Origin of the sequence: Pararhodobacter zhoushanensis (assembly GCF_025949695.1) — a bacterium.
In the GTDB taxonomy this organism is placed as follows: domain Bacteria; phylum Pseudomonadota; class Alphaproteobacteria; order Rhodobacterales; family Rhodobacteraceae; genus Pararhodobacter; species Pararhodobacter zhoushanensis_A.
Window position 1 is genome coordinate 1,677,501 of record NZ_JAPDFL010000001.1, and the last position, 225,683, is coordinate 1,903,183.

The window sequence follows — 225,683 nt, forward strand, 5'->3', positions numbered from 1 at the left end:
TGAAGCCCCAGTAAACGGCGGCCGTAACTATAACGGTCCTAAGGTAGCGAAATTCCTTGTCGGGTAAGTTCCGACCTGCACGAATGGCGTAACGACTTCCCCGCTGTCTCAAACATGGACTCAGCGAAATTGAATTGTGTGTCAAGATGCACACTACCCGCGGTTAGACGGAAAGACCCCATGCACCTTTACTCCAGCTTTGCACTGGCATCAGGATTGTGATGTGCAGGATAGGTGGTAGGCATCGATACCGGGACGCCAGTTCCGGTGGAGCCTCCCTTGAGATACCACCCTTCGCACTCTTGATGTCTAACCGCGGCCCGTCATCCGGGTCCGGGACCATGCATGGTGGGGAGTTTGACTGGGGCGGTCGCCTCCCAAACAGTAACGGAGGCGCGCGAAGGTTGGCTCAGACCGGTCGGAAATCGGTCGTTGAGTGCAATGGCATAAGCCAGCCTGACTGCAAGTCTGACACGACGAGCAGAGACGAAAGTCGGCCATAGTGATCCGGTGGTCCCACGTGGGTGGGCCATCGCTCAACGGATAAAAGGTACGCTGGGGATAACAGGCTGATGATGCCCAAGAGTCCATATCGACGGCATCGTTTGGCACCTCGATGTCGGCTCATCTCATCCTGGGGCTGAAGTCGGTCCCAAGGGTATGGCTGTTCGCCATTTAAAGAGGTACGTGAGCTGGGTTTAGAACGTCGTGAGACAGTTCGGTCCCTATCTGCCGTGGGTGTAGGAGACTTGAGAAGAGTTGCCCCTAGTACGAGAGGACCGGGGTGAACGGACCACTGGTGGACCAGTTATCGTGCCAACGGTAGTGCTGGGTAGCTATGTTCGGACAGGATAACCGCTGAAGGCATCTAAGCGGGAAGCCCCCTTCAAAACAAGGTCTCCCTTGAGAGCCGTGGTAGACCACCACGTCGATAGGCCGGAGATGTAAGTGCAGCAATGCATTCAGTTGACCGGTACTAATGGCTCGATTGGCTTGATCTGATCCAGTAAAAGCAAGACTGGATCAAAAGCTAAATAGACAAAAGACAGTTGCGTAAGCAGCCGATGGTTCTGTTTCTTCTCTGGTTTGGTGGCAATAGCGATGGCTAAACACCCGATCCCATCCCGAACTCGGCAGTTAAGGGTCGTCACGCCGATGGTACTGCGTCTTAAGACGTGGGAGAGTAGGTCACCGCCAAACCTGAAAAGAAACAGAAAAACAAAACTCTCATCAACGATACAATAAAACCACGAACAGACTTCCCCGGCGCGGGGTGGAGCAGCCCGGTAGCTCGTCAGGCTCATAACCTGAAGGTCGTAGGTTCAAATCCTACCCCCGCAACCAAATTTCCGTTGGATAACAAAGACTTGGAATCCGATAAAAACACTTGTGTATAGAAACCAGCGTTTTACCTCAACGCCACCTCAACGTTTGACGAGTCCCCCCTGAAAAGCGGGGGCTTTTTACGTTTGGGGGAACGAAATCCATCTGCCCATTGTCTCAGGCAACTCGCAGTTGCGTGCGCATCCGGTTCCAGCCATCATCATCCCGTAGTTCTCTAGACGGTGAATTGACGACGAAGGATTTTGCCCTCGGATCAGCACCTCGCAAGCAGATAAACGGGCAAACGATGAAGCAGGACGACTTCCGGAATTGGCTGATGGCGCAGGGGCAGACGGATGCGACCGCTTCCTCTCGCGTGAGTAGTGCCAAACGCGTTGAACAGTACCTCGGCGATCTGGACGAGTTGTTCGCGCAAGAGGATCGGGACAGCGTCCTGAACCGATTTGCCTACACCGCCGAGGATGAACGGGCAGAACGCCCCAATCCCTCGCCTGTTCCCATCGACGGTGTCTTGCGCACGGGTCTTGCCAGCCTCCAGCAGGCCCTGAAGCTGTACCATTCCTTCCTGACCGAACAGTCCAATGTGCCCGACAAGGCAGAACACCAGGCATTGGTCGACCGCCTCGCCCGCGAGGAAGTCGAGGCGGCAATGCAGGAATGCGATCAGTTGGGCTTGAAGGCGTTTCTTGCCCGTGGTGGCTTTGCCAGCCCACAGGTCTGGGTCAGCGATGAAGGCAAGGATCAGCCCTATCCCGCGAAGGCCACCGTCGCAGCAGCCCTGGGGCATCTTCCCGATTGCCGCGCTCTCGCAGCGAAGGAATTCTTCAACGGCTTCGGAGAGGCGCAATCGTTCGCCAAACTTGAGGCTCTCGGGTTCCAGATCATTCGCAAGGGGGCCACTGACAAGGATGACGCCTTCACTCGCGACCGGATCGAGGGTGCGATGGACGCCTACGAAGAGTTCCGCAGGTCAGGTGCACATGCCGATGTGTTCTCGAGTTTCGGCGAGCCGAAGGATTTTTGGGTGCGGTCCAGCCGCCCGCGGCAGGACAAGCGCTTCCCGACGAAGCCAATTGTCGGTTACCTCTTGGGCAAGGCGTCGAACACATTCAATGGCGGGTGGAGCCAACCGGGCGACGCGGCCGCAAGACTGCATGCGGCGGGTTACGTCATCGTCGACCAGCATGACACGCCGTTGCCGCTACCCGACCAGCACACACATCTGATGCGCGGGGCGGAACGCGCCCGTCTCGTGGCTCTCAACTACTTCATCGCTCCTGCACGGGAAGCCGGACTTCATTCGGTAACCATCCGCGCCGGTGACCTGCACGACATGTCGGGCCTTGTGAAAAACTGGGCGAATGTCTGCCAGGCGTTGGAGAAAGAGGCTTTCCAGAAGCTTGCTTCGGTCCCGGCGCCCACGCGATCCGGGCCGGAGCGCAGCACCACGACCGAGTATACCTTTGTCCTGACGCAGGACGGAAAGGCGAAGAACCCGTCCATGTCGCATGCCCTACAGATCGAGACGACCAACCTGATCCTCTACGGACCCCCCGGCACCGGCAAGACTTACCAGACGGCGTGGGAGGCGGTTCGTCTCTGCTTGGGCGACGCTGTTGCTGCTGATCTCTCCGGCGAAGAGAACCGTGACCAGCTGATGGCCGAGTACCAAAGCCTGATGAAGGAAGAGCGGATCGAGTTCGTCACCTTCCACCAGTCCATGTCATATGAGGAATTCGTTGAAGGGCTTCAGCCAAGTACGGGCGAAGATGCCAGAGAGGGGCCGGAAGAGCTCGGCGCTGCTGTGGGCTTCCGTCTGAAGCCGACCGACGGGGTGTTCAAGAAGATCAGCGAACGCGCGCGCCTCGACAGTTCGCAGGCAGGGGCCGTCTCACGTCTCGACAGGACCGCGCGCGTGTTCAAAGTGGCACTCGGGCGCCGCCAAGTGGAAGAGGATAGGATACGCTTCGGTCTGGAGAACGGATTGATCCATGTGGGCTGGGGAGGGGACATCGATTGGTCCGACGAACGGTTCGATGATTTCGACCAGATTTACAACGAATGGCGGTCTCGCAAAGACACAGACGCGACAGGCCATGACGGCAACATCGTCGTCACCTACTCGTTCAGATCGGACATGCAGATTGGTGACTACGTTGTGGTGTCTGACGGACGTGATCGCATCCAGGCATTTGGCAGGATCAAGGGCGATTATTACTTCGACGAGGGCGCGGAATTTCATCCCCACAGAAGAAACGTCGATTGGATTTGGCGCGACGAAGCCGGGACCGATCGCAACCGATTTTACCCGAACGCGTTCAGGCGGCATTCCGTATACAAGCTCAACCAGTCCCTCATCGATTGGGACGCGCTGGAAGAGATCGTCTTCGGCAAGCGTGCTGCTGTGGCAGACAATACAGCGCGTGACTATGTGCTGATCATCGACGAGATCAACCGGGCCAATATCTCGAAGGTGTTTGGCGAACTGATCACGCTCCTCGAGCCGGACAAGCGCCTTGGGCGACGTGACGGGATCCAGCTGACCTTGCCCTATTCGAAGAAGCGCTTCGGGGTGCCGCCCAATCTGCACATCATCGGCACCATGAATACGGCCGACCGCTCGATTGCGCTGCTGGACACGGCCTTGCGCCGTCGGTTCACCTTCAAGGAACTGATGCCGAACCCCTCTGTCCTGTCCCCGAATGTCGGCGGGATAAATCTCCAGAAGCTGCTGACCACGATCAACGACCGCATTGAGTATCTGTTCGACCGCGAACACCAGATTGGACACGCCTATTTCACCGGCTGCAAAGCGCGAGAGGCCGTCGAGGGAGTGATGCGGCACAAGGTCATTCCGCTCCTGTCCGAGTATTTCTACGAGGATTGGTCGAAGGTCGCCGCCGTTCTGGGCGATGGCCCGCAGGGCCCGTCCCGGTTTCTGGAGGCACGCCGCCTGACTGCGCCGCCGGGCATCGCCGCTGATGATTTCAGCGGCGAGCGACTGCGCTGGCGGGTGAAGGATCAGTTCGACTTCTCCGAGTTCGCGGCCTGATGCCCGCCTACTCCGTTCGCGAATGGGAGTCCGTGCCCCATGGCGATGGGGAGGGATGCATTCCCCCGCATCTTGCCCAGCGCCTTGTGACACTGGCCAAGGCATCTCCCTTCGCCGGGCGTGGCGGCGATGGCGTTCTCGAGGATCGGCGCCATGACCTGCGGGCGCGCGGGGTGGTTGGCGTTCTGGCGGTGCCGGGCTGCACGCTGGAAATCCTGCCGAAGATCGGCGTCGGCGAGAAGGAAGGCTCGGCCCAAGAGACGCGCGAGATCCGCAAGCGCCTTGTGCACATGCTCGCAGTGGCCCTCAATCTCAAGGTCGAGACCGGGCGCATGACCGACCTCGACTGGCAGCGCGAAACGCTGCTGGAGATCCTGATCCGCATCTTCTGCGACAAGCTGACCGAGGCGGTTCGCCGAGGAATGCCGCGGCGCTATAGCCTCCGCGACGACGACCTGCCGACCTTGCGGGGATCGCTGGATATCCCGCGCCAGTTCACCCGGCATCTCGCAAACCCGGGCCGCCTGGCGTGCCGCTATGATGAGTTGTCCGAAGATATCGCCCTCAACCACATCATGAAGGCGACCATCGCGCATCTGGCGGGCATGTCGCGCAATGCGACGAACGTGCAGCGGCTGCGGGAACTGGCTTTCGTCTATGCCGAAGTTGCGGAGGTGCAGATCCCTGCCTTGCGGTGGGACGATGTTGTCATCGACCGCACGAACAGCGCGTGGCAGGAACTCTTTGGAATGGCTCAGCTGTTTCTGCGCAACCGATACCAGACCACCAGCGCCGGGTCAGGGCAAGGATCGGCCCTGCTGTTCGAGATGAATGCGCTGTTCGAGGAATACATCGGCCGTCTGGTGACGCGGGCGCTGGCGGGGTCCGAATTCCGCGTGACCCTGCAGGGTGGCCGCCTGTTTTGTCTGACGTCGGTCGATGACGAACGTGCGGTTTTCCAGACCAAGCCCGACATCATCATCAAGCTTGGCGATCAGGTCGCCCATGTGATCGACACCAAGTGGAAGCGGATTTCCGACCGGATCGACGATCCGAAGCAGGGGGTCTCCCAAGCGGACGTCTACCAGATGATGGCCTATGCCCATCTCTACAAGGCACCGCGGCTGACGCTGCTTTATCCCCACCATGCGGGACTGAGCGACGAAGAGGGGATTCGCGCGCGGTTCCGGGTGACAGGTCAGGAAACCTTGCTGGAAACGGCTAGCTTCGACATCTCCACCGGTGCCGACCTGGTGGACCGCATTCGTGGCCGGATCCTGACTGACATCGAAGAAATGTCCCCCGCAGAACCGTGAGGGCAAAGGGCACGCCCCAGGCAGGTGCACAATTGTGCCCATCGCAGCAAGGGACTGGAAGGATCGCATCTGCCATCATCGACCAGCAGCGAATCTCTGCCGCTCGTTGACAGAGTGAATCCATGAACCGGGCGGGGCAATGCGCCGCGGTCGAGGCGTCTGGCGCTTGCCTCGTGGCAGGCTTCGTCCGGCCCGGCTTTCACCGGCACGCCCGCGCCTGGTCGCGCAGCACAGCGTAGTCGCCTAGCATCCTGATGATGACGGCGCCTTCCGGAAGCTCCTCGACCTCGTCGGCCGCGCGGGCCTGCTCGGCGCTGGTGTACTCCACCACGGGCGGGCAGGGTGCGCGGGTGTCAGAACCGCCCGTCGCGCAGCCGGTCAGCCAGAGAATCGCGATCAGGAGGGCGGCGGGCGGCGGCGTCGAGCATCTGGCGGTGGATGGCATCGTTTCTCTCTCTGGCGTCGAGGCGTTCGGCCGCGCGCCCGGCGCGTTCACCGGCGCGGCGCAGGTTCAGGAGGAACAGCAAGATCGCTGCGGCGGCGAGGATGAGGCCCAGCGCCTTGCGCGCCGGGCCATGGGTGAGGAGCCACCCGATCACCGCTGGCCCCGTTTCCAGTCGTCGAGCCGGGCGTGGATGGTGATGCCGATGCCGATCAGCGCGATAACGATCAGCACCCAGCGCAAAGTGTCGAGATAGGGCACCAGCGGCTGGATCGTGGACTGGGTCTCGGCGAGAACGTCCTGCAGCACCTCCACGCCCGCGGCCCCCACAGTTGCGGCCCCGGCCGCCCCGCCACCGCGCAGCGTGCGGCTTTCCGAGAGAACTTCGCGCGCAGGCGTCAGTTCCGGCGCGAAGGGCACGGGCCGCGCCGGAAAGGGATCACCCCAGGACCGGGCGGGCCCGAGGTCTATATGCATGAAGCCCGAACGCGGATAGGTGCCGAAGCCGAGGAAACCGACGGCACGGGCGGCGGCCTCGAAGGTCACCGGATCGTGGTTCGCCATGGCGATGTCGAAGGCTGTGCCCAGCATGTGCTTCGATGCCGGGGCCCCGCCGACGGCGCGGTTGTGGCTGGGGCTGCGATAGCCAGAACGGACGATCAGCGGCTTGCCTAGGGTCAGGACCCATTGATCTGCTTGAGGCTGCCGTCGCTGCGTGATTCAAGGCCCTGAGCTGACGGGGGTGATGATGAGAAATTTATTTTGGCTGACGGACGAGCAGATGGAGCGGCTGAAACCGTTCTTTCCGAAGAGCCATGGCAAACCGCGCGTCGATGATCGGCGGGTTTTGAGCGGCATAATCTTCATCAATCGCAATGGCTTGAGGTGGTGCGATGCGCCTCGGGAGTATGGCCCCCCGAAGACGCTCTATAACCGATGGAAGCGGTGGGGTGACATGGGGGTCTTCGCCAGGATGATGGAGGGGCTGGCCTCGAAAGGCACCGAGCAGAAGACCATCATGATTGATGCGACCTACCTGAAGGCGCATCGCACGGCTTCGAGCCTGCGGGCGAAAAAGGGGGGCCTGACGACCAGCGCGGGCGCTTGATCGGGCGGACCAAGGGTGGGTTGAACACCAAGCTGCACGCTGTCACGGACGCCAAGGGTCGTCCGCTGAAATTCTTCATGACCGCAGGCCAAGTCAGCGACTACACCGGCGCAGCAGCTCTGCTGGGCAGTCTGCCCGCGGCCGAATGGATGCTCGCCGACCGGGGCTATGACGCCGACTGGTTCCGGGATGCGTTGAAAGACAAGGGGATACGCCCCTGCATCCCCGGTCGGAAGTCGCGCGGCAAGACAGTCCGCTACGACAAACGACGTTACCGGCGCCGCAACCGGATCGAGATCATGTTCGGCCGATTGAAAGACTGGCGCCGCATCGCAACCCGTTACGACCGATGCGCAAAGACCTTCCTCTCCGCCGTCGCCCTCGCCGCAACTGTCATCTTCTGGCTTTGACGATCAATGAGTCTGGACCCTAAGCTACTGAATTGAAAAGATTAGTAAAAAATCGGTTCCATAGGCTCATAACCTGAAGGTCGTAGGTTCAAATCCTACCCCCGCAACCAAAATTTCCCGACATATCAAATGATTGGCATGGGGTATCTAGATACCGCAGGCCGTTTTGCGTTCTACATCAACGCCACATCAACACCGGATCGGAAAAGCTGCACCCGTACGGAAAAGCGGGCAGCGATAGGCAACCGCGTGCAAGAATTCACTGGCAACTGCAACTCTCAGGCCGTCCGCGCGGTCAATTTCCAACGGCTCTTTCGCAGGGCGCTCGCGATAGTGACGAGCCTACTGGCCACTGCGATGATGATGACCATATGCGGTCTTCCAGCCTTGCGGAGGCGATCCGCCAAGGATTTGATGCTTGCGTAGTGATGTGCCACGACCATCGCCACCTGAAACACCACGTGCAGCAGCACCCGGCGAACTCCAACGATGGCTCGCTTCCCACGAAGAGTTGTGCGGTCATGTGCGACCGGAGCCAATCCGGTGAGTGCCGCAGTCTCTTCGCCGGTGATGGTGCCGATCTCGGGCATTTCGGCGAGTAGCATCGTGCTGGAAACCGGGCCGATCACCAGGATGGAACCAAGGAGGATGGCGGTCTCGGAAAGACGATCGTCATTGGCTATAGCCTGGCTGATCCGACCACTGACGGCGTGCTGCGCTGGCCCAAGGTGTCGATCATGATATTCCATTTGGTTATCGTTATGCGCAAAATCTTATTTTTCGGGAATTTCTTCTGCGTCTAAGGTGACACCAATCGTGTGGAGGCACTTTTTTGGAGGAGACACCAATGATCCTGATCCGCAAACTGAGCGGTCTGTCGCGTCTTGCGTCGGCGACCGTGCTGATGACGGCGTTCGCAGCACTGCCCGCCTTGGCCGAGCCAAACCTGACGATCACGCTCGATACCCCGCCCAGCCATGTTCGCAACGTCTATGTCGGCCGCTTTGCCGAGGCGCTGACCGAACGCTCCGGCGGCGAGCTGACGGTCGAGGTCTTCGACTCGGGCCAGCTGTATTCCAGCCGCGATTCCGGGCGCGCCGTGGCGCGGGGCGACGTAGGCATGGCGATTGAATCGACCGCGCCGCTCAGCCGGATCGAGCCCAACCTGACGATCTTCGAATTCCCGATGTTCTCGGGCCTCAACATCGAGCAGATGAATGTCGTGGTCGATGGCCCCCTTGGCCAGCGCCTGGGCGCGATGCTGAGCGAGAAGATGGGTGTGGTTGCGTTGACCGGCTGGTACATTCTGGGCGAGATCAACACCTATTCGACCAACGCGCCGCTGAACGCGCTGGAAGACCTGAGCGGGTTGCAAGTGCGTCACCCCGGCGGCGTCGGCGCCGTCGCCTATCTGACGGAACTGGGCGCGAACCCGGTGTCGATGCCCTTCACTGACGTCCCGTTGGCGCTGCAGCAAGGTGCGGTCGATGCCATCGTGTCCTCGAATGCGTCGATCGTTTCGGCCTCGCTACAAGAAACCGGCCTGAGTTATGCCTACATCAACCGCATGGTGATCGGGTATTACATGCCGATCATCAGCCATGCGTATTGGGACCAGCTGACCGAGGATCAGCAACAGCTGTTCCGCGACACCTGGGCCGAATTCGTGCCTCAGCAACGCGCGGCGGCGGCCGAGCAACAAGCCGAGGCGCGTGCCACGCTGGAAGCTGGCGGCATGGTCTTTGTCGATCAGCCTGCCGAGGAAGCGGCCGCCCTGCGCGTGCGCCTGCAACCCGCGCAGGAAGCGATGATCTCGGATCTGGGCATTGCCCCCGACATCCTCGAGCTGGCGCGCGACGCCCTGCAATGAAACACGCGCTCGATCTGCTCGACGCTGCCGTCGGGATTGTTGTTGCGGCTTTGTTCGTAGCGGCATTGCTCCTGTCGCTGGCCGGAGTGGCCGGCCGCTATGTTCCAAACGTTCTGGCACCGGACTGGATCGGCGAAGTGGTGATCTACATCGTCATCTGGGCCATGCTTCTGGGAGCGGCGCGCGTTCTGCGCCGCTCCGGCCACATCCGGGTCGACTTCCTGCTCGATCGCTTTCCGCCGACCGTGCGCCTTGCCGCTGAACTGCTGTCGCTGGTCATCGCCTTCGGGCTCAGCGTGTTTCTGATCTGGTCCGGCTGGCAGGTCGTCACCGAAGCAATGATGTGGGACGAACGCTCGATCAGCACGCTCAGGACGCCCCTGTGGATGTACTACGTGGCACTGCCGGTGAGCTTTGGGCTGCAACTGGTGTTTCTGCTGGAACGCGCCGTGGACCTGGTGGCCGGACGGTCGCCTGTCACAGCCTCTGACCTGACGGATTGATCCGATGACCCTTGTCCTTCTTCTGAGCCTCGGCCTGGCCGTGCTCGCGCTGCTGGCGCTTGGTGTTCCGATCTATCTGGTGCTGACGGCGTCGGCGACGGCGTTCCTGATGCTCGACGGCAAGTCGGTGGCGGGGATCGCGCAGCATGTGCTTGACCATCTCAATTCCCCGGCGCTGGTCTCGGTGCCGTTCTTCCTGCTGGCCGCCGTGCTGATGCGCGGTGGCGGTGTGGCGCGCGCGCTGTTCGATGCCGCGATTACGTGGATCGGCTGGCTGCCCGGCGGTCTGGCGCTGGCGGGGATCGCGGCGACTGCGCTGTTTGCGGCGATCAACGGCTCGTCCGTGGCGACGGCGATGGCGATGGGCTCGCTGCTGGTGCCGATGATGATCGAAAAGGGCTACAAACCCGGTTTCGCCATGGGCCTGACCGCTGCTGCCGCAACGCTGGGCATCCTGATCCCGCCCAGCCTGCCGCTGATCCTGATCGGCCTGATCGCCGAGGCTTCGATCCCGCGCCTGTTTCTGGCGGGGGTGATTCCGGGCCTGCTGCAAGCCGCGCTGTTTGCCGGATACGTGCTGATCGTGGCCAAACGCGTCGGCGGTGCTCCCATGCCACTGGTCAGCCGTGCCGAGTTTGGCCGCAAGAACCTGAATGCCCTGCCCGCGATCCTGATCCCTGTGGTCATTCTGGGCGGGCTTTATGGCGGGTTCGTCACGCTCACCGAATCCGCCGTGTTGGGTGCCGTGGTTGCCTTGCTGGTGGTGCTTGTCTTCTACGGCTCGCGCCGCCCGCGCGAGATCGGCGGCTTCTTCGTCGAGGCCATCGACCGAACCGCCGTGGTGGTGGTTATCGTGATTGGCGCTTCCCTGCTGTCGGCTTGGATCATCCGGTCTGGAATCCCGCAGGAACTGGCGCGGCTGGTGATCGAAAGCGGCCTCAAGCCGTGGCAATTCCTGCTGGTGCTCAACGTCATTCTGCTGGTGATGGGGATGTTCCTTGAAGGTGTCGCGATCATCCTGATCGTTGTGCCGGTCGTCGCACCGGTGATGCAACAGATCGGCATCGCACCCGAGCATTTCGCGGTGGTGATGGTGATCAACATCGAGCTGGCGCTGCTCTCGCCGCCCATCGGGCTGAACCTATTTGTGATGTCCAATGTCACCGGCAAGCCGGTCGCGGAAGTGCTGCGCGGCACCTTCCCCTTCTTCCTGCTGATGCTGGGATTGCTGCTGCTGGTCACCTTTGTTCCGGCGATTTCCACCTGGTTGCCCTCTGTCATGATGCCGCGCCCTTGAACCCTGAAAGATCCCATGTTCGACGACCGTAGCCACCAAGACCCGGCCGGAACCCGTGCCGCCGTCGCCGCGCTCTTTGCGCCCAAGGCTGTGTTGGCCCGCATCATTCATTTCGAGGCAGTTCTGGCCGAGGTGCAGGGCGATCTGGGCTTGATCCCGAACGAGGCCGCCGAAGCGATCCGACGCGCCGCGCTCGACTGGACGCCCGATCCTGGCGCCGTGCAGCGGCACCGCGACCGCGTGGGGCATCCGATGGTGGCGATCCTTGAAGCCTTTGGGGCCGAAATTGACCCTGAAGGGCGCGAGTGGCTGCATTTCGGCACGACAACGGCAGACGTGTTTCGCACGGTCATGGTGCAGCAACTGCACGCGACGGCGGCCGTGATGGATGCCGCGATGGTGCGGATCGAGGCTCAGCTGGCCGATCTCGCCCGTACCCATCGCGCAACCCCAATGATCGGGCGCACATTGGGCCGCCACGCGCTGCCGATCACCTTCGGCTACAAGGTTTCCGTCTGGCTGTCCGAACTTCGCCGCGACCGCGAGCGTCTGGCGGCGTGGCGTGCGCATTTTGACACCGGCGTGCTCAGCGGTGCGGTCGGCACCCATGCGGCGATGGGTACCCGTGGCCCTGAGGTCGAGCGCCGGGTCATGGCCCGTTTGGGGCTCGGCGCACCCGATCCCGTGGACACCAAGGGCGCGCTGGATATCTTTGCCGAAATCGGCGCAGCCATGGTGATCGCCGGACGGGGCTGTCAGCGAGATCGCGCAGGAAATCTTTCTGTTGCAAGGCGACGATATCGGCGAGCTGTCGATCCGCAACCGCGCCGTGGGCTCGTCAACCATGCCGCACAAGGTCAATCCTAGCCTGTGCATCGAGATCATGTCGCGCGTGCCGGAAATGTCCGCGAGCCTCTCGGTTCTGCTGGAATGGGTGGTGACGATCCACGAACGCGATTCTGCCCTCCATTTCGGTGCGCTTGAGCAGATGTGCATCGACATGGCGCAGGTGCTGTCCTGTGTCGAGGGGCTGCTGGAGCGGTTGGTCGTGCATCCTGGGGCCATGCTCGCCAACATCGGGCGGACGCGGGGCGCGGTTTTTACCGAGGATGTGACGGTGCAGCTGGCCGACCGGCTGGGGCGTCGCTCGGCGCATGAGCTGATGCAGCAGACCGTGGCGCTTATGACCATCGAACGGCTGTCGCTCAGCGACGCTCTCGCGCACGATCCGCGCTGCGCGGGTGTCACCCTGCCCACGATGGATGAGGCCATAGGCGAGGCCCCTCAGATGGTGGATGCCTGTCTTGCGCGGCTGGGCTACAACGCCTGACGCGCCGCGCGCTCGACAAAGCTGACAAAGCGATCCATCGCGCTGCCCGTCGAGACCTGCGGTCGAAGCAGACCGAGCGGCGGCATCGAGCTTTCCAGCCGGAAATCGAGCCGCGCCAGTGTCTGGTTGGCCAGTTCCGCCCTGAAAATGCTGATCGGCGCCGCCGAGACAAGTCCCAGATCTTGAATGGCCGCGCGGTTCAGCGTCCGCGAGCGGGTCGGCAATTGTACCATGCGCGGCGGCGGCAGCCCGTCGAAGAGCACCGCCAACAACGCCTCGGCAGGCACCCCGGCCGGCGGCATCAGCCAGGTGCAACCATGCAGATCATCAACCGTCAGGCCTGATTTCCCCGCCAGCGGATGCGAGGGCGAGGCCATCACCGCATGTTCGTCCTTCTGAACCGGGGTAAAGGTCCAGCCGTCGGGCGTGGTCTCGGGCGGGCGGCACACGAAAATATCGAACTCATCGCGCGCGGCGAGACCCAGCATGTGCCGGCCGTCGACCTCATCGACGCGCAGCACGATATCGGGGTTCGCGCGGCAGAACGCGGGGGCCAGACTGGCCAGCACACCACTGATCCCCGCCGCAACCGAGGCCACCCGCAAGATCGACGAGCCGGAATTTCGCTGGACCGCGACGCCCTGCGCCAGTAAATCCGTCGCCTCGAGGATCCGCTCCATCAGCGGGACCACGACCTGACCGGAGCGCGTCAACCGAATGCCGCGCGGCAGGCGATCAAACAGAATGATACCGATGTCTGTCTCGATCTCGCTGACCGCCTTGGTGATCGCCGGTTGTGACACGGCAAGCTCGCGCGCAGCCCGCTGCATGCTGCCAACCCGAGCAACCGTCACCACCATCTGCAAATGCCTTAACCGCCCCTTGAGCATGAGGCGCTGAAAGAGCTGGGTGTGAAAGATAGGCGGATTCATTGGGAGTGAGGTTGGCAGTCCACGTCAGCAGGGCGCAAGGAGATTCTCCACATGACCTTCGATTGGCATCGCTCGGGTCACAGCGTCAAACCTGAAGGTCGTAGGTTCAAATCCTACCCCCGAAACCAAAATACTTCGGCATATCAAGACCTAAAACCCGACTGTTTGCATCGGGCTTTCGGCGTTGCCGTCTACATCAACGCCACACCAACAGCGGACCCGAAAAGCTGCACCAGAACGCAAACGCGGGTATGCACATGCGCTTGCACGCAACTCGCAGTTGGCCGCAGCCTTGTTGGCTGCCTTCTGCCGATCGCCCCGTCAACTTACCACGATCACCTGGCCAGGAGGGCTTATCCGTAAGCGGGAAGAGAACGCCGTGGGTTAATGGCGTGTCCGGTCTGGAGTAGGCTTCTGGCATTGCTCTGATCGCCGAGGTTCCATGTCTACGACTAGTTCGCCGATCTGTTCACACTTTGGCAGCAAACCTTGCCCCGCATCTCGGGGAAATCGAAGCTGGCCGAAGCCCTGCGCTATGCCATCGCCCGGCCCGAGATCTTCCAGCGCCTCTTGACCGACGGCCTCGTCGAGCTCGTCTCCAACATTTTCGAGCGCGCCATCGGGCTCCAGACAATCGCGAGAAAGAACAGACTGTTCGCCGGTTCGGATGGTGGCGGTCGGACATGGGCCACCATCGCCACGGTCTTGCAGACCTGCAAAATGAACAACGTCGACCCCGTCGCGTGGCTGACCCAGACATTGGAGCGCATCGCCAACCAATGGCCAAGTGCCGAGATCGACGCTCTCATGCCCTGGAGTTAAAAAGCCTTAACGGCCACAGCTGCCCGCTTACGCTTATCCCGCCAGTCGGTCGGATCGTGTGCGGCGGGACGAGGCTCTGCGCCCCGAGATCCTTCCGGGGGGGCTACCCCCTGCAGGCGGTCACGAATACAATCTAGCTTCGCAGTACCTAAGCTTTAGTTTGAAGCGATGCTTGAGCGGCGAGCCAGTCTTCCAGCGTCACCGGTGGGGCGTTGCGCAACGGTGCGCGCGGCGGCACGCCTTCAAAAAGGCTCGCCTCGGTGAACCAGCGTTTGGGGGCTGGAATACCCCAGAGCTGCGACCGTGAGGTGTCTGACAGATCCCAGCGCTTGGGCGCCTGGTCGATGTCGATCATCGCGTAATGGCTGGTGAAGATCTCGACCCGGTGACCATCCGGGTCGCGCAGATAGGCAAAGAAGGCGTTGCCGATCCCGTGCCGTCCGGGGCTGCGGTCCATTGACCCGGTCAGCCCAAGCGAGGCCATCACATCGAGTGCGTGGATGACATTGGCGATCTCGGGCGTGTGATAGGCGAAGTGGTGCAACCGGGGACCGGGGCCATTGGCGAAGACGATGTCCTGCGTGTTGTTCTTGCGCTTCAGCCAGATGCCCCAGACCTCGTCAGTGCCATCCTCGGCGGTGTATTCGGTCAGGCGAAAGCCCATCCCGGCCCAGAATTTCCACACCGCATCGACATCGTCGATGGGCACTTGCACATGATCCAGATAGGACAGCCGCCCACCCTGATGGGTGTGAAACGCCTGCATGCGCGACGTGGTCTGGTCCATTCGCGCGCAGAATTCGAGCGGAACCCCCAGCGGATCAGTTACGCGAAGGGTGAGACCCTGAAACGGGCGCTCGACAAAGGCTGGGTCCAACCCTTGTGCGGCAAAGATGTCATGGGCGGCGCGAAGGTCGTCGTCATCAAACATGTGGAACCCCAGCCGGCGGCAGGTGCCCGGTCCCGTGGCGCGCTCGATCACCAGCGAATGATGCGAGGTTTCTTCCAGCGCGCGCAGGCACAGAATGTCCGCATCCGCGTGGGTCACTTCCAGCCCGAGACCGGTCTCGTAGAAATGGCGCGAGCGGTCCAGATCGATGGTGGTCAGCACGACATGGCTTAGACGGGTGATATCAAAGCCGGGGGATCGGGTGGCGGCGTGCAGCATGGAGCGGCTCCGGTTGGGGGGAAGGGGGCGGCACTTGGCCGCCCCGCCTGGGATCAGCCGAGCGCGGTCTTGCGCATGGTCACACGGATCTCGGTCTGTTCATGCGGTTCAACGGCGGATTTGCCGGTTTGCACGGGCTCGCCCCAGGTCAGGACGGCCTCGCTGCCGAAATCGACCTTGTCCTCGTCGATGATCCCGACTGAGAACCAGCTGCCGACATGCACGGTATAGGCGGCGTAGACCGCCTTGCCGATGGGCGTGCCATTGATCGACACCCGGTCCAGCGGGCAGCTGGCATACATCGCACTGGGCCATTCCATGTACTTATAACGCGGCCCGTCACCCAGCAGCGACCCCAGCACCCGGCGCGCATCGTCGTCGTTCCAGTGTAGCCAGATTTTCTTGCGGTGCGTTTGCTCCTTGCGCGCCAGCAGGGCGTCGCGACCGATGAAGTCATGGTCCCAATGTATCAGGCGGTTATAGCCCAGATCCCACGGGTCCATGTAAAAGTCCTCGATCCGGTCCGACACAAAGCTGCCGCCCTGGCTGAGAGTGGCCTCGTAGCTGGTCGCCGAGAGCGCCTCGCGAAATGCGCGCAGGTCGGGCTGAGAGTAGATCGCGGGCAGCAGCGCCCCGACCCAGCCCGATTGCGGGCCCGAAGACGAATAGGTGCGCGCGCCGCCACGACGCAGGCCGAATTCTTCACCTGCCTTCAGGATTGCATCAACCACAGCGCCCTTCTGGCCATAGTCGCCCCAGAACTCCATCCCCGGTGCGCCCGCCATGCCGTGACGCAGACCGGTGATCGCAACCCCGGCGATCGCGAAATCGCACATGCCGAAGGGGCGGGTTTCGGGCAACGGACCACCGTTGAGTTTCTCGATCAGCTTGAGCGCATTGGGGCCTTGCAATTGCAGGCGGAACACCTGCCGTTGTTTCCCACCGTCCAGAACGCGCGTATCCTCGACCACATCGACATCGTAGCCGCCGGTCTTGGCCTTGTGGATCAGCCAGGCGGGCGCAGTCGGTTTGCCAACGATATTGACCCGCCCATCGGCAAGGTGAAAGCCGATGGCGTCGCCGATACAATAGCCGTCAGGGCTGGTCGCGACGTACTGGAAGGCCTTGCCGACCGGGAAATCCGTGTAATTGTTGATCGACGTCTCTGCCAGAAGGCGGCGCACGTCGGGGCCGCTGAGGTAGATATCGGTCATGTGGTAGGATTGATCGAACAGCACCACGGTCTCACCCCAGGCGCGTTGTTCGTCGCGCCAGTTGGTCCATTCGGACGGTACCGGGAACTGATAGAACCCGGTCGGTGAATTGCGCAGCATCCCAATCAGGTCGCCACCGGCTTGGTCAATCTTGTTTTGCAGTGTCTTCGCGGTCATCGAAAATCCTCCCATTTGCCCGGCCATTGTGGGCCTATGGCGAGCAAGAACGGCATTTTGCTACGCTGATTTCAAAAAGTGAAATTTTGCGGGTCGTCGGGCGCGTCGCCCCTGCTTTCCCGGCACGCACGCAGGACTGCGTCGCGCATCCAGCGATGCCGCGGGCTGGAGTCGGTTGCCGGGCTCCACAGCATCCGCAAGGTCAGGACGCTGTCAAAGGGTGCCGGAACCGCGGTTAGAATGGGGCAGAACAGTTCTGCAAGGCGCGCCGGGGCGGTCAGCACCAGATCCGAATCCAGGATCAACCGCTCGACCCCGCCAAACGAAGGCACGCGCACCACTGGCTCGAACCCGATGCCTTGGCGCGCGAGTTCGGCCTGCCAGAACGGACGCCAGCCTTCGGCATAGACGACGCCCAGATGCCGGGCCTGTGCGAAGCCGTCCAGATCCAGCCCTTGCTGGGCGATGTGCGAGGACGGATCGACAAAGCAAGCGTAAGCCTCGGTGAACAGCGTCTGCGCACGCAGCTTGCCGTGGCCCAACGGCACCGGCGAAAGAGCCAGATCGCAGCGATGCTCTTGCAGCAGGCGTTGCGGCGAGAAATCGGCGGGGATCACGGTAACGGGCAGATTGGGTGCTTCACGCCGCAACAGGCGCAAGAGAGGCGGCAGTATCAGGCAGCGTTCATAGAAATTGCCTGCAATTGTGTAGGGCGCAGACTCGCGCGCAATGTCGAAATCCGCCTCGCGGCCCAGATCATGCACGCTGTCCAGAAGCGGGCGCAGCTGGGCGATGATGGCTTCGCAGCGCGCGGTGGCTCGCATCCCGCGCGGCGCGCGGTGGAACAGAGGATCCCCCAGGGCCTGACGCAACCGCTCCAGCGTGTGGCTGGCGGTAGATTGCGCAATACCGCTGCGCTCGGCGGCAAGTGACAGGGAGCCGGCATCATGGATGCGGCACAAAAGATGCAGGGCTTTCAGGTCGAGCGAGGGGATATCGATATTTTTCATATCCGATATTCCTAGATTTGCCTGCGTCGATAAGCAATCGCTCAAGCCTGCGGCTCAAACTGTGGGAGGACAGCGTGGCACGAGAGTTACCCAAGATCGACGATGTCTCGTTAACCGAGATGTACAGTGATCCCTATCCGACCTATGCGCGCCTGCGCCGCGATGCGCCGGTGTCTTGGCTGGTTCCGGCGGGCATTGCGCTGATCACGCGCTTTGACGACATCATCGCGATTGAGCGCGATCACGAGACGTTTCCGGCCAATGATCCGCGCAGTCTGCAGATCCGCTCGATGGGGCATACGCTGATGCGCCGCGACGGGGCTGAGCATGCAGCCGAGCGTTCAGCGATGGTGCGCACTTTCAGTCCGCCGGTGGTCAAAGGGCACTGGGAACCCGTTCTGCGCGCTATCGTGGACGAACAGATTGCCGCCATTGCCGGGCAAGGGCAAGCGGACCTGTTCAACGATTTCTGCGCCCCGGTCGCCAGCCGCGCGCTGGCGCAGATCATCGGCCTGCCCGATGTCGACTGGCGTGACATGCTATGGTGGAGCCAGGCGTTGATCGACGCGACCGGCAATTACGGCGATCTTCCCGAACCGTGGGAGCATTGCGCACGCGCCAGCGCGCAGATCGACGCTGCGATTGAGGCGCAGACCGCGCAGTGGCGGCGCGAGCCTGACCCCTCGGCGCTGTCGGCAATGGTCGCGGCTGACTGGCCGGTTGAGCGCACCCGTGCCAACATCAAGGTCGCCATCGGCGGCGGTCTGAATGAACCCCGCGATGCGATCGGTACGCTGGTTCTGGGCCTGCTTGGCAACCCCGATCAGTTGGCCGCCGTGAGGGCGGACCCCAAGCTGAACCGCCGGGCCTTTGAGGAATCGGTGCGCTGGGTCGCGCCGATCGGCCTGTATCCGCGCCGCGTCGCGCGCGATGTGGTGCTGTCGGAGACGCTGTTGCCCGCAGGCACGCCCATCGGCCTGTCCGCCGGGTCCGCCTGTCGGGATGAGGCGAAATTCGGCGCGACCGGAGAGGTCTTCGACATGCGTCGCCCGCAAGCCCAGCACCTCGCCTTTGGCTCGGGGCCGCATTTTTGCCTGGGCGCGTGGATGGCGCGGCTTCTGGTCGGTGAAATCGCCGTGCCATCGCTGTTTGAGCGGCTGCCGGGTTTGCGCCTTGACCCTCAGCGGCCGCATCGCATGGGCGGCTGGGTGTTTCGCGGCCCCGTGTCGCTGCCGGTTCTTTGGGACGCATAAGGGGAAGCGCATGACCAATCTGACGATCATTGATCCGGCGGGCACCCGCCACATCCTTGATGCCGATCCGTCACTGTCGCTGATGGAGGCGATCCGCGACAGCGGCATCGACGGGATCGTGGCCGAGTGCGGTGGCACAGCGGCCTGCGCGACCTGTCACGTGATGCTGGCCGAGGATCTCGGGCTGGAACCGGCGTCCGAGCATGAGACCGGGATGTTGGACTTCGCCGCCGTCGCGCCGAAGCCGGGCAGCCGTCTGTCGTGCCAGATCCGTGTTGCTCACCTGCCCGAAGGCGCGGAGATCACCTTGCCTGAAACGCAGTTCTAAGCCAAACGGCCCCCAGACAATCCGGGGGCCGTTCGCATCTTACGTGGTGATGTGGCGCACGCCATTTTCCAACCGGCCCAACCCGTCGACACTGATGCCGATCCGCCCGGTTTCGCGGTTCAGAAGCAGGCTCTTGTGACCGTTGGGAAAGCGCCCTTCTCCTTTGCCAGTGGTGCCAAAGCAGATCATATCGCCGGGTTCGAGCGTGAAATAACGGCTGGCCTCGGCGATGCAGGTCTCGACCCGGAACCGATAGTTCGCGGTATTGTCCCGCGCAAAGACCTCGCCGTCGATATCGGCCACGACGCTCAGATCGTTTGGATTGCCAACCTTGTCCGCAGTGGTCACCCATGGACCGACGGGGCCGAAGGTGTCGGCGCCCTTGGACCGTGTGTGATAGACGAAGTACGCATTGCGGTCGTCGTCGCCATGCCGATTCCGCCAGGCGAAGAACTCAGGGTGCGCCAGGGCCGGTGGATAGGTTACGGCGATGGAATCTTTGCCGAACTTCAACCCGTGCGAGGTCACGTCGTTGATGATCGTCCAGCCAAAGACATGATCGAGTGCCTCGGCCTCGGTGACGCGGCGGGCGCGGCGGCCGATGATCGCGCAGATCTCGGGTTCCGGGATCGTCGGACCCCAGGACGGGTCGATCTCGATATCCGCGCCATGGCCGATCAGGCAGGACGGCGGCTTGAGGAAGAAGTTCGGCACGCCCGGATCATGGTGCGCGGTCTTCATCAGCTCGCGGTTGTTGAACGCAACACCCAGCACCTTGGAGGGACGGCGCACCGGGGGTGCAAAAGTGAGCGCCGAGACCGCCACGCGGGGCGCGGATGCGGTCAGACCGGGCAAGTCTGCCATCAGGCCGGGGCTTGCCGCGCTCGCGTCCAACAGATCCTCTATGTCGCGCAAAGGACGGGTCAGTCGCTTGGACAAGGTCGCATCAAGATCGACGGCGGTGTCGCCATCCCTGAACCACAGTCGGTCCGTCTGGCCCGCTTGGTGGCCGGTTGCAAACTGCATCGCAGAGGTTCCTTGTGTTAGTCTTCGGAGCTGTGATCACTCTAGAGGCGCGTTTTCAAAGACCCGTCCTTGAACAGAGGGAATTTCGATCAGTGAAATTGGAACACGAGACAGACCCGCCCGCCAGCGAAGCGAATAGCTATGAACCGTTGAAGACGGTGCAAAAGACGATGTTGGTTTTGGAAGAACTCAATCGCTATCCGACCCGGCGCGTGCAGGAACTCTGCGCGGTGACGGCGATACCGGCTTCGACCATGATTCGCATTCTCGAAACCCTGTGCGACATGGGTTATGTGCGCAAACTCTCGCGGCGCACCGGCTATTGCCTGACGCCCAAGATAACTTCGCTTTCAGCCGGATACCACGGGCTTCCGCGCGTGTTCAACGCGATCCGCCGTGTCGCTGATGCCCTGACCGAGCAGATCCGCTGGCCCTGTGCGATCTGCACCTTTGACGTCAATGCGATGGTTGTACGCTATTCGACAATCCCGTCGAGCCCGCTGTCGCACAAGCATTCCACGCTGAACCGGCGTCTGGACATGCTGACGCGGGCGCATGGCCGGGCGTGGATGGCCTTTGTCGAGGATGAAGAGCGCCGCCGCATCTGGGAGGTGCTGATCCGCTCGGGCCTGCACGCCGGGCCGGTAGGCGCGCTTGAGGCCGAGATGGCCGACGTGCTCGACAGTGTTCGCCAGACCGGCGTCGCACGCCGCGACTCGGCCACCGAGCCCGATACGACGACTTTTGCCGTGCCGGTGTTTGTTGGCCCGAAACTGGTCGCAACGCTGGGTGTCACACACTTTGCCAGGGCAAAATCGGACCCGGCGATGCTGATCGACACCATGCGGCGCGCCAGCACTGAACTGCGCAATCTGGGGCCTGAGGCATCGAGCGCCGAAGATCCGCGGCCGGACTGAGACCCTGAATAACGGAAAGAAGAGTGATGGATTTAGAGACTGACCTGACCGCCTTGCTGGACCGCCAGCGCATTGCCGCGTTGCAGACCTGCTTTGCACAGGCACTGGATGGCGGCACGTTGGCGCAGTTTCTCAGCGTGTTTACCGACGATGTTACCTACAGCAACGGCCCGCGCGTGTTGCAGGGCCACGCCGGACTCCGCGGTTTTTTCGAGGCGCGGCAGGCTGCGGGCCGGGTGTCGCGGCACATGATGAGCGGACTTGATATCAGTTTTGACGGACCGGACGCTGCGCGCAGCCACAGTGTCTGGCTCAGCTTCGCCGGGGACGGCCCGCTGCCCGTCGGCCATGCAGAACCGTTTCTGGTCGCGGATATGCACGACGACTATCTGCGCACGCCAGCAGGGTGGCGGATCGCGCGGCGGGTCATCACGCCAGCGTTCCGCAATCCCGGCATCGGCAATCCGCCCAGCGGGGCGCGGGCATGAGGCGGGTTGCGGAGCTTGCTGTCGAAACCACGGGGGAAGGGGCTCCGGCGCTGGTTTTCCTGCACGGTTTTTCGCTGGACCGGCGGTCCTGGGCACCGCAGATCGCGGCCTTTTCGCAAGATCACCACTGCGTCGCCTATGATCTGCGCGGGTTTGGCGACAGCCCGCCCCCGCAGGGCGACTACGATCACGCCGCCGATCTGGCGGCGGTGATTGCGGATAAGGTGACCGGGCCATACGTCCTCATCGGGCTGTCGCTGGGTGCCAATGTCGCGCTGGCCCTGTCGGCGCAGCGACCGGCCGGGCTGGCCGGGCTGGTTCTGGCGTCGAGCGGGTTGTTCGGCCACGACTGGCAGGGCGAGGAACGCCCGCCCGCCGCCGCTGACCGCGTCGCTGCCGACCAAGGGGTCGAGGCAGCGCGTGCGTTCTGGCTGGCCCATCCGCTCTTTGCGTCGCTGGACAACTGGCCCGAAGCTCGCGCTCAGGCACATCACATGGTGGCTGCGTATTCCGGCTGGCACTGGCAAGCGCCGGGTCGCGGTGCCCGCATCGCGCCGGTGCGCGCGCTGTCGGATGTGGCGGTGCCTACACTGGTGCTGTCAGGCGAGCGCGACGTCGCAGGTTACCGCGCCATCGCGTCGGCGCTGGCGCAAGGCATTCCCGACGCGCGGCTGGAACGGCTGCCCGGCGCCGGACATCTGTGCAATCTCGAAGATCCCGCGCAATTCAATGCGGCCGTGCAGGCCTTTCTGACGTCCTTGGTCGCGAAGGAGGAAACCGCATGAGCAACTCGATTCCGCTGACATTGGACGAGCCGGGCACCTATGTCTTCACCGCCGAAGCCGCGCTCAGGGGCCACAAACTGACGGCCTTTGGCCTGTCGCTGCGCCGTCCTGATAACCGGAAGATCTTTCTCGCCGATGAAGAGGCCTACATGCAAAAGGCTGGGCTGACAGACGCGCAAATCGCGCTGGTCCGCGCCCGCGACTGGACCGGACTGATCCGCGCCGGGGGCCATCTGCAATCCATGCTCAAGGTCGCGGCGACGGTCGGTCAGGACCTGTGGCACATCGGCGCGCATAACGCCGGGATCTCACGCGAAGAGCTGATCGCGCTCTGCCCGCGCCGCCTTGATATCACGCCCGAAGGAGGCATCTGATGGCCCGCATCGTCGGAGGTTTAGGCATTTCGCACACACCGTCCATGGGGATGGCCTTTGACAAGGGCATGGCTGGCGGCTGGGCCGACATCTGGCGCCCCTGGTACGACGGCACGCGCCCGGTGCGCGACTGGCTGGAACGGATCAAGCCCGACAAGCTGATGGTGATCTACAATGATCACCTCAACCATTTCGATTTCTCCGCCTACCCGACCTTCGCCATCGGCGTCGCCCCCGAGTTTCCGCAAGCCGACGAAGGATGGGGCCTGCGGCCCTTCCCCGACCTGCCGGGCGACACCGGCATGGCGATGCAGATAACCGAGCGACTGGTGCGCGGCGGGTTCGATTTGACGGTCTGTCAGGACCTGTCGGTGGATCACGGCATTTATTCGTGGTTCCCTTATTTGATGAGCCCGCCCTGGCCCGTGCCGATTGTTCCGCTGGCGGTCAACATGGTGCGCCAGCCGATCCCGACCAACCAGCGGCTTTGGGATTTGGGTCGCGCAATCGGCGCGGCAATCCGCGCGATGCCGGGAGATGAGCGCGTCGTGGTGATCGCCACCGGCGGCATGTCTCACCAGATCAGCGGTGCGCGATTCGGCATCGCCAACGAAGGGCTGGATGCGTGGTTCCTGCGCAACCTCAAGGACAACGCAGCAATGCTGGTGGGCACCCCGCAAGAGGAACTGATGCGCTTGGGCGGGACCGAGGCGGCGGAACTGGCGATCTGGTTCGCAATGCGATCGGCGCTGTCAGACGACACCCGCGAGGTCTATTCCTATCACACCTTCCCGGCCATCACCGGCTGCGGTGTGGTGGTGTATGAAGAGCCGCGTTGATTTCGGATATTGAAATCACGGCGCGCAATGAGACCGCTCACGCCTCTGCTGAGCCAGACTGATCCCAAGGCATCCAACGGCAATCTGTCGCGGATGCCGGTTCATGCTACGAGGGAGGAAGTCGCATGTTGACTGGAATTTCCACGCGCGCTGCTGTGCTCGCTACTGCTCTGGGCTTTGCCGCCGTACCGGCTGGAGCCGAAACGCTCAAGCTGGCGCATTTTGTGCCAACGACCCATATCCTGACCGCTTCCGTTGTCGAACCCTTCGTCAACGCGGTCTCCGCTGCCACCAACGGCGACCTGCAAATTCAGGTCTTCCCGTCAGGTGAGCTGGGTGCCGGCCCGGGCGAGCAATACGTGCGCGCCCTGAACGGCATTGCCGATATTGTCTGGAGCGTGACCGGCTACACCTCGACACAGTTCGAGCGCACGATGATCGCCGAGCTGCCCGGCGTTTTTGACGGGCAGAACGGTGCCGAAGTCCTGCACGGGGCGCTGGCCGATCATCTGGCGGTCGAGTTCCCGGGCACGCATCCGCTGGCCCTCTGGACGGCTGAGCCCAATATCCTGATCATGCGCAACCGTGAGATCCGCAGCCCCGAAGATCTGCGTGGCCTGCGCATCCGCGTCGCGGGCGCGTTCCCGGCGATGATCGTCGAGGCGCTGGGCGGCACTGCCGTGCAGATGCCGGCGGCCGAAGGCTATAACGCCCTGCAGAACGGCCTGATCGACGGCACCCTGACCGGGGCCAGCGCGGTTGCTGATTTCCGCTTTGGCGAGGTCGCGGATTACTTCATTCTGGGGCCGGATCTGGGCCATGTCGGGTTCTACCTGACCATGAGCCAGGCGTCGTATGATGCGCTGTCGCCCGAGCATCAGGCAGCCATCGACGACGCATCCGGTCTGGCGCTGGCCAATAGCGGCGAGGCAGGCTGGAACGCGCATGCCGACGAGACCATCGCGGCCCTGCGCGCCGACCCCAACGAGAACGTCATCGACCTGAGGCCAGAGGAAATCGCCGCGTTTGACGCGATTACCGTTCAGCTGCGCGATGACGTAGTGGCCGAGATGGACGGGCGCGGTATCGATGCGAGCGCCACGCTGGCCGCAATGCAGAGCGCCAGTCAATGACAGCTTCGGCGACGCGCAACAGCCCGCTCGTTTGGGCGCGGCGCGTGGTCGATGTCTTTGTGACAGCTTCGGCATGGATTGGCGGCGCAGGACTTGCCGCCGGCCTTGCCGTGGTGCTAGTCGATGTGATCGGCCGCGCCTTCGGCCACCCGCTCTCGGGTTCTCCTGACATTGTGCAGATGTGTTATGTGGTCATCGTCTTTGGCTGCGTTCCCTTGTGTGAACGGACGGCCGGGAACGTCCGGCTCGACCTGCTCGAGCCGTTTTTTCCCGCCCCTCTGAACCGAGTCTTTGACTTTATCGCCACGGCGCTGGGGATGATGCTGTTCGTGCTGATCGGCTGGAAATGCTGGGAGGCCGCGCAGATTTCTCAAATGCTGAACCTTGCGACCAACGTACGGCGCATTCCTAAGGCGCCGTTCCAGATCGGCGTTACCGTGGCGTGCGCGATCGTGGTCTGCTCGATGCTGGTCCACCTGTTTGAAATCGCCGTCGGTAAAACCGACGCCGACCGCAAAACCGAGGAGCCTCTGACGTGAGCCCCGCCCTGATCGGCCTGTTCGGCATCCTGGCCCTGTTTTTTCTGATGGCGATCCGGGTGCCGATTGCCTTCGCCATGCTCGCCGTCGGTCTGGCCGGAACCGCCAGCCTGAGCGGTCTGCAACCCGCGATGAGTATGCTGGCCACCGAAAGCTTCACGGTCGCGACATCATACGAGTTGATCGTGGTGCCGTTGTTCATCCTGATGGGCAACGTCGCGACCGCAGCGGGCATGAGCGGCGCGCTTTACGACGGGGCTTATGCCTGGATCGGGCGGTTTCGGGGCGGGCTGGCGTCGGCCACCATCGTCGGCTGCGCCGGGTTTGCGGCGCTGTCCGGCAGCTCCATCGCTTCAGCCCTGACGATGGGCAAGGTGTCAATCGGCGAGATGAACCGCTTTGGCTATTCACCCCGCCTTGCTACGGGCGTTGTCGCCGCCGGCGGCACGCTGGGGATCCTGATCCCGCCCTCAACCGGCTTTGTGCTCTATGCCATCCTGACCCAGCAATCCATCGGACGGCTGTTTCTGGCCGGCGTCATCCCGGGCATCCTGCTGGCCGCGCTTTTTGTCGGTACGGTAACGGTTCTCTGTACCGTGTTCCCGTCCTGGGGTCCGCCCGGCCCGCGCACGAGCTGGTCGCAAAAGGCAAGGCGACCCTTGGCGCGTTGCCGATCGTGGCAATCATCGTCGTCTCGATCGGCGGGATTTACACCGGGATTTTCTCGCCCATCGAGTCGTCGGCCATCGGGGCAGGCCTGTCTATTGTGCTGGGCTTTGCGCTGCGCCGCCTCTCGTTTCGAACACTTGGTCGCGTGATCATTGACAGCGGGCGCACCACAGCGACCGTGATGTTGATCCTGATCTCGGCCTATATCCTGAACCCGTTCATCTCGCTCACGGGCGTGCCGCATGTGGTCGGGGAATATCTGGCCTCGATATCCAGCGGGCCGTTGATGACATTGGCGCTGATCCTGCTGTGCTACCTTGTGCTCGGCTGCTTTCTTGAGGGGCTGTCGATGATCGTGCTGACCATGCCGATCTTCTACCCCATCGTCATCGGGCTTGGGTTCGATCCCATATGGTACGGCGTGATCATCGTGATCGTGCTGGAAATGGCGATGATTTCGCCGCCGATCGGAGTCAATGTCTTCATCGTTCGCTCGATTGCGCCGACTGTGTCCCTGGCGCAGATCTTTTCGGGGGTGCTGCCGTTCTGGGTGGCGATGATTGTGCTGGTCGGGTTGCTGATCGCTTTCCCGCAACTGGCTACCTTCCTTCCCGACACGATGATCCGGTAAGTTGCCCGATCTCTTCAAAGGAATGCACGATGCGTGACGGACGTCCCCAACCGCTCTCCGATACTGATTGGCCTGAAGATGCGCGTGACCTGCTGGCCGGTTTCGCGGGCAAGCTGAACGTCTACCGGGTGATGGCTCACCACCCCGCATTGCTGGCGGCCTGGGCACCGCTCCGCCGGCACATCGTGCTCGACACGTCGTTGGGACGTGAGCTGAGCGAGGTGGTCATCCTGCGCACGGGCCATCGCTTTGGCTCGGCCTACGAATGGGCGCATCATGTCAGCCGCGCGCGCGAGCTCGGCTTTTCCGACGCCCGGATCGCTGCGACGCGCGGCAGGCCCGAAGGGGATGATGGGCTGATCGTGCAGGCAGTTGATGCGCTGCTGGACGACCGAAAACTGTCCGGCGCGCTGGAGGGGGCACTGGTCGCCCGTTTTGGCCGCAAGGCGGTTTTCGACTTGATCGCCACGGTCGGTTTCTATTCCGTGCTTGGCTATCTGCTGCTCAGCTATGACGTGCCGGTTGACGATCAGGTCGCTGCCGAATTGTTAGAAAGGCCGCTCTCGCCCTGACACTAAGTTATTCTCAAAGGCGCGTTCGTCGCGAAATTACTGGGTATCATCGGGGGCTTAACGTTCTCTATCGAAAAAAAGGGCTGAGGTGCTTCCGGGCAGGGCTCATGCTGGCTTTGCAGATGCAGGCATGCATTGAACAACTTAGAAAGCTTTCTCAGGCAGAATGAGACGCGAGGCGCGGGAACAGGGGGTGGCGCGAGATCGTGAAACTTTCACCTGCACGCCCTCACCTGATCCCGCAGCACAGCATAGTCGCTGAGCATCCGAACAGCTATCGCCCACTCCGGCAGCCCTTCAACCTCCCCCGCTGCACGCTCCTGCTCTACCTCATTGTACGCCACCACTGGCGGGCATGGCACCTGCACCTCAGAACCTGCCGTCGCGCAACCTACCAACCAAAGCATCACGATCAGCTGGACGGCGACCGGCGGCATCGAGCATTTGTCTGTGAATGGCATCGTTTCTCTCCCTTGCGTTGAGGCGTTCAGCGGCGCGCCCGACACGTTCCCCGGTGCGGCGCAGGTTGATGAGAAACAGCGCGACCATTGCTGCTGCGAGGAGCAACCCCAGCACCTTGCGCGCCAGGCCGCTCGTGAGGATAGCGGTTGCCCAGCCGATCACCGCCGCCCCCGCTTCCAGTCATCGATGCGGGCGTGGATCGCGACGACGATCCCGCCCAGCGCCACGGCGATGAACACCCAACGCAGGGTGTCGAGGGTGGGCACGAGCGGTTGGATGGACGATTGCGCCTCGGCCAGAATCTCCTGCACGACCTCGACCCCGGCGGCACCGACGGTGGCCGCGCCCGCCGCTCCACCTCCACGCAGCGTCCGGCTGTCGGCCAGCACCTCACGCGCGGGCGGGGTCTCCGTAGCAAACGCTGTCGCGCGGACCGCAAACGGCTCACCCCAGGACCGCGCTGGGCCCAGATCGATGTGCATGAAGCCGGAGCGCGGATAATACCCAAAGCCGAGGAACCCCGCCGCGCGGGCTGCGGCCTCGAATGCCACCGGATCATGGTTTGACATGGCGATGTCGAAGGCGGTGCCTTGCATGTGCCTGGACGCCGGCGCGCCGCCGACGGCGCGGTTGTGCTCGGGGCTGCGATAGGCGGACAGCACAATCAGGGGCTTGGCGAGGCGATTGCGCAGGCGCTGCAGAGCGTCCATCTGTTGATTTGCACTCAGAACTGAGCCGGTTAGGCGGATAATTTTCACTGAGAACTGAGCCATGTGAACCTTTCCCCAAAGCGTTGAGCGGCGGGGGCAACGGAGTGATCCACATGGGACTATTGAACATCATCCGACGGATGCATTTGCGGCAGAAGTTGTCGATCCGCGAGATCGCGCGGCTAAAGGCGTGTCGCGGAATACCGTGACCAAGCATCTGGCGGCGAACACCATCGAGCCAAAATTTGCGACACCGGAGCGGCAAAGTAAGCTTGACCCCTTCGCCGAGAAGCTGGCGGGTTGGCTGAAGACCGAGGCCGGGAAGTCACGCAAGCAGCGGCGCACAGTGAAGCAACTGCATGCCGATCTCGTGGCGCTTGGCTTCACCGGCTCTTATGCCCGGGTCGCAGCGTTTGCGCGACGGTGGCGGGCAGATAGGCAGCGCGAACAGCAGACGACGGGGCGCGGGACCTTTGTGCCGCTGCATTTTGATCCCGGCGATGCCTTCCAGTTCGACTGGAGCGAGGACTTCGCTGTCCTGGGCGGCGAGCGCACAAAGTTGCAGATGGCCCATATCAAGCTGTCGCACAGCCGTGCCTTTTTGCTACGCGCCTATCCGTTGCAGACCCACGAGATGCTGTTCGATGCCCATTGGCACGGCTTCCGCGTTTTTGGGGGCATCCCTGGCCGAGGCATCTACGATAACATGAAGACGGCGGTGGATCGTGTCGGTCGCGGCAGGGAGCGGCAGATCAACATGCGCTTCCTCGCCATGACGAACCACTATGTCTATGAGCCGGAGTTCTGCAATCCGGCAGCGGGCTGGGAGAAGGGCCAGGTCGAGAAGAACGTTCGGGATTCCCGACATCAGATGCTGCAAGCGATGCCGGACTTCCCTGACCTCACCGCGCTGAATGCCTGGCTGGAACAGCGTTGCCTCGAGCTGTGGCAGCAGACCCCGCATGGCAAACAGCCTGGCACGATCGCCGATGTCTGGGCTGAAGAGCAGGCCGCGCTGATGCCGCTGCCGGTTGCCTTTGACGGCTTCATTGAGCTGAGCAAGCGTGTCTCGCCCACGTGCCTGATCAGCTTCGAGCGCAATCGCTATAGCGTTCCGGCGTCATTTGCGAACCGTCCTGTCAGCTTGCGGATCTATCCGGACCGGTTGGTGGTGGCGGCCGAGGGTAATGTCTTGTGCCAACATGCCCGTGTGATCCAGCGCAGTCACCACCTGCCGCCGCGGACGATTTATGACTGGCGGCATTATCTTGCGGTCGTTCAACGCAAGCCCGGAGCCCTTCGGAATGGTGCGCCGTTCCTCGAATTGCCTCACGCCTTCAGACAGTTGCAGGATCACATGCTGCGCAAACCCGGTGGCGATCGGGAAATGGTCGATATCCTCGCCCTCGTTCTGCAGCATGACGAACAGGCTGTGCTGACCGCGGTGGAGCTGGCACTGACCGAGGGCGTGCCGACCAAGACCCATGTCCTGAACCTGCTGCACCGGCTGGTCGACGGCAAGGTGATCGGTGGGCCACCGCTGGACACGCCGCAAGCGCTGGCTCTGCACCGCGAACCCAAGGCCAATGTCGCACGTTACGACGGCCTGCGCAGCCAGAACGCCGGAGGCCACCATGCGTCATGATCCAGCCGCCGGCGCCATCGTCATCATGCTGCGCAGCCTCAAAATGTATGGCATGGCCCAAGCCGTCACGGACCTGATCGAGCAGGGCGCACCGGCCTTTGAAGCTGCAATCCCGATGCTGTCGCAACTGCTGAAGGCCGAATTGGCCGAGCGCGAGGTGCGCACCATCGCCTATCACATGAAGTCAGCGTTCGTCGGGCAAACAGTCCCCCGGACTGTTTGCTGATCCTCCTCACCCCGGCCTACAAGGACCTCTCGGGCTTTGACTTCGCCGCCAGCGAGATCAACGAGGCGACCGTCAGAACGCTGCACCGCTGCGAGTTCATGGATGGCGCCCAGAATGTCGTCCTGATTGGCGGGCCGGGCACCGGCAAGACCCATGTTGCCACCGCCCTCGGCATACAGGCGATCGAACACCACCGCCGCAAGGTCCGCTTCTTCTCCACGATAGAACTGGTCAACGCCTTCGAACAGGAAAAGGCCAAAGGCAAAGCAGGCCAGATCGCGGAAGCCTTGACTAAGCTCGATCTCGTGATCCTTGACGAATTGGGCTACCTCCCGTTCAGCGCGTCTGGTGGGGCCTTGCTGTTCCATCTGCTTAGCAAGCTTTACGAACGCACCAGCGTGGTGATCACCACCAACCTCAGCTTCAGCGAATGGGCTACGGTCTTTGGTGATGCCAAGATGACCACGGCTTTGCTCGACCGTCTTACCCACCGCTGTCACATCCTGGAGACCGGAAACGACAGCTTCCGATTCAAGGCAAGTTCAGCTGCGGCATCCGCAGCAAAGAGAAAGAAGGAGACAACACAGATCTTGACCCCAGCATGAACCAAAAACCATAATCAGAGGTGGCTCAATTCTCGGTGAAAAAACCGGCTCAGTTCTGAGTGCAAATCAACACACTAGAGCCCGCTAAACCTAGACGAACCGAAGCAGACCTGTAACAGCGGTTTCCTTACATGCTTCGCCTATTTTCTGATGCAGCAATGGCTTAGAGACCGCATTTGTCCTCGCGCCAACGGCGCCAAACGCCTCAACTGCGCGCAGGCGGAGCAGCGCCATGCGGATTCCCTCGATACGCAAATCGTAACGGTTGCAGATGAGCTCCCCTTCCTCCAAACTTCGGTTGATAGGCTCTTCCTTCGCTTCGAGATAAGCCGGTATAGGGCCTCCGTGGACGGCGACGTCCTCGAATGCGGCCAATACGATTGCTATCTCAGCCTGCAACACGCCGAGCCTCGTTCTACCAGTCGCATTCCCGTTCTGGCACATGCGCCTCGCCTCGGTTATGGCTCTGAGCGCGTTTTCGAACTCGCGATCCATTGCTAAGGCCAGCGCATGGTCTGTGACTGTTAGCAACCGTTCCGCACCGGAGAAGCGGTATAGCCTGGCCGTGTTTGCTTGAACGAACGCGAGATATCGATTGCGGTGCGTCATCCACAGATCGTCCGGATCGTTGGCGGCTGGCCTCAATATCGGATAGCCGTCCAACAGCAGTGTCATTAGGATCCGCCCGCTGCGTCCGTGCCGTATCGGCGAATGCCCACTCCAAATCTCGCGGTCGGCTTCATCCAAGGACGCAAGACCGTTACCTAAACTGGCAGGCCCTTCCAGAAGCCAGCGAAGGCGCAGCCGACGCAGCTCGAGTTCAAGCGGGACAACCAATGAACTGCGAGATCCTGTTTGCCCTCCGGTCGGACCAGCTTGGATCGCCGCGATGTCGCGATCTAGACGCTTTAGCGCATATTTTAGGCTGCGTTTTCGGTCTATTAGGCCAAACGTCAGTACTTCTTGATCTCTAATCTCCCCATTTTGAGCCATTGATTTAATTGACCCGCCACGCAGAGGATGACCGATCTGCACCTCTAGATCGACGCGTGCGCAAACGATGCGCTTGAGGGCTGCCGCAAGGGCAGCATCGCCGTCTGTGCTGTCAGGTGCGATTGCATCACTAGGCCGCTGCCATTCGTGCCAAAGCTGATTTTCGGCCCATACGAGTAGTGGGCGGTGGCCAACGAAGAAAGCCGACATTCCAAGTGATTCTAGTATGGTTGCACGCTCAATTCTATTGAAAAGGGCGAAATGACGGGGTGGGGCTGGGCCGAACCCGCCAGGGAGCGCACCTAGGTCGCGTTTGCCGCCCTCGGATGGAACGAGGTCGTCCCGGCCAAGATACCACCCTTCTCGCAGACCGGGCTCAACGCATAGACGCGCATACAGCGCGAGGCGATGTATGTCCGCGTCTATAGACATGCTGAGGCGATGATCCCGGTCCGCCTCGGATTGGAGCAAGACAGCAAAGGCGAAACGGATCGCCAAAACGGGATCGAAGACGGGCCGATCAAGCGAGAATACAATGTCGCCCTGGTGCGACAGCGATGGCCACTCGGTCTTCAAGCGTTGCCCAGGTTCAGACACGGCATTCAAGGCAGCGTCCGAGATGCAGTCAATGCTGAGGAGAAGGGCCGTGAATGCTTGAATGGCTCGTTCAGGCGGGCGTTCCATGGGACTGCGGGACGCTTCCGAGCCCTTCATTTGCATGTGCCGCGCGCGAAGATGGGCCTGTCGAGCGACTAGACGATATGCTTCACGGAGTAAGATACGGCCCTCGGCGTTCTCTAAGAGCAGTGTCCGTAGGACAACGGCCACGTCGTGAAGCAGGATGTAGGTAGAAAAGGCTTCGGTGTCGCCTGCTTCTATCCGGCGCAGTTCGTCGAAACGCGCTTCCTCAGCGAAATGCGGGGCCATTGGACGCTTTCGAAGAAACTGACCGCTCGCGGCTGTAACCATGCTTTGGAGCAGAGAAATTGCGTCCGCGCTTGAAGGTATCTTCGGAGCGTCCTCTTCGCGTCTGCTATGGCGCCACTGCTCTAGGCACGTCGCTACGGTTGGCAGCATCATCCCGTCGGCAGACGTGACCAATAGGGCGACCAGTGGCAGCATGGCCCCCGCGCCCCATTGGGCTACGAGTTGTTCGCAGGCCAATCGCAGACCGGCGCCAGCGCCCTGGGCGCGCGAGCATTCGCCCATCAGCTTCAGGAAGCCCTCCAACTCGGGGTCAGGCGTCTCCGCCAGCACAACGGCGAGTGCCGTGAGTACGTCGCCGTCGAGTTCTAACTCGAGGACGTCTTCCGCTCCGTATCTATCGCACGCCGCGACAAATCGATCCTGCGCCGCCAGATCAAGATACCATTTCAACCGGCGTCCCGTCGGCCGTGGTACATTTATCTTTCGAGCGTTTTTGTTGGCCAGGGATAGGCCGCCGCTCGTTGTAAGGACGAAACGGCTGTGTTCATTGCTTTCCAGCAGGGTCGTCAGCAGCCTTTCGTAGCCAGTTCGACGAAACAGCTTATTTATGTCGCCTGGCGAGCGGCCAACGTCAAGGAACACGAAGAGCGCTGGGTTTTCGCGGTGCAGCTCTCGTATTCGATCAAGTATCACGCCAAGGTTAGGTTCTGTCCCAACCCGCGACATTTCGGCCAGACGTTTACGAATGCGAACGTCCAAGCCCTCGCTGGACTTAAATCTCTCGTTAATGCGCTCGAGGAATGTAAGCGTCTCGACACAGAGTGAAACGTAGTCGCGCGACGTGGTCTGCACACAGAGAATCGGAAGCACTTTCTCGACGCCTTTGCGGCCGCGGCAGGTGAAGGTTATCTCGCCAAGGGCGTCGAACCTGCGCAGCATGTCGCCGACGATAGCCTTCTTCCCGGAGTGTGCCGGTCCCTTCAACACAACGGCGGGTCGGCGACTACCAATAGGCTGGCCATGGTAGTCGAGCGTATCGATTGTACTGTCGATGATCGCGTCGAACGCGTCAACAGAACGAACAAAAGAGCCTTGTGCACTGTTCTTGACGTACTTCCAGATGGACGGCTCTATCCAAGACGGACCGGTCTGCTCCGGAACTGTTTCTTCAGCGACCTCGCGCAGTGCTACCTTTTCCGTAAGCCCGAGGTGTTCTGCTATCCCCTCAAAGCACAGCTTTGGAGAGGCGAAGCAGGAATTATCTAAGAAATCACAAAGCGTTTTGGCATTGCGACTTTCCCAGGGGGTGAACTCCTTCGATTGCTTGAGGTGGTGGTAAACAAACTCTGCAAAGACCCTCCGGGCAGAAATAGACAGTTTGATGCCAGGGGTCAGCGAGTTGATCTTAGGTCCACCGCCACCGCATGCGAAATCCTTGCGAACCGCCTCGCTAACATCACCGATCATCAACAAACCATATAGAGTGGATCCAACCGTAGTTGGGAGATCATTTTTGTCTATGCGAGCAGCGTCACATTCGGTGGCACCAAGCTCGAGGAGCTCATGCTGCGGCGGCGGTGCCGGCAGCAAGTTATAACTTTGACCGAACCCAATGACGGATCGCGTCAATTGGACACGGCCGTATGCGTCCCGCCCGCCCTCGCGCGCGACCAGCGACCACAGAACCCCAATCGCCCAGACCTGGCCCCAGATGCCAACGCGTTGGTTTACACTTTCGGCTGGTTCGCCACGCTGGTAGACTTCGTCGCGAATGCGCGCGAGAAGTTCCTTGATCTTTGCACTCCCGGGTCGTCCAAGATAATGGGCGCCTGTCAAGAATTTCGACGGGCGGGCGTGAGTATTGCCCGTTCGGATCTCATAATTCGGCATACGCCGAAAGGCTTCGTTAACGCGAGGCGCGTTAAAGTAGAGATCTTCGTTCGTGCTCCTGGCCACGGCGCCTCTCCAGTGTCTATTGCGGGCGCCGAATCAGCTCCTCTCAGTGTTTAACGGCAAGGCCCCTGGTTTGCGAAGCCATCTTCGCAATGCGCGACGCGAATTCGCAATGCAAAACCTTGTTCGCACTGCGCTGCAAGGTTCCCGATACGTGAACAAACACGGGCAGATGAGCTGATTGTTGGGAAATCTGGGCGCAAAACTGGCCATCCTTGAGGGGTAGAACCACCCCCCCAGCCGAGGAGGCCTCGATGACTGAAAAGTATCCCACCACGCCGCCGACAATAAGGTCTATCGGCACTACCAACTCGGATCCCGCCGAGCCAACCACTCCGCTCGCAGTGCGCAGCGCGATGATCCGATCCGAGATCGAACGCGCAGGTGCGACACCTGATTTTGCACGCGAGTGCGACGCGCTGCGCAACCGCCAGACCCGGAGAGAAAGCGTAGCACGGGCCTCTACGGGCCAAGCGTTGATTGAGATCCACCACCGCACAGCGCCAATCCTAGGCGCCGGGCCGTCACCTCTCAGCCTCGCGAACAAGAAGGACTGATCCATGATCCCCTACATGCAAATGGAAGCGGCAGATCGCATCCGCAAGAGCCGCCCGCTGTCGCTCTACTATCTTCGCGCCGCGTGGAACGCGGCACAGTTCGCTGCAATCGGCCTTGAGTTCATGGCCGTCCATTCCACGGTCGTCTGGTTCCTGCGGGATCCGGTTTCCGGAGAGTTGCCACCAGGCTCAGGGCCTATAATCTTTCTAGGTTCGGCCTTCTTCTGCGTTGTGACGTTGGCCTTCTTCCATAAGCCGATCGGCGCTGTGCGGAACTGGCGAGGAGGTTCTTTCCTGCTTGGGCTCTTTGCTCTTGCTGCTGGCGTGACTTTCATTAACGCCCTCATACCATATCTTAATCAGGCGACGGCCGGGTCTTGGGATGACAGCACCGCCGCCACCACCCAAGCAATGTTGCGTGACAAGGCCTTAATGACCCGCGCGATGGTGATCGTCATGGGGGCCTGTGTCGCGTCCAACGGGTTGCACGGGTTGGTCGAAACAAAGGACGCAATCGCCGAGGCAATTCAAGCTCGGAATGACGGCACAGCACTTCACGGCGAGGTCCTCGCCTTCGACGAACTGCATTATTCGATCCAGTTGCAGCGCGAAATGGACGAGGAGGCAAAACAGCAAGATGCGCAAGACGTCGCCCGCGGCATCAGCGAAGGCCTTCATGACGCGGCACGAAGGAAGGATGCATACTTGATGGGTGGGCGCCCCGCTTACCCGAGCCGTGAGCAGCTGGAAGAACGCTATGCCGACCAGTCAAATCCGCCGTTCATGCCCGCAGATCCCGCCCTTGCGGAACTTGTCCGCAGCAGGGTGGCACAGCACAGCGTCCCCCTTGCGCTGCTGCCTCCCGACCCGAACGATCTTGATCCCGTGGACCGTGCTGGCTTGTCTGCCCACGCGGCTTGGCTTCGCACTGTCGCCGACCGCGACGCGATTTACCGTAAACTCGTCACCGCCTGAAGGAAGCGCACCATGAACATCGTAAAGGCACTTGTCATCCCGCTGGCCCTTTCCCTTTGCACGTCCGCGGCCGCAGCCCAACAGGAACTGAGGATTCTGATCGATGTTGGCGTCGGGGGGCGACCCTGAGGGGAGCCTACGGCCGCGAAGCGGCCCGACTGGCCGGACAGGAAATCGCGAGGCTCGATCTCGCCTTTGGTGACGACGTTGTCATCGCCACCTTCGGTGACCCGAATGCCTCCGACCATCTTGACATGGTCAGTCACAATCGCCGCACGACGCTGACCTATTCGGGCCCACATGCCGCCACCCTCCCTGCATTTGTGGGCCAACTCATCGCGGAGATGCCGGGCTTGCCAATGCATCGGACTTCGGACCTCGACGCGCGGATCACCATGTACCCACCAAGCTGCACCTCGCACACGGTGACGACGATTGTGATGTCCAACGGCTACGAGATTGGCGAACGGGACGGGCGCGCATTTCGCTTCCCGGAGATGTCGACCCCCGGGTGTGGTGAAATCGTCTTCATCGGCTTCGGCATTCACGATGACGCGCCCGTAGAAGGTCTTCTGCCCCGCGCGGAAGGTTTGGTCCGCTCGATCATGATGGAGGCTGGATATGACGCCGCTCGCTTCCTTCGCTGAATTTCGCCGCCGGCAGCTTCCCCCCGCCACCCATTGGTCGCCCTACATCCCGATTTGGGTCCAGGTGGCGGCTGCAATAGCGGTCGGCGTTGTGGCTGTCAGTCTCTTGGTGGTGACAGTTCCGAACGCCTTCTACGAGGCGCGGACGGCCACCGTGACCTTGGTTCATGAAATCGGCCATGCAAGCATATCATGGCTTGATACACGCGAGTTTGGTCAGATCGACCTGCACGAGCATGGTGGCGTTGCATTTGTGTCGTCGTCCGGCGACGTCTGGCTCGCCATCGCGGCAGCGGCCGGTATTCTATTGCCAGCGTGGATGGCTGCGGCGATCCTCGCGTTGGGGCTGACGCGTGTGGGAATCGAATTCGGCCTCTTGGTCAGCGGTGTAATCATTTTGGTAGTGGCACTTCTGCACGCCGACATCTCGCCGGACAGTTTCGTTGCAATCTCCGTCCTCGCGGGTGGGATGCTGCTCGCTGGCGGTTTGCCAATGGGTGGTGCGTTGCGCTCTGGGCTTTGCCTCGCGATCGCTGGCGCCTTAAGCCTGGCCGTGTACGAGGGACGCGCATACGCCTATGTGGACTACATCGACAGCGATCCAAGCCACCCCGCCGATGCACGCATCGTCGCCAACGCCCTCGACATCGTCACCGTGGACGAGGTTGGCGATGTCCTGACTGGTCTTATGGTTGTAGGGTACGTCGCTGCGATTTTGATCTCATGGGCATGGCTTTCTCGGATCGGAGCGATACGCCGTATTGGTGTGCGGGGAGGACGGTAATGATGCGCGTCGCAATTTTGGTCGCCGCGCTCGCTGGCGCTTGTACATCCGCTTTGGCACAACCCGTTTTCGTATTGGATGGGAATGGAGCATTCGGGCGCACGGATGCTCTTCAGGAGAACGGGCTGGAGATCGTAGCTCCGACCCGTCCCAGTCGTAGTTTAGAAGCGCCCGATGACGTCCGCGGTATGCGCGAGATCGAGGTCCCCGTTCCAAGTCAACGTCAGGTCGAGGCTACTACGCCTGTTACCAATCAAGTCGAGGGCGAGCGCTTAAGGCGCACAGTTAGTGCGCTACTTCCACCGCCACCGCCACCCGTCCCGCTGCCCCCGGCAAATGCAATCGAGCCAGGGACGGTGTTCCATATCGGCGAAACGCACTTCGCGACGGGACGACACGACCTCAATGCAACCGCGTGGGCCGGCCTACGCACCATTGCAGTTGCACTCGCACTGACACCGAACCGGACTATCCAGATCCAGGGGCATACCGATGACCGTGGTGATCGCGCGATGAACCAGGCCCTGTCCGAGGGCCGGGCGAGCAGCGTGGCCGATGCATTAGTCAGCCTAGGAATTGCGCGCAACCGGATGGTGGTGGAGGGGTTCGGCGAGGATCGTCCTGAGCGATCGAATACGACCGCGCCGGGCATGGCCCACAATCGTCGCGTCGACGTCATCTTCGAATGAGATATCCCGTTTTGACCCGTGAAGGTTCTTGCCTGCACATCCATATTCACTTGATTTTTTCCTCCTGCGTTGCCCTGCACGCATTGGAACGTACGATGAACTTAGTTTTAACGCCCAATGAAGTTGACTCCGGCATAACGCTGCTCCGAATCTGAATGGCCGCTTTGGTGAACATCGGCCGGTAGACTGATCGGCGGGCTTGAGCCGCACAAGTTACGAACGACTTCTACGGTTCTCGACTTTGGAAACTTGGCCTACTGCCAATTGCCGCCGATCTAGGATAGCATGCCTTCTCGTCGTCGCTGAGCCGGGGAGGGTCTTCACGCTTGCGCCGCCGTTTTGTCTGCTTGCTCTTGGCGGTTGCGATGGCCGTCTGCGCATCGCGCTGGACGGCGCTTTCCATGAAGCGGTCGAGTGCTTTTGGGCCCGTCTGGCGGATTGGGATGATCGGCCCGAGTCTCAAGGGCGACTTCGATGATCCGCGTTTGCGACAACTCGAGATCATCGATCCAGCGGCGCACATTGGTCCGTGCTGGCCAGCCCTGCCACTAGGGTCCAGACTCATTGATCGTCAAAGCCAGAAGATGACAGTTGCGGCGAGGGCGACGGCGGAGAGGAAGGTCTTTGCGCATCGGTCGTAACGGGTTGCGATGCGGCGCCAGTCTTTCAATCGGCCGAACATGATCTCGATCCGGTTGCGGCGCCGGTAACGTCGTTTGTCGTAGCGGACTGTCTTGCCGCGCGACTTCCGACCGGGGATGCAGGGGCGTATCCCCTTGTCTTTCAACGCATCCCGGAACCAGTCGGCGTCATAGCCCCGGTCGGCGAGCATCCATTCGGCCGCGGGCAGACTGCCCAGCAGAGCTGCTGCGCCGGTGTAGTCGCTGACTTGGCCTGCGGTCATGAAGAATTTCAGCGGACGACCCTTGGCGTCCGTGACAGCGTGCAGCTTGGTGTTCAACCCACCCTTGGTCCGCCCGATCAAGCGCCCGCGCTGGTCGTCAGGCCCCCCTTTTTCGCCCGCAGGCTCGAAGCCGTGCGATGCGCCTTCAGGTAGGTCGCATCAATCATGATGGTCTTCTGCTCGGTGCCTTTCGAGGCCAGCCCCTCCATCATCCTGGCGAAGACCCCCATGTCACCCCACCGCTTCCATCGGTTATAGAGCGTCTTCGGGGGGCCATACTCCCGAGGCGCATCGCACCACCTCAAGCCATTGCGATTGATGAAGATTATGCCGCTCAAAACCCGCCGATCATCGACGCGCGGTTTGCCATGGCTCTTCGGAAAGAACGGTTTCAGCCGCTCCATCTGCTCGTCCGTCAGCCAAAATAAATTTCTCATCATCACCCCCGTCAGCTCAGGGCCTTGAATCACGCAGCGACGGCAGCCTCAAGCAGATCAATGGGTCCTGACCCTAGGCGGGCACCCGATGCACGGGCGCTGTCACCATGCACCGCGCTCGGCGTCCAGATAGCTGCGCAGGTCGATCAAATCGGTGCTCATCGCATTGGGTCAAACCCAAGGCCGTACCTTCGGCATCACCACCGTCACCTCCACCTCCCTGAGCATCCCACCCTCGTTCAGCCCCTCCCGCACCCAGCTCAGCGCCTGCGACCAATCGTCATAGCTGCGCCGCGCGGATGCGATCTGCTCCGGATGCGGCCGCCAGGTAACCGGGCAGGCCAGCAACTCAACCGTCCGCCACTTCCCACGGGTCAGCACCCGCTCGGTGCCGACGATGATGGTCGTCGCCCGCTCGCCATGCTGGTTGCGCTTAAGCTCCACCGGCACGCAGCGCGGCACGGCGCCTGGCATCCAGTCCGGCGTTAGCCCGGCCCGCGCCAGTTCGGCCACCCGGATCGCCATACGCTTGCCGCCGAGACTGTCCGGCATCCCGGCGACCGTGGCAGCGATCACTTCGGCATCCTCGTGGGTGTAACCCCCGATCTTGTGCTGCCCGCCGTCGATCTTGCAGCCCAGCGCCGCGCGCTGCAGCAGGACGTATTCGAGGCCGTAGCCATAGCCCTCCTCAGTTACATTTTGCGGCGGCGGCAGCTCCAGCTGCGCCTTCTCCACCCGGAATGCCCATTCCAGGGCCGCCTGCACGCCCAGCGCGCGTTTGACCCGGGTGCTGCCGGGCCCGCCTATCCGACGTTGCACGGTCATCGCACACCCCGCATCCGGAGGCGCTCGGCCGTGACCAACCCGCGAGCCAGCATCGCATCCCGCAGGGCGTTGGAAATCGCGTTCGCCGGCAGGTAGCGCTCGGAATTCACGACGTCTGCGTAGAAGGCTGGCAGATCGTTGTGCGTCGTCGTTGCCGTCGTTGCCGTCGTCGCGGGGTTGCCTTTCGCCTTGCGCCGCTTCCGCCCTGCATCAGCGACCTTGCGCCCTGCTGCACCCTGCATGGCGCGGTCCAGTGCCTTCGGCCCATCGGGTGGCTCGGGATGCTCCTGGCGGGAGGCCTCGGCCGCCGCGACGATCTCAGCCTCGCTCAGCCCCAGCTCGTCACGCCAGCGCTGAATGTGCAGCCGGGCAGGCCAGCCTTGCCACCAGCCGGGCAGGGCGGCAAGGTCGAGGCCGAGCGCGTCGAGCACTCCCCCAAAAAACTGATCAGAGACCTCCTCGCGCGCTTGCGCGTCCTCCTCCTCCTTTACTGGTTTACTTAAAGGTTCCCTTACAAGGTTAGTGTCCGGATTCCGGACACGGCCTTGGGCAAAATCCGGACACGGCTCGGGCTCAAAATCGGACACGGCTTTCGCGTCGATCCCATGTCCGAAATCCGGACACGGCTCATCACCGGACGCATCAACCGCGCCGCAAATGCCAGCGTCAGGGGCGATCTCCGAAGGGGCAGCATCTCCGTGTCCGATTTCCGGACATGGAACAGCCGTCACGGGTTTGAAGCCCGGCTCGAACCCCAGGATGTATCGGGTCGGCAGCTGGCGTTTCGTCGCCGGATCGATCCGCGGAACGCGGCGCAGGAGACCCACGGCCTCCAACTGCCCGAGATGTGCGTTCAGCGTCGAGCGGCTGATCTCGCAGTCATGCGCCAGGCGACCTTGGGAAGGGAAGCAGCCGTAGTCGGGGTTGAAGCGGTCGCAGAGGTGCCAAAGCACGATCTTGGTGGTGGGCTTCAAACCGCGCTGCTTGATCGCCCAGTTGGTGGCTTCATGGCTCATGGCGCGGGCCTCCGAGCTGGCGGCGCAATGCGCGTGGTGAACCCGTGATTGGCCAGCGCGCCCAGCGCATCGTCGAGAGAACGAACCAAGGCCCAGCCAAAGCCCTGCGACAGCACGGCATCGCGAAACGCCTGCTGATTGGGGCGAAGACGGCCCTGGGGTGCCTTCAGCTCGAGGAACAGAACGCGCCCCTCACAAAGAACCATCAGATCGGCAAAGCCCGCATGGACACCCATGCCGACCAGGATCGCCTGGCGCCTGGCGCCGCGAGGGCCGGCTTCGGTGACTTCATTGGCGCAGTGATGGATGATCGCCGAGCGGGGCAGGGCCACGCGCAAGGCCTGCACGACAGAACGCTGCAGATCGGCCTCGGGGTGCCGCGGCGCGTCATGCGCGATCTCCTTTGCCATCGACGGGGCAAAGGTCACGGCGCTGGGCGTCTAGCTGGGCGTGGCGCAAGGGCCGGCGCGCATCGACGACGAGGCACAGGGCCCGGGCGTCCTTGCGCTCAGTTGCGCTGGCCCCATGACGAATGACGACCTCGCAGGCGATCCGCACGAGATGGTCGCTGTGATGCGCGGCCGCGGCGATGACGCTGCGGGCCTCTGCCAGCCGTGCGGCACGCCAGGACGGATCGACCGAGGCTTGTTGCGGCGGTGCGGGTCGGAATGGTGCGCGGTTCATCGACGACCTCCCGCGCGGCGACGGCGGGGGCGTCGGCTTCCTGCTCGGCAAGCCAATCCTCGATTGCGGCGCGGCGGTAATAGACCTTCCGTCCAGCGCGAACGCAGGGCGGGCCCCGGCGCTGGGCCTCCCAGCGGCGCAGGGTGTCGATCGAAAGCTCGAGCTCGAGGGCGAGTTCGACCCTGCTGATCCAGCCTGTCAGCAAGGTTCGCGGTTTCTCCTTTGGCTCGGGCATGGATCCGAGATGCGGCATGGCAGGTCTCCCGTGTTCGGGCTCTCAGGGTGAGAGCACAGTGCAGGGAGCAGTGAGCGCAGACGGGTCGGGGTGGCGGCGAGGCGCTGAGTGGCACTGAAACCGCCACCCCCGTGCCACCCCTTGTTTTACTGGGTTTGTGCCAATTCAGAAGGTCGGCAGGGCCGGGCAGCGCCAACTCCGCGTCGCCGTCATTTCGCGCCCCAAGCCGCGAACACCGGCGAACAGCGGCAAAGCAGGGGATCTCGCCGGCGCAAACCGGCACTCAGGGGGTGGCACCCGGCATCGGGTGCGTGCCACCCCTGCTTCTGCAGGGAGTTTGCAAGTTTTGCAGGGGCGGTGACCGCCCTCGGTGGAGCGATGCCGTCCGGAAGGGATGAGTCGCGGCCGGCGCTGGGCGTCATAATCGGGGTCTCTGAGGTCCGGCCAGCGCCGTTCGCCCAATAAAACAAGGGGTGGCACAAAGATCGCGTCCTTTGTGCCACTCAGCGCCTCGCTGCCACCCCAGGCTTCATGGTTCGCTTGATAGACCGGCAAAACTACGCGGTCTGTCGGAGACCAGAAGGAGGCGAGACATGCCCGAGCGCATCAAACTGACCGAGAAACTCCTGCGCGAGGCCGAGCCCGCGCCGGGCCGGGATTACCAGATCTTCGACACCGATCTCAGGGGCTTTGCCGTCTGCATCTACCGCGGCGGCGGGCGGGCGTTCACCCTCGACTATCGTCACGCAGGGCGGCAGCGCCGCATGACCTTTGGTCGCTGGCCGGAATGGTCGGTGTCATCCGCGCGCGAACGGGCGAAGGAGCTGCGCCGCGACATCGACGCTGGCGCCGATCCTCTTGCCGAGCGTCAGACCCTGCGCGTGCAGCCCCGGGTGAATGACCTGATCGCGCGCTACGCCGAGCAGCATCTGCCGAAACTGGCCGAACGCAGCGCTGCGGATCAGCGATCGGTTTTGGCGAAGATGGTGGCCCCGGTCTGGGGTACGAAGCTGGTCACCGAAATCACCTCAACCGACGTTGACAAGTTCCTGACCCGGGTTGCCGACGGCCGGGCGCGGCCCTCGAAGGAGAAGCCCAACAACCGCGCCCGCAAGCTTCAGGGCGCCAGGCCGACGCCGGTGCGCGCCAACCGCGTGGGAGAGATCCTGCGAAAGATGTTCACCCTCGCGGTCGAATGGGGCTGGCGCGAGGACAACCCCGCCCAGCGCTTCCATCACCGCATGGAGACCCCGCGGGAGCGGTTCCTGTCGAACGAGGAAATCGCCAGGCTCGCCGCTGCACTCGATGCCGCCGAGGACCGGCGCGCCGCCGACATCATACGGCTTTGCATGCTGACAGGTGCGCGGCTCGGCGAGGTCCGACAATCGCGCTTCGAGCAGTTCAACCTCGAGCATCTGAGCTGGTCGAAGCCGCCGATGATGACCAAGCAGCGCCGGGCGCACCGTGTGCCGATTTCGGCTGAGACCGCCGGCATCGTCCGGCAGCGCCAGATGCTCGTGCCCGCTGGCAGCCCGTGGCTCTTTCCGGGCGACACACCGGGTCAGCCCGTCCAGGAGGTGCGCCGGTTCTGGGCGCAGATCCAGAAGCAATGCGACCTTCAGGATGTCCGCATCCATGATCGGCGTCACACCTTTGCCTCGCTCCTCGTCAGCGGGGGCGCTTCGCTCGAGATGATCGGCAAGCTGCTCGGGCACAGCCAGACGCAGACCACCCAGCGCTATGCGCATCTTATGGACTCACCGCTGCGCGCGGGCGTCGATGCGGTGGCCAGCGCGTTCAGGATCAAGCCGAAACTCGTGCGTGATGCCGGGCAGGACGAGAGGCGGAAGTCGGCTTGACTGCAGCCAGTTCCCGGGCTGCCAGCCGAGCCGAGTCGAGCCGCCCCGCCCAGCGCGCGCAGTGCATACTAGTCGCACCTCGCCCCGCCCTGCGCGGCGTGAGCCCGCGGGTGGAGGGCCGGGAATGGCGGACAACTCTGTCCTACGCTTCCCCCTCTTTCAGGGCCCGCCAGACCGGCGTGATCCGGCGCCGAATACTTCGGCCATCTGGCATCTTCGCGCCATCTGATCGTTCGGCGAACCAGTCCTGCATCTCCGCGACAAGCTCGGATTGAGTGACGGGCAGGCCGTGGTCGTGGATACGCTGGATCCGGGCGATCGTCATTCCATCCCAGTCGTAGGGCGACGCCGACACCTGGCCACCGGCCACGCGGCGCACCATCTCGTGCTCGTCCTCGAAGGCATGGACCTCCTCGGCGGGTATCAGCATATCGACGGTTGCGACAGGAATCCCTTCTGCTGGATCCGTAATGAGCAGCCAATCCGGGCGGTCCAATGGCTGGACGCGGCGGATCATCCCTTCGGGCGGGCCTGTGCCGCACCGTCGGAACAAAGGAAGGAGGTCCATGGGCGGAAGAACTACTGTCCCCGCGACGAGCCGCGCGCCGCAGTGGACTGGGCGGATCCCCGTCATGATCCGGAATTTGCCCAGGTCAGCCCAGTGCGCCAAATCGGCAATGGCGCACCCCCAGCGCGCCGCTGCTTCATGAAGGGTAAAATACACACGGGGGGAAGGGGCATAACGGGTTCATCCTTTTCGCAAACAAGGATGAGCGTGCCTCATACCGCCAGCGGCCCGCGTCGGGGCGACGCAGGGTCAGTGATCGGAGGCAACGTCAAACACAGCGCCAAAGCGCCGAAACTGTACAAAATAGAGCCGTACCGATAGTCTTGTTATGCTTTTGGTTGAGGGCTGCTCTCCTCATGCGTGCAGAAGTGCCCGCACTCGCGGCTGGGAGCAAGAGGGGCGCTCGCGCGAATCTGTGGATAAGCGGACGCCTTCACAAACGGGTGCGTGGGCACTGTGCCGCAGGCTGCCGTGCTCTGATCAAGTATATGTTATCGCAGCGAAGTCATCAATTCAGAAGGGTTTTGTTTCGGAACTTCTTGAGACAGTTTCGCGGTGGGCAGAATGGTCCTAGAGAACGCGAGATCGCACAATCTCGGCCTCTAAACCCGACACCGGAATGACGTCGGCGGCCCCGAAGGGCGCGCAGACAATGCAAATGCGCGTTGAAATCATCGGTGCCGCAGACGCCCGATCGCCAGCGGCCGAATTGTCGTCAGAGCTGCAAGGGCCAAGAGGCACAGGCGTTGGCAGCCGCACGGGACGTGGTCGGTCTTACCCAAAGCGCGCGCCAGCTAATCAGCAAGGCAATGATCATCCGGACCTCGTGTGTCACGGTCTTCGAGGGATCTAGACCGAGGCTGTGCTTCATTTCCGTCTCTTTCGATGAAAATCGGACTATCCTAATGATGCGTACATTACACGGAAGAAGGTCAAGGTGCTCCTGGTCGCGACCGGAGCCCAATGATCATTCGTTCAGACCGGCGCGTGACTTCGAATGGCGTGCAGCGAGGCTGAAGACCGCTTTTGTGACAAGGCCTGCTGCATACCGTCAGACATCTGAAACAGGTCTAACTCGCGCGGGTGGTTGCGCGCCAAAGTAGAGCTCCAGAGCGTTGACGCCTAGGATTCTGCTCCGATCCTCAGCGTCGGGAACCGCGTCAAGCAGCCAGTCGAGTGTGCTCTGATAGGTCATGTCCTCTTCTCCGACGAACGGACTGTCGCTGCCCCACACAATCCGCTGATTGCCGCACTGGCGAAGGAGTTCCCGCAGGTAATCTGTCGAGGCAGGCCCCAGGCGCTTGTGCCCTGAGGCTTTGATCCAGGTCCGCCCGTTTTCCATCGTCCGGAGCAGGGCCTTGAAGCCATCGCTGTCGATGCCGCGCTCGGGCTCGGGGCGGCCAAGATGGTCGACGACCAAATCAACCCCGGTCTTTTCCAGCAGCGGTAGAACCTCGGGCAGGTCTTTGCCCGCGCAATGCAGATGCACATGCCAGCCCTGATCGCGGATCCGCCGGAACATGCGGCGGTATTCGAAGGTCGTGATGTCCGGCAGGGTCTCTTGCCCGATCATGTGCAGACGCACCCCGACAACCCCGTCTTGCGCCATGTTGTCGAGCACATAGCGTTCCACCGAAGGCTCCAGAATGACGGTGCCGCGAAAGCGCGCCTTGCCGGCAATCGAGTCGACCAGATAATCGTTGTAATCCGCCCAGGGGCTGGCGGCGGCAAGCACGGCCATCGCGACGCCGTGGCTGTCAAGCTGGCGCTCGTAATCTTCGAGGGTGAAATCATAAGTTGGGGCATGCCGCGGCTTGTCGCGCAGCGGCATGTCCTGGGTGAAGATATGGGCATGGCAGTCGATGATCAGACCCCCATGACCAGACTGAAGATGACTGTCCATGCCCAATGCTCCTTCTTGCCTCAGCGCGTCTCGATGCCGGCGTCTTGAATGACCTGCTGCCATTGCGCACGGTCACTCTCGAACCGGTCAGCCATTTCGGCCGGTGTGATGCTCTCGGCGCGCGTGCCCAGCTCGGCGAAACGCGCCTGAATGTCCGGCATCTGGGTGATTTCGGTGATGGCCGCATGCAACTGGTCGATCACGGCTTCGGGTGTTCCTGCCAGTGCATAGAGCGCGTTCCAGCCCTCGACGGCATAGCCTTCGACGCCGGCTTCGGCGGCCGTCGGCACATCGGGCAGTGAGGGGTTGCGCTGCGCACCGGTGGTCGCAACGATCCGTGCCTGCTCGTTCGCCATTGCCGCGCTGAAGGCGGTCGGCGACTCGAAGACAAGGTCGATCTCTTCGCGGATCAGTGCGGCCAGAAGATCGGGTGAGGTGCGGTAGGTGATGATGTTGGCATCAATACCGGTGACCGAGCGGAAATACTCGGCTGACAGGTTCTGCGTGCTGCCAGGATTGATGGTGCCGATGTTCACCATGCCCGGGTTTTCCTGTGCGTAGGAAACCACCTGTTCAAGCGTCTCGAAATCGCCGCCGGGGCTGACGAAAAGCGCGATGTCAAACCAGGCGAGCGTTGAAATCGGCGCGAATTGCTCTTGCGGGTTGTAGCCCAGGTTCTCGAACAGCGACATGGCGATGGTCGTGCCGTTCGACATGACGATCAGCGTCTGGCCGTCCGGTTTGGCGTTCAGCAGCACATTCGCTGCGGCGACACCGCCGGCACCGGGATGGTTTTCAACGATAAACTGCTGGCCGAAGATCTCGCTGAGTTTTTCGCCGGCTAGACGCATGGTGATATCGGCCAGACCGCCCGGACCGAAGGGCACGATGATACGGACAGGCTCGGTCGGATAGCTCTGCGCAAGCGCGGCCTCCGCGGGAAGCAGCGTGAAGGCGGCGGCCCCCAGCATCAGCCCGGCAACGGTCCTGCGGGGCAATTTTCCTGAGATTTTGTTGAACATGATTGGTTCCTCCCATTTCATTTTCTTGATCATTCGTTGAGGTCGGCTTGCATTTTCGTACGCCGGAACAGTCGCTTGAGAGACCTGCGCACCCAACCCATCGAGAACATCAGCACGATCAGGGTGAGCACCAGAAACGCCAGACTGACCGGACGGGTGACAAACACCGACAGATCACCCCGCGACAACATCAGCGCGCGGCGGAAATGTTCTTCCAGCAGCGGCCCCAGCACAAATCCCAGCAACAACGGTGCGGGCGAGAAGCCGAACTGCGTCATGCCATAGCCAAGGATGCCGAAGGCCAACGCCATCAGAACGTCGAAGGACGAGTTGTTGACGCTGTAGACACCGATGCAGATGAAAAACAGCATCGCCGGATAGAGCAGGTGGTAGGGGATCGTCAGCAGTCTGACCCAAAGCCCGATCATCGGGATATTGAGGATCAGCAGAAAGATATTGCCGATCCAGAAGCTGGCGATGACGCCCCAGAACAGCTCAGGTTGCGTGCTGATCAGCTGCGGGCCGGGCGTGATGCCGTGGATCAGCAGCGCGCCCAGCATCACGGCCATGATCGCATCGCCCGGAATGCCCAGCGTCAGCGTGGGGATAAAGGCGGCCTGAACCGAGGAATTATTGGCAGCCTCGGGCGAGGAAATGCCCTCGATAGCGCCCTTGCCGAAGATCGACGGATCGGAGGCAATGCGCTTCTCGGCCGCGTAGGACATGAAGGTGGCAATCGTCGGCCCGGTGCCCGGCAGAATGCCGACAATCGCCCCGATAACCGAGCCACGCCCGGCAGAGGGCCAGAACCGTCGCCAATCCTCGCGCGAGGGGATCATGGACCGGAAGGTGATCGCCTTGGCGTCAACCTTGGCATAGGTGCCGCGCGTCAGGTTTTGCAGGATCTCGGCGATGCCGAACAGGCCCATCGCCAGCGCGACAAGGCTGATCCCGTCGGTGATCGCCACATTGCCGAACGTGTATCGCGCCGCGCCCGAGCTGATATCGGTGCCGACAAGCCCCAGCAGGATGCCGACAGCGGTCATCGTCAGCCCCTTCAGGAACGAACCGTTCGACAGGGTTGAGGCCGCGACGAGGGCCAGTACCATGATCGCGAAATACTCGGCTGACGAGAAACTGATCGCGAGATCGGCGAGCACTGGCGCGAAGCCGATCATGAGGATGATGGAAAACGAGCCGCCGATGAACGACGCGATGGTGGTCAGGAAAAGTGCCAGGCCCGCGCGGCCGTTCTGGGCCATTGGATAGCCATCCAGACAGGTGATCGCCGCCGGGGCGCTGCCCGGGAGGTTCAACAGGATCGAGGCCGTCGAGCTGCCATACTGCGCGCCGTAAAAGATCCCGGCCAGCATGATGATCGCCGCAACCGGGTCCAGGTAGAAGGTCAGCGGCAAGAGCATCGAAATCGTCGCCAGCGCGCCGATCCCCGGCAGAACGCCGACAAATGTGCCCAGCGACACACCAAACAGGCAGAACAACAGGTTCGACCAGCTGAGCGCGGTCTGGAAACCAAGTCCCAGGTTGGAGAAGGTCTCGGTCATTCAGCGCCCCAGAAGCGAAAGGGGCATGTGAAGCCCCTTGATGAAGATGAGGTACCCGCTGATGCAGATCCCCGCGCTGAGCAGGAAAAGCGCCACAGGCTTGAAGGGTGGCCTGGCCAGCGCCGCAATGAAGATCATCGCCACCGTCGCCGGCAGCAGCCCTGCGCTGTCGATCAGCGATGCCCAGGCGATCACGGCAAGACTGACGAAGACAAGCGGGCGCCATGCCGCCTCGGTCTCGCTTGGCGGCTGCGCGACAGCTTCCACCGCCGATGCAATGGCGAGAAGCACGATCACGACACTGGTCGCTGCCGGAAAGAAACCGGGACCCATGCGCCGGATGCTGCCAAACTGATAGTCCTGAGCGATCACGAGCCCGGCGATGCCGAACCCGATGATCGCCGCGCATGCGATAAGCTCGGAAGCGCGCGGGCGCAGTCGTTCCAGCATGCCAGTTCCCTCCCCAAGGAGATGCAATTAGTTCCTTGCTGTCAGTTCCGCTGACAGCAACCTGCGGGACAAACCCCCTGTCGCTTGCGTGACGCTAGACTGATGTCAGTTATAGCGAAAATGAAATTGTTGACCGCTTTGATAAGCTGTGCGTAATTCCATTGGCAGGAGACAAGCCATGGAAACCAGACGCACCAGTGCTTCGGTCGTAAATCTGAACCTCCGGCATATGCGGTTGTTTTTGGCCGTTGGCGATCAAGGCAGCCAGCACGCGGCCGGCATGGCGACGGGTTTCACGCAACCCGCCATATCGCAAGCGATTGCAAATATGGAACAAAAACTGGGCTCCAGGCTATTCGAGCGCAGCCGGCAAGGGATGCAATTGTCTGCGGCCGGGCAAGTTCTGCACGCGCGTACCCAGCGCGTTTTCGAGATCCTCGCCAGTATGCACCCATGGGTCAAATCTTCGGTCTCGTTCGACAATCGACTGAAAATGCAGCATCTGGTGATCTTGATGGAAGTCGATCACTTGCGGCAATATTCCACAGCGGCGCGTTCGCTGGGCCTGTCCGCTCCGACGGTCCACAGATTGGCGCGAGAGCTTGCGCTTCTTGCCGTTGAGCCACCCTTCCGGCGCAAGGGAAATTCTATCGAGACGACAGCGACTGGTGACCAGCTCGTTGCTCACGCCGGGCGCGCGCTGGCTGAAATCTACGCGGCTTTCGACGATCTCGGTGACATGGCGGGCGCATCGACCGGGTCTATCACTCTTGGTGCCATGCCACTAGCAAGAACCGACATTTTGCCAGATGTCATTTGCGATGCCTGCGAGCGCGATCCCATGGCCTCCGTCGAGCTTGTCGAAGCCGATTACAGCACGCTGGTCGAGGGGCTGCGCCGTGGCAGTATCGACGTCATTCTTGGTGCATCCCGAGGGGCCGACGTCGGCAGCGATCTCGTCGAACGCATCATCTTCACCGATGAGTTGTCAGCTTTCGCGCGGCGCGGGCACCCTCTGGAAGGGCGGCGCGACATTACCCGCGAAGATCTCGCGCGGTTTCCCTGGATCGCGCCACATACGGGATCGCCGACGCGTACTGCTTTCGAGAGGCTCTTTGATGGCGAAGTGCCGCGGTTCGGGCTGATCACCTCATCATCGCTCGTCGTCGTGCGCGCCCTGCTTGCACGAAGTGACCGACTGACGCTTCTGTCGCGCCGGCGCGCGCTTTATGAGGAAGATCAGGGCTTGCTCGTGCCGCTGAGCTATCCGTTGCCACAGACGCAACGCAGCATTTGCATAACGACAAGGCGGGACTGGCGCCCCACGCGCTTTCAGTCGTCCTTTGTGCAACGTCTGTTGAACTCCAAGTGATGCGGATCTCGGCGCAGCCGCCAAGATGTGAGGGCTGGATCAGCTGTTCATTCTGACACGGGTTTTGAACTTCGAGAGCAACAATCGGCCATTCAGAATAGTCCCGAAGGCTCAAGGGAGGGTTCGCGTTGGACGCCCGAACTCTATAACGATTGCAGTTGAAGCCGATCAGATATGTCGGAGAGACACGCTTGCTCTGCTCGACAATACCGTCGAGGGCGGGCAGCGTGGGGATGGTCCGATTGACGAGTTCGATTTCGGCTGGATGTGGGACGCAGCTCGGGCTGCAGGATCATCGGTAGAGACGCGGAAGGTGGCGGTTCGCGACAATGATCGGGCGGGGTAGGGCGGCGGAGCTAAATCAACGCCACATCAACCTGCGACTGCGGTCTTCGCGTCAGCTCTGCGTGTAGATGCGGGTGAATACTGATGCCTGCAAGGTTGAAAACTACGCTGAAACAAAGGCTTGCCGCGTAAGTCGTTGACTTCTCTAAGTTATTGGAATCACTCGTCTTTGGGCTCATAACCTGAAGGTCGTAGGTTCAAATCCTACCCCCGCAACCAAAAATCTCATGTGTATTCGCTCGTTAGAACCCGACCGTTTGCGTTGGGTCTTTGGCGTTGCGACTCTGGTCGACGCTGAGTCAATGTTTCAAGAGGCCACCCACGCGGCATTGGGGTTCGCGGCATTCTTGCAGTAGAGTGACCATCGGTTCCGATACATTCTTTGTGGTGCGGCGTCGCGTAACCCCCGTCAGTCCGCGCGCTTGATGTGCGCCGGCAGGTCGGCCTCAGGCTGATCAATGGGTCCTGAGCCTAAGCCCGCCGGGATAGACCGGCTCGGAGGGCGTTCGATGATGCCCCTCCGGTGATCCTCCTCATGACTTTCCCAACACCCGGCCTGTTCCTGCCTCACGCCCTCCCGGGAACTCCGCCAGATTGACGCACCAGAACAACGCCGCTTAAGGTTGCGAAACTGCAAGCGGGAGGAGAACCACTGATGCAGAGACACAAACCCGTGCCCTCGGGCACGAGAGCCGTTGTTTCGGCCGCGACCCTGATCACGGCTGTGGTCCTCGGCGGCGCTGCTGCCGCCACGCCGGGCGCTGAGGCCTGCACGGGAATGCAGGGGGCCAGCGTCGCGGGTTACGCCGATCTGAGGATCAATGCCACGACCCATGCCGATGGCCGCTGCCTGATCGAGGGTAGCTTCGAGCATCGCACGGGAGTCGATGGTGTCGATTATTTCATCGGCTTTGCCGTTGCGCTGCCCGATGCCTGGAACCAGCGCTTCCTGTTTCAGGGCGGCGGGGGGCTCAACGGTAGCGTGCGCCCGCCCGAAGGTCCGGCTGGTGCTGGCGACATGCCGGCGGTTGAGCGCGGTTTCGCCGTGGCCTCGACCGACTCGGGCCATCAGGGCGTCGGCTGGGATTCGTCGTTCAAGGCTGACCAGATCGCCATGCTGAACTTCGCCAATGACGCCGTGCCGAAAGTCGACACGCTGGCCCGCGCGTTGGTTGAAAGCTACTATGGCAGTGCCCCCCACCATGCCTATTGGGCCGGTTGCTCGACCGGCGGGCGGGAAGGGATGATGATGGCCCAACGCCATCCGCTCGCCTTCGACGGCATGATCATCGGCGCCCCGGCGATGCGCACCGATCAATCGAACACGGCGCTCAGCCACATGGCCTCGGCCTTCAACGCGCTGGCCGCCACCGGGGCGGATGGGACGCTCGACCGCTCGACGGTGTTCACCGATGCCCAGCGGTCGTTGATCGCGGAGGGCATGCTGGCCGCCTGCGACGGCAATGACGGGGTCGAGGATGGCATGATCTTCGACACGATGTCCTGCGCGTTCGATCCTGCGATGCTGGCGTGTGGCGATGGTGCGGCGTCGGGCGACGGCACCTGCCTTGCACCCGAACAGGTGGCGCTGGTCGAAACGATGTTCGCGCCGACGGTCGATTCCACGGGTTACGAGGTCTATCCGGCCTATCCTGTGGATGCCGACGTGATGGCCACGCCTGAGCGGGGAATACCGGGTCTGTTCCGCTTCGACCGCGAGAACAACCTGCAATACCGCAACACCATCACGGACATGAGTGTCGAAGATGCGGTTGCGCGCGGCATCCGCTCGGACCGGCAGCAATGGATGGTCAACACCCGGCTCTGGACCAACCTGACGAGCTTTGCCGGCAATGGCGGCCGGATCCTGTTCTATCACGGGACCGCCGATCCGTGGTTCTCGGCGCTCGATACGGTCGGATACTATGAGGATCTTCAAGCCGAGGGTGGGGCTGTGGCTGACGCGGCCGCGTTGTACCTCGTCCCCGGCATGGGGCATTGCCGGGGCGGGAGCACCGCGCTGGATCAATTCGACCTGCTGACCTCTCTCGTTGCCTGGGTTGAGGACGGCACGGCGCCGACCTCGGTCGAGGCGACCAGTGCGGCGGTCGAGGGTCGCAGCCGACCGCTTTGCCCGTATCCGCAGCACGCGCAGTATTCGGGGTCTGGCGACAGTGAGGATGCAGCGAACTTCGCTTGCGTGGACTGAACATCGGGCAGGGCGCGTGGCAGATGCCGTGCGCCCTGTTGCTCAGCGGGGCGGTTGGCTATCCCGACGCCAAGCGGCGGAATGCCCGAATGGCGCGCTCTGGCGGCCGCAGAACGCGAGCGGGCCCCCCGTCGCCTTAGGGGATTGATCCAAGGGTTTGGCGCTGTGCTCCTTCACGGACTGTAGAGCGCCGTTTCGTCAAGGCAGCGCCGCCTGCTTTCATCTGGCAGTTGGTCGCCGGGCCATCAACACGAGGATGCGCGCGCAGCCGAGCCGGGAGCGCGGCCTCCCCCCAAGCCATTGCGTAAATGCGCAACTGACGAGGCCTCAGCCTGGCGCGACGCGGACACGAGGTCCATGACGTTGACATGTGGACGGGGAAAGGGGGCGCGGGTGCTCTTGATCCAGTGTCTGCCGCCTGAAGTGCCCGAATGGCTTTGCAGGGCTGCGTCAGTGCGGTAGGGCGGGGCGAGCCGGTCAGAGCCCGGCGTCAGGGGAGGGCAGTTGTGCAACTTGCGGACGTCACCGTCGTTTCGGTCACCTATAACAGCGGTCATGTTCTGCCGGACATGCTGGCGTCCGTGCCCGCCGAAACGCCCGTCGCCGTGGTCGACAATGCCAGCCCCGAAGGCGCGCCGATCCCGACAGCAGACCGCGACATCCGGGTGATCCGCAGTGCGGTCAATCACGGGTTTGGCTGGGGCTGCAACGCCGGGGCGGCCGTCGCCCGCACGCCGTATCTCTTGTTTCTGAACCCGGACGCCCGGCTGACGGCCGACTGTCTGACCCGGCTGCTGGAAGCCCGGCAGACGTATCCGGCAGCCAGCGCGTTCAATCCGCGCATCGAGGACGATACCGGCGCGGTGTTCTTTCGTCGGGCCACGCGGCTACGGGGGAACAAGGGCCGTATTCGGGTCAAGCCGACGCGGGACATGGAAGTGCCGGTTCTGAGTGGGGCGGCCCTGTTCGTGTCCAAGGCGCATTTTGACGCGGTCGGGGGGTTTGATGACAGAATTTTCCTGTACGCCGAGGATGATGACCTGTCGGTGCGGTTGCAGGATGCGATCGGGCCGCTGATGCTGATCTTTGACGCGGTGGTGGCGCATGAAGCAGGCACCTCGACCGAACCAAGCCCTGCGACCACGGCCTTCAAGCAGTTTCATCTGGCCCGCGCCACGGTTTACACCATGCATAAGCATGGCCGCCCTCTGGCCTTTGCCCAGTGCTTGCTGCAGGCGCTGCGCCAGTTCCTGAAGCCGCGCACCTACAGGTCCGAGGCCGTCAAGGCGGCAGCGCAGGCCTATCTGAAGGGCGTCTGGAGCGCCCGCAGGGACCACGGGCGCTATAACCCGCAAGGCTGACCCGAGGCTGCGGCCTTCAAGCGATGACCGGACGGGTTCACACGGCTGCGGCTGTTTCTCGAGGCGAAATGATGGACGTCTATCAGAAAATGATTGACGTCCATCATTTTTAGCGGTTTGCTGCCCGGCAGGGGAGGACCACGATGAACAGGCCGACGCTGCATGACGTCGCGCGCGCCGCTGGCGTGAGCTACGCCACCGCCGACCGGGTGGTGAACGCGCGTGGCGGCGTGGCGGACAAGTCTATCCTGCGGGTGCAGCAGGCCATCGAATCCCTTGGGTATGAACGCGATATCTTTGCCGCCAACCTGTCGCGCAAGCGCGTGTACCGCTTTCGGTTCATCCTGCCCAAAGGCGACCACAGCTTTTTCAGTGCCCTGCGTCTGGCGGTCGATTCGGAAGCGGTGTTGCGGCTCGCCGACCGGGTGCGGATCGACGTGATCGAGGTTCCGGCGCTCGACAGCGATGCGCTGGCCGAGGTGCTCGAAACCCATGGCGACGACTGCGACTGCATGGCCGTCGTCGCCACCGAATCTCCGCGCGTCGCTGCCGCCATTACCGCCATGCGCGAACGCGGCATCGCCGTGGTGACGCTGGTTGGCGATACCGAACCGGAAGGGCGCGCGGCCTATGTGGGGATCGACAATGTCGTGGCCGGTGCCACGGCAGGACGCCTTCTGCGGATCGCACACCGGGACCGGCCCGGTTTGATCCTGCCGGTTCTGGGCTCCCTCAGTGCGCGCGATCACCGCCAGCGTCTTGAGGGTGTGCTGCCGGTTCTGGCCGAAACGCCCGCCCTCAGGGCGCTGCCGGCCGTCCCGGTGAATGACCGGCGCGACCTCATGCGTGAGCGTGTTCTGGCCGCGATGAGCGCAGCGGGCGGCGATCCGATTACCGGGATCTATTCGATAGGCGGCGGCAACCGCGGGCTGATCGAGGTTCTCGAAAACCTGCAAGGGCCGCGCCCTTTTGTGGTGATGCATGACATCACGCCGACCTCTTACCGCGGGTTGGTGCGCGGGCTGGTGGATGCGGTCATCGACCAGAAACCGGCGCAGGAGGTGGCGTTGGCCATCGACGTGATGAAGGCGATTGCCGACGGGCGCGACTGGAGCGACCCGGCGCGGCAGATCACCCCGACAATCTATCTGAAAGACAACCTGCCGGACATCGGCGGTCAAGGAGACATCAAGTGAGCGGATATTTCAGCACAATCAAACCGGTAAGCTATGATCCCGATGCCGCGGGGCTGGCGTTTCGCCACTATAACCCCGACGAGATCGTTCTGGGCAAACGGATGGAAGAGCACCTGCGCTTTGCCGTAGCCTATTGGCATTCCTTCGGCTGGGAGGGCGGCGATCCCTTTGGCGGGCGCACGTTCGAGCGTCCGTGGTTCCCCGGCGATACGATGGAACTGGCCGAAGCCCGCGCCGATGCCGCCTTTGATTTCTTCCGCATTCTGGGCGTGCCGTATTTCTGCTTCCACGACCACGACGTGCGCCCCGAAGGCGCCAGCCTGATCGAAAGCCGCGAACGGCTTGAGCGCATCGCGGATGTGTTCGAGGCCAAGATGGCCGCCGGTGGCCCCAAACTGCTGTGGGGCACGGCCAATCTGTTCTCGAACCGGCGCTACATGTCCGGTGCCGCCACCAACCCTGACCCCGATGTCTTTGCCTATTCCGCCGCCACCGTGCGCGGGGTGCTGGAAGTGACGCACCGTCTGGGCGGTGAGAATTACGTGCTCTGGGGCGGTCGTGAGGGGTATGAGACGCTGCTCAACACCGACATGGGCCAGGAACTGGAGCACATGGGCCGCTTCCTGTCGCTGGTGGTCGAGCACAAGCACAAGATCGGCTTCAAGGGCACCATCCTGATCGAGCCCAAGCCGCAGGAACCGACCAAGCACCAGTATGATTACGACGCCGCCACGGTCTACGGCTTCCTGCGCCGCTTCGGGCTGGAGAACGAGGTCAAGGTGAACATCGAGCAGGGCCACGCGATCCTCGCCGGGCACTCGTTCGAGCATGAGCTGGCTCTGGCCGGGGCGCTGGGTATTCTGGGGTCGATCGACATGAACCGGAATGACTATCAGTCCGGCTGGGATACCGACCAGTTCCCCAACAACGTGCCCGAAACCGCGCTGGCCTATTACGAGGTGCTCAAGGCGGGCGGCTTTACCAGTGGCGGCACCAATTTTGACGCCAAGGTCCGCCGTCAGTCGCTCGATGCCGAGGATCTGGTCGCCGCGCATGTCGGCGCAATGGATGTCTGCGCGCGGGGCCTGAAGGCGGCGGCAAAGATGCTTGAGGACGGGGGTCTGGAAGCCGCGCGGCGCGAGCGCTACGCGGGCTGGCAGCGGCCCGAGGCGCAGGCGATGCTGGGCAAAGGCGCAACACTGGCCTCGATCGCTGACGACGCCGAGGCGCGCGGGCTGGACCCGCAGCCGGTCTCGGGGCGTCAGGAGATTCTGGAAAATCTGGTCAATCGCTACGTCTGAAGCGGAGGGGGAAAACCATGAAAACCATCAAAGGTCCGGGCCTGTTTCTGGCTCAGTTCGCCGGGGATGACGCCCCGTTCAATTCCTGGGACAGCATCACCAAATGGGCGGCTGACTGCGGCTACAAGGGCGTGCAGGTGCCCAGCTGGGACGCAAGGCTGATCGATCTGGACAAGGCGGCCAGCAGCAAGACCTATTGCGACGAGTTTCTGGGCAAGGCGCGCGAAAATGGCGTCGCGGTGACCGAGCTGTCCACGCATTTGCAGGGCCAGCTGGTCGCCGTGCATCCGGCCTATGACGAGGCTTTCGACGGTTTCGCCGCCCCCGAAGTGCGCGGCAACCCCAAGGCGCGGCAGGCATGGGCGGTCGATCAGGTCACCAAGGCGCTGACCGCGTCCGAGCACATGGGGCTGACCGCGCACGCGACCTTCTCGGGCGCACTGGCGTGGCCGTTCATCTACCCGTGGCCGCAGCGCCCTGCCGGTCTGGTCGAGGCGGCGTTTGACGAGCTGGCGAAACGCTGGCTCCCGCTTCTGAACCACGCCGAGGAGTGCGGCGTCGATGTCTGCTATGAAATCCACCCCGGCGAGGATCTGCACGACGGCGACAGCTATGAGATGTTCCTTGAGCGCACGGGCAACCATGCGCGCGCCAACATGCTCTACGATCCGTCGCATTACGTGCTGCAATGTCTGGATTATCTGGACAACATCGACATCTACAAAGACCGCATCCGCATGTTCCACGTCAAGGATGCCGAGTTCAACCCGACCGGCCGCAAGGGCGTCTACGGCGGCTTCCAGAGCTGGGTAAACCGCGCCGGGCGCTTCCGCTCGCTGGGCGACGGGCAGGTCGATTTCGGCGCGGTGTTCTCGAAGATGACCGCCAACGGGTTTGACGGCTGGGCGGTGGTCGAATGGGAATGTTGCCTGAAACACCCCGAGGATGGCGCGCGCGAAGGGGCGGAGTTTGTCAAACAGCACATCATCCGCGTGACCGAGAAAGCCTTTGACGATTTCGCGGGCGGGGGCACCGACGACGCCGCCAACCGCCGCATGCTGGGGATCTGAGCCATGGCACCGATCCGGTTGGGCATGGTGGGCGGCGGCAAGGATGCCTTCATCGGCGCCGTTCACCGCATCGCCGCCCGTCTTGATGGCGAGTATGCGCTGGTTGCGGGTGCGCTGTCCTCAACGCCCGAAAAGGCCCGCGACAGCGGGCTGGCGCTGGGGCTGGACCCCGCGCGCAGCTACGGCAGCTATCATGAGATGGCCGAGGCCGAGGCAGCACGCGCCGATGGCATTCAGGCGGTGTCCATCGTGACGCCGAACCACATGCACGCGGGGCCTGCGATCGAGTTTCTCAAGCGCGGCATCCATGTGATCTGCGACAAGCCGCTGAGCGCAACCATGGCGCAGGCCGAGGAACTGGCCGAGGCCGTGCGCGCCTCGAAGGCGCTGTTCATCCTGACGCATAACTACACCGGCTATCCGATGGTGCGTCAGGCGCAGGCGATGGTGGCCGAGGGGGCCTTGGGCAAGATCCGCGTCGTGCAGGTGGAATACCCGCAGGACTGGCTGACCGAGGCCGCCGAGCAATCGGGCGACAACAAGCAGGCCGAATGGCGCACCGATCCCGAACGCTCGGGCGCGGGCGGGGCGATTGGCGACATCGGCACCCATGCGCATAACCTCGCGTGCTTTGTGTCGGGGCTGAAGGTCGAAAAACTGGCCGCTGATCTGCAAAGCTTCGTGCCGGGACGGCGGGTCGATGACAACGCGCAGATGCTGTTGCGCTTTGAGGGCGGCGCGCGCGGGATGCTCTGGGCCAGTCAGGTCGCGCCGGGCAATGAGAACGGCCTCAGGCTGCGGGTCTATGGTGAAACCGGCGGGCTGGAATGGTCGCAGGAAGACCCGAACTACCTGTGGTACACGCCGTTCGGTGAGCCCAAGCGCCTGCTGACGCGCGGCGGGGCAGGAGCGACGGGCGCGGCGGGGGCGGTATCACGCACGCCGGGCGGGCATCCTGAGGGCTATCTTGAGGGCTTTGCCAACATCTACACCGGGGCCGCAGCGGCGATCCGCGCGCTTGAGGCCGGGCAAAAGCCTGACTTGTCACTGCTGCCGGGGATCGACGAAGGCCTTGACGGCATGCGCTTTATCGCCGCCTGCATCCGCTCGTCGCAGGCCGATGCCGCGTGGGTGGCGCTGTGACCCAGCCGGTTCTGGCCCTCAGCGGCGTCAGCCGCAGTTTCGGCCCGATCGAGGTGCTGCACGGCGTCGATATCGCCCTGCACCCCGGTCGGGTCCATGCGCTGATCGGTGAAAACGGCGCGGGCAAATCGACGACGATGAAGATCATGGCGGGCTATCAGCCCGCCAGCGCGGGCACGATTGCGGTGGATGGACAGACCCTTACGCTGGCGTCGATGGGCGAGGCCGAGGCGCTGGGCATCTCGATGATCCATCAGGAATTCAATCTGGCCGAGCAGCTGAGCGTCGAGCAGAACATCTTTCTGGGCCGCGAGCTGAAACGCGGCTGGCTGCTGGACAAGGCGGCGATGCGGGCGAAAACCCGCGAGCTGCTGGACCGGCTGCAATGCGATGTGTCGCCGGACCGGATCGTGTCGACGCTGTCGAACTCGGACAAGCAGATGGTCGAGATCGCCAAGGCCCTCTTGCGCGAAATCCGCGTGCTGATCATGGACGAGCCGACTGCCGTACTGACCCGGACCGAGACCGACATCCTGCTGGGTCAGGTCCGCCGCTTGCGGGACGAGGGGGTGGCGGTGCTGTTCACCTCGCACAAGCTGGATGAGGTGGCCGAGATCGCCGACGATCTGACCATCATGCGCGACGGCGCGGTGGTCTGGACCGGCCCGACGGCGCAGATGAACGAGCACCAGATGGCCGAGGCGATGGTCGGGCGCGAGGTGTCAGACCTGTACCCGCCCAAAGACGGCACCCCCGGCGAGATGATGCTGGAGGTAAGCGATTTCGGCGTGCCGGGCTATTCCGAAGGCATCAGCTTCACCCTGCGCCGGGGCGAAATTCTGGGCGTGGCCGGGCTGATCGGGTCAGGCCGGACCGAGACCTTCGAGGGTCTGGCGGGACTGCGCCGGTCCGAAGGGCAGGTCCGCATCAAGGGCCAGCCGGTGACGATCCGCCACCCTTGGGAGGCGCTGCAGCACGGGCTGGCCTATCTGACCGAGGACCGCAAGACGCGCGGCTTGCTGTTGGACAAGGGCATGGGTGAAAACCTCACGCTGCTGGCGCTGTGGAAATTCACCCGCGGTCTCTTGGACAAGCGGGCCGAAGCGGCGGCACTGGAAACCGCGATTGCCGAGTTCGACATTCGCGGCAGTCAGGCCGTGGCGGTCGGGCAATTGTCGGGCGGCAACCAGCAGAAACTGCTGTTTGCCAAGACCATGCTGGCCGACCCTGAGATCGTGGTGATCGACGAGCCGACGCGCGGCATCGACATCGGCACCAAGCAGCAGATGTATCAGTTCATTCGCCAGCTGGCGGCCTCGGGCCGCGCCATCGTGGTGATTTCGTCGGAAATGCAAGAGGTTATCGGCTTGGCCGACCGGATTCTGGTGCTGCGTCGCGGCCAGTTGACCGGAACGCTGGACGGGGCCGAGGCCACTGAAGACGCCATTGTGCGGCTTGCCATGGGGGTCGGCGCTGCCACCCCCGAGAAGGAGACTGTCTGAATGTCCGCCACCGCAACCCAGCCGCGCAAGATCCAGATGAGCGTGATCGGCCCCGTTCTGGCGCTGATCCTGCTGATCATTCTGGGCGCGCTGATGAACCCCAATTTTCTGGGCTGGAACAACATCTCGAACGTGCTGTCCCGCTCGGCCTTTATCGGCATCATCGCCGTGGGGATGACGTTCGTGATCACGGCGGGCGGGCTGGACCTGTCGGTCGGCTCGTCAGCGGCGTTTATCGCCGGGCTGATGATTTTGGTGATGAACACCGCGCTGCCTTCCTTGGGCGTGGGCATCCCGATTGTGCTGCTGGGCATGGCTGTGGCGCTGGTCGCCGGGGTCGGTGTGGGGCTGATAAACGGGCTCTTGATCACCAAGCTGGGGATCGAGGCGTTTATCGTCACGCTGGGCTCGATGGGGATCTACCGCAGTCTGGTGACCTGGCTGGCCGATGGCGGTACGCTGAGCCTCGATTTCAGCCTGCGCAGCTTTTATCAGCCGGTGTATTACGGCGGGATTTTCGGGATCTCGTGGCCGATCATCGTCTTTGCCGTGGTGGTTGTGCTGGGCGAAATCCTGATGCGCGCCACCGCCTTTGGCCGCCACTGCGCCGCCATCGGTTCGAACGATCAGGTGGCGCGCTATTCGTCGGTGCGCGTCGCCCGGGTGCGGCTGGCGACCTATGTCATGCTGGGTGTTCTGGTTGGTGTCGCTACCATCATGTACGTGCCGCGGCTTGGATCGGCCTCGGCCTCGACCGGCCTGTTGTGGGAGCTTGAGGCCATCGCTGCCGTGATCGTCGGCGGCACCATGCTCAAGGGCGGGTTTGGCCGTGTCTGGGGCACGGTCATCGGTGTGCTGATCCTGACCCTGATCGGCAACATCCTCAATCTGACCGATTTCGTTTCGCCTTACCTGAACGGAGCCATTCAGGGGGCCATCATCGTTCTCGCTGTCGTCTTGCAGCGAGCGAACAAGCCGGCCTGATGGCCGGTGCAACCAAGGGGGAGGAACCCACATGAAGAACTTCGCATCTGCCTTTGCCATGGCCGCGGTGCTGGCAGCACCCGCGCTGGCCCAGGAAACCATGGTCATCGGCGTGTCGATCCCGGCCGCGACCCATGGCTGGGCGGGCGGCATGAACTATTTCGCCCAGACCACGGTTGATCGTCTGGAAGAAACCTATCCGCAGCTCGACTTCGTGCTGGCCACGGCGTCGGACCCGGCGCGTCAGGTCAACGATATCGAGGACATGATGGCCACGCGCGGCATCGACGCGCTGGTCGTGCTGCCCTTCGAATCCGAGCCGCTGACCGGCCCGGTAATGGCCGTGTCCGAAGCTGGTGTCTGGGTGACGGTCGTTGACCGCGGTCTGGCCGTCGAGGGGATCGAGGATCTCTACGTCGCGGGCAACAACCCTGATTTCGGCCGTGTGTCGGGCGAATACATGGTCTCGGCGATGCCGGACGGCGGTCAGATCGTCGTGCTGCGCGGCATCCCGACCACGATCGACAACGAGCGCGTCGAGGGCTTCCAGGCCGCCATTGAGGGCTCGGGCATCGAGATCATCGGCATGGAGCACGGCAACTGGAACCGGGATACCTCGTTCACCGTGATGCAGGACTTCCTGTCGCGCCACCCGCAGATTGATGCGGTCTGGGCGTCGGATGATGACATGGCAGTCGGTGTTCTGGCCGCCATCGAGGCCGCTGGCCGCAGCGATATCCAGTTCGTTCTGGGTGGTGCGGGCATGAAGGAGATGATCCAGCGCGTCATGGAAGGCGACACGATGATCCCCGCCGACGTGACCTATCCGCCGTCGATGATCGCCACCGCGATCGAGCTGACGGCTGTCGGTCTGGTGTCTTCGGCCCCTGTCTCGGGCGAGTTCATCATCGGCTCGGTGCTGGTCACCCAAGACAACGCCGAGGACTTCTACTACCCCGACAGCCCGTTCTGAGGCTGAGCTTTGACAAAGCCATGGCCGGGCGCATCCCGGCCATGGCACCCCCTCAGGCCCCCGGAACACCAGGTCGCGTTTGGCGACAAGGGCGCTGACCCCTTCGGCGAAATCGGCGGTGCGGCTGGGGGCGATGGAGGCGCGGCGCTTGGCTTCGCGATGATCGGCCAGCCCCGGATCCCTGTCCATCAGCGCCTTGGTATGACCAAAGGCCAGCGTCGGCCCGGCGGCAACGCGGGTGGCGGGCGCGGCGGCGTCGAAGCCGCCCTTATCTAAAACCCAGTCCAAAAATCGGCAGGCAAGAGCCTTTTCCACGTTCAGCGCGCGGCCGGTCAGCATCAGCCCGAATGCCATCCCCCGACCCACGCGGCGCGGCAGGAACCACCTGAGCCCGCAATCGGGCGACGCGCCGACGCGGTCATGCGCCAGTATCTGCGCCTGCATTCCCGAGCCGCACATCGTGCTCAGCGTGGTGCAGGCGGTGCCCAGCGTCAGCGCGGCCTGACGCGCCGGGGCCTCCCCTGACCAGCCCCCAGCCCATCTGGGCGGCGGCGATGCCAATGGAATCCTGTGTCAGGGGCGTCCTGTCAAACGTTCAGGGCGCGGGCGATGACCATGCGTTGAATGTCGCTGGTGCCCTCGTAGATCTGGCACACGCGCACGTCGCGCCAGATGCGCTCGACGGGGAAGTCACGGGTGTAGCCATAGCCGCCAAAGGTCTGGATCGCGTCCGAGGCCACTTTTTCCGCCATCTCTGACGCAAAAAGTTTCGCCATCGACGCGGCTTGCAGTGCGGGCTGGCCTGCGTCTTTCAGTGCGGCGGCGTGCAGGACCAGCTGGCGACCGGCCTCGACGCGGGTGGCCATATCGGCCAGCCGGAAGGCGACGGCCTGATGCTCGATCAGCGCCTTGCCCATGCTGATGCGCTCCTGCGCATAGCTGACCGCTGCGTCCAGCGCGGCGCGGGCCATGCCGACCGATTGCGACGCGATGCCGATACGCCCGCCCTCAAGATTGGACAAGGCGATGCGGTAGCCCTCGCCTTCGGCCCCCAGCAGGTTTTCAGCGGGTATTTCAAGGTTTTCCAAAGCAATCTGCGCGGTGTCTGACAGGTGCTGGCCGATCTTCTTTTCGATCGATGCGACGCGCCAACCCGGCGTGTTGGTCGGCACGATAAAGGCCGAGATGCCCTTCTTGCCCGCGCCCGGATCGGTCACCGCAAAGACAATCGCGATATCGGCGTTCTTGCCCGAGGTGATGAACTGCTTGACCCCGTTGAGCACCCAGCCGCCATTCGTGCGCACCGCGCGGGTGCGCAGGGCCGAGGCGTCCGAGCCCGCCTGCGGCTCGGTCAGGCAGAACGCGCCCAGCCATTCGCCGCGCGCCATCGGGCGCAGGTAGGTCTCTTTCTGCGCCTCGGTGCCAAAGCGCAGGATCGGCACGCAGCCGACCGAGTTGTGCACCGACATCACCGTCGACAGCGCACCGTTGCCCGCCGCGATTTCCTCAAGCGCGCAGGCATAGGCGACGGTATCGGTCAGCGCGCCGTCCCATTCCTCGGGCACCAGCATGCCCATCAGCCCCAGCGCGCCCATCTGCGCCACCACATCGCGCGGGAAATGCGCGGTTTCGTCCCATTCGGCGGATCTGGGGGCCAGTTGTTCGGCGGCAAAGCGGCGCGCCATGTCGCGCACCATCGTCTGGTCATCGGTCAGGATCATGCTGTTTCCTCGCCTGCGGTGCCGCCACAGTTGACGGTGGTTTATCCCATTGGTAACCCGTATACCAACGGGTAACAAAAAGACGCAACAGTATTACACGCATGAGCCGCCCCGCCAAAACCCTTGCCGCCACCGCCGATCTCGCCCTGGTCCAGCCAGAGCGAGCGCGAGGCAGAGCGCGCGGCCAAGCGCGAGGCGGTGCTGCGTACGGCGGCGCGGTTGTTCAACACCAAGGGCTATCATGCGACCTCGCTGGACGAGGTGGCAACGGCGCTGAACGTGACCAAGCCGACGATTTACCACTATTTCGCCAACAAGGATGAGATCCTGTTCGAGTGCACGCGCCGGGGGCTGGATGCGATCATCGAGGCCTCGCGCCGGACCGCCGCGCAGGGCGGCAGCGCTGCCGAGCGGTTGCGCGGGGTGCTGACGGTCTATGCGCTGACGATGATGGACGATTTCGGCATCTGCGTCGCGCGGACGCAGGACCATCTGTTGTCCGAAACCAGCCGCCAGCAGTTCCGCGCGCTCAAGCGCGAGATTGATGCGCTGATCCGGCAGCTGGTGGTCGAGGGCGGTGCGGATGGCTCGGTGCGGGTGCGCGATGTGCGCATCGCGACATTTACCGCCGCTCAGGCGCTCAACGGGTTGGGCAATTGGTTTAACGCCGAGGGGCCGATGAGCGCGCCCGAGGTTGCCGAGCAGGTCGTGCAGACATTGATGGCGGGGCTGACCGGACGGGGCGCTGCAACGGATTGAGAGAAAAAGGCCCGTGCGCGGGCGAGGGGGGATTGATGCAAGTTTACGGGGCCGGGGATACCGGGATCAAACGCGCGGCGGTGATCGGCGCGGGGTCGATGGGCGGCGGCATCGCCGCGCACTTCGCCAATGCCGGGATCGCGGTGGATCTGCTGGACATGAAGGGCGGCGACTCTGGCTGCGCCCCGGCCGAGGCGGGTCTGGCGCGGCAACTGCAGATCGGTGGCTTCATGGCGCCCGACGCCGCCCAACTGGTGCGTGTCGGCAATGTCGAGGATCACCTTGACCGGCTGGCGCAGGCCGACTGGATCATCGAGGCGGTGATCGAAAAGCTGGACGTCAAGCGCGCGCTCTATGGCTCGATTGCACCGCATCTGAAGGCGGATGTGATCGTGTCATCCAACACCTCGACCATCCCGCGCGCGGCGCTGACCGAGGGGATGGACCCCGCTCTGGCCAAGCGCTTCGCGATTACCCATTTCTTCAACCCGCCCCGCGTGATGCAGCTGCTGGAGATCATCTGCGACCCGCAGGCGGACCCGGCGATGGTGCAGCGCCTACACCGCGCGTCCGAGGTGCTGCTGGGCAAAACGGTCATCGACTGCCGCGACACGCCCGGTTTCATCGCCAATCGGATTGGCTGTTTCTGGATGGCCGCCGCCGCGATGGAAGCCCAGCGTCTGGGCTTGAGCGTCGAGCAGGCGGACGCGGTGCACGCTGGCCTTGGCATTCCGCGCACCGGGGTGTTTGGCCTCTTTGATCTGGTCGGCATTGATCTGGTGCCCAACGTCTGGGGCAGTCTGCTGAGCACTTTGCCCGCCGATGACGCCCTGCGCGGCTATGACATCACGCAAGACGCGGTGTTCACCGGACTTCTGGCCAAGGGGCATCTGGGCCGCAAGACCAAGGCGGGCTTCTACCGCAAGGCGGCGGATGGCAGCCGCGAGGCGTATGATCTGGTCACGCAAACCTACCGGCCCGAGCAAAAGACCACGCCCGTGCCGCGCGACCCGCGCGCGCTACTGGCCGAGGACAGCGCGTCGGGTGCCTATGCCAAGGCGGTGCTGAGCGCGGTGCTGGCCTATGCGCAGGCGCATGCGGACGAGATCGCCAGCGATCCGGCCTCGGTCGATATCGCGATGGAGCTGGGGTATTCGTGGAAACAGGGGCCGTTTGCGCTGGCGGCGAAGGTGGGGCTGATCGACGCCGCGCCCAAGCGCCCGCGCCGCGCCTCGCTGGACGGTGCGCCGGTGATCCGCGCGAACGATTTTGCCACGCTGCACGATCTGGGCGACGGGGTTGCCTGCTTCCGGGCACGCTCGAAGCTCAACACCTTCGCGCCCGAGGTGCTGGCCCTGCTGGGCGAAACGCTGGACGCTGCGGGCAAGGACTATACCGCGCTGGTGCTGGGCAATGACGATGCGCGCGCGTTCTCGGCAGGGGCGGATCTGAGCTTCTTCCTCGATCGGCTCGATCTGCCGGGCGGGATGGACACCATCCTTGGCTATGTCATCGGCGGGCAAGAGCTTTTCCTGAAAATGCGCCGCCTGCCGGTGCCGGTGGTGGCCGCGATCCACGGCTTCACCCTGGGCGGCGGGTGCGAGTTCCAGATGCATACCTCGGCCACGGTGGCGCATGCCGAAGCCAGAATCGGCGTGCCCGAAACCGGCGTTGGGCTGTTGCCCGCCTGGGGTGGGTGCACCCAGCTTCTGGCCCGTGCCGCGGCAGCGATGCTGGACGCCAGCCCGACCGAGCACGCAGCCCGCGCCTTTGCGACGATCTACGCGGGCGAAATCGCGCCCTCGGCGGCGGCGGGCAGGGCGGCGGGTCTGCTGCGGCCAGACGACGCGCTGGTCATGTTCCGCCCCGACCTGATCGCGACGGCCAAGGCGCGCGCGCTGGCGCTGGTGCCGGGCTATTCGCCGCCCGCGCCTCTGGCCGTGGCGGTCGCCGGGCGTGAGGGCGCGCAAGCGCTGCTGGCCCCTTTGCGCGACCAGCGTGCCATGGGGGCGCTGTCGGACGTGGATGTCCATCTGGCCGAGGTGATCATCGGCGTGCTGACCGGCGGGCCGGATGCGCAGCCGGGCGATACCCGCAACGAGGAACAGCTGATGGCGCTTGAGCGGGCGGCGTTTCTGGAGCTGGTGCAAAGCGCCCCCAGCCGCGCGCGGATGGAGCACATGCTGGCCACCGGCAAACGGTTGAAGAACTGACACAAAGCCGCCCTGCGCGCGGTGGATCGTGACGATCCGGGCGCGCGGGGTGGCATCGGACCGATTAGGGGTCATCGAGTCATTTTTGCCGCCGACCGTCCCCGTTGCGCCACCTTCCACGCTGATCAGCCGCGGGCTGCGCGACGCATACGAGCCCAAGCAGGGCTGACTTAACACCGAAAGGAACCACCCCATGATCATCAAGGATCAGGCGGCCATCGTGACCGGCGGGGCCTCGGGCCTCGGCGGCGCAACGGCGGAAATGCTGGCCAAGGCCGGTGCCAAAGTCGCGATTTTCGACATGAACGAAGCGCTGGGCGCGGCCAAGGCGGCCGAGCTGGGCGGGGCCTTCTTCAAGGTCAACGTGACCGATGAAAACGCCGTGCAAGAGGCGATTGCCGCCGCCGAGGGCATGCATGGCAAGGCGCGCATTCTGGTCAACTGCGCCGGGATTGGGCCACCCGCCAAGGTCGTTGACCGTGAGGGCAAGGCGCTGGCGCTGTCGTCCTTTGCCTCGGTGGTCAGTGTGAACCTGCTGGGCACGTTCAACGTGCTGTCGAAGTTCGCGGCCTCCCTGCACACCGCCGATCTGCTGGGCGAAGAGCGCGGCGTGGCGATCAACACGGCCTCGGTCGCGGCGTTTGACGGTCAGATCGGTCAGGCGGCCTATGCCGCGTCCAAGGCGGGCGTTGTCGGCATGACGCTGCCCGTCGCGCGCGAGTTTGCCCGCTATGGCATCCGCGTGATGACCATCGCGCCGGGCCTGTTCATGACCCCGCTGCTGGCCTCGCTGCCGCAAGAGGCGCAAGACAGTCTGGGCCGTCAGGTGCCGTTCCCGCCGCGTCTGGGCGATCCGTCCGAATACGCGCGACTCGTCGCCGCGATCATCGACAACCCCATGCTGAACGGCGAAGTCATTCGTCTGGACGGCGCAATTCGGATGGCCCCGAAATGAGCAACCTTCTGGAAACCACCGGCATCTCGGACCGCGCGCTCGACATCGCCGACCGGGTCGAGCGTTTCGTCCGCGAGACCATCGCGCCCTATGAACGCGACCCGCGCCGCACGTCGCACGGGCCGAGTGACGAACTGGCCACCGAGCTGAAGGCGCTGGCGCGCAAGGCCGGGGTGCTGACCCCGCATGTCCTGCCCGATGGCGGCCACCTGACCCAGCGCGAGACAGCCGCCGTGCTGATCCGCTCGGGCCTGTCGCCTCTGGGTCCGATCGCCTGCAATACGGCCGCGCCCGATGAGGGCAACATGTACCTGCTCGGCAAGGTCGCCAGCCCCGAACTGAAGGCGCGCTATCTTGAGCCGATGATCCGTGGCGAGAAGCGCTCGGCCTTCTTCATGACCGAACCGGCCGAGGATGGCGGCGCGGGTTCGGACCCGTCGATGATGCTGACCACCTGCCGCATGGACGGCAACCATTGGGTGATCAATGGCCGCAAGACCTATATCACCGGGGCCGACGGGGCCGGGGTGGGCATCGTCATGGCGAAATCTGACGAGGGCGCCTGCATGTTTCTGGTCGATCTGCCCGATCCGGCGATCAGGATCGAGCGGGTGATGGATACCATCGACAGCTCAATGCCCGGCGGTCACGCCGTGGTCAGCATCGACAACCTGCGCGTGCCCGCGACGCAGATGCTGGGCGAAAGCGGCGAGGGCTTCCGCTATGCGCAGGTCCGCCTGTCGCCCGCGCGGCTGAGCCATTGCATGCGCTGGCTGGGGGCCTGCGTGCGCGCCAACGAGATCGCGACCGACTATGCCAACCGCCGCATGGCCTTTGGCAAGCAGCTGATTGACCATGAGGGCGTCGGCTTCATGCTGGCCGAGAACCTGCTGGACCTCAAGCAGGCCGAGCTGATGACCTATTGGTGTGCCGACGTGCTCGACACCGGGGCGGGCGGCACGGCGCAAAGCTCGATGGCCAAGGTGGCGGTGTCCGAGGCGCTGATGCGCATCGCGGATCGTTGCGTGCAGGTGATGGGCGGGCAGGGCGTGACCGGTGACACCATCGTCGAACAGGTGTTCCGCGAAATCCGCGCCTTCCGCATCTATGACGGCCCGACCGAGGTGCACAAATGGTCGCTGGCCAAGAAGATCAAGCGCGACTGGAAAAAAGCGCAAGAGGCATGACCCGCGCGGCCCCCGACGTTCAGGCGAATGCCGGGGCCGCGGTTTGTCGCGCTGGCCGTCGCGGCCATGAAAGCCTGCCGCTGGCTGACCGGGCCGCAGGGATCAAACATGCGGCCCAGTCCGGGCCGTCTTTCAGGAGGAACACCGATGGCCGAGGCCTATCTCGTCGAACTGGTCCGCACTGCGGGCGGGCGTCGCAAGGGCGCGCTGGCAAACTGGCACCCCGCCGATCTGGGCGCCGAGGTGATCGACGCGCTTGTCGCGCGCTCACGCATCGACCCGGTGGCGATTGACGATGTGATCGTCGGCTGCGTGACGCAGGCTGGCGAGCAGGCCTTTGCCTTTGGCCGCAACTGCGTGCTGGCCTCGGGCCTGCCCGAAAGCGTCCCGGCCGTGACGATTGACCGCCAGTGCGGCTCGTCCCAGCAGGCGGTCCAGTTTGCGGCGCAGGCCGTGATGTCGGGCACGCAGGATGTGGTGATCGCGATGGGCGTGGAATCCATGACCCGTGTGCCGATGTTCTCGAACCTGACCTTGCACAGCAAAGAGGGGCTTGGCATCGGCCCGTTCAGCGACCGGATCGCCAAACGCTTTGGCACCCGCGATTTCAGCCAGTTCAAGGGGGCGGAGATGATCGCGCAGAAGCACGGGTTTGACCGCGCGCAGCTTGACGCCTTCGCGCTGGAAAGCCACCGCCGTGCTGCTGCCGCGACCGACGCCGGGGCCTTTGCCGACGAGATCGTGCCGCTGGCCATCGACGGCGGGATGCACAGCCGCGACGAGGGGATCCGCGCCGACGCCTCGCTCGAGTCGATCGGCGCGGTCAGGCTGCTTGAGGAAGGCGGCATGATCACCGCCGCCAATGCCTCGCAGATCTGCGACGGGGCGGCGGGGGTGCTGGTGGTGTCGGAAGCTGCGCTCAAACGCTACAACCTGACGCCAAGGGCGCGGATCGTGACCATGACCGTCACCGGCGGTGATCCGGTGATCATGCTCGAAGAGCCGATCCCGGCAACGATCAAGGCCCTCAGGCGCGCGGGTCTGAGCATCGACGACATCGACCTTTACGAGGTCAACGAGGCCTTCGCCCCGGTGCCGATGGCCTGGCTCAAGATGCTTGACGCTGATCCGGCACAGCTGAACGTCAACGGCGGGGCCATCGCGCTGGGGCACCCGCTGGGTGCGTCCGGCGCGCGGCTGATGACCACGCTGGTCAACGCGCTGCACAAGCGGGGCAAGAAATACGGCTTGCAGACCATGTGCGAAGGTGGCGGTCTGGCGAATGTGACGATTGTGGAGGCGCTCTGAATGGCCCTGAAAACCAAGATCACCGAGATGCTCGGCATCCAGCATCCCATCGTGCAGGGCGGCATGATGTGGGTCGGCACCGCCGAGATGGCCTCGGCCGTGTCCAACGCGGGCGGGTTGGGCATCCTGACCGCGCTGACGCAACCGACCCCGGACGATCTGCGCCGCGAGATCGACCGCTGCCGCGCAATGACCGACAAGCCGTTCGGCGTGAACCTGACGCTGTTGCCCTCGGTCTCACCGCCGCCCTACGCCGAGTATCGCCGCGCGATCATCGACAGTGGCGTTACCATCGTGGAAACCGCAGGCTCGCGGCCGCAGGAGCATGTCGAAGAGTTCAAGTCGCATGGCCTGACCGTTCTGCACAAATGCACGTCGGTCCGGCATGCCGTGTCGGCGCAGCGCATGGGCGTCGATATCATCTCGATCGACGGGTTCGAATGCGCGGGCCATCCCGGTGAGGATGACGTGCCGGGGCTGGTCCTGATCCCCGCCGCAGCCGATCAGGTGACGGTGCCGATGCTGGCCTCGGGCGGGATCGGTGACGGGCGCGGGCTGGCGGCGGCGCTGGCGCTGGGTGCCGAGGGGGTCAACATGGGCACCCGCTTTTGCGCGACGGTCGAAGCACCGATCCATGATGACGTGAAGGCGATGCTGGTCAGCAACACCGAGCGCGACACCAACCTGATCTTCCGGGGCTTCAAGAACACCGGACGGGTCGCCAAGACAACGGTGTCGGACAGGGTGGTCGAGATCGGCACGCGCCCCGGCGCTGTGTTCGAGGATGTGCGTCCGATGGTGTCAGGCGCCAAGGGGCGGCAGGCGCTGACCACGGGCGATCTGGATGCCGGGCTGATCTGGGCCGGACAGATCCAGGGTCTGATCCACGATATCCCCACCTGTGCGGTCTTGTTGTCACGGATGGTGGCCGATGCTGAGGCGATCATTCGCGGCCGGATGGCCGGTTTCCTTGCCTGACCGACTGCCGCCGGTCCCCGATGGTCCGGCGGTTCTCATGCCAGCCCAGCACGCCGCTGCGGCGTGGTTCGGACGGGATGTCCGTCTCCTTTCGTGCCATGCGTGGCGGAACCCTGCCTGCGGACAGGCGCGGGGCCGGGTCAGGCTGCGTCACGCCGTCCGCGCTGACCAAGCTGCCGCGCGTGGTGTTCTGCGGCTACGTAATGGCACAGGCCATCGACAGCGCCCGGGCACGGCAGGTGTCGCTCTTCAACAGCAGCGTGCCACCGTCATCGCGCGTCTTTCGCGCGGTGACCTGCACCAGCCGGTCGCGCTGGCGGGCTCAAGGTAGCTCATCCCTTTGCTCGGCAAAGAGCGGATTGTCCGGCTGACCTGCCATGGGTCTGTCATCGAGCCACGACTCATGATGGTCCTTTGCGCCTCGTGGTGCGGGTTGAGCAATCGCCGGGCGCGCGGACCGCTCACCGCGCGCAGCGGGACGGACGATTGCGGCGGTCAGCCTGACGGCCAAAGGGCGTGGAAATGGTGGACCGGCCCGTGGCCGTGGCCCACGTCCAGCGCCTCGGCGGCGCCGAGGGCGGCGTGCAGATAGGCCTTGGCCTGCCGCACGCTCTCGACCATCCCGAGGCCGGGCAGCAGCGCCGTAATGGCCGAAGACAGCGTGCAACCGGTGCCGTGGTCATTGGTGGTGGTGATGCGGGGCGCGGCGAAAGCCGTCACGCTATCCGCGCCTGCCAGCAGGTCGGTGCTCTCCTTGCTTGCGGCCAGATGCCCGCCCTTCAGCAACACCCAGTCCGATCCCAGCGCCAGAAGTTCGGGCAGGGCGGTCTGCATGTCGTCGGCTGTCCAGTGATCGGGGCGACCCAGCAGCACGGCGGCTTCGGGCAGGTTCGGGGTGATCAGCGTCGCCAGCGGCACCAGCCGGTCGCGCACCGCGGCCACCGCCTCAGGGTCCAGCAGCGCGTGGCCGCTTTTGGCGACCATCACCGGATCCAGCACGATTCTGGCCACCTTGTGATGGCGCAGACGATCCGCCACGGCCTCGGCAATCCCGGCGTTGGCGATCATGCCGATCTTCACCGCGTCGATGCGCACATCCTCTAGCACCGCGTCGATCTGGTCGGCCACGAAGGCCGGGTCCAGCGCCACAAAGGACCGCACACCCTGCGTGTTCTGGGCCACGACGGCGGTGATCACCGAGCATGCATAGGCCCCCAGCGCCGAAAAGGCCTTGATATCGGCCTGAATTCCCGCGCCGCCGGACGGATCGGTGCCCGCGATGGTCAGGACATTGGCGATCATGGCGCGACCTCCGCCATCAGCGCTGCCGCCTGCGCGGCGACCGTGGCGACATCGCGGCTGAGCGGCAACGCGGCCAGACGGTCGAGAGCGACCCACCGCGCGTCGAGCGCGTCATCTGCGGCGACGGGTTCGCCCTGCGTCCACTGGCACAGCGCGGTGATCAGGATGAAATGATGGCGCAGGGCCTCGTCGTCACCCCGGTCCAGCGCATCCAGCGCGCCAAAGACGCGCAACACGCGGGCCGAGACGCCGGTTTCCTCGGTCAACTCGCGCAGGGCAGCATCGTGCAGCGTCTCGCCCCGCTCGATCTTGCCGCCGGGAAAGCCCCAAAGGCCCGCATCGGGCGGATTGGCGCGGCGCACAAGCAGGACGTCACCGTCGCGCACCACGACAGCAAGGATCGCGGCAATCGGGCGGTCGGGCAGGGGGGTGTCAGCATGGCGGCCTCGTCTTTTGAGGCCGGCAAAGGAGAGAGCGCGGCGGTCCCGTCCCTTCGCCGGCATGATCCGGATCAGGTTCAAAGGGTCACTGCGCTGTACCGTGCGATGCTGTCAGACTCTCAGCCCCCTGACGGGGCCCCCCTCGGTGACAGGGATGATATCAGGCTGCGCCCCGGGTTCAATGCTGGCTGGCGACGGGGCCGTGAAAACTTGCACCATACGTGTTGCATTATAAACAAGTTGCAATATAAACCGTGCCGAAGAGGAGTTTCCGATGGTCAAGATTATCTTTGTGTCAGCCTCAGGCGCGCGCACGGAACTGGACGTGTCCGAAGGCACCAGCATCATGCAGGCCGCTGTGCAGAACGGCGTTGACGGCGTGATCGGCGAATGCGGCGGGGCGGCGATGTGCGCGACCTGCCATGTCCATATCGACCCGGCCTTTGCCGACAAGGTGCAACCGATTGCCGATATCGAAGAGGCGATGCTGGACTGCGCGATGTCCCCGGTTGATGCGCGCAGCCGTCTGGGCTGTCAGATCGCGCTGGGGCCGGAACTGGACGGCGTGATCGTCCATCTGCCGCCGTCGCAATGACCGTTGCTGCGCTAGCGCCCGAGGGCCTCGCGGTCCACGGTGTCGATCTTGGACAGATTCTGGCGCATGCGCTCGAACATCGCGAACAGCGTGTCCAGTTCGGCCTCGTTGAACCCGTCCAGCAGCGCGGCCTCGCGCCGCAGCGCGATGGCGATGATGCGGTCGTGCAGCGCCGCGCCCGAGGGGGTCAGCCACAACAGCCGCTTGCGATCCACCAGTCGCGCGACGGCATGGCCCATCTCTTCCAGATGGCGGCTCGACCGGCTGACGATGGATTTGTTCATCGCGACCATCTCGACGATGCGCATGGCCTGAATGCCCGGCTCGTTGCGCAGGGCGGAGAGCACACGCCATTCGTTCAGACCGATGCCGAAGATCTCAAGGTAGAGCTGCGAGGCGCCCCAGGACAGGCTGTTGTTCAGGACGGACAGGTAATAGGGCGCATAGCGCTGGGCCGTAACCGACAGATCGCGGTCGGTGATGATGTCGGTCTCGGGCATCCGGCGTCTCCTGCGTTCAGAGGTCTTTAGCGGTGACTACGTTTAATTGCAAACCACGAGGGAGGGCACGTTGAAAAAGCTCATCAATGACGTGAAAGATGTCGTTCCACAGGCGCTGGCGGGTCTGGTTGCCACATCGAACGGCCTGCGCCTGATCGAAGGCACCACCATCGTGGTGCGCGCCGATCTGGACGCGGTGAAAGCGGCGGGCAAGGTTGCGCTGATCTCCGGCGGTGGCTCGGGTCATGAGCCGGCGCATGCGGGCTATGTCGGCGCGGGGATGCTGACAGCGGCGGTGGCGGGCGACGTGTTCGCTTCGCCCTCGACCGACGCCGTGCTGACGGCGATCCGCGCGGTGGCGGGGCCGGGAGGCGTGCTGCTGATCGTCAAGAACTACACCGGCGACCGGCTGAATTTCGGACTGGCCGCGCAGATCGCGCGCGGTGAGGGGATCGAGGCCGAAGTGCTGATCGTCGATGACGACGCGGCGCTGGGTTCGGCGGAAAAGACCGCCGGGCGGCGCGGGATCGCGGGCACGGTTCTGGTGCACAAGATCGTCGGCGCTGCGGCCGAGGCCGGTCTGTCGCTGGCCGAGGTCAAGGCGCGCGGCGAGGCGGCGGTCAAGGCCACCGGCTCGATGGGCGTGGCGCTGAGCCCGTGCACCGTGCCCGCCGCGGGCACCCCGAATTTCGAACTGGGCGCGGATGAGATCGAGATGGGGCTGGGCATCCATGGCGAATCCGGGCTGGCGCGCATCACCCTGCGCCCCTCGGCGCATCTGGCCGAGGATATGATCGACACCATCGCCGCCGACCGCCGTTTCAGCGCGGGCGACCGCGTGGCGCTGTTGGTCAACAATCTGGGCTCGACCCCGCCGATGGAGGTTTCCATCATCGCCGGCGACGCGCTCAACGCCTGTTCGCGGCTGGGGCTGGAGGTGTCGCGCGTCTGGGCGGGGACGTTCCTGACGGCGATCGACATGGCCGGGGTCTCGCTGTCGCTGATGGCGCTGGATGACGACCGGCTGGCGGCGCTGGACGCGCCCGCGTCGGCTCCGGCGTGGATGCTGCCGGGGTTGCGTGAGGGGCTGACGGTTCCCGCGCCTGCTGCGGTCGCAGATGTGGTGGCAGACGGGGCAGGGGAGCCTGCGGTGCTGGCCGCACTGCTCGCGGGATGCGCGGCGCTGATCAAGGCCGAGCCCGAACTGACGCGGATGGATCAGGTGGTCGGCGACGGCGACATCGGCCGCTCGCTGGCGGGCGGGGCCGAGGCGCTGATTGCCGAGAAAGCGACGCTGGCAGGCCTGTCGGGCGCGGCGTTCTGGCGGCATGTCGGCGCGGTGGTGCGGCGTTCGACCGGGGGCACCTCGGGGCCGCTGTATGCGATCCTTGCCTTTGGGGCGGCGAATGCGCTCGACACTGCCGAGGGTGACGCCGGCACGGTGCTGGCTGCCGCTTTCGCCAGCGGTGTCAAGGCCTTGTGCGATCTGGGCGGGGCTGAGCCGGGGGACCGGACGATGGTCGATGCGCTGGCACCTGCCCTGGGGGCGATGGCGGCTGGCGGCACCCCGTCCCAGCGTCTGCGCGCGGCGGCCAAGGCTGCCGAAAGCGGGGCCGAGGCGACAAGGCAGATGAAGCCGCGCCGGGGCCGGTCCAGCTATGTCGGCGACCGGGTGCTGGGCCATCCCGATCCGGGCGCGGTGGCGGTGGCGCTGTGGCTGAGTGCGGCCGCCAGCTAGATCGTTTCCAAAGATACAAGTCACTTGCAATATAAACCCGTTGCTAATTAAACTGTCCGTGTTCGGAGGAGAGCGCCCCATGACCAACAGCGATTCGCGAGATCGTCCCGTGCTGGATATCGACCCGTTCAGCCGCGAGAGCATGGATAATCCCATTGCTCTGGATGAAGCGATCCGCGCGGCGGGTCCGGTTGCCTGGGTGCCCAAATACGGCTTCTGGATCACCGGCCACGATGCTGTGGTGCGCGAAGTGTTCGAGGATTGGCGCCGCTTTTCCTCGGCCTTTGGCACCGGGCTGACCAATGTCGTGACCGAAGAGCCGTGGCGCAAGCCGTCGGTCATTCTGGAAGCCGATCCGCCCATCCACACCCCCAACCGCAAAGTGCTGGCCAAGGTTCTGTCCCCCGCCGCTTTGCGCAAGATGGCCGATGATTTCCGCGCCGAGGCTGACCGCATGGTCGATGCCCTGCTGGAGCACGACACGGTCGATCTGGCCAGCGATCTGGCCTTTGCTTTCCCGTTCAAGGTTTTGCCGGATGCAGCAGGCCTGCAGCCCTCGGGGCGGCACCATCTGATGCCCTATTCCACGTTGAATTTCAACGCGATGGGGCCAAAGAACGACCTGTACCACGCCGCCCGCAAGATCGTGGAAGAGCAAGGTACGTTTGAATATGTCGCGGCACAGATGGCCGAGGAAAACCTGCTTCCCGGCGGGTTCGGCGAGGAAATCTACAGCGCCGTACACCGGGGCGAGATCTCGAATGATGACGCAGGCATGCTGGTGCGTGCCTTCATTTCGGCCGGGATCGACACCACGGTCTTTGGCATCGGCATCGCCATCAAGGCGCTGATCGAGAACCCGGCGCAATGGGACAAGCTGCGCGCCGACCCCTCGCTGGCCCGTGCGGCCTTTGAAGAGGGGCTGCGCTGGTACGCGCCCAGCCCGGTGATCGGCCGCACGACCAGTGGTCCGACCGACCTGGCGGGCGTGCAGCTGGGCGGCGGCGAGAAGGTGATGATGTGGCTGGGCGCGGCCAACCGCGACCCTGCGCGCTGGGACGATCCCGACACCTATGACATCAGCCGCCGCACCGTGGGCCATCTGGCTTTTGGCACCGGCATTCACGGCTGCGTCGGCCAGATGGTCGCGCGGCTGGAAGCGGAATCCGTTCTGGGAGCCCTCGCGCGCAAGGTCGCGAAGATCGAGCTGATCGGCACCCCCGAGCGCGTCTACATCAACTGGCTGCGGGGGTATCACTCGCTTCCGGCCCGGCTGACGCCTGCGTAAGTTTTGACGAAATGCGTCCCTGATGGGCGCGATTTACTGGGAGGAGTAAATGATGACCATGACCAGAACCCTGACCCTGACGAGCGCGCTGACGCTGCTCGCCACCGGCGCGCTGGCGCAGACCCCGATCTACGGATCGTGGCCGCCCGCGTCGGATTACCTGAACACCGACACGCTGCCCGAAGCCTTCGCGATGATGTCGCAGGCCACCGGCGGCGCGCTGGAATGGGAGCTGATCGCCGGTGGCCAGTTGGCCGATGGCCGCGGCACGCTGGCGGCGGTGACCGATGACCTGATGCAGGCTGGCCTGCAGATCCCGGTCTATACGCCCGAGGCAATGCCCTCGTTCACGCTGCTCTATTCGGTCGTCGTGCCGGGCGATGACCCCATGGCTGTGGCTGCGGCAGCCGCCGAGACCGTCTTCCTGAACTGCCCGTCGTGCCTGCAGGAAGCGCGTGACAACAACGTGCTGCCGTTCGGTGGCTTCGCGTCGGCCTCGTACCGGCTGATGTGCACCTCGCCGGTGTCTTCGCTTGAGCAGATGTCGGGCCTGCGCATCCGCGCCACCGGCGGGTATGGCGAAATGGCGATCATGGGCGGCGGCACCCCGCTGTCGGTCACGCTGACCGAGGCCGTGGGCCTGCTGCAACGCGGCGGTCTGGATTGCCTGATGGCAACCCGCGAATGGCTGCAAACCTATGGCTACGGCGAATACGCCCGCTATGTCACCGATCTGCCGCTGGGCAACTCCAGCCCCGCCGTCGGCTTCCTGATGAACCGCGATCTGTTCATGGGTCTGTCGGCGGACGAGCAGCAGGCGATGATGCGGGCCTCGGCCTTCATCACCGCCAAGCATACGATCGGCAACTACGTGATCCGCGATCAGGAAAGCTTTGAGAACCAGCAAGAGGTCAATGGCGTCGAACTGGTTGCACCCGACGCCGGTCTGACCGCGATGGTCGAAGGCTTCTCGGCGCATGACCGCGCCCGTCTGCTGGAAGCCGGTGAGCGTCTGGGCGTCGAAGACCCCGCCGCGCTGATCGACACCTATCTGGCGGCTGTCGAGCGCTGGCGCCCGATCTCGGCCGAGCTGGGCAATGACGTCGAAGCCATGACCCAGCGGATCTGGGATGAGGTGTTCTCGCAGGTTGATCCCTCGACCCTGTAAGCTTGCCTCTTGGGCCGGGGGCGTGGCACACGCCCCCGGCCTTCCCTTTCGCGCACCCGAGGACGTGACATGAAATTCTTCCACCGCTTGGTGAGCTGGATCGCCAATGCGCTCTTTGCCGTGTCGATGGTCGCCGGCGTCCTGATGATGCTGCACGTCACCATCGACGTGATCGCGCGCTCGCTCTTCAACAGCCCGCTGGCAGGCACCGGCGAGATCACGGCGAGCTACTATATGATCGCCGTCGCCTTCCTGCCCATCGCCTGGGTGACGCTGCGCGACCAGCATGTGACCGCCGACATCTTCGTCAGCGCCCTGCCGCGCCTGTTTCAGACGGTGATCGCGCTGTTGGTCGATGTGCTGGTCATCCTCTACGTCAGCGCGTTCGTCTGGCAGACATGGGTTTCCGCCGCCGCCCGCACCGAGCGCGGCGAGGTCTGGGAGATCCTTGGCGGCTACCTGCCCATCTGGCCGACGCGCTGGATCCTGCCGGTGGCAGGGGCGGCGATGGTGCTGACGATGATTTTCCGGCTGTTCGCCAAATTGACCAACACCAACCCCGTGACCGGGGAGAAGGCCTGACATGGACGCCCTTCAATTCGGACTGGCCACGCTGGGCATCATGCTGACCCTGATCGCGCTGCGCGTGCCTATTGGCGTGGCGCTGGGCGTGGTCTCGGTGCTGGGTCTGGCCTATGTGCGCAACTTCAACATCGCGCTGTCGATTCTGCGCGAGACACCCTTCGCCTTTGCCGCCAGCTGGGATCTGACCGCGATCCCGATGTTCCTGCTGATGGGGGCGATTGCCAACCATTCGGGGATTTCGTCGTCGCTGTTCCGCGCGGCCCGTCTGTGGTTCAGCGCACTGCCCGGTGGTCTGGCTGTTGCGGCCAACATGGCCAGCGTCGGCTTTGCCGCGGCCTGTGGCTCGTCGCTGGCCTCGTCCGCGGCGATGGGGCGGCTGGCGATCCCCGAGATGCTGCGCGTCGGTTATGACAGGGCGCTGGCGACCGGGGTTGTGGCCTCGGCCGGTACGCTGGCCGCGCTGATCCCGCCGTCGATCATGCTGGTGCTTTACGGCGTGTTCGCCGAGGTCTCGATCTCGCGCCTGCTGATCGCCGGGATCGTGCCGGGTATCCTGACCGCGACCGCCTATGTCGCGCTCATCGTCATCCGCTGCAAGCTCAACCCGGCGCTGGCCCCCAAGCTGGACGACGCCGAGCTGGCCACGCTCAAGGCCGACCGCATGTCGGCCCTGCGTGAAGTGTGGCCTGTCACGCTGCTGATCCTCGGCATCATTGGCGGGCTCTATGGCGGCATCGTCACGCCGACCGAAGCCGGGGCCACCGGGGCCGCGCTGGCACTGGTGATCGCGCTGGTTCAGCGCCGCATTACGATGCCCAACTTCGTCGACGCGCTGCGCGAGTCGATGTCGGGCACCGCGCAGATCTTCTTCGTCGGCATGGGCGCGGTGATGTACACGCGGCTCTTGTCGCTGACCGGCGTGTCGTCGCTGCTGGCGGATATGGTCGGCGGCTTTGCGGGCGATCCGATTCTGGTGATCCTTGCCATCTCGGTGGTGTTTCTGGTGCTGGGCATGTTCCTGGACCCGCTGGGCATCATGCTGATCACGTTGCCGGTTTTCCTGCCGATGATGAAAGCGCTGGATCTGGACCTGATCTGGTTCGGCATCATCGTAGTGAAATACGTCGAGATCGGCATGATCACCCCACCGTTAGGCATGAACGTCTTTGTGGTGAAATCCGTGGTGGGTGATTCGGTCCCGATCTGGACAATCTATCGCGGCGTGCTGTGGTTCCTGCTGGCCGAGGTCGTTGTGATGGCCCTGCTTATCAGCTTCCCGCAGATTACCCTGTTCCTGCCTGATCTGATGCGCTGATCCACGCCTGAAAGGGCACGAAATTCGGCTGTGCGAGGGCCCCGTGCGCGGGTTCTTGCGCAGCCGTTTTGCATTTTCTTCGTCGCGATGAACAAATCCGCGCGACGTGGCTTGTGTTTGTGCAGGGAAGGACTTCTCTGTGATGCCGCGCCGCTTAGATGAGCAGGATTCTGCCGCGCAGCATCTTGGGCGTGTTTCTTGCTGCACCGCAAAATTACCGGTGTGGTAAGAGGTTAACCGAATGATTGAATGGAGACTGCGTGTGTCTAAGTTGTCTGGCCATCTGACCGAGGCTCTGACCACCCACTACCCCAGCCGCCGCCGCTTTCTGGCGGGGCTGGCCGGAACCGTTGCAGCCACGGCGCTGCTGGCCCCTGCTCACCTGCGCGCGCAAGAGGTTGCTCCTGCCGAACCCGCGCCCGAGGCCGCGCCGGTCGAGCCAGCACCGCCTGCGGCACCGCAGCCGCAACCGTTTTCCTATGAGATCCTGACCGAAGCGCAGCGTCTGGCCAGCGAATCCGCGCCGCCGGCACCTGAAGCGATCGAGGGTTTTCTGGCCGATCTGGACTATGACGGCTACCAGCGCATCCGCTTCCGTCCGGCCCGCGCGCGCTGGCAGGAGCCGGCGCAGAACTTCCGTCTGCACGCTTTCCATCTTGGTTGGCTGTTCGGCGAACCGGTGCACATCCATGAGATCGTCGACGGGCATGCACTGCCGATGGATTTCTCGACCGCCGATTTCGAATACGGCGGCACGCTTGCCGAGTCGGTGCCAGCCGATGCCGTGATGCCCGGCGTTGCCGGGTTCCGTCTGCACACGCCGCTCAACCGTGCCGATATCTTTGACGAGCTGATCGCCTTTCTGGGCGCCAGCTATTTCCGCGCGCTCGGCCGCGGCACCGTTTACGGCCTGTCCGCGCGCGGTCTGGCCGTGAACACCGCCCTGTCGGGGCGCGAGGAGTTCCCGCGCTTTACCGATTTCTGGCTGGAGCGCCCGCTGCCCGGCCAGACCAGCGTCACGCTCTACGCCGCGCTTGCCAGCGATTCCGTCACCGGCGCTTACCGCTTTGTCATCACGCCGGGCGAGAATACCGTGGTCGAGGTCACCGCCCGGCTGTTCCTGCGCGCCGATGTCGCGCAACTGGGTCTGGCGCCGCTGACCTCGATGTTCCTGTTCGGCGGGGCCGATCCCGGCGCGTTCGAGGATTTCCGCGCGGCGGTGCATGACAGCGAATATCTGGTGCTCAACAGCCGCGAGGGCGACACCTATGTGCGCGCGCTCAACAACCCGGTGCGGCTGGCCAGCTCGTATCTGCGGTCTGACAACCCGGCCTCGTTCGGTCTGGTGCAGCGGTCGCGCGATTTCGGCGATTACCTCGACGCGCAGGCGCATTACGAGTCGCGTCCTTCGCTGATGGTCGAGCCGCTGGGTGACTGGGGCCGGGGGTCGGTGCGTCTGGTCGAAATCCCGTCGGATCTGGAAGGCAACGACAACATCGTCGCCTTCTGGGTGCCCGAGGGGGAATTCAAACAGGGCAACGCGCTGGAGCTGAGCTATCGGCTGCATTGGGGGCGGACCCCGCCGGGCGACCGCAATGTCGAGCGCGCCACTATTTTGCGCACGCGTGCCGGTCATGGCGGCGTTGCCGGGGTGGCAGCGGCAATAGACCGCCGAAAATTCGTGATCGATTTCCAGGGCGGACTTTTGGGGGAACTTTCCGCAGATGCGGACGTTTCAGCCCAGGTCAGCGCGGACAGGGGTGTCGTCACCGAAGCCATTGTCAGCAAGATCAGCGGAACCGAGATCTGGCGCCTCGTGCTTGAGGTGCAAAGCGATCCCGGTGCGGTGGTTGAGCTACGCGCAAGCGTGACCGGATTTGACCGGGTGCTGACCGAGACATGGCTTTACCAATGGGTGCGGGAATGAACGCCGAACCGAATACGATGATGACCGAAACCGCCGACGTGGTGCCCGCAGCGCATTGGGCGCCGCCGGCGGCACCGCTCGACATGCCGCGTCAGCGGCTGGAAGCGCCGGTTGCCCGGTTGTCTCTGGTGCGCTTGATCGCGCAGTTGCTGCCCCGTCAGCGCGTCTGATTGCGCCTGCGCATGGGGGCTCCCTTGAAAGCGGATTTCCGCACGCTGATGGTTCGGACGGCGGCGCTGTCCTTCACCGCGCTTGCCGCGCTGACCGCAACGTCCTTGCTGGCGGAAGCGGCAATTCAGGACGGTGTCGATCTATGGGACGTCGTGCGCGGCGTGCTGATCTTTGTCACCACGGCCTGGCTGGCCTGGGGGGCATCGCTGTCTTTCGTCGGTCTGTGGCCGATGCGCGCCAAACCGGTGCCAGACCTTCAGGGGCCGCAGCCCCCGCTGGTCATCCTGATGCCGATCTGCAACGAGGATCCGGTCAGCACCTTCGCGCGCATCGCCGCGATGGACCGCTCGATCCGCGAGGCGGGACTGACGGCGGATATCGCCATCCTGTCCGACACGCGCGACGAGGCCGCGGCGCTGCGCGAGCGTCACGTCTACGTCCGCCTGCTCAGGCAGACCAACGGGGCAGGGCGCATCTTCTACCGTCGCCGCTTGGACAACCGGGGTCGCAAGGCCGGCAATATCGAGGAGTTCATCCGGTCCTCGGGTGCGGCCTATGATTTCGCGGTCATTCTGGATGCCGACAGCCTGATGGAAGGCGCTGCCATCCGTCAGATGCTGGCCCGCATGCAGGCCGACCCGAAACTCGGCCTGTTGCAGACCCTGCCGAAGATCATCGGCGCGCGCTCGTTCTTTGGCCGCGCCATGCAGTTCGCCGCCGGGTTCCATGGCCCCGTCTTCACGCGCGGACTGGCCCGGATGCAGGGCCAGACCGGCCCGTTCTGGGGCCATAACGCGATCATTCGCGTCCGCGCCTTCGCCGAAAGCTGCGGGTTGCCCGAGCTGAGCGGGCGTCCCCCGTTCGGCGGCCACATCCTGAGCCACGACTACGTCGAGGCCGCCTTGCTCGCCCGCGCCGGGTGGAGCGTGCAGGTGGATGGCTCGATCGAAGGTTCGTTCGAGGAAGGCCCCGAGAACCTGCTCGCCTTCGCCAAACGCGACCGCCGCTGGTGTCAGGGCAACCTGCAACACAGCCGCCTGCTGTTCGCGCCGGGTCTGTCAGCGTGGAGCCGCTTTGTCTTTCTGCAGGGCATCTTCGCCTATCTCGTCTCGGTGCTCTGGGGCGCGTTCCTGATCGCGTCCATCGTGGCGACCATCGCGGCCCCGCTGCCCAACTACTTCCCCGAGCCGCATCTGCTGTTCCCGGTCTTCCCTGACGACCGCACCAAGGAAATCACCGCGCTGGTCTTCGGTATCGCCGGACTGCTGGTCCTGCCCAAGCTGGCCATCCTCATCGGCGCTGCCGTCTCGGGCCGGGTGCGCGGCTTTGGCGGCACCGACCGGGCAGCGGCGTCGGTCGCGGTGGAAATCCTGCTGTCGTCGCTGCTGGCGCCGGTGATGCTGCTCTATCAGGGGCGTGCCGTGTTTCAGGTCTTGATCGGCTATGACGGCGGCTGGCCCGCCAACCAGCGCGGCGAAGGACGGTTGAGCCTGACCCAAGGGCTGCGCGCCGGTCTGTGGATCAGCGCCATCGGGGCTGCGGCACTGGCGCTGGTCGCGCGGATTGCGCCCGAACTGGCGCTGTGGCTGATGCCGGTCAGCCTGCCGATGCTGGCCGCGCCGCTGCTGATTGCGCTGACCTCGCGCCCGCTTACCCGCAGCGTGTTCATCACGCCCGGCGAGGGGGAACCGTCGCCCGTGACCCGCGACTACCGCGCGATTGTGGCGCGGTGGGAGCAGGGCGAGGATGTGCAGACCGCGCTGCCGGAGGGTGCCGATGTCGCACTCTGAGCGCCGCGATCCTGTGACCGTCACCAAACGCGCGCGCGATCCGCGCATTGATGCATTTCGCGGGCTCGCGCTGGTGATGATCTTTATTGATCATGTGCCCGGCAACCCGTTCGAATATCTGACGATCCGCAACCTTGGCTTTTCCGACGCCGCCGAGTCCTTCTTCATCCTGTCCGGCATCGCCGCCGGGCTGGCCTATTCCGGGCGTTTCCTGCCCGAAGCGCGCCTCAAGACCGGGCTTTGGTCCGCCGTGCAGCCGATGTGGAGCCGGGCGTGGGTCTTGTACCTGATGCAGATCTTCATGACCCTTTGGGCCATCGCGATCTTTTCCTTTGGCGCGCAGGCGTTCGACCTGCCGCAAATGCTGACCATCATCAACCTGCGGCAGGTGTTCGAGAATACCGAGCAGGCGCTGCTGGGCATCCCGCTGCTGACCCATCAGCTGGGCTATGTGAACATCCTGCCCGCCTATAGCGTGCTGCTGTTTGTCGGCCCGGCGCTGATTGTGCTGGGCCTGCGCCACCCTGTGCTGCTGGTCGCGCTCTCGGCGGCGGTCTGGCTGGCGGCGGGGATCTGGCGGCTCAACCTGCCCAACTATCCCAACCCCGGCGGCTGGTTCTTTAACCCTGTCGCCTGGCAGGCGGTGTTCGTGGCCGGGCTGCTGACCGGCATCCATTTGCGCAAGGGCGAGCGCTTTGTGCCCCGCAATCCGTATCTGTTTGCGGCGGCGCTGGGCTATCTGGTGCTGGTCGTGGCATGGCGCTACCTGCCCGGTCTGGGCGAGGTGCTGAACCATCAGATGGCCCGGTTGGGCGCCTTGGGCGTGCCGTTCAACGTGGTCTCGCATGACAAGACCTATCTGGCGCTGCCCCGTTTCCTGCATGTGCTGGCGATGTTCTATGTACTGTCGTGCCTGCCCGTGGTGACGCGCGTTACCGCGCATGCGCTCGCGGCACCGTTGCGGCTGATGGGGCGGCAAGGGCTCTTGGTCTTCGTATCGGGCACCCTGCTGGCGCTGGTGTTTCAGGTGATCATGACCAACTGGGAACAGGCGGGCTGGCTGGCCTGGGTGCTGCCGCCGCTGGGCGTTGCGGGGATGATTGCCATCGCCTGGGTGGCCGAGTGGCAGAAGGCCCTGCGCAAACCCAAGGGTGCGCCGGTGGCGCTGCCCGCCCGCCGCAGCGCGGGCGAGGCGTTGGCGGCCGAGTGATCAGATACTGGTCTGGTTGACGCGCGCCATCAGCGCCTCGGCGCTTTCCTTGCGCTCGCTGTAGCGGTCGGTCAGATACGCGGCGCTGTCGCGGGTCAGCAGGGTGAATTTCACCAGCTCTTCCATCACATCGACCATCCGGTCGTAATAGGGCGAGGGCAGCATCCGGTCGTCATCGCCAAACTGCTGGAAAGCCTTGGCGACCGAAGATTGGTTGGGGATCGTCAGGCAGCGCATCCAGCGGCCCAGCACACGCAACTGGTTGACCGCGTTGAAGCTTTGCGATCCGCCCGAGACCTGCATGACCGCCAGCGTCTTGCCTTGCGTCGGGCGCACCGCACCCAAGGAGAGCGGAATCCAGTCGATCTGCGCCTTCATGATGCCGGTCATCGACCCGTGCCGTTCGGGTGAACACCAGACCATGCCCTCGCTCCAGCTGACCAGATCGCGCAGCTCCTGCACCTTGGGATGCGAGGCATCGGCATCGTCCGGCAGCGGCAGCCCCGAGGGGTTGAAGCTGCGCGTCTCGGCCCCCAGCCGGGTCAGGACACGCGCGGCTTCGTCGTTCATCAGGCGGCTGAACGAACGGGCGCGCAGCGATCCGTGCAGCAGCAGGATACGCGGCGCATGGGTGGCGCGCCCGGCCGGATGCAGGCGCGTCAGGTCGGGGGTGGCAAAATGCGCGTCGTCGAGTTGCGGCGTATCGGTCATCAGTCGGCCCTTTGCTGGCGGGCCGCAGAACACAGGCGCCCGGTCCCGCGCATACGGAACCGGGCAGGGGGCGTCAATCAAGGCTTAGCCCAGAAAGGCGTCACACAGCGGGCTTTGCGGATCTTTGAGCGCCTCGATCACCGAAAAATGGTGATGCACGCTGTCCACGACACAGCGCGTTTGCGCGTCCAGCCCGTCCCACATCATCGCCATCAGCTGCGCCTGCCGGATGAATTCGGGTAGCTCGCCGCCGCCGACCCACGCGGTCAGCCGCGCGCCGGGCAGGGGGCGGTGAAGCGCCGGGCTTTCCGCCGTCGCCTCGGCCATGTCCAGATGCAGCGTCTCGTTCATGCCGGTGTGCAGCAGCGGGCGCAGGTCGTGCAACCCGCTGATCGACAGGGCGTGCTCAATCCGAGCCAAGACAGCAGCGGGCAGGGCGGTGTCCTGACACAGCATCCGCGCCACCAGATGCCCGCCCGCTGAATGCCCCGACAGCCGGATCGGCCCGGCAACCCTCTCGGCCGCGACGGTGAGCGCGCGGGCGATCTGCTGCGTGATCTGGCTGATCCGCGCGTTCGGCGTCAGGGTGTAGCTGGGCAGCGCCACCGCCCAGCCCCGCGCCCGCGCGCCTTCGGCGAATTGCGACCAATGCGCCTTTTCCAGCCGCATCCAGTAGCCGCCATGCACGAACACCGCCAGACCCTTGGGCGTGCCCTTGGGCCAGACGATGTCCAGCTTTTCACGCGGTGCATCGCCGTAGGCGATGTCCTGCTCGACGCGCACGCCGCTGGCCCGGTACACCGCGCCCTCTGCGGCCCAATGGGCGGGCAGCTGTGCTGATCCCGCCACATGGGCCATGTTGTCAAAGGCGCGGTTCCAATCCCGTCCTGCGGTCATTCATTCGCCTCGGGCGGCAGGAACTCCACATCATGCTCGGCCGAGACCCGCACCACCGCGTCGGTGTCGGTCATGCCGTTCAGCTCCATGAACAGCTCTTGCAGCTTGCCAGCCGGTGAGACCCAGAACAGCGCGCGCACCGGCTTGTCGGATTTGTTGAAATACCCGTGCGGGATGCCGCGCGGCATGCGCACCAGATCGCCCGCTTTGGCCTTGGTCCATTGGCCGTCCAGCTTCAGATCCAGCTCGCCCTCTTGCACCAGAATGAATTCGTCCTGCGTGGGGTGGATATGAACGGGGACGAACTGGCCGGGGGCCGAGTTCGCCTCGAACGCAAAGCTCGAGTCGCAATGCGATTTCAGGTAGTAGGTTTGCCCGAGGATATCGAGCTTGGTGCCCGTCCCGTTCGGCGTAACGCCTTTGTCCAGCGCTTTGGTCATCATCGTGTCTCCCTGTCAGGTCTCAGCCTGCGTGATACTGCGGCGTGGTCGCCAGAAAGCGGCCATAGGCGGCAGCATCCGGTGGCGAGAAGGTTTCGGCAAGCGGGTTGCTGCGTTTCCACTGGCGCGCGCCCATGTCCTGCAGCAGCTCGTCGAAATGGTGAAAGTGGAACGGGGCCGAGCACAGCCCGCCATAGATCTGCGCGGCGGGACGCTCATTGCGCTTCCAGTGCAGCATCTGGTCGATGTTCTGCACCATCTGCGTGTCCGAGGGCTGGTTGGCCAGCTGCCCGTCAGCATAACGCACCAGCCAGTTGGCGACCATCTCGGCCGACAGCACCGTGCAGAAGCTGGAGTTGAAACCGACAAAGCCCATGTCGGGCAGGTCAGGATTCACCGCCAGCCGGTAGACGCGATACTGGCCGTCACCCTCGATCAGCTTGTCGCGGTAGGCTTGCGGCAGATAGGGGATGCCCAGCTTCCAGCCGACGGCCAGCACCGACACATCACAGTCAATCACCTCGCCCGTGGTCAGCGTCAGTTTCTTGCCGTCGTAGTGGTCATAGGTGCCGATCACCGGCTTGATCGTGCCCGCATTCAGCGCCTCGAACAGCCCCGGCGTGACGATGGGGACCGAGCAGGACACGTCCTTTTCAATGGGAATCGTCGGCACCATGTTGTGCTTTTTCAGCCCCAGTTGCAGCTTGAGCAGCGTTTCCAGCCCGCGAAAATTGGCCCAGACCAAGGGCTTGGTGATCGCCTCGACCAGCTTCTTGACCGGCCCGCGGCCCCAGCCGTTGAACTGCATCTCCTGCGCGCGCATGTAGAGCAGGTTCTTGAAGTTGATGCCGCCGACGTAATACGGGATGCGCCAGACGTTCTCGCGGTAGACCAGCGTCACCTGTTTTGCGCCGTTCTTCACCGCGTTGACCGCGATGTCGGTGGCCGATTTCGACCCGCCCAGCACGACGACGCTCGCGCCCGCGCAGATCGACGGATCGGTATAGTCGGACGAGTGCATGACCTTGCCGCCCGCCTTAACGAAGCTGTCCTGTCCCGGGTGGCTGATGATGTTCTTTTCCGAAAACTGCCCGGTGCAGATCGCCACGAAATCAACGTCCTGCGTCCATTCCTGCCCGCCCGCGTCCAGCGTCAGGGTCCAGCCGGGCTTGCCATCGGCGCGCCGGTCCATGGATGTCACCGCCGTGTTCAGCCGGAACAGCCGCGCCAGCCTGTGCTTGGCGGCATAGGCATGCAGATAGGCGTGGACCTGCGGGCCTTTGGGCCATTCGGGATACTCGGCAGGCATCGGCAGATCGGTGTAGCAATAGAGCTCCTTGGGCGATTGCGTCTGCACGTCAGGGTACGAGCGTGACAGTTCCCATACCCCGCCGAAATCCGCGCTGCGCTCATAGCCCAGCACGCGGTGGCCCTTTTCGTCAAAGGCCTTGGCAGCAGCCAGCCCGCTGATGCCGCCGCCGATGACGGCCACGATTTTGCGTTCAACCATGGTGATGCGCCCCCTCAGCCCGCGTCCGGGGGCGGCAGGAAGTCCACCTCATAAAGCGCAGACAGCCGCACCAGTTCAGCCGGATCGGTCACGCCGTCAAGCTTGCCGAACAGATCGAAGAGCTTGCGCGCCGGGGCCACGCCAAAGACGCAGGTGGCCTCGGCGCCTGAGCGGTTGAAGATGCCATGCGCGATACCCATCGGCATCCTGATCGTGTCGCCGGGGCCTGCCTTGTGCACGTCGCCGCCGAATTCGACCTCAAGGTTGCCGGTCAGCATATAGATCCACTCGTCCTGCGTCGGGTGGATATGGGGCGGCACGAAGGTGCCGTCCGGCACCTGCGCGTGCCAGATGAACACGTTGGGGCTGTGCAGTTTGGGGGTGTAGGTATGGCCGACGACGTTCCAGCTTTTACCGCCGATTGCGTCGCTTTGTGGCGTGACTCCAAGTTCCATCTTTTTCCGTCTCCCTGTTTTTATTGGCTCTGGAGAGGATGGCAGAGCGCAGCCGCGCAGAGTATCCAGATTGCGAGTCCAATATCTCAAGCTTGAAATGTGCGTTTTTCGGCGTAGCATGACGCGATGCACAGCCCCGAGCTTCTTGCCGCTTACCCTGTCCTGCGGACCCGCGATCTGGACGCGGCGCGGGCGGCTGTGTCACAGCGTTACTGCGATCACCGGCTGACCCTGCCGCAGGGCCGCGCGCTCGATGTGCGCCACAACCACGTGCGCGGCACGAACCTGTCGCTGAACCTGCTGGGTTATGGCGGCGACGTCGGGATTGATCCCGGGCAGTTGCGCGACTTCTATCTGTTGCAGCTGCCGCTGGCCGGGGCGGCGCGCATTCAGCACCGCGGGTATGAGGTCGACGCCAGTCCCGCGCGCGGGACGATCATCAGCCCTGACCGGCCGACGCGGATGGAATGGCGGGGCGATTGCGTCAAGCTGATGGTGCAGATCGACCGCGCGTTCCTCAACCGCGTGGCCGAGGACGATCTGGGCATCCCGCTGCCCGGTCCGATCCGCTTTGACCCGGCGGTGGACCTGACGCGCGAGGCGGGGCGCACGCTGAAAACCCTGACGCTGGCCATGGCCCGCGCGATTGATGCGGGCACGCTGTCGGTCGAGCGGCAAAGCCTGCGCCAGATGAGCGTCGAACACGAGATCGCGCGCATGTTGCTGGAACTGCAGCCCAGCAACATCAGCCATCTGATGGACCGCGCGGCAACCCGCGTCGCCCCGCGCCAGTTGCGCCGGGCGATTGCGTTCATCCACGAGGCTTATGCAGAAGAGCTGCGGCTTGAGGACATCGCCGCCGCCGCCGACGCCCATCCGCGCACCCTGCAGATCGCCTTCAAAGCGGCGCTGGGCATGACGCCGATGTCCTATCTGCGCAAGGTGCGGCTGGACATGGCGCGCTACCGGCTGTCGGCGCGGGTGGTGACCGAGAGCGTGACAGACGTCGCCTTTGGCTGCGGCTACACGCATCTGGGTCGGTTTGCGCGCGATTACCGCGCGCAATTCGGGCATTCGCCCAGTGTGAGGGGCTGACTCAGCCCTGCAGTTCTTTCCACATCTGCTGATCGCGCTCGGCGGTCCAGATGCGGGGGTGTCGATGCCGCGGGCTTCGTCATAGGCGCGGCCGACGTTGAAGGGCAGGCAGTGCTCGTAGATCGCGTAGTCCTTGAACTTGGGGTCGCACTCGGCGCGCACCGCGTCCCAGGCCTCTTTCAGCGAGCCGCCGCGCGCCGCGACGCGCTGCACCGGGCGGTAGGTGCTCTCGACGAAATCGCGGGTGTTGGCCAGCGCACTGGCGACCATCTCACGGCCCACCAGCGCATCGCCCCGGCCCGGCGCGATGGCGACCGGATCATAGGCGGCGATGGCGTCCAGCGTGGCGCCCCAATCGGCGAAATGCCCGTCGCCGCAATAGCAGGCCGAGTGGTATTCGACGATATCGCCGGTGAACATCACGCCCGCATCGGGCACCCAGACCACGGCATCGCCGGCGGTATGGGCGCGGCCGGGGGTCAGGATCTCGACCTTGCGGTTGCCGAGGTACACGGTCATGCGGTCGTTGAAGGTGGTGGTGGGCCAGGTCAGGCCGGGGATTTCCTCATGCCCCTGAAACAGGCGCGGGAAGCGGCCGAATTCGCTGTCCCAGTCTTCCTGCCCGCGCTCGACCACCATGGCGCGGGCGGTGTCGGACATGATGATCTCGGGCGCGCCGTAGGCTGAGGCGCCGAGCACGCGGACGGCGTGGTAATGGGTCAGCACGAGATGGCTGATCGGCTTGTCGGTGACCGAGCGGATGCACTCCACCACCTTGCGTGCGAGGCGGGGCGTGGCCTGCGCTTCGATCACCATCACCGACTCGTCGCCGATGATGACACCTGAGTTGGGATCGCCCTCGGCGGTGAAGGCATAGAGGCCCTCACCCACTTGCGTGAAGGAAATCGCTTTTTCCGCCATGTCGCCGGCAGAGGCAAAGGCTTTGGACATAGGTCAAGTCTCCGGTCTTGAAGGGGTCAGCGCAACGCGATGGGAAGCCAGAGCGCGATGGCAGGGTAGAAGATCACCAGCAACAGCGCGGTGATCTGGATGATCACGAAAGGAATAACGCCACGATAGATCGTCGAGATCGGCAGATCGGGCGCGACGCCGCGCAGGTAGAACAGCGCATAGCCGAAGGGCGGCGTCAAAAAGCTGGTTTGCAGGTTCACGGCCAGCGCAATGGCGAACCAGATCATCACCTGATCACCCGGCAGCCCGAAATCAAGCTGCGCGACGATCGGGGCGACGATGGGCACCACGACGGCGGTGATTTCCACCCAGTCGAGGAAAAAGCCCAGAATGAACACCAAAAGCATGATCATGAAGAGGACGGCGTGCGGGCTGGTCTCGTGGATGTTGAACAGATCGAGGATCATCGCATCCCCGCCCAACCGCCGGAACACGACCGAAAAGATCGACGCGCCGATCATCACGAAGACGATCATCGCCGTGGTCTTGGTCGTTTCATAGAGCGCGCCGCCCAGTGTCGGCAGCTTCAGATTGCCCGACAGCAGCGCAAGGATCAGCGCGCCCGCCGCGCCGATGGCGGCGGATTCGGTCGGGGTGGCGACACCGGCGATGATCGTGCCCAGAACGGACAGGATCAGCACAAGCGGGGCCACCAGATCGCGCGTCAGGGCCCAGACCGTCTGGCCAAGGCTGGTCTTCTCAACCTTCTCGGGCGCAGGCACGCGGTGCGGGGCAAAGATCGCCACGCCGCCGATATAGAGGAAATACAGCCCCGACAGCACCAGACCCGGCACGATGGCGGCCATGAACAGATCGCCCACAGACACGCGCAACTGGTCGCCGAGGATGATCAGCATGATCGACGGCGGCAGCAGGATACCCAGCGTGCCGGACGAGGCAATGAGCCCGCTGGCCAGCTTCATGTCGTATTTCGCCTCGCGCATGGCGGGCAGGGACATCATCCCCATCATCACCACCGAAGCGCCGATGATCCCGGTCGAAGCGGCCATGATCACGCCGATGATCATCACCGAAAACGCATAGCCACCCGGCGTCGAGCGAAACAGCGAGGCAAGCGAGCGCATCAGGCGCTCGGCGATGCCCGAGCGTTCCAGCATCAATCCCATGAACACAAAGAGCGGGATCGCCACCAAGAGCCAGTTGGTCAGCGTGCCCGAATAGATCCGCTGCACGCCCATCGACAGGAACAGGATCGGAATGCCGTTCAGGAACGAGAAGATGATGCCGATGCCTGCCAGCACAAAGGCCACCGGATAGCCGGTGAAAATTCCGGCGATCAGGCCGATGAGCATGAAGGCGGGCCAGATATGTTCCATTAGCGGATGTCCTCGGTCAGGTCGCCCTTGGCCAGCTGGATCGCTGTGCCGATGGCGCGGGTCAGCCCCAGCAGGGCGAGCATGCCAAACGACAGCGGCACCACGGCCTTGATCAGCCAGCGGCTGTTGAGCCCGCCTTGGGTCGAAGCCTCGGCCGTGCGCCAGGCGACACCGGCAAAGTTCCAGCCATACCAGGCAATGATCACGCAGAAGGGCAGAAGGAAAAACAGATCGCCCAGCATGCGCACCCACAGCCGTTGGCGGGGCGACATCATCAGCGACAGGAAATCGACCGATACGTGACGGTCATCGCGCAGGGCCCAGACCCCGCCAAACAGCACCAGCAGCGCAAAAATGTACCATTGCACGTCAAACAGGCTGTTCACCGTCAGTCCGCGACCCAGCACCGGGATCGGATTGTCCCACGCCAACAGCGAGTTCTGACCCATCTTGGCCAACACCACCGATACCAGGATCGTCACGATCAGCGGCAGGGTCAGCCAGCTGACCCAGCGCGCGGGCCAGCACAGAACGGCCATCACATGTTTGAAGAATACCGGCATTGCCTCGCCCCCTTTTGACGCCCACGGGCGGCACCTGGGCCGCCCGTGGGTCAGTGTCTTGCGATCAATACACGCCGATCAGCGCGCGGGAAGAGCCTGCAGCGTGCTCCATTCGCCGACGCTGTCCATGTAGGCGCGCAGCGAGGCCAGCGCCTCGGCGAAGATCGGGTCTTGCGCGGCCTGCTCGTCGAGCACTTCGTCCGACGCCTCGCGCAGGGCGACCAGCACCTCTTCGGGGAAGCGGCGCACATCGGTGCCGGCTTCGCGGATCGTCGCGATGGCGGCGGCCTGGCTGTTGACCTGATCGCCAAGGTTGTAGGCGATGTTGGCCTGGCAGGCCTCGGTCATGATGTTCTGGGTGCGCTCGTCAAGGCCGTTCCAGACGTCCATGTTGATGATGACGCTGTCCCAGCTCGACGGCTGGTGCCAGCCCGGGAAGTAGTAGTATTGCGTCACGCGCTGAAAGCCGAAGCCCACATCAAGCTGCGGAGCCGAGAACTCAGCCGCGTCGATGCGCCCGGTTTCCAGCGACAGGAAGATCTCGCCAGCCGGAACCAGCTGGGTGTTGGCCCCCAGACGCGCCATGGCCATGCCGCCCAGGCCAGCGATGCGCATGTTCAGGCCCTGCAGGTCGGCGGGGGTGTTGATCTCGCGGTTGAACCAGCCGCCCGCTTCAGCACCGACCAGATGGCAGGGCAGAACCTTCACGTTGAACGGATCATAGGCGCGCTGGATGATCTCCAGACCGCCGCCCTGGAACATCCAGCCCAGCGCGATATCCGGGGTCGGGCCGAAGGGCATCGAGCCGATCAGGTTGGCGACCGGGATCTGTTGCGCCCAGTAGCCGATCCAGTCGAAGCCCATTTGCAGAGCGCCCGAGCTGACCGCGCCGAACACTTCGAACGGCGGCACGAAATCGCCCGCGCCATGCACGTTGATGGTCACGGCACCGTCGGTCATCTCATTGACGCGCGCGGCCCACAGTTGCGGGCTGGGGCCGATCGACGGCACGTTCAGGCCGAAGACGCTTTGCAGATCAAAGGTTTGCGCGTTGGCAACACCCGATGCCGCGGCAAGCGCGGCTGCTGCCAGAACTGGCAGCTTGGTAAATTTTGACATGTCTGTCCTCCCACAGATTGCGGCCCGCGTGTCGGGCCCTTCCCTCCGGCGTCGCGACGGGTTGCGTCCGGCACTGTCTGGACGTTAGGTATAAACAAATCGGTTTGCAACAAACAAATTTTATGCGAGACGCAGAGAAGAGGGTTCCGCACGATCTTGGGTCGTGTCGGGCCACGTTGGATGCAACGGGAGGATGAGTATGCAAGGAATTCAGGGCGCCGTCGCGGTGGTGACAGGGGCTGCGCAGGGCAATGGACGCGCGATTGCGCTGGGTCTGGCCGCCGCGGGCGCGAAGGTTGCGTGCTGCGATGTGCAGGGCGACGCGGTGCGCGAACTGGCTGCCCGAGATCATCGCCGAAGGCGGGCAGGCCATCGGCCTGACGCTGGACGTCACCGACCCCGGCTCTTGCGCGGCGGCGGCGCAGGCGGTTGCAGACGGCCTTGGGAACGCGGCGATTCTGGTCAATAACGCGGGCATCATCCGCCGCACCTTGCCCGACGCCGACACCTTTGCGGCCGACTGGGACGCGGTGATCGCGGTCAATGCCACCGGCACGATGCAGATGATCCGCGCCTTTCTGGCCCAGTTGCGCGCCACCAAAGGGCGCATCGTCAACCTTGGCTCGATCATGTCGGTGACGGCGGGACCGGGGCTGGCGGCCTATGCCGCATCCAAGGGCGCGGTGCTGCAACTGACCAAGGTGCTGGCGCATGACCTTGCCCCGGATGGCATCCGCGTCAACGCGATTGCGCCCGGCGTGATCGAGACCCCGATGACCGAAGTGACCCGCGCCGATCCCGACGCGATTGGCCGCTTCATGGCCCATACCCCGCTGCGCCGTCCGGGCCGCCCCGAGGAGCTGGTCGGACCGGTTCTGTTCCTGGCCTCGGACGCGTCGAGCTACATGACGGGCGCGTTGCTGCCCGTCGATGGCGGCTATCTGGCCGCGTGATCAAGGATAAGACGATGAAACGACAAGAGGTTGATGTTCTGGTAATCGGCTCGGGCGCAGGCGGTCTGTCGACGGCAGTCGCAGCGGCACACCGGCGGCTGGACGTGCTGGTGGTCGAGAAAGAGCCGGTCTTCGGCGGTACCACGGCGCGTTCGGGCGGCTGGATGTGGATCCCCGGCAACGGGCCCGAGTTGCGCGCCGGGATCGAGGACAACGCCGAAAAGGCGCGGATCTACCTGCAGCACGAGGCGGGCGACCATTTCGACGCCGAGCGCGTCGATGCGTTTCTGGAAGCTGGCCCCAAGGCGGTGACCTTCTTCGAGGAAAACACGTCGTTGCAGTTCGACCTTGGCCCGTTCTTTGCCGACTATCACCCCGATGCCCCCGGCGGCATGGACGGCGGGCGTTCCATCGTCGCGCGGCCGTTTGACGGGCGCGAGTTGGGCGACGAGATAAAGCGCCTGCGCCCACCGCTGCAAGAGATCACCTTTCTGGGCATGATGATCGGCTCGGGCAAAGAGCTGTTGCACTTTTTCAACGTGATGCGCTCGCCGGTCTCGGCGTTCTACGTCGCCAAACTGTTCTTCAAGTTCCTGCGCGATATGGCTTTTCATGGCCGCCCCATGCGCCTGATGAACGGCAACGCCCTGGCCGGGCGCTTGGCTAAATCTGCCTTTGACAAGAATATCCCGATCTGGACCCATGCCCCTGTCCGCGCCCTGTTGCGCGACGACGCGGGCAAGGTGATCGGCGCGCGGGTAGAGCGGCGCGATGGCCCGGTCGAGATCATCGCGCGCAAGGGCGTGGTGCTGGCGGCGGGCGGTTTCCCGCAAGACATGCTGCGCCGCAAGGAACTGATGCCGCACGCGCCGACGGGCTATGAGCACGTCACGCCCGCCCCGCCGGGCAACACCGGCGACGGGCTGCGTCTGGGCGAATCAGTGGGCGCGGTGGTCGATACCTCGTTGCCGCATGCCGCCGCCTGGGTGCCGATCTCGCGCCCGGTCAAGGCGGATGGCACGCTGGGCACGTTCCCGCATTTCGTCGACCGGTCGAAACCCGGTGTCATTGCCGTGACCCGCTCAGGCCGGCGGTTTGTGAACGAGTCGAACTCGTACCACGACTTCTGTCAGGCGATGGTCAAGCGCTGCGCCGAGGAAGGCCCCGAGGGGGCCGAGCCCGCCGCGTGGTTCATCACCGATCACCGCGCGTTCCGCAAATACGGGCTGGGCTATGCCAAACCCGCGCCGGTGCCGTACAAGGCGCTGATCAAGAACGGCTACCTGCTGCGTGGGCAAACGCTGGCCGAGCTGGCGGCGCAGATCGGTGCCGATCCGGCGCAGCTGCAGCAGACGGTCACCGAGTTCAACGGCCCCGCCGCACGCGGTGAAGACCCGGCCTTTGGCAAGGGCACGACCAGCTACAACCGCTCGCTGGGCGATCCCGAGCACGGCCCGAACCCGTGTCTTGCGCCGATCAAGGACGGCCCGTTCTACGCCGTACGTCTGTATGTCGGCGATCTGGGCACCTTTGCGGGGCTCAAGACCAACGGCAATGCGCAGGTTCTGGACGATCAGGGCAAGCCGATGGCCGGGCTCTATTCGGTCGGCAACGATGCGGCGTCGATCATGGGCGGGAACTATCCCGGTGGCGGCATCACGCTGGGACCGGCCATCACCTTTGGCTACATCGCCGCGCGGCATATGTCGTCGGCGAATGACTGAGACCGCCAGCGCGCGCCAAGGCATCGCTCTGGGGCTGCTCGCGGCGCTCAGCTGGGGTGTCTATAACGTCGGTGCCGAGATCGGACAGGCCAGCGGGTTCCGGCCCGTTGACCTGACCCTTCTGCGCTATGGCGGGGCGGCGGTGCTGATGCTGCCGCTGCTCATTCTGGCCCGCCACCGCCTCCCGCCATTCCGGCAGGTGGCGGTGTTGGCGCTGCTGGTGGGGCCGGTGTTTGCGCTGTGTTTCAATCAGGGATTCCAGTACGCCCCGCTGTCGCATGCGGTGGTCATCGGGCCGGGCATGTCGATGCTGGTGGCCAATCTGCTGGTCCGCTGGCGCGATGGGGTGCGGCTCAGCTGGAACCGTCGCATCGGGATGGGCATCCTGATCTGCGGGCTCTTGAACATCGCCGCCGATGCCCCGCCGCCCCGCGATGCGGGCGGCTCGGTGCTGCTGGGCGATCTGTTCTTTGTCACCTCGGGCTCGCTCTGGGGGTGCTATGTCTATGTCATGGGCCGCTGGCGCTTGCCGCCGATTGAAACCACGGCGGCGATTGCCGCACTGGCGACGGTGGTGTTTTTCCCGCTCTATCTGCTGATCTGGGGCTTTCCCCGCATGGCGCCGGGCCTGTGGGCCGAGCAGGTCTTCTATCAAGGCGCGGTCGGTGGCTGTCTGGCCTTCGTCATCTTCGCCGCCACCGTGCAGCGCTTGGGGGCAGGGCGCGCGGCGCTGTTCTCAGCGCTGGTGCCCTCGACCGCTGTGCTGCTGGCGATCCCGCTGACCGGGACTTGGCCCAACGCGCTGCAATGGACGGGCGTCGGCGTCACCACGCTGGGGCTCATCGTGTCGCTGGATTTGCGCCGCTCTGCGGCTGCGCGATTGCCCGAGCCGGGCCAAGGCGCTAGCAGAGGATAAATGTTTGGAGGGGGTCGGCGTGGACGCAGCGGGCGAGAAACAGGGCAAGGCGCAACGCGGCATCCGCTCGCTGGAAACGGCGGGCGCGATCTTGCGGGCGATGGCTGAGGCCACCGGCCCGTTGAAACTGCGCGATCTGGCCGAGTCGGTCGATGTCGCCCCCGCCCAGCTGCACCCCTATCTTGTCAGCCTGCGCGCCATGCGCATGGTCGAGCAGACCGACACCGGCCTTTACGGGCTGGGACCGTTCGCGCTCGAGGTCGGCCTCAGCCGGCTGCGCGCGCAGGACGCCTATCACGAAGCCTTTCTGCGGGTCAGCGCGCTGGCCGAGGATTTGCGCATGATGGTGGCGCTGTCGGTCTGGGGGTTGCATGGCGTGACCATCGTGCATGTCCGCGAAAGCATTGCGCGTATCCACGCCAACGTGCGGGCGGGCGGCGGGTTCGGCCTGACCAACACCGCGACGGGGCGGCTGTTCGCGGCGTATCTGCCCGAGGCCGTGACCGCCCCGCAGGTAGAGCGCGAGGTGCAAGAGCGCGCCAGTTCCGAACTGCGCTTCGCCTTTGATCGCGAAGGCTTTCGCAAGTCGCTGGAGACTATCCGGGCGCAGGGATTCGAGATTACCATCGACATGCCGATCCCCGGCATCAGCGCCGTCACCGCGCCGATCTTCGACTATACCGGCGAGATGAAACTGTCGGTCACGGTGATCGGCCCGACCGAAGCCATCGACCTGCGCCAGTCCGGCCCGGTGGTTCAGGCGACGCTTAACTTTACGCAAAGTCTCTCGGAAGATCTGGGCTATCGCCCGGCCTGACAGGATGGTTTGATCCTTCCCAACTGGGAGGACGCGATGATTCTGGAGGATCTGAAGACCCGCATCGGGCAGGAACTGGGTGTCTCGCGCTGGCATCTGCTCGATCAGTCGCGCATCGACCGCTTTGCCGATGTGACCGAGGATTGGCAGGACATCCACGTCGATCCCGTCGCCGCCGCGCAGACCGCGTTCGGCGGCACCATTGCGCACGGGTTCCTGTCGCTGTCGATGATCTCGGTGATGCTGTATGACGTCTGGGCCGATCTGGCGATCGCGGACATGGGCACTGGCGTGAATTACGGCTGCGACCGGCTGCGGTTTCTGGCCCCGGTGCGCAGCGGTACGCGGATACGGGGCCGGTTTGTGCTGGCGGATGTGGTCGAAAAGCGGCCCGGCCAGTACCTCTTGCACACTGACATCAGGGTCGAGGCCGAGGGCAGTGAGCGCCCGGTGCTGGCGGCGCGCTGGCTGAGCCTGATCTACCGCAAGGGTTAAAACGCCGCCCGGAAGTTTGCGCACGAAATGAGTTGACATGACAACACGTTTCCGCAACAACAGTCGTGTTGACATAACAACCAAACGCGCGTTCCATCACCGTCCGAGGAGGAGCTCTGGTCCCGACCAGACACGGCGATGAGACAAGGCCACCGCGCGCACGGCCCCGGAGGAGGATGACCAAGATGACCCAGACCACTGCCCCCAAGTCGCTGAGCGATCTGCTGTCGCAGGTGCCCAGCGTGACCGATCACCTGTTCCGCAACGCCCCCAAGAACGCGCTGACCATCTACACGCAGATGATGCCCGGCGACGGCGTGCGCCCTGAATTCACCACCTGGCGCGACGAACAATGGGCCTGGCGCAACACCATCGCGGTGCATGACCAGAGCTATCACATGCAGTCGCTGCACGTGCGCGGCCCCGATGCGCTGGCCTTCACGCAATACCTGTCGGTCAACACGTTCAAGAACTTCGGCATCGGCGCTGCCAAGCAGCTCGTCTGCTGCTCGCCCGAGGGGTATCTGATCGGCGATGCGATCCTCTACCGCATGGCCGAGGATGACTACATGGTCGTCGGTAACCCGGCGACGACCGAATGGGTCGAATACAACGCGCAGGCGCTGGATTATGACGTCACCACCGAGCTGGACGCGATGTGGACGCTCAACCCGGCCAAAAAGCGCGAATTCTACCGCCTGCAGGTCGAAGGCCCGCGCGCGTGGGAGCTCTTGGAAGAGCTGAACGGCGGCCCATTGCCCGAAATCAAGTTCTTCAAATCGGCCGAGATCAACCTCGGCCAGTTCAAGGCGCGCGGCATGCGGCACTCGATGGGGGGCATGCCGGGGCTGGAAATCTATGGTCCTTGGGCAGATTACAAGGACGTCAAACGCCTGCTGCAATCGGCGGGCAAGAAATACGGCCTGCGCATGGTCGGCTCGATCGCCTATTTCACCACCGTGATCGAAAGCGGCTGGTGGGCGGTGCCGGTCTCGGCGGTTTACACCGGTGACGGGATGAAGGGCTACCGCGACTGGTGCTCGGCCAAGAACGCCGCGATGCGCATGTCGCTGGGCGGCAGCTTCTACAGCCCTGATATTCAGGACTATTACCTGACGCCCTATGACGTGAATTACGGCCATATCATCAAGTTCGACCACGACTATATCGGCCGTGCCGCGCTGGAAGCGATGAAGGATCAGCCGCACCGCAAGAAGGTGACGCTGGTGTGGAACGCCGATGATGTGCTGGCGGTCATGCAGTCGCAATTCGAGGATGCCGAGGGCGACAAGCCGCTGCCGATCACCCTGCCTTTGGCCGCCGCCGGGCGCATGCACTACGACCGCGTGACCGACACCGAGGGCAATACCATCGGTCTGGCCACCTATCCGGGCTATACCGCGAATGAGCGGGCGATGATGTCGCTGGCCTCGCTCGATGCCGGGTTCACCGAGCCGGGCACCGAAGTGGTTCTGCTCTGGGGTGAGGATGGCGGCGGCGACCGCAGCGCCGGCAACATCGAAAAGCACCGCCAGGTCAAGATCCGCGCGACTGTTGCGCCCAGCCCGATCAGTCAGGCGGCGCAAAGCTACCGCACCGACATTGGCGTCAAACGCGGCTCGACGCTGGACGTGTAAGCACAGTGCCCCGTCCGGGGGAGCCGGGCGGGGCCATCTGCGGGGAGGAGAGATCATGACACATCCCACTAACCGGGCCGAAGAAACCCGGCGCGCCTGGCATGGCGTGCTGGAGAAATATCTTGAGGACCGCTCGACACCGCTGAACGCGCAGTACTGGTCGCCGATGGACACCTGGTCGCGCGACCAGATCCGCGCGGTTCAGGATGAGAAAATCGCCTCGGTCGCGCCGTTTCTCTATGAGAACAGCGATTTCTACCGCCGCCGGTTTGACGGGCTGGGGCTGGCACCGACCGCGCTGAAATCGGTCGATGACCTGATCGCCAAATGGCCGGTGATCACCAAACAAGAGATGATGGAAGACGCCATCGCCCATCCGCCCTTTGGCACCTATACCGCCTGCGGGCCGGACGAATGGGCTGACCGGGGCTGGATGCATTTCTCGTCCTCGGGCTCGACCGGGGTGCCGCGCGTGTTCCGCTACACCCATTTCGACCGCAAGTTCTGGGAGCAGGCCAACGCCCGCGCGCTCTATTCCGGTGGCCTGCGCAAGGGCGATACGGCATTCCCGATGGTCGGCTTTGGCCCGCATGTGTTTGCGTGGGGCGTGCAATACACGCTGGCGGCGATGAACCTGCCGGTGATCCCCGGCGGCGGCATGGACGCGAAAGCGCGCGCGCATATCATCGAGCGGTTCAAGCCGACGACGCTGGTCTGCACGCCGTCCTATGCCTTCTACCTCGGCGGGGTGATGCGCGAGATGGGCCTCGATCCGGCTGCCAGCTCGGTCAAATGGCTCGTCACCGGGGGCGAGCCGTTCTCGGGCGTCGCCGGGACGGTCGAGAAACTGCAGGACCTGTGGGGCGCGATGTCGGTCGAGTTTTACGGCTGCACCGAGGTCAGCCCGCATTGCGGCGGCTACTCCTGCCCGGAATACCAGACGGGGGATGAGAATTTCATTCACCTGATGGAGGATATTCAGGTCTGGGAAACCGTCGATCCTGACACGCTGGCCCCGGTGGCCATGGGTGAAAAGGGCATCACCGTCTGCACCAACCTCAACAGCGAATCCTCGCCGCAGCTGCGTTTTCTGGTCGGCGACTACACCCGCCTGTCGGACGCGCCCTGCGCCTGCGGGCGCAATCATATCAAGGGCATGGGCTGCCTGACCGGGCGCTCGGACGATCTGATCAACCTGCGCGGCATCAAGTTCTTCCCGGTGCAGATCGAAGAGGCCGTGCGCGCGATCAAGGGAACGGGCGACGAATTCCAGATCCGCCTGACCACGATGGACGACGGGCTGGACGTGATGACCGTGCTGGTGGAACACACCGATAGCGCCGTGGCCGATGTGGTGGCCAAGGAAATCCGCTCGCGCTGCGAAATCCGCTGCGCGGTCGAGGTGCGCGCCCCCAACTCGCTGCCGAAATCGGAAATGAAGGCCAAGCGGGTTTACGACGAAAGGAACAAGGGCTGATGCTGTCGAGCACCCTCAAACGCCGCGTGGAATGGGGCGATTGCGACCCCGCCGGGATCGTCTTCAACCCGCAGTTCTTTCGCTGGTTCGACCACGGTACGACCATGCTCTATGAGGCCGCAGGCTGGCCCAAGCAGGAGATGCTGGCGCGCTTCAACGCCGCCGGTTGCCCGCTGGTCGATACCCGCGCGATCTTCAAGGCACCGTGCCGCTATGGCGATGATGTCGAGATCACCACCGAGATCGCCGAAATCAAGGACCGCAGCTTTGACATCCGCCACAGTCTGACCAAAGACGGCAAGCTGTGTGTCGAGGGGTTCGAAACCCGCGTCTGGACCATCAAGGACCCTGAGCGCGGCTTGAAATCCGCGCCGATCCCGGCTGAACTGGTGGCGCGGTTCAGGGGGAGTGATGCAGGGACGCTGCCTGTGCGGGGATATTGCCTATGAGGCGGATGGCCAGCCGGCAACGGTGACGGTCTGTCACTGCCGGTTCTGCCAAAGGGCCACGGGCGGGGCCTATCTGGTGGACGCGCTGTTCAGGCGCGACCACTTCCGCATCCTGCAGGGCGCGCCGCGCGTCTATGACCAGCTGTCCGAAGGTAGCGGCAACCTCGTGCATATCCAGTTCTGCGAGCGTTGCGGGACCAAGCTGTGGCTGGAGTTCCAACGCTTTCCCAATCTGGTCGGTATCTTCGCCGGCACGCTGGACGATCCCAACGCGTTTGACCGCAGCCCCGCACGCACGCATTACATCTTTGCCGATCAGGCGGCGGACTGGACGGTGATGCCCCCCGGCGCGCGGGTTTATCCCGGGGATACCGCGCACCCCGATGGCACCCGCGCGGTGCCGCTGTGTCTGGACGCGGTGCGGATCGTCGGCGCTTAGTCCATCTGTGCCAGATTGCCGTGCATCTGGCGCATGACCTTCAGGAAGATTTCCAGATCCTGCGGCTCGACCCCGCTGATCAGCGTGTTCTCGCGGTCCAGCGCGACGGCCAGCACCGCGTCATGCAGCGCATAGCCCTTGTCATTCAGCGCCCAGGTCCGGCGGCGGATGTCCTGTTCCGAGATCTCGTGATCCAGAATGCCCTGTTCCGACAATTTGCTCAGCGAGCGGCTGGTCGCGGCCTTGTCCAACTCGACAACCTGACAAATGCGCGCGGCGGCGATCCACGGCTCGATCGCCAGCATCGAAATCACCCGCCAGTCAACAATGCCGATGCCGAAACGCTCAAGGTACAGCTGCGAGGCGCCACGCGACAGCTTGTTGTTCACCGCCGACAGGAAATAGGGCGTGTACTGGTTGATGTCGACGACCGGACGGCCATTGCGTTCGGTCGTCGGGCTGGAAATCCGCGCCTCGGGGCAGGTTTGGGCCGGGGTCTTGTCGGTCACGGTGCATCCCTGTCTGGTGCTCAAGGGCCCGTGCGCGGTGTTCAAACCCCGGTCGGCAGCCCGATGCCTACATGGCGTTCGACGATTGTGGGGTCAAGCCGCAACGCAGCGGCGGGTCCGCTATGCACCACTGACCCTGCGTCCAGGATCACCACATGCTCGGCAAAGCGCAGGGCAAGGTCGGTGTGCTGCTCGACCAGCAGGATGGTGTGGCGTCCGTCATCGGCCAGTTGCTCGAACGTCTCCATCAGCTGATCGCAGATCACCGGGGCCAGACCCTCAAGCGGCTCGTCCAGCATCAGCAGCGACGGGCGGCCCATCAGCGTGCGGGCGATGGCCAGCATCTGCTGCTCGCCGCCCGACAGCTGCCCGCCACCATTGCGGCGGCGCTCCTTGAGGCGGGGGAAGAGCGCATACGCTTCATCGAGCGTGGCATCCCCGCGCATCCCGGCGATCAGGTTTTCCTCGACGCTCAGCGACGGAAATATGTCGCGGGTCTGCGGCACCAGACCCAGCCCAAGGTGTGAGCGACGGTGCGGCGGCACCGTGCGCAGGTCTTGGCCCTGAAAACGCAGGCTCCCGGCATGCTGGCGGGTCAGGCCCATGATCGTGGCCAGCAGCGTGGTCTTGCCCACGCCGTTGCGGCCGATGATGGCGACGCGCTGACCCTTGGGCACGCTCAGCGAGATGCCCTGCAGCACCGTCGTGTCGCCATAGCCCGCAATCAGGCCGTCGAGTTCGAGAACCGGCTCAGTCATGATGCGCTCCCAGATACAGATCGCGGACCTGTTGGTTGGCGGCGATGTCGGCGGGCGTGCCTTGGGTCAGGATCGCGCCATTGACCAGCACGATGATCGAGCGGGCGACCTGAAACACCAGTTTCATGTCATGCTCGATGATCAGCACGGCCAGATCGGCGGGCAAGGCCTCGATCGCGCCGGTGATCAGGTGGCTGTCGGACGAAGGCACGCCGGCGGCGGGTTCATCGAGGATCAGCACGCGGGGTTTGAGCGCCAGCGTCATCGCCATCTCGACCAGCCGCTGCTGGCCATAGGCGAGGTCCTGCACCGGCTTGTCGGCAAGGGGCAGCAGGGTGAAGGCGGCAAGTTGTGCCTCGATCTCGGCCTCGATGCCCTTGTCGCGGTCCGCCCGGTGCCAGAACCGCAGCGCGCGGCGCTCGCGCTCAAGGATCGGCAGGCGGATGTTTTCGCGCACGCTCAGGTGCTTGAACAGCGTGGTGATCTGGAAGGTCTTGGCGATCCCGGCGCGCACCCGCGCGGCCTCGCCCAGCCCGCCGATATCGCGCCCGTCCAGCAGGATCTGCCCCGAGGTCGGTTTGAGGATACCGGTGATCAGGTTGGAGAACGTGGTTTTCCCCGCGCCGTTCGGCCCGATCAGCGCGGTGCGGTCGCCCGGTTGCAGGCTCAGCGTGATGTCGCGCGCGACGATCAGCCCGCCGAAGCTCTTGTTCAGCCCCTTGGTTTGCAGCCCCTTCATTTGCCACCCCCGATCAGGCGCTTCAAAGCCGTGGGCACGCCCAGCAACCCTTTTGGCACAAAGAACACCACCCCCAGCACCAGCGCGCCGATGATGAACAGCCAGTTAAACGGATCGACCGAGGCCGCCAGATGGTGCACGACCATGAAGATCACCGTGCCAATGATCGCGCCGTAAAGCTTCCCGGCCCCGCCAAGGATCAGCATGATCACCGCCTCGGCGCTGTGGGAGAAGTTGAAGACCTCAAGGCTGACCAGTTGCGTGATCTGCGCGGCCAGCGCGCCCGCGATCCCGGCAATCGCGCCGCCCAGCGTGTAGAGGATCAGGCGGCGCTGGTAGACCGGTGCGCCGATGGCCCGCATCCGCGCCGGGCTCTCATGGATGCCGCGCGCCATCAGGCCCAGCGGCGAGGCTTTGAGCATTTTGAGCGCGAAGAGCACCACGAACAGCACGCAGCAGACATAGATATACCCGGTCTGCCCGATGAAATCGAAGCGCCACAGGCCAAGGATCGGGTCCATGCGGATACCGCGCATCCCGTCCGCACCGCCGGTCCAGTCGCGCGCGCGGTTGGCGATCTCTTGCAACACCAGCGCCACCGCGATGGAGAGCATGATCAGCGTCAGCCCCTCGGCGCGCATCAGCAAAAGGCCCGACAGGAAGGCAATCGCCGCCCCGGCCAGCATCCCCACGGCCAGCCCCAGAAGGGGGTCGCCGGAGAGATGGATCGCGAACAGCCCGGCTGCATAAGCGCCCGAGCCATAAAGCGCCGCCTGTCCCAGCGTGACGATGCCGCCAAGACCAAGGATCAGGTCAATCGACAAAACGAGGATCGCCATGATCACGATACGGGTCAGAAAGGCGAGGTCATACGGGAAGGCATAGAAGGCCGCGACAGCCGCGATGATCAGCAGCGCATCGGCCAGCAGGCCCTTGGTGAGCGGGGTCAGTTTCATGCGTGGCCCCGTCCCATCAGCCCGTGCGGGCGCAGTGTCAGCAAAAGCATCATCACCGCGTAAAAGGCGATGGTGCCGAAATCGGGCACCAGATAGCGCGCGGCGGTGTCCAGAATGCCCAGACCCAGCGCCGCGACAAACGACCCGGTGATCGAGCCCATGCCGCCCACGGCGACCACGGTCAGGAACAGCACCATGTAGCGAAGGGGATAATAGGCATCGATCGGCAGCAGCTCAGCCCCCAACGCGCCCCCCAAAGCGGCAAGCCCGGCGCCCAACATGAAGGTCAACGCGTAGATGGCGGCGGTGTTGATGCCCAGCACCGAGGCCGTCGCGCGGTGGTCCACAGCGGCGCGCAGGCGGATGCCGAAGCGGGTGCGCTCGATCAGCAGATACAGGAACGCAATCACGATCAGCCCGGCGATGATCACGACGATGCGGTGATAGGGCAGGGTGCGAAAGCCCAGATCCAGCGCGCCGCGCAGCAGCGGCGGGGTCGGGATCGCCAGGATTGTGGACCCAAGCCACAGATTGACCGAGGCGATCATCAGAAACGCGATGCCGATGGTGGCCAGCACCTGCTGCAGCTCTCCCATCCGGTAGATGCGCTGATAGAGCAGCCGCTCCAGCGGCAGGGCGATCAGCATGGTGGCGGCCACGGCCAGCGCCATCGCCGACCAGTAGCCCAGCCCTGCCGCGATCAGCCAATGCGCCAGCGCGCCGCCCAGCATGGCAAAGCCGCCATGGGCCAGATTGATCACCCGCATCAGACCCATCGTCACCGACAGCCCGACCGAGATCATGAACAGGATCATGCCATAGGCAATCCCGTCCACCAGAATGGAAAGTAACGTGTTCATGCAATGCTTCCGCCGGTGAGGGGCCGCCCTTTCGCGGGCGGCCCCGGGGTCAGGGCGTTACTGGCTCAGGCCGAGATCCGGCACAGCCTCGATCGTGGCAATCTCGCGGTTGATCAGGCGACCGTTCTCGTCGTGGTCAACTTCGCGGATATAGACGTTCTGGGTGATGTGGCGGGTAACGGGGTCAATCGACACCGGCCCGCGCGGGCTTTCCCAGGCATAGCCACGGGCCGCTTCGATCGCTGCCGGGCCATCGCTGCCCGCCATTTCGACCATGTGGTAGATCAGCGCAGCGCCGTCATAGGCCCCGACCGAGGCCAGGTTCGCCACGCTGTCAGGATACATCTCGGCCAGCATCGTGGTGAACGCGTGGTTCATCTCGGAGTCATGCGCAGCCGAGTAGTGATAGGCGGTGTGCAGCCCCAGCGCCTGATCGCCCAGCGCGTCGAGCGTGGTTTCGTCCGTCTCGCCCGTCCCAAGGAACGTGATCCCGGCGGCCTGCAGGTTGTTCTCGTTATACGAACGGGTGAAGGCGTAGGTGGGCGGACCGGCGGGCAGGAAACCGAAAACGGCCTGCGGCGACTGATCGCGAACGCGCTGCATGAAGGGTGCGAAATCGGTGGTCGAGATCGGCATGCGGATCTGGTCCAACACAGTCCCGCCACCGGCCTCAAAGGCCGAACGGAAGGCGTTCTCGGCGTCGATGCCGGGGCCATAATCGGTCACAGCCGTAACCGCCGTGGTGATCCCCTGCTCAAGTGCCCAGTCGGCCATCGGCACCGTCACCTGCCACAGCGTGAAGCCGGTGCGCACGAAGTATTCGGACTGCTGGGTGATGATCGACGTCGCGGCGTTGAAGATCACGCCGGGCGTTTCCGACTGCGTCAGCAGCTCGGCCACGGCCAGCGCGTTGGGCGTAAACACCAGCCCGCCGATATAGTCGACCTGCTCGCGGATCAGCAATTCCTGCGCCATCGCCCGCGACTGATCGGGGTTCGGCCCGCCCGAGTCCCGGTACAGGAACTCGATCGTGTGATCGCCGACCTCGGTGCCGTTCTGGGCCTGAAAGACCTCGATGGCTTGCTGGAACTGTTGACCCCAGATCGCGAAGGGGCCGGAAAGCGGGGCGATGACACCGACCCGGATGGTATCTGCCGGTGCGCTGCCTGCCATCAGGGCAAGCAGGATCGGCGCGGCCAGAAGCCGCTTTGATGGTGTGTTCATGAAGTCCTCCCAATGTCTGCGGTCGCTGACCGTTGACGATTTCAGCATGGCGGATCGAGTTGTTTTGTCAACACATATCTTGCCGCTCTGGTTCAGTAGGAAGCGCGCCGGTTGTCTTGCTTGAAAGGGGCCTGCGCGATGGTTGCGCGGATGGCGATCTGGGGTCTGCCGGGCGCTCCCCACAGCACGCTGACCGCGCTGCCGATCTCGGCCTCGGCGACATCGATGGTGGCCAGCGACAGCATTTCGCGGAAGGAATACGAATACCCGCGCGAGGTGGTCGCGCCGATGTCCCGCCCGTCCTTCATCACCCGGTCGCAATACATGAACCCGCGCTGATCCCGGGGCATTTCCATCCAGTCGTAGGGCAGGCCTTCCTTTTGGAACAACGAGGTATAGACCGTCGACACATCCTCGGGATTCCACACCAGCGTGCGGATCACCCGGCGCGGGTTGGCCTTTTCTTCGGCCAGCGCGTCCCGCCCGATAAAGTCGTGACCCAGATGGATGCGATTGGCCCAGCCCAGCTCGACCGGGCTGCGATACCAGTCGGAAATCCGGCCGCCTTCAAAGCTGCCCGCAACGTTGAAGGTCGAGGCAAAGGCAGGCAGGGCCGCGCGGAATTCATCCAGATAGGCCTGCATCGACGGCTCGAAAATCGCCGGCAGATAGTCGGTGACGATGGTGGGAAAACACGCCTCAAGATGGTTGATGAACGCGGTGCGCCCGCCCAGCCGCCGGATGCCGACGTCACGCCCGGCCTCGAGAATCGCCGCGTACACCTCGGCGCTGCGGTTGATGTCGCCTTGCAGTTCGAACCCCAACTCGCCCGCCATGCCTTGGCGCAACGCCAGCACCTTGCAGCCGGCGATGGTGATATGGCCGTTGTGCATGAACTTCACGTCGCGCAGCGACTGGCCGCTGGCCTTTTCCACGACATGGATCGCGTCCGGCCCCTGAACCTGAAAATTGAACCAGTCGTCGGCCTGCGATTGCACGTTGTACGATCCATGCCGCAGCTTGTGGTCCACCCAGAAGGTGCCGCGCCCGAACAGCATGACCTCATCGTCGCTGAGCCGGGTCAACACGCCCTCGGCGATGATCTTGCCGGACTCCTCGGTGTGGATCACGTGCTTGGACTGGTCGATGGCGAAGTTGTCGAAATTGTTCACCGACACGTCCGAGAACAGCTTCAACACATCCGGCCCCCGGAACCGGCGCTCCCACAGGAACGACCAGTCACCGATGTAACAGCCCTCTTTCCACGACAGGCTTTCGTCCTGCCAGTCGGTGTATTCGGGCTGCCCCCAGCGCGTGGTGAAATAGCCTTCGGGCGTGCGCCGAAGGGTCTGCAGGTCAGTCATGACCGCCTCCTTGTTGTCAGATCAGGTTTGGTGCGGCCTTAGCCGTCGGTGCCCGCAGCCACCCAAGGGATCGCGTGATCGCGGGCTTGCAGCAGTTCGAGGTAGCGCGCGGCGCAGAAGGAGTGCTCATGCGCCAGCGATTGCGCGCGCGCGCCATGGCCTTGCGCAATCGCCTCGACAATCGCGCGGTGCTGCTCTTGCGCCATGATCAGCACCTTCTTGACCGAGGCATGATCCAGCGCCAGCGATTGCACAAAGGCGTTGGGTGCGGCAAAGGGCAGCGCCTTGATCCGGTCGAGCGAGCGCGCGACCATGTCGCTGCCCGACGCCTCGATCAACAGGCGGTGAAATTCGTCGTTCAGGCGGACGTAATCGCTTTGGTCCACATCCGCCGACAGGTTGCCGACCACATCGTCCAGTTCGGCGACGCAGGCGCGCATCCGCATCAGCAGCGCCTTGGGCACCGTGCCCTCGGCGGCATAGCGGGCGGCAAGGCCTTCCAGCGTGCCGCGGATCTCGATGGCCTGAAAAATGTCCTGCGCGCTATAGGCCTTGACCGCAAAGCCCGAGGTTTCGCGGCGCTCCAGCAGTCCCTCTTCCGCCAGTTGCGCCAGCGCGGCGCGGGCGGGGGTGCGCGAGACGCCGAAACGCTCGACGATCATCGGCTCGGCCACCCGCGCGCCGGGGGCCAGCAAACCGTCGATAATCAGCCCGCGCAGGCCAAGCACGGCCCTGAGTGTCTGCGACTGGGTGTTGTCCTGGTCCTGCATGGCGTCCTCCCTGTGCTGCACGCTAGGGCGGCACAGGGAGGCCTGTCAACGATTCGTATACGGTTTTCAGCTATCTCGCGTAAATCTGTGCCTGTACTGCAGGCGAACCCATGAAAGCGTATACGTTTTTGCCATGCTCAGATCGCCGCGATCGCCTCGGCCAGCATGTCGCGCACCTTGCCGGCGACCGCGTGCAGCTCGGGGTTTTCGATCGCCGACATCGACGCCACCGGGTCAATCGCCGAAATCTCGACCCCGCCCTCGACCTCGCGCAGGATCACGTTGCAGGGCAGCATCGCGCCGACCTTGGGTTCAAGCCCGATGGCAGCCCAGGCCATGCCGGGGCTGCAAGCCCCCAGAATGCGGTAGCCCGACATGTCCTTGTCCATCTTGGTTTTCATCGTCTGCTTGACGTCGATCTCGGTCAGCACGCCAAACCCTTTGGTTTGCAGGGCCGAGCGGGTGCGGGCGTCGATGTCGGGCATGGCGGCGCCGGGGAACAGACGGTCGATGGTATAGGGCATGATGAGCCTCCTCTTCACAGTAGAAGATGGGGGGCGAGGGGGCGCAGCACAAGCCTTGCGCCGAAACGCAAAACGCCGCGCAGGGGCTGCGCGGCGTCGAAAGTCAGACGCGACCGACTTATTCGTCGACGATGGTGTAGTCGCTCGTCTCGCACAGGTTGAGCGAGTCGGTCACTTCCGTCTCGTCCGCGAAAACCGCGCGCAGATCGTAGTCGCAGCCACGGTCGCCCTGAATGGTGACCTCAGCCGACTGACCGGCACCAAGGATGTCGGCGCCCAGAATGTCGTCTTCCCAATCGTCGGCCGAGGTCGGCGACGCGTAGAATTCCATCACGTCGGTCGTGGTGGCATTGTTGAGGGTGAAGACGATGTCTTCGGCAAACACAGGCGCTGCAAACAAAGAAAGAACGGCAGCCGCGGTGGCAATACGCATCATGCGCAGGGACATGGGATAACCTTTTGGAACGAGGGAATAACTCGATAGGCATAGAGCCTGCCGTGCGTTGCCGGAAGAGGGATTCGGCGGCGTCGTGGAAATATCTTTTGACCCGGTAACGCTTTGTTCATGGCGCGCTGAAACGGTAGCGTGATGTCACGCTATCATCGCCCTTTCGCCACCGGCGCCCGTGTCTTTTTCACCGTCTCCTTGGCGCAACAAGGGGGCGACCTGCTGCTGCGAGAGGTGGATCGCCTGCGCGCGGCAGTCGTGCAGACGCGCAACCAGCGGCCCTTTGGCATTGATGCGTTTGTCGTGCTGCCCGACCATCTGCATGCGTTGTGGACCTTGCCGCCGGGGGACGGCGATTACAGCCTGCGCTGGGCGGCGATCAAGGCGCGCTTTTCGCGCGGGCTGGCGGTTGGCGCGCAGCGCGCCAGCCACGCGGTGCGGCGTGAAAAGGCGATCTGGCAGCGGCGGTTCTGGGAACACCACATCAGGGATGAGGCCGATTACGAGCAACACCTGCGCTACTGCTGGGGCGATCCGGTCGCGCATGGGCTGGTTGCGCGGGCGGTGGATTGGCCGCTGTCTTCGCTGCACCGCGACCTGCGGCGCGGCATGGTGCCGCCTGACTGGCTGATTGCCGGTGAAGGCGGGGTAGGGTGCGCTTCAGCGCACCGACTGCGCCTGCCGTTCCGCGATACGGTGCGCTGAAGCGCACCCTACCCGGACCGCCAAACGCAAAACGGCCCCGCGGGATCACACCCGCGGGGCCGTCAAGCCGTCAGCTCCGCTCAGCGCGAGAAGCGCTTGTACTTGGCGCGCTTGGGTTCCAGCGCGTCGGGGCCAAGGCGGCGGATCTTGTCTTGCTCGTAGTCTTCGAAGTTGCCCTCGAACCACTCGACATGCGCGTCGCCCTCGAACGCCAGAATATGCGTGCACAGACGGTCCAGGAAGAAACGGTCGTGCGAGATGATGATCGCGCAGCCGGCGAATTCGTCGATGGCCGATTCCAGCGCCTGCAGCGTCTCGACGTCCAGATCGTTGGTCGGTTCATCGAGCAGCAGCACGTTGCCGCCCGAGCGCAAGAGCTTGGCCATGTGCACGCGGTTGCGCTCACCACCCGACAGCAGGCCGACTTTCTTCTGCTGGTCGGTGCCCTTGAAGTTGAACGCGCCGGTATAGACCCGGCTGTTCATCTGCATGTCGCCCAGCTGGATGATCTCGGACCCGCCCGACACCTCTTCCCAGACCGTCTTGGCCGGATCGAGCGCATCGCGCGACTGGTCGACATAGGACAGCTGCACCGTGTTGCCCAGCTCGATCGTGCCCTCGTCGGGCGCTTCGCCCCCGGTGATCATGCGAAACAGCGTCGATTTCCCGGCACCGTTCGGGCCGATCACCCCAACGATGGCCCCCGGCGGCACGGTGAAGCTGAGATCCTCGATCAGCAGCTTGTCGCCCATGTGTTTTTTCAGGCCGACGACCTCGATCACCTTGTTGCCCAGACGCTCGCCGTTGGGGATGATGATCTGCGCGTTGGTGGCGCGTTCCAGCACGGTCTGACCGGCCATGTCGTTGTAGCGCGCGATACGGGCCTTGCCCTTGGCCTGACGGGCCTTGGCACCCGAGCGGATCCACTCGAGTTCCTTTTCCAGCGCTTTTTGCTTGGATTTGTCCTCGCGGGCTTCCTGCTGCATGCGCTTGGCCTTCTGGGCCAGCCACGCGGAATAGTTGCCCTCATAGGGAATGCCGCGCCCGCGATCCAATTCCAGGATCCACGACGTGATGTCATCGAGGAAGTAGCGGTCGTGGGTGACGATCAGGATCGTGCCTTTATAGGCGATCAGGTGTTTCTGCAGCCAGGCGATGGATTCCGCGTCCAGGTGGTTGGTCGGCTCATCGAGCAGCAGCATGTCCGGCGCTTCCAGCAGCAGCTTGCACAGCGCCACCCGGCGGCGTTCCCCACCCGAGAGCGACTCGACATCCGCGTCATCCGGCGGGCAGCGCAGCGCGTCCATGGCGACGCCGACGGTCGCTTCCAGCTCCCACAGGTTCTGCGCGTCAATCTCGTCCTGCAGCGTCGCCATCTCGTCGGCGGTCTCGTCCGAGTAGTTCATCGCCAGTTCGTTGTAGCGGTCCAGAATGGCCTGCTGCTTGGCGACGCCCAGCATCACGTTGCCCTTCACGTCCAGCGCCGGGTCCAGATACGGCTCCTGCGCCAGATAGCCGACCTTGGCGCCCTTGGCGGCCCAGGCTTCGCCTTTGAAGTCGGTATCCATGCCGGCCATGATCTTCAGCAGGGTCGATTTACCCGAGCCGTTGACGCCGACGACACCGATTTTCACACCGGGCAGGAAGTTCAGGTTGATGTCCTCAAAGCACTTTTTGCCGCCGGGATAGGTCTTGGACACACCATCCATGTGATAGACATACTGATACGAGGCCATGACGGTCACTCCAAAAATAACGGGGATTTGCACCGTTCCCTATAGGGGCGCGGCCAAACCTGCAAGCGCCGCCTCTTCCCCTTTGCCCCTGCAGCGCCCATACTGCGCCCGTTAAGATCAATTTTGGCCGTGATGTGAAACCTGGCGACGTTCCGATCCCACAGCCCTTGACCCCGGAGCCTTTCATGCCCCTCGATTTCATTGGCGGCGGTAGCATTGTGCTGCTCTTGCTCGCGCTCTTCATTATCATTTCGATTTTTCTGGGCGTCCGCATCGTTCCCCAGTCGCAGAAATACGTCGTGGAACGCTTTGGCCGCCTGCGCGCCGTGCTTGGCCCCGGCATCAACCTGATCGTGCCCTTCGTGGACACCGTTGCGCATAAGGTCTCGATCCTTGAGCGTCAGCTGCCCAACCAACGGCAAGACGCGATCACCACCGACAACGTGCTGGTGCAGGTCGAAACCTCGGTGTTTTACCGCATCATGGAGCCGGAAAAGACCGTCTATCGCATCCGCGACGTGGACGCGGCGATCCTGACCACGGTAGCCGGCATCGTGCGCTCGGAAATCGGCACGATGGAGCTGGACGAGGTTCAGTCGAACCGCGCCCGCCTGACGCAGAAGATCGGCGCGGCGATTGCCGATGTGGTTGACGACTGGGGCATCGTGGTGACCCGCGCCGAATTGCTGGACGTCAATCTGGACGAGGCCACCCGCGCCGCCATGCTGCAACAGCTGAACGCCGAGCGCGCCCGCCGCGCCGCCGTGACCGAGGCCGAGGGCAAGCGCCGCGCGGTCGAGCTGGCCGCCGATGGCCAGCTTTACGCCGCCGAGCAGGAAGCCAAGGCCAAGCGCGTCACCGCCGATGCCGAGGCTTATGCGACCGGGGTGATCGCCGAGGCGATTGCCAAGAACGGGCTGGAAGCCGCGCAATATCAGATCGCGCTGGCGCAGGTTGAGGCTATGAAGAAGGTCGCCGAGGGTCAGGGCAAGCAAACCGTGATCCTGCCCGCCGCGCTGATGGATTCCTTTGGCGATGCCTTCAAGATGCTGAAAGGGAAGTTCTGATGCTGGAATCGCTCTGGTGGGTCTGGATCGCTGCCGGTCTGGCGCTGGCGATTCTTGAGGTACTGGTGCCCGGCTTCCTGTTTGCCGGCTTCGCGGTCGGTGCCGTGGCCACCGGCGCGCTGATCGCGCTGGGCCTGCCCGGCATGGGCTGGCTGTCGGTGTCGCTGATCAACGCGCTGCTGGTGTTTGCGGTGATCTCGGTCATTGCGTGGCTGGCGATGCGCGCGCTTCTGGGTGTGCGCAGCGGGCAGTTGAAGAAGATCGACCACGACATCAACGAAGACTGAAACGGGGGCCGGACGGCCCCTTTCTCTTAGCGCGCCGACGGGAACAGCGTCTTTCGCACCACGTTGAGGTCAAAGCAGAACGTCCAGTTCTTTTGATACATCAGGTCGATGCGGGCTTTGCGCGGCACGCAGTTGGTCGCGTAAATCGCGTCGGTTTCCTCGGGCGTTCTGGCCCGCGCCAGCAGGTGCTGTTCGTGCCTTGAGTAATAGATCGTGGCAAGCCCGGTCAGGCCCGGACGGCTTTTCAGCACCTCGTCATATACCTCGGGAAACCGCTCGACGTATTCGCGCAGGGGCGGGCGCGGGCCGACCACCGACATATCCCCGATCCACAGGTTCCACAGCTGCGGCAGCTCATCAAACCGGCGGCGGCGCAGCCATGCCCCGACCGGGGTGATGCGCCGCGCCTTGTCCCCGCCCGAGACGCCCCGGTCCCCTGCATCCACCGTCATCGTGCGGAACTTCCACAGCCGGAAACCGCGCGTCGGCGTGGTCATCCGCTCGCCGCCGTAAAAGACCGGGCGACCATCCGTGATCAGGATCACCAGCGCAATCACGATCACCATGGGCACGACAAAGGGCGTGATCATGGCGGCGGTCCAGATATCGAAAGCGCGTTTGGCGGGGTTCATGCGGGGTCCTTGCAGGCGCGCCACTCGGCGATCATCGCGGGCGCTGTGCTGTCGGTATGTTGCAGCCGGACAAGGGATTCAAGCCGCCCCGTGGCCAGCGTGAGGCGCGCAATCGCTTGGGGAGGCGCAGGCTGGCGCGCGACCGGCAGGCCCGCCGCTGCCGCCAGATCGGCCATATCCACCGGCTCGGGCGTGCCGATGTTCAGCACCGGCGGCAGGGCAGGGGCCAGCGCCAGCGCCAACAGCACCCGGCCCAGCGTCTGCGGGCCGATGTAGCTGCGCACAGGGCCGCTGCCATCGGCGAACTGGTCCAGCACCAACGGTCGGCGCTCGTTGGTCAGCAGCGCATCGGCCCCGGCGACATTGCCGATGCGCAGATGGGTCACGTCAGGCCCGGTACAGGCCTGCTCCATCGCCAGTTTTGCGCGGCCATAGTCGTTGGTGGGCGCGCAGGTGTCGTCCTCATCCCACGGCGTGGCCCTCCCGGATCCATAGACTGCCGACGACGACGCCAGCAGCACCCGCCCGATCCCCGCATGGCGCGCGCCTTTCAGCGTCGCGATGCCGAGGGCAACATTGTCGTCCAGCCGCGCGTCCGGTCCCGGTGTCACCCCCGCCAGCATGACCAGCGCGCGCGGTCGCCCGTTGGCCGCGCACCAGTCGAGCAGCGCAGCGGTTCCGTCCAGCGGCGACCACGTCAGTTCCTGCCGCGCACCGCGCCCGGACCAGGCCACCGACGCCAGATCCGCTGCCTGCAACAGCCGCCCGACCCGCCCGTTCGCGCCCGTGATCAACAGGGTTTTGCTTTGCTCACTCATCCCGCCTGATTGCCACGGGCGGACCGGTAAAACCAGCCGCGACGCCGCGCATAATTCATTGACTGAACGGTCGGTCTATGTAAGCTTTTCGCCAGCGGCCCCGCCGTCAAGGGAGGATTCCATGAGCGATTCGGACACCATTGCGGTGAGCCTTTCCGACGGCGTGCTTGAAGTCACGCTCAACCGGCCCGAGCGGCTGAATTCCTTTACCGAAAGCATGCACCTTGCCCTGCGCGCCGCGCTGAACCGTGCGCCGTCCGAGGCGCGCTGCGTGCTCTTGACCGGTGCTGGCCGGGGCTTTTGCGCCGGGCAGGATCTGGGCGACCGCGACCCGCGCAAAATGGACGGCCCGCCCGATCTGGGCGATACCGTGCGCCGCCTCTGGGCCCCCTTGGTGCGCCAGATCAAGGCGCTGGAAATGCCGGTGATCTGCGCGGTGAACGGCGTGGCGGCGGGCGCGGGCTCGTCTCTGGCGCTGAACTGCGACCTGACGCTGGCCGCGCAAAGCGCCAGGTTCATCCAGTCTTTCTCGAAGGTTGGGCTGATCCCCGACACCGGCGGCAGCTGGCACCTGACCCGGCTGCTGGGCGCGCAGCGCGCGATGGGGTTGGCCCTGACCGCGCAAAGCCTGCCCGCGCAACAGGCCGCCGACTGGGGCCTGATCTGGCAATGCCTGCCCGATGACGCGCTGATGACCGAGGCGCGCGCGCTGGCCAGACGCTTCGCATCCGGCCCGACCTTTGGCTTCGCGCAGACCAAACGCGCCCTTCAGGCCGCTGCGACCAACACGCTGGACGCGCATCTTGAGCTGGAGGCCGAGCTGATGAAAGCCTGCGGCGAAAGCGCCGATTACGCCGAGGGCGTCGGCGCCTTCCTCGACAAGCGCCCGGCGGAGTTCACCGGCAAATGACCCTGACCCCGCAAGAGCTTGCGCAGGCCTGCGCCGATTCCATGTGGGCGCAGGACGAGGCCACCAACGGGCTGGGCATGGTGCTGCAAAGCGTCGCCCCCGGTCAGGCGGTGATCACCATGAAGGTGATGCGCGACATGACCAACGGGCTGAAGACCTGCCACGGCGGGTTTATCTTCACGCTGGCTGACAGCGCCTTCGCCTTTGCCTGCAATACCTACAACCAGCGCACCGTCGCGCAGATGGCGCAGATCACCTTTCTGGCCCCGGGTTTCGAGGGCGATGTGCTGACCGCCTCGGCCCGCAAGATCTGGAAACAGGGGCGCAGCGGCATCTACGACATTCAGGTCACGAACCAGTCCGGCCAGCCGGTCGCCGAGTTCCGTGGCCATTCGCGTACCGTCAAGGGCACCCATCTGCCCGACATGTCCAAGGAGTGAGCCATGGAAGACCTCTCGCCCCGCCCCGGTGATCTGGAGCCGATCGAAACCGCCTCGCGCGATGAGATATCGGCCTTGCAGCTTGAGCGGCTGAAATGGACGCTCACCCATGCCTATGAAAACTCGCCGTTCTACCGCAAGCGCTTCGATGAGAAGGGCGTGCACCCGGATGATCTGAAGGCCCTTTCGGATCTGGCGAAATTCCCCTTCACGGTGAAGACCGACCTGCGCGATACCTACCCGTTCGGCATGTTCGCCGTCCCGCGGGAGAAAATCGCCCGGATCCATGCCTCGTCGGGCACCACCGGCAAACCCACCGTTGTGGGCTATACCGCCAAGGACATCGACACCTGGGCCGGGCTCGCCGCCCGCTCCATCCGCGCCTCGGGCGGCCGGGCCGGGGACATCCTGCATGTCGCCTATGGCTATGGGCTGTTTACCGGCGGCCTGGGCGCACATTACGGCGCCGAGAAACTGGGCTGCACCGTGGTGCCGATCTCGGGCGGGATGACCGAGCGGCAGGTGACATTGATCCAGGACTTCAAGCCGCGCGTGATCATGGTCACGCCCAGCTACATGCTGTCGATCCTCGATGAATTCCGCCGTCAGGGGCTGGACCCGCGCGAAAGCTCGCTCGCCGTCGGCATCTTCGGGGCTGAACCTTGGACCAACGCCATGCGCCGCGAGATCGAAGAGGCGTTTGATATGCACGCCGTCGATATCTACGGCCTTTCCGAGGTCATGGGGCCGGGCGTCGCCAATGAATGCGTCGAGACCAAGGACGGGCTGCACATCTGGGAAGACCACTTCTACCCCGAGATCATCAACCCCGAAACCGGCGAGCCGGTGGCGGATGGGGAGATGGGCGAGCTGGTCTTCACCACCCTGACCAAGGAAGGTCTGCCGATCATCCGCTACCGCACCCGCGACCTGACACGGCTGCTGCCGGGCACCGCGCGCTCGATGCGGCGGATGGAAAAGATCACCGGGCGCTCGGATGACATGATCATCCTGCGCGGGGTCAACGTGTTCCCGACGCAGATCGAGGAACAGATCCTGAAATGCGCCGGCCTCGCCCCGCATTTCCAGATCGAACTGGTCCGCGCCGACCGCATGGACGCGATGGTCGTGCATTGCGAAGCGACCGACAGCAGCGCTGGGGCAGAGGCGCGCGCCGCCTCGGCCAAAGAACTGGCGCATCACATCAAATCGGTGGTGGGTGTCTCGACAAAGATCACCGTGCACAACCCCGGCGGGGCCCCGCGCTCGGATGGCAAGGCCAAGCGCGTGGTCGACAATCGCCCCAAACCCTAACGCTTTCATCTTGCTGAAAATACGCTGGGGGGTGAATGGCCGGAACGGCCAGAGGGGGGCTAGCCCCCTCCCTCCGCCACCGCCCCTCTGCCCACCACCAAGGAGCCGGACCATGGCCCGTACCCGCGCCCTCGACTTTGAGGACAAGCAACGCGCGATCCTGACCAGCGCCGCGGCGGTGCTGGCCGAGCAGGGCATGGACAAGGCCTCGATGGCGCAGATCGCCGGGCAGGCAGGGGTCTCGAAAGCGCTGCTGTACCATTATTATCCGGGCAAGGACGCGCTGATCTTCGGTATCATCCGCACGCATCTGTCCGAACTGGACGAGGCGGTGAGCACTGCCGATGATGCAACCCTGCCGCCCCGCGCGCGGCTCAGGGCGCTGGTTGGCGCGGTGCTGGAAACGTACCGGGATGCCGACAATTTCCACAAGGTCCAGCTGAACGGCACACCGACCCTGCCGCCAGGCCAGAAGGACGAGATCCACGCCATCGAGCGGCGCATCGTGCGGCGGTTCTCGGAGGTGTTGCGGGCGGTGCGGCCAGAGCTGGAAGCGCCCTTGCTGATGCCGGTGACCATGTCGCTGTTTGGCATGATGAACTGGGTCTACATGTGGTTCCGCGACGGCGGGGCAGTCACGCGCGAAGACTACGCGGATGTGGCGACGGCGCTCGTGCTCGACGGGATCGCAGGGGTGGGCCGGTAGGGGCGGCGCTCGGGGGCATCGAGCCCCCTCGCGCCGCGCCGGGGCCAGCCCCGGCACCCCGCCGGGGGACGCAGGGCGTCCCCCGGACCCCCTCAAGGGGCGTATTGAAAGCAAGATGAAGGGTCAGAGGCCGAGGTAGCGGTGTTCGATCTCGGGTGTGATCTGGGACGGGGTGCCGGACCAGACGCTTTGGCCGCGTTCCAGAATGACGCAGGTGTCGGCGACGGGTTTGAGTTCGCTCAGCGTCTTGTCGACCACGAGGATGGACAGGCCCTGCGCTTTGAGTGCGCGGATGGCGGCCCAGATTTCCTGTCGGATGACGGGGGCGAGGCCCTCGGTTGCCTCATCGAGCACCAGAAGGCGCGGGTTGGTCATCAGGGCGCGGCCGATGGCGAGCATCTGTTGTTCGCCGCCCGACAGGGTGCTGGCCTGTTGCCCGGCGCGTTCGGCGAGGCGGGGGAAGAAGCCTTGCACCCGTTCCAGCGTCCACGCGCCGGGGCGGGCGGCGGCGATCAGGTTCTCGGTGACGGTGAGCGTGGCAAAGCAGCGCCGCCCCTCGGGCACCAGCCCGATGCCAAGGCGTGCGGCCTTGTAGCTGGGCAGGGTGGTGATCGTCTGCCCGGCGAACCAGACCTGCCCCCGGTACGCCGCGTGCAGGCGGCACAGCGTGCGGATGGTCGTGGTCTTGCCCATCCCGTTGCGGCCCATCAGGGCGACCGCTTGCCCCTCTTGAACTGTCAGATCGACGCCGAACAGCGCTTGCGAGGCGCCGTAGAACACCTCGATCCCCTCGACCCTGAGCAGGTCAGTCATGCCGGGTCTCCCAGATAGGCTTCGCGCACGCGCGGGTCATGGCGGATGTCCTCGACGCTGCCCGAGGCGATGATCTGCCCGTAAACCAGCACCGTGATCCGGTCGGCCAGCGCAAACACCGCGTCCATGTCGTGTTCGACCAGCAGAATCGGCGCTTGCTGTTTGAGGTCTTGCAGGAAGCTGACCAGCTTGCCGACCCCCTCGGTTCCCATGCCCGCCATCGGCTCGTCGAGCAGAAAGCACGCCGGTTCCAGCGCCAGCGCCATGGCGATTTCCAGCAGCCGGCGCTCGCCATGGCTGAGTTCGGCCGAGGGCACGCTGGCGCGGCCCGCCATGCCGACGCGGGTCAGAATCGCCTGCGCGCCTGCGATCAGGCCACGGTCGCGCTGCACGGGTTTGAGGAAGCGGAACGGGTGGCCCTGACGGGCCTGCAGGGCCAGCATCACGTTGCGGCGGGCGGAAAATTCGGGGATCAGCGAGGAAATCTGAAAGCTGCGCCCCAGTCCCAGCCGGGCGCGCTGGGCGGTGCTCAACTGGGTCACGTCGCGGCCGCGAAAGGTGATCGTGCCGCTGTCGGGCGCGATCTTGCCCGCGATCTGGCCGATCAGCGTGGATTTGCCCGCACCATTCGGTCCGATCAGCGCGTGGATTTCGCCCGGGATCAGGGTCAGCGAGACGTCATCGGTGGCCTTGAGCGCGCCGAAACTTTTCTGCAGGTGGGACAGGGTCAGGACCGGCTCAACCATGGCGTTCTTTTCCCGCGATCAGGCCGATCAGACCCCCGCGCGCAAAGAGCACGGCGCCCAGCAGCACGAGGCCCAGCCAGAGTTTCCAATGTTCGGTCATGCCGCCGAACGTGACCTCGAACCCGACCAGAATGGCCGCGCCCGCAACCGGGCCGAACAGCCGCCCCGTGCCGCCCAGAATGATGATCACGATCAGCTCGCCCGACATCGGCCAGGCCATCATCGACGGCGAGGTGAAGCGGGTCAGGTCCGCCATCAGCGCGCCCGCCAGCCCGGTGATCATCCCCGAAATCGCGAAGGCAGTGAGTTGCACGCCGTAAGGGTTGATGCCGACGGCCGCTGCGCGCTCGGGGTTCTGGCGGATCGCCATCAGCGCCGCACCAAACCGCGAGCCGCGCAGCAGGGCTGAAAACGCCAGTCCCGCCATCAGCACCCCGAAGGCGACGAGGAACAGATCCCACGGCCGCATGGTGTTAAGGCCGGGGAACTGGTTGCGCACATAGATCGGCAACCCGTCTTCACCGCCGTAGGCGGGCCATGAAATGGCGAAATAGAACACCATCTGCGCGAAGGCGAGGGTGATCATGATGAAGAAAATGCCAGAGGTCCGCAGGCTCAACGCGCCGATTGCCGTTGCCATCACGCCCGAGATCAGCATGGCAATCGGCCAGATGGTCAGCATCTGATTGCTGCCGGGCAGGCCCAGGACCGGGGTGTTCAGGAAGGCGTGTTGCGCAAGGATTCCAGCGACATAAGCGCCGATGCCAAAGTAAGCGGCGTGGCCGAAGGATACCATGCCCCCCAGCCCCAGCGCAATGTTCAGGCCAACCCCGGCCAGCGCCAGAATCGCAATGCGGGTCGCCAGCGTGATGGTAAACGGCTCACCGGCCCACAGCGCCCAGAGCGGCACCAGCAGCAGGCCCAGGGCCAGGACCGCGTTGACGGCGTATTCGCGGGATTTTTCAGGCATGAGCGGGGAACAATCCCTTGGGGCGGATGACCAGCACGGCGGCCATCAGCACATAGATCAGCATCGAGGCAAGCGCGGCACCGATGCCGGCGGCCTGGCTTTGCTCCATGAAATGACCAAAGAGCCGGGGCAGCAGGAAGCGACCCATCGTGTCGATCACGCCGACCAACAGCGCCCCGACCATCGCGCCCTTGATCGAGCCGATGCCACCGATCACGATGACCACGAAGGCGAGGATCAGCACCGGCTCGCCCATGCCGACCTGCACCGATTGCACGGCCCCGACCAGCGCTCCGGCCAGACCAGCCAGACCGGCCCCCAGCGCGAAGACCAGCGTGTAAAGCGCGCGGATGTTGACGCCGAGTGCCGCGATCATCTCACGATCATTCTCACCGGCGCGAATGCGGATGCCCAGACGGGTGCGCGCGATCAGCAGCCACAATCCCAGCGCCACCGCCAGGCCAAAGCCGATCAGGGCCAGCCGGTACAGCGGGTACTGCGCGATGCCCAGATTGACCGTGCCTGACAGGATCGGCGGCACATCCAGAAACAGCGGAAAGGGTCCAAAGCCGATCTTGGTTAATTCCGACAGCACGAGGATCAGCGCAAACGTGGCCAGCACCTGATCCAGATGGTCGCGGTCATAGAGACGGCGCAGGACGGTTACCTCGATCAGGGCACCCGCTGCCGCCGCAGCAGCAGTGCCGGCGATCAGGCCCAGCCAGAAATTGCCGCTGGCCGCAGCCGCAGCGGCGCAAAAGAACGCGCCAATCATATAAAGCGAGCCATGCGCCAGATTGATCAGGCCCATCACGCCAAACACCAGCGTCAGGCCAGCGGACATGAGGAACAGCATCAGGCCCAGTTGCAGGCCATTCAGCACTTGTTCCAGAAAGAGTGCAGTGGTCACGGCGATCCCTTCGCGGGTCGTTGCAGAGGGGGGCGCGCGCCGTCAAGCCGCGCGCCCCGGTCAGGTCATTCCATCGCGCAATCGGCGGCGTAGACGTCCTGATGATCCTCGAACGCGGTGCCGACCAGGCGGTTGGTCAGGACGCCGTCGACCGAGACGACCTCACGCGCATAGTAGTTCTGGATCGGGTGCTGGTTGTTGCCAAAGCGGAACGCCCCGCGCACCGAGTCAAAATCCGCTGCGCGCATCGCCGTGCGGAACGCGGGCAGGTCATTGATATCCGCAGCGGCCAGCGCCGACAGAATCAGGTTGGCTGAATCGAACGCCTGTGCGGCATAGACCGAGGGCAGGCGACCGTAAGCCTCCTGGAAACCGGCAACGAAGGCCTGGTTAGCCGCGTTGTCCATGTCGGGCGACCATTCGGCGGTGTTGATCACGCCCAGGGCGGCGTCGCCGACGGCGGGCAGCACGTCCTGCGAGAACGAGAAGGCGGCCGAAATGATCGGCAGGTCGATGCCCGATTGCGCGTATTGGCGCATGAAGCTGATGCCCATGCCACCCGGCTCGAAGATAAAGATCGAATCCGCGCCCGAGGCCCGGATCTGTGCGATCTCGGCGGCGAAATCGGTCTGGCCCAACTGGGTGAACAGCTCACCCGCCAGCGTGCCCTCGAAATAGCGCTTGAAGCCGGTCAGCGCGTCGATCCCGGCGGGATAGTTCGGCGCCATGATGAAGGTGTTCTCATAGCCCAGAACATTGGCGTACGCCCCCGACGCTTCATGCATCGTGTCGTTCTGATAGGCTGCGTTGAAATAGTTCGGGGTGCAGCCCGCACCGGCCAGTTGCGAGGGGCCGGCGTTGGGCGAAACGTAGATCACGTCTTGCGCGGTTGCCGAGGGCACCACCGCCATGGCGAGGTTCGACCAGACGATGCCGGTCAGGATCTGCGCGCGCTCGGACTGGATCATGCGGTCGGCGATCTGAACGGCCTGTTCGGGGCGTTGGCCGTCATCCTCGACCACCAGATGGATCGCATCCGAGCCGGACATGGACAGGGCCAGCTGAAAACCATCGCGGATATCGACGCCCAGACCCGCGCCGCCGCCCGAAAGCGTGGTGATCAGGCCGACGGTCACGGGATCCGCCAAAGCGGTGCTGGCACCGAGAGCGGCGGTCAGGCTCATCGCGGCAAGGCCTGCCGAAAGCGTGGTGCGGATGGTCATGGTGAAACTCCCAGTCTGGTTACCGTCTGACGCGGCGAATAGAGCGGAGGTTAGCAGAGCGTGACCGGCTTGCAATCATTTTAAACTTCAAGCATCCAAGTTATTCGAGCGTGAACTTTCGCGTTAAAGTCGGTGGATTCATGCGTTCTGCGTGGGGTCCAACCACCGCCTGGGTCCCTGATGCGGCATGGCACTGGTGGCTGAGAAGCGTCGCCTGCACGGGGCTTCTCGGCCAGCCAAAACCGAACGCGGGGCGGCAGGCCTTCGGTTTGCGAACCTCTGCCCGCTGCGAGCGCGGCTTTGGCTGTCGCGCAGGTCGACCCAGGGCCAGCCCGGGATCGGCGCCGCGTTTGCAGCGCCCGGTTTCAATTGCGCACCTGTACCAGAGGGGTCAGGGCTTCACGCAGGCGCTCGCTTTCGGCCAGCAACGTCGAACTGCGCCGAACCAGCCCAAACCTGTTGAAAATCGCACCCGGATCGTCCGGAATCGGGCCCGTTGCCAGGTCGGCAACGCTCGAGCGGCCAACCTCGGCGGTGGGTGGCGGCTCGGCGATCGGCGTGCCGTCGCCGGGCATGCGGGGTGCCGCGCGCGCTTGGGGCTCTTGCGGCGAGAGATCCGGGTCGGCATTGGCGCGATCCGGTGTTGCGGGTTCTGCGCCTGTCGGGGCCGCGTCCTGCGTCGCGGCCTCATGGGCCTGGGGCGCTGATTGATCCGCCTGCGCGCGGGCCACTTCTGCATGGCCGGGCGTGCGGCCCAAAATCTGGCTGAGTCCCGCCGCGTCGGCGGTCGGTGGAGCCTCTGCGCCGTGCAGGGTTTCCAGTCGTCGCCAATCGCCGGCAAGAATGACGGCGCGCGCTTCGGCGTCGGTCACCCCGAGCGCGGCGAATTCCGCCGCCGCGCCGGCGTGATCGCCGATCTGGCCGAGCGCGGCCGCACGGGTCTGGCGTGCATCGGTCGTATGGTCATCGGCCAGCAGGGTGAGGGCCTGCTCAGGATCGCCTTCTGACACCCAGGCGCGGGCCCGCAGCACGCGCGCTTCCGGATCGTCGAGGGTGCCGACCAAGCTGTGCACCGGCGTAACGAGGCCAAGATCGAGCAAACGCTTGGCCAGTTTGCGCCGCGTTTGCGGTGTCAGACCCGGCGCGCGCCAGTCTTCACGCGCGAGGACCGTCTCGACGATACCGAAATCGCTGCCCGTATCCGCCAGCGCGGCCCAGACCTCGTCCCGCAGTGTTTCGATCAAGCGACGGTTTTCGCCGGTCTCCTGCACCCAGCTTTCCAGCCGGTCCAGCGCCGCAAACGCGTCCGGGCTGGACCCCGAGCGCGCATGCAGCCGGATCACCGACGCCATGAGTTCTGCGCCTTCGGATTCAGTGCGCGCTGCGGCGGCCAACGCGGCAGCCCCTTCGAGCGTTTCTGAATCCAGACCGTTTTGAGTTTGCAGGGCAAGGTCGAGACGGGTCTGAACCGTTTCGGCGTTGCTGCCGCCCTCATGCTCAAGCCGCGCCGCCGCATCGACGGGGTGGCCGCGCGCGCGATCCAGCAGGGCCTCGGCCAGCGCGACATCCTGCGGCACCGTCCAGGAAGAGCGGCGCAGGCTGTCGGCGACGATGCGCGCGGCGTCGAGTGCGCCGACCTCTGCGAGGCGCTCGGCAAGAGGCAGGCCGACGCGGGCGCGAAGCGAGGGCGAGAGCAGGCTATAGGTGAGCGCGATGGCGTCATCGTTCTGGCGCACCGCGTCGGCGTCTGCCCCGGCCAGAACGGCCATGAGCGCCGCGATCCCACCGCAGTCGATCGCCTGCGCCAGCCGCATGCGCGAGTTGGTGGCGCGGTCCTCCAGCACATCCGCGACACCAAGCGCGAAGTCGCGCCCGGCGACAATGTCCTGACTGTTCACCAACAGCGCGTGGGCCTCTGCGCCGAACCCGGCAGAGAGATAGAGCCCGACCAAGGCGGCACGCGCGGCGGGATCCGGTTGATCGAATTCGCCATACAGTGCGCGCGCCAGCCTGCCGTGCTCGGCAGAGAAATCTTCGGTGTTCTGGGTCAATAGCGATTCGAGTCGGTCGGCCCCCTGACAGAACTCTGGTGGTCGGGCCACCGTCAGGGCACCGGGATCTGCGCGGTCCATCACCGTGGTGACGCGCATGTTCGCAGGCAGATCGGGGGTGGGGGTGCTGCTGAGCAACCCTACGTCGGGGATCGGCGCGTCGATTGCCGCGTCCAGAATCCCCTGACCCAGCGCTTGCGCGACTGTGCGGCCGAGATCCTCTGCCAGAGTGGCGAGCCGAGGGTCTTCGGCAACAGCCTCCTCTGGCCCGGCGGTCAGAAGGGGCATCGCGCGGGCAAGCTGCGTCCCGGCGCTGCGCGCGGTCGCGATCGGGTCGAGGGGCGGCGGGCGGCGTGGAGGACTGGTGGGCAGAGCGGGTGGAAGCGGGGTTTCTTGCGCGGGTTCCTCAGGCGGCGGGTTGCCGATATCGAGCACGATCAGCCCGGGACGTTCCTCCCAGGCGGTGACGGGGCAGGCGCAGTCCATGGTCAGGGTCAGGACTGGCCCTTCGGCCGTGGCATCGGCCAAGCGTGTCCTCGGAATGCGTCGAAAGAGTTGCGAAAGGTCGAAGCGGATGGCTGCGCCCTCGATGGTCAGCGCCCGGCTGCGTCCGTCGGGCGAGAGGCGCCAGCCGGTGCCAGCGGGCACAGCCAGAACAAGCCGCGTAAAATCAGCATGTTCGCCCGCCCTCGGCGTGACAACTTGCGCCGAAACCGGCGCGGTGAGCAGGCACAAGGCTGCGACAAGCCGGAGATAGAGGCGCATCATCCCGCCTCTCGTTTGAGGCTGCGCATCGCTTCTTCGAGGTCGCCGTAGCTGGGGCGCAGATGATGCGGCGTGTTCTGGCGCCCCACCTCGATGCACATGTTGGCCGGATGGTTGTGAAGATTGGCGATCAGAACTTCGCGGATGAGTTTGTAAAAATGCGAATCATCCTGAACCACCGTGCCCATTTTCGACGCGAAAGGCCCAACGAAGCCATAGGCCAGGAACACGCCGAGGAAGGTGCCGACCAGTGCGCCGCCAATCAGGCCGCCGAGCACTTCGGGCGGCTGGTCGATGGCCGCCATTGTCTTGATGACGCCCAGAACCGCCGCCACAATGCCCAGGGCTGGAAGTCCGTCGGCCACCGTCTGCATCGCATGGCTGGAATGCATCGCGTGTTCGAACGACGCTTCCATGCGTTTGTCGAGCACCTCTTCGACCTGCATCGGGTCGTCATAGCTGAGGGTCATCGACCGCAGCGTGTCGCAGATCAGTTCGATCGCTTCATGGTCTTTCTGGATCTTGGGGTATCGGCTGATGATATCCGAGCTGTCGGGCGCTTCGATATGTTCTTCCAGCGCGACGGGATTTTGCCGTGCCAGCCGGATCAGTTCAAAGAGCAGGCAGAGCAAGTCATTGTAGTCTTTGGGTTTCCAGCTGGCCCCCTTGAATACCTTGCCGATGTCTTTGAGCGTTTGCTTTACGCCTGCGCCATTGTTGGCGATGAGAAAGGCCCCCACCGCCGCGCCGCCAATCATGGTCATTTCATAGGGCAGGGAGTGCAGGATGATGTCGAAGTGGCCGCCGGCCATGACAAAGCCGCCGAACACCATCACGAAAACCACGACGATGCCGATGATGCCGATCATGAATCGCTCCGTTTCTCTCTGGGTCGAGGCTGACAGGGAGGTCTTAAAAAATGCTTCACCGCTGGGTCATTCACGCGGGACAAGCGCATTGCGACCGGCCAGAATCGCGCTCAGCCCATAGGCTTGGCGCGGGTCCAGACCGGCGAGGATGTCGGCGGCCACCTGCGAGTCGAGCCGGGCCAGAAAACCTGCCGCGAACTGTGGGTCCATTTCGGTAAAGACGGCTGCGGCATCTTCGGGTTTCATGACCGCAAACACCGACACCAACCGGGTGATGTCATCCTCGGCGGCGCGGTCTGCCAGTGCCATGGTCGCGGCCAGGTCTGCCTCGGCCCCTTGCAGGGCTTCGATTTGTGCCTGAACCCGCTCCTGTGCGGCGGCGAGCAGCGCCTCGCGCTCGTCAAGGGTGGCTTCGCGTTGCGCAACCTCTTGTTCGCGTTGCCGGATTTCAAGCAGCAGTTGTGCGTCGCTCACCGGGCTGGAACGCAGGGCACCCGAGGTGCTGGTGGCACTTTCAGGCTCGGGGTCCTGCGCCAACGCTTCACCCATGCCCGAGGCAAGACGCAGCCCTGCGCCGATAAAGAAGGCCAGTGCCAGCAAGGGCAGGACGCGGGCCCGGCGTTTTCGCCGGGGCGGGGCGGCGCGCGCCATCACGAGGCCTCGGGCGCATGCCGCCGCCGCAGGACGCGGGCGCGCGGCGGGGCTTCGGGTTCTGCCACGCGGGCCGGGCCGCGCTGCGCCGTCTCGGTTGGCCAGGGTGACGGTGGGCGCACGCTTTGCGGCTGTGCGACGGGCTCGTCGGGAAGATCATGCAGCGAGGCGACCAGCAATTGCAGCTTGCGCGCAACGGTTTCGGCCCGCGCGGTCTGCCCCTCCAGCTGTGCGCCGCTGCGTCCCGCCGTCTCTTGCGCGGCTTTGAGTGACCGTGCCAAATCATCGACCTGCGCCGACAGCATGGCGATTGCGCTGCCCATGCCGCCCTCAAGCGAGCCGAGCGCGCTGAGCCGCCGCGACAAGATCACGCAATACAGACCGGCCCCAAGGGCAGCGGCGGCCAACAGCAGATCGGAGAGAAAATTCATCACAAGCCCCTCAATTGAACACGAATTCGATGACCAGCAGATCGTTGACCAGACCCGGCCCGGTGACGATCTGCACCCGGCGCAGCATCTGCGCTCGCAACCGCATCAGGGCGGCGGGTTCTTCCAGCTCGTGCGGGTCCAGCGCCCGCAGATAGATGTTGAGCACATCGACGATGCGCGGCATCAGGCGCTGCACCTCAACCGCCGCACCGGGGCCGACCTCAAGCTGGGCCGAAAACCGCAGATGCCGCGCGTCGCCCCGCGTACCCAGATTGACAGTGATCGGATCGACCGGGACGAAGGCGGTACTGCCCACGGCCCCATCGCCGCCCTCAGAGGGCGCGCTGGCGCCGTGACCCTCCGCCGCAGGGGCGCCATGGGCGGCGGCGGGGCCGTCCGTGGCGGCGCTGTCGCTGCCGCCCAGAAGCGAATCGAGCAGCCCCGAATACGTCGCATAGAAGCCACCGCCGCCCCCGGCCAGCGCCAGAACCAGCCCGATCAGAAGCGGGAGTTTTGATGCTTTTGCAGGGGTTTGGTCGGTCTCGGCATTGGTGGCCATGGCAAGGTGCCCTCCGGTTGGGTCGAATCGTGTTCGTCGCATGTTCCGGGGTCTGTTTTCGCATCATGTGGCTAACCGATTGTTAATCGAAACAGGGCAAGGATCGATTCAACCGGGCAGAACGTCCGCGAAAGGGAATGGTCTTGGAACAGCTCCTCTCCGTGTGGAACACCTTGGAACCGCGCCGCCGCGTGATCGCCGTTGTGGCCAGTCTGGGCGTCTTTGCCGCCGTGCTCCTGCTTGCGCGCGCGGCAACCGCGCCGGGTATGTCACTGCTCTATGCCGGACTTGAAGGCGCACAGGCCGGTGAGGTGATTCAGGCGCTCGACCAACGCAATGTCGGCTATGAGGTGCGCGGCGATGCGATCTATGTCGAGGCGACGCAGCGCGATGAAATGCGCATGGCCCTGGCGGCGCAGGGCCTGCCGGCGAATTCCTCGACCGGATACGAATTGCTCGACGGGCTGACCGGTTTTGGCACCACGGCGCAGATGTTCGACGCCGCCTATTGGCGGGCGAAAGAGGGGGAACTGGCGCGCACGATCATGGCCAGCCCGCATATCCGGTTCGCCCGCGTGCATATTTCCCAAGGCGCGACGCAACCGTTCCGGCGCGACCAGCAGGCCTCGGCCTCGGTCACGGTGACGCCTGCGGGGCCGCCGCTGACCCCGGCACAGGCGCAGGCGCTGCGGTTTCTGGTGGCCTCGGCGGCGGCGGGCCTGCACGCCGAGGATGTCGCGGTGATCGATTCGAACGGCGGGATGATCGTGGCCGATGATACAGGGCCGGGGGCGCAAGCGAACGACCGCGCCGAGCTGATGCGCCATAATGTCGAGCGTCTGCTGGAAGCCCGTGTCGGCCCCGGCCGCGCGGTGGTCGAGGTGAATATCGAGACCGTCACCGACCGCGAAACCATCACCGAACGGCGGATAGACCCCGAAACCCGCACCGCCGTCAGCCAGGAGACCGAAGAGCGCAATGTGACCTCCAGCGACACCGGCGGGTCGGGCGTGTCGGTGGCGTCGAACCTGCCCGACGGTGACGCGGCGGCGACCGACGGGCGCTCGGAATCGCGCGAACAGCTCTCGCGTGAGCGAGATCGACTGGGAGGTGAGCCAGACCAGTCGCGAATTCGAGCGCGGACCGGGGTCGATCCGCCGTCTGACGGTCGCCGTTCTGGTGGATGGTGTGCGCAATGTCGATGCCAATGGCGTCGAACAATGGACCGCCCGGCCGGAAGAGGAACTGGAGGCGTTGCGCGCGCTGGTGTCCTCGGCCGTGGGTCTGGATGAGGCGCGCGGCGACGTCATCACCCTGCGCTCGCTGCAATTCGAGCCGGTTCTCGATCAGAACGGCACGGTCGGCGTGGCCAGCTGGGTATCGCAGCTCGACCTGATGGGCCTGATCCGGCTGGGTGCGCTGAGTGCTGTGGTGCTGTTCCTTGCGCTGTTCGTGCTGCGCCCGTTGCTGAAGGGCGGCACTGTGCGCAGCAGCGGCGGGTTTGACGAGGAAGACACCAATCTGATGTCCGGCTTTGCGCCGATGATCGCGATGAGCCCAAGCCTGACCGGCGAGATTGACAGCGATTTCGGCGGCAGTTCCGGCGATGAAGACGCCCCCGATCCTGTCGAGCGCATGCGCCAGCTGATCTCCGAGCGGCAGGACGAAACGCTAGAAATCCTGCGCAGCTGGATGGAAGAACCCGAGGAGCCGCGCTGATGCCGCACCCCCTGAAGCTTGAGGTCTTTGAAACCGCCGACACGCCGGAAGGCCCGGCGCTGCTAATGCCCGAAGAGATCGAGGATATTCGCCTCAACGCCTATGAGCGCGGCTATCTGGCTGGCTGGGATGATGGCGGCCAGCAGGTGCAAACCGATGAGACCGCGCGCCGTGAGGCCATCGAGCGTCAGGCCGAACAGCTCAATTTCACCTACCATGAGGCGCGCGGCCATGTGCTCAAGGCGCTGCTTCCCATGCTTGAAGGCATGCTCAGTTGTGTGCTGCCGACGCTTGCGCGCGCCTCCATCGTCCCGTTGGCGATCGAACATCTCACGCCGCTGGCCCATGGCGCGGCGGATGCACCGCTCACCCTGCGCGTCCCGTCGGGCAGCCGCGACGCCTATCTCGCCGCGTTCGAGGGGTTGGTGCTGCCACCGCTCGATCTGGTCGAGACCGACGATCTGGCCGAGGGACAGGCGCTCTTCGTTCTGGGTGAGGCCGAGACGCACATCGACCTGACCCACGCCGCCGAGGAAATCCGCCGCGCCATCGACCGTTTCTACCTGATCCAGACCGAGGAGAGCCAGCTTGCCTGACACCGAAACCGCCACGCCCGCCGCCAGCCTCGGCAGCGGCGCGTTCACCCAAGTGCCCATCGAGATCGTCGTCGCGGTGGGACGCGCCCGGCCGCTGGTGCGCGATCTGCTGCGCCTGCAACGCGAGTCAGTGCTGCCGCTGGACCGCCGGGTCGAGGATCCGGTCGAGCTCTATGTCGGTGACCGGCTGATCGCGCGCGGCGTGCTTGAGGAGCTCGAGGGCGATCAGGCCGGGCAGATGGCCGTCCGCCTGACCGAGGTCGCCGATCTGTCGAACGGGCTGTGAGCATGGCGGCGCGGGGCATCCTCGCCGCGTTGCTGGCGGCGCTGATGCTGGTCTTGCCCCTTGCGGCCAGCGCGCAGGAACTGACGCTCTCGCTGGGCGAGGGGGGCGGTCTGGCCGTGCGCTCGGTGCAGCTGCTGGTGCTGCTTACCCTGCTCAGCCTTGTGCCTGGGCTGCTGATCATGGTGACCTGCTTTCCCTTCATCGTCACCGTGCTGGCGATCCTGCGGCAGGCCATCGGCCTGCAGCAATCGCCGCCGGGCATGCTGCTGACCACGCTGGCCATGTTCCTGACCTATTTCGTCATGGAACCGGTGTTCACCGCCGCCTGGAACGCCGGTGTTGTCCCGCTGGAAGCCGGGCAGATCGGCGTCGAGGAAGCCCTCACCCGCGCCATCGAGCCATTCCGCACCTTCATGGCCGCCCGCATCGATCCCGGCACCTGGGACGGGCTGGCGCAGTTGCGCCCTGAGGCGCCAGTCTTTTCGCCCGACGGTCCGCTGTCGGTGCTGGTGCCCAGTTTCCTGCTCTCGGAACTGTCGCATGCGTTCGAGGTCGGCTTCGTGATTTTCCTGCCGTTCCTGATCATCGATCTGGTGGTCGCGGCGGTGCTGATGTCGATGGGGATGATGATGGTGCCCCCTGCGGTTGTCTCGCTGCCGTTCAAACTGGCGTTCTTTGTGGTGGCCGACGGCTGGACCCTCGTCAGCGCCTCGCTTGTCCGGGGCTACTTCTGAGCGCCCCTCATCTGTCTCCAAATATCCATGGGGGGGTTATTCAAGGGGGGCGCGTGCGTCCCCCTTGAAGCGGGTGTGGGTGGCAACCCACCCGGCGCGAGGGGTGAGGAGCGTTTAGGCAAACCTCCAGTGGAGGTTTGCCCGCGACGCAAGATGCCCCCGAGCGCCGGTCTGCCTTGGCTCAACTCCAGCTCACATCGCCCAGAAAGATATACCCGGCCCCATAGATCGTCTTGATCAGGCGCGGGTTCTTGGGGTCTTCCCCCAGCTTGGCCCGCAGCCGCGAGATGCGCACATCCATCGCCCGGTCGAAACTCTCGCCCGCTGCGCCGCCCAGCGATTCCTGCATCTGCGTGCGCGAGATCAGGCGTTTGGGCGCTTCCAGAAACAGCCGCAGCACCTCGCCCTCGGCGTGGCTGAACGGCGTCTCCACGCCGTCGTCGCCGCGCAGCATGTAGCGGTCGAACTGCGCCTCCCAGCCGTTGAACCGCGCCACCGATCCGGCACTGTCCGGCGTCGGGCGCGATTTGCGCAACCGGGCGCGGATGCGGGCGACGACCTCGGCGGGCTCGAACGGCTTGATGATATAGTCATCCGCCCCCAGCTCCAGCCCGGTCACCCGGTCGTTGATGTTGGCGCGGCCCGAAATGATGATGATCGTCGCCCCCGATTCCAGCGCCAGCCGGTGCACCAGCGCCAGCCCGTCCCGGTCGGGCAGACCCAGATCGACCAGACACACATCGGGCGCAGTGCGCTTGAGCGCCGCCTCGAATTCGGTCGCGCGCGAATAGGTCGAGGTGCGAAACCCGGCCTCGGTCAGCGCATCGGCCAGAATGCGGCGGATTTCGGCCTCGTCATCGAGAATGGCGACATGGGGTTGCGACATCAGGCGTCCTTGTGAAACGGGTCGGTCAGGGGCCGCTGACGGCGGGATCGGTAACGCGGCGCAGGAAGCTTTCCAGATCGCCCGGATCGAAGGGTTTGGGCAAGACCCCAACCGAGGCCGCCTGCACATGCAGCGGATGCCCGGGCGGCAGGGATGTCATCAGCCCCACGGCCAGCCCCGGTCGTGTGGCGCGCAGCGCCGTTTGCAGGTCAAGCCCGGTTGCCCCCCCTTGAGCTGGATGTCCGACAGCACCAGCCCCACCTCGGGCAGCAGCGCCAGCGCCTCGGCATCGGCGGCGGTTTCGGCCTCGATCACCTGATGCCCCAGCCCCATCAGCATCTCGCGCACATGGGTGCGGATCTCGGGGCTGTCCTCGACCAGCAGCACCAGCCGCGTTTCGGGCGCGCAGGCTTCGGTTGCCGGACGCAGGGGCAGGCGCAACACCACCCGCGCGCCGCCGCTTTTCCGGTTGCTCAACCGCACCGATCCGCCCGAGAGCGTCGCCAGATCGAACACCATCGCCAGCCCCAGCCCCGAGCCTTCGCCGCCCTTGGTGGTAAAGAACGGATCGAGCCCGCGTTTGAGCGCTTCGTCGGAGAAGCCCGGGCCGTCATCCTCGACCTCCAGCTCCAGCCAGGTGTCCTGCACCAGACGCGCGCTCAGCCGGATCACCCCGCGCTCGGCCCGCGTCGCAATCGAATCGCGGGCGTTCAGGATCAGGTTCAGCAGTGCATCCTGCACTGCGCCCGCGTCCAGCATCAGGCGGCCCAGACCCGGCTCCAGATCGATCAGCAGCCGGGTCTGCTCGGGCAGCGAGGGCGAGGCCATCATCTGCAAATCATCGAGCAGCGGCTCCAGATCGGTCGGCTCGGCCCGCAGGGTGCGCGCGCCGGAAATCTCGCCGATCCGGCGCAGCAGCGTCCCGCCACGCCGGGCGGCGGCCAGCGTGGCGCGCACCAGATCGGCACCTTGGGGCGGCAGGTCGGGCAGACGGTCCAGCTTGCCCTGCAATCCCAGAATGATGGTCAGCAGATTGGCGAAATCATGCGCCAGGCCCGAGGTGAGCTGCGCCGCCAGCTCGCGCTTGCGGGTCTGGGTCAGCGCCGCGCGCGCTTGGGTCTCGCCGGTGATGTCGGTCGACAGGATATAGACCCCGCCGCCCGCCTCGCGTCCTGCGGTGTCGCGTCCCGGGTCCGGGGTCAGCGCCACCCGCACCCGGCGTCCGCTGTCTTCATGGGTGATCTCGCAGACCGCGCTTTCACCGTCCAGCGCGGTGAGCAGATAGGGTAGGATGCGGCCAAAGGTTACCGGCCCCAGCGCGACCGACGCGTGCAGCCCGACCACGCTGGAGGGCGTGCCCGGCATCACCGATGATAGCCGCCGGTTCGAGTAGGTGTAGACCAGACTGCGGTCCACATGCGCGATATGGGCGGGCATCATTTCGGTGACCAGCCGGGTGCGCGCTTCCATTTCAGTCAATTCGCGCTGGGTCTCCTCCAGCATCATGTTGGTCGAGGCAAGCTGCCGGTTCGCCAGTCCCAGCCGCTCGGCATGGGCGACCAACTGGCCCGAGAGTTCCTCGGACCGCGCGCGCAGGAGTTCCTCTTGCAGCTTGATTTCGGTGATATCGGTGTAAACCGTCACCCAGCCGCCCTGTGCCAGCGGCGCACCCTCGACCGCGACCCATCGCCCGCTGGCGCGTTGGCGCTCCATGTAATGCGGGCGAAAGTCGCGGGCGATCTCGACGCGTTGGCGGACGGCCTCGTCTGCGTCGTCTTGCGGACCGTATTCGCCCGCGTGGACCAGATAATGGATGGTGTCGTGGAAACTGGCACCCGGCCGGACCAGCGCATCGGGCAGGCCGAACATCTCCTGATAGCGCTGGTTGCACACCGCCAGACGCAGGTCGCTGTCAAAGATCGACAGGGCCTGCTGGATCAGGTTCAACCCGGCGCGCGTCAGCTTTTCGGTCACGTCATTCTGCATGGCGTCACCGTAGCGGGACGGGGGCAGGGGCGTCCACTGCGCCGTTACGTGATCAGTTCAGAACCTCGCCGGGGTCCACGCCCCAAAGCACCGAGCGATCGACCCAGCCGCGCGTTCCGTCGATCGACACGCGGCACCATGACGGGTCGCATTCCATGATCCGGGCGACAACCCCGGCTTCCAGATAGGCCAGTTCCGGCGCGTTCGGCGCCGGGCGTGCACGCATCGGCGTCATGTCCTGCTGGACCAGAACCGTCCGCACGCCGGACAGCAGCGCATAGTTGATCCAGCCCCCTTCGCCTTCGGAATCCTCGACCCGCCGCCAATGCTCGAACTCGCCGGTGACGCGCAGCGGCAGGTCACGGCGGGTATAGACCCAGTCGACACGGTGCGTTTCAGACGGGCCTCGCCGCGCCCGCGCGCGGGACGTCTTGAGCGAGACATAGCGCGGCAGCGGCAAGCCGGTTTCCGTGCCGACAACCTGCGCCGGCGCGGCGGTCGGGGCGTCCTGGGCCAAAGCACTGCCGCAAAGCGCAGCACCTGCCGCCACGGCGATAATACGGAGTGCTGCTCGCATCCTGTCCTGCCCGGCCCGCTTGCGGCGGGTCTGTCTGTGCCTTCCGCTCCCGGGTAATTTTATTTCGTCCCGGGTTGCGCGGAGAGCTTGTGCCTCGGTTCGCTCTACGCCACTTTGCCAGCAAGTGGCCTGATTTGAAAGACCCAAGGAGGTTTCCATGCCCCTCAAACGCTTGTGTGTTGTCGTGACGCGACGCCTGCCCGATCCCGTAGAGACCCGGCTCAAGGAATTGTTCGACGCCGAGCTGCGCGACGACGAGACGCCGATGACCCGCGACGAGCTGATCGCGGCGATGGAGCGCGCCGATGTGCTGGTGCCGACGCTGACCGACCATATCGACGCCAGCATGCTGGCCCGCGCGGGCGAGAAGCTGAAACTGATCGCGAATTATGGCGCGGGCATCGACCATATCGACGTGCAATCGGCCCGCCAGCGCGGGGTTCTGGTGTCGAATACGCCCGGCGTCGTGACCGAGGATACCGCCGATATGACCATGGCGCTGATGCTGTCGGTGACCCGGCGCATTCCCGAAGGACTGGCGCTGATGCAGGCCGGCGACTGGCCCGGCTGGTCGCCGATGGCCAATCTGGGCAGCCGGATCGGTGGCAAGCGGCTGGGCATTCTGGGCATGGGGCGCATCGGCCAGGCGGTGGCGCGGCGCGCGCAGGCCTTCGGGATGCAGATCCACTATCACAACCGCAAACGGCTGCGCCCCGAAGTCGAAGCGCCGCTTGAGGCGACCTATTGGGAGAGCCTCGACCAGATGGTCGCGCGGATGGATGTCATCTCGATCAACTGCCCGCATACGCCCTCGACCTTCCATCTGATGAACGCGCGGCGGCTGAAGCTGATGAAACCGACTTCGGTGATCGTGAACACCTCGCGCGGCGAAGTTGTGGACGAAAACGCCCTGACCCGCATGTTGCGCGCCGGCGAGATCGCCGGGGCAGGGCTTGATGTGTTCGAGCGCGGCCACGAGGTGAACCCGCGCCTGCGCGAGCTGCCCAATGTGGTGTTGTTGCCGCATATGGGCTCGGCCACGCTGGAGGGCCGGGTCGAGATGGGCGAGAAGGTGATCCTGAACATCAAGACCTTCGCCGACGGCCACCGCCCGCCCGATCAGGTGCTGCCAGGAATGCTGTGAGGGAGCGGCGGCGCTCGGCCCCATCGAGGGGCCTCGCGCCGCTCTGGGCTGCCGCCCAGACCCGCCCGGGAGGATTTTCCATCCTCCCGGACCCTCCTGGAGGATATTTAACAGAGCAAAGAGAGGCGTTAACAATTGGTTAACCGCGCTTTCTTTGCTCTTCAAATATCCTCGGGGGGTGAATTCGCTGCAAGCGAAGAGGGGGCTGAAGGCCCCCTTGCCCCGCGCGTCGACAGGCGTTGACGGTTGCCGGGCGCGCGCGTAGGAGAAGCAGGTGCGGATGGCTGGACGGCCGCGGGTCTTGCGATCCGAGGAAAGTCCGGACTCCATGAGACAACGGTGCCGGGTAACGCCCGGCCGGGGCAACCCGAGGGAAAGCGCCACAGAGAACAGACCGCCCCCGCCCGCCGAACCAGAGGTTCGCTTTTGGCGCGGCAGACGTGGGTAAGGGTGAAACGGTGGGGTAAGAGCCCACCGCGGGACGGGCAACCGGACCGGCAAGGCAAGCCCCACCGGGAGCAATGCCGAATAGGGGCCTCGCGCGGGCATGATCGACCCGGTCTTCGGATCGGGGCCGATATCGCCGCAGGGACGTCTCAGCCCAGAGGCCCGGGTTGGCAGCTTGACCCCTCCGGTAACGGACGGGGCAGAGGAATGGTCGTCGCCGGGGGCAACCCCGGTACAAAATCCGGCTTACAGGCCATCCGCGCACTCTCCAACCGCCATATTTGCGCCTCATCGCGTCGCTAGCGTCTGGCTCGAAGAAGGGCCCGCCGGATTGCGCGGGTCCGTCGTGCTGATTTTTGCGGAACGCGCCGGGTGACCCGGCGTGTGGTTTCGCGACGGAGGTGGTGGGCCTTTTATGCCTGAGAGTATTGTGCGCAAACGCCTGTTTTCCGAGAACCACCGCCGCCGTCCCTGGACTGGCGGCGCGCGGTCCCGGCTGCTGGGGGGGCAGGCGATGGCGGCGGCGCAGCGGTTGAGCCGACCGTCGATTCGCCCGGCGGTGCTGGGCTATGCGCAATTTGCCCTGGATCTGTTGAGTGTGGCCGTTGCCGGGATGATCAGTCACAGTCTGGTTGGCGAGGTGATCCTTGGCGGTGTCGACCGCGCCGGGGCGATCTGGATGGGGGCGCTGTGCGTCGTGCTGGCCGCTCGGCTGTCGGGTGGTTATGGCTTTCGCCTGATGCGCAGCCTGTGGCGCAGTATCGTGGTCGGCGGCGTGTCGCTGATCATCGGCATGGGCGCGGTGTGCCTGCTTTTGCTGGCTGTCGATCTGGCCGACCGCGCGGCCTTTGGTTGGGTCGGCCTGTGGGTGCTGATCGCGGCGGCCGCGATGCTGGCCGCGCGCGTCGCCCTGTCGCTGCGGATCGGCTTGCTGGTGCAGACCGGGCGGCTTGAGCATCGCATCGTGCTGGTCGGCGGTGGCGAAGATCTGGAGCCGCTCTTGCGCGAGATCGTCAGCGAGCATGGCAAGGGCCGGCGGATGTGCGGCTTTTTCGACGAGCGCGGCGGGCCGCGTTCTCCGGCGATGGTCGCGGGCTACCACAAGGCCGGCGATATCGACGATCTGGTGGAATTTGCCCGGCTTGCCAAGATCGACACGGTGATCATCGCGATCCGGGGGGCCTCGCAAGAGCGGATCCGCGAGCTGCTGGCGCGGCTCTTCGTCTTGCCGGTGGATATTCGCGTGACCGAAGGCACCGAGATCCCCGAGTTCAGCCGCAAACGGCGCTCAAATATCGGTCCCTTCGGGCTGATCGAGATCTACAAGCGCCCGATTGATGGCTTTGCCGCCTTCCGCAAACGGGTGTTCGACGTGGTTTTCGCCTCGATCCTGCTGGTCGCCTTCGCGCCGCTCTTGCTGCTGGTGGCGCTGGCGGTGCGGCTGGAATCGCCCGGACCCGCGCTGTTCCGGCAAAAGCGGCACGGCTACAACAACAAGCCGATCGAGGTGCTCAAGTTCCGCTCGATGTATGTCGATCAATGCGATCCGACCGCCGTCAAGGCCGTGCGCCGGGGCGATGCGCGGGTGACGCGGGTGGGGCGGTTCATCCGCCGGACCTCGATCGACGAACTGCCGCAGTTCATCAACGTGATCAAAGGCGATCTGTCACTGGTCGGCCCGCGCCCGCATGCATTGACCGCACGCACCGGCGATATCGTCTATGACCAGATCACCGAGGCCTATTCGGCGCGCCACAAGGTCAAGCCGGGCGTGACCGGCTGGGCGCAGATCAACGGCTGGCGCGGCGAGATGAATTCGCCTGAAAAGATCCGCGCGCGCATCGAGCATGACCTCTATTACATCGAACACTGGTCGCTGCGGCTGGACTTCAAGATCGCGCTTTTGACGCCCTGGAGCCTTGTTACCACGAAAAATGCCTATTGAGCGGAAGAAGCCCGAAAGGGGCGTTGACTCTGCCCGTGGTATGCGTAAAAGGCGGGCTTCATAGGAATATACAGGCTGCCCTTCTGGCCGCCGTGCGCAGGAGATAACCCATGGCGAAGCCGACGACGATCAAGATCCGTCTGAATTCGACGGCGGGGACTGGCCACTTCTACGTGACCAAGAAAAACGCCCGGACGATGACCGAAAAGATGACCATCCGGAAATTTGACCCGGTATTGCGTCAGCACGTGGAATACAAGGAAGGCAAGATCAAGTAAGATCTGCCGACCCCGGTCCACCGGATCAGAGCCACCCTTTGGGGTGGCTTTTTCCGTTTACGGCGGGCGTGTCACTTCGGCTTGGGGGCGGTGCCACGCAGGCGATCACCCAGACGCCCGTCTATCGCCAGCAGCCCGGTGGCGATCAGCGCCATGCCCAGATAGTGCCGTCCCGCCAGTGCTTCACCCAGAACCAGCGTGCCCAGCAGAATCGCGCTGACCGGGACCAGCAGCGTCACCAGCGCGGCATTCACCGCCCCGGCCGAGGCGAGGATGCGGAAGAAGATCACATAGGCCAGCGCCGTGGACAGGATCGCCAGCGCCAGCACCGCCGCCATCACCGGCAGGCCGGGCGCGGGCAGCGTCCAGGGCCGGTCGATCAGGCCCACCAACGGCAGTGCCATCAGCGTGGTCGCGACCAGCTGGCCAAAGGCCACCTGCGTCGCCGACAGCCGCATCGCCTTGAACCGGCGGCCATAGACCCCGGCGAACCCATACGACAGCGCCGCGCCCAGACAGGCGAGCATGCCCAGCAAGGCGATGCTCGCCCCGCCCAGCAGATCGCCGCCCAGCAGCACCACCACGCCGAGGAACCCGAACAGGATGCCGACCGCCTTGTTCGGGGCCATACGCTCATCCGCCAGCAGGAAATGCGCGACGGTGATCGAAAAGATCGGCGTCGTCGCGTTGAGGATCGAGGCAAGGCCGCTGGGGATCATCGTCTGTGCCCAGAACAGCAGGCTGAACGGCAGCAGGTTGTTCAGCAGCCCCATGATGAGGAAGGCCATGATTGCGCCCCGCGTGAACGGCCAGCGCTCGCCCCGCAGCCGCAGGACCGCGCTCAGCGCCAGCGCGGCGATGCCGGTGCGCAGCGCGACGATGGTGAGCGGGGGCAGGGCCTGCACGGCGATGGCGGCAAAGAAAAAGCTGCCGCCCCACAAAAGCGACAGCGCAAAGAGCAGCGCCCAGTCCTGAAGTGTCATGCGCATGATGCGTCCCGCGTTCTGATGATCCGCGCGACACTTACCGCAATCCGCGCCCGGCGACTGGTCCTTTTCGGACCTCATCATCCGCGCGATCTCGCCTTGCGCGGCATTCGGTCCTAGTCTCAGGCCATGCTCGATTTCGACACCTGCAACCAAGCCCGCCTTCGCCGCGATCCCGCGTATGATGGCGTGTTCTTTACTGCCGTGCGCACCACCGGCATTTACTGCCGCCCGGTCTGCCCGGTGAAGCATCCGCTCAGCAAGAACGTCCGCTACTACCCCAGCGCCGCTGCCGCCGAGCAAGCCGGCTATCGCCCCTGCCTGCGCTGCCGCCCTGAGACTGCACCGTTCTGCGCCGCGTGGAAGGGCACCCAAACCACCGTCGAGCGCGCCCTGACGCTGATCGAGGCAGGCGCGCTGGACACCGGCAGCGTCGAGGCGCTGGCCGACCGGCTGGGCATCGGCACCCGGCATCTGTCGCGCCTGTTTGCCGACCACATCGGCGCCTCACCGCTGCAAACCGCGCAGACGCTGCGCATCGGGCGGGCCAAGCGGCTGCTGAGCGACACCACGCTGCCGATCACCGAGATCGCCTTCAGGGCGGGGTTCGGCAGCGTCCGGCGGTTCAATGCGGTGTTCCTCAAGCTCTATGGCCGCCCGCCCTCGTCAATCCGCAGGCCCAAGGGATGAGCGCCCTCAGCTATACCCATATTGCCAGCCCGGTCGGCGACCTGCTCGTCGCGGGCACCGCTGAGGCGCTGCATTTCCTCAGCTTCCCGTCAGGGCACAAATCCTTCGGTCCGCGCCCGGACTGGCGACGCGCTGACGCACCCTTTCGCGCGGTGAAAGAACAGCTCGCCGCCTATTTCGCCGGTGAGCTGCATCGCTTTGACCTGCCCCTGCACCTGTCCGGCACCGCCTTTCAGACCTCTGTCTGGCACTCCCTTGCAACCATCCCCCTTGGTGAGACGCGCACCTACGGTCAGATCGCTGCGTTGCTGGGGCGGCCCAAGGCGAGCCGGGCGGTGGGTGCGGCGAATGGCAACAACCCGGTGCCGATCATCCTGCCCTGTCACCGGGTAATCGGGTCCAACGGGTCGCTGACCGGCTTCGGCGGCGGGCTGCCGGTCAAGGACTACTTGCTGCGGCTCGAGGGCGTTCTGGCATAGCAAAAAAGGGCCGGTCTTGCGACCGGCCCTCGGGTTTCAGGCTGAGTGCCCGATTATTCGCGGTTGCCCATGAAGTAGAGCAGGAACTGGAACATGTTCAGGAAGTCCAGATACAGGCTCAGCGCGCCCGAGATCGCGGCTTTGTCCATCCACTCCTGATCCCCTTGCGCCGCGTGGGCGACATAGGTCGATTTGATCGACTGGGTGTCATAAGCGGTCAGGCCTGCGAACAGCAGCACACCGATCCCCGAGATAGCGAACGTCATGGCCGGCGATTGCAGGAAGATATTGATGAACATCGCAAACAGCAGGCCGATCACGCCCATCACCAGGAAGGTGCCCATGCCCGACAGATCGCGCTTGGTGGTATAGCCATAAAGGCTGAGACCGGCGAAGGCGATCGCGGTTACCAGGAAGGTCTGGACGATGGAGAAATCGGTGTAGACCAGAAAGATCGAGCTGAGCGAGACGCCGATCATCGCGGCGAAAGCGAAGAAGCCGACCTGAACCGCCGCTGCCGATGCGCGGGTCATCAAAGCGCCGAAGCCGAAGAACAGGAAGATGAGCGGCGCAAACATCACGACCCAGCGCAGCGGCGTGGTGTAGATCAGCGCCCCGAACGAGGTGAGGAATTCACCGTCACGCACGGCCATGACCATGCCCTCGGCGTTCGTGGCCGCGGCGTTCATGTCACCCGTGACGGCCAGACCCGCGATGGCCCATGCGCCCAGCGCCGTGATCAGCATGCCCACGGACATCGTGCCGTAGACTTTGTTCATATGGGCGCGCAGGCCCGCGTCGATCCGTGCGCCCAGTGCGCCGGTGGTCGACGTGTTTGCCGTCTGGTAGTTGGCCATGAAACCCTCCGATGGAACAAGTTGAGCCGCAGGGCCTGCAAAGTGCCCTGCGATTGCGTCCAATATCGGTATTCTGGCCCGTCAGTTCAAGATGTTCGTGGTCACATAGGTGCCAGATCAGCGCCGGATTCAGCGCCAGTAAGTCGGGCCGTCCCAAAACGGGCGTTCGGCCTCGATCCGGGCCTGTTCCGGCGTCAGACCGATGTCGGTCAGGCGGGACTGATCAAGCTGGGCCAGCATGCGCCGCTGGCGGGCCAGCGCCGGGGCGTTGAGCAGGGCGCGCAGGTAGGGACGCAGACCTTTTCCCCGGACGAGAGGCGTGGTGCTGCAGACGGTGGGCGTGGACGTGGTCATGATCGCTCTCCTCGGTAGGGGATCGGGCCGGTTGGGGCGCTGGTTAATGGGCTCGTTATGAGTGGGTGCTTTCGCATCACCGATGTTGATCTGTTACGGAGTTTCGGCGTATGATGTAAACGAATGTTTCTTATGGATGTCATCAGGGATTGTGATATGCGCCGAAACCTCGATCTGTCCGCCCTGCGTGCCCTTGCCGCCATCGCCGATTTCGGCGGCGTCACCCGGGCGGCGCATGTGCTCAACCTGACGCAATCGGCGGTGTCGATGCAGATCAAGCGGCTGGAAGAGTCGCTTGATGTTACGCTTCTGGACCGCACGGGCCGGGGCGTGGCGCTGACCGCGACCGGGGATCAGCTGCTGGCCTATGCGCGGCGCATTCTAGCGCTGAACGATGAGGCGGTCGAGCGGCTGACCGATACGGATTTCGAGGGCGAGATCGTCATCATCGTCCCGCATGACATTGTTTATCCGCATATTCCGCAGGTTCTGCGGCATTTCCAGACGATGTACCCGCGCATGCAGGCACAACTGCAGGCCCGCAACACGCGCAAGGCGAAGGAAGCTTTCAGCAAGGGCGATTGCGACCTGATCCTGACCACCGAAAGCCATTGCGAGCCGGGCGGCGAAACCCTGACCCGCCTGCCGCTGATCTGGATCGGCGCGCCGGGCGGGCAGGCGTGGCGCCAGCGCCCGCTGCGGCTGGCGCTGGGGCGCTACTGTGTGTTCCGGCCCGGCATTGTCGCGGCGCTCGACCGCGCGGGGGTGCCATGGGAAGCGGCGGTCGAGATCAGAGAGCGACCGCACGCTGGATGCCGCCGTCAGTTGCGACATGGCCGTGCACGCGCTGCTTGCCGGAACCGAGCCGCCCCATGCCGAGCGAGATCGCCCATGGCGGTGCGCTGCCCGAGCTGAGCAGCCATCTGGTCAACCTGTATGTCCGCCCCGGCAGCCCCAAGCCCGGTGTCACCGCCCTTGCCGACCTGCTGCGCAAGGCGTGGGACAGTGACGGGCGGGCTTCGATGGGGCTGGCGGCGGAATAACCCTTAGTCGTCCATCGTCACCACGACCTTGCCGGTCGAGGTGCGGGTGCGCATCAGCTCCATCGCCTCGGCGGTGCGCTCCAGCGGCAGGGCATGGCTGACATGCGGGTGCAGATCGCCCTTGGCATACATCGCGATCAGATCGGTCAGGGATCGGGTGATGACGTTCGGCGCAAAGACCGAATAGCCGCCCCAATAGAGACCGATCACGTCGATATTCTTGACCAGCAGGATGTTGGCCGGGAACTGGGGGACGCCGCCCCCGGCAAAACCGATCACCACATAGCGCCCTTGCGGCCGCAAGGCGCGCAGCGCTGCCGATGCCGCCGGCTCGCCCACCGCGTCATAAACCACATCGACGCCGCCCAACGCCTTGAACGCGGCCTTCAGATCCGTGCTCTCGCTGTCGATCAACACCGTTGCGCCGGCGGCCTCGGCGACCTTGAGCTTTTCAGGACCGCGCGCCACCGCCACGACCTTTGCGCCCAGCTTGGCGCCGATTTCCACCGCCGTCAGCCCGACGCCACCGGCCGCGCCCAGCACCAGAAGCGTCTCGCCCGCCATCAGCCGGGCGCGGTGCACCAGCGCGACATGCGAGGTGCCATAGGCCACCATGAAGCCTGCCGCCTGATCGAAGGGCATCGCGTCCGGCAGGGGGAGGCAGCGCTCAACCGGGAAGCAGCCGTATTCTGCCAGCCCGCCCTTGCCCGCGAAACCCGCGACGCGTTGGCCGATGCTGAACCCGGTCACACCCTCGCCCAGCGCATCAACGGTGCCCGCAACCTCCATCCCCATGACGAAAGGGGTCGGCGGGGTCTCTTGATACGTGCCCTTGGCCATCAGCAGATCGGCGAAATTCAGACCACAGGCGCGGATCCGCAGCCGGATCTCGCCTGCGGCGGGTTGGGGAATCGGCAGATCGGTCAGGGCAGGGGGTGTCAGTCGAGGCCAGGACATAGGCGCGCATCGGGAACTCCGGCGAATTTCAGGACGATTTGAGCGGGCAGAGTGGGGGCAGGCCTGCGCCAGAACAAGCGGAACCTAACGGCCAAAGCGCGAATTTGCGTTTTGCAAAACGGGAATACACGTTTTGGTTGATGCGTTTTGCATTGCAGATTGCAAAACACGTCTTGATGGAAAGCGCTGAGGGTGCTTACATCGCAATGGGAGCATGCGTTGCAACGCAGGCTTGTCGTGACAGCAATCGATGCGCGCTTGGGGGGCGTGCGGCACATCCGGAACGCGAAACGCTCGCGACGCCCCTCACGCGGCGTTCAGGAACCCCTGTTTTCGGAATTAAACGGTGGTGAATGAAGAAAAATGGATCCTATGTCGAACGTTGGCACGAATATTGCTTCTGGCTCTGGTGATGACTTGGGTGAACGGCGGGATCTTCCGCCAGACTCCCGGAATGACAAGAGGAGTGAAGACGTGAAGCACCCTGTGGACGTGCATGTCGGCAAACGCATTCGCCATCGTCGCTGGATGGTGGGAATGACCCAACAGCAATTGGCCGATTCCGTCGGCATCAAGTTCCAACAGATTCAGAAGTACGAGACCGGCATGAACCGTGTCAGTGCCTCGCGTCTTTGGGATATCGCCCGCACGCTGGCCGTGCCGATTGGCTTCTTCTTCGAAGGCCTGTCGGGTGACGGCGCGGATGCGCCGGCGGTCGAAGCGGATCTGCTGGCCAACAAAGAGGCGATGGAACTGATCCGCGCCTATTACGCGATCCCCGAGGCGCAGCGCAAACGCCTGTTCGATCTGGCGCGCGTTCTGTCCGAAGCGGCCTGATCGTTGATCATAAGCGCCGGGCAGGCCTTGCCCGGCGCTTGTGGCGCTCCTAAACAGGGCAGGCCTGCCCCCGGTCCAGGAGACGCCGATATGCGCACCCCGCTTTCCCCCCGCCCGCGCCGAACTGTGGCGCACAGCGCATGCGCTTGCCGATGCGGCACGCCCCGCCGTTCTGGCGCATTTCCGCGCGACCGGGCTGGAGGCGGACAACAAGGACGCCGCCGGGTTCGACCCGGTGACTGCCGCCGACCGCGCCAGCGAAGAGGCGATGCGCGCGGTGCTGGCCGAACTGCGCCCGCAAGATGCCGTGCTGGGCGAGGAACAGGCGGCGACGCCGGGCACCTCGGGGCTGACCTGGGTGCTGGACCCGATCGACGGCACGCGCGGCTTTCTGTCGGGCACGCCCACCTGGGGCGTGCTGATCGGGCTGGCCGATGACGAGGGCCCGCTGCTGGGCATCATCGACCAACCCTATATCGGCGAGCGCTTCTGGGGCGGGCAGGGCGAAGCCATCGTCGAGGGGCCGATGGGCCGCCGCACCCTGCGCGCCCGCGCCCCGCGCCCGCTGAGCGAGGCCATCGTGTTCACCACCTTCCCCGAGGTCGGGACCGAGGATGAGGGCGCTGCCTTTCGCCGCGTTTCAGCCAAGGCGCGGCTGACGCGCTATGGCACCGATTGCTACGCCTATGCGCTGATCGCCTCGGGGCAGATCGATCTGGTGATCGAGGCGGGTCTGCACCCCTATGACGTGATGGCGCCGATTGCCGTGGTTCAGGCGGCGGGCGGCGTGGTGACCAACTGGCAGGGCGGCCCGGCACATCAGGGCGGGCAGATCATCGCGGCTGCGAATGCCGCCGTGCATGCCGAGGCCTTGGCGCTGCTCAACGGGTAGCGGCGCGCCTCGGGGGCATTGAGCCCCCGCTCGGCGCGCGCGGGGGCGCTGCCCCCCGACCCGGGCCGTTCCGGCCCGCCCCCCGGGATATTTTCAGAGCAAAGAGGGGCGGGTCGGTTTGCCGGCCACCCAGGTGGCGGTGATCGCCCGGTCGTCGCCCATCATGAGGGTGGGAAACAGCGCCTCCCAAAAGTTGTCAGCGCGGGCGGCGCGTTGGGCGATGGCAGGGGTCGAGGCGAGGTTGATGATTGCCAGATCTGCCTCGATCCCCGGCCTCAGCGTACCGATGGTGTCACCCAGTCCCAGCGCCTGAGCCGAGCCCGCCGTTGCCAGCCACCACAGCTGCGCCGGGTGCAGGGCGGTGCCGCCAAGCTGGCCGATCTCATAGGCCGCCGCCATCGTGCGCAGCATCGAAAAGCTGGAGCCGCCGCCGATATCGGTGGCAAGCGCGACGCGCTGTCCCTCAGCCTTGAGACCTGCCATGTCGAACAGGCCCGAGCCGATGAAGGCGTTCGAGGTCGGGCAATGCACCAGCGCCGCGCCGACCTCACGCAGGCGGGCGCGTTCGCGCGCTGTCAGGTGAATGGCATGGCCAAAGAGAGCCTTCCGGCCCAGAAGTCCGAAGCTTTCATACACGTCGAGATAGTCGCGCGCCTGCGGGAAAAGATCGCCGACCCAGGCGATTTCCTCGTGCTGTTCGCTCAGATGCGTCTGCATCAGCACCGATGGGTGCTCGGCCCAGAGCGCCCCCAGCGCCGCCAGCTGATCGGGCGTCGAGGTGGGCGCGAAGCGGGGGGTGATCACATAGGACAGCCGGTCGACCCCGTGCCAGCGGTTCAGCAGGGCTTTGGACTGGTCATAGGCCGCCTGCGCCGTGTCGCGCAGCGTGTCGGGCGCGTTGCGGTCCATACAGGTCTTGCCGCCCAGCACCCGCATGCCGCGTGCCTGCGCGGCGGAAAACAGTGCGTCGACGCTTTCGGGATGGATGGTGCAAAAGCTGCACACGGTCGTCGTGCCCTGCGCCAGCATCAGGTCGAGGCAGGTCTCGGCGGCCCGCGCTGCATGGGCGGGGTCGCCAAAGCGCGATTCTTCGGGGAAGGTATAGGTGTCGAGCCAGTCAATCAGCCGCTTGCCCCAGCTGGCGATGATGCCGGTCTGCGGATAATGGGCGTGGGCGTCGATAAACCCGGGTGAAATCAGCGCGGAGCCATAGTTGTGGATCGTCGCCTGTGGATGCTGCGCGCGCAACACATCCGCCGGGCCGACCGCCTGAATGCGGCCGCCGTCGATCAGCACAGCGCCGTTGCGCTCATGCTGCGCGGCATCGGGGCCGCTCAGAAACGGGTCATCGGTAAAGGTCAGGGTCTGGCCAAGGAGCAGGTCGGGCATGGGGTGCTTTCACAGATCGGACAAGTCTTTATCGCAAGACTGTTTGCGCATAACAACCAGAGGCGCGGGGCGATTCGGCACCGGGCGCTCACAGAGAAAATCCGGGAGGGCGCGATGACCGAGTTTGACCGCGACGACAAAAACGCACGCCAGACCCCCGAGCCCGGCCTCCCGCTGCCCCAGGATCAGCGGCCCGAGGAGGAGAGCCTGAGCTCGGAGCGGTTCGATACCGTGCTCGAGGCCGTTGAAGCGGGCGATGCCGAGGCGATTGCCGCCGCGCTCGAACCGATGCACCCGGCCGATATTTCCGACATGCTGGAACAGATCAGCGCCGGCCAGCGTCAGGCGCTGGTGACGCTGTATCCCGAGGGGATCGACGGCGACGTGCTGTCGGAGCTCGAAGAGGGCGTGCGCGAAGAGGTCATGGATGCGCTGCCCCGGCAGGCGCTGGCCGAGGCGGTGCGCGAGCTGGACACCGATGACGTCGTCGACATCATCGAGGACATGGAGGACCACGATCAGGCCTTCATTCTGGGCGCGCTGGAAAGCGACGACCGGGCCGCCGTCGAAAGCTCGCTGGCCTGGCCCGAGGGCTCGGCGGGGCGTCTCATGCAGTCCGAAACCGTCGCCGTGCCGCAAGACTGGACGGTGGGGCAGACCATCGACCATCTGCGCTCGGCCGAATGGTTGCCGGACCAGTTCTATCACGTCATTCTGGTCGACGAACGCCACCGCCCGACCGGCTATGCGACGCTGGGTCGGGTGCTGGCGGCCAAACGCGACGTGCTGATGGCCGCGATCACCGAAGACAGTTTCCGCGCCATCATCGCCACCGAAGAGCAAAGCGAGGTGGCGTTGATGTTCAACAAGTACCACCTGATCAGCACGCCGGTGGTCGACGGCTCGGGCCGGCTGGTCGGCGCGATCACCATCGACGATGCGATGATCGTGCTCGATGAAGAGCACGAAGAGGACATGCTGCGCATGGCCGGCGTCGGCGACGAATCCAGCCTGTCGGACGGTGTCTGGGACACGCTGCGCCAGCGCTTTCCGTGGCTGGCGGTGAACCTCGTGTCGGCCAATATCGCCGCCGGGGTGATCGGCATGTTCGAGGGCACGATCGCCCTGATCGTGGCGCTGGCCGCGCTGATGCCGATCGTGGCCTCGATGGGCGGCAATGCGGGCACGCAATCGCTGACCGTGGCCGTGCGGGCGCTGGCAACGCGGGATCTGACGCCTTCGAACGCCGGGCGGGTCGTGCGGCGTGAGATCTTTGTGGGCCTTTTCAACGGGCTGGCCTTTGCCGTGATCATGGGTGGCATCGCCTGGGCGCTCTATGGTCGCGACATCTGGCTGGGTGTCGTGATCGCGGCGGCGATGGTGATCAATCTGGTGGTCGCGGCGCTGGCCGGGGTCTTGGTGCCGCTGGTGCTGAGCCGCCTCAAGCTGGACCCGGCGCTGGCATCGGGCACGTTTGTCACCACGATGACGGATGTGGTCGGCTTCTTCTCGTTCCTTGGGCTGGCGACGCTGGTGCTGGTGTGAACAGCGTCGATCTGAGCAAGGACGCGGCGCGCAAACGCGCCTTTGCGGCGCGCAAGGCGGTATATCGCACCGGGCTGGACGCCGCCGCGCAGGCACATCTGCGCGCGGCACTGGCCGAGTTCGGCGCGGTGACGGTCTCGGGCTATCTGCCGATCCGCACCGAGATCGACCCGGTTCCGGTCATGGCCACACTGCCCGGTCCCGTCTGCGTGCCGGTCATTCCCGGCGCGGGTCAGCCGCTGGATTTTCATCTGTGGACGCCCGACGCCATTCTGGTGGATGGACCCTTCGGCGCGAAAGTGCCCGCCGAGGGCATAGCGGTGACGCCGCGCGTGCTGATCGTCCCCATGCTTGCCTTCGACAAACGTGGCTACCGGCTGGGCTATGGCGGCGGGTTCTATGACCGCACCTTGGCCAGACTGCGCGCCGCCGGGCCGGTCACTGCGCTGGGCTTTGCCTTTGACGCGCAGGAGGCGGATGAGGTGCCGATTGATGCCTATGACCAGCCGCTCGACGGGATCGTCACCGAAAGCGGGCTGCGGCGGTTCTAACCCAGCCCGGCGGCGCTGATCCGCTCCAGCAGATAGGTGCGCAGGTCTGCAGGCCATGCGGCAATCTGCGCCGCCACGCCCGCCGCGTCCCCGGCATAAAGCGCCCGCGTCGCCTCTTCGAACCCCGGCCGGTCGCCGCCCAGCACCTGCATCGCCCGGTAAAGGGCATCGCGGCGCTGGGCCGCGCCACCTTCGGCCGTGCGCGCCGCCGCCACCAGCCGCCGCAGCGTGGCCGAGGCCCCGCCACGCTGCGTCGCCAGCCAGTCCCAATCCGTCTGCAACAGCGTGACCTCGCGCGGGATCACGCCCAGCTTGGGCCGTCCCCGGCGCGGGGTGAGCGGTGTGCCGTCCCAGTCGCGCGGGTCCAGATCCACGATCCGGCCCGTCGCATCGTCGAGCACCAGCACGGCACCCTCCAGCGCGCCCTGCGCCAAAGCAACGGGGGCGACCTGCGTAAGCGGGCCATGGGCGATACGGTCGGGGCCGCGAAAGGCAGTGACATCGGTCATGGGGCGCACAAACACCAACGCGGCGCCCCTGTCAATATTACCCGGGTAATATTGACAGGGGCCGCGGCTCTGCTATGAGCGCGGCAAAGGAGACCTGCCATGGACCGCCAACAGCGCAAAGCCGCCCAGACCGACTACCGCGAGCGCAAGCCGCAGCTGGGCATCTATGCCCTGCGCGCGGATGGGCGGGTCTGGGTCGGCGCCAGTCCGACGCTCGACAAGATCGAGAACCGGCTGCGCTTCACGCTGTCGCAGGGCAGCCACCCCAACGCCGCGCTGCAGGCGGCAGCGGGGCAGGGGTATACGTTCGAGGTGCTCGAAGCGCTGGATCCCGAGACCCCGGCACTGTCGCGTGACCGGCTTCTCAAGCAGCGGCTGGCGCATTGGCTGGCACAAACCGGCGGACAAGGGATCTGAGCCGGTGGACGGCGCAGGGCTGGGGCGATAGCCTGCGCCTCAATCCCCTGGACCTTAGGTAGATCCCATGCGCCTGACCCGGCTTGAGACTTTTCACAACGAATTCGTCTGCTTCGTCAAAGCCACGGCCGAGGATGGCACCATCGGCTGGGGTCAGACCGCGACCTATAACGCCGACATCACCGCCGCCGTCTTTCACCGCCAGATCGCGCCTTGGGCGCTGGGGCAGGACTGCACCGAAATCCCCGCCCTGCTGGCCCGGATCGAGCGGGCCGAGCATAAATTCCCCGGCAGCTACCGCAACCGGGCACTGGCCGGGCTGGACACGGCGTTGTGGGACATGGCGGGCAAGCGCGCGGGCCTGCCGGTGGCGGTGCTGATCGGCGGCAGCGCGGGATTGGTGCGCGCCTATGCCAGCTCGATGCGCCGGGATCTGACGCCGCAGGACGAGGCAGAGCGCCTGACGCGCCTCTGCGCCGAGCAGGGGTTCACGGCAGCAAAGTTCCGCATCGGGGCAGAGTGCGGGCAGGACGTGGACCAATGGCCGGGCCGGACGGAAGCGGTCATCCCGGCGGTGACCGGCGCGCTCAAGGGGCTTGAGACGCTGGTCGATGCGAACTCGGGCTTTTCCGTCGCGCGGGCCATCGCGGTGGGCCGGATGCTGCAGGACCACGGCGTCGGGCATTATGAAGAGCCGGTGCCCTGGTGGGATCACACCGCCACCGCGCGGGTGACCGCCGCGCTGGAGATTGACGTGGCGGGCGGCGAGCAGGATGTCGAGGTGTCCGGCTTTGCCCGGATGATCGCGCAAAAGACCGTCGACGTGATCCAGCCCGACGTGATGTATCTGGGCGGACTGACCAAGACGCTGCACGTCTGCGGGCTGGCCGCCACGGCGGGGGTGCCGGTGACGCCGCACGCGGCGAATCTGGGGCTGGTGACCATGGCGACGATGCATTTGCTGCGGGCGATTCCGAACGCCGGCAAGTATCTCGAATTCTCGATCGAGGGCGATGACTACTACCCGTGGCAGCGCGATCTGTTTCTGGGCGATCCCTTTGCTGTCGAGGCCGGACACCTGCGGGTGAGCGACGCGCCCGGCTGGGGGATCGAGGTCAATCCGGCGTGGCTGGAGCAGGCGATCTATCAGGATGCGGGGGCGGGGGAGCAGACCGCCTATGCCAAGCTTTACCACGGGACGATGGCGCAGGGGCTTTGAGCCGGCTGGTGCCAGGGGGGCTGCCGCCCCGACCCCTGCTGTTACTGCGGGGGGCTGCCGCCCCCGGGCCCCCTGCTTCAAGGGGGGAGCACGCTCCCCCTTGAAAATCCCCCCGTGCGTATTGCCGCGCAAGGTGAGGCAGGCATTGACGGGCCAAGCAAACCTGCTCATATGCGGCCATGACCGACCTTGACAGAATCCGCAATTTTTCCATCGTGGCGCACATCGACCACGGTAAATCCACGCTTGCCGACCGGCTGATCCAGCTCACTGGGACAGTCGCCGAGCGGGACATGAAGGCGCAGATGCTCGATACGATGGATATCGAGCGCGAGCGCGGGATCACCATCAAGGCCAACTCGGTGCGGATCGAATATCCGGCCAAGGATGGCAAGACCTATATCCTGAACCTGATCGACACCCCCGGCCATGTCGACTTTGCCTATGAGGTCAGCCGCTCGATGCGCGCTGTCGAGGGGTCGCTGCTGGTCGTCGACGCCAGCCAGGGTGTCGAGGCACAGACGCTGGCCAACGTGTATCACGCGCTGGACGCCGGGCACGAAATTGTCCCGGTGCTCAACAAGGTCGACCTGCCGGCGGCCGAGCCCGAGCGGGTCCGCGAACAGATCGAGGATGTGATCGGGCTGGATGCCAAGGATGCCGTGCTGATCTCGGCCAAGTCTGGCCTCGGCATTCCCGACGTGCTGGAAGCCATCGTCACCCGTCTGCCCGCCCCCAAGGGCGACCGCAACGCGCCTTTGAAGGCGATGCTGGTCGACAGCTGGTACGACAGCTATCTCGGCGTCGTCGTCATGATCCGCGTCATGGACGGGGTGATCCGCAAGGGCGACCGCATCAAGATGATGCAAACGGGCGCGGTTTACGGCGTCGACAAGCTGGCCGTGCTCAAGCCGCAGATGGTCGATATTGCCGAACTGGGACCGGGCGAGATCGGCATCTGGACCGGCTCGATCAAACAGGTGCGCGACACCCGCGTCGGCGACACGATCACCACCGAGAAGAAGGGCTGCGAGACGCCGCTGCCGGGCTTCAAACCCGCGCAACCCGTGGTGTTCTGCGGCCTCTTCCCGGTCGATGCCAATGATTTCGACGATCTGCGTCAGGCCATCGAGAAACTGCAGCTCAATGACGCCAGCTTCAGCTCGGAAATGGAAACCTCGGCCGCGCTGGGTTTCGGCTTCCGCTGCGGGTTCCTGGGGCTGTTGCACCTTGAGGTGATCCGCGACCGGTTGGAGCGTGAATATGACCTCGACCTGATCACCACCGCGCCGAGCGTCGTTTACCACATCTTCATGCGCGACGGCACGCAGCAGGATCTGCACAACCCCGCCGACATGCCCGATCTGACCTATGTCGATCACATCGAAGAGCCGCGCATCAAGGCGACGATCATGGTGCCCGACGAATATCTGGGCGATGTGCTCAAGCTGTGTCAGGACCGCCGGGGCATCCAGCTGAACCTGACCTATGCGGGCGCGCGCGCCATGGTCGAATACGACCTGCCGCTGAACGAGGTGGTGTTTGACTTCTATGACCGGCTGAAATCGATCACCAAGGGCTATGCCAGCTTCGACTACACGCTGACCGAGTACCGCGAGGATCATCTGGTCAAGATGTCGATTCTGGTGAATGACGAACCGGTCGATGCGCTGTCGATGATGGTCCACCGCGACCGCGCCGAGATGCGGGGCCGTGCGATGGTGGAAAAGCTCAAGGATCTGATCCCCCGGCACATGTTCAAGATCCCGATTCAGGCGGCCATCGGTGGCCGGGTGATCGCGCGTGAAACGCTGTCGGCGATGCGCAAGGACGTGACGGCGAAATGCTATGGCGGTGACGTGACGCGGAAGAAGAAGCTGCTGGAGAAGCAGAAGGCCGGCAAGAAGAAGATGCGGCAGTTCGGCAAGGTCGAGATCCCGCAGACGGCGTTTATTGCGGCGTTGAAGATGGATGATTGACGGCCGTAGGGTGGGGTTTCACCCCACCATTGCGCGTGCGTGAGCAGGGGTGGGGTGAAACCCCACCCTACGCGTGACCTCGGGCCCGGTCCCGATGGATTGATGAGAACGGCCATTCCTCGGGCTGCTCAACCAGCCCGTGCTTGACCGGATTGTGCCAGCAATACGCCAGTTGCGCGTGGTAGTCCCCCTCATCCCGGATGTGGTGCTCCCAGAACCGGCGTTGCCAGATCCCGGCGTCCCCCTTGGCGATCTTCGAGCGTGAGCGCCGTATGGTGGGGTTCCACCCCACCTCTTGCCCGCAGCGGACCGCCTCGGTGGGGTTGAACCCCACCCTACAGCCATCGCGCAACAGCCGCGAGAATCGCGATTTGATCGCGCCCCAGCGGGTGGAGTAATCGCTGTCGCGCTCGGGCAGGGTCCAGACGCAGTGCAGATGGTCGGGCAGCACGACGAAAGCGTCGATGGTGAAGGGGCGTTCGCGCTGCGTTGTCGCGACCGCATGGCGAAGGCGGGCGACTTCGTCGGCCAGCAGCGTGCAGCCGCGCTCCTCCAGCCTGACGGTGAAGAAAATGGTGGCTCCGGGCAATCGGGGGCGGCGATAGGACGGCATGGCGCCTATCAGCGCAGAAACAGGTTGCCGGATGGTTAACGGCTTTGAGGGAGCGCCAGCAGGCACCGACGAACGGCGAGAACCGTTGCCAAAAGGTTACCGTCGCCGGCTAACCCGTTGAAACCAATTGCCCGGAAAAATGTCCCCTCGTGGGACGCTCACTCTGCCGCCTGCCGCACCACCGGTTCGACTCCGGCGACCGAGCCCATCTCTTCGATCTCGGGCAGCCCCTCGCGCGAGAGCAGCACCGCGACCGGACGGGCCGAAGGGATATGCGAGCACACGATCATCGCCGCGACCATGATCGGCACCGCCAGGAACATGCCCGGAATGCCCCACAGCGCGCCCCAGAAGGCCAGCGAGATGATGATGCCGAAGGACGACACCCTCAGCGCCTTGCCCATCAGCATCGGGTCGATCACCGACCCCAGCACGAACTGGATCATCCCGGCGATCACGAAGACCAGCAGCGCCGTCGCCGGGTCGTTCACCTGAATGAGCGTGATCAGCCCCAGAATGATCGTTGCGATGATCGACCCGACCGAGGGGATATAGTTCAGCACAAAGGTCAGCACGGCCATCGGCCCGGCGAAGTCCAGCCCGAAGCCTTCCATCAGCACATAGACCGCCAGCGCGGTTGCCAGACTGACGCCGGTTTTCACCAGCAGATAGTGGTTCACCCGGCGCACGATGGAATGGATGATCCGCCCCACCCGCTGCGCCTGCGCCTTGTCGTGCAGCAGGTTTTCCAGCTTGGTGTTGAACCACAGCCGTTCGGCAAACAGGAACCCGACGAACAGGATCACCAGCGTCGTCGCCGACAGCAGGTTCGAGGCCTGCCCGGCCAGCGTGCTCAGATAGCTCGACACCTGAATAGAGCGGATCGAGGTTTCGACCATCGCCTCGGCCTCGGGCGAGAACCACGCCGCCAGCCGGGCAATCGCGGTGATGCCCTGATCGGTATAGGCCGCCGTGGTCGTCACCACCGTGTTGACCTGCGAGATCACCAGCCCCGACAGGGTCAGCAGCAGCACGGCGATCAGGGTAAACGCGGCCATCGAGGCGACCCAGTTGGTCAGCTTCCACGAGCCGATCCTGAGCCGTGAAAACGCGTTGATCGCATCCGCTGTCATGGCAAAGAGGATGATGGCGATGACCAGCGAGATCAGGATAAAGCGGGCGGCCACCAGCATGAACAGGATCATCGAAAAGGCGATGATACCCAGAAACCATGTCTGCAGCCGGTAGCGGTCAACCACCGACAGGCGGTGCGGATTGACGCTTTCGGCGGCGGCGGCGTGTTCGATCTCGTGCGGGGTCATCGTCGCTGCTTTTTGGGGCTATGGGGTAGAGTAGGGTGCGGCGGCGCGCGTTACAACACTCGGTTCCACTCAAGCACCGCTCACAGCGTCGCGCAGGGCCTGGGTGAGGTCACCGTAACCAGTCACGCGGCGTTCGTAGGCAAGCGAGAGACGCGCGGCACAGGCACGCGCGCGGATGTCGAGCGCGGGGTCGTCGATCTGCGCAAGGTAGACCAGCTTTTCGTAATTGCCGAACATCATCTGGATCAGTTCGGGGTGTTTCTCGAACCCCATCGGCTTCCAGACGAAGGCGTCGAATTGCTTGACCAGAAAATCGGTCAGGTAGAACGACGTGATCTCGTGCTCGGCCCGCTCGGCGAAATCGGCGTTGCCGGCGAAGAAGGAATAGCAATGCGGGCCCTCGACCATCTCGACGCCCAGTTTCGCACAACGCGCCTGCAACAGCCCGCCGGTGCCGCAATCGGCATAGACGACGAAGATGCTGTCATAGGCCGGGCGGAACTTCTCGACCGCCGCTTCGACCGCGTCGGGGATGCGGTCAGGCCACAGATGCAGGTTGGCGGGCAGGCAGTGCAGATCCAGATGCGTCCAGCCGTTCGCCGCCTTCAGCGCCAGAATCTCATGCGCCAGCGCACCGCAGGCCAGCGCCAGCACCTTGCCGCCGCTGCGGGCCGACAGCCCGTCGCTGGTGAGTCGGGCGTCATCGGGCCGGGTCATCTCAGCTGCCGCTGGCCGCGCGCGCCAGCGCCGGACGCAGGCGGCTTTCCACGATCTCATCGGTCAGCGGGCCGGCGTGGCGCATCAGGATATTGCCCTCGCCGTCGATGACAAAGGTCTCGGGCAGGCCGACAACGCCCCAGTCCAGCCCCATCCGCGCGCGCGGGTCGGCCCCGATGGCGGCGTAGGGGTTGCCCAGTTCTTCAAGGAAATCCATCGCCCGGTCCGGCTCGTCGCGGTAATTGACCCCCAGCACGGTGATCCCTTCATGCGCGAGCGCCTCGACCACCGGTGCCTCGGCCCGGCAGGGCGGGCACCACGAGGCCCAGAAGTTCACCAGCACCACATCGCCCGAGCGCAGCATATCGTCGGTGAACAGCGGCTGGTCCTCCAGCGGTGCCAGCTCCACTGTCGGCGCCTGATGCCCGGCGCGGGCCGAGGGCAGGTCATCGCGGTCCTCGCGGAAATTGCCCACGGCGACGAAGGCGACGAAACCGGCCAGCAGCACGGGGGGAGGATCAGCAGGGGGTTGATTTTGGGCATGTCAGACTCGGGTTACGCGCGCTTCAAGCGCGGCAAGGTCACGGCGAACCCGGCGCGACCGCGCCCAGGTCCAGGTGATGAGCAGGGCCAGAAGCCCCAGCGAAACCGCGTAGGCCAGCAGCACCTCGGTGGCGTAGGTTCCAAGATCAGGCATCAGGCACGGGCCCTTTCGCGGGTCATCAGGGCACGCGACCGGCGCGCGCGGATTTCGGTACGGGTGCCGGCCAGCACCAGCGCCACAAACAGAAGCACAAAGCCGATCATGCACAGATAGAGCGGACCCTTGTAGGACCAGTCCATCCGCGTGCCGGGCGCAACGCTGAGCGACGCGCCCTGATGCAGCCCTTGATTCCAGAACAGCGCCGCATAGCGCGACAGCACGGCAAAGACCGAACCGACAAGGCACAGAACGGCGGTCAGATCAGCGGCGGTATCGGGGTCCTCGATCGCGGACCATAGCGCGATATAGCCGACATAGAACAGAAACAGGATCAGGAACGACGTCAGCCGCGGATCCCACGCCCACCACGTCCCCCACATCGGTTGACCCCAGATCGCCCCGGTGATCAGCGCGATCAGTGTCATCGTTGCGCCAATAGGCCCTGCGGCCTTGGCGGCCAGCGCGCTGACATGATGGCGGCGGATCAGCCAGATCAGCGAGGTGACCAGCATCATCGCCCAGGCATTGATCGCCATCAGGGCGGCGGGCACATGCAGGAAGATGATCTTGATCGTCGCGCCTTGGCGGTAGTCATCGGGTGTCAGGAAAAACCCCCAGTACAGACCCACCGCGATCAGCGCAGCCGCCAGCACGGCACTCACCGGCATAAGCCAGTTCGAGAGCCGCATGAACTTGACCGGATTGGCGTATTCCCAGAGCGATGCCATTCAATTTTCCTAATGCGTACGGGGTCGGGTCTCAAAACACAGCGGCGTGAACCTAGCGCAGATTGATGCGTAAAGCGAAGGCTGCGGCGAAGGGTAGCAGGGCGATGGACCCGGCGGTGATCCCGGCGAGCAGGACAAGCGGGGTGGTGGGGTCGAGGCCCTGCGCGGCGCGGGTCACGGCCTGCGCGCCAAACACCAGCGTTGGCATGTACATCGGCAGCACCAGCAGCGACAGCAGCAACCCGCCGCGCTTCAGCCCCACGGTCAGCGCCGCGCCGAAGGCACCGATCATGCTGAGCGCGGGGGTGCCAAGGATCAGCGACAGCATCAGCGTGCCGTAGGCCGCGCCGGGCAGGTTCAGCAAGATGCCCAGAACCGGGGCGGCCAGGGCCAGCGGCAGGCCCGTCGTGCCCCAATGTGCCAGCGCCTTGACCGCCACCACCCCCTCAAGCGGGATCGGCGAGGTGGCGAGCAGATCGAGCGAGCCATCCTCATGATCCAGCGCGAACAGCCGGTCCAGCGAGAGCAGACAGGCCAGCAAAGCGCCGACCCACAAGATGCCGGGCGCGATGATCCCCAGCGTCACCGGGTCCGGCCCCACGCCCAAGGGTACCAGCACGGCAAGGATCAGAAAGAACCCCAGCCCCAGCCCAAAGCCGCCGCCCGCGCGGAACGCCAGTCGCAGGTCGCGGATCAGCAGCGCGATCACAGGAAGGCCTCGTCAAAACCCGGATCTACCGGCAGTGCCGCCTTGTAGGGTGCCAGTTCCAGCACCCGCGCCTCGGCCAGCCCCAGATCGATATGCGTCGCCATCAGCGCCGCGCCGCCCTGCGCCAGATGCCCGCGCACCACAGCAGCGAACAGCGCGACCGACGCCGCATCCAGCGACACTGTCGGCTCATCGAGCACCCACAGCCACCGCCCGGTCACCAACAGCCGCGCTAGGCCCAGTCGCCGCTTTTGCCCGGCCGACAGGGTCTGCGCCGGACGCTCGGCCAGCTCGGTGAGGTTCATCGCCGCCAGCGCCGGGGCAATGTCCCGCTGCCCGTGGATCGCCGCCCAGAACGACAGATTCTCCGCCACGCTCAACACCGCCTTCAACCCGTCGGCATGCGCGCCGTAGGTCATCTGTTCGGGCGGACAGGAAATCTCGCCGCTCAGCGCCGGTTGCAACCCGGCCAGTGTGCGCAACAGCGTCGTCTTGCCCGAGCCGTTCGGCCCACGCAGCACCAGCGCCTCACCGCCCGCGACGGTGAAACTCATCCCCTCGATCAGAGGCAGCCCGCCGCGGGCGCAGGCCAGATCCGTGACACGCATTTCCATGTCGCCCGTCCTAGCGCCTAAGCGCCTCGCCTGCAAAGAAAAGCCGCCGCCTGCGTCCCCGTGACCCAAGGCGCGCATTTTCTGTCGGAAAGTATCCACAGGAGGGGTTCAGGGGAGGGGCGTGCCCCCTCCCCTGGCGAGGGGGCTCGGGGGGCGAGCAGCCCCCCCGATGCTCAGACGTTCATCAACAGATGCTCGCGCTCCCAAGGGCTGATCACCTGCTGGAATTCCTTGTACTCATGCCGCTTGACCGAGGCATAGAGCGCCACGAAATCCGGCCCCAGCACCTCGACCATCGCGTCATCGGCGACCAGCAGATCAATCGCGTCGCCCAGTGTCAGCGGCAGTTCATCCTCGCCCATATAGGCGTTGATGCGGCACTCAGGCCGGGGATCGGTGCGTTCCTTCAGGCCCAGATAGCCGCACGCAAGCGAGGCCGCGATGCCCAGATAGGGGTTGCAGTCCATGCCCGCGATGCGGTTCTCGACCCGGCGCGCTTCCGGCCCGGCGATGGGGACGCGCAGCCCGGTGGTGCGATTGTCGCGGCCCCATTCCAGATTGATCGGCGCGGCAAAGTCGGGAACGTAGCGCCGGTAGCTGTTCACATAGGGTGCCAGCAGCGCGATGGCTGCGGGCAGGTGGTTCTGCATGCCCGCGATGAAATGCAGGAATTCCGGCGTTTCCGAGCCGTCGGCGGCGCTGAAGATGTTCTTGCCGGTCTTGATGTCCACCACCGAGTGGTGGATGTGCATCGCCGAGCCCGGCTCGCCCTCGATCGGCTTGGCCATGAAGGTGGCATAGCAATCATGGCGCAGCGCGGCTTCGCGGATCATCCGCTTGAAGAAAAAGATGTGGTCCGCCAGATCGACCGGGTTGCCATGGGCGAGGTTGATCTCGACCTGACCGGCACCGCCTTCCTGCAGGATGCCGTCGATCTCCAGCCCCATCGCCTCGGCGTAATCATAGATGTCGTCAATGACCTTGCCGTATTCATCCACCGCCGACATCGAATAGGCCTGTTTCGCGGCGGCCTTGCGTCCCGAGCGACCCATCGGCGGGACGATCGGCATGTTCGGGTCGGTGTTGCGGGCGACGAAGTAGAATTCCATCTCGGGCGCGACCACGGGTTTCCACCCTTCGGCCGCATAGAGGTTCAGGATGTGTTTCAGGACGTTGCGCGGTGCGGTCGGCACCGGTTCGCCCTTTTGGTTCATCGCGTCGTGGATCACCTGCAAGGTGATGTCGTTGGTCCAGGGCGCGGCGGTCGTGGTGCTCATGTCGGGCACCAGCGTCATGTCGGGCTCTTTGTATTCCTCATCGCCGCCGGGTGCGTTTGCCCATTCGCCGGTGATGGTCTGCAGGAAGATCGAGGTCGGCAGATAGAAATGCGTCTGCTTGTCGAATTTGAAGGCAGGCATCGCCTTGCCGCGCGCGACACCGGCGATGTCGGGCAGAATGCATTCGACCTCATCCAGCCGCCGCCCGGCCAGAAAGTCACGGGCCGCTTCGGGGATCTTGCTGGTCCAGTTGGTCATGGGAAATATCCTTGGTGCTCGGTTACGAGACAGCGTGGGGAACGGCAGCTTTGAAGAAACCGGCGATCTGGTCGGCAATCGCCGCGCTGTCCAGCGGCGTGCCCAGTTTCGCGCGGGCCTCGGCCAGCAGTGCATCGGGTACAACACCGCGGCCGCGCGTTTCGATCAGCGCGCCGACGAAGGCGTCGCCGAATTCCGGGTGCGCCTGTACGGAATAGCCGGTCTTGCCATAGGCAAGCCCCGCGTATTGGCAGAACGGTGACGAGGCGATGGGCACGGCACCCGGCGGCAGTTCGACGACCTGATCCTGATGCCAGGCGTTCAGGGTCAGGGTCTGGCCGCCGAAATCATAGGTGGTCGGACCGGCAGACCAGCCGTCCTTGTATTTCTCCACCTTGCCGCCCAGGGCCTGCGCCATGATCTGATGGCCAAAGCACACGCCGGCCACCGGCACACCCGCCGCAAAGGCATCACGGATGAACTGTTCGAGCGGCGCGATGAACGGGTGGTCCTCATAGGCGCCATGCTTCGAGCCGGTGATCAGCCAGCCGTCGCAGTCGTGGACGCTGCCGGGGAATTCCATCCCCAGCACGCGGTAGCGGGCGAAATCAAAGCCGTGTCCGGCCAGCAGGGTTTCGAACATGTCGGGGTATTGGCCCAGATGCTCAAGCCCTTCGGGCGCGTCGCCGGTTTGCAGAATTCCGATTTTCATGTCTGCCTCAGACGGTGTCGATATAGAGATCGAGGATTTCCTCGGGCGACAGCTCGGCCATGTAGTGGATCTCTTGCCGTTTTGTCCGAACGAGGTTGTCGATCAGGAGCGGCGCAAAGATGCGTTTCATGTCGGGGCTGTTTTCAAAGGCGTCCAGCGCATCCTGCCACGTTGTCGGCATCTGCGGAAGATCGAGTTGATAGGCATTGCCGGTAATGGGCGGCGGCGGGGTCAGTTCGTCCTCGATCCCGATCAGCGCTGCGCCCAGAACGCCCGCCATCATCAGATAGGGGTTGATGTCCCCCCCGGCCACGCGGTGTTCGATGCGCCGCGCTTTCAGGCTGCCCGACGGGATACGCAGCGCCGCCGTACGGTTCTCATAGGCCCATGCGATGCCGCTGGGGGCGTGGGCTTCGGGCACCAGACGGTCATAGCTGTTGGCATGCGGGGCCAGCAGCAATGTCGTGCCAGCCATCGCTTTCAGGCACCCGGCCACCGCGTTGTGCAACAGGGGCGAGCCGCCATGCGTGCCGTCGCCGAACTGGTTGACGCCGTCTTCATCGGTGATCGAGAAATGCATGTGCATGCCGTTGCCCGGCCAGTCTTCATAGGGTTTGGCCATGAAACTGGCGGCAAAGCCATGTTTGCGGGCCAATCCGCGCACCAGCATCTTGAACAGCCAGGTGTCATCCGCAATCTTGAGCACGTCGTTCGAGTGCAAGAGGTTCACCTCGAACTGGCCCGGCCCGGCCTCGGAAATCGCGGTGTCGGCGTCGATGTCCATCGCTTCGCAGGCGTCGTAAAGATCGGTAAAGAACCGGTCGAACGCATCGAGCGCGCGCAGCGCCAGCGTATCAGCGCCGGGGCGGCGTTTGCCCGAGCGGGGCGAGGGCGGCACGCGGAACTCGCGGCCCGAATCGTCGATCAGGTAGAATTCCAGCTCGGTCGCGCAGACCGGATACAGGCCGCGCGCATGGAATTTGCGCACCACATCGGCCAGCGCATGACGCGGATCGCCCGCATAGGGCGTGCCGTTGTCGTGGAACATCCAGATCGGCAGCAATGCTGTCGGGGCCTCAAGCCAGGGCATCGGCAGGAAGCCGCGGCCGGTGGGCTTGAGGACACCATCGGCGTCGCCAGAGTCAAACACCAGCGGGCTGTTCTCAATATCCTCGCCCCAGATGTCGAGGTTCATCACCGAGAAGGGAAAGCGCGTGCCTTCCTTGACCAGCTTGTCGGCGAACCTGACAGGGATGCGTTTGCCGCGGGCCTGACCGTTCAGATCGACTGCGGCAACGCGGATGGTTTTAACGTCGGAGTGATGGCGGAGCCAATCACGCATAGATCACCTGATATAGTGCGGTTTGAACCGGAGCCGGGCACGCGCCGCCCGCGGTAGATGCCGGTTCAACCGCCGATTGACCACGCCGAAACCCCCGATCAGCGCCAGAGTCATGAGGACAAAGTAGAGCCCCACGATCGGATAAGCGATGAACGGGTTGAAGGTCTGCGCGGCAAAATAGTTCGCGTAATAGAGAGCGTCCCCCATCTGTTGCCAGGCGGGAAAGGCCGAGAAGAACACCAATGTCGTGGCGTGCAGCAGAAAGATAGCCTCGTTCGTGTAGCTGGGCCATGCCAGCCGCAGCATCGTTGGCCATGTGACACGGCGGAACTTGGTCCAGCCGGTCAGGCCGTAGGCATCGGCGGCCTCAAGATCACCCTTGGGCACGGATTTGAGCGCGCCGTGGAAGATTTCGGCGGTATAGGCCGAGGTGTTGAGAAACAGCACAAACAGCGCCCCGGCCCAGGCGCGGGTCATCCATTGGGTGTCCAGCGTGATCGGGCCAATCTCGATGCCCGCGCGTGGCAGCAGCACCAGCGCTTCGTAGACAAAGAAGAACTGCACAAACAGCGGCGAGCCGCGGAAGATAAAGACAAAGGCTTCGGCAGGAGAGCGCAGCCAGCGGGTCTGGCTGCTTTTGGCCAGCGCAATGGCGGTGGCCAGAAAGAAGCCGAAGAACAGCGCCAGCGCGGCCAGATACACGTTCCACACCAGACCCGAGGCGATCAGGAACACCTGATCGCACACGTTGATCTCCAGCCCGCGCGGCAGCAGCCGGTCGCCAAAGTCACGACCCAGCGAGCGCAGGATCAGACCGTGGAAACTTTCGGCGCAGGTGGCGAAATCGACGCTCATATCGCAGCCTTTCGCTGGGCTTCACCGCCTGCGGTGGCTTGCCCGTGGTTGAGCTTGCGCATCAGCCGGTCAAAGCCGCGCTGGCTGACCCATGTGAGCGTCAGGTAAAACACCAGCACCCCAAGGAAGTACCACACACGCCAGTCGGGGTGGGTATAGGCGTAATGCCCGGTCTTCTGCCCGCCCAACTCGCGCGCCCAGAACACGACATCCTGAATGCCGAGCAGGAACAGCAGCGGCGTCGCCTTGGTCAGGATCATCCACAGGTTCGACAGGCCGGGCAGGGCGTAGACCCACATTTGGGGCAACAGGATGCGGCGGAAGGTCTGGCGGCGGGTCATGCCGTAAGCCTCGCCCGTCTCAAGCTGCGCGCGGGGTACGGCATTCATCGCGCCGTTCAGCGTGTTGGCGGCGAAAGCGCCGAACACCAACGCGAAGGCAAACAACGCCAGCGAGAAACCCCAGACGTTGTGAACCCAAAGCGGATCGGTGGCCAAGGGCATCTTGGCTGCCGCGCAAACGATGAAATCATTGCCCTGCCGCACCGGTTGGTCCCAGTCGGGGCACAGAATGCGGTGGCGGGCGTATTCGACGCCTTGGTCAATCGCGAAGGGGACGAAGAGAAAAAAGATGATGTCGGGCACGCCGCGCACCATCGACACATAGATCGTGCCGATGCCCTTGAGCAGCAGATTGCCCGAGCGCACGGCAAGGGCGCCGAGAAAGCCCATGCCCAAAGCCAGAGGGGCGGCCAGTGCCAGCAAGAGAAGCACCACCAGAACCGACCGATACAACGCGAAATGCGAGCCGGTGGTCAGGTAGCAGGCCATCCATTGCCATTGCGGCAGGGTGGCAGGGTCTGAGCAAAACGCGAACATGCGACACCGGGGGTTGGCCCCCCGATGCAGAATCAGGGGGCCGGATTGTCAGATCATTCGAAGACATCGACCTCGTCGCCGAACCACTGCACCAGCAGGGCGTTCAGCGAACCGTCGGCTTTCATCGAATCGATCGCCGCATCAAAGGTGGCGCGCAGCTCGGTGTCGGACTGGCGCAGACCGATCGACACGCCGGCACCCGGAGGGGTCACGTTGGCCAGGAATTCCAGCTCGCCGTTCGATTCCTCGACATAGGTGACCAGAAAGTCGCGGTCAGCCAGAACCGCATCGGCGGTGCCGTTGCGCACGGCGGCGATGGTTTCATCGGCGGTCGGGAATTCGATCAGCGTCGCCGAGGTGTCGGAAACCATGCTGGCTTGCATCGTGTTCGACTGCGCGGCAATCACCCCATCTTCCATCACCGACATATCGGTGCCGGCCAGCGCCATATAGGCCGACGGGTCGGGCAGCTTGTAGGCCTGGCTGAAGGCGATGACCTCGGCGCGGGCCTCGGTGGCGTTCATGCCGGCCATGATGACATCATAGTTGCCGCCAACAAGGTTCGGGATGATCGAGTCCCAGTCGTTTTGCACCCACTCGCAGGTCAGCTGGGCGCGGGCGCACAGTTCATTGCCCAGATCGATCTCGAACCCGACCAGCTGGTTGGATTCGTCAAGGTAGTTATACGGAGGGTAGGCGCCCTCGGTGCCAAGACGGGTCACGGTCTGGGCCATCGCGGTGGACGAGCCAAGCGCGAGAAGGGCAGCGGTAAGAACGAGTTTTTTCATGGGATTTTCCCTTTGTTGGACTTGGGTTCTTATTGCCTCAGGCCGAGTGACCGGCGCTGAGGAATTGTTGCAGGCGTGTGGATTTCGGCGCGCCAAACAAGGTTGCGGGCGCGCCTTCTTCTTCGATCAGGCCCTGATGCAGAAAGATGACGTGATCCGATACATCCGCCGCCAGCCGCATGTCATGCGTGACGATCAGCATCGTGCGGCCCTCATCGGCCAGCGCCTTGATGACGCGGACAACCTCTTGCTCAAGCTCGGGGTCCAGCGCCGAGGTCGGCTCGTCGAACAGCAGCGCGCGCGGCTCCATGCACAGCGCGCGGGCGATGGCGGCGCGTTGTTGCTGGCCGCCCGACATCTGCGCCGGGTAGACGTCGCATTTGTCACCGATGCCGACCTTGTCGAGCAGCGCGCGGGCGCGCGCCTCGACCGTTGCACGGTCTTGTTTGAGCACGGTGAGCGGCGCTTCCATGACGTTCTGCAGAACCGTCATGTGCGACCACAGGTTAAAGTTCTGGAACACCATCGACAGGTTGGTGCGGATGCGGGCAACCTGTGCGCGGTCGGCAGGCTGGCGGCCCAGCCCGTCGCCGCGCCAGTGTACGGCCTCGCCCTCGAACAGGATTTCGCCGCGCTGGCTGTCTTCCAGCAGGTTGGAGCACCGCAAAAGGGTGGATTTGCCCGAACCGGACGAGCCGATCAACGAGATGACCTGACCCGGCAGCGCCTTGACGTCGACGCCCTTGAGCACCTCAAGCTGGCCGTAAGCTTTGTGCAGCCCCCGGATTTCGATCACTGGCACAGGAGCCGAGGGTGAGATCGGAGGGGCGGGGGCAGACGAGGCGGTGGCGGCGGTGGTCAAGGCATCTCCGTCATCATTTGATCATATTCAGCCAATAGGGCGTATTTCAGGATCGAATGCAATGACGGATTGGCGGCCCTGTCAACGGGTTCCGCTGCGCACCCTGTGGCGATGGCCCGGTGTCGGGGTGACAACACGGGCCAGCAGCGCTCCGGTGATAAAACCGCCAAGATGTGCCTGCCAGGCGAGCATTCCGCCAACAAGCGCCCAAAGAATGACGTTCATCACCACCAGACCAAGGGTCAGCCGGATCGGTTGCTCGATCGAGAGACCGCGCGCGCGGCGGGCCTGAATGTTCCAATAGACCGATGCGCCAAAGAAGCCGAACACGGCACCCGAGGCACCCAGCATCGGTGCATCCGAGGTGCTGAGCAGGCCATAAACCGCCCCGCCACCGACGGCGCTGAGCACGAAAAGCAGCAACACGCCGCCCTGACCCAGCCGCAGAACCGCTTCACGGCCCAGCCCCAGCAGGATCAGCATATTGAAGGCCATGTGCAAGAAGCCGCCATGCAGGAAGGCGTGGCTGAGGAACATGGTGAAGCGCTGGCCGGGGAAAACCTCGTCCCAGCCGCCCAGCAGGCCGGGCCAGAAGGCGCCGTAAACCATCGCGGTGCGGCGCAGCACGCTGAAGTCGGCAAAGGGCGTGTCGGCCAGCGTGAAAACCGTCTCAAGCAGGGCGCAGAGGCCGACGATAGCCAGCAGAACCGGGGCGTGACGGGCAACGGGAGGGGTGAAGTTCGTGTTCATGCGACAGGCATGGCAGCGGGGCGGCGGCTTCGCAAGGGCGAAGGTCGCGCTCAGTATCCGGTGGCGAACAGCACGGAACCGAAGGTTGCGCCGATGATCCTGAGGTCCCCCATGAACGACAGCCGCTGCGCATACCGCAGGTCGATGATCGCGCGCAGATCGAAGCTTTCCTCGTTGCGCGCCGTCACTTGCCACAACCCGGTGATGCCGGGGCGCAGGCCCAGATAGGCGGGCGGGTTCAGATAGAGCGGCATCTGCTCGGGCAGCATGGGGCGCGGGCCGACCAGACTCATGTCGCCGCGCAGGACGTTGAAGATCTGTGGCAGCTCATCCATCGAGGTCTTGCGCAGCAACCGCCCGATTGGCGTGATGCGCGGATCGCGCTTGAGCTTCTGCGTGATTTCCCACTCGGTACGCAGCGCGGGGTCGCGGTCCAGAAACTCGTTCAGCCGCTGCGCTGCGCCGGGCACCATGGTGCGCAGTTTGAACATGCGGAAGCGCTGGCCGTTCAGGCCCAGTCGCTCTTGCGTGTAGAAAGGGTTGCCGCTTTCAAGCCAGAGCGCAGCGGCCAGCAGCACCAGCAAGGGTGCCGACAGAATCAGCGCAATGCTGGCCAAAACCACATCCAGCACCCGCTTGCCATAGACCGCATAGTTCGAGCCCAGCTTGGGCAGGATGTCCGACGGATGCAGAGACGGCAGCGGAATCAGAGCGTAAGCGGGAAAGCCACTTTCCCACGGCTCCAGAACACTCGAGGCGTGCACCGGTCCGAGATCGACCCCGGTAACATCGGGGAGCGAGCGATAATGCAGGGTCATTGGGCAGCACTCGAAAATCGTTGGGGCCGATTGACACCCCCCAGGCACCATCCGGCGTACTCGTGACGTAATTAACCCTTTTTAGGGCATGAAAAAAACAAATTGCGGCGATTTTGCCTTATTTCGTCGGTAAACTGTTTGTTTCCAAACGGGCATCGCTGCGCCGCGTGTCATACTGCATTGCCGGGTGCAAAGAACGTGCAGAAATGCGAGAATCGTCTCAAATTCGGCAACGGTTCCGCTACGTCAGGTGCGCTGGCGCAGCGCATGCCGTGGTGCAGCGCACGGACCAATGCGGGTGCCGGAAGCGATGATGCAACCAACGAGGGTAGGGGTGGCGAATCACCTCATGCGCCGGGCGGTGACCTCGGTGCCCCGAAAGCGCCGCGAGAATTTGGTATTGGTGACAAACTTGCCCTATATCCCCTTCGCAGAACGCCGCGCCCTGTTGTCAGGGACGGGGCGCAGGATTAACCGGACCGGGCATGGCACAGGCACTCAACTTTTACCTCGATCATTTCGGGCTGCGCGAGAGACCCTTCGCGCTGGCCCCTGATCCCGAGTATCTGTTCTGGTCGCCCGAACACCGGGGCGCCTATGCGATGCTGGACTATGGATTGTCGACCCGCGCGCCCATCACGCTGCTGACCGGCGAGATCGGGGCAGGCAAGACGACGCTCTTGCACCATTTCATCGACAGTCTGGACGATGCGGTCACCATCGGCATGATCTCGAATGCGCGGCCCGGTGTGAATGACGTGATGCGGCGGGTCTGTGCGGCGCTGGGTCTGAGCGCGCCCGAGGGGGGCGATGGCGATCCCTTCGGGGTGATTCAGGACTTTCTGCTGGCCGAGCACGACGCCGGCAACCGTGTGTTGCTGGTGATTGACGAGGCGCAGAACCTTAACCGCGACGCGCTGGAAGACCTGCGCATGCTCACCAACATCAACGCAGGCCGCGACGAGGTGCTGCAACTGCTGCTGGTCGGCCAGCCTGAGTTGCGCGCGATGGTGCGCCGCCCGGATCTGGTGCAATTCGCCCAGCGGGTCGCGGCCAGCTATCATCTGCCGCGCCTCGATGCCGCCTCGACGGGGGGCTATATCGCGTCGCGCATCCGGCACGCGGGGGGCAATCCCAACATCTTTTCGCGTCAGGCCGCCGAGCTGATCCATCAGGCAACCGACGGCGTGCCACGGCTGATCAACCAGCTGTGCGATCTGGCGCTGACCTACGCCTATGCGGGCCAGCAGCCGATGGTGAAGCGCGAGACCGTGGCACAAGTGCTCGAGGATGGCGTGTTCTTTGGTGCCAGCCCGCCGCCGCAGGGCTGAAGACGCCCTCGGGCTTGACTTCCAACGCCTGACGCTGTGTATCCGGGCAGTCCAATTGCCTTGACCCGGAGTCCGTGATGCACGCCTATCGCAACCATACTTGCGCCGATCTGAACACTGCGCATGTCGGCGATACCGTTCGCCTGGCCGGGTGGGTGCACCGCGTGCGCGACCACGGCGGCGTGCTGTTCATCGACCTGCGCGACCATTACGGCATCACCCAGCTGATCGCCGACAGCGACAGCCCGGCCTTTGCCGCGCTGGAAAAGGTGCGTTCGGAATGGGTCATCTCGATCGACGGCACGGTCAAGGCGCGCGACGCGTCGCTGGTCAACGCCAAGATCCCGACGGGTGGCATTGAGGTCTATGTGCGTGAGATGCGCATTCTGGGCGAAGCGGGCGATCTGCCGCTGCCGGTTTTCGGCGAGCCGGATTACCCCGAAGAAACGCGCCTGACCTACCGCTTCCTCGATTTGCGTCGGGAAGGGCTGCACGCCAACATGATGCTGCGTTCGAACGTGGTGCGCTCGATCCGCAACCGCATGTGGGACATCGGCTTCAACGAGTTCCAGACCCCGATCATCACCGCCTCCAGCCCCGAAGGCGCGCGCGACTTTCTGGTGCCGTCGCGCCTGCATCCGGGCAAGTTCTATGCCCTGCCGCAGGCCCCGCAGCAGTTCAAGCAGCTGATCATGGTGTCGGGCTTCGACAAGTACTTCCAGATCGCGCCCTGCTTCCGCGACGAAGACCCGCGCGCTGACCGCTCGCCCACCGACTTCTACCAGCTCGATGTCGAGATGAGCTTTGTCGAGCAGCAGGACGTGTTCAACGCCGTGCAGCCGGTCATTCAGGGCGTGTTCGAGGAATTTGGGCAAGGCAAGACGGTCGATACCGACTGGCCGCTGATCGCCTACAAGGATTCTGTTGCTGTGGTACGGCTCGGACAAGCCCGACCTGCGCAACCCGATCAAGATGCAGGTCGTGTCCGAGCATTTCGCGGGTTCGGGCTTTGCCATCTTCGCCAAGCTGCTGGAGAATGAGGGCACCCAGATCCGCGCGATCCCCGCGCCGACCGGCGGCAGCCGCAAGTTCTGCGACCGGATGAATGCGTTTGCGCAACAGCAAGGTCTGCCCGGCATGGGCTATATCCTGTGGCGCAAGGGTGAGAATGGCGAGACCGAGGCGGCAGGCCCGCTGGCCAAGAACATCGGCCCTGAGCGCACCGAAGCGATCCGCGTGCAACTGGGTCTGGGCGAGGGGGATGCTGCCTTCTTCCTCGGCGGCAAGCCCGAGCAGTTCGAGGCCGTTGCAGGCCGTGCCCGCAACGAGATCGGGCGCGAGCTGGGTCTGGCCGAGACGGACACCTTCCGCTTTGCGTGGATCGTCGATTTCCCGATGTACGAGAAGACCGACGAGGGCAAGATCGACTTCAGCCACAACCCATTCTCGATGCCGCAAGGCGGGATGGAGGCGCTGCAGGGCGATCCGCTGGACGTGCTGGGCTATCAGTATGATCTTGCCTGCAACGGGTACGAGCTGGTCTCGGGCGCGATCCGCAACCACAAGCCGGAAATCATGTTCAAGGCGTTCGAGCTGGCGGGCTATCCGGCATCCGAGGTCGAGAAGCGTTTCGGCGGCATGGTCAAGGCGTTCAAATACGGCGCACCGCCGCACGGGGGATGTGCTGCGGGCATCGACCGGATCGTCATGCTGCTGGCCGATACCGCCAACATCCGCGAGGTCATCATGTTCCCGATGAACCAGCGCGCTGAAGACCTGATGATGAACGCGCCCTCGGACCCCACCAACGAGCAGCTGCGCGAACTGCGCCTGCGCGTGGTGCCCAAAGACTGATCCGGCCTCAGGGCTGACGATGCGGGGGCGCGGCCAAAGGGCCTGCGCCCCCGTTCGCGTTTTCGCGTGACGCGGCGCGCGCGCTGGCTAGGATGGGCGCACATAGCCCGGAGCATCGCCATGACCGACCTGTCCGACTGGACCCCGCCGCAACTGCCCAGCCGTACTGCAATCAGCGGGCGCTATGTGACGCTTGAGCCTTTGGGCCGCGAGCATGCCGCCGATCTGTTCGATGCTTACGCCGAAGATAGCAGCGGCGCGATGTGGGATTATCTGCCCAGCGGTCCGCACAAGGATCTGGCCGCCTATACCGCGTGGCTGGATACGGCGCGGCTGGGCTGGGATCCTTTGCACTATGCGATCCGCATGGCGGACGGGCGGTTGGGCGGCACGCTCAGCCTGATGCGCATCGACCCGCGGGCCGGTTCGGCCGAGGCAGGCTGGCTGACGTTTGCCCCCCGGCTTCAGCGTACGCGCGAAGCGACCGAGGCGGTCTACCGGCTGATGGAATGGAGCTTTGAGGCGGGCTATCGGCGGTTTGAATGGAAATGCCATGCGGCCAACATGCCCTCGCGCCGCGCCGCGCAGCGCTATGGGATGAGCTTTGAGGGCGTTTTTCGGCAGGCGGGCGTGGTCAAGGGCGGCAATCGCGATACGGCGTGGTATGCAGCGATTGATCTGGAATGGCCGGCGCTGAAAGTGGCGTTCGAGACCTGGCTCGATCCGGCGAATTTTGACGCGGGCGGCCAGCAGCGGCACCGTTTGGCAGATCTGACGCGGTCGGTGCTGGCCGCGCGCGATCCGTTGGTGGCATGAGAGTCGGGGTTGAACCCCGACCTACCCGGCTGGCCGCGACAGATCCGCTTGTTGGCTGATCAGGCGCTGCGGCGCATGGCGATCAACCAGACGCCGACCAGCGCAAAGGAAAAGATCGCGTTCCAGCTGGCCATCGACAGGCCCAGCATTTCCCACGCGACATCGGTGCAGCGCACAACCGGGGCGGCCATCACCTGATCCAGCAATTGCTGGGGCGTCAGCGCGCCGATATCTCCGCCGCCCGAGCAATGGGTGGGGCCTTCCCACCAGCCACGCTCGACGCCCGTATGGTAAACGCCCAGACCGCCCGCTGTGGCCGCCGACAGCGCGCCCAGACCCATCAGCCAGACCGACGGGACGAACCAGACGATCAGCCCGATGATGAACGCGACCAGATGCGGCCAGCGCTGCAAAATGCACAGCTCGCAGGGGGCGAGGCCGACAACGTATTGAAAAAACAGCGCGCCGCCGAGCAGCGCCGCTGAACCAAGTCCCGCCAGGGATGCCAGAGCCCAGTCTCTCACAGATACCTCACAGCCATGAAACCGCCGATCAGTAGTACGACGAAGATCACGGTCATCAAGCCCAGACGCTTCTCGATGAAGTCACGAATGGGTGCGCCGAAGTAATAGAGCAGCCCGGCGACGAGGAAAAACCGGCCGGCCCGCGCAACAATCGAGGTGATGATGAAGGTCGCCAGCGGCAGGCCGGTCCAGCCCGACATGATGGTGATGACTTTGTACGGAAAGGGCGTCAGCCCGGCGATCAGCACCGGCCAGAAGCTGAGATCGGCGAAGCGCTGGTTGAACTCGGTCATCGCATCGACCTTGCCGAGCGAGGCCAGGATCGGCTGGCCGATCTGTTCATAGGCCAGCGCGCCGATCGCATAGCCCAGCAAGCCCCCCAGAACCGAGGCGATGGTTGCGACGGCGGCAATGGTAAAGGCGCGGCGCGGCATGGCGATGATCATCGGGATCATCAGCGCGTCGGGTGGGATCGGAAAGACCGAGCTTTCAAGGAAGGCGACGAAAGCCAGTGCCCAAAGCGCGCGCGGATGCGACGCCAGCGACAGGGTCCAGTCATAGAGCGAACGCAGCATAGAGGGGCTTCCGGTTGGGCGGTTATCCCCCTCGTGCCCCAGCCTATGTGGCACGTCAAGGGCGGCTTGGCGCGGAAGCGGGCCGCTGATCGCGTCTGCCCCGTTGACCCTGCGCGCGCGCCGCGCTAAGTCGATTTTCGGGCCCGAGTGGCGGAACGGTAGACGCAGGGGATTCAAAATCCTCCGCCCTAACGGGTGTGCGAGTTCGAATCTCGCCTCGGGCACCACATTCCTTTTATATCCAGAAAAGACAATGGCTTGCGGTGTCGTTGCAGGCTGGTGCGCACGGGCGCGGGCGCCGGTGTTGCGGTTCTGGCCGCCATGGTGAAGAATCATGATCACCGTTGACCGGACGCTGCAGGCCTCTGCGCGACACAAGGCGCTGCTGGCCAGCCCGCTGAATGTCTACTTATTTCGTCACGTCTTTATCCGGCGCTTGCCGTGTCGCTGATCGCTTTTGCCCCCCAACAGGCCGCTCTCATACGCCGGAAGGCGAGTGATGGAGCAGAGCGCCATTCGCGCCGTCAGACAATTTTGAAAAAAATCGACGCACAATCCCTCGCAGCCTCTTGAAGAAGACGCTTGCCTTTGCCACCTATGTAAATGTAAATAACATTAACACTGCAGCAAAAGGAGACCCTGCAATGACTGCCATCGCCTCTTGGCCGGGCCGCGCGGAAGACTGGCTTGACGATCGTGGCAAAGGTGCCTGGATCGCCGCCATGGTCCTCGGCTTTATCTTTTTCTGGCCTGTGGGCCTTGCTCTTCTCGCTTACATGATCTGGGGAAAACGTATGTTCGGCAAATCTTGCAACCGCTCGCACCGCAGCCATCGCCACGCCTGGGCGGCGCACCAACCGTCAGGCAACGCGGCTTTTGACGCCTACAAGAGCGATATGCTCAAGCGTCTGGAGGACGAGCAGTCGGCCTTTACCGACTTCCTCAAGCGGCTGCGCGAAGCCAAGGACAAGGCAGAATTCGACCAGTTCATGGACGACCGCGCCCGTCGCCGGGCCGATGAGGCCCGCTCGGTCGAGCCGTCGATGTAACAGGTGCCGGGGGCTGCCGCCCCCGGACCCCCGGCTTCAAGGGGGCCACGGCCCCCTTGAAAATCCCGGTGCGTATTTACGACAAGATGACAAGACGCGGTGGCATTGGCTGCCGCGTCTTTTTCAGTGCACGGCCATCAGGCGCAGGGCATCGAGGATGGCGGCATGGGTGTTGCGGGACGCGACGGCATCGCCGATACGCCAGAGCTGAAAGCGTCCCTTGGGGTTGGGCGCGAGGGGTTGCGGACGTTGGGCGATGAGCGCTTCGTGATCCACCGCCCCAAGGTTGCGTGACAGCGGTTTGAGCGCGAAATAGAGGTCGTCGAGCGGCAAGGTGCCGTGGTTTACGATGACCTGATCGACAAGCCGCTCTTGCGTCGCGGGGCCATAGTCGCTGCCCAGCAGGGCTTTGAGCTGGTTGCCCTGCCGGTCGACCCGCACGAGTCGCCAGGTCACGGTAAAGGTGACATCCAGCGCCTGCATCGCGCGCATATAGGGGGTCAGGTTCATCCCCATGACCTCTGGTGCAACGCTGCGGTCGGGAGTGACGATTTCGACGCTTGCGCCGCTTTGCGCAATCTTTTCAGCAGCCTGCATGCCCGCATGATCGCCTGCGTCATCGAAGACAAGCACCATGCGGCCCGGCTTTGCGTCGCCGGACAGAATGTCCCAGGCCGAGTGGGTCAGATCGTTTCCGGCCTGCAACACCTCCGTGTTGGGCAATCCGCCGGTGGCGATGATCACGATGTCCGGGGATTGGGCGAGGACGGTTTCGTCATCGGCGAGTGTGTTAAACCGAAATTTAACACCTGTCGCCGAACATTCCGCCATGCGCCAGTCAATGATCCCCATCATTTCTTTCTTGCGGTGGCTTTGCGCCGTCAATCTGATCTGGCCACCGGGATGGCTGGCGGCCTCGAACACGGTCACGCTGTGGCCGCGTTGGCTGGCCACGCGCGCGGCCTCCAGCCCGGCGGGGCCCGCGCCGACAATGACGACGTGCTTCTTGGCGCGGGCCGGGGCGATGATCTGTGGCAGGGTCTCTTCGCGGCCGGTGGCGGCGTTGTGGATGCACAAGGCCATGCCGCCCTGATAGATCCGGTCGAGACAGTAATTCGCGCCGACACAGGGGCGGATGCGATCTTCTTGCCGGGTGATGATCTTGCGCAGCAGATGCGGCTCGGTCAGATGCGCGCGGGTCATGCCGATCATGTCAACCTTGCCGCTGGCGATGGCGTGGCGGGCTGTTGCAACATCGGGCACGCGCGCGGCGTGAAAGATCGGGATATCAACGGCCTGGCGGACCTCGCCCGCGAAATCGAGATGGGGTGCAGATGGCATGCCCTGGATCGGGATGACGTCGGTGAGGCCCGGGTCGGTGTCGATATGGCCGCGGATCACGTTGAGAAAGTCGACAAGGCCGGAAGCCTTGAAGCGGCGGCCAACGTCGATCCCTTCGGGGGCTTCGACGCCGCCGGGGAGGCGTTCATCTGCCACGTAGCGGACACCCAACAGGAAATCGGGGCCGACACGGTCGCGGCAGGCTTGCAACACGGCGAGAGGAAAGCGCATCCGGTCGTCCAGTGTGCCGCCCCAGGGTGCTGGCAGCCGGTTGGTCAGCGGTGAGATGAACTGGTCCATCAGGTGGCCGTAGCATTCGAACTCGACCCCATCCATGCCACCGGCCTGCATGCGTTCAGTGGCGTCCGCATAGTCGCGGATGACGCGCTCGATGTCCCAGTCTTCAAGCTGCTTGGTAAACGCCCGGTGCGCCGGTTCACGCTCAAAACTGGGCGACAGGACAGGCAGCCAGTCGCCCGAATCCCAGCGCGTTCGGCGGCCCAGATGGGTAAGCTGGATCATCACGGCCGCCCCCTCGTCATGCACGGCGTCGGTGAGATCGCGCAGGTGAGGGACGACTTCGTCCTTCCAGGCAAGGATGTTGTTGAACGCAGGCGGGCTGTCGCGTGACACGCTGGCCGAGCCCGCCGTCATGGTCAGCGCGACACCGCCGCGCGCCCGTTCGACGTGATAGGCGCGGTAGCGGGATTTGGGCATGCCGTCCTCGGCATAGGCGGGTTCATGCGACGAAATGAAGATCCGGTTCCTGAGGGTCAGGTGCTTGAGCTGGAAAGGCTGCAACAGGGGGTCGCTGGACATGGAAGGCTCGCCATTGGGGTGGCACCAAAGTGACCTGCCAGCGCGCGACCGCTCAACCGCAATTGCGACATTGCGTGGGTGAGGAGAGACCTTCGTGACGCCACGGCGTCCAAACCGGCGCTGGTGAGCGTTCGAAGGCAGCGCGTGAAAACAGCGGCTTGCCGGTGCGTGGCCCCCTTGGCGCGCGCTGCGATCCGGGGCATGGTGCGCGCTTGCCAGCGAGGAGGGACCGCATGGGCAAACCCTGGGCCGCGCCCGGACAGGTGATCGGATTGCTCGGCGGATCGTTTGATCCGCCGCATGAAGGGCATGCGCACCTGACGCTGGAGGCTCTCAAGCGGCTGGGGCTGGATCAGATCTGGTGGATGGTGAGCCCGGGCAACCCGATCAAGCCCAACCCTCCGGCGCCGCTGGCACAGCGCATGGCGGCTGCGCGCGCGCTGATGCAGCATCCGCGCGTGAAAATCACCGATCTTGAGGCCGGATTTGGCACGCGGGCGACGGCGGACACGCTGAAAGCGCTGCAAAAGGCCTATCCGCTGTTGCGTTTTGTCTGGCTGATGGGCGCGGACAATCTGGCCAGTTTTCACACCTGGGACCGCTGGCCCGAGATCATGGCACGGGTTCCGGTGGCCGTGCTGGCGCGCCCCGGGCAACGGCTGCGCGCGCTGACCTCACCGACGGCGCAGACGTTTCGCAAGTGGCGGGTGCCCACGCGCGATGCAAAACACCTTGCCCACAAGGGGCCACCGGCATGGGTTTACCTGGACATGCCGATGCGGCATGACTCGTCTACGGCCTTGCGGGCGAGGCGGGCGGACCGGTAAGTGCCGCACAAGCGTCCCGTTCGCGCCGGTTTTGCGCCGCGAATTATCCGATTTACACTGAGATATTTAGTCTAAACTTGGTGTGGCGGCCCGAATGTGGGCAGGTTGCATCGTTTAAAGGCAAGGGTTTCGTATGTTTTGCGACCGAACCGAGTTGAGCCGCCGGGCCCTTTTGGCCGGTGCTTTCGCCAGCCTGGCGGTGCCCGCCATGGCCTCGGCGCCGACACGCTCACCCCGCCCACCCGCGCGGCCTGCACCGGGGCATATCGCGGCGCTGTCGGGAGAACCTGCGGCGCTGGTCGCCCCCAGCGGTTCGCTGTCATCGCTGATCGAGCGCGCCAATCTGAGCGGAGAGACCGCGATGGTCGCGCTGGACGCCGAGACGGGGGCGGTGATCGAAGAACACCGCGCGGATCTGCGCATGCCCCCGGCGAGCACGGCCAAAGCGGTCACGACACTCTACGCGCTACAGACGCTGGGGGCTGAATATCGGTTCATCACGCGGGTCGAGTCGCGGGGCGGGGCGATCGCCAATGGCACGCTGAGCGGTGATCTGGTGCTGCGCGGCGGCGGCGATCCGACGTTGCAGACCGCCGAACTGGCGCGGCTGGCCGATGAGCTGATCGAGCGGGGCCTGCGCCGGATTGACGGTCGGTTTCTGGTCGATGACAGTGCCTTGCCCGACGTTCACCAGATCGACAACGGCCAGCCTGTGCCTGCTGGCTATAACCCTGCAATCGGCGGCCTGAACCTGAATTTCAACCGCGTCTATTTCGGCTGGGAGGTCGCCAATGGCCGCGCCGCGCTGTCGATGGACGCGCGCTCGAACACCGAAGTGCCGGGCGTATCGATGATCGATATCGAGGCCGTCGCGCGCAGCATGCCGGTCTATACCCATGACGTGCGCGGCGAGCGCGAGCACTGGACTGTTGCCGCCAATGCACTGGGGACACCGGGGTCGCGATGGTTGCCGGTGCGCCGACCCGGCGCCTATGCGGGCGACGTTTTTCGCGCCTTGCTGGCGGCGCGAGGCTGCCAACTGCCCGAGCCGCGCCGTGCCACGGTCGCGCCGGGGCAGGTTCTGGCCGAGCATCGTTCGGACCCATTGACCAGCATCCTGCGCGAGATGTTGCGGTATTCCACTAACATCACCGCTGAATGTGTCGGGATGACGGCCTCGCAGCGGCTTGGCCCGGGGGTGCAGGCGCTGGCCCCGTCGGCGTCGCGGATGAACGGATGGATCCGCGAACGCTATGGGGCTGCGGGCCTTGGGTTGCTGGATCATTCCGGCCTGTCCGAAGGATCACGCATCGCGCCCCGGACGATGGCCCAGTATCTGCTGGCAGCCCGGCGGGAAGGCGTGTTGCCCGGTCTGCTGCGAGAGCATCCGTTGCGCGACGCCAATGGTCGGGAAATAGCCTCGCACCCGGTTGAGGTGCGCGCCAAGACCGGGACGCTGAATTTCGTCTCGGCACTGGCGGGCTACGCGCAGTTGCGCGGCGGGCGGGCGGTGGTGTTCTCCATCGTCAGCGCCGATCTGCCGCGCCGGGCTGCCTTGAGCGATGACACGCGTGAGCGTCCGGTTGGCGCGCGGTCGTGGTCCGGTCGGGCGCGGGCATTGCAGCAGGATGTGATCGAGCGTTGGTCGGCGATGCACAGCTGATCGGTTCTGCCGTCCTGCGATTGAGTCTGTGTCCTTGTGTGCTACGCATAGGGGGCGGCGATTGTGGGGTAGGGTATGCGTCTGGCGACGGGGCTGGCGATTTTGGCAACGGGTGTGGTGGCGCTGGGCTGGTGGGCGCGGGCTGAATACGCGCCCTTCCTGCAAGAGCGTCTCGCGTTATCCGCGCAGACGGTCGCCGCAGCCTCGGTTCATGGGGTGCAGGCCACGGTTTCCGGGCGCGACATTACCGTTTCCGGGCTGGCCGATGGCCCCGGTGAACAGGTCGCGCTGATCGCGGCCCTTGATGGGTTGCGCGGGCGGCGGGTGGTGGTGGACCGGCTTGAGGTGCTGCCGGTCGCTGATCCTTACGTCTTGCATGTGGCGCGGCGCGGCGGGGTGTTGACCACGCGCGGTTCGGTGCCGAGCGACGCGGCGCAGGCGATGCTGCAGGGCGAGGGTGTCGACGGGTTGACGCTGGCTGCCGGTGCTCCTGATGCGCATTGGCCCGAGGCGGCGATGGCCGGGCTGGGTGGGTTGAATGCTCTGGAAGAGGGGCATTTCGACCTGACCGGGCGCAGTCTGTCGCTGCTGGGATTGGCCCGCACCTCAGCCGAGGAGCAGGCCGCGCATGCCGCCGTCGCGGATATTCTGCCCGAAGGGTATGATTTCATTGCGGCAATTGACGTGCTCGATGACGGCACGCCGCCCGCCTATCAGCTGCACTACACAGCCGAGGCGGGGCCTTGGCTGCAGGGCAAGCTGCCGTTGGGTGTAAGTGCGGGCGATGTGGCGGCGGCGTTGGGGCTTGAGGACATTGACGATGGCGCGCGGGTGGCCTTGCTGGGCGAACCGGGGCAGGTCTCGCCGGTGGTGAGTGCGCTGGCGTCGTGGCTGGGCGAGGTCGAGACGCTGGACGTGGCAGTATCGCCCGGGGGTACGGTGGTGGATGCCGGGTTCGGGGCCGGGGCGGATCTGGATCTGCTGGGCGCAGCGCTGGGCGCAGATCTGGCGCGGGCTTCGAACGGGCTGACGCTGCATCTCAATCAGGTGGTGCCCGAGGTGGCGGAGGGCAGCGAGCGGGTTCATGCGCTGAGCGGGCGGGCCGAGGTGCTGTCCGGCGGGTACTGGCTGCCGGTGGCAGGGTTTGCGCCGACGATGCAGAGCTGTGCCGAGAACACCGATGCCACGCTGGCGGCGAACCACATCGGCTTTGTGACCGGCTCGGCGCGGCTCGATGCGCGCGCCCGCAGTGCGGTGAACGCGGTGGCGGGGGTGATGCGCGCCTGCGTGACGGCGGGGCTGCGGGCCGAGATCGGCGGGCATACCGATGCGACCGGCGCCACTGCGGCCAACTTGACGCTGAGCCAGAGCCGGGCCGAGGCGGTGCGCACGGCGCTGGTGGCGCGGGGCGTGCCGGCCGATGGGATGACGGCGCAAGGGTATGGCGCCGCGCAGCCGGTTGGCGAGAATGACACCGAAACCGGCCGGGCGGCCAACCGGCGCACGGCTGTGCGCTGGATCGAATGACGGGAGAGGGCGGATGTTTCGCGGCTGGAATTTTCTCTTGGGTGAAATCTGGGTGCTGATTGCGCTGGCAGCCCTGCTGGGGCTGGTGGTCGGCTGGCTGATCTGGGGGCGGCGGGAGGTGGTCACGGGACCGGGCGATGTCACGGGGGCGGGCGATGACAGCGAGGCGCGGCGACTGGCGGGCGAGCTGGAGGTCTGCCGCGCGCAGGGTCAGGAGGCCGCGGCCCGGATCGCCGCGCTTGAAACGCAACTGGCCGCCGCGCAGGTCGCGCCGGTCGAGGCAGGCCCGATACGCCTGTCCGCGCCGAAGGGCGGGCAGGCGGATGATCTCAAGCTGATCAAGGGCGTCGGGCCCAAGCTGGAGGGTTTGCTCAACCAGCTGGGCTTTTGGCATTTCGACCAGATCGCAAGCTGGTCCGAGGCTGACATCGGCTGGGTCGATGAGAACCTTGAAACCTTCAAGGGCCGCGTGACCCGCGACGACTGGGTCGCGCAGGCCAAGGTCTTGGCGGCAGGTGGCGTGCCCGATTAAGGGTGCGCGAAGCGGGCGCGCGCGCCGCGCTCGATCGCGGCGGCGTGCAGGCGGTCGATGGCCAGCTCGTCGCGCATTTCCTCCAGCAGGCGCAGCTCGGCCTGTTTGAGCGCACCGTCCGAGGCGGCAATATCGCAGGCTAGCGCATAAGCGGTCTCGAACAGCCGTTCGGGCAGCGTGTCGCGCACCAGACCGAACAGGGCGTCAAGGCCGTCTTCGACCTCCATCAGTTCGAACACCGATTGCGCGACGATTTTGATACGGTCAGGGTCATAGCCAGCAAAGACCGGCAGCGAGTTGACCACCTGCTCTATGGCCAGCAGCTCTTCGGTGCGGATCGCACCGTCAGAGACCGACACCGTCAGCATCAGGGCGACGAGCGCATCTTGCGGCGTCAGGGAAGGGGCAGCGTCGGTCATAAGGTGTCCTGTTCTGGTTTGGGTGCAGAATATTGACGCGAGCGTGGGCGGGCAATAGGAAGCCGGGGTTCCCTCGGGTATTCCTGCGGATGCCCGCCAATAGAAAAGAGCGTAACATGACTTCTCTGCGCGACGCTGCGATGACCTCCAAGGCCTGGCCTTTTGAAGAGGCACGCCGCCTGCTCAAACGCTATGAGAAGGCGCCGCCCGAAAAGGGCTATGTTCTGTTCGAGACCGGCTATGGCCCCTCGGGTCTGCCGCATATCGGCACCTTTGGCGAGGTGGCGCGCACCACGATGATCAAGCGCGCGTTCGAGGAGATCTCGGATATTCCCACGCGGCTGATCTGCTTTTCCGACGATCTGGACGGGATGCGCAAGGTGCCGGGCAATGTGCCCAATCAGGAGATGCTGCGCGAGTATCTGCAGATGCCGCTGACCAGCGTGCCCGATCCGTTCGGCACGCATGACAGCTTTGGCGCGCATAACAACGCCATGCTGCGGCGGTTTCTGGACACGTTCGGGTTCGAGTACGAATTCTATTCGGCCACCGAATTCTACCAGACCGGTCAGTTCGACGCGACCCTGCGCCTTGCGGCCGAACGCTATGACGCGATCATGGAGATCATGCTCAAGTCGCTGCGTGATGAGCGTCAGCAGACCTATTCGATTTTCCTGCCGATCCATCCCGAGACGGGGCGCGTGCTTTACGTCCCGATGAAAGAGGTCAACGCCAAGGACGCGACGATCACTTTCGATGACGAGACGGGCCGCGAATGGACGCTGCCGGTGACCGGCGGCAACGTGAAACTGCAGTGGAAGCCGGATTTCGGTGCGCGCTGGGCGGCGCTGGGCGTCGATTTCGAGATGTATGGCAAGGACCATTCGACCAACACGCCGATCTATGACGGCATCTGCAAGGTGCTGGGCCACCGCCCGCCCGAGCATTTCAGCTATGAGCTGTTTCTGGACGAGAACGGGCAGAAGATCTCGAAATCCTCGGGGAACGGGGTCAGCATTGACGAATGGCTGACCTATGCCTCGACCGAGAGCCTGTCGTATTTCATGTTCCTCAAGCCCAAGACCGCCAAGCGGATGCATTTCGATGTGATCCCCAAGGCGGTGGACGAATATCACCAGCAGCTGCGCGCCTATCCGGGCCAGACGCCCGAGCAGCAACTGGCGAACCCGGTGTGGCACATCCACGGCGGCAACCCGCCCGCGTCGCATATGGTCGTGCCCTTCGCGATGTTGCTCAATCTGGCGGCTGTGGCCGGGGCGACGGACAAATCGGCGCTGTGGGGCTTCATCAAGCGTTACGCGCCCGACGCGACGCCCGAAACCCACCCGGATCTGGACGCCGCGGCCGGGTTTGCCGTGCGCTACTTCAACGATTTCGTCGCGCCCAAGCGGGTTTTCCGCCTGCCCGACGATCAGGAACGCGCCGCGATGGTGGATCTGGCCGGGCGGCTCAAGGTCTGGGACGGCGGTCTGGATGCCGAGGCGTTGCAGTCGATGGTCTTTGCCGTGGGCAAGGACCACGGGTTCGAAAACCTGCGCGCGTGGTTCAAGGCGCTTTATGAGGTGCTGCTGGGCGCGTCCGAGGGGCCGCGTTTCGGCGGGTTCATCGCGCTCTATGGCATCAACGAGTCGGTGGCGCTGATCGAGCAAGGGCTGGCGGGAACGCTGAGCGCCTGAGCTTTGCGGCGGTGCGTTTGGCGGCGCGCTCCGAAGGGGGCGCGCCGCTTTTTTTGTGCCCAACGACTAAAATCTGACATCGTGACCGTGCTAGGGTTGTGCCATGTCACGCCCCACTGGCTATGAGCCGCTCAACACGCTGAAACCCGTCGCGCCCGATCTGTGGATCGTCGATGGCCCGATCATCCGCTTCTATGGCCTGCCGTTTCCGACCCGGATGACGGTGATCCGCCTGCCGGAAGGCGGGTTGTGGGTGCATTCCCCGATTGCGCCCGACCCCGGTCTGATGGCCGAGATACAGGCGCTGGGCCCGGTCGCGCATCTGGTTGCGCCGAACTGGATTCATTACGCCTCGGTCGGGGCGTGGCAGGGGCTGTTCCCGCAGGCGCGGACATGGGCGGCACCCGGCGTGGCCGAGCGCGCGGCCTCGCGCGATGTGGCGATCCGCGTTGACGAGACGGTGGGCGATGGCGCGCCCGACGACTGGGGCGGGGGGATCGAGGCGCGGGTCGTGCCGGGCAGCAGCGTTCACCACGAGGCGGTGTTCTTTCACCGTGCCAGCAAGACCCTGATCCTGACGGACCTGATCGAGAATTTCGAGCGTCGCGCGGTGCCGGTCTGGGTGGTGCCGGTGCTGATGATGGCGGGGAACCTCGACCCCGACGGCGGAGCCCCGCGCGACATGCGGGCGACGTTCCGCAAGGGGCGGGCGGCGGCACGCAGCGCGGTGGAATGGATGATCGCGCAGCAGCCCGAGCGCGTCGTGCTGGCGCATGGGCGTTGGTATGAGCGTGACGCGGTGGCCGAGTTGCGCCGCGCGTTCCGCTGGCTGCTGGACCGCGATTAACCCTGCGTGGCGGGGACTTCGGTCATGCCCAGCATCGGCTCGGTCAGCTCGCGAATCAGTTTGCGCAGGAAGGCGTCGGCGAATTCGGCGTGGGTGACGGCGTATTCGGCAAAGGCGCCGGGGCCGTGCAGGACGTGGCGCTCGTACCAGGCGCGCACCTCGGGGTCGTGCTCGCCGATCACCAGCCCGTTGACCACAATCCCGTCAAAGCCCCCTTCGGCATAGACGCGGGCGGGTTCGTAGCCGTCGTTATTCTGGCCGTCGCCGGCCAGATCCAGCGTGTGCCACGGGCAATCCTGAGGCGCGCGGTGCAGCAGGTCGCGGCCATAGACCAGCGCGCTGCCGACGGCGGTCAGGCTGTTGTCCACGCGGTGATGGGTCTCGATGCGTTGGGCAAGTGCGTCGATGGTCCCGAGACTGTCGAGCAGTACCCAGTCGGCCAGCAGGGTCTGGCGATACTGCCCGGCCCATTCGTACACCGCCACGGCGACGGGCTGCTCGGGCCGCAGCAACAGGTCACGCACGGTGGGGTTGGCTAAGGCGGCGATGATGCCATCGGTCTGGTTGCGGTAATCCGCCCCGTCGACCGAGCGCGAGACATCAAAGCCCAAGGCCAACGCCAGACGGCAGGCCGAGGCGGAACTGGCCGAAAGACCAAGGGCGAGGAGGGCGATAAACGGCAGACGAAAGCGGCTCATGCGCGCACCCTGCCACAAGCTGCGGGCGCTGTCGCCTGCGCGCACGCGCCGCGTGGTGATCCGATTGCGGTGCGCATGCGTAGCCCTAAGACAGCCAGGAGATTGCCATGCGACATCTGCTTTTGTCCGCGCTCCTCGCCGCCGGTTTTGCCGGGGGCCTGCAGGCGCAAGAGAGCCGACCTGTTCCCGACCTCATCACCGCGCAGATCGATGCGTTCCGCGCGCAGGATTTCGACACGGCCTTTGGCTATGCCTCGGATAGTCTGCGCCGGATGTTCGGCTCGCCCGAGAGTTTCGGCCGCATGGTCACGCAGGGCTATCCGATGGTGCTGGACCCGGCCGAGGTGCGGTTTCTGGGTCTGTCCGAGCGGGCGGGCCTGCAGGTGCAGCGCGTGCTGATCCGTGATCAGGCGGGGCGCTCGTACCTGCTGGAATACACGATGATCGGTGAGGGCGAGGCGCTGCGCATCTCGGCCGTGCGGCTGTTGCCCGACACCGGGACCGGCGTCTGAGCCTGCGCAACGCGCGCTGACCTCAAGCCGCTTTAAGCCCCGCTTGATACCCCCTGTCGCCGCAGGACCGTGCGCATTGCGGTCAAAGCGTCGTGGTTTCCAAGACAGGGGTCTGACATGAACAAGGCAGTGACCGAGGGGCTGATCCTGATGCCTCCGCCCTTCGCCGATGGGTTGAATGTGTGGTCAAGCGGCGATGGCACGCCCGGCTCGCCCACGTATGACGGCGCAGCGAATGCGGCCTTTGTGCCGTCGGACCCGGATTTTGAGGGCTGTCTGGAGCTGCTCAAGACCTCGACCACGCAAAAGTTGCGCTGGAAAGGTGAGACGCCGGTGATCAACGGCCTGTATCTGCGGGTCACGGCGCGGGTCAAGGCGATGTCGGGGGCGCTGCCGTCGGTGCGCATCGCAGGCTTTGCCGCCAATGGCAGCGACGGGGCGGTTTCGGGCGTAACGCTCAACGGGCCCAGCGTGACACTGACTACCTATGGCGAGATCGTCGAGGTCAGCGCGATCATCGCCACCGCCGCGCGTGGCGGTGTGGATATGGCTTGGGCCGGGGTGGATCACGGCCATGTCGGGCTGGATCTGACCGGGGCGAATGGCGGTGTGGTGCGGATTGACGACATCACCATCGAGGATGTCACCAGCTACTGGCTGCGCGACATGATGGATTGGGTCGACGTGCGCGACTATGGCGCGGTCGGGAATGGCGTGGCCGATGACTACGACGCCTTTGTCGCCGCTGCCAATGCGGCGCAGGCCTCGGGGCGAGAGCTGCTGGTCTCGGCGGGGGCCTATTACATCGGGCAGACCCTGACGATCGAGGTTCCGGTGCGGTTTCAGGGGCGTTTGTCGATGCCCGCGGACGCGCGGCTGCAACTGACCAAGAACTTCGATTTCCCGTCCTATGCGGCGGCGTTCAACAGTGAAGGGCTGGGCCTGCGCAAGGGGTTGCAGGCGCTGTTCTTCTACACGGACCACGACACGTTCGACCTGATGGGCCGCCGCGTGCAGCTGGATGCGCCGATTGATCTGGCCGCAACGACGGGCCTGAACTACTACGCAATCCGCCGGGTGCTGCGCAACGGGTTGATCGAGGCCAGCGATGGCGCGGCGTGGAATACGCAGGTTTCCTATTCGCAGGGCACCTATTCGACCGGCCAGCAAAGCCAGCTGACCAACGTCACCAACATCGCGAATATTCCGGTGGGTGCCCGGGTCGAAGGCAGCGGCGTGGGACGCGAGGTCTATGTCAAGGCGCGCAACGTTTCGGCGCAATCGCTGACGCTGAGCCAGCCGCTGTACAACGCACAGGGCACGCAGAATTACACGTTCCGAAAATTCCAGCACATGCTGGACATGTCCGGCTTTGGCACGCTTGAGCGCTTCGAGATCGACAGCGTCGAGTTCCAGTGCCGGGGCATCTGCTCGGCCCTCAGCCTGTCCACCGACGGGCCGATTTTTACCGTGCGCGACTGCACGTTCAACAAGCCCAAGGACAAGGCCATCACCTCGATTGGCCGGGGCTGTCAGGGCATGCTGGTTGACCGCTGCACTTTTCTGTCGTCGGAATCACCGGAACGGGCGCAGGACCGGGTTTCGGTGGCGATCAACGTGAATGCCAATGACGTCAAGCTGCGCTCGAACCTTGTGCAGCGCTTTGGCAAATTCGCGGTGATGGCCGGCACCTATCACCTGATCCAGGGCAACCATTTCTACCACGGCGACAACGAGCAGAACGCGGTGCGTCAGGCCGGGATCGTGTTGACGTATCCCAATACCGTGACCTCGATCACTGGCAACTACGTCGACAACACGTTCTTCGAGCACACCAACGAGCATGACGCGACGCCGAACTGGAACGGCGAATACAGCTTTGGCGGGCTGTCGGTTACCAACAACGTCTTTCTTGTGTCGAACGTCATTTCCAGTTTCCGGTTCATCGTGGTCAAGCCCTATGGCATCGGGCATTTCCTGTCCGGGCAAGTCGTCACCGGCAATGTGTTTCGCACCGTCAATGCCACGCCCAGCCGGGCGGATGGGGTCAATACCACCTATGCCGACCTCGACTACAGCCGGTTCCGCAACGTGATCTGGCAGCAAAACACCTACAATGGCATCGACACGCAGACCGAAAGCCCGCTGGTGTTGCGCCATGATCAAAGCTCGGCGGCGGCCAGCTGGACGATCTCGACCGGTGGCAAGCTGCCCTATGACGGCTGGGCGCGCACGGTCAGCTCCATCGTGATGGAGGGGCAGGCGAACGGCAGCAGTAACGACGTGCGCACCTCGTGGCCCTATGTCGTGCCGCAACAGGGGAGCAACCGCAATCAGGTGCGGCTGACCTGGCCCAGCGCGACGCGGGGCCGCGTGGTGGTGACGGTGCGCGGCGATAACCCGCTCTGACCGGAAGCACCTTGGCGCAGGGATGGGGTCGGCACCAACAGGTGCCGGCCCCGTTTCGTTGCCGGCCCAGTTGATGATCTCGCGCAAGGGGCGAATCATGACGCTGCGCCAACTCTGCCGGACGCAGCGTCAGGCGGCTGTGACGCTGCGTCGCAGCAATCGCCTGAGGCGCAGCGCGCCCCGTTCGCGACTGTTGGCGCTGCCATCTGACCGCAGGTCACGGCATTAACATTTCCGTTACCGGCAGGTGGCTGAAAAAACTGGCGGAATTGCTGTTTGGATTTGGTAATTTACAAAATTCCCCGGCTTTCGGTGAAGAAATTTACAAAAATCTCGTTGTAAAAAAAAGAGTTACAAAAAAATTGACCGATGCGCTATTGTTACCGCGGATGGAGGAGGCCTGAGCAGCACGACGCAAGACGCGCGCTGCCGCTCGGCCCGTTTGCAGGAGGAGCGCCCATGTCGGATCAGGCTCAATCGGGGATTTACCCTGCGTCGGCGGAGTTCACCGCCAACGCGCATATCGACGCTGATACCTACGAGGCGATGTACGCCGCGTCGATCAATAACCCTGAGTCCTTCTGGGGCGAGCACGGCAAGCGCATTGACTGGATCAAGCCGTTCACCAAGGTCAAGAACACCAATTTCGACTATGGCAATGTCTCGATCAAATGGTTCGAGGACGGCACGCTGAACGTCTCGGCCAACTGCATCGACCGTCATATCGCGACGCGCGGCAACCAGACCGCAATCATTTTCGAGCCCGACGATCCCAAGGGTCAGGCGCAGCACATCACCTATGCCCAACTGCTTGAGCAGGTGAGCCGCATGGCCAATGTGCTCAAGGCCAATGGTGTGGGCAAAGGTGACCGGGTTGTCCTGTATCTGCCCATGATCCCCGAGGCCGCCTATGCCATGCTGGCCTGCGCGCGGATCGGCGCGATCCACTCCATCGTCTTCGCCGGTTTCTCGCCCGATGCGCTGGCAAACCGGATCAATGATTCCGAAGCCAAGGCCGTTATCACCGCCGACCACGCCCCGCGCGGCGGTCGCAAGACGCCGCTGAAGTCGAACACCGACAAGGCGCTGTTTGACTGCTCGGAAAAGGTGAAATGCTTCGTCGTCAAGCACACCGGCGATCAGACCACCTGGGTGCAGGATCGCGACATCGACCTGAAGGCCGAAATGGCCGAGGCCAGCCCCTATTGCCCCTATGCCGAGATGGGCGCTGAAGATCCGCTCTTTGTTCTTTACACCTCGGGCTCGACCGGGCGTCCCAAGGGCGTTGTGCATACCTCGGGCGGCTATCTGGTCTATGCGTCGATGACGCATCAGCTGACCTTCGATTACCATGATGGCGATGTGTTCTGGTGCTCGGCTGACGTCGGCTGGGTCACGGGCCACAGCTATATCATCTACGGCCCGCTGGCGAACGGCGCGACGACGCTGATGTTCGAAGGCGTGCCGACCTATCCCGATGCGGGCCGGTTCTGGGCGGTGTGCGAAAAGCACAAGGTCAACCAGTTCTACACCGCGCCCACCGCCATCCGCGCGCTGATGGGGCAGGGGCCCGAGTGGGTCGAGAAATACGATCTGTCCTCGCTCAAGCTGCTGGGGTCGGTCGGCGAGCCGATTAACCCCGAGGCATGGAACTGGTACAACACCCATGTCGGCAAGGGCAAATGCCCGATCGTTGACACCTTCTGGCAGACCGAGACCGGCGGCCATATGCTGACCCCGCTGCCGGGCGCGATTCCGGCCAAGCCCGGGTCGGCCACCAAGCCGTTCTTTGGTGTGAAGCCGGTCATTCTGGACGCCAACACCGCCGAAATTCAGGGCGAAACCGCGGCCGAAGGTGTGTTGTGCATCGCCGACAGCTGGCCCGGCCAGATGCGCACCCTGTGGGGCGATCATGAGCGCTTTCAGGAAGCCTATTTCGCCCAGTATCGCGGCTATTACTTCACCGGCGACGGCTGCCGTCGCGACGAGGATGGCTATTACTGGATCACCGGGCGCGTCGATGACGTGATCAACGTCTCGGGCCACCGCATGGGCACCGCAGAAGTTGAATCTGCACTGGTCGCGCATGAGATGGTCGCCGAGGCGGCGGTCGTCGGCTATCCGCATCCGATCAAGGGGCAGGGCATCTATGCCTATGTCACGCTGATGAACGGGATCGAGCCGTCCGAAGACCTGCGCAAAGAGCTGGTCAAATGGGTGCGCACCGAGATCGGGCCGATTGCGTCGCCGGATCTGATCCAGTGGGCGCCGGGCCTGCCCAAGACGCGCTCGGGCAAGATCATGCGCCGCATCCTGCGCAAGATTGCCGAGAACGACTACGGCGCGCTGGGCGACACGTCGACGCTGGCCGATCCGTCGGTCGTTGATGACCTCATTGAAAACCGCATGAACAAGGGGTGAGGGCGCGATGAGCGAGACGATGACCCACGCTGCCGTGCTGATCCTGCTGGGGCCTCCGGGCGCCGGCAAGGGCACGCAGGCCCGGATGCTGGAGGAGCGTTTCGGGCTGGTGCAGCTGTCCACCGGCGACCTGCTGCGCGCGGCTGTGGCAGCGGGGACCGACGCCGGGATGGCTGCGAAATCGGTGATGGCGGCGGGCGGGCTGGTCTCGGACGAGATTGTGCTGGCGATCCTGCGCGACCGCATGGCCGAGCCTGACACCGCCCGCGGCGTGATCCTTGACGGTTTTCCGCGCACCCCCGGTCAGGCCGAGGCGCTGGATGCGCTGCTGGCCGAGCAGGGGCTGAAGATCAGCGCCGCGATCTCGATGGAGGTCGATGACGCGGCCATGGTGACGCGGGTTTCGGGACGCTACACCTGCGCCGATTGCGGCGAGGGGTATCACGACAGCTTCAAACAGCCAGCCCAGGCAGGCTGCTGCGACAAATGCGGCGGTACGGCGTTCAAACGCCGGGCCGACGATACCGCCGAGACAGTGGGGGCACGGCTGACCGCCTACCACGCGTCTACGGCACCGCTGATCGCCTATTACGCGGCTCGCGACGTTCTGCGGTCGGTCGATGGTATGGGAGCCATCGACGCCATTGCTGCAGAACTGGGCGGGATCGTCTCTGAGGTGACAGCCTGACACAGCGGCTCTGCCCCACCGGGCAGGGCCGTTGTTCTTTGACAAGCGGGCATCCCCCAACGGGGTGCCGGCAGGAGGAAAAACCGGGAGGACAACCATGTCTGACAAATCGGCCAGCGCCTATTGGGCGGCGAATATCCGGCTCATCACCATTTGCTTGGTGATCTGGGCCCTCGTCTCCTTCGGCTTCGGCATTCTGCTTCGCCCACTGCTCGCGGGGATCACCTTCGGCGGTACGGATCTCGGCTTCTGGTTCGCCCAGCAAGGCTCGATCCTGACCTTTATCGTGCTGATCTTCTTTTACGCCGCGCGGATGAACTCGATCGACCGCGACTTCGGCGTCGACGAATAACAGGAGCAGGGACAGATGGATCAATTTACTCTTAACCTGCTTGTGGTGGGCGCTTCGTTCGCTCTCTACATCGGGATCGCGATCTGGGCCCGTGCGGGTTCCACGTCGGAATTCTACGCCGCCAACCGCGGCATTCACCCGGTTCTCAACGGGATGGCTACCGCCGCCGACTGGATGTCGGCAGCCTCGTTCATCTCGATGGCGGGGATCATTGCCTTTGTCGGCTATGACAACTCGACCTACCTGATGGGCTGGACCGGCGGCTATGTGCTGCTTGCCCTGCTGCTGGCGCCGTATCTGCGCAAGTTTGGCCGCTTCACCGTGCCGGACTTCATCGGCGACCGCTTCTACAGCCAGACCGCCCGTATCGTGGCGGTGATTGCGCTGCTCGTCATCTCGATCACCTATGTGATCGGCCAGATGGCGGGTGCCGGGGTTGCGTTCTCGCGCTTCCTTGAGGTGAGCAGCTCGACCGGTCTGTGGATCGCGTCGGCCATTGTGTTCTGCTACGCCGTTCTTGGCGGCATGAAGGGCATCACCTACACGCAGGTCGCGCAGTATTGCGTGCTGATCGTCGCCTATACCATCCCGGCGATCTTCATCTCGCTGCAACTGACCGGCAACTTCCTGCCGCAAATCGGTCTGTTCAGCAATGACACCAGCGGTGTTCCGCTGCTCGCTCATCTTGACGGGCTGCTGACCGATCTGGGCTTCCGCACCTATACCGAGCATCACCAGAATACCCTCGACATGGTGCTGTTTACCCTGTCGCTGATGATCGGTACCGCTGGCCTGCCGCACGTCATCATCCGCTTCTTCACCGTGCCCAAGGTGTCGGATGCCCGTGCCTCGGCTGGTTGGGCGCTGGTGTTCATCGCGCTGCTCTACACCGTGGCTCCGGCCGTTGGTGCGATGGCCCGTCTGAACATCATCACCAGCATTTACCCGAACGGCATCGACCAGCCCTCGCTGAGCTATGACGCGCGCCCGGACTGGATGCACAACTGGGAAAACACCGGCCTGCTGGCGTTCGACGACAAGAACGGCGACGGCATGATCCAGTACTACAACGAAGCCAACGCTCCGGCGATGGCGACGGAAGCAGGCTGGGCCGGGAACGAGATGGTCACCTTCAACCGCGACATTCTGGTTCTGGCGAACCCGGAAATCGCGGGTCTGCCGGGCTGGGTGATCGCGCTGATCGCTGCCGGTGGTCTGGCTGCCGCCCTGTCGACGGCGGCGGGTCTGCTGCTGGCGATCTCGTCGGCGGTGTCGCATGACCTGATCAAGTCGGTGTTCAATCCGAACATCTCGGAAAAGGGTGAGATGCTGGCGGCACGCGTGTCGATGGGTGTTGCGATCCTTGTGGCGACGATCCTCGGCCTCAACCCTCCGGGCTTCGCGGCTCAGGTTGTGGCGATCGCGTTCGGTCTGGCAGCAGCCTCGCTGTTCCCGACGATCATGATGGGGATCTTCTCGAAGAAGATGAACTCGACCGGCGCGGTCGCGGGCATGCTGGTCGGTCTGGGCGTGGAGATGGTCTATATCTTCACCTATGTCGGCTGGTTCTTCATCCCCGGCACCAACATGCTGGGCAACACCCCTGACAACTGGCTGTTCGGCATCTCGCCGGCGTCCTTTGGTTCGGTTGCTGCCGTCCTGAACTTCATCGTGGCCTATGTCGTCCTCGGGATGACGAAGCCTGCGCCGCAAGAGATCCAGGATCTGGTGGAATCGATCCGTGTTCCCCGGGGTGCCGGTGTCGCCCGCGCGACGCACTGAGCCCTGAGCAAACCAACCGGAGGGGCGCGCCTTTGCGCCCCTCCATCCTCTCTCGCAGTCGGGTGCAGCCATGGATAGCCAGATCGAAACGATCCTCGCCTTCCTCGAGTCCGTGCACCCCTATGACAGCCTGCCGCGAGACGAGCTGACGCGTGTCGCCCGCTCTTTTGGCCGCAGGGAATATCTTGCCGGGGATCAGATCTACGCCGTGGGCGAGCCGATCCTGGGTCTGTATCTGATCAAGCGCGGCTCGGTCGAAGTCAGCGACCGCAACGGCGCTTTGGTGTCGATCCTTGGCCCGCGCAATTCCTTTGGCGAGCGGGGCTTGCTGCGCGACGGGCTGGCGATGACCACGGCCAGCGCCGTTGTGCCCTCGGTCGTGCTGGTTCTGCCCGCCGCCGAGCTGCGCCACCTGATCGCCACCTCCCCGTCGTTCGAGCGGTTCTTCAACCGCTCGCGGCCCATCGAGACGCGGGGCACGGATCTGACCACGCTCAAGGTCGCCGATCTGATGGCCCGCACCCCGGTGACGCTCCCGCCCGAGGCTACCGTCACCCAAGCCGCCCAGCTGATGCGCGCGCGCCATATCAGCAGCATCGCCGTCACCCGCGAACAGGCGCTTCTGGGGCTGGTCACCACCCGCGACCTGACCGAACGTGTGCTGGCCGAGGGGCTGCCCGGCGACACGCCGCTGGGCACGATCATGACCCGCGATCCGTTGACCCTGACGCCCGATGCGCTGGGGTCGGACATTCTGCACATGATGCTGGAACGCCGCGTGGGACATCTGCCGGTGGTACAGGACGGCACGCTCAAGGGGATGGTCACGCAGACCGACCTGACCCGCTTTCAGGCCGTCAGCTCGGCCCAGCTGGTGCGTGATGCGGCCAGTTGCGAGACGCCTGAGGAAATGGCCGAGGTCACCGCCCGCATCCCGCGCCTGTTGATGCATCTGATTGCGGCCAACAACGCGCATGAGGTGGTCACGCGGCTGATCACCGACATCGCCGACACCGTCACCCGCCGCCTGCTGAAACTGGCCGAAGCCAAGCTTGGCCCGCCGCCCGTACCCTATCTGTGGCTTGCCTGTGGCTCTCAGGGGCGGCAAGAGCAGACCGGCGTGTCGGATCAGGACAATTGCCTGATCCTTGACGATGCCGCGACGGCGGAAGACCGGCTTTATTTCAAGGCCTTGGCGCGCTTTGTCTCGGACGGGCTGGACAAGGCGGGTTACGTCTATTGCCCCGGCGACATGATGGCCACGGCAGACCGCTGGTGCCAGCCCAAGCGCGTGTGGCGGCAGTATTTCCAAGGCTGGATCGACACCCCCAGCCCCGAAGCGCAGATGCTGGCCTCGGTCATGTTCGACCTGCGGCCCATCGGCGGCACAGTGTCGCTGTTCCGCGATCTGCAGGACGAGACCCTGGCCAAGGCCGCCAAGAACTCGATCTTCGTCGCCCATATGATTTCCAACGCGCTCAAGCACCAGCCGCCCTTGGGCCTGCTGCGCGGCTTTGCCACGATCCGCTCGGGCGAGCACAAGAACCACATCGACATGAAGCACAACGGCGTCGTGCCGGTCACCGACATCGCGCGGATCTACGCGCTGTCGGGGCAACTGACCGAGGTCAACACCCGCGCCCGGATCGAGGCGGCCGAGGCGGTCGGCATCGTCTCGGTTTCCGGCGCGCGCGACCTGATCGAGGCCTATGACCTGATTGCCCGCCTGCGGCTGGAAAATCAGGCCGCTTTGGTCAAGGCCGGGCGCAAGCCGGACAATTTTCTGGCGCCTTCGGATCTGTCGGATTTTGAACGCAGCCACCTGCGCGACGCCTTCGTCGTCGTGCGCACAATGCAATCGGCGCTGGGACAACGCAGCGGCGCACTGGGATAAACAGGGAGAGGCTGAATGCTGATCGACTTCGTCGGATCACTGGCTACGGGGTTCGGCCTGATGGGGATCGTGCTGCTGGTCAACCGGCTGATCCTGCGCAACCGCATCGACCGCTGGATCTATCCGGCGACGGTGGCCTTCGGGATGGTCGCGTTCACCATCTGGGCCGAATACACATGGCCCTCGCGCACGATCACCGCGCAGCCGCAGCTGGCGCTGGCCAGCGAGAATGGCGAGGCGGTGTTCTACCGGCCCTGGACCTTTATCTGGCCGCAGGTGACGCGGATGACGGCGATCAATCTGGCCGAGACCCGCACGCATCCCGACCAGCCCGGCATGGTGATGACGCAGGTGGTGTTCATCGGCCGCTGGGAGCCGACGCGCGGTGTGGTGGTGATCTATGATTGCGTCAACAACGCCCGCGCCGATGTGGTCGAGGGTGTCGCGATGAATGCCGACGGAACGCTTGAGGGGGCCGAGTGGTTTCCGCTGGACGCTGACAACCCGGTGCTGCGCACGGCCTGCGCGGCGGTCGAGGAGGGGAATGATGGGCGCGCAAGCGGCGCGTAAGCGCATTCTGGTCGTCGAAGACGAGGACAACATCGCCATCGCGCTGGACTATCTGATGACTCGCGAAGGCTATGACCAGACCCGCATCGCCACCGGCGCGGGCGCGGTCGAGCTGATCCGTGAAACGCAGCCCGATCTGGTGCTGCTGGACGTGATGCTGCCTGAGGTGTCGGGCTATGAGATCTGCCAGAACGTGCGCATGGACCCCGGCCTGAACGGGGTGAAGATCCTGATGATGACCGCCCGCGGCTCGGCGATGGAGCGGCGCAAGGGGTTGGCGATGGGGGCCGACGGGTTCATCTCGAAACCGTTCGAGTTGAAGGTGCTGAGGGCCGAGGTCCGGCGCATACTGGCCGGGGAGCCGGCGCTGGATACTCTGCCACCGGGTGCCGCACGGCATGCTTGACCGACTCAGCCTGCGCCTGCGGATCCTGTTGTTCTTTGGGCTGCTGGCTCTGGGCGCGGTGGCGGCCGTTGCGGCGGGGCTGTGGGTGGCGCTGCGGAATTCGGGGAACGCGGCGCCCGAGGTGGTACAGGGCGCTTTGGTCGCCGGGTTTGCGATCCTGGGACTGGTGGTCTGGGTTTGGTTCCTGTTCGACACCAACGTGGCGCGGGCGATTGATCAGCTTGCCTCGGCGATCCGCGCGCGGGCACATGCGGGCATCGAGCACGGGCTGGAAACCGAGTCCCGCGCTGCGCGCTATCTGGGCGATCTGGCCCCGGCGGCAGAGGCCGTCAGCCGCGCGTTGATCGAAACCCGCAGCGCGCTGGCTGAATCCGTCGCGCGAGAAACAACACGGTTGGCGGCGGAAAAAGCCCGGCTGGAGACACTGCTGGCCGATGTCCCCGTCGCGGTGCTCCTGTGCTCCGCCGAGCATCAACTGGCGTTCTACAACGGGCAGGCGGTGGATATTCTGGGCGGTGGGACGGCACCCGGGCTGGACCGTAACCTGCTGGATTACCTGCGCGAAGGGCCGATCCGTCACGCCTATGACCGGCTGGCCGGGGCGGGCGATCCTGACATGGCCTCAGACCTGCTCTGCGCCACGGCGAACGGCACGCGGCTGCTGGCCGGGCGGATGCGCGTGCTCAGGCGGCGCGAGGAGGGCGTAGCACCCGGCTATGTGCTGACCCTGCGCGACGTCACCGCCGACATCGCCGCCCACACCAGCCGCGACGCGTTGCTGGCCGATGTGTTCGACCGCGTGCGCCGTCCGGCGGCGAATTTGCAGACGGTGATTGGTGTGATGGCCGAGCTGGAAGGCGACGGCGACGCGCCCGATCTGCGCACCGCGCTGCTGTCCGAGGTCGCGGCCCTGACCGAAGCCGTGACCGAGCTGGGCGCTCGCTATGACGCGATCCAGACCGACTGGCGGCCCTTGGGCAACACGCGCTCGGGCGATCTGCTCGACGGGCTCAAGGGGCGGTTTCAGGCAGACGGGTTCGCCTTGGAGACGCAGAGCCTTGATTTGATTGTGCAGCTCGACGGGTTCGAGATCGTGGCGTTCTGGGCTTGGCTGGCGGGGCGCATCGCCGGTGAGGGGCTGGCGCGCGCGTTCCGCATCGAGATCGCGGAAGAGGATGGTCCCGGCGCGGTGATGCGCCTGTGCTGGCAGGGCGCGCCGCTGTCCGTGGGCCGGCTGGACGGCTGGCTGGCGGGAACGCTGGGCCGCGACACAGGCGAGCTGACGGCGCGCGCAGTGTTGCTGGCGCATGGGACCGAGGCGTGGCCGGAAAGCGGCGACGGCTGCAACGCGGTGGTCATGCCGATCCGCGCCGCCCGCCGCGCCGGTCGCCGCCCGCCGCCGATCAGCCGCGCTGTGGTTTATGATTTCGACCTGCTGTCGAAGGCCCGTACCGCCGCTGTCGCGGAGACGCGGCTGGAAGACCTGACGGTGGTGGTGTTCGACACCGAAACCACCGGCCTCAACCCCGCAAGCGATGGCATCGTGCAGATTGCGGCGGTGCGGCTGGTCAACGGGCGGCGGGTTGAGAGTGAGGTGTTCGATACGCTGGTCGACCCGGGCCGCCCGATCCCGCCGTCTTCGACCGATGTGCACGGGATCACCGACAGCATGGTCGTCGGCGCGCCGGACGTGGTCGAGGCCGGGCGGCAGTTCCATAAGTTCGCGCAGGGCGCCGTGCTGCTAGCCCATAACGCGCCGTTCGATATGGCGTTTCTGCGCCGGCAAGAGGCGGCGATCGGGCAGGTGTTCGACCATCCGATTCTGGATACGGTGCTGCTGTCGGCGGTGGTGTACGGCCAGCTGGAACAGCATTCGCTCGATGCGCTGACGGCCCGGCTGGGCATCACCATCCCCGATGAGGCGCGTCACACCGCCATCGGCGACACGGTGGCGACGGCCGAGGCGTTCCTGAAGCTGGTGCCGATGCTGCGCGCCCGCGGGTTCGACACGTTCGGGCAGGTCGTTGCCGAGGTGCGCAAACACGGGCGGTTGCTCAAGGATCTCAACGCCTGAGCTTGCGCGGCGCGGGGGCCGGGGACTAGGCTGGCGCGATGGACACAGAACACACCAACCCCGACCGCGCCCGTTTCTCCCTGTTCAAGGATCTGCCGCGCGATCAGCCGATCCATATGCTCAACCTCGTCCGCCTGCGCGAACAGGCGGTTTACGACGACGGGCGGCAGGCCACGGGCGCCGAGGCCTATGCCGCTTATGCCCGTGAAAGCGGGCCGATCTTTCAGCGGCTGGGGGGCAGCATCCTGTGGAGCGGCAAGCCCGAGCTGATGCTGATCGGCCCGCAGGGTGATGTTTGGGACAAGGCGTTCATCGCCGTCTATCCCACCGGACAGGCCTTCATCGATATGATCCGTGACGCTGACTACCAAAAGGCCGCGCAGCACCGCACGGCGGCGGTGCGTGACTCGCGGCTGCTCAGGCTGTCGCCCGGCAAAGCCGAAGCGGGCTTTGGCTGAAACGCAAACGGCCCCGCCGCAGGGGCAGGGCCGCATTAATCCCGTAACACCGGGATCAGACGTTCGAGGCCGCCAGTTTAACTGCCGGTTCCGCTTTGGCGTTCTTGGCCTTACGCTCGGCATGGGTGTCCATGAAGTTGAACACCAGCGGGCGGATGTTGTTGCGCCAGCTCGACCCGGCGAAGATGCCGTAATGCCCTGCGCCTTCTTCAAGATGCTGGGCTTTCAACGCGTCCGGCAGGCCGGTCAGCAGCGCCAGCGCGGCGAGGCATTGGCCGGGGGCCGAGATGTCATCCTTGGAGCCTTCGACGACCTTGACCGCGACATTGGTGATCTTGCCGATATCGACCATCTTGCCGTTCACTTCAAAGGCGTTCTTGGCGATCTCACCGTTTTTGAAGATGCGTTCGACGGTCGACAGGTAAAACTCGGCCGTCATGTCCATGACGGCGAGGTATTCGTCGTAGAAGCGGTTGTGCTGATCGCTCTCGCTGTCCTCACCCCGCGCGGCGGCGGTGATCTTGTCGGTGAATGCCTGCGTGTGGCGGTCAAGGTTCATCGACAGGAACCCGGCCAGCTGCAACAGACCCGGATAGACCAGACGGCCCACGCCCGCATATTTGAAGCCGACGCGCTGGATCGCCATGTCTTCCAGCTGGCCCATGGTCACGCGACGCCCGAAATCCGTCACGTCGGTGGCTGCGGCGTCGGGGTCGATCGGACCGCCGATCAGCGTCAGCGTCAGCGGCTGGGCATCAGGGCTTTCTTCGGCCAGCATCGCCGTTGCGGCCAGCGCAAGAGGCGCGGGTTGGCACACGGCGATGACATGGGTGTCAGGGCCGAGGTGCTTCATGAAATCGACAAGATACTGGGTGTAGTCCTCGACATCGAACTTGCCGGCGGACACCGGAATGTCGCGGGCGTTGTGCCAGTCGGTGACCCACAGCTCGGCGTCGGGCAACAGGCTGGTCACGGTCGAGCGCACCAGTGTCGCGTAATGGCCCGACATCGGCGCGCACAGCAGGATGCGGCGGGCTTTTTCGGGACGGTTGGGGATATGAAAACGAACCAGATCACCGAAGGGGCGCGCGATCTCGACCTTGGGTTCGACCATGTGGTCGCGACCATCTTCACCGACGACCGAACCGATGCCCCAGGCGGGTTTGGTCACCATCCGGGCGAAGCTGCGTTCGGTGACTTTGCCCCAGGCCGCAATCATTTCGACCATCGGATTTGGCACCATGCCAAACACCGGATATGACGCCATCGCACGCGCAGAGGCACCAAGCCATTCGTTGGTGTTCCGCATCGTCTCCATCAGGTCGTATGTCGCCATCTGCTTCATCGGAATCTCCGCGATTTCGCCGGATGTCTGCACAGATTCCGGGGTTTCAACACTGTTGGCGCCGGGCTATGCTGTCAGACAAGCTGAACTATGCTGCACTGCAGTAGTTTAGGGGGGAGACATACAATGGCAACTTCTGAATACGAAAATTCAGAGGGACTTGAGGCCCTGAACGCCAATCTGGCGCGCATCGAGACGCTGACGCAACGTCTGATTGCGGGGTTTGCCCAGCAGAGCCCGCAGCGCCCCGACCTGCAAGCGCCAGACCCCTCGCTCTATATGAAAGCGGCCTCGGCCTACTGGACCGAGATGGTGCAGAACCCGTCCAAAATACTGGAGCAGCAGGTCGGCTATTGGGGCAAGACGCTCAAGCATTTCGTTGAAGCCCAAGAGGCCCTGCGCGCCGGTCAGCTTTCCGCGCCTGAGGATCACACCCCCGACGATAAGCGCTTCACCAACCCGCTGTGGAAGACGCATCCCTATTTCAACTACATCAAGCAGCAGTACATGCTGTCCTCGGCGGCGATCCAGTCGGCGATTGACGAGCTGGACACCATCGAGCCGCGCGAAAAGCGCCGGTTGGAGTATTTCGGCAAGCAGATCATCGACATGATGGCGCCGACCAACTTTCTGGGCACCAACCCCGATGCGCTGATGAAAGCGGTCGAGACTGAAGGTGAGTCTCTGGTCAAGGGTCTGGAAAATCTGGTGCGCGACATCGAGGCCAACAAGGGCGATCTGCTGGTCACGCTGGCCGACCGCGACGCGTTCAAGGTCGGCGGCAATATCGGCACGACCGAGGGTTCGGTGGTCTACCGCAACCGCATGTTCGAGCTGATCCAGTACAAGCCCACGACCGAAAAAGTCCACGAAACGCCGCTGCTTATCTTCCCGCCGTGGATCAACAAATTCTACATCATGGACCTCAAGCCGCAGAACAGCCTGATCAAGTGGATCGTCGATCAGGGCTATACGCTGTTCGTGGTCAGCTGGGTGAACCCCGATGCCAGCTTTGGCGATGTCGGTCTGGATACCTATGTCGAGCAGGGCTATCTGGAAGCGATCGCCAAGGTGAAAGAGCTGTGCAGCGTCAAGGCGATCAACGTGATCGGCTATTGCATCGCGGGCACCACGCTGAGCCTGACGCTGGCTTTGATGGACAAGCGCAAGGACAAGTCGATCAAGTCGGCGACCTTCTTTACCACGCTTACCGATTTTTCGGATCAGGGAGAGGTGGGCGTCTTCCTTGAGGATGATTTCGTCGACGGGATCGAGGCCGAGGCGAAGCTCTCGGGCTATCTGCGCTCGTATTACATGACCAAGACGTTCAGCTATCTGCGCTCGAACGACCTGATCTATGCGCCTGCGATCCGCAGCTACATGATGGGCGAGGCCCCGCCCGCCTTCGATCTGCTGTTCTGGAACGGCGACGGCACCAATCTGCCCGGTCGCATGACGGTCGAATACCTGCGCGCGCTGTGCCAGCGCAATGAGCTGTGCGACGGCGGGTTCGAATTGTTGGGCGAAAAGCTGCATATCTCGGGCGTGAAAGTGCCGCTTTGTGCCATCGCCTGCGAGACGGACCATATCGCCGCCTGGCGTTCCAGCTTCCGGGGCGTGGGGCAGATGGGGTCGACGAACAAGACCTTCATCCTGTCCGAGTCTGGCCATATCGCCGGGATCATCAACCCGCCGAACAAGAAGAAATACGGCCATTACACCTCGGACGCGCCGGTCGATGGCGATGCCGAGGCATGGCGGGCGCAGTCCGAATATTATCAGGGCTCGTGGTGGCCGCGCTGGGAAGAGTGGCTGCGCAGCCGGTCGGGCAAGCTGATTTCTGCTCGCTCTCTGGGTGATTCGGCGATGGAGCCTGCACCCGGAACCTATGTGCTGTCGAATATCGACGCCTGATCAATCGCTTAGAGGAAATGCTGCGGCGCAGCATAAATATCTTGATTTTCTGCGCTGCAGCATCCATAGTCTCCTCATACGCAAAACCCCGGGATGGTTCGGGACGCGAAACAGGAGACGTGCGATGACCAAGAACGATTTCACCAAATCCATGCAAGACATGATGGGCGCTTTCCCGGTCGACACCAAAGCGATGCAGGACGCGTTCAAAACCCAGGCCGCTCTGGGCGAGAAGATGAGCAAAGTTGTGCTGGAAGCCGCCGAGAAGTCGGCTGAAGTCTCGACCAAATGGACCAAGTCGACCCTCGCCAAAATCGGCGAAGTCTCGACCGTCAAGGCCGAGCCCGCCGACTACGCCAAAGCCTACACCGATTTCGCCTCGGCCTCGGCTGAAATGGCCTCCGAGCACATGTCGGCTTTCGCCGAGATCGCCAAGCGCGTTCAGATGGACACCGTCGAGCTGATGCTCGCCGCTGGCAAAGACATGTCGGCTGAAGCCACTGCTGCTGTGCAGAAAGCGACCACCGACATGACCGCCGCTGCGAAAAAAGCGACCGACGAAGTCACCGCTGCCGCCAAAAAAGCCGGCGCTGCTGCGAAGTAAGCGGGAAGGGCGGACCCCTGGGTCTGCCAGACCAATGCTTGACCGACCGGGTTCCTCCCCTCGGATGGTCAACAGGGCGAGCTTCGGCTCGCCCTTTTTTGCTGCCTGAGGGAGAGTTGGCACCGCGAATGCGCGCCCAAGGCTTTCCCGGACCAACCCTGCCCATTTGCTGTGCGTCTTTCGACGCTACAGACAAGAATCCTGTTTCCTGAATGGTTTTCGCGGTCTAGTCTTGCTGCAACGCAATATGAATGGAGAGCACAGCCGTGTCCGAGACCGAAAAGCCGCTCTTGATCAAACGTTATGCCTCGCGCCGCCTCTACAACACGGAAAGCAGCGATTACGTTACCCTAGAGGATATCGCCGGGTTCATTCGTGCCGGGCGCGAAGTGCAGATCGTTGATCTCAAGACAGGCGATGACCTGACCCGCCAATACCTGCTGCAGATCGTTGCCGAGCATGAAAGCCGTGGTGAGAATGTCCTGCCGCTGGATGTGCTGACCGATCTGGTGCGCAGCTATACCGCGCAGGCGCAGAGCGTCGTGCCGCAGTTTCTGGCAATGTCGTTCGATATGCTGCGCGAAGGGCCCAACAAACTGGCCGCGATCAACCCGATGATGGCGCAGATGTCCAAGATGCCCGGCTTTGACGCGATGCAGCGTCAGCAGCAGGCGTTCATGGAGCAGATGATGGTCGGCTGGCAGAAGATCCCCGGCTTTGCCGAGGGTGAGGCCGAGGCCGAAGCCTCGACCGACAGCGCCGACGAAGACCTCAGCGCGATCCGCCGTCAGCTGGCCGCACTGGAAGCCAAGCTCAGCAAGATGGGCAAGTGAGCGGGGCCTTCGGCCTGCGCTTCTAACCGGGATGCCTGACGCCCCCAGTGTCATTACGCTGACCACGATCCCGCCCCGTTTCGGGGCGCTTGGTCCCACGCTCGCCAGCCTTGTGGCGCAAGATGTGCCCGCGCCGGTCGAGCTGTGGATACCGGAAACCTATTCCCGGTTCCCCAAATGGGACGGCAGTTTGCCCACCCTGCCAGCGGGCGTCACCATTCGACGGTGCGCGCGTGACTGGGGACCGGCGACCAAGGTCGTTCCCGCCGCGCTCGAGCGTGCCGGTGAGGCCGTGGATCTGCTGTTTTGCGATGACGATTCGATCTATGCACCCGACTGGCACCGGCGTTTCAAGGCATTGCGCCGCGAGCGCCCCGGTGACGCCCTGGCTGCACTGGGGCGCCACCTGCCGGGCCGCGCACAAGGGCCGCGGCTGCGCGATGACCGCATGCCCCGAATGCGTCGCCTGTCCCCCACTGTCGTGGCGCCGATTTTTGCAAGGCAGGGCTACGGCGACGGGCCGCCTGTCGCGCTGGTCGGCAAGAGCGGCTATGCCGATCTGCTGGGCGGCTGGTGCGGCGTGATGGTGCGCCCGTCCTTCTTTGCGCCGCAACTTGCCGAAGGGCCGGGCCGATGGTGGCCGGTCGATGACGTCTGGCTGTCGGGAATGCTCGAACTCGGCGGCACGGCCATCTGGGTCGACGCAAGCATCCTGCCACCCGGACGGCGCAACGTCGGTGGCACCGCCGATCTGACCCGACTCAGCGTCGATGGTGACGGGCGTGTCGCGCTGGACATGGGCTGTGCTGCCGACCTGATGTCACAGCATGGCATCTGGACCGCCGAGTCGCTGGGGATGCCCGGCTGATCAGCGCCGCCGCCGCCGACCGCCGCCATCGCCACTGCTGCCCATGTTGTGATTGACCTGCGGCAGGGTCAGGACCGTGCTGAGATGCGGGAAGCTGTCCACTGCATGCGGCATGGCCGAAGCGTTGACGAAATGCTCCTGAAAGCGCGGCTCGATCGCGGTTTCAACCTTGTGGATCTGCTTGACCTGCGCCTCGATCCCGGCCCGCGCCGCGATGTTGCACAGCGCGATCCGCGCGCCGGTTCCGGCGGCATTGCCCGCGCTGGTGACGTTGTCCAGCGGGCAATCGGGGATCATCCCCAACACCATCGCATGCTTGGCGCTGATATGCGCGCCAAAGGCTCCGGCAAGCACGACATGGTCGATATGGTCCACGCCCATCTCATCCATCAGCAGGCGCGCGCCCGCATAAAGCGCTGATTTCGCCAGCTGAATCGCCCGGATATCACCCTGTGTGACGGTGATGCGCGGACCGTTCTGCGCGCTGCCATCGTGGATCAGGTAGGAATAGGTGCGCCCCTCGGCCACGCTGCGTTCGGTGCCGGTCTGCGCCGGAGCGCCCATCAGGCCCGCCGCATCGACGATCCCGGCCATGCGGAGTTCCGCCACCGCCTCGATGATGCCCGACCCACAGATGCCGGTGATCCCGGTATGCGCGGTGGCCTCGGCAAAGCCGGGTTCATCCGACCACAGGTCGCTGCCGATGACGCGAAAGCGAGGTTCCTTGGTCTCAGGATCGATCTCGATCCGCTCGATGGCCCCGGGGGCCGCGCGCTGGCCGCTGGAAATCTGCGCGCCCTCGAACGCCGGTCCGGTGGGCGAGGAACAGGCCAGAACCCGCTTTTTGTTGCCCAGCAGGATCTCGGCATTGGTGCCCACATCGACGATCAGCACCAGCTCGTCGCGCAACTGCGGTGCCTCGGATAGCGCCACAGCGGCGGCATCCGCGCCGACATGCCCGGCGATGCAGGGCAGGGTGTAGAGCCGCGCTTCGGCGTTGATGGCGCTCAGACCCAGATCGCGCGCGGGCAGCGACAGCGACGACGACGTGGCCAGCGCAAACGGGGCCTGACCCAGCTCAACCGGGTCGATGCCCAGAAACAGGTGGTGCATCACCGGGTTGCACACAACGACGGTTTCCATGATCGCCCGCGGGTCGATCACCGCCTCTGCCGCCACGGAAATTGCCAAGGCATTCAAGGCGTCGCGCACCGATGCCGTCATCTCGACATCGCCGCCGGGGTTCATCATCGCATAAGAAACGCGGCTCATCAGATCTTCACCAAAGCGGATCTGCGGGTTCATGACCCCGCCCGACGCCAGCACCCGCCCGTCACGCAGATCGCACAGATGCGCGGCAATCGTGGTCGATCCCAGATCAATCGCAAGCCCTGCCAGAGGGCCGTCATAAAAGCCGGGGAACACGTCGAGAAGTTTTGCGGCACCGCCGTGATGGTCGCGGAACACCGCCGCTGTCACACTCCATTTGCCCTTGCGCAGCACGGGTTGGAGCTTGCGCAACACAGACGGTCCGGCCTCGATCGCCTCAATCTGCCACTGGTCCTTGAGCGCCAGCGCCAGCCTCTCCAGATCGCCAGAGGGCTCGTGCATGTCGGGCTCGGCCACCTCGACGTAGTAAAGCCGCGTTGCCGGGTCCATCTGCACCACCCGCGCGCTGGCAGCCTTGCGCACCACCTGCCGGTGCAACTGGCTTTCCGGCGGCACGTCGATGACCACATCGCCCATGACCTTGGCCTGACAGCCCAGCCGCCGCCCGTCCAGCATGCCGCGCTTGTCCTTGTAGCGCTGCTCGACCGCGTTCCAGTCGCTGAGCGCATCGGCGGCGACGGTGACGCCGTGCTTGGGGAACGCTCCGACGCCGGGCGAGACCTGACACTTGGAACAAATCCCGCGCCCGCCGCAGACCGAGTCCAGATCGACCCCCAGTTGCCGCGCCGCTGTCAGCACGGGTGTCCCCACCGCAAACCGCCCCCGCTTGCCCGAGGGGGTAAAGATCACCAGCGCGTCGCTTGCCATGGGAATGTCCTGTCCGCCTAACTTGAGCTGCACCATAGCGTGACGCCGCGCAGCCGAAAGGGGGCAAGCGACCCGGGCAGGGCGGAAAGCGACCGGCTCAGGGTGTTGCGGCCTGTGCCAGCAGCCGGGCCTCGGCGATCAGCGCGATCAGCACCTCGACGTGACGTGGCGCGCGCCATGGATTGCCCGCTTCGTGGGGGGCGCGGGTGCGCAGGTCATCGTGCTGTGCCTCCAGCGCGATCAGGTGGCGCAGCGTCGCCACGCCGGGGGGCGGCGTGGCGGGCAGGCGCAGGATACGGCGCAGATCGGTTTCGCGGACATAGTCCATGGCGCCATGACGCGCCGTGCGCATCAGCAGTTGCGGACGGCGCATAGTGGTCAGCTCGGACAGGACCATCAGGATCGAGTCACGGGGGTGCAGGTCATGGGCGATTCCTTTCGAAGGTTGGAAAAGTGACGCCCCGATCATCTCACGACCCTTGTGGGTGTTGCGTTGCGGTGCCCAGCACCGCGCGGTCCGTTCAACGTTCCTTTGAGGTTGGGCCGCACAGTGAACCGGCTGCAAGGTTAACGATCCGGTAACAAAGTGGGTCATAGGTTGAGAATGTTGACGTTATCGAAACGTGCTTTTCCGAGGAGGACCGAGGTTGTCGCGTTGGCCACCCGTCGGAAGGACGGGGTCGCACCATGGCCAAAGGGGATCCGATGACCGCCAATCTTTCGCCGATCACGCATCTGCCCGAGTGGGTGCCCTCGGCCGTCCGGCTGTATCTGTCGCATACCGAAAGCGGGCGTTCGCTGCGCGACATCGCCCGGGCCGAAGGGGTGCATGCCTCGACGGTGCTGCGTCAGGTGCGCCGGTTCGAGAACCGCCGCGACGATCTGCTGGTGGAGTGCGCGCTGGGGCGGCTGCGCCAGAGCGACACGAGGCTGCCCCTGATCGGCGACGGCGGTCCCGATGCACCGCCGCCGCCTTGCGAAGAAACGCTGGATGCCGAGGCGCGGCGGGTTCTTCCCCGTCTGGCCGAGGAGGGCGCGCTGCTGGTTGTCGCCCCGGACATGGAGCGCGCGGTTGTTCTGCGGGACGGGGCGTCGGGTACGGTGCGGCTGGCGGTGCTCGACCGCCCGGTGGCCGAAGCCTTTGCACTGCGCGACTGGATCGCCTGCGTGCAGGCAGGCCGGGTGCTGCGCTACGAACTCACCACCACGGGGCGTGCAGCGTTGCGGCGGTTGGTGCAGGGCGATGACCCTCAGGCGTCAACGCTGCGCGCGTCCGAGGATGACGAGTGCCGGGGCACCCGCCCGATCACCGTGGAATCGCCGGTGACGGCGCTTGCCCGGCGGCGCGACAAGGACGGCAAGCCCTTCCTGACGCCCGATCTGGTCGCCGCCGCCGAACGCCTGCGGGAAGATTTCGAGACCGCGCAGACCGGCCCTCGCGTGACGCAGGACTGGGAGCGGCTGCTGACCGGTCCGCAAAAATCGGTCGGCGGCAGCAGCCGGGGTGCGTCGGGTGCCCGCAACCGGGTGCTGATGGCGCTGGCGGAACTGGGGCCGGGACTGGCCGATATGGCCCTGCGCTGCTGCTGTTTCATGGAGGGGTTAGAGACCGCCGAGCGCCACATGGGCTGGTCAGCGCGCTCGGGCAAGATCGTTCTGCGCATTGCGCTGCTGCGGTTGCAGCGGCACTATGAGACGCTTGGCGACGCAGGAAAGATGATTGGTTGATTGTCTGACATTTGCCGCCGGCGCGCCTGAGGTTACGCACCTGTTACCGCTGCTAAAGTCGGAAAAGTAACATTCTGCCTGATGAATCGGCACCAGATTTGCCGCGAAATGTCAGAAAATGAACTGTGCGCCCATCATCTGTCTTCTCAATATCCACGGGGATTCTCAAGGGGCGCGTGCGCCCCTTGAGCGGGGTGTGGGGCTGGCCCCACCACGCCCTCACCCGATCGGCACCAGCCGTGCCAGTCCCGCGACCTTGGCCGCCGCCGCGCCCGACATGATGCTCTCGCGTGCCATGGCGACGCCTTCTTTCAGCGTCGTCGCCTTGTCGGCCACCATCAGCGCCGCCGCCGCGTTCAGCAGCACGGCGTCGCGGTAGGCAGGTCGCCCGGCACCGGCCAGAACCGCTTTCAGCTCGACTGCATTCTCGGCCGGGTCGCCCCCCAGAAGATCGTCGAACGGATGCAGCGGCAGCCCGGCATCCTCGGGGTGCACAGTGAACTCGCGCAGCGCACCGTTCTCCAGCGCCACTACCATCGAGGGCGCGGCAATCGACAGCTCGTCCGTGCCGTCGCCGCCATGCACCAGCCACGCCTTTTCCGACCCCAGCGCCAGCAGCACCTCGGCCATCGGGCGCACCAGCGCGGGCGCGAAGACCCCGGTCAGCTGCCGCTTGACCCCGGCCGGGTTGGTCAGCGGCCCCAGGATGTTGAAGATTGTCCGCGTGCCCAGTTCGGTCCGCACTGGCCCGACGTGGCGCATCGCCGGATGGTGCATCGGCGCCATCATGAAGCCGATGCCGACATCCCGGATCACACGCTCGACTTCGGCGGCACCGACCATCACGTTGATCCCCAGCGCGCCCAGTGCATCCGCCGCGCCCGATTTCGACGACAGGTTGCGGTTGCCGTGCTTGGCCACGGTAACCCCCGCACCGGCAACCACAAAGGCTGTCGCGGTCGAGATGTTCAGCGTGCCCTTGCCGTCACCGCCCGTGCCGACGATGTCCATCGCCCCCTCGGGCGCGCGGACCTTGACGCAGCGTGCGCGCATCACGGCGGCGGCGGCGGCGTATTCATCCACGGTCTCGCCGCGCGTGCGCAGGGTCATCAACAGCCCGCCCATCTGCGCCGGGGTCGCATCGCCCGCAAACAGGATCGAGAAGGCCTGCTCGGCCTCGGCGCGGGTCAGGGGCCGCTCGGCGGCGGTGGCGATCAGGGGTTTGATGCTGCTCATGCCGAAACCTTCGCGCGCTCAAGAAACGTTTTCAGCATCGCGTGGCCATGTTGCGAGGCGATGCTTTCAGGGTGGAACTGCACGCCCTCGATGGGCAGCTCGCGGTGCCGCAGCCCCATGATCATGCCGCTTTCCAGCCAGGCGGTGACCTCAAGGCAGTCGGGCAGGCTGTTGCGCTCGACGATCAGCGAGTGATAGCGCGTCGCCTCCAGCGGCGAGGGCAGGCCCGCGAAGACCCCGCCGTCAGCGTGGTGAATGGTGCCCATCTTGCCATGCACGATCTCGCCCGCGCGCACCACCTTGCCGCCAAACGCCTGTCCGATGGTCTGGTGGCCAAGGCACACACCCAGCAGCGGCGTTCTCGTCTCGGCGGCGGCGGCGACCAGGGCCAAGCAGATCCCCGCCTGATCGGGGTCGCAGGGGCCGGGGCTGAGCACGATGGCCGAGGGGTTCAGCGCCATGGCTTGCTGGACGTCCAGCGCGTCGTTGCGCTTGACCACCACCTCGGCGCCGAGTTCGCCAAAATAATGCACGAGGTTGTAGGTAAAGCTGTCGTAGTTATCAATCAGGAGCAACATGGCGCGGATCCGGGCGTTTTGGGGCGTCCCTTACATGCAACCGCGTGCCGCATGGGGTCAAGCCCGTGTAAGCGGTGCTCTGTGCGCGACGGCAGGGGTGCACGCGTGGCGCTGACGCAGTATAAGGGGGCAAGCGGGCAGGCTGAGACCAAACAAAAAGAGGGGCGAATGAGCGGGTTCATCAAGGGAATCGTCGTTGGCTTGGGCAGTTTCGGGCTGGGGTTCGTTGTGCTTTCGGTCGTGTTGCCGGTTGACGCGCCGGGCAGGCTGCAACCCAGCCCCGCGCAGGTCGAGGCCGAGCGTCAGGCCGAGGTGGATCTGGTGCCCGCGACGGCTGCCCCCGATGCGCCATCCGTGACCGGTGACACGCCCGCGCCCGCCGGTCCCGCTGTCGAGGCGACGGCGCAAGAGCCTGCCACACAGAGCGTGGATCCTGTGCCTTCGAACGATCTGGTGGCGGAGTCTGAAGGTCTCGATCCTGCGCCTGCGGACCCCGCGACGCAGGCAACGCCGGTCGAGACAGCGCCCGAGCCGTCCCCGAGTGTTACGCCTCCGGCGGATGCCAGCCCACGTGTGCAAGACCCGCCCGCCGCGCCGCGCACGGCGTTGACCCCGCCGCTGCCCGATACCGACCGCCCCGATCCGCAACCCGCGTCCGCTGCCAACGCACAGCCCGACAGCGCCCCCGCTGAAGCCGAAGCACCGGTTGTCGAGCCCGCCCCTGTTGAGCCGATGGGCGCTGCGTCTGAAACGGGGCCATCGCCGGTGGTCACGCTGCCCTCTGCTGCCGACGCCCCGCCGCTTGCCGCAGGGGCAACCGACACCCCCGGCGCGGTGACGGCGCCTGCCGCTGATGCCACGCCGCTTGCGCAGGCCGGGACAGCGCTGGCTCAGGCGCGCAGCGCCCTTGTGCCGACCGAGCGTTCTACTGTCGAGCGCGCGCTCCCCGACACGACCGCGCCCGCCATGCCCCAGCCTGAACCGCCCGTGACGGCTGACCCCGTCCCGCAACCGGCCCCTGAGCCCACCGCCCCGGCCGAGAGCCAGTCCCCGCTCGCGCCCGTTCCGGCTGCCCGCGTCCCGCTGTCCGAGCCGCTGCTGCCGCGCGCGCCCGGCTTTGCGATCGAGCGCCCCCCGGTGCAGCCCATGCCCACCGGAACGCCGCAGGTTGCCGTGCGCCGGGGTGCGACGGCCGATTCCGCGCCGCGTCAGGTCGAAGGCGTGACCGTCGGCCGCTTGGCGCGCATCGGTGCGCCGGTGCCCGAGGGATCCACCGCCGAACCGACGCCGGATCCTGCCGATCCCGGCCTGTCCGCCGCGCAACGCTTCGCCGCGCAGCCGGCGATCAGCGGTGACGAGCGCCCGCTGGGCGTGGTGCTGACCGACAGTGCCGCCTCGCAATCCGCGATTCTGGCGCTGGGGGTGCCGGTTACGGTCGCGCTGGATCCTTATGACGCGGATGCGCCGCGCCGCGCTGCCGAATACCGCAGCGCCGGGTACGAGATCGCCTTGCTGGCCGCGCGGATGCCCGCTCTGGCGACGCCTGCGGACCTGACGGTGATTCTGGACGCGTGGATGCGCGATTTCCCCGAAACCGTGGCGCTGATGGACGTGCCGTTGAACGGCGTGGGGGCGAACCCGACGCTGGCCCGCGATCTGACGGCGATGCTGGCGGTGGATGGCTACGCGGCGATTGCGCTGCGCGGGGGGCTGGATGCGTTCCTGCAAGCGGCTGAAGACAGCGACCTGCCGGCGGTGGCAGTGTACCGTGAGATCGACAGCGCCGGGCAAAGCGAGATTGCCGTCCGCCGGATGATCGACCGCGCCGCGTTTGAGGCCCTGCGCCGTCCCGGTATCCTGATCGCGGGATCCGCCGATGATCGCGGCCTGATGACCGAGCTTGCCGATTTCGCCCAAGGGCGCGGGCGCAGCGGTGTCGCGCTGGCCCCGGCCTCGGCCGTGTTAAGCGCCGCGCGCTGAGGATTTTATGCACGATACCTCCCTCGCGCCGGTCTTCTTTGAGATCGCTCTGTTGGTGTTGATGGCGGCGGGGCTGGGCCTGATCGGGCTGGCCCTGCGCCAACCGCTGATCGTGGCGTTCATCGCCACCGGCATTCTGGCCGGGCCGGATGTGCTGGGGCTGGTGCAGTCCGAGGCCTTCATCGCCCTGCTCAGCCAGATTTCCATCGCCGTCTTGCTGTTTTTGGTCGGGCTGAAACTGGACGTCGGGCTGATCCGCAACCTCGGCGGAGTGGCGGTGGCGGCGGGTGTCGGGCAGATGGCACTGACCGGCGTGATCGGTGGCGCGCTGGCGCTGGCGCTGGGGTATGACCTGCTGGCGGCGGTTTATATCGGCATGGCGCTGGCGATTTCGTCGACGATCATCATCGTCAAGCTGCTGTCCGACAAGCACGAGATCGACGCGCTGCACGGACGCATCGCGCTGGGTATCCTGATCGTGCAGGATATCGCGGTGGTCGCAGCCATGGTGCTGGTCGCGGCGCTGGGCGGCGCAGGCGAAGCGGCGCATGCCAGCGATCCGCTGCTGATGCTGGGCGGTGCCGTGGGGATGCTGGCCGTGGTTTGGGTCTTTGTGCGCTGGCTGGCCGCGCCGCTGCTGTCGCGCATTGCCCGCGCGCCCGAACTGGTGGTGATCTTCGCCGTCGGCTGGGCGGCGGGATTTGCCGCGCTGGGCGATGAGATCGGTCTGGGCAAGGAGCTGGGCGGGCTGGCCGCCGGGATCTCACTGGCCTCGACCCCGTTCCGCGATGCGATCGGCGCGCGGCTGGCCCCGTTGCGCGATTTTCTGCTGTTGTTCTTCTTTCTCAGCCTTGGCGCCGGGGTCGATCTGGGAGGCCTTGGCGCGCAGATTCTGCCTGCGCTTCTGTTCTCGGCCTTTGTGCTGCTGGGCAAGCCGGTGATCGTGCTGCTGCTGACCCGGTTTCTGGGCTACCGCACGCGCACCGGGTTTCTGGCCGGGGTGACGCTGGGCCAGATCTCGGAATTCTCGCTGATCTTTCTGGCGATGGGCGTGGCGGCCGGGCATGTCGAAGAGGGGACGGGCGCGCTGATCACGCTGGTCGCGCTGATCACCATCGCGCTGTCGGTCTATGGCATCGCGTCCTCGCACAGCCTGCTGGCATTGGCCGAGCCGCTGCTCAAACGGTTCGAGCGCCGCGACATGACGCGCGAGGAAGAGGGCGACAGCCCCGACCAGCCGGGCCGGGGTTATGACGTGGTGATTCTGGGGCTGGGGCGCTATGGTCAGCGCATCGGGCAGGGGTTGCAGGCGCGCGGGTTTCGCCTGCTGGGCGTCGATTTCGACCCCGAGGCGCTGCGCCACTGGCGTGCGCTGGGGCTGGACGCGCGCTTTGGCGACGCGACGGACCCTGAGTTCATCGCTCATCTGCCACTGCGCCGGGTGCGCGCGGTGATCTCGACCGTGCCGCCGATCCGGGGCGCGCTGGCGCAGGCTGATCCGCATCCCGCCTTCCTGCAATCGCTCCGCGATGCGGGCTATACCGGCGCGGTCGCGGTGACAGTCAACCACCGGTCCGAGGCCGACGCGGCCCGCGTGCTGGGGGCGACGCTGGTCCTGTCGCCGTTCGAGGATGCGGCCGAGCGCGCGGTGGACAAGATTGCCGACGAGTGCCGCGGCTGAGCACCGCTAAACGCAAAACCCCCGGCGCGGGGGCCGGGGGCTGAAGGGCGCGGGCAGGGCGGCTCAGTCGCGGCCGCGGAAGGGCTCGACATATTGCAGGGCCATGTCCCAAGGGAAGAAGATCCAGGTGTCCTGGCTCACGCCGGTGATGAAGGTGTCCACCATCGGCTCGCCCATCGGCTTGGCATAGACGCAGGCGAAATGCGCCTTGGGATAGAGCGAGCGCACCAGTTCCAGCGTCTTGCCGGTATCGACCAGATCGTCAACGATCAGGATGCCCTCACCGTCGCCCATCATCTCGGCGTCGGGGGACTTGATCACCTGTGCTTCACGCCGCTTGTCGGCCTTGCCGCCGCCCGCGTGGTAGGATTTCACGCTGATCGTATCGACTGTGCGGATGTCCAGCTCGCGCGCGACGATCATCGCCGGGGCCATGCCACCGCGCGTGATGGCGACGACGGCTTTCCAGTGCCCTTCATCGGGGCCGTGGCCTTGCAAGCGCCATGCCAGCGCGCGCGCGTCGCGGTGCAGCTGGTCCCAGCTGACGTGAAAGCCTTTTTCATGCGGCAGGCGGTCGGTCATGGCAAACTCCTCAGGTCGCGGCGATCTTGACGCCCAGCAACGCCAGCAGGGCGCCGAAGCCGCGGTCGATCATGGTCTTCAGGCTGATATACCGCGTGCGCGTCCGATCAAGCGAGAAAAGCCGCGCGACCGCCATGTTCCACAGGGATTCGTTAAGAAACACCACCGCCAGCAGCGCGGCATAGACCCAAGCGGGGGTTTGCGGTGGGACCGTGCCCAGAAACATCGCCGAAAACATCACCGCCGGTTTGGGGTTTGCCAGCTGGGTAAACAGCCCCAGACGGAACGCCGCCGCGCCGCTGCGCGGCACAGGGCGGTCATCGCCCATGACCAGCGGCTGGCGCGCGTCGCGCCACATCAGCCAGCCCAGCCAGCCCAGATACGCCGCGCCGCCCAGCTTGAGCGCCCAGAGCAGCGCCGGGGCAACGGCGAACAGCAGGTTGAGCCCGAACATTGCCGCCGAGGCCCAGAAAACCGCCCCTGCCGCAATCCCCAGCGCCATCAGGGCCCCGGTGCGAAAGCCCTCGGTCAGCCCGGTGCGCGCCGACATCAGAACCGCAGGGCCGGGGCTGACCGCTGCGAACAGCGACAACCCGGCGAAGGCCAGAAAAGCGGCAAGCGTCATCGCAGTCTCAGTCCTTGCGGCCAGTGACCACGTCAATATCGGGCGCGTCCACGGCTTTCATGCCAACGACATGATAACCCGCATCGACGTGCAGGATCTCACCCGTGGTGCCCGACCCAAGGTCCGACAGCAGGTAGAGCGCGGCCTTGCCGACCTCCTCCTGCGTCACGTTGCGGCGCAGGGGCGAGTTCAGCTCGTTCCACTTCATGATATAGCGGAAATCGCCGATGCCGCTGGCGGCCAGCGTCTTGATCGGTCCGGCCGAGATGGCGTTGCAGCGGATGCCGTCCTTGCCCAGATCCTCGGCGATATACATCACCGACGCTTCCAGCGCGGCCTTGGCGATGCCCATGACGTTATAATGGGGCATCACTTGCTCGGCGCCGTAATAGGTCAGCGTCAGCAGCGAGCCGCCCGCCGGCATCATCGCAGCAGCGCGTTTGGCCACGGCGGTGAAGGAATAGACCGAGATGTCCATCGTCATCAGGAAGTTGGCATGCGACGTGTCGACATAGCGGCCGCGCAGCTCGTTCTTGTCGGAAAAGCCGATCGCATGGACCAGAAAGTCGATTTCGCCCCATTGTGCCTTGAGGTCATCGAACATGGTGTCCACAGACGCCATATCGGCCACGTCGCACTCGAACAGACGCGGGGTGCCCAGCTTTTCGGCCAGCGGAACCACGCGCTTTTTCAGCGCTTCGCCCTGATAACTGAACGCCAGCTCTGCGCCTTGGCTGGCAAGAGCTTGGGCGATGCCCCAGGCAATGGATTTGTCATTGGCGAGGCCCATAATGAGGCCTTTTTTACCCGCCATAAGTCCTGCTGACATCGCGGTCTCCGGATAAGACGTTTACGTTACGGCCAGCTTTAGGCCAAAGCCCCCAGCGCATCAAGGGCGCGCGCTCTTGCTCGCGGGGGTGAAAACCTGCCAGTGTCCGTACCAATGCCTCTCTTGCCTGCAAAGGGTTCTGCCATGACCACTTCTGATTCCGACGCTTCGCGCACTGGTATCTTTGTCGGGGACGACCCTTTCGCCCTTGCCCAACGCTGGCTGACCGAGGCAGAGGCCAGCGAGCCCAACGATCCCAACGCCATTGCCCTGTCGACCGTCGATTCCGACGGGCTGCCCAATGTCCGCATGGTATTGCTCAAGGAGATTGAACAGTTTGGTGACGGTACGGGGGCTTTTGTGTTCTACACGAACTATCGCAGCGCCAAGGCCCGCGAAATCGAGGCTGCGGGCAAGGCTGCTTTTGTGATGCACTGGAAATCGCTGCGCCGACAAATCCGGGTGCGCGGTCTGGTCGCGCGTGAGGACGGTCCGCAGGCCGATGCCTATTACGCCAGCCGCTCGCTGCAGTCGCGTCTGGGGGCCTGGGCTTCTCAACAATCCCAACCCCTTGCCTCGCGTGGGGCCTTGATGGCAGACGTTGCCAAGATGTCGCTTCGTCACGGCACCAACCCGCCGCGTCCACCCTACTGGGGTGGGTTTCGGATCACGCCGGTCGAGATCGAATTTTGGGCAGATGGCGCCTTCCGGTTGCATGACCGCTTCCGGTTTACACGTCTAAATGATGCCGAGCCTTGGGTTGTTTCCCGACTGAATCCCTGAATTTCACGCTTCGTGAAACGCCCACCTCTTGCCATTGCTGCAAAATGCGAAGATGCTGCCGCAAGGTTGGCGATGTTAATGGTTGGGAATATAAATGGTCGAGATAGAACGGGGCCTTCCGCGAGTGCGCGGGAGTGTCAAATGGTTCGACCCCACGAAGGGCTTTGGGTTTATTGTTGCAGACACGGGTGGTCCCGACATTCTTCTGCACGTAAACGCCTTGCGCAATTTTGGCCAGAGTTCGGTCTGTGACCGCGCGGGAATCGACGTGAGCGTCCAGCAGACCCAACGCGGTCTTCAGGCGGTCGAAGTCTTCGAAATCACGCCGCCGCCTGATACCATTCTTGAAACCGACGAAGTTCGCGAGGCCGAAGATCCGGCGATTGCCGATCTTCCGCTGGAGCCTGCGCGCATCAAATGGTTCGACAAGATCAAGGGATTTGGCTTTGCCAATTGCTTCGGTCTGCCCGACGATGTGTTCATTCACATGGAAGTGCTGCGCAAATCCGGCTTTGCCGAGTTACAACCGGGCGAGGCCGTGGGCCTGCGCATCGTCGAAGGCGAGCGTGGCCGCATGGCGGTTGCCATCGCATCGTGGGAAACTGCGCTGCACAACAAGGGTTAAGGGTTTATGGTGCGGAACGGGTTTGTCGGCGTTGTTTTGGCCTTTGTTCTCGGGGCGGGCCAAGCCTCGGCCAGCGCCTGTTCGCAAGACCATGTGCAACTGCGCGGCGACTTCGGGCAGGCAGCCTTCACCGTTGAAGTGGCTGATACCGAGAGCGAGCGTGCGCAGGGCCTTATGCACCGCGAGTCGATGCCGCGCTTCTCGGGCATGCTTTTTGTCTTCGACGCCCCGCAGCGCGCGGTTTTCTGGATGGAAAACACCCTGATCCCGCTGGATATGCTGTTTCTTGACGCCGAAGGCGTGGTGCAAACCGTGCATGCCAACGCCATCCCACTGGACCGCACCGGCATCGATGGCGGCTTTGGCATCAAGTATGTTCTGGAAATCAACGGCGGCATGGCCGAGCGTCTGAACATCGAAGAGGGCGCCGTTCTGCGCCACCCGGCGATCGCGCAAGACACGGCAGCATGGCCTTGCGATTAATCGCTCTTTCCAGCCGCGCAAAGCTGGTCTAAGAGGCACCTGTCGGGGCGTGGCGCAGCTTGGTAGCGCGACGGTTTTGGGTACCGTAGGTCGTAGGTTCGAATCCTATCGCCCCGACCATTTTCAACAGTCAGTGTCTCTGCCATCGCCCGTTTTACCGGGCGATTTTGGGCTGTTGCGGTTCTCGCTGGTCAGACGGCGCAGCGCCCCCACCGATATCGGCGCTGATTGTCGAAACCGGCCGGGCAGGCTGGACGCGCACCGATCGCTTGTGGCCGCGAAACGCGCACCCGTGCCGCCCTGCACCCGACCGTGTGCTGGCAACCGCAGCGCCGTTGCGGCATAAACGGCGCAATAGGTGACGCGTGCTTCCGGTGGGCCTGCAACCGCTGGCCGTCACCGCAGCCATCCCGGGGAACGGAGCAGAGACATGAGCAGAACCGGTCTGGACGACTACCTGTCGCGTGAGGCGATCAAGGACTGCCTTTACCGCTATGCGCGCGGCATTGACCGCGCTGATGAAGCGGCGCTCCTGTCCTCGTACTGGCCGGATGCCTATGACAGCCACGGTGCGACAGCGGGGCCGGTATCGGAGTTTTACGAGCGGGTGCGCGGTGCCTGGGCGCGCGATCCGCGCAATGTGCATCATGTCACCAACATCCTGATCACCTTCCGCGACGCAGACAGCGCCGAGGTCGAGAGCTATTTTCTGGCCCTGCAACGCGGCGCGGGCCCGGACGGTGTGGTGCGGCAGGTGATGATGAGCGGGCGCTATTGCGACCTGTTCGAGCGGCGTGGCGGCGAATGGCGGGTGGCGCGCCGGACCGTGGTCTATGACTGGGTCGATCCGCAGCCAGTACCGCAGGGGTCCGAGGCGGAACGCTTCGGGCCACGCCAGCCGGTTGGCGCAGCGTGGCCCGATGATCCGGTGTACCGGATCGGCAAGGACTGAGCGGTCAGGACGCCCCGTCTGGAAGCGAGGTCAGGACGCCCCGTCTGGAAGCGCGCTCAGGAAGCGCGGTCGAAGCGTCCCAGCGCGCCGTCATAATTGACCAGCGCCGCGTCGGGTGATCCGGCCGTCACCGACACGACACGACCGATCAGCACCGTGTGGCTGCCGGCCTCGTGCTGCGCGAGGCTGGTGCAGGTCAGGCTCTGCAGCGCGGTCTTGAGCAGGGGGGCACCGTGGTCGCCCGCCTCCCAGTCGTGGTCAAAACGCGCCGCACCATGGCGGACGCGCTGCCCGGCGAAGAGCATCGCTTCCTCGGTCTGATCGGCGCGCAGGATATTGATGCTGAAACTGGGCGCGCTGGTGACGCAGGCATGGGCGGCGGCACGGCGGTTCAGGCACACCAACACGATGGGCGGTTCGGCCGAGACGGATGAAAAGGCCGAAACCGTCATCCCGCAGCGCGCCTCGCCATCGCCCGCCGCAACAATGCACACGCCCGAGGCAAAGCGGCGCATGGCTTGCCGGAAGGCGTCGGCATCGACCGGGGGCAACGCCTCGATCGTTTCGATATGCGCCCGGATACGGCCCTGCGTGTCGACCCAGCCGTGTTTGACGGCAAAGCCGACCATCGCGGCAAAGCCGTTTTCCCAGTCGGGCTGACCGGCAAAGGGCGAGATCGCCCTGATCGCATCCGGCCGAACCCAGGCGTGATCCGCGTCTTCGAGCTCGGCCACCGGGGCGACGGCTGCGCTGCGCTCTGCGGTCAGCGTGGCCTCAAGCGCTATCGAGAAGCGCTTGAAATCCTTTGCACTTTCCAGCCGAGGGGCCGCTCCGGCGGTGAGAACGATGCGCATGGGCTTACTCGGCCGCCGCGACGACTTTGGTGGTGCTGCCGACCGCTTTCTGCACCGCCGGGATGATCGTGTCGCCCCAGAGTTCCATCTGCTTGAGCATGGTCTTCTGGTCGAAGTCCCCCAGTTGCGTCTGCAAGGCGATATGGTCAGGACGCAGCACTTCGATTTCTTCGATCAGCCGCTCGATCACCCGGTTCACGCTGCCAACAGGCAGGTTGCGGCGCAGGTCTTCGATGGTCGGATCGCTGTCGCTGGGAACCTCTTTCATCATGTAGCCGTCGTCGGTGGTCTGGGTGCGGTTCTTCAGGCTGAACGACAGGCGGCGCTGGAAGATCGCGTTTTCCAGATACGAGTCGATCTCGGCGTCATTGTCGCTGGCATAGCCGCAGCGCAGGAAGCCGATGCGCGACTTGCTACCGTCGGTGCCAGACTCCTCGATCGCCTGATCCAGCTGCCCGCGCACATGGCGCACCGAATCCATGCCGTTGAGCAGGGCGGTGACGAACATGTTATAGCCTTCGCGGAAGGCATGGGCGCGGATCTTGGGGTTGCCGGTGGTGATCCACAGCGGCGGCATCGGGTCTTGCATCGGGCGCGTCGCGATCGAGCTGGGCGGGATGTTGAGATACTCGCTATGGTGCTCAAAGATCTTCTGCGTCAGCGCCTTGGGGATGACGTCGAGGTATTCCTCGAAGATTTTCCCGGCATCGGCCAGATTGGTGTCAAAGCGCTGGAATTCGAAATCCTGATAGCCCACGCCGATGCCCAGCTCCAGACGGCCGTTCGACAGCGTATCGACAAAGCCGACCTCGGCCAGAAAGCGCGGGGCGTGGTAGAGCGGCAGGATGCAGACCGCCGAACCAAGGCGGATCGTGCTGGTCTTGCCGGCGCAATGGGCAACCATCATCAGCGGCGAGGGTGACAGCGAGTAGTTGTTGAAATGGTGTTCAGCGTACCAGGCGTTTGAAAAGCCAGCCTTTTCGGCCATGATGGTTTGCTCGACAGCATTCGCGATCACCTGATGCGATGACTGATGATAGCCGCGCTGCTGCGCAAGAATGAAGGCGCCGAAGTCCATGGTATTTTCCTCCCGTCTGAACATCTGCCCCCAGTGTAGGTTATTGCAATTTTGGTGATAACCGGGCAGTTTCGCAGCTCAGCTTTGCAAGAATTGAAAAGGTGGCAATGGACAAGCTGCGGGCAATGGAGCTGTTGGTGGCGACCGCCGAAAGCGGCAGTTTCTCTGCTGCCGGGCGGCTTTACGGCCTGTCCCCGGCCAGCGTGTCGCGCCATGTGAACGAGCTTGAGGCCAGTCTGGGCGTCACGCTGATCCACCGTTCGACCCGCGCCTTGACGCTGACCGAGGCCGGGCAGCGCTATCACCGCGATGCCAGCGACATTCTGGCGTCGGTCAAGGCGGCAGAGAATGCGGCCAGCGATCAGAATGAAGCGCCGCGCGGTATTCTGCGGGTGCATTCGCGCACGATGTTCGGGGTGTCGGTGCTGTCACGGCTGCAACCGTCATTCTCGCAGCTATACCCCGATCTGGTGGTCGATCTGCATCTGTCCGAACAGCCGGTGCGTCTGCGCGAGGACGGGTTCGACCTCGATTTCCGCATCGCACCACCTGCCGAGCAAGGGCTGGTGCGGCGGCGCTTGTTTCTGAGCCAGCGCATTCTGGTGGCCTCGCCTGCGTATCTGGCGCGCACGCCCGCCATTGCCCGCCCGCAAGACCTGTCGGCGCATGCCTGTCTGACCTACTGGACCAGCCACGAACGGGTCTATTGGCGGTTCCGCGATGGCGGGGCAGAGCATGAACTGGCCATCCCGGCCGTGTTCAGCTCCAACAACGGGTTGGTGCTGCTGAACATGGCGCTGGCAGGACAGGGCATTGCGTTGCTCGATGACTATACGGTTGCCGATCAGATCGCGTCCGGCGCGCTGGTGGTCGTTCTGCCTGACATGCGGGTAACCAATGCGACGTTTGAAGAGGGTATCTTCGTCACCTATCCTGAAGCGCCGTTTATTCCCGCCAAGCTGCGGCTTTATATCGATTTTGTCGTCGCGCATTGGGGCCGCGCCCTGCGTGAGGGCAGTTTGCCGGGGCGCAGGTCTTGACCGATCGGTCAGGGGCCGTCACTTTACGGCAACGCAGACGGCTTCGGGACAGCAACGATGAATGAGCAAGACAGCCGGGCAGACGACAGTGGCGATTTGGGGATGGATGAGGGCAGCGCGCGGGTGCAGGAGTTGCTCGAAGTCGGCACCCGGATCTTTGCCGAAAAAGGCTATGAAGGCACCTCGATGCGCGACATTGCCGTCGCGGCGGGGGTCTCGAAGGCGCTGCTGTACCATCATTTTGTCAGCAAGGACGAAATCTACGCGCGGATCTCGTTCAACTCGACCCGCAACCTTTATGATTTCGTCGAAGCCCGCATTCCTGAAACCGGCACCGCGTCGGAAAAGATCCATGCCTTCATGACCGCTGCCGCGTCATTCTTTGCCGAGCATCGCTCGTCCTGGATCGCCGCCAGTACGGCCTTCTGGACCGACCCTGACCGCCACCGCATGGCCCGCCGCGTTGCGCGTCGGCGGCTGTTCGAGCAACGGTTGCGCGATCTGATCCGCGAAGGTGTCGAGTCGGGGGAGTTCCGCGAGGTTGATCCGGCGGCGGCGGGGCGGCTGATCCTGTCAGGGATCAACTGGATGCAGCGCTGGTTCGATCCGTCAAAAAGCCTGACCGCTGAAGAGATCGTCACTCAATACGCCGATATCATTCTCAACGGGCTGACCCGGCGCTGATCCGCGGCGCGGAACAGCAAAAGGCCCCGTCTTGCGACGGGGCCTTTGCACGGGGCGTAAGCGTCAGGGTTATTCGAGCCGGATGTCGTTCGCGCTGATCACGCCACCCCAGAACTCGACGTCCCAGTCCATCTGCGCCTGCATCGCCTCGGGGCCGCCAACCTCGGGCGTCATGCCGACGTTGTTCATGCGCTCTTGCAGATCCGCATTGTTCAGCGCGGTTTGCAGCGCGTCGCTGACCCGCGCGACGTCGCTTTCGGGGGTGCCGGTCGGGGCCAGAAGACCGAACCAGAACGACGACACCAGTTCGGGGTAACCCAGTTCGGTCGTGGTCGGCAGGTCGGGGAAGCGCGGGTGGCGCTCGGGCGACGAGATCGCCAGCATGACCAGATCGCCCGACTCCTGATGCGCGACCAGCGAGATCGGGGTCGAGAAGTTCAGGTCATTCTGCCCGCCGATGAGGTCGGTAATCGCGGACGGGTTGTTGTCATAGGCAACGTCAACCATGTCGACGCCCAGCCGGTCCTGCAAGACCATGCCGAACAGATGGGTCACGCTGCCCGGTCCCAGCGTTGCATAGCGCAGCGGTGTGCCGCGCTCCTGGGCATAGGACACCAGACCGTCGATATCCTCGACGTCCATCGACGCAGGCACCGAGATCGTCAGCGGACCGCTCATCATCGTGCCGACAGGGGCGAAGCTGTCCATGGTGTAATCAAGGCCGTCGCGCAGCAGCACGTTCAGCGACAACGGACCCGTCGCGCCAACGAAATAGGTCAGGCCATCGGGGGCGGCATGGGCTGCCAGCGTCGCGCCGATGATGCCGTTCGCGCCCGGCTTGTTTTCGACCAGCACGGGTTGCCCAAGGGTCTGCGACATCGCGTCGGCAATCTCGCGCACCAGACCGTCAATCAGACCGCCGCCGGCATAGGGCACGATAAGGCTGATCGGGTCGCCCGATTGCGCAAAGCTTGCGACAGGCGTGAGGGCAGTGGTGAGTGCAAGCCCGGCTGTGGCGAGTACACCCCTTCGGTTCATCGTGATCATTGTGCTGTTCCTCCCTGAACGTAGCGCGGCCTGCAAAGGCATGCGTGTGGGAAGCCTAGGCACTGACCGACCGGTCAGTCAAGAGGGGATTTTCCGACAAAAAGTCATTGTGGGCTGTGGCAACTCTTGCTAGCGTGAGGCTGACTGACCGATCGGTCAGGGCGTTTCGGAGGGGGAATCGACCGTGTTTGACAAGAAGAATGTGCGCGTTGAGCTGCAGGGCATGGTGGCGCTTGTGACGCTCGACCGGCCGCCGGTGAACGCACTGGACCGGGCGACTCGCTATGAACTGGTCGAGGTCTTCGACGCGATTTCCCAAAGCGATGACGTGCGTTGCGCAGTCCTGACCGGCAGTGGCAAGATGTTCTGCGCCGGGGCCGATCTCAAGGATCGCCCGGACGCCGACAAGC

Annotated in this window: 211 protein-coding genes, 3 tRNA genes, 2 rRNA genes, 1 other RNA gene, 12 pseudogenes and 1 riboswitch (2 of these 230 cut by a window edge); of the genes and pseudogenes, 130 read left to right on the forward strand and 99 right to left on the reverse strand. The window is 64.5% G+C overall.

The window, feature by feature from the left end; translation table 11 throughout:
* The 5 genes from OKW52_RS08355 to OKW52_RS08375 form a co-directional block, all read left to right on the forward strand.
* Positions 1–1,001 (forward strand): 23S ribosomal RNA (locus tag OKW52_RS08355); it begins 1,830 nt to the left of the window's first position.
* An 84-nt stretch (positions 1,002–1,085) separates the two neighbouring features.
* A 5S ribosomal RNA gene (rrf, locus tag OKW52_RS08360) occupies positions 1,086–1,200 on the forward strand.
* A gap of 67 nt (positions 1,201–1,267) precedes the next feature.
* Positions 1,268–1,344: transfer RNA gene (locus OKW52_RS08365), tRNA-Met, on the forward strand.
* Positions 1,345–1,630: 286 nt separating this feature from the next.
* Positions 1,631–4,396 (forward strand): AAA family ATPase, encoded by a 2,766-nt coding sequence (locus tag OKW52_RS08370; RefSeq protein WP_264505293.1) that lies wholly within the window; start codon positions 1,631–1,633, stop codon positions 4,394–4,396.
* On the forward strand, positions 4,396–5,712 hold the full coding sequence (locus OKW52_RS08375; RefSeq protein WP_264505294.1) for an McrC family protein: 1,317 nt from the start codon (positions 4,396–4,398) through the stop codon (positions 5,710–5,712). The genes OKW52_RS08370 and OKW52_RS08375 overlap by 1 nt, the downstream gene beginning before the upstream one ends.
* Positions 5,713–6,065: 353 nt before the next feature.
* Here OKW52_RS08375 and OKW52_RS08385 read toward each other — a convergent pair whose 3' ends face one another.
* Positions 6,066–6,311 (reverse strand): hypothetical protein, encoded by a 246-nt coding sequence (locus tag OKW52_RS08385; RefSeq protein ID WP_406622203.1) that lies wholly within the window; start codon positions 6,309–6,311, stop codon positions 6,066–6,068.
* A pseudogene (locus OKW52_RS08390) lies at positions 6,308–6,829 on the reverse strand (YcbK family protein); the annotation flags it as partial. The gene OKW52_RS08385 and the pseudogene OKW52_RS08390, both read right to left, overlap by 4 nt.
* 73 nt (positions 6,830–6,902) lie before the next feature.
* Between OKW52_RS08390 and OKW52_RS08395 the strand changes: the two are divergent.
* Positions 6,903–7,672 (forward strand): IS5 family transposase gene (locus tag OKW52_RS08395; RefSeq protein WP_264507632.1). Its coding sequence is split into 2 segments (ribosomal slippage): positions 6,903–7,239 and positions 7,239–7,672, totalling 771 coding nucleotides; the frame shifts between segments, so codons are not numbered across the junction.
* A 278-nt stretch (positions 7,673–7,950) separates the two neighbouring features.
* Here the strand turns inward: OKW52_RS08395 and OKW52_RS08400 are convergent.
* Positions 7,951–8,421 carry a transposase gene (locus tag OKW52_RS08400; protein WP_264505296.1) on the reverse strand — a complete coding sequence of 157 codons (471 nt, stop codon included), beginning with the start codon at positions 8,419–8,421 and terminating at the stop codon, positions 7,951–7,953.
* A gap of 98 nt (positions 8,422–8,519) precedes the next feature.
* Between OKW52_RS08400 and dctP the strand changes: the two genes are divergently transcribed.
* Genes dctP through OKW52_RS08425 form a run of 5 tightly spaced genes read left to right on the forward strand, consistent with a single transcriptional unit; the run spans position 8,520 to position 12,672 of the window.
* A complete protein-coding gene (gene dctP, locus OKW52_RS08405) occupies positions 8,520–9,542 on the forward strand; it encodes a TRAP transporter substrate-binding protein DctP (protein ID WP_264505297.1) in 1,023 nt (340 codons plus the stop codon).
* A complete protein-coding gene (locus OKW52_RS08410) occupies positions 9,539–10,045 on the forward strand; it encodes a TRAP transporter small permease (RefSeq protein WP_264505298.1) in 507 nt (168 codons plus the stop codon). The genes dctP and OKW52_RS08410 overlap by 4 nt, the downstream gene beginning before the upstream one ends.
* A gap of 4 nt (positions 10,046–10,049) precedes the next feature.
* The gene (locus tag OKW52_RS08415) at positions 10,050–11,342 is read left to right on the forward strand and encodes a TRAP transporter large permease (protein WP_264505299.1); all 1,293 of its coding nucleotides are present in this window, start codon (positions 10,050–10,052) and stop codon (positions 11,340–11,342) included.
* Positions 11,343–11,357: 15 nt separating this feature from the next.
* A complete protein-coding gene (locus tag OKW52_RS08420) occupies positions 11,358–12,209 on the forward strand; it encodes a lyase family protein (RefSeq protein ID WP_264505300.1) in 852 nt (283 codons plus the stop codon).
* Positions 12,127–12,672 carry a lyase family protein gene (locus tag OKW52_RS08425; protein WP_264505301.1) on the forward strand — a complete coding sequence of 182 codons (546 nt, stop codon included), beginning with the start codon at positions 12,127–12,129 and terminating at the stop codon, positions 12,670–12,672. The genes OKW52_RS08420 and OKW52_RS08425 overlap by 83 nt, the downstream gene beginning before the upstream one ends.
* Here OKW52_RS08425 and OKW52_RS08430 read toward each other — a convergent pair.
* Positions 12,660–13,604 carry a LysR substrate-binding domain-containing protein gene (locus tag OKW52_RS08430; RefSeq protein WP_319800459.1) on the reverse strand — a complete coding sequence of 315 codons (945 nt, stop codon included), beginning with the start codon at positions 13,602–13,604 and terminating at the stop codon, positions 12,660–12,662. The two genes, OKW52_RS08425 and OKW52_RS08430, sit on opposite strands and share 13 nt — an antisense overlap.
* A 462-nt stretch (positions 13,605–14,066) precedes the next feature.
* On the opposite strand from OKW52_RS08430, the pseudogene OKW52_RS08435 reads away from it, so the two are divergent.
* Positions 14,067–14,426: pseudogene (locus OKW52_RS08435) on the forward strand (transposase domain-containing protein); the annotation flags it as partial.
* A 148-nt stretch (positions 14,427–14,574) separates the two neighbouring features.
* Here the strand turns inward: OKW52_RS08435 and OKW52_RS08440 are convergent.
* The 3 genes from OKW52_RS08440 to OKW52_RS08450 form a co-directional block, all read right to left on the reverse strand.
* A complete protein-coding gene (locus OKW52_RS08440; protein WP_264505302.1) occupies positions 14,575–15,594 on the reverse strand; it encodes a VOC family protein in 1,020 nt (339 codons plus the stop codon).
* A gap of 53 nt (positions 15,595–15,647) precedes the next feature.
* A complete protein-coding gene (locus OKW52_RS08445; protein ID WP_264505303.1) occupies positions 15,648–16,985 on the reverse strand; it encodes an aminomethyl transferase family protein in 1,338 nt (445 codons plus the stop codon).
* A gap of 71 nt (positions 16,986–17,056) precedes the next feature.
* Positions 17,057–17,995 carry a LysR family transcriptional regulator gene (locus tag OKW52_RS08450; RefSeq protein WP_264505304.1) on the reverse strand — a complete coding sequence of 313 codons (939 nt, stop codon included), beginning with the start codon at positions 17,993–17,995 and terminating at the stop codon, positions 17,057–17,059.
* 74 nt (positions 17,996–18,069) lie between these two features.
* On the opposite strand from OKW52_RS08450, the gene OKW52_RS08455 reads away from it, so the two are divergent.
* Both OKW52_RS08455 and OKW52_RS08460 read left to right on the forward strand, forming a co-directional pair.
* Complete coding sequence (locus tag OKW52_RS08455) at positions 18,070–19,248, forward strand: cytochrome P450 (protein ID WP_264505305.1); 1,179 nt, start codon at positions 18,070–18,072, stop codon at positions 19,246–19,248.
* A gap of 10 nt (positions 19,249–19,258) precedes the next feature.
* Positions 19,259–19,576 (forward strand): (2Fe-2S)-binding protein, encoded by a 318-nt coding sequence (locus tag OKW52_RS08460; RefSeq protein WP_264505306.1) that lies wholly within the window; start codon positions 19,259–19,261, stop codon positions 19,574–19,576.
* Positions 19,577–19,615: 39 nt separating this feature from the next.
* Here the strand turns inward: OKW52_RS08460 and OKW52_RS08465 are convergent, their stop codons facing one another.
* Positions 19,616–20,602, reverse strand: coding sequence for a fumarylacetoacetate hydrolase family protein (locus tag OKW52_RS08465; RefSeq protein ID WP_264505307.1), 987 nt, complete (start codon positions 20,600–20,602; stop codon positions 19,616–19,618).
* A 92-nt stretch (positions 20,603–20,694) separates the two neighbouring features.
* On the opposite strand from OKW52_RS08465, the gene OKW52_RS08470 reads away from it, so the two are divergent.
* From OKW52_RS08470 to OKW52_RS08510, 10 genes and pseudogenes are all read left to right on the forward strand, one after another.
* Positions 20,695–21,519, forward strand: a complete 825-nt coding sequence (locus OKW52_RS08470) for a DNA-binding transcriptional regulator (protein ID WP_264505308.1) — start codon at positions 20,695–20,697, stop codon at positions 21,517–21,519.
* 26 nt (positions 21,520–21,545) lie between these two features.
* Positions 21,546–22,007: a nuclear transport factor 2 family protein gene (locus OKW52_RS08475; RefSeq protein ID WP_264505309.1), complete on the forward strand. Its 462-nt coding sequence runs from the start codon at positions 21,546–21,548 to the stop codon at positions 22,005–22,007.
* Positions 22,004–22,792, forward strand: coding sequence for an alpha/beta fold hydrolase (locus tag OKW52_RS08480; RefSeq protein WP_264505310.1), 789 nt, complete (start codon positions 22,004–22,006; stop codon positions 22,790–22,792). Before OKW52_RS08475 ends, OKW52_RS08480 begins: the two co-directional genes overlap by 4 nt.
* On the forward strand, positions 22,789–23,166 hold the full coding sequence (locus tag OKW52_RS08485; RefSeq protein ID WP_264505311.1) for a protocatechuate 3,4-dioxygenase: 378 nt from the start codon (positions 22,789–22,791) through the stop codon (positions 23,164–23,166). The genes OKW52_RS08480 and OKW52_RS08485 overlap by 4 nt, the downstream gene beginning before the upstream one ends.
* On the forward strand, positions 23,166–24,005 hold the full coding sequence (locus OKW52_RS08490) for a DODA-type extradiol aromatic ring-opening family dioxygenase (protein ID WP_264505312.1): 840 nt from the start codon (positions 23,166–23,168) through the stop codon (positions 24,003–24,005). Before OKW52_RS08485 ends, OKW52_RS08490 begins: the two co-directional genes overlap by 1 nt.
* Before the next feature lie 125 nt (positions 24,006–24,130).
* Positions 24,131–25,138: a TRAP transporter substrate-binding protein gene (locus OKW52_RS08495; protein WP_264505313.1), complete on the forward strand. Its 1,008-nt coding sequence runs from the start codon at positions 24,131–24,133 to the stop codon at positions 25,136–25,138.
* Complete coding sequence (locus OKW52_RS08500; RefSeq protein WP_264505314.1) at positions 25,135–25,677, forward strand: TRAP transporter small permease; 543 nt, start codon at positions 25,135–25,137, stop codon at positions 25,675–25,677. The genes OKW52_RS08495 and OKW52_RS08500 overlap by 4 nt, the downstream gene beginning before the upstream one ends.
* 77 nt (positions 25,678–25,754) lie before the next feature.
* Positions 25,755–26,201 (forward strand): annotated as a pseudogene (locus OKW52_RS23210) (TRAP transporter large permease subunit); the annotation flags it as partial.
* Positions 26,202–26,353: 152 nt separating this feature from the next.
* Entirely contained in the window at positions 26,354–26,977 is a 624-nt protein-coding gene (locus tag OKW52_RS23215) for a TRAP transporter large permease subunit (RefSeq protein WP_319800460.1), read from the forward strand.
* Positions 26,978–27,006: 29 nt separating this feature from the next.
* The gene (locus OKW52_RS08510) at positions 27,007–27,549 is read left to right on the forward strand and encodes a carboxymuconolactone decarboxylase family protein (protein ID WP_264505315.1); all 543 of its coding nucleotides are present in this window, start codon (positions 27,007–27,009) and stop codon (positions 27,547–27,549) included.
* A gap of 369 nt (positions 27,550–27,918) precedes the next feature.
* Here OKW52_RS08510 and OKW52_RS08515 read toward each other — a convergent pair whose 3' ends face one another.
* On the reverse strand, positions 27,919–28,173 hold the full coding sequence (locus tag OKW52_RS08515; RefSeq protein WP_319800461.1) for a hypothetical protein: 255 nt from the start codon (positions 28,171–28,173) through the stop codon (positions 27,919–27,921).
* Positions 28,170–28,721, reverse strand: coding sequence for a YcbK family protein (locus OKW52_RS08520; protein WP_264505316.1), 552 nt, complete (start codon positions 28,719–28,721; stop codon positions 28,170–28,172). The genes OKW52_RS08515 and OKW52_RS08520 overlap by 4 nt, the downstream gene beginning before the upstream one ends.
* Positions 28,722–28,834: 113 nt before the next feature.
* Here OKW52_RS08520 and istA point away from each other — a divergent pair.
* Positions 28,835–30,366 (forward strand): annotated as a pseudogene (gene istA, locus OKW52_RS08525) (IS21 family transposase).
* Positions 30,356–31,197: pseudogene (gene istB, locus OKW52_RS08530) on the forward strand (IS21-like element helper ATPase IstB). The pseudogenes istA and istB overlap by 11 nt, the downstream one beginning before the upstream one ends.
* Before the next feature lie 90 nt (positions 31,198–31,287).
* Here istB and OKW52_RS08535 read toward each other — a convergent pair.
* Positions 31,288–35,073: a hypothetical protein gene (locus OKW52_RS08535; RefSeq protein ID WP_264505317.1), complete on the reverse strand. Its 3,786-nt coding sequence runs from the start codon at positions 35,071–35,073 to the stop codon at positions 31,288–31,290.
* A 557-nt stretch (positions 35,074–35,630) separates the two neighbouring features.
* Here OKW52_RS08535 and OKW52_RS08540 point away from each other — a divergent pair.
* Genes OKW52_RS08540 through OKW52_RS08555 form a run of 4 tightly spaced genes read left to right on the forward strand, consistent with a single transcriptional unit; the run spans position 35,631 to position 38,722 of the window.
* Positions 35,631–36,602 (forward strand): hypothetical protein, encoded by a 972-nt coding sequence (locus tag OKW52_RS08540; RefSeq protein ID WP_264505318.1) that lies wholly within the window; start codon positions 35,631–35,633, stop codon positions 36,600–36,602.
* A 56-nt stretch (positions 36,603–36,658) separates the two neighbouring features.
* Positions 36,659–37,249, forward strand: coding sequence for a hypothetical protein (locus OKW52_RS08545; RefSeq protein WP_264505319.1), 591 nt, complete (start codon positions 36,659–36,661; stop codon positions 37,247–37,249).
* Positions 37,224–38,033 (forward strand): M50 family metallopeptidase, encoded by an 810-nt coding sequence (locus OKW52_RS08550; protein ID WP_264505320.1) that lies wholly within the window; start codon positions 37,224–37,226, stop codon positions 38,031–38,033. The genes OKW52_RS08545 and OKW52_RS08550 overlap by 26 nt, the downstream gene beginning before the upstream one ends.
* Positions 38,033–38,722: an OmpA family protein gene (locus OKW52_RS08555; RefSeq protein WP_264505321.1), complete on the forward strand. Its 690-nt coding sequence runs from the start codon at positions 38,033–38,035 to the stop codon at positions 38,720–38,722. The genes OKW52_RS08550 and OKW52_RS08555 overlap by 1 nt, the downstream gene beginning before the upstream one ends.
* Before the next feature lie 571 nt (positions 38,723–39,293).
* On the opposite strand, the gene OKW52_RS08560 is transcribed toward OKW52_RS08555, so the two are convergent.
* The 5 genes and pseudogenes from OKW52_RS08560 to OKW52_RS23220 all read right to left on the reverse strand — a co-directional run bounded on the left by OKW52_RS08560 (position 39,294) and on the right by OKW52_RS23220 (position 42,841).
* A protein-coding gene (locus OKW52_RS08560; protein WP_264507632.1) for an IS5 family transposase occupies positions 39,294–40,063 on the reverse strand; the annotation gives its coding sequence in 2 pieces (ribosomal slippage) (positions 39,294–39,727 and positions 39,727–40,063; 771 coding nt in all).
* A gap of 171 nt (positions 40,064–40,234) precedes the next feature.
* Complete coding sequence (locus OKW52_RS08565; protein ID WP_264505322.1) at positions 40,235–40,888, reverse strand: hypothetical protein; 654 nt, start codon at positions 40,886–40,888, stop codon at positions 40,235–40,237.
* Positions 40,885–41,904, reverse strand: coding sequence for a helix-turn-helix domain-containing protein (locus OKW52_RS08570; RefSeq protein ID WP_264505323.1), 1,020 nt, complete (start codon positions 41,902–41,904; stop codon positions 40,885–40,887). The genes OKW52_RS08565 and OKW52_RS08570 overlap by 4 nt, the downstream gene beginning before the upstream one ends.
* A pseudogene (locus tag OKW52_RS08575) lies at positions 41,901–42,295 on the reverse strand (VRR-NUC domain-containing protein). The gene OKW52_RS08570 and the pseudogene OKW52_RS08575 overlap by 4 nt, the downstream one beginning before the upstream one ends.
* Before the next feature lie 117 nt (positions 42,296–42,412).
* Positions 42,413–42,841, reverse strand: coding sequence for a helix-turn-helix transcriptional regulator (locus tag OKW52_RS23220; RefSeq protein WP_319800462.1), 429 nt, complete (start codon positions 42,839–42,841; stop codon positions 42,413–42,415).
* Positions 42,842–43,416: 575 nt separating this feature from the next.
* On the opposite strand from OKW52_RS23220, the gene OKW52_RS08590 reads away from it, so the two are divergent.
* Positions 43,417–44,682 carry a tyrosine-type recombinase/integrase gene (locus OKW52_RS08590; protein ID WP_264505326.1) on the forward strand — a complete coding sequence of 422 codons (1,266 nt, stop codon included), beginning with the start codon at positions 43,417–43,419 and terminating at the stop codon, positions 44,680–44,682.
* A 142-nt stretch (positions 44,683–44,824) separates the two neighbouring features.
* Here the strand turns inward: OKW52_RS08590 and OKW52_RS08595 are convergent, their stop codons facing one another.
* The 5 genes from OKW52_RS08595 to OKW52_RS08615 all read right to left on the reverse strand — a co-directional run bounded on the left by OKW52_RS08595 (position 44,825) and on the right by OKW52_RS08615 (position 50,187).
* On the reverse strand, positions 44,825–45,199 hold the full coding sequence (locus OKW52_RS08595; RefSeq protein WP_264505327.1) for a hypothetical protein: 375 nt from the start codon (positions 45,197–45,199) through the stop codon (positions 44,825–44,827).
* Positions 45,200–46,301: 1,102 nt separating this feature from the next.
* Positions 46,302–47,153: an amidohydrolase family protein gene (locus OKW52_RS08600; protein WP_264505328.1), complete on the reverse strand. Its 852-nt coding sequence runs from the start codon at positions 47,151–47,153 to the stop codon at positions 46,302–46,304.
* A gap of 20 nt (positions 47,154–47,173) precedes the next feature.
* Positions 47,174–48,175, reverse strand: coding sequence for a Bug family tripartite tricarboxylate transporter substrate binding protein (locus OKW52_RS08605; protein ID WP_264505329.1), 1,002 nt, complete (start codon positions 48,173–48,175; stop codon positions 47,174–47,176).
* A gap of 29 nt (positions 48,176–48,204) precedes the next feature.
* Positions 48,205–49,737, reverse strand: coding sequence for a tripartite tricarboxylate transporter permease (locus tag OKW52_RS08610; protein ID WP_264505330.1), 1,533 nt, complete (start codon positions 49,735–49,737; stop codon positions 48,205–48,207).
* Entirely contained in the window at positions 49,738–50,187 is a 450-nt protein-coding gene (locus tag OKW52_RS08615) for a tripartite tricarboxylate transporter TctB family protein (protein WP_264505331.1), read from the reverse strand.
* A 178-nt stretch (positions 50,188–50,365) separates the two neighbouring features.
* Between OKW52_RS08615 and OKW52_RS08620 the strand changes: the two genes are divergently transcribed.
* The 10 genes from OKW52_RS08620 (at position 50,366) to OKW52_RS08665 (ending at position 63,643) form a co-directional block, all read left to right on the forward strand.
* Positions 50,366–51,559: a LysR family transcriptional regulator gene (locus OKW52_RS08620; RefSeq protein WP_264505332.1), complete on the forward strand. Its 1,194-nt coding sequence runs from the start codon at positions 50,366–50,368 to the stop codon at positions 51,557–51,559.
* Positions 51,560–52,559: 1,000 nt separating this feature from the next.
* A complete protein-coding gene (locus tag OKW52_RS08625) occupies positions 52,560–54,113 on the forward strand; it encodes a tannase/feruloyl esterase family alpha/beta hydrolase (protein ID WP_264505333.1) in 1,554 nt (517 codons plus the stop codon).
* A gap of 506 nt (positions 54,114–54,619) precedes the next feature.
* The gene (locus OKW52_RS08630; protein ID WP_264505334.1) at positions 54,620–55,474 is read left to right on the forward strand and encodes a glycosyltransferase family 2 protein; all 855 of its coding nucleotides are present in this window, start codon (positions 54,620–54,622) and stop codon (positions 55,472–55,474) included.
* 143 nt (positions 55,475–55,617) lie between these two features.
* Entirely contained in the window at positions 55,618–56,670 is a 1,053-nt protein-coding gene (locus OKW52_RS08635) for a LacI family DNA-binding transcriptional regulator (RefSeq protein ID WP_264505335.1), read from the forward strand.
* Positions 56,667–57,971, forward strand: coding sequence for a xylose isomerase (gene xylA, locus OKW52_RS08640; protein ID WP_264505336.1), 1,305 nt, complete (start codon positions 56,667–56,669; stop codon positions 57,969–57,971). Before OKW52_RS08635 ends, xylA begins: the two co-directional genes overlap by 4 nt.
* Before the next feature lie 17 nt (positions 57,972–57,988).
* The gene (locus OKW52_RS08645) at positions 57,989–59,041 is read left to right on the forward strand and encodes a sugar phosphate isomerase/epimerase family protein (RefSeq protein WP_264505337.1); all 1,053 of its coding nucleotides are present in this window, start codon (positions 57,989–57,991) and stop codon (positions 59,039–59,041) included.
* Positions 59,042–59,044: 3 nt separating this feature from the next.
* On the forward strand, positions 59,045–60,184 hold the full coding sequence (locus tag OKW52_RS08650; protein WP_264505338.1) for a Gfo/Idh/MocA family protein: 1,140 nt from the start codon (positions 59,045–59,047) through the stop codon (positions 60,182–60,184).
* Complete coding sequence (locus tag OKW52_RS08655; protein ID WP_264505339.1) at positions 60,181–61,686, forward strand: sugar ABC transporter ATP-binding protein; 1,506 nt, start codon at positions 60,181–60,183, stop codon at positions 61,684–61,686. Before OKW52_RS08650 ends, OKW52_RS08655 begins: the two co-directional genes overlap by 4 nt.
* Positions 61,687–62,670: an ABC transporter permease gene (locus tag OKW52_RS08660; protein WP_264505340.1), complete on the forward strand. Its 984-nt coding sequence runs from the start codon at positions 61,687–61,689 to the stop codon at positions 62,668–62,670.
* A gap of 31 nt (positions 62,671–62,701) precedes the next feature.
* The gene (locus OKW52_RS08665) at positions 62,702–63,643 is read left to right on the forward strand and encodes an ABC transporter substrate-binding protein (protein WP_406622206.1); all 942 of its coding nucleotides are present in this window, start codon (positions 62,702–62,704) and stop codon (positions 63,641–63,643) included.
* Positions 63,644–64,230: 587 nt separating this feature from the next.
* Here OKW52_RS08665 and OKW52_RS08670 read toward each other — a convergent pair.
* Entirely contained in the window at positions 64,231–65,364 is a 1,134-nt protein-coding gene (locus OKW52_RS08670) for an acyl-CoA dehydrogenase family protein (RefSeq protein ID WP_264505341.1), read from the reverse strand.
* Positions 65,365–65,487: 123 nt separating this feature from the next.
* On the opposite strand from OKW52_RS08670, the gene OKW52_RS08675 reads away from it, so the two are divergent.
* From OKW52_RS08675 to OKW52_RS08700, 6 genes are all read left to right on the forward strand, one after another.
* On the forward strand, positions 65,488–66,123 hold the full coding sequence (locus OKW52_RS08675) for a TetR/AcrR family transcriptional regulator (RefSeq protein ID WP_264505342.1): 636 nt from the start codon (positions 65,488–65,490) through the stop codon (positions 66,121–66,123).
* Between the two features lie 35 nt (positions 66,124–66,158).
* Positions 66,159–68,336, forward strand: coding sequence for a 3-hydroxyacyl-CoA dehydrogenase/enoyl-CoA hydratase family protein (locus OKW52_RS08680; RefSeq protein ID WP_264505343.1), 2,178 nt, complete (start codon positions 66,159–66,161; stop codon positions 68,334–68,336).
* Positions 68,337–68,529: 193 nt separating this feature from the next.
* Complete coding sequence (locus OKW52_RS08685; RefSeq protein WP_264505344.1) at positions 68,530–69,291, forward strand: SDR family NAD(P)-dependent oxidoreductase; 762 nt, start codon at positions 68,530–68,532, stop codon at positions 69,289–69,291.
* On the forward strand, positions 69,288–70,478 hold the full coding sequence (locus tag OKW52_RS08690) for an acyl-CoA dehydrogenase family protein (protein WP_264505345.1): 1,191 nt from the start codon (positions 69,288–69,290) through the stop codon (positions 70,476–70,478). The genes OKW52_RS08685 and OKW52_RS08690 overlap by 4 nt, the downstream gene beginning before the upstream one ends.
* Positions 70,479–70,625: 147 nt before the next feature.
* Complete coding sequence (locus tag OKW52_RS08695; RefSeq protein ID WP_264505346.1) at positions 70,626–71,786, forward strand: acetyl-CoA C-acetyltransferase; 1,161 nt, start codon at positions 70,626–70,628, stop codon at positions 71,784–71,786.
* Positions 71,787–72,764 carry an NAD(P)H-dependent flavin oxidoreductase gene (locus tag OKW52_RS08700; RefSeq protein ID WP_264505347.1) on the forward strand — a complete coding sequence of 326 codons (978 nt, stop codon included), beginning with the start codon at positions 71,787–71,789 and terminating at the stop codon, positions 72,762–72,764.
* Between the two features lie 495 nt (positions 72,765–73,259).
* Here the strand turns inward: OKW52_RS08700 and thiD are convergent, their stop codons facing one another.
* Together thiD and OKW52_RS08710 are read right to left on the reverse strand one after the other, a co-directional pair.
* Positions 73,260–74,066 (reverse strand): bifunctional hydroxymethylpyrimidine kinase/phosphomethylpyrimidine kinase, encoded by an 807-nt coding sequence (thiD, locus tag OKW52_RS08705; protein ID WP_264505348.1) that lies wholly within the window; start codon positions 74,064–74,066, stop codon positions 73,260–73,262.
* Complete coding sequence (locus OKW52_RS08710; RefSeq protein WP_264505349.1) at positions 74,063–74,569, reverse strand: NUDIX hydrolase; 507 nt, start codon at positions 74,567–74,569, stop codon at positions 74,063–74,065. The genes thiD and OKW52_RS08710 overlap by 4 nt, the downstream gene beginning before the upstream one ends.
* A riboswitch (TPP riboswitch) is annotated at positions 74,538–74,659 on the reverse strand. (Overlaps the previous gene by 32 nt.)
* A 121-nt stretch (positions 74,660–74,780) precedes the next feature.
* On the opposite strand from OKW52_RS08710, the gene OKW52_RS08715 reads away from it, so the two are divergent.
* The gene (locus tag OKW52_RS08715; protein WP_264505350.1) at positions 74,781–75,101 is read left to right on the forward strand and encodes a 2Fe-2S iron-sulfur cluster-binding protein; all 321 of its coding nucleotides are present in this window, start codon (positions 74,781–74,783) and stop codon (positions 75,099–75,101) included.
* A gap of 11 nt (positions 75,102–75,112) precedes the next feature.
* Here the strand turns inward: OKW52_RS08715 and OKW52_RS08720 are convergent, their stop codons facing one another.
* The gene (locus tag OKW52_RS08720; protein WP_264505351.1) at positions 75,113–75,601 is read right to left on the reverse strand and encodes a MarR family winged helix-turn-helix transcriptional regulator; all 489 of its coding nucleotides are present in this window, start codon (positions 75,599–75,601) and stop codon (positions 75,113–75,115) included.
* Between the two features lie 70 nt (positions 75,602–75,671).
* On the opposite strand from OKW52_RS08720, the gene OKW52_RS08725 reads away from it, so the two are divergent.
* The 9 genes from OKW52_RS08725 to OKW52_RS08765 all read left to right on the forward strand — a co-directional run bounded on the left by OKW52_RS08725 (position 75,672) and on the right by OKW52_RS08765 (position 86,793).
* Complete coding sequence (locus OKW52_RS08725; protein ID WP_264505352.1) at positions 75,672–77,339, forward strand: dihydroxyacetone kinase family protein; 1,668 nt, start codon at positions 75,672–75,674, stop codon at positions 77,337–77,339.
* 79 nt (positions 77,340–77,418) lie between these two features.
* The gene (locus tag OKW52_RS08730; protein ID WP_264505353.1) at positions 77,419–78,627 is read left to right on the forward strand and encodes a cytochrome P450; all 1,209 of its coding nucleotides are present in this window, start codon (positions 77,419–77,421) and stop codon (positions 78,625–78,627) included.
* Positions 78,628–78,679: 52 nt separating this feature from the next.
* Positions 78,680–79,795 carry a type 2 periplasmic-binding domain-containing protein gene (locus OKW52_RS08735; protein WP_264505354.1) on the forward strand — a complete coding sequence of 372 codons (1,116 nt, stop codon included), beginning with the start codon at positions 78,680–78,682 and terminating at the stop codon, positions 79,793–79,795.
* A gap of 69 nt (positions 79,796–79,864) precedes the next feature.
* Positions 79,865–80,377 carry a TRAP transporter small permease gene (locus tag OKW52_RS08740; RefSeq protein WP_264505355.1) on the forward strand — a complete coding sequence of 171 codons (513 nt, stop codon included), beginning with the start codon at positions 79,865–79,867 and terminating at the stop codon, positions 80,375–80,377.
* A gap of 1 nt (position 80,378) precedes the next feature.
* Entirely contained in the window at positions 80,379–81,695 is a 1,317-nt protein-coding gene (locus OKW52_RS08745; protein ID WP_264505356.1) for a TRAP transporter large permease, read from the forward strand.
* Positions 81,696–81,957: 262 nt separating this feature from the next.
* The gene (locus OKW52_RS08750) at positions 81,958–83,622 is read left to right on the forward strand and encodes a glucan biosynthesis protein (RefSeq protein WP_264505357.1); all 1,665 of its coding nucleotides are present in this window, start codon (positions 81,958–81,960) and stop codon (positions 83,620–83,622) included.
* Positions 83,619–83,792: a hypothetical protein gene (locus tag OKW52_RS08755; RefSeq protein WP_164736733.1), complete on the forward strand. Its 174-nt coding sequence runs from the start codon at positions 83,619–83,621 to the stop codon at positions 83,790–83,792. Before OKW52_RS08750 ends, OKW52_RS08755 begins: the two co-directional genes overlap by 4 nt.
* Positions 83,793–83,804: 12 nt before the next feature.
* Positions 83,805–85,583 carry a glucans biosynthesis glucosyltransferase MdoH gene (mdoH, locus tag OKW52_RS08760; RefSeq protein WP_406622207.1) on the forward strand — a complete coding sequence of 593 codons (1,779 nt, stop codon included), beginning with the start codon at positions 83,805–83,807 and terminating at the stop codon, positions 85,581–85,583.
* Positions 85,570–86,793, forward strand: coding sequence for an OpgC family protein (locus OKW52_RS08765; protein WP_264505358.1), 1,224 nt, complete (start codon positions 85,570–85,572; stop codon positions 86,791–86,793). The genes mdoH and OKW52_RS08765 overlap by 14 nt, the downstream gene beginning before the upstream one ends.
* On the opposite strand, the gene arsH is transcribed toward OKW52_RS08765, so the two are convergent.
* The 5 genes from arsH to OKW52_RS08790 form a co-directional block, all read right to left on the reverse strand.
* Entirely contained in the window at positions 86,794–87,504 is a 711-nt protein-coding gene (gene arsH, locus OKW52_RS08770) for an arsenical resistance protein ArsH (protein WP_264505359.1), read from the reverse strand.
* 84 nt (positions 87,505–87,588) lie between these two features.
* The gene (locus tag OKW52_RS08775) at positions 87,589–88,401 is read right to left on the reverse strand and encodes an alpha/beta hydrolase (protein ID WP_264505360.1); all 813 of its coding nucleotides are present in this window, start codon (positions 88,399–88,401) and stop codon (positions 87,589–87,591) included.
* On the reverse strand, positions 88,398–88,841 hold the full coding sequence (locus tag OKW52_RS08780) for a cupin domain-containing protein (protein ID WP_127110100.1): 444 nt from the start codon (positions 88,839–88,841) through the stop codon (positions 88,398–88,400). The genes OKW52_RS08775 and OKW52_RS08780 overlap by 4 nt, the downstream gene beginning before the upstream one ends.
* Positions 88,842–88,863: 22 nt before the next feature.
* Positions 88,864–90,351, reverse strand: coding sequence for a flavin-containing monooxygenase (locus tag OKW52_RS08785; RefSeq protein WP_264505361.1), 1,488 nt, complete (start codon positions 90,349–90,351; stop codon positions 88,864–88,866).
* 14 nt (positions 90,352–90,365) lie between these two features.
* Complete coding sequence (locus OKW52_RS08790) at positions 90,366–90,806, reverse strand: cupin domain-containing protein (RefSeq protein WP_264505362.1); 441 nt, start codon at positions 90,804–90,806, stop codon at positions 90,366–90,368.
* A 126-nt stretch (positions 90,807–90,932) separates the two neighbouring features.
* On the opposite strand from OKW52_RS08790, the gene OKW52_RS08795 reads away from it, so the two are divergent.
* Positions 90,933–91,901: an AraC family transcriptional regulator gene (locus OKW52_RS08795; RefSeq protein WP_264505363.1), complete on the forward strand. Its 969-nt coding sequence runs from the start codon at positions 90,933–90,935 to the stop codon at positions 91,899–91,901.
* A gap of 1 nt (position 91,902) precedes the next feature.
* Here the strand turns inward: OKW52_RS08795 and OKW52_RS08800 are convergent.
* The 4 genes and pseudogenes from OKW52_RS08800 to OKW52_RS08815 form a co-directional block, all read right to left on the reverse strand.
* Positions 91,903–92,852 (reverse strand): annotated as a pseudogene (locus OKW52_RS08800) (MBL fold metallo-hydrolase).
* Between the two features lie 26 nt (positions 92,853–92,878).
* Positions 92,879–94,210, reverse strand: coding sequence for a TRAP transporter large permease (locus tag OKW52_RS08805; RefSeq protein ID WP_264505364.1), 1,332 nt, complete (start codon positions 94,208–94,210; stop codon positions 92,879–92,881).
* On the reverse strand, positions 94,210–94,773 hold the full coding sequence (locus OKW52_RS08810; RefSeq protein WP_264505365.1) for a TRAP transporter small permease subunit: 564 nt from the start codon (positions 94,771–94,773) through the stop codon (positions 94,210–94,212). The genes OKW52_RS08805 and OKW52_RS08810 overlap by 1 nt, the downstream gene beginning before the upstream one ends.
* 78 nt (positions 94,774–94,851) lie before the next feature.
* Positions 94,852–95,892: a TRAP transporter substrate-binding protein gene (locus OKW52_RS08815; RefSeq protein ID WP_264505366.1), complete on the reverse strand. Its 1,041-nt coding sequence runs from the start codon at positions 95,890–95,892 to the stop codon at positions 94,852–94,854.
* 199 nt (positions 95,893–96,091) lie between these two features.
* On the opposite strand from OKW52_RS08815, the gene OKW52_RS23275 reads away from it, so the two are divergent.
* From OKW52_RS23275 to OKW52_RS08865, 10 genes are all read left to right on the forward strand, one after another.
* Positions 96,092–96,361 carry an SDR family NAD(P)-dependent oxidoreductase gene (locus OKW52_RS23275; RefSeq protein WP_406622209.1) on the forward strand — a complete coding sequence of 90 codons (270 nt, stop codon included), beginning with the start codon at positions 96,092–96,094 and terminating at the stop codon, positions 96,359–96,361.
* The gene (locus OKW52_RS08825; RefSeq protein ID WP_406622301.1) at positions 96,243–96,845 is read left to right on the forward strand and encodes an SDR family NAD(P)-dependent oxidoreductase; all 603 of its coding nucleotides are present in this window, start codon (positions 96,243–96,245) and stop codon (positions 96,843–96,845) included. The genes OKW52_RS23275 and OKW52_RS08825 overlap by 119 nt, the downstream gene beginning before the upstream one ends.
* Before the next feature lie 14 nt (positions 96,846–96,859).
* On the forward strand, positions 96,860–98,569 hold the full coding sequence (locus OKW52_RS08830; protein WP_264505368.1) for an FAD-dependent oxidoreductase: 1,710 nt from the start codon (positions 96,860–96,862) through the stop codon (positions 98,567–98,569).
* Positions 98,562–99,485 (forward strand): DMT family transporter, encoded by a 924-nt coding sequence (locus tag OKW52_RS08835; protein ID WP_264505369.1) that lies wholly within the window; start codon positions 98,562–98,564, stop codon positions 99,483–99,485. The genes OKW52_RS08830 and OKW52_RS08835 overlap by 8 nt, the downstream gene beginning before the upstream one ends.
* 19 nt (positions 99,486–99,504) lie before the next feature.
* Entirely contained in the window at positions 99,505–100,302 is a 798-nt protein-coding gene (locus tag OKW52_RS08840) for an IclR family transcriptional regulator (protein ID WP_264505370.1), read from the forward strand.
* A gap of 9 nt (positions 100,303–100,311) precedes the next feature.
* Entirely contained in the window at positions 100,312–100,797 is a 486-nt protein-coding gene (locus OKW52_RS08845; protein ID WP_264505371.1) for a MaoC family dehydratase, read from the forward strand.
* 185 nt (positions 100,798–100,982) lie between these two features.
* Positions 100,983–102,434, forward strand: coding sequence for an aminomethyl transferase family protein (locus OKW52_RS08850; protein WP_264505372.1), 1,452 nt, complete (start codon positions 100,983–100,985; stop codon positions 102,432–102,434).
* Positions 102,435–102,489: 55 nt separating this feature from the next.
* Positions 102,490–103,911 carry a phenylacetate--CoA ligase family protein gene (locus tag OKW52_RS08855; RefSeq protein WP_264505373.1) on the forward strand — a complete coding sequence of 474 codons (1,422 nt, stop codon included), beginning with the start codon at positions 102,490–102,492 and terminating at the stop codon, positions 103,909–103,911.
* A complete protein-coding gene (locus tag OKW52_RS08860; protein WP_264505374.1) occupies positions 103,911–104,360 on the forward strand; it encodes an acyl-CoA thioesterase in 450 nt (149 codons plus the stop codon). The genes OKW52_RS08855 and OKW52_RS08860 overlap by 1 nt, the downstream gene beginning before the upstream one ends.
* Positions 104,323–104,799 carry a GFA family protein gene (locus OKW52_RS08865; protein ID WP_264505375.1) on the forward strand — a complete coding sequence of 159 codons (477 nt, stop codon included), beginning with the start codon at positions 104,323–104,325 and terminating at the stop codon, positions 104,797–104,799. The genes OKW52_RS08860 and OKW52_RS08865 overlap by 38 nt, the downstream gene beginning before the upstream one ends.
* Here OKW52_RS08865 and OKW52_RS08870 read toward each other — a convergent pair.
* From OKW52_RS08870 to OKW52_RS08915, 10 genes are all read right to left on the reverse strand, one after another.
* On the reverse strand, positions 104,796–105,308 hold the full coding sequence (locus OKW52_RS08870) for a MarR family winged helix-turn-helix transcriptional regulator (RefSeq protein ID WP_264505376.1): 513 nt from the start codon (positions 105,306–105,308) through the stop codon (positions 104,796–104,798). The two genes, OKW52_RS08865 and OKW52_RS08870, sit on opposite strands and share 4 nt — an antisense overlap.
* A gap of 41 nt (positions 105,309–105,349) precedes the next feature.
* Positions 105,350–106,066: an ABC transporter ATP-binding protein gene (locus OKW52_RS08875; protein WP_264505377.1), complete on the reverse strand. Its 717-nt coding sequence runs from the start codon at positions 106,064–106,066 to the stop codon at positions 105,350–105,352.
* On the reverse strand, positions 106,059–106,805 hold the full coding sequence (locus tag OKW52_RS08880) for an ABC transporter ATP-binding protein (protein WP_264505378.1): 747 nt from the start codon (positions 106,803–106,805) through the stop codon (positions 106,059–106,061). Before OKW52_RS08880 ends, OKW52_RS08875 begins: the two co-directional genes overlap by 8 nt.
* The gene (locus tag OKW52_RS08885; RefSeq protein ID WP_264505379.1) at positions 106,802–107,761 is read right to left on the reverse strand and encodes a branched-chain amino acid ABC transporter permease; all 960 of its coding nucleotides are present in this window, start codon (positions 107,759–107,761) and stop codon (positions 106,802–106,804) included. The genes OKW52_RS08880 and OKW52_RS08885 overlap by 4 nt, the downstream gene beginning before the upstream one ends.
* A complete protein-coding gene (locus OKW52_RS08890) occupies positions 107,758–108,621 on the reverse strand; it encodes a branched-chain amino acid ABC transporter permease (RefSeq protein WP_264505380.1) in 864 nt (287 codons plus the stop codon). The genes OKW52_RS08885 and OKW52_RS08890 overlap by 4 nt, the downstream gene beginning before the upstream one ends.
* A 57-nt stretch (positions 108,622–108,678) precedes the next feature.
* Positions 108,679–109,845, reverse strand: a complete 1,167-nt coding sequence (locus OKW52_RS08895; RefSeq protein WP_264505381.1) for an ABC transporter substrate-binding protein — start codon at positions 109,843–109,845, stop codon at positions 108,679–108,681.
* Positions 109,846–109,937: 92 nt separating this feature from the next.
* Positions 109,938–111,209: an aminomethyl transferase family protein gene (locus OKW52_RS08900; RefSeq protein WP_264505382.1), complete on the reverse strand. Its 1,272-nt coding sequence runs from the start codon at positions 111,207–111,209 to the stop codon at positions 109,938–109,940.
* A 38-nt stretch (positions 111,210–111,247) separates the two neighbouring features.
* Entirely contained in the window at positions 111,248–111,979 is a 732-nt protein-coding gene (locus OKW52_RS08905) for a GntR family transcriptional regulator (RefSeq protein WP_264505383.1), read from the reverse strand.
* A gap of 137 nt (positions 111,980–112,116) precedes the next feature.
* The gene (locus OKW52_RS08910; protein WP_264505384.1) at positions 112,117–112,503 is read right to left on the reverse strand and encodes a DUF302 domain-containing protein; all 387 of its coding nucleotides are present in this window, start codon (positions 112,501–112,503) and stop codon (positions 112,117–112,119) included.
* Between the two features lie 118 nt (positions 112,504–112,621).
* Positions 112,622–112,951: a hypothetical protein gene (locus OKW52_RS08915; RefSeq protein ID WP_264505385.1), complete on the reverse strand. Its 330-nt coding sequence runs from the start codon at positions 112,949–112,951 to the stop codon at positions 112,622–112,624.
* A 141-nt stretch (positions 112,952–113,092) separates the two neighbouring features.
* Here OKW52_RS08915 and OKW52_RS08920 point away from each other — a divergent pair, with 141 nt between their 5' ends.
* Positions 113,093–113,656: an REP-associated tyrosine transposase gene (locus tag OKW52_RS08920; RefSeq protein ID WP_264505386.1), complete on the forward strand. Its 564-nt coding sequence runs from the start codon at positions 113,093–113,095 to the stop codon at positions 113,654–113,656.
* Positions 113,657–113,736: 80 nt separating this feature from the next.
* Here the strand turns inward: OKW52_RS08920 and ettA are convergent, their stop codons facing one another.
* Positions 113,737–115,392 carry an energy-dependent translational throttle protein EttA gene (ettA, locus tag OKW52_RS08925; RefSeq protein WP_264505387.1) on the reverse strand — a complete coding sequence of 552 codons (1,656 nt, stop codon included), beginning with the start codon at positions 115,390–115,392 and terminating at the stop codon, positions 113,737–113,739.
* A 185-nt stretch (positions 115,393–115,577) separates the two neighbouring features.
* Here ettA and OKW52_RS08930 point away from each other — a divergent pair, with 185 nt between their 5' ends.
* Positions 115,578–116,459, forward strand: a complete 882-nt coding sequence (locus tag OKW52_RS08930) for an SPFH domain-containing protein (protein ID WP_127104602.1) — start codon at positions 115,578–115,580, stop codon at positions 116,457–116,459.
* Positions 116,459–116,746: an NfeD family protein gene (locus OKW52_RS08935; RefSeq protein WP_127104601.1), complete on the forward strand. Its 288-nt coding sequence runs from the start codon at positions 116,459–116,461 to the stop codon at positions 116,744–116,746. The genes OKW52_RS08930 and OKW52_RS08935 overlap by 1 nt, the downstream gene beginning before the upstream one ends.
* A gap of 26 nt (positions 116,747–116,772) precedes the next feature.
* On the opposite strand, the gene OKW52_RS08940 is transcribed toward OKW52_RS08935, so the two are convergent.
* Both OKW52_RS08940 and OKW52_RS08945 read right to left on the reverse strand, forming a co-directional pair.
* Positions 116,773–117,378, reverse strand: a complete 606-nt coding sequence (locus tag OKW52_RS08940) for a sugar transferase (protein WP_264505388.1) — start codon at positions 117,376–117,378, stop codon at positions 116,773–116,775.
* Positions 117,375–118,196, reverse strand: coding sequence for an NAD-dependent epimerase/dehydratase family protein (locus OKW52_RS08945; protein WP_264505389.1), 822 nt, complete (start codon positions 118,194–118,196; stop codon positions 117,375–117,377). Before OKW52_RS08945 ends, OKW52_RS08940 begins: the two co-directional genes overlap by 4 nt.
* A 121-nt stretch (positions 118,197–118,317) precedes the next feature.
* Between OKW52_RS08945 and paaG the strand changes: the two genes are divergently transcribed.
* The 4 genes from paaG to OKW52_RS08965 all read left to right on the forward strand — a co-directional run bounded on the left by paaG (position 118,318) and on the right by OKW52_RS08965 (position 121,566).
* Positions 118,318–119,106 carry a 2-(1,2-epoxy-1,2-dihydrophenyl)acetyl-CoA isomerase PaaG gene (gene paaG, locus OKW52_RS08950; protein WP_264505390.1) on the forward strand — a complete coding sequence of 263 codons (789 nt, stop codon included), beginning with the start codon at positions 118,318–118,320 and terminating at the stop codon, positions 119,104–119,106.
* Positions 119,103–119,546, forward strand: coding sequence for a hydroxyphenylacetyl-CoA thioesterase PaaI (gene paaI, locus OKW52_RS08955; protein ID WP_264505391.1), 444 nt, complete (start codon positions 119,103–119,105; stop codon positions 119,544–119,546). Before paaG ends, paaI begins: the two co-directional genes overlap by 4 nt.
* 3 nt (positions 119,547–119,549) lie before the next feature.
* A complete protein-coding gene (paaK, locus tag OKW52_RS08960) occupies positions 119,550–120,860 on the forward strand; it encodes a phenylacetate--CoA ligase PaaK (RefSeq protein WP_264505392.1) in 1,311 nt (436 codons plus the stop codon).
* 112 nt (positions 120,861–120,972) lie between these two features.
* Positions 120,973–121,566, forward strand: coding sequence for a TetR family transcriptional regulator (locus OKW52_RS08965; protein WP_264505393.1), 594 nt, complete (start codon positions 120,973–120,975; stop codon positions 121,564–121,566).
* Between the two features lie 123 nt (positions 121,567–121,689).
* Here OKW52_RS08965 and OKW52_RS08970 read toward each other — a convergent pair whose 3' ends face one another.
* The 10 genes from OKW52_RS08970 to OKW52_RS09015 form a co-directional block, all read right to left on the reverse strand.
* Positions 121,690–122,379 (reverse strand): ABC transporter ATP-binding protein, encoded by a 690-nt coding sequence (locus OKW52_RS08970; RefSeq protein WP_264505394.1) that lies wholly within the window; start codon positions 122,377–122,379, stop codon positions 121,690–121,692.
* Entirely contained in the window at positions 122,376–123,125 is a 750-nt protein-coding gene (locus tag OKW52_RS08975) for an ABC transporter ATP-binding protein (protein WP_264505395.1), read from the reverse strand. Before OKW52_RS08975 ends, OKW52_RS08970 begins: the two co-directional genes overlap by 4 nt.
* Positions 123,118–124,095 carry a branched-chain amino acid ABC transporter permease gene (locus OKW52_RS08980; protein WP_264505396.1) on the reverse strand — a complete coding sequence of 326 codons (978 nt, stop codon included), beginning with the start codon at positions 124,093–124,095 and terminating at the stop codon, positions 123,118–123,120. Before OKW52_RS08980 ends, OKW52_RS08975 begins: the two co-directional genes overlap by 8 nt.
* The gene (locus OKW52_RS08985) at positions 124,088–125,005 is read right to left on the reverse strand and encodes a branched-chain amino acid ABC transporter permease (protein ID WP_264505397.1); all 918 of its coding nucleotides are present in this window, start codon (positions 125,003–125,005) and stop codon (positions 124,088–124,090) included. The genes OKW52_RS08980 and OKW52_RS08985 overlap by 8 nt, the downstream gene beginning before the upstream one ends.
* A gap of 65 nt (positions 125,006–125,070) precedes the next feature.
* Positions 125,071–126,228, reverse strand: a complete 1,158-nt coding sequence (locus OKW52_RS08990; RefSeq protein ID WP_264505398.1) for an ABC transporter substrate-binding protein — start codon at positions 126,226–126,228, stop codon at positions 125,071–125,073.
* A 365-nt stretch (positions 126,229–126,593) separates the two neighbouring features.
* Positions 126,594–129,044 (reverse strand): hypothetical protein, encoded by a 2,451-nt coding sequence (locus OKW52_RS08995; RefSeq protein WP_264505399.1) that lies wholly within the window; start codon positions 129,042–129,044, stop codon positions 126,594–126,596.
* Complete coding sequence (gene motA / locus OKW52_RS09000) at positions 129,044–129,913, reverse strand: flagellar motor stator protein MotA (protein ID WP_264505400.1); 870 nt, start codon at positions 129,911–129,913, stop codon at positions 129,044–129,046. The genes OKW52_RS08995 and motA overlap by 1 nt, the downstream gene beginning before the upstream one ends.
* A gap of 66 nt (positions 129,914–129,979) precedes the next feature.
* Complete coding sequence (locus OKW52_RS09005) at positions 129,980–130,564, reverse strand: MotE family protein (RefSeq protein ID WP_264505401.1); 585 nt, start codon at positions 130,562–130,564, stop codon at positions 129,980–129,982.
* Entirely contained in the window at positions 130,564–130,995 is a 432-nt protein-coding gene (locus OKW52_RS09010; protein ID WP_264505402.1) for a hypothetical protein, read from the reverse strand. The genes OKW52_RS09005 and OKW52_RS09010 overlap by 1 nt, the downstream gene beginning before the upstream one ends.
* Before the next feature lie 10 nt (positions 130,996–131,005).
* Entirely contained in the window at positions 131,006–131,554 is a 549-nt protein-coding gene (locus tag OKW52_RS09015) for a flagellar basal body-associated FliL family protein (RefSeq protein WP_264505403.1), read from the reverse strand.
* Positions 131,555–131,691: 137 nt separating this feature from the next.
* Here OKW52_RS09015 and fliF point away from each other — a divergent pair.
* The 4 genes and pseudogenes from fliF (at position 131,692) to fliP (ending at position 134,889) form a co-directional block, all read left to right on the forward strand.
* Positions 131,692–133,273, forward strand: a pseudogene (gene fliF, locus OKW52_RS09020) (flagellar basal-body MS-ring/collar protein FliF).
* Entirely contained in the window at positions 133,273–133,869 is a 597-nt protein-coding gene (locus OKW52_RS09025) for a hypothetical protein (protein ID WP_264505404.1), read from the forward strand. Before fliF ends, OKW52_RS09025 begins: the two are co-directional and overlap by 1 nt.
* Positions 133,862–134,155, forward strand: coding sequence for a FliM/FliN family flagellar motor switch protein (locus tag OKW52_RS09030; RefSeq protein WP_127104581.1), 294 nt, complete (start codon positions 133,862–133,864; stop codon positions 134,153–134,155). Before OKW52_RS09025 ends, OKW52_RS09030 begins: the two co-directional genes overlap by 8 nt.
* A gap of 2 nt (positions 134,156–134,157) precedes the next feature.
* Complete coding sequence (gene fliP, locus OKW52_RS09035) at positions 134,158–134,889, forward strand: flagellar type III secretion system pore protein FliP (protein WP_264505405.1); 732 nt, start codon at positions 134,158–134,160, stop codon at positions 134,887–134,889.
* 181 nt (positions 134,890–135,070) lie between these two features.
* Here the strand turns inward: fliP and OKW52_RS09040 are convergent, their stop codons facing one another.
* The 3 genes and pseudogenes from OKW52_RS09040 to OKW52_RS09055 form a co-directional block, all read right to left on the reverse strand.
* Entirely contained in the window at positions 135,071–135,775 is a 705-nt protein-coding gene (locus OKW52_RS09040; protein ID WP_264505406.1) for a response regulator transcription factor, read from the reverse strand.
* 25 nt (positions 135,776–135,800) lie between these two features.
* A pseudogene (locus OKW52_RS09050) lies at positions 135,801–137,761 on the reverse strand (PAS-domain containing protein).
* A gap of 52 nt (positions 137,762–137,813) precedes the next feature.
* Positions 137,814–138,338: an SH3 domain-containing protein gene (locus OKW52_RS09055; protein WP_264505407.1), complete on the reverse strand. Its 525-nt coding sequence runs from the start codon at positions 138,336–138,338 to the stop codon at positions 137,814–137,816.
* A 157-nt stretch (positions 138,339–138,495) separates the two neighbouring features.
* Here OKW52_RS09055 and OKW52_RS09060 point away from each other — a divergent pair, with 157 nt between their 5' ends.
* The 4 genes from OKW52_RS09060 to rpmG all read left to right on the forward strand — a co-directional run bounded on the left by OKW52_RS09060 (position 138,496) and on the right by rpmG (position 142,152).
* On the forward strand, positions 138,496–139,482 hold the full coding sequence (locus OKW52_RS09060; protein WP_264505408.1) for a 2-hydroxyacid dehydrogenase: 987 nt from the start codon (positions 138,496–138,498) through the stop codon (positions 139,480–139,482).
* A gap of 276 nt (positions 139,483–139,758) precedes the next feature.
* An RNA gene (gene rnpB, locus OKW52_RS09065) (RNase P RNA component class A) lies at positions 139,759–140,194 on the forward strand.
* A gap of 150 nt (positions 140,195–140,344) precedes the next feature.
* Positions 140,345–141,874: an undecaprenyl-phosphate glucose phosphotransferase gene (locus OKW52_RS09070; RefSeq protein WP_264505409.1), complete on the forward strand. Its 1,530-nt coding sequence runs from the start codon at positions 140,345–140,347 to the stop codon at positions 141,872–141,874.
* A gap of 110 nt (positions 141,875–141,984) precedes the next feature.
* Positions 141,985–142,152 (forward strand): 50S ribosomal protein L33, encoded by a 168-nt coding sequence (gene rpmG / locus OKW52_RS09075; protein ID WP_127104575.1) that lies wholly within the window; start codon positions 141,985–141,987, stop codon positions 142,150–142,152.
* Between the two features lie 71 nt (positions 142,153–142,223).
* Here rpmG and OKW52_RS09080 read toward each other — a convergent pair whose 3' ends face one another.
* Entirely contained in the window at positions 142,224–143,141 is a 918-nt protein-coding gene (locus OKW52_RS09080; protein ID WP_264505410.1) for a DMT family transporter, read from the reverse strand.
* 126 nt (positions 143,142–143,267) lie between these two features.
* Between OKW52_RS09080 and OKW52_RS09085 the strand changes: the two genes are divergently transcribed.
* Positions 143,268–143,828 (forward strand): bifunctional transcriptional activator/DNA repair enzyme AdaA, encoded by a 561-nt coding sequence (locus tag OKW52_RS09085; RefSeq protein ID WP_264505411.1) that lies wholly within the window; start codon positions 143,268–143,270, stop codon positions 143,826–143,828.
* On the forward strand, positions 143,825–144,307 hold the full coding sequence (locus OKW52_RS09090; RefSeq protein ID WP_264505412.1) for a methylated-DNA--[protein]-cysteine S-methyltransferase: 483 nt from the start codon (positions 143,825–143,827) through the stop codon (positions 144,305–144,307). Before OKW52_RS09085 ends, OKW52_RS09090 begins: the two co-directional genes overlap by 4 nt.
* 53 nt (positions 144,308–144,360) lie before the next feature.
* Here the strand turns inward: OKW52_RS09090 and OKW52_RS09095 are convergent, their stop codons facing one another.
* Complete coding sequence (locus OKW52_RS09095) at positions 144,361–145,164, reverse strand: Bax inhibitor-1/YccA family protein (RefSeq protein ID WP_264505413.1); 804 nt, start codon at positions 145,162–145,164, stop codon at positions 144,361–144,363.
* Between the two features lie 129 nt (positions 145,165–145,293).
* Positions 145,294–145,518, reverse strand: a complete 225-nt coding sequence (locus tag OKW52_RS09100; RefSeq protein ID WP_264505414.1) for a DUF1127 domain-containing protein — start codon at positions 145,516–145,518, stop codon at positions 145,294–145,296.
* Positions 145,519–145,674: 156 nt separating this feature from the next.
* On the opposite strand from OKW52_RS09100, the pseudogene OKW52_RS09105 reads away from it, so the two are divergent.
* A pseudogene (locus OKW52_RS09105) lies at positions 145,675–146,561 on the forward strand (LysR family transcriptional regulator).
* Positions 146,562–146,564: 3 nt separating this feature from the next.
* Here OKW52_RS09105 and OKW52_RS09110 read toward each other — a convergent pair.
* A pseudogene (locus tag OKW52_RS09110) lies at positions 146,565–147,528 on the reverse strand (NADPH:quinone oxidoreductase family protein).
* Positions 147,529–147,992: 464 nt separating this feature from the next.
* Between OKW52_RS09110 and OKW52_RS09115 the strand changes: the two are divergent.
* Positions 147,993–148,355 (forward strand): helix-turn-helix domain-containing protein, encoded by a 363-nt coding sequence (locus OKW52_RS09115; protein ID WP_127104568.1) that lies wholly within the window; start codon positions 147,993–147,995, stop codon positions 148,353–148,355.
* An 88-nt stretch (positions 148,356–148,443) separates the two neighbouring features.
* Positions 148,444–149,247 carry a histidinol-phosphatase gene (gene hisN / locus OKW52_RS09120; protein ID WP_264507682.1) on the forward strand — a complete coding sequence of 268 codons (804 nt, stop codon included), beginning with the start codon at positions 148,444–148,446 and terminating at the stop codon, positions 149,245–149,247.
* Between the two features lie 93 nt (positions 149,248–149,340).
* Here hisN and guaD read toward each other — a convergent pair whose 3' ends face one another.
* A complete protein-coding gene (guaD, locus tag OKW52_RS09125) occupies positions 149,341–150,636 on the reverse strand; it encodes a guanine deaminase (RefSeq protein ID WP_264505416.1) in 1,296 nt (431 codons plus the stop codon).
* 114 nt (positions 150,637–150,750) lie between these two features.
* On the opposite strand from guaD, the gene mgtE reads away from it, so the two are divergent.
* Positions 150,751–152,181 carry a magnesium transporter gene (gene mgtE / locus OKW52_RS09130; protein ID WP_264505417.1) on the forward strand — a complete coding sequence of 477 codons (1,431 nt, stop codon included), beginning with the start codon at positions 150,751–150,753 and terminating at the stop codon, positions 152,179–152,181.
* Entirely contained in the window at positions 152,178–152,732 is a 555-nt protein-coding gene (locus tag OKW52_RS09135; protein ID WP_264505418.1) for a 5-formyltetrahydrofolate cyclo-ligase, read from the forward strand. The genes mgtE and OKW52_RS09135 overlap by 4 nt, the downstream gene beginning before the upstream one ends.
* Here the strand turns inward: OKW52_RS09135 and OKW52_RS09140 are convergent.
* Positions 152,729–153,241 carry a DUF2239 family protein gene (locus OKW52_RS09140; RefSeq protein ID WP_264505419.1) on the reverse strand — a complete coding sequence of 171 codons (513 nt, stop codon included), beginning with the start codon at positions 153,239–153,241 and terminating at the stop codon, positions 152,729–152,731. The two genes, OKW52_RS09135 and OKW52_RS09140, sit on opposite strands and share 4 nt — an antisense overlap.
* Positions 153,242–153,340: 99 nt before the next feature.
* Here OKW52_RS09140 and OKW52_RS09145 point away from each other — a divergent pair, with 99 nt between their 5' ends.
* The 3 genes from OKW52_RS09145 to lepA all read left to right on the forward strand — a co-directional run bounded on the left by OKW52_RS09145 (position 153,341) and on the right by lepA (position 156,856).
* Positions 153,341–153,658, forward strand: a complete 318-nt coding sequence (locus tag OKW52_RS09145; RefSeq protein ID WP_264505420.1) for a GIY-YIG nuclease family protein — start codon at positions 153,341–153,343, stop codon at positions 153,656–153,658.
* A gap of 67 nt (positions 153,659–153,725) precedes the next feature.
* Positions 153,726–154,877 (forward strand): mandelate racemase/muconate lactonizing enzyme family protein, encoded by a 1,152-nt coding sequence (locus OKW52_RS09150; protein WP_264505421.1) that lies wholly within the window; start codon positions 153,726–153,728, stop codon positions 154,875–154,877.
* 179 nt (positions 154,878–155,056) lie between these two features.
* A complete protein-coding gene (lepA, locus tag OKW52_RS09155) occupies positions 155,057–156,856 on the forward strand; it encodes a translation elongation factor 4 (protein ID WP_264505422.1) in 1,800 nt (599 codons plus the stop codon).
* Positions 156,857–156,923: 67 nt separating this feature from the next.
* Here lepA and OKW52_RS09160 read toward each other — a convergent pair whose 3' ends face one another.
* The 17 genes from OKW52_RS09160 to OKW52_RS09240 all read right to left on the reverse strand — a co-directional run bounded on the left by OKW52_RS09160 (position 156,924) and on the right by OKW52_RS09240 (position 170,802).
* Entirely contained in the window at positions 156,924–157,469 is a 546-nt protein-coding gene (locus OKW52_RS09160; RefSeq protein ID WP_264505423.1) for an REP-associated tyrosine transposase, read from the reverse strand.
* Between the two features lie 158 nt (positions 157,470–157,627).
* A complete protein-coding gene (locus OKW52_RS09165; protein ID WP_264505424.1) occupies positions 157,628–158,791 on the reverse strand; it encodes an AI-2E family transporter in 1,164 nt (387 codons plus the stop codon).
* 69 nt (positions 158,792–158,860) lie between these two features.
* Positions 158,861–159,508, reverse strand: a complete 648-nt coding sequence (locus tag OKW52_RS09170; RefSeq protein ID WP_264505425.1) for a DUF1638 domain-containing protein — start codon at positions 159,506–159,508, stop codon at positions 158,861–158,863.
* A 1-nt stretch (position 159,509) separates the two neighbouring features.
* Positions 159,510–160,016: a DsbE family thiol:disulfide interchange protein gene (locus tag OKW52_RS09175; protein ID WP_264505426.1), complete on the reverse strand. Its 507-nt coding sequence runs from the start codon at positions 160,014–160,016 to the stop codon at positions 159,510–159,512.
* A gap of 36 nt (positions 160,017–160,052) precedes the next feature.
* The gene (gene ccmD / locus OKW52_RS09180; protein WP_127104556.1) at positions 160,053–160,205 is read right to left on the reverse strand and encodes a heme exporter protein CcmD; all 153 of its coding nucleotides are present in this window, start codon (positions 160,203–160,205) and stop codon (positions 160,053–160,055) included.
* Entirely contained in the window at positions 160,205–160,939 is a 735-nt protein-coding gene (locus tag OKW52_RS09185) for a heme ABC transporter permease (protein WP_127104555.1), read from the reverse strand. Before OKW52_RS09185 ends, ccmD begins: the two co-directional genes overlap by 1 nt.
* Before the next feature lie 52 nt (positions 160,940–160,991).
* Positions 160,992–161,648 (reverse strand): heme exporter protein CcmB, encoded by a 657-nt coding sequence (ccmB, locus tag OKW52_RS09190; protein WP_264505427.1) that lies wholly within the window; start codon positions 161,646–161,648, stop codon positions 160,992–160,994.
* Positions 161,645–162,262 (reverse strand): heme ABC exporter ATP-binding protein CcmA, encoded by a 618-nt coding sequence (ccmA, locus tag OKW52_RS09195; protein ID WP_264505428.1) that lies wholly within the window; start codon positions 162,260–162,262, stop codon positions 161,645–161,647. The genes ccmB and ccmA overlap by 4 nt, the downstream gene beginning before the upstream one ends.
* A 173-nt stretch (positions 162,263–162,435) precedes the next feature.
* Entirely contained in the window at positions 162,436–163,797 is a 1,362-nt protein-coding gene (locus tag OKW52_RS09200; protein ID WP_127104552.1) for a glutamine synthetase family protein, read from the reverse strand.
* Between the two features lie 22 nt (positions 163,798–163,819).
* Positions 163,820–164,509, reverse strand: a complete 690-nt coding sequence (locus OKW52_RS09205; protein WP_264505429.1) for a type 1 glutamine amidotransferase — start codon at positions 164,507–164,509, stop codon at positions 163,820–163,822.
* Between the two features lie 7 nt (positions 164,510–164,516).
* Complete coding sequence (locus OKW52_RS09210) at positions 164,517–165,851, reverse strand: glutamine synthetase family protein (RefSeq protein WP_264505430.1); 1,335 nt, start codon at positions 165,849–165,851, stop codon at positions 164,517–164,519.
* A gap of 3 nt (positions 165,852–165,854) precedes the next feature.
* Positions 165,855–166,706, reverse strand: a complete 852-nt coding sequence (locus OKW52_RS09215) for an ABC transporter permease (protein WP_264505431.1) — start codon at positions 166,704–166,706, stop codon at positions 165,855–165,857.
* Positions 166,703–167,584 (reverse strand): ABC transporter permease, encoded by an 882-nt coding sequence (locus OKW52_RS09220; RefSeq protein WP_264505432.1) that lies wholly within the window; start codon positions 167,582–167,584, stop codon positions 166,703–166,705. The genes OKW52_RS09215 and OKW52_RS09220 overlap by 4 nt, the downstream gene beginning before the upstream one ends.
* A gap of 53 nt (positions 167,585–167,637) precedes the next feature.
* Positions 167,638–168,372: a transporter substrate-binding domain-containing protein gene (locus OKW52_RS09225; RefSeq protein ID WP_264505433.1), complete on the reverse strand. Its 735-nt coding sequence runs from the start codon at positions 168,370–168,372 to the stop codon at positions 167,638–167,640.
* 37 nt (positions 168,373–168,409) lie between these two features.
* A complete protein-coding gene (locus OKW52_RS09230) occupies positions 168,410–169,192 on the reverse strand; it encodes an ABC transporter ATP-binding protein (protein ID WP_319800498.1) in 783 nt (260 codons plus the stop codon).
* 123 nt (positions 169,193–169,315) lie between these two features.
* Positions 169,316–169,984, reverse strand: a complete 669-nt coding sequence (locus OKW52_RS09235) for a rhomboid family intramembrane serine protease (protein WP_264505434.1) — start codon at positions 169,982–169,984, stop codon at positions 169,316–169,318.
* A gap of 50 nt (positions 169,985–170,034) precedes the next feature.
* Positions 170,035–170,802: a sugar transferase gene (locus tag OKW52_RS09240; RefSeq protein ID WP_264505435.1), complete on the reverse strand. Its 768-nt coding sequence runs from the start codon at positions 170,800–170,802 to the stop codon at positions 170,035–170,037.
* A 485-nt stretch (positions 170,803–171,287) separates the two neighbouring features.
* Between OKW52_RS09240 and OKW52_RS09245 the strand changes: the two genes are divergently transcribed.
* The 3 genes and pseudogenes from OKW52_RS09245 to OKW52_RS09255 all read left to right on the forward strand — a co-directional run bounded on the left by OKW52_RS09245 (position 171,288) and on the right by OKW52_RS09255 (position 174,803).
* Positions 171,288–172,133, forward strand: coding sequence for an ExeA family protein (locus tag OKW52_RS09245; protein ID WP_264505436.1), 846 nt, complete (start codon positions 171,288–171,290; stop codon positions 172,131–172,133).
* Positions 172,134–172,210: 77 nt separating this feature from the next.
* A pseudogene (gene aspS / locus OKW52_RS09250) lies at positions 172,211–173,987 on the forward strand (aspartate--tRNA ligase).
* Between the two features lie 120 nt (positions 173,988–174,107).
* Positions 174,108–174,803, forward strand: a complete 696-nt coding sequence (locus tag OKW52_RS09255; protein ID WP_264505437.1) for a GNAT family N-acetyltransferase — start codon at positions 174,108–174,110, stop codon at positions 174,801–174,803.
* A gap of 59 nt (positions 174,804–174,862) precedes the next feature.
* Here OKW52_RS09255 and OKW52_RS09260 read toward each other — a convergent pair whose 3' ends face one another.
* Together OKW52_RS09260 and OKW52_RS09265 are read right to left on the reverse strand one after the other, a co-directional pair.
* The gene (locus OKW52_RS09260) at positions 174,863–175,327 is read right to left on the reverse strand and encodes a disulfide bond formation protein B (RefSeq protein WP_264505438.1); all 465 of its coding nucleotides are present in this window, start codon (positions 175,325–175,327) and stop codon (positions 174,863–174,865) included.
* On the reverse strand, positions 175,324–175,902 hold the full coding sequence (locus OKW52_RS09265) for a YqaA family protein (RefSeq protein ID WP_264505439.1): 579 nt from the start codon (positions 175,900–175,902) through the stop codon (positions 175,324–175,326). Before OKW52_RS09265 ends, OKW52_RS09260 begins: the two co-directional genes overlap by 4 nt.
* Positions 175,903–176,043: 141 nt before the next feature.
* Here OKW52_RS09265 and OKW52_RS09270 point away from each other — a divergent pair.
* Positions 176,044–176,129 (forward strand) — tRNA-Leu (locus OKW52_RS09270).
* Between the two features lie 417 nt (positions 176,130–176,546).
* Entirely contained in the window at positions 176,547–176,951 is a 405-nt protein-coding gene (locus OKW52_RS09275; RefSeq protein WP_127104539.1) for a DUF2852 domain-containing protein, read from the forward strand.
* Between the two features lie 123 nt (positions 176,952–177,074).
* On the opposite strand, the gene OKW52_RS09280 is transcribed toward OKW52_RS09275, so the two are convergent.
* The gene (locus OKW52_RS09280) at positions 177,075–179,111 is read right to left on the reverse strand and encodes an NADH:flavin oxidoreductase (RefSeq protein WP_264505440.1); all 2,037 of its coding nucleotides are present in this window, start codon (positions 179,109–179,111) and stop codon (positions 177,075–177,077) included.
* Positions 179,112–179,344: 233 nt separating this feature from the next.
* Here OKW52_RS09280 and OKW52_RS09285 point away from each other — a divergent pair, with 233 nt between their 5' ends.
* From OKW52_RS09285 to OKW52_RS09300, 4 genes are all read left to right on the forward strand, one after another.
* Positions 179,345–179,938: a nicotinate-nucleotide adenylyltransferase gene (locus tag OKW52_RS09285; RefSeq protein ID WP_264505441.1), complete on the forward strand. Its 594-nt coding sequence runs from the start codon at positions 179,345–179,347 to the stop codon at positions 179,936–179,938.
* Between the two features lie 133 nt (positions 179,939–180,071).
* On the forward strand, positions 180,072–181,601 hold the full coding sequence (dacB, locus tag OKW52_RS09290; RefSeq protein WP_264505442.1) for a D-alanyl-D-alanine carboxypeptidase/D-alanyl-D-alanine endopeptidase: 1,530 nt from the start codon (positions 180,072–180,074) through the stop codon (positions 181,599–181,601).
* 75 nt (positions 181,602–181,676) lie between these two features.
* Positions 181,677–183,128, forward strand: coding sequence for an OmpA family protein (locus OKW52_RS09295; RefSeq protein ID WP_264505443.1), 1,452 nt, complete (start codon positions 181,677–181,679; stop codon positions 183,126–183,128).
* A 13-nt stretch (positions 183,129–183,141) separates the two neighbouring features.
* A complete protein-coding gene (locus tag OKW52_RS09300; protein WP_264505444.1) occupies positions 183,142–183,660 on the forward strand; it encodes a hypothetical protein in 519 nt (172 codons plus the stop codon).
* Here OKW52_RS09300 and OKW52_RS09305 read toward each other — a convergent pair.
* Positions 183,657–184,079, reverse strand: a complete 423-nt coding sequence (locus tag OKW52_RS09305) for a tellurite resistance TerB family protein (protein ID WP_264505445.1) — start codon at positions 184,077–184,079, stop codon at positions 183,657–183,659. The two genes, OKW52_RS09300 and OKW52_RS09305, sit on opposite strands and share 4 nt — an antisense overlap.
* A 116-nt stretch (positions 184,080–184,195) precedes the next feature.
* On the opposite strand from OKW52_RS09305, the gene OKW52_RS09310 reads away from it, so the two are divergent.
* Both OKW52_RS09310 and OKW52_RS09315 read left to right on the forward strand, forming a co-directional pair.
* Positions 184,196–185,776 carry a lysine--tRNA ligase gene (locus OKW52_RS09310; RefSeq protein WP_264505446.1) on the forward strand — a complete coding sequence of 527 codons (1,581 nt, stop codon included), beginning with the start codon at positions 184,196–184,198 and terminating at the stop codon, positions 185,774–185,776.
* Positions 185,777–185,879: 103 nt separating this feature from the next.
* Positions 185,880–186,623, forward strand: a complete 744-nt coding sequence (locus OKW52_RS09315) for a DUF4336 domain-containing protein (protein ID WP_264505447.1) — start codon at positions 185,880–185,882, stop codon at positions 186,621–186,623.
* Here the strand turns inward: OKW52_RS09315 and OKW52_RS09320 are convergent.
* Complete coding sequence (locus tag OKW52_RS09320; RefSeq protein ID WP_264505448.1) at positions 186,620–187,321, reverse strand: DUF1194 domain-containing protein; 702 nt, start codon at positions 187,319–187,321, stop codon at positions 186,620–186,622. The genes OKW52_RS09315 and OKW52_RS09320 overlap by 4 nt on opposite strands.
* A 107-nt stretch (positions 187,322–187,428) precedes the next feature.
* Between OKW52_RS09320 and OKW52_RS09325 the strand changes: the two genes are divergently transcribed.
* From OKW52_RS09325 to OKW52_RS09375, 11 genes are all read left to right on the forward strand, one after another.
* Positions 187,429–187,833, forward strand: a complete 405-nt coding sequence (locus OKW52_RS09325) for a DUF4864 domain-containing protein (RefSeq protein ID WP_264505449.1) — start codon at positions 187,429–187,431, stop codon at positions 187,831–187,833.
* A gap of 117 nt (positions 187,834–187,950) precedes the next feature.
* Positions 187,951–190,242, forward strand: a complete 2,292-nt coding sequence (locus tag OKW52_RS09330; RefSeq protein ID WP_264505450.1) for a glycosyl hydrolase family 28-related protein — start codon at positions 187,951–187,953, stop codon at positions 190,240–190,242.
* A gap of 459 nt (positions 190,243–190,701) precedes the next feature.
* A complete protein-coding gene (gene acs / locus OKW52_RS09335; RefSeq protein WP_264505451.1) occupies positions 190,702–192,663 on the forward strand; it encodes an acetate--CoA ligase in 1,962 nt (653 codons plus the stop codon).
* Between the two features lie 7 nt (positions 192,664–192,670).
* Positions 192,671–193,351 (forward strand): adenylate kinase, encoded by a 681-nt coding sequence (locus OKW52_RS09340; RefSeq protein ID WP_264505452.1) that lies wholly within the window; start codon positions 192,671–192,673, stop codon positions 193,349–193,351.
* A gap of 97 nt (positions 193,352–193,448) precedes the next feature.
* Positions 193,449–193,703, forward strand: coding sequence for a DUF4212 domain-containing protein (locus OKW52_RS09345; RefSeq protein ID WP_127104525.1), 255 nt, complete (start codon positions 193,449–193,451; stop codon positions 193,701–193,703).
* 15 nt (positions 193,704–193,718) lie between these two features.
* Positions 193,719–195,485: a sodium:solute symporter family protein gene (locus OKW52_RS09350; protein ID WP_264505453.1), complete on the forward strand. Its 1,767-nt coding sequence runs from the start codon at positions 193,719–193,721 to the stop codon at positions 195,483–195,485.
* A gap of 70 nt (positions 195,486–195,555) precedes the next feature.
* Complete coding sequence (locus OKW52_RS09355) at positions 195,556–197,379, forward strand: DUF294 nucleotidyltransferase-like domain-containing protein (RefSeq protein ID WP_264505454.1); 1,824 nt, start codon at positions 195,556–195,558, stop codon at positions 197,377–197,379.
* Positions 197,380–197,394: 15 nt separating this feature from the next.
* Positions 197,395–197,949 (forward strand): hypothetical protein, encoded by a 555-nt coding sequence (locus tag OKW52_RS09360; RefSeq protein ID WP_264505455.1) that lies wholly within the window; start codon positions 197,395–197,397, stop codon positions 197,947–197,949.
* Complete coding sequence (locus OKW52_RS09365) at positions 197,924–198,355, forward strand: response regulator transcription factor (protein WP_406622213.1); 432 nt, start codon at positions 197,924–197,926, stop codon at positions 198,353–198,355. Before OKW52_RS09360 ends, OKW52_RS09365 begins: the two co-directional genes overlap by 26 nt.
* Complete coding sequence (locus tag OKW52_RS09370; protein ID WP_264505457.1) at positions 198,348–200,429, forward strand: 3'-5' exonuclease; 2,082 nt, start codon at positions 198,348–198,350, stop codon at positions 200,427–200,429. Before OKW52_RS09365 ends, OKW52_RS09370 begins: the two co-directional genes overlap by 8 nt.
* A 38-nt stretch (positions 200,430–200,467) precedes the next feature.
* Entirely contained in the window at positions 200,468–200,887 is a 420-nt protein-coding gene (locus tag OKW52_RS09375; RefSeq protein ID WP_264505458.1) for a DUF1330 domain-containing protein, read from the forward strand.
* A gap of 55 nt (positions 200,888–200,942) precedes the next feature.
* Here the strand turns inward: OKW52_RS09375 and phaZ are convergent, their stop codons facing one another.
* Positions 200,943–202,232: a polyhydroxyalkanoate depolymerase gene (gene phaZ, locus OKW52_RS09380; protein WP_264505459.1), complete on the reverse strand. Its 1,290-nt coding sequence runs from the start codon at positions 202,230–202,232 to the stop codon at positions 200,943–200,945.
* 126 nt (positions 202,233–202,358) lie between these two features.
* Between phaZ and phaC the strand changes: the two genes are divergently transcribed.
* The 4 genes from phaC to OKW52_RS09400 all read left to right on the forward strand — a co-directional run bounded on the left by phaC (position 202,359) and on the right by OKW52_RS09400 (position 206,451).
* Entirely contained in the window at positions 202,359–204,146 is a 1,788-nt protein-coding gene (phaC, locus tag OKW52_RS09385) for a class I poly(R)-hydroxyalkanoic acid synthase (RefSeq protein ID WP_264505460.1), read from the forward strand.
* A gap of 124 nt (positions 204,147–204,270) precedes the next feature.
* Entirely contained in the window at positions 204,271–204,750 is a 480-nt protein-coding gene (locus OKW52_RS09390; protein ID WP_264505461.1) for a phasin family protein, read from the forward strand.
* A gap of 266 nt (positions 204,751–205,016) precedes the next feature.
* On the forward strand, positions 205,017–205,583 hold the full coding sequence (gene phaR / locus OKW52_RS09395; protein WP_127104515.1) for a polyhydroxyalkanoate synthesis repressor PhaR: 567 nt from the start codon (positions 205,017–205,019) through the stop codon (positions 205,581–205,583).
* A gap of 31 nt (positions 205,584–205,614) precedes the next feature.
* Complete coding sequence (locus tag OKW52_RS09400; RefSeq protein WP_264505462.1) at positions 205,615–206,451, forward strand: glycosyltransferase family 2 protein; 837 nt, start codon at positions 205,615–205,617, stop codon at positions 206,449–206,451.
* Here OKW52_RS09400 and OKW52_RS09405 read toward each other — a convergent pair whose 3' ends face one another.
* Together OKW52_RS09405 and OKW52_RS09410 are read right to left on the reverse strand one after the other, a co-directional pair.
* On the reverse strand, positions 206,452–208,488 hold the full coding sequence (locus OKW52_RS09405; RefSeq protein WP_264505463.1) for an ASKHA domain-containing protein: 2,037 nt from the start codon (positions 208,486–208,488) through the stop codon (positions 206,452–206,454).
* A gap of 97 nt (positions 208,489–208,585) precedes the next feature.
* Positions 208,586–208,957, reverse strand: a complete 372-nt coding sequence (locus OKW52_RS09410; protein WP_264505464.1) for a DUF6477 family protein — start codon at positions 208,955–208,957, stop codon at positions 208,586–208,588.
* Positions 208,958–209,193: 236 nt separating this feature from the next.
* On the opposite strand from OKW52_RS09410, the gene OKW52_RS09415 reads away from it, so the two are divergent.
* Positions 209,194–210,216 carry a DUF6456 domain-containing protein gene (locus tag OKW52_RS09415; RefSeq protein ID WP_264505465.1) on the forward strand — a complete coding sequence of 341 codons (1,023 nt, stop codon included), beginning with the start codon at positions 209,194–209,196 and terminating at the stop codon, positions 210,214–210,216.
* A gap of 219 nt (positions 210,217–210,435) precedes the next feature.
* On the opposite strand, the gene trpD is transcribed toward OKW52_RS09415, so the two are convergent.
* Complete coding sequence (trpD, locus tag OKW52_RS09420) at positions 210,436–211,452, reverse strand: anthranilate phosphoribosyltransferase (protein WP_264505466.1); 1,017 nt, start codon at positions 211,450–211,452, stop codon at positions 210,436–210,438.
* Positions 211,449–212,030 (reverse strand): anthranilate synthase component II, encoded by a 582-nt coding sequence (locus OKW52_RS09425; RefSeq protein ID WP_264505467.1) that lies wholly within the window; start codon positions 212,028–212,030, stop codon positions 211,449–211,451. The genes trpD and OKW52_RS09425 overlap by 4 nt, the downstream gene beginning before the upstream one ends.
* A 168-nt stretch (positions 212,031–212,198) precedes the next feature.
* Here OKW52_RS09425 and OKW52_RS09430 point away from each other — a divergent pair, with 168 nt between their 5' ends.
* Positions 212,199–214,010, forward strand: coding sequence for a divergent polysaccharide deacetylase family protein (locus OKW52_RS09430; protein WP_264505468.1), 1,812 nt, complete (start codon positions 212,199–212,201; stop codon positions 214,008–214,010).
* A gap of 7 nt (positions 214,011–214,017) precedes the next feature.
* Positions 214,018–215,691 (forward strand): cation:proton antiporter, encoded by a 1,674-nt coding sequence (locus tag OKW52_RS09435; RefSeq protein ID WP_264505469.1) that lies wholly within the window; start codon positions 214,018–214,020, stop codon positions 215,689–215,691.
* A 63-nt stretch (positions 215,692–215,754) separates the two neighbouring features.
* On the opposite strand, the gene gpt is transcribed toward OKW52_RS09435, so the two are convergent.
* Genes gpt through fabI form a run of 3 tightly spaced genes read right to left on the reverse strand, consistent with a single transcriptional unit; the run spans position 215,755 to position 217,727 of the window.
* Positions 215,755–216,273, reverse strand: a complete 519-nt coding sequence (gene gpt / locus OKW52_RS09440; protein WP_127104507.1) for a xanthine phosphoribosyltransferase — start codon at positions 216,271–216,273, stop codon at positions 215,755–215,757.
* 10 nt (positions 216,274–216,283) lie between these two features.
* On the reverse strand, positions 216,284–216,898 hold the full coding sequence (locus OKW52_RS09445; RefSeq protein WP_264505470.1) for a LysE family translocator: 615 nt from the start codon (positions 216,896–216,898) through the stop codon (positions 216,284–216,286).
* A 7-nt stretch (positions 216,899–216,905) separates the two neighbouring features.
* Positions 216,906–217,727, reverse strand: a complete 822-nt coding sequence (fabI, locus tag OKW52_RS09450; RefSeq protein ID WP_127104505.1) for an enoyl-ACP reductase FabI — start codon at positions 217,725–217,727, stop codon at positions 216,906–216,908.
* Positions 217,728–217,871: 144 nt separating this feature from the next.
* Here fabI and pdxH point away from each other — a divergent pair, with 144 nt between their 5' ends.
* The 5 genes from pdxH (at position 217,872) to OKW52_RS09475 (ending at position 220,570) form a co-directional block, all read left to right on the forward strand.
* Complete coding sequence (pdxH, locus tag OKW52_RS09455) at positions 217,872–218,510, forward strand: pyridoxamine 5'-phosphate oxidase (RefSeq protein ID WP_264505471.1); 639 nt, start codon at positions 217,872–217,874, stop codon at positions 218,508–218,510.
* Between the two features lie 94 nt (positions 218,511–218,604).
* Positions 218,605–219,135, forward strand: a complete 531-nt coding sequence (locus OKW52_RS09460; RefSeq protein WP_264505472.1) for a cold-shock protein — start codon at positions 218,605–218,607, stop codon at positions 219,133–219,135.
* Between the two features lie 6 nt (positions 219,136–219,141).
* On the forward strand, positions 219,142–219,618 hold the full coding sequence (locus tag OKW52_RS09465) for a DUF192 domain-containing protein (RefSeq protein ID WP_264505473.1): 477 nt from the start codon (positions 219,142–219,144) through the stop codon (positions 219,616–219,618).
* A 43-nt stretch (positions 219,619–219,661) separates the two neighbouring features.
* Positions 219,662–219,738: transfer RNA gene (locus tag OKW52_RS09470), tRNA-Pro, on the forward strand.
* A 310-nt stretch (positions 219,739–220,048) separates the two neighbouring features.
* Positions 220,049–220,570: a nuclear transport factor 2 family protein gene (locus tag OKW52_RS09475; protein ID WP_264505474.1), complete on the forward strand. Its 522-nt coding sequence runs from the start codon at positions 220,049–220,051 to the stop codon at positions 220,568–220,570.
* Positions 220,571–220,626: 56 nt separating this feature from the next.
* Here the strand turns inward: OKW52_RS09475 and OKW52_RS09480 are convergent, their stop codons facing one another.
* Both OKW52_RS09480 and OKW52_RS09485 read right to left on the reverse strand, forming a co-directional pair.
* Positions 220,627–221,424, reverse strand: coding sequence for a flavin reductase family protein (locus OKW52_RS09480; RefSeq protein ID WP_264505475.1), 798 nt, complete (start codon positions 221,422–221,424; stop codon positions 220,627–220,629).
* A gap of 4 nt (positions 221,425–221,428) precedes the next feature.
* Positions 221,429–222,502, reverse strand: coding sequence for an LLM class flavin-dependent oxidoreductase (locus OKW52_RS09485; RefSeq protein WP_264505476.1), 1,074 nt, complete (start codon positions 222,500–222,502; stop codon positions 221,429–221,431).
* A 107-nt stretch (positions 222,503–222,609) separates the two neighbouring features.
* On the opposite strand from OKW52_RS09485, the gene OKW52_RS09490 reads away from it, so the two are divergent.
* Both OKW52_RS09490 and OKW52_RS09495 read left to right on the forward strand, forming a co-directional pair.
* A complete protein-coding gene (locus tag OKW52_RS09490; protein ID WP_264505477.1) occupies positions 222,610–223,542 on the forward strand; it encodes a LysR family transcriptional regulator in 933 nt (310 codons plus the stop codon).
* 57 nt (positions 223,543–223,599) lie between these two features.
* Positions 223,600–224,226 (forward strand): TetR/AcrR family transcriptional regulator, encoded by a 627-nt coding sequence (locus OKW52_RS09495; RefSeq protein ID WP_264505478.1) that lies wholly within the window; start codon positions 223,600–223,602, stop codon positions 224,224–224,226.
* Positions 224,227–224,295: 69 nt separating this feature from the next.
* On the opposite strand, the gene OKW52_RS09500 is transcribed toward OKW52_RS09495, so the two are convergent.
* Positions 224,296–225,273: a Bug family tripartite tricarboxylate transporter substrate binding protein gene (locus tag OKW52_RS09500; RefSeq protein ID WP_264505479.1), complete on the reverse strand. Its 978-nt coding sequence runs from the start codon at positions 225,271–225,273 to the stop codon at positions 224,296–224,298.
* A gap of 184 nt (positions 225,274–225,457) precedes the next feature.
* On the opposite strand from OKW52_RS09500, the gene OKW52_RS09505 reads away from it, so the two are divergent.
* Positions 225,458–225,683, forward strand: the start of a protein-coding gene (locus OKW52_RS09505) for an enoyl-CoA hydratase/isomerase family protein (protein ID WP_264505480.1). The gene runs 548 nt beyond the window's last position; the window shows 226 of its 774 coding nt (coding positions 1–226); the start codon lies at positions 225,458–225,460; its stop codon lies beyond the right edge, outside the window.

Excerpts from the sequence above, each read along its gene's own strand:
- OKW52_RS08370 (WP_264505293.1), top strand. The coding sequence starts at position 1,631 with ATGAAGCAGGACGACTTCCGGAATTGGCTGATGGCGCAGGGGCAGACG.
- OKW52_RS08375 (WP_264505294.1), top strand. The coding sequence starts at position 4,396 with ATGCCCGCCTACTCCGTTCGCGAATGGGAGTCCGTGCCCCATGGCGAT.
- OKW52_RS08400 (WP_264505296.1), bottom strand. The coding sequence starts at position 8,421 with ATGGAATATCATGATCGACACCTTGGGCCAGCGCAGCACGCCGTCAGT.
- dctP (WP_264505297.1), top strand. The coding sequence starts at position 8,520 with ATGATCCTGATCCGCAAACTGAGCGGTCTGTCGCGTCTTGCGTCGGCG.
- OKW52_RS08410 (WP_264505298.1), top strand. The coding sequence starts at position 9,539 with ATGAAACACGCGCTCGATCTGCTCGACGCTGCCGTCGGGATTGTTGTT.
- OKW52_RS08415 (WP_264505299.1), top strand. The coding sequence starts at position 10,050 with ATGACCCTTGTCCTTCTTCTGAGCCTCGGCCTGGCCGTGCTCGCGCTG.
- OKW52_RS08420 (WP_264505300.1), top strand. The coding sequence starts at position 11,358 with ATGTTCGACGACCGTAGCCACCAAGACCCGGCCGGAACCCGTGCCGCC.
- OKW52_RS08430 (WP_319800459.1), bottom strand. The coding sequence starts at position 13,604 with ATGAATCCGCCTATCTTTCACACCCAGCTCTTTCAGCGCCTCATGCTC.
- OKW52_RS08440 (WP_264505302.1), bottom strand. The coding sequence starts at position 15,594 with ATGCTGCACGCCGCCACCCGATCCCCCGGCTTTGATATCACCCGTCTA.
- OKW52_RS08445 (WP_264505303.1), bottom strand. The coding sequence starts at position 16,985 with ATGACCGCGAAGACACTGCAAAACAAGATTGACCAAGCCGGTGGCGAC.
- OKW52_RS08450 (WP_264505304.1), bottom strand. The coding sequence starts at position 17,995 with ATGAAAAATATCGATATCCCCTCGCTCGACCTGAAAGCCCTGCATCTT.
- OKW52_RS08460 (WP_264505306.1), top strand. The coding sequence starts at position 19,259 with ATGACCAATCTGACGATCATTGATCCGGCGGGCACCCGCCACATCCTT.
- OKW52_RS08465 (WP_264505307.1), bottom strand. The coding sequence starts at position 20,602 with ATGCAGTTTGCAACCGGCCACCAAGCGGGCCAGACGGACCGACTGTGG.
- OKW52_RS08475 (WP_264505309.1), top strand. The coding sequence starts at position 21,546 with ATGGATTTAGAGACTGACCTGACCGCCTTGCTGGACCGCCAGCGCATT.
- OKW52_RS08480 (WP_264505310.1), top strand. The coding sequence starts at position 22,004 with ATGAGGCGGGTTGCGGAGCTTGCTGTCGAAACCACGGGGGAAGGGGCT.
- OKW52_RS08485 (WP_264505311.1), top strand. The coding sequence starts at position 22,789 with ATGAGCAACTCGATTCCGCTGACATTGGACGAGCCGGGCACCTATGTC.
- OKW52_RS08490 (WP_264505312.1), top strand. The coding sequence starts at position 23,166 with ATGGCCCGCATCGTCGGAGGTTTAGGCATTTCGCACACACCGTCCATG.
- OKW52_RS08495 (WP_264505313.1), top strand. The coding sequence starts at position 24,131 with ATGTTGACTGGAATTTCCACGCGCGCTGCTGTGCTCGCTACTGCTCTG.
- OKW52_RS08500 (WP_264505314.1), top strand. The coding sequence starts at position 25,135 with ATGACAGCTTCGGCGACGCGCAACAGCCCGCTCGTTTGGGCGCGGCGC.
- OKW52_RS08510 (WP_264505315.1), top strand. The coding sequence starts at position 27,007 with ATGCGTGACGGACGTCCCCAACCGCTCTCCGATACTGATTGGCCTGAA.
- OKW52_RS08520 (WP_264505316.1), bottom strand. The coding sequence starts at position 28,721 with ATGGACGCTCTGCAGCGCCTGCGCAATCGCCTCGCCAAGCCCCTGATT.
- OKW52_RS08540 (WP_264505318.1), top strand. The coding sequence starts at position 35,631 with ATGATCCCCTACATGCAAATGGAAGCGGCAGATCGCATCCGCAAGAGC.
- OKW52_RS08550 (WP_264505320.1), top strand. The coding sequence starts at position 37,224 with ATGACGCCGCTCGCTTCCTTCGCTGAATTTCGCCGCCGGCAGCTTCCC.
- OKW52_RS08555 (WP_264505321.1), top strand. The coding sequence starts at position 38,033 with ATGATGCGCGTCGCAATTTTGGTCGCCGCGCTCGCTGGCGCTTGTACA.
- OKW52_RS08565 (WP_264505322.1), bottom strand. The coding sequence starts at position 40,888 with ATGACCGTGCAACGTCGGATAGGCGGGCCCGGCAGCACCCGGGTCAAA.
- OKW52_RS08570 (WP_264505323.1), bottom strand. The coding sequence starts at position 41,904 with ATGAGCCATGAAGCCACCAACTGGGCGATCAAGCAGCGCGGTTTGAAG.
- OKW52_RS23220 (WP_319800462.1), bottom strand. The coding sequence starts at position 42,841 with ATGCCGCATCTCGGATCCATGCCCGAGCCAAAGGAGAAACCGCGAACC.
- OKW52_RS08590 (WP_264505326.1), top strand. The coding sequence starts at position 43,417 with ATGCCCGAGCGCATCAAACTGACCGAGAAACTCCTGCGCGAGGCCGAG.
- OKW52_RS08595 (WP_264505327.1), bottom strand. The coding sequence starts at position 45,199 with ATGATCCGCCGCGTCCAGCCATTGGACCGCCCGGATTGGCTGCTCATT.
- OKW52_RS08600 (WP_264505328.1), bottom strand. The coding sequence starts at position 47,153 with ATGGACAGTCATCTTCAGTCTGGTCATGGGGGTCTGATCATCGACTGC.
- OKW52_RS08605 (WP_264505329.1), bottom strand. The coding sequence starts at position 48,175 with ATGTTCAACAAAATCTCAGGAAAATTGCCCCGCAGGACCGTTGCCGGG.
- OKW52_RS08610 (WP_264505330.1), bottom strand. The coding sequence starts at position 49,737 with ATGACCGAGACCTTCTCCAACCTGGGACTTGGTTTCCAGACCGCGCTC.
- OKW52_RS08615 (WP_264505331.1), bottom strand. The coding sequence starts at position 50,187 with ATGCTGGAACGACTGCGCCCGCGCGCTTCCGAGCTTATCGCATGCGCG.
- OKW52_RS08620 (WP_264505332.1), top strand. The coding sequence starts at position 50,366 with ATGGAAACCAGACGCACCAGTGCTTCGGTCGTAAATCTGAACCTCCGG.
- OKW52_RS08625 (WP_264505333.1), top strand. The coding sequence starts at position 52,560 with ATGCAGAGACACAAACCCGTGCCCTCGGGCACGAGAGCCGTTGTTTCG.
- OKW52_RS08635 (WP_264505335.1), top strand. The coding sequence starts at position 55,618 with ATGAACAGGCCGACGCTGCATGACGTCGCGCGCGCCGCTGGCGTGAGC.
- OKW52_RS08645 (WP_264505337.1), top strand. The coding sequence starts at position 57,989 with ATGAAAACCATCAAAGGTCCGGGCCTGTTTCTGGCTCAGTTCGCCGGG.
- OKW52_RS08650 (WP_264505338.1), top strand. The coding sequence starts at position 59,045 with ATGGCACCGATCCGGTTGGGCATGGTGGGCGGCGGCAAGGATGCCTTC.
- OKW52_RS08660 (WP_264505340.1), top strand. The coding sequence starts at position 61,687 with ATGTCCGCCACCGCAACCCAGCCGCGCAAGATCCAGATGAGCGTGATC.
- OKW52_RS08665 (WP_406622206.1), top strand. The coding sequence starts at position 62,702 with ATGAAGAACTTCGCATCTGCCTTTGCCATGGCCGCGGTGCTGGCAGCA.
- OKW52_RS08670 (WP_264505341.1), bottom strand. The coding sequence starts at position 65,364 with ATGATCCTGACCGATGACCAGACGATGGTGCGCGACATGGCGCGCCGC.
- OKW52_RS08680 (WP_264505343.1), top strand. The coding sequence starts at position 66,159 with ATGCAAGTTTACGGGGCCGGGGATACCGGGATCAAACGCGCGGCGGTG.
- OKW52_RS08685 (WP_264505344.1), top strand. The coding sequence starts at position 68,530 with ATGATCATCAAGGATCAGGCGGCCATCGTGACCGGCGGGGCCTCGGGC.
- OKW52_RS08690 (WP_264505345.1), top strand. The coding sequence starts at position 69,288 with ATGAGCAACCTTCTGGAAACCACCGGCATCTCGGACCGCGCGCTCGAC.
- OKW52_RS08695 (WP_264505346.1), top strand. The coding sequence starts at position 70,626 with ATGGCCGAGGCCTATCTCGTCGAACTGGTCCGCACTGCGGGCGGGCGT.
- OKW52_RS08700 (WP_264505347.1), top strand. The coding sequence starts at position 71,787 with ATGGCCCTGAAAACCAAGATCACCGAGATGCTCGGCATCCAGCATCCC.
- thiD (WP_264505348.1), bottom strand. The coding sequence starts at position 74,066 with ATGATCGCCAATGTCCTGACCATCGCGGGCACCGATCCGTCCGGCGGC.
- OKW52_RS08710 (WP_264505349.1), bottom strand. The coding sequence starts at position 74,569 with ATGCCGGCGAAGGGACGGGACCGCCGCGCTCTCTCCTTTGCCGGCCTC.
- OKW52_RS08715 (WP_264505350.1), top strand. The coding sequence starts at position 74,781 with ATGGTCAAGATTATCTTTGTGTCAGCCTCAGGCGCGCGCACGGAACTG.
- OKW52_RS08720 (WP_264505351.1), bottom strand. The coding sequence starts at position 75,601 with ATGCCCGAGACCGACATCATCACCGACCGCGATCTGTCGGTTACGGCC.
- OKW52_RS08730 (WP_264505353.1), top strand. The coding sequence starts at position 77,419 with ATGACCAACAGCGATTCGCGAGATCGTCCCGTGCTGGATATCGACCCG.
- OKW52_RS08735 (WP_264505354.1), top strand. The coding sequence starts at position 78,680 with ATGACCATGACCAGAACCCTGACCCTGACGAGCGCGCTGACGCTGCTC.
- OKW52_RS08740 (WP_264505355.1), top strand. The coding sequence starts at position 79,865 with ATGAAATTCTTCCACCGCTTGGTGAGCTGGATCGCCAATGCGCTCTTT.
- OKW52_RS08745 (WP_264505356.1), top strand. The coding sequence starts at position 80,379 with ATGGACGCCCTTCAATTCGGACTGGCCACGCTGGGCATCATGCTGACC.
- OKW52_RS08755 (WP_164736733.1), top strand. The coding sequence starts at position 83,619 with ATGAACGCCGAACCGAATACGATGATGACCGAAACCGCCGACGTGGTG.
- mdoH (WP_406622207.1), top strand. The coding sequence starts at position 83,805 with ATGGGGGCTCCCTTGAAAGCGGATTTCCGCACGCTGATGGTTCGGACG.
- OKW52_RS08765 (WP_264505358.1), top strand. The coding sequence starts at position 85,570 with ATGTCGCACTCTGAGCGCCGCGATCCTGTGACCGTCACCAAACGCGCG.
- arsH (WP_264505359.1), bottom strand. The coding sequence starts at position 87,504 with ATGACCGATACGCCGCAACTCGACGACGCGCATTTTGCCACCCCCGAC.
- OKW52_RS08775 (WP_264505360.1), bottom strand. The coding sequence starts at position 88,401 with ATGACCGCAGGACGGGATTGGAACCGCGCCTTTGACAACATGGCCCAT.
- OKW52_RS08780 (WP_127110100.1), bottom strand. The coding sequence starts at position 88,841 with ATGACCAAAGCGCTGGACAAAGGCGTTACGCCGAACGGGACGGGCACC.
- OKW52_RS08785 (WP_264505361.1), bottom strand. The coding sequence starts at position 90,351 with ATGGTTGAACGCAAAATCGTGGCCGTCATCGGCGGCGGCATCAGCGGG.
- OKW52_RS08790 (WP_264505362.1), bottom strand. The coding sequence starts at position 90,806 with ATGGAACTTGGAGTCACGCCACAAAGCGACGCAATCGGCGGTAAAAGC.
- OKW52_RS08795 (WP_264505363.1), top strand. The coding sequence starts at position 90,933 with ATGCACAGCCCCGAGCTTCTTGCCGCTTACCCTGTCCTGCGGACCCGC.
- OKW52_RS08805 (WP_264505364.1), bottom strand. The coding sequence starts at position 94,210 with ATGGAACATATCTGGCCCGCCTTCATGCTCATCGGCCTGATCGCCGGA.
- OKW52_RS08810 (WP_264505365.1), bottom strand. The coding sequence starts at position 94,773 with ATGCCGGTATTCTTCAAACATGTGATGGCCGTTCTGTGCTGGCCCGCG.
- OKW52_RS08815 (WP_264505366.1), bottom strand. The coding sequence starts at position 95,892 with ATGTCAAAATTTACCAAGCTGCCAGTTCTGGCAGCAGCCGCGCTTGCC.
- OKW52_RS23275 (WP_406622209.1), top strand. The coding sequence starts at position 96,092 with ATGCAAGGAATTCAGGGCGCCGTCGCGGTGGTGACAGGGGCTGCGCAG.
- OKW52_RS08830 (WP_264505368.1), top strand. The coding sequence starts at position 96,860 with ATGAAACGACAAGAGGTTGATGTTCTGGTAATCGGCTCGGGCGCAGGC.
- OKW52_RS08835 (WP_264505369.1), top strand. The coding sequence starts at position 98,562 with ATGACTGAGACCGCCAGCGCGCGCCAAGGCATCGCTCTGGGGCTGCTC.
- OKW52_RS08850 (WP_264505372.1), top strand. The coding sequence starts at position 100,983 with ATGACCCAGACCACTGCCCCCAAGTCGCTGAGCGATCTGCTGTCGCAG.
- OKW52_RS08855 (WP_264505373.1), top strand. The coding sequence starts at position 102,490 with ATGACACATCCCACTAACCGGGCCGAAGAAACCCGGCGCGCCTGGCAT.
- OKW52_RS08860 (WP_264505374.1), top strand. The coding sequence starts at position 103,911 with ATGCTGTCGAGCACCCTCAAACGCCGCGTGGAATGGGGCGATTGCGAC.
- OKW52_RS08865 (WP_264505375.1), top strand. The coding sequence starts at position 104,323 with ATGCAGGGACGCTGCCTGTGCGGGGATATTGCCTATGAGGCGGATGGC.
- OKW52_RS08875 (WP_264505377.1), bottom strand. The coding sequence starts at position 106,066 with ATGACTGAGCCGGTTCTCGAACTCGACGGCCTGATTGCGGGCTATGGC.
- OKW52_RS08880 (WP_264505378.1), bottom strand. The coding sequence starts at position 106,805 with ATGAAGGGGCTGCAAACCAAGGGGCTGAACAAGAGCTTCGGCGGGCTG.
- OKW52_RS08885 (WP_264505379.1), bottom strand. The coding sequence starts at position 107,761 with ATGAAACTGACCCCGCTCACCAAGGGCCTGCTGGCCGATGCGCTGCTG.
- OKW52_RS08890 (WP_264505380.1), bottom strand. The coding sequence starts at position 108,621 with ATGAACACGTTACTTTCCATTCTGGTGGACGGGATTGCCTATGGCATG.
- OKW52_RS08895 (WP_264505381.1), bottom strand. The coding sequence starts at position 109,845 with ATGAACACACCATCAAAGCGGCTTCTGGCCGCGCCGATCCTGCTTGCC.
- OKW52_RS08900 (WP_264505382.1), bottom strand. The coding sequence starts at position 111,209 with ATGACTGACCTGCAGACCCTTCGGCGCACGCCCGAAGGCTATTTCACC.
- OKW52_RS08905 (WP_264505383.1), bottom strand. The coding sequence starts at position 111,979 with ATGCAGGACCAGGACAACACCCAGTCGCAGACACTCAGGGCCGTGCTT.
- OKW52_RS08910 (WP_264505384.1), bottom strand. The coding sequence starts at position 112,503 with ATGCCCTATACCATCGACCGTCTGTTCCCCGGCGCCGCCATGCCCGAC.
- OKW52_RS08915 (WP_264505385.1), bottom strand. The coding sequence starts at position 112,951 with ATGTCCCTGCGCATGATGCGTATTGCCACCGCGGCTGCCGTTCTTTCT.
- OKW52_RS08920 (WP_264505386.1), top strand. The coding sequence starts at position 113,093 with ATGTCACGCTATCATCGCCCTTTCGCCACCGGCGCCCGTGTCTTTTTC.
- ettA (WP_264505387.1), bottom strand. The coding sequence starts at position 115,392 with ATGGCCTCGTATCAGTATGTCTATCACATGGATGGTGTGTCCAAGACC.
- OKW52_RS08930 (WP_127104602.1), top strand. The coding sequence starts at position 115,578 with ATGCCCCTCGATTTCATTGGCGGCGGTAGCATTGTGCTGCTCTTGCTC.
- OKW52_RS08935 (WP_127104601.1), top strand. The coding sequence starts at position 116,459 with ATGCTGGAATCGCTCTGGTGGGTCTGGATCGCTGCCGGTCTGGCGCTG.
- OKW52_RS08940 (WP_264505388.1), bottom strand. The coding sequence starts at position 117,378 with ATGAACCCCGCCAAACGCGCTTTCGATATCTGGACCGCCGCCATGATC.
- OKW52_RS08945 (WP_264505389.1), bottom strand. The coding sequence starts at position 118,196 with ATGAGTGAGCAAAGCAAAACCCTGTTGATCACGGGCGCGAACGGGCGG.
- paaG (WP_264505390.1), top strand. The coding sequence starts at position 118,318 with ATGAGCGATTCGGACACCATTGCGGTGAGCCTTTCCGACGGCGTGCTT.
- paaI (WP_264505391.1), top strand. The coding sequence starts at position 119,103 with ATGACCCTGACCCCGCAAGAGCTTGCGCAGGCCTGCGCCGATTCCATG.
- paaK (WP_264505392.1), top strand. The coding sequence starts at position 119,550 with ATGGAAGACCTCTCGCCCCGCCCCGGTGATCTGGAGCCGATCGAAACC.
- OKW52_RS08965 (WP_264505393.1), top strand. The coding sequence starts at position 120,973 with ATGGCCCGTACCCGCGCCCTCGACTTTGAGGACAAGCAACGCGCGATC.
- OKW52_RS08970 (WP_264505394.1), bottom strand. The coding sequence starts at position 122,379 with ATGACTGACCTGCTCAGGGTCGAGGGGATCGAGGTGTTCTACGGCGCC.
- OKW52_RS08975 (WP_264505395.1), bottom strand. The coding sequence starts at position 123,125 with ATGGTTGAGCCGGTCCTGACCCTGTCCCACCTGCAGAAAAGTTTCGGC.
- OKW52_RS08980 (WP_264505396.1), bottom strand. The coding sequence starts at position 124,095 with ATGCCTGAAAAATCCCGCGAATACGCCGTCAACGCGGTCCTGGCCCTG.
- OKW52_RS08990 (WP_264505398.1), bottom strand. The coding sequence starts at position 126,228 with ATGACCATCCGCACCACGCTTTCGGCAGGCCTTGCCGCGATGAGCCTG.
- OKW52_RS08995 (WP_264505399.1), bottom strand. The coding sequence starts at position 129,044 with ATGCGCCTCTATCTCCGGCTTGTCGCAGCCTTGTGCCTGCTCACCGCG.
- motA (WP_264505400.1), bottom strand. The coding sequence starts at position 129,913 with ATGATCGGCATCATCGGCATCGTCGTGGTTTTCGTGATGGTGTTCGGC.
- OKW52_RS09005 (WP_264505401.1), bottom strand. The coding sequence starts at position 130,564 with ATGGCGCGCGCCGCCCCGCCCCGGCGAAAACGCCGGGCCCGCGTCCTG.
- OKW52_RS09010 (WP_264505402.1), bottom strand. The coding sequence starts at position 130,995 with ATGAATTTTCTCTCCGATCTGCTGTTGGCCGCCGCTGCCCTTGGGGCC.
- OKW52_RS09015 (WP_264505403.1), bottom strand. The coding sequence starts at position 131,554 with ATGGCCACCAATGCCGAGACCGACCAAACCCCTGCAAAAGCATCAAAA.
- OKW52_RS09025 (WP_264505404.1), top strand. The coding sequence starts at position 133,273 with ATGCCGCACCCCCTGAAGCTTGAGGTCTTTGAAACCGCCGACACGCCG.
- fliP (WP_264505405.1), top strand. The coding sequence starts at position 134,158 with ATGGCGGCGCGGGGCATCCTCGCCGCGTTGCTGGCGGCGCTGATGCTG.
- OKW52_RS09040 (WP_264505406.1), bottom strand. The coding sequence starts at position 135,775 with ATGTCGCAACCCCATGTCGCCATTCTCGATGACGAGGCCGAAATCCGC.
- OKW52_RS09055 (WP_264505407.1), bottom strand. The coding sequence starts at position 138,338 with ATGCGAGCAGCACTCCGTATTATCGCCGTGGCGGCAGGTGCTGCGCTT.
- OKW52_RS09060 (WP_264505408.1), top strand. The coding sequence starts at position 138,496 with ATGCCCCTCAAACGCTTGTGTGTTGTCGTGACGCGACGCCTGCCCGAT.
- OKW52_RS09070 (WP_264505409.1), top strand. The coding sequence starts at position 140,345 with ATGCCTGAGAGTATTGTGCGCAAACGCCTGTTTTCCGAGAACCACCGC.
- rpmG (WP_127104575.1), top strand. The coding sequence starts at position 141,985 with ATGGCGAAGCCGACGACGATCAAGATCCGTCTGAATTCGACGGCGGGG.
- OKW52_RS09080 (WP_264505410.1), bottom strand. The coding sequence starts at position 143,141 with ATGCGCATGACACTTCAGGACTGGGCGCTGCTCTTTGCGCTGTCGCTT.
- OKW52_RS09085 (WP_264505411.1), top strand. The coding sequence starts at position 143,268 with ATGCTCGATTTCGACACCTGCAACCAAGCCCGCCTTCGCCGCGATCCC.
- OKW52_RS09090 (WP_264505412.1), top strand. The coding sequence starts at position 143,825 with ATGAGCGCCCTCAGCTATACCCATATTGCCAGCCCGGTCGGCGACCTG.
- OKW52_RS09095 (WP_264505413.1), bottom strand. The coding sequence starts at position 145,164 with ATGGCCAACTACCAGACGGCAAACACGTCGACCACCGGCGCACTGGGC.
- OKW52_RS09100 (WP_264505414.1), bottom strand. The coding sequence starts at position 145,518 with ATGACCACGTCCACGCCCACCGTCTGCAGCACCACGCCTCTCGTCCGG.
- guaD (WP_264505416.1), bottom strand. The coding sequence starts at position 150,636 with ATGCCCGACCTGCTCCTTGGCCAGACCCTGACCTTTACCGATGACCCG.
- mgtE (WP_264505417.1), top strand. The coding sequence starts at position 150,751 with ATGACCGAGTTTGACCGCGACGACAAAAACGCACGCCAGACCCCCGAG.
- OKW52_RS09140 (WP_264505419.1), bottom strand. The coding sequence starts at position 153,241 with ATGACCGATGTCACTGCCTTTCGCGGCCCCGACCGTATCGCCCATGGC.
- OKW52_RS09145 (WP_264505420.1), top strand. The coding sequence starts at position 153,341 with ATGGACCGCCAACAGCGCAAAGCCGCCCAGACCGACTACCGCGAGCGC.
- OKW52_RS09150 (WP_264505421.1), top strand. The coding sequence starts at position 153,726 with ATGCGCCTGACCCGGCTTGAGACTTTTCACAACGAATTCGTCTGCTTC.
- lepA (WP_264505422.1), top strand. The coding sequence starts at position 155,057 with ATGACCGACCTTGACAGAATCCGCAATTTTTCCATCGTGGCGCACATC.
- OKW52_RS09160 (WP_264505423.1), bottom strand. The coding sequence starts at position 157,469 with ATGCCGTCCTATCGCCGCCCCCGATTGCCCGGAGCCACCATTTTCTTC.
- OKW52_RS09165 (WP_264505424.1), bottom strand. The coding sequence starts at position 158,791 with ATGACCCCGCACGAGATCGAACACGCCGCCGCCGCCGAAAGCGTCAAT.
- OKW52_RS09170 (WP_264505425.1), bottom strand. The coding sequence starts at position 159,508 with ATGACCCGGCCCGATGACGCCCGACTCACCAGCGACGGGCTGTCGGCC.
- ccmD (WP_127104556.1), bottom strand. The coding sequence starts at position 160,205 with ATGCCTGATCTTGGAACCTACGCCACCGAGGTGCTGCTGGCCTACGCG.
- OKW52_RS09185 (WP_127104555.1), bottom strand. The coding sequence starts at position 160,939 with ATGGCATCGCTCTGGGAATACGCCAATCCGGTCAAGTTCATGCGGCTC.
- ccmA (WP_264505428.1), bottom strand. The coding sequence starts at position 162,262 with ATGGAAATGCGTGTCACGGATCTGGCCTGCGCCCGCGGCGGGCTGCCT.
- OKW52_RS09200 (WP_127104552.1), bottom strand. The coding sequence starts at position 163,797 with ATGACCAACTGGACCAGCAAGATCCCCGAAGCGGCCCGTGACTTTCTG.
- OKW52_RS09205 (WP_264505429.1), bottom strand. The coding sequence starts at position 164,509 with ATGAAAATCGGAATTCTGCAAACCGGCGACGCGCCCGAAGGGCTTGAG.
- OKW52_RS09210 (WP_264505430.1), bottom strand. The coding sequence starts at position 165,851 with ATGCGTGATTGGCTCCGCCATCACTCCGACGTTAAAACCATCCGCGTT.
- OKW52_RS09215 (WP_264505431.1), bottom strand. The coding sequence starts at position 166,706 with ATGAGCGTCGATTTCGCCACCTGCGCCGAAAGTTTCCACGGTCTGATC.
- OKW52_RS09220 (WP_264505432.1), bottom strand. The coding sequence starts at position 167,584 with ATGTTCGCGTTTTGCTCAGACCCTGCCACCCTGCCGCAATGGCAATGG.
- OKW52_RS09225 (WP_264505433.1), bottom strand. The coding sequence starts at position 168,372 with ATGAAAAAACTCGTTCTTACCGCTGCCCTTCTCGCGCTTGGCTCGTCC.
- OKW52_RS09235 (WP_264505434.1), bottom strand. The coding sequence starts at position 169,984 with ATGAACACGAACTTCACCCCTCCCGTTGCCCGTCACGCCCCGGTTCTG.
- OKW52_RS09240 (WP_264505435.1), bottom strand. The coding sequence starts at position 170,802 with ATGACCCTGCATTATCGCTCGCTCCCCGATGTTACCGGGGTCGATCTC.
- OKW52_RS09245 (WP_264505436.1), top strand. The coding sequence starts at position 171,288 with ATGGCACAGGCACTCAACTTTTACCTCGATCATTTCGGGCTGCGCGAG.
- OKW52_RS09255 (WP_264505437.1), top strand. The coding sequence starts at position 174,108 with ATGACCGACCTGTCCGACTGGACCCCGCCGCAACTGCCCAGCCGTACT.
- OKW52_RS09265 (WP_264505439.1), bottom strand. The coding sequence starts at position 175,902 with ATGCTGCGTTCGCTCTATGACTGGACCCTGTCGCTGGCGTCGCATCCG.
- OKW52_RS09275 (WP_127104539.1), top strand. The coding sequence starts at position 176,547 with ATGACTGCCATCGCCTCTTGGCCGGGCCGCGCGGAAGACTGGCTTGAC.
- OKW52_RS09280 (WP_264505440.1), bottom strand. The coding sequence starts at position 179,111 with ATGTCCAGCGACCCCCTGTTGCAGCCTTTCCAGCTCAAGCACCTGACC.
- OKW52_RS09285 (WP_264505441.1), top strand. The coding sequence starts at position 179,345 with ATGGGCAAACCCTGGGCCGCGCCCGGACAGGTGATCGGATTGCTCGGC.
- dacB (WP_264505442.1), top strand. The coding sequence starts at position 180,072 with ATGTTTTGCGACCGAACCGAGTTGAGCCGCCGGGCCCTTTTGGCCGGT.
- OKW52_RS09295 (WP_264505443.1), top strand. The coding sequence starts at position 181,677 with ATGCGTCTGGCGACGGGGCTGGCGATTTTGGCAACGGGTGTGGTGGCG.
- OKW52_RS09300 (WP_264505444.1), top strand. The coding sequence starts at position 183,142 with ATGTTTCGCGGCTGGAATTTTCTCTTGGGTGAAATCTGGGTGCTGATT.
- OKW52_RS09305 (WP_264505445.1), bottom strand. The coding sequence starts at position 184,079 with ATGACCGACGCTGCCCCTTCCCTGACGCCGCAAGATGCGCTCGTCGCC.
- OKW52_RS09310 (WP_264505446.1), top strand. The coding sequence starts at position 184,196 with ATGACTTCTCTGCGCGACGCTGCGATGACCTCCAAGGCCTGGCCTTTT.
- OKW52_RS09315 (WP_264505447.1), top strand. The coding sequence starts at position 185,880 with ATGTCACGCCCCACTGGCTATGAGCCGCTCAACACGCTGAAACCCGTC.
- OKW52_RS09320 (WP_264505448.1), bottom strand. The coding sequence starts at position 187,321 with ATGAGCCGCTTTCGTCTGCCGTTTATCGCCCTCCTCGCCCTTGGTCTT.
- OKW52_RS09325 (WP_264505449.1), top strand. The coding sequence starts at position 187,429 with ATGCGACATCTGCTTTTGTCCGCGCTCCTCGCCGCCGGTTTTGCCGGG.
- OKW52_RS09330 (WP_264505450.1), top strand. The coding sequence starts at position 187,951 with ATGAACAAGGCAGTGACCGAGGGGCTGATCCTGATGCCTCCGCCCTTC.
- acs (WP_264505451.1), top strand. The coding sequence starts at position 190,702 with ATGTCGGATCAGGCTCAATCGGGGATTTACCCTGCGTCGGCGGAGTTC.
- OKW52_RS09340 (WP_264505452.1), top strand. The coding sequence starts at position 192,671 with ATGAGCGAGACGATGACCCACGCTGCCGTGCTGATCCTGCTGGGGCCT.
- OKW52_RS09345 (WP_127104525.1), top strand. The coding sequence starts at position 193,449 with ATGTCTGACAAATCGGCCAGCGCCTATTGGGCGGCGAATATCCGGCTC.
- OKW52_RS09350 (WP_264505453.1), top strand. The coding sequence starts at position 193,719 with ATGGATCAATTTACTCTTAACCTGCTTGTGGTGGGCGCTTCGTTCGCT.
- OKW52_RS09355 (WP_264505454.1), top strand. The coding sequence starts at position 195,556 with ATGGATAGCCAGATCGAAACGATCCTCGCCTTCCTCGAGTCCGTGCAC.
- OKW52_RS09360 (WP_264505455.1), top strand. The coding sequence starts at position 197,395 with ATGCTGATCGACTTCGTCGGATCACTGGCTACGGGGTTCGGCCTGATG.
- OKW52_RS09365 (WP_406622213.1), top strand. The coding sequence starts at position 197,924 with ATGATGGGCGCGCAAGCGGCGCGTAAGCGCATTCTGGTCGTCGAAGAC.
- OKW52_RS09370 (WP_264505457.1), top strand. The coding sequence starts at position 198,348 with ATGCTTGACCGACTCAGCCTGCGCCTGCGGATCCTGTTGTTCTTTGGG.
- OKW52_RS09375 (WP_264505458.1), top strand. The coding sequence starts at position 200,468 with ATGGACACAGAACACACCAACCCCGACCGCGCCCGTTTCTCCCTGTTC.
- phaZ (WP_264505459.1), bottom strand. The coding sequence starts at position 202,232 with ATGAAGCAGATGGCGACATACGACCTGATGGAGACGATGCGGAACACC.
- phaC (WP_264505460.1), top strand. The coding sequence starts at position 202,359 with ATGGCAACTTCTGAATACGAAAATTCAGAGGGACTTGAGGCCCTGAAC.
- OKW52_RS09390 (WP_264505461.1), top strand. The coding sequence starts at position 204,271 with ATGACCAAGAACGATTTCACCAAATCCATGCAAGACATGATGGGCGCT.
- OKW52_RS09400 (WP_264505462.1), top strand. The coding sequence starts at position 205,615 with ATGCCTGACGCCCCCAGTGTCATTACGCTGACCACGATCCCGCCCCGT.
- OKW52_RS09405 (WP_264505463.1), bottom strand. The coding sequence starts at position 208,488 with ATGGCAAGCGACGCGCTGGTGATCTTTACCCCCTCGGGCAAGCGGGGG.
- OKW52_RS09410 (WP_264505464.1), bottom strand. The coding sequence starts at position 208,957 with ATGATCGGGGCGTCACTTTTCCAACCTTCGAAAGGAATCGCCCATGAC.
- OKW52_RS09415 (WP_264505465.1), top strand. The coding sequence starts at position 209,194 with ATGACCGCCAATCTTTCGCCGATCACGCATCTGCCCGAGTGGGTGCCC.
- trpD (WP_264505466.1), bottom strand. The coding sequence starts at position 211,452 with ATGAGCAGCATCAAACCCCTGATCGCCACCGCCGCCGAGCGGCCCCTG.
- OKW52_RS09425 (WP_264505467.1), bottom strand. The coding sequence starts at position 212,030 with ATGTTGCTCCTGATTGATAACTACGACAGCTTTACCTACAACCTCGTG.
- OKW52_RS09430 (WP_264505468.1), top strand. The coding sequence starts at position 212,199 with ATGAGCGGGTTCATCAAGGGAATCGTCGTTGGCTTGGGCAGTTTCGGG.
- OKW52_RS09435 (WP_264505469.1), top strand. The coding sequence starts at position 214,018 with ATGCACGATACCTCCCTCGCGCCGGTCTTCTTTGAGATCGCTCTGTTG.
- gpt (WP_127104507.1), bottom strand. The coding sequence starts at position 216,273 with ATGACCGACCGCCTGCCGCATGAAAAAGGCTTTCACGTCAGCTGGGAC.
- OKW52_RS09445 (WP_264505470.1), bottom strand. The coding sequence starts at position 216,898 with ATGACGCTTGCCGCTTTTCTGGCCTTCGCCGGGTTGTCGCTGTTCGCA.
- fabI (WP_127104505.1), bottom strand. The coding sequence starts at position 217,727 with ATGTCAGCAGGACTTATGGCGGGTAAAAAAGGCCTCATTATGGGCCTC.
- pdxH (WP_264505471.1), top strand. The coding sequence starts at position 217,872 with ATGACCACTTCTGATTCCGACGCTTCGCGCACTGGTATCTTTGTCGGG.
- OKW52_RS09460 (WP_264505472.1), top strand. The coding sequence starts at position 218,605 with ATGGTCGAGATAGAACGGGGCCTTCCGCGAGTGCGCGGGAGTGTCAAA.
- OKW52_RS09465 (WP_264505473.1), top strand. The coding sequence starts at position 219,142 with ATGGTGCGGAACGGGTTTGTCGGCGTTGTTTTGGCCTTTGTTCTCGGG.
- OKW52_RS09475 (WP_264505474.1), top strand. The coding sequence starts at position 220,049 with ATGAGCAGAACCGGTCTGGACGACTACCTGTCGCGTGAGGCGATCAAG.
- OKW52_RS09480 (WP_264505475.1), bottom strand. The coding sequence starts at position 221,424 with ATGCGCATCGTTCTCACCGCCGGAGCGGCCCCTCGGCTGGAAAGTGCA.
- OKW52_RS09485 (WP_264505476.1), bottom strand. The coding sequence starts at position 222,502 with ATGGACTTCGGCGCCTTCATTCTTGCGCAGCAGCGCGGCTATCATCAG.
- OKW52_RS09490 (WP_264505477.1), top strand. The coding sequence starts at position 222,610 with ATGGACAAGCTGCGGGCAATGGAGCTGTTGGTGGCGACCGCCGAAAGC.
- OKW52_RS09495 (WP_264505478.1), top strand. The coding sequence starts at position 223,600 with ATGAATGAGCAAGACAGCCGGGCAGACGACAGTGGCGATTTGGGGATG.
- OKW52_RS09500 (WP_264505479.1), bottom strand. The coding sequence starts at position 225,273 with ATGATCACGATGAACCGAAGGGGTGTACTCGCCACAGCCGGGCTTGCA.